At 65.1% G+C, this 229,580-nt stretch carries 202 protein-coding genes, 1 tRNA gene, 1 pseudogene and 1 riboswitch (2 of these 205 cut by a window edge); of the genes and pseudogenes, 110 read left to right on the top strand and 94 right to left on the bottom strand.

Translation table 11 applies throughout. The annotated features are described in order from the left end of the window. The 7 genes from AC1RUR_RS11380 to AC1RUR_RS11350 form a co-directional block, all read right to left on the bottom strand. Positions 1-355 carry the 5' portion of a tripartite tricarboxylate transporter permease gene (locus tag AC1RUR_RS11380; protein ID WP_492843829.1) on the bottom strand. The gene continues 1,154 nt to the left of window position 1, outside the view, so the window shows 355 of its 1,509 coding nt (coding positions 1-355); its start codon is at positions 353-355; the stop codon falls past the left edge of the window. A 4-nt stretch (positions 356-359) separates the two neighbouring features. Continuing rightward, the gene (locus tag AC1RUR_RS11375; RefSeq protein WP_492843827.1) at positions 360-845 is read right to left on the bottom strand and encodes a tripartite tricarboxylate transporter TctB family protein; all 486 of its coding nucleotides are present in this window, start codon (positions 843-845) and stop codon (positions 360-362) included. A gap of 156 nt (positions 846-1,001) precedes the next feature. Further along, positions 1,002-1,979 carry a tripartite tricarboxylate transporter substrate binding protein gene (locus tag AC1RUR_RS11370; RefSeq protein WP_492843825.1) on the bottom strand — a complete coding sequence of 326 codons (978 nt, stop codon included), beginning with the start codon at positions 1,977-1,979 and terminating at the stop codon, positions 1,002-1,004. Positions 1,980-2,196: 217 nt separating this feature from the next. Then, complete coding sequence (locus AC1RUR_RS11365) at positions 2,197-5,064, bottom strand: PAS-domain containing protein (protein ID WP_492843823.1); 2,868 nt, start codon at positions 5,062-5,064, stop codon at positions 2,197-2,199. A 330-nt stretch (positions 5,065-5,394) separates the two neighbouring features. Beyond that, entirely contained in the window at positions 5,395-6,270 is an 876-nt protein-coding gene (locus tag AC1RUR_RS11360) for a GNAT family N-acetyltransferase (protein WP_492843821.1), read from the bottom strand. A 37-nt stretch (positions 6,271-6,307) separates the two neighbouring features. Beyond that, a complete protein-coding gene (locus AC1RUR_RS11355) occupies positions 6,308-7,288 on the bottom strand; it encodes an amino acid--[acyl-carrier-protein] ligase (RefSeq protein ID WP_492843820.1) in 981 nt (326 codons plus the stop codon). Positions 7,289-7,352: 64 nt separating this feature from the next. Then, positions 7,353-8,570, bottom strand: a complete 1,218-nt coding sequence (locus AC1RUR_RS11350; protein WP_492843818.1) for an acyl-CoA dehydrogenase family protein — start codon at positions 8,568-8,570, stop codon at positions 7,353-7,355. Between the two features lie 353 nt (positions 8,571-8,923). Here AC1RUR_RS11350 and AC1RUR_RS11345 point away from each other — a divergent pair, with 353 nt between their 5' ends. From AC1RUR_RS11345 to mtnA, 3 genes are all read left to right on the top strand, one after another. Next, positions 8,924-9,196: a phosphopantetheine-binding protein gene (locus tag AC1RUR_RS11345; RefSeq protein WP_492843816.1), complete on the top strand. Its 273-nt coding sequence runs from the start codon at positions 8,924-8,926 to the stop codon at positions 9,194-9,196. A gap of 270 nt (positions 9,197-9,466) precedes the next feature. Continuing rightward, positions 9,467-10,342, top strand: a complete 876-nt coding sequence (locus tag AC1RUR_RS11340) for an S-methyl-5'-thioadenosine phosphorylase (RefSeq protein WP_492843814.1) — start codon at positions 9,467-9,469, stop codon at positions 10,340-10,342. Positions 10,343-10,358: 16 nt separating this feature from the next. Further along, positions 10,359-11,465 (top strand): S-methyl-5-thioribose-1-phosphate isomerase, encoded by a 1,107-nt coding sequence (mtnA, locus tag AC1RUR_RS11335; protein WP_492843812.1) that lies wholly within the window; start codon positions 10,359-10,361, stop codon positions 11,463-11,465. Positions 11,466-11,590: 125 nt separating this feature from the next. Here the strand turns inward: mtnA and AC1RUR_RS11330 are convergent, their stop codons facing one another. After that, on the bottom strand, positions 11,591-12,226 hold the full coding sequence (locus tag AC1RUR_RS11330) for an HAD-IA family hydrolase (RefSeq protein ID WP_492843810.1): 636 nt from the start codon (positions 12,224-12,226) through the stop codon (positions 11,591-11,593). Between the two features lie 109 nt (positions 12,227-12,335). On the opposite strand from AC1RUR_RS11330, the gene AC1RUR_RS11325 reads away from it, so the two are divergent. Together AC1RUR_RS11325 and AC1RUR_RS11320 are read left to right on the top strand one after the other, a co-directional pair. Then, entirely contained in the window at positions 12,336-13,094 is a 759-nt protein-coding gene (locus AC1RUR_RS11325) for a S1 family peptidase (RefSeq protein WP_492843808.1), read from the top strand. 125 nt (positions 13,095-13,219) lie between these two features. Next, a complete protein-coding gene (locus AC1RUR_RS11320) occupies positions 13,220-14,722 on the top strand; it encodes a flavin-containing monooxygenase (RefSeq protein WP_492843806.1) in 1,503 nt (500 codons plus the stop codon). Between the two features lie 119 nt (positions 14,723-14,841). On the opposite strand, the gene AC1RUR_RS11315 is transcribed toward AC1RUR_RS11320, so the two are convergent. Both AC1RUR_RS11315 and AC1RUR_RS11310 read right to left on the bottom strand, forming a co-directional pair. Beyond that, positions 14,842-15,768: a response regulator gene (locus tag AC1RUR_RS11315; protein ID WP_492843804.1), complete on the bottom strand. Its 927-nt coding sequence runs from the start codon at positions 15,766-15,768 to the stop codon at positions 14,842-14,844. After that, positions 15,752-19,123, bottom strand: coding sequence for a hybrid sensor histidine kinase/response regulator (locus AC1RUR_RS11310; RefSeq protein WP_492843802.1), 3,372 nt, complete (start codon positions 19,121-19,123; stop codon positions 15,752-15,754). Before AC1RUR_RS11310 ends, AC1RUR_RS11315 begins: the two co-directional genes overlap by 17 nt. Positions 19,124-19,289: 166 nt before the next feature. Here AC1RUR_RS11310 and urtA point away from each other — a divergent pair, with 166 nt between their 5' ends. From urtA to AC1RUR_RS11265, 9 genes are all read left to right on the top strand, one after another. After that, the gene (urtA, locus tag AC1RUR_RS11305; RefSeq protein ID WP_028149118.1) at positions 19,290-20,549 is read left to right on the top strand and encodes an urea ABC transporter substrate-binding protein; all 1,260 of its coding nucleotides are present in this window, start codon (positions 19,290-19,292) and stop codon (positions 20,547-20,549) included. Positions 20,550-20,695: 146 nt separating this feature from the next. Beyond that, the gene (gene urtB / locus AC1RUR_RS11300) at positions 20,696-21,622 is read left to right on the top strand and encodes an urea ABC transporter permease subunit UrtB (RefSeq protein WP_492843800.1); all 927 of its coding nucleotides are present in this window, start codon (positions 20,696-20,698) and stop codon (positions 21,620-21,622) included. Between the two features lie 17 nt (positions 21,623-21,639). Further along, complete coding sequence (gene urtC, locus AC1RUR_RS11295) at positions 21,640-22,785, top strand: urea ABC transporter permease subunit UrtC (protein WP_492843798.1); 1,146 nt, start codon at positions 21,640-21,642, stop codon at positions 22,783-22,785. A 10-nt stretch (positions 22,786-22,795) separates the two neighbouring features. Further along, positions 22,796-23,551 carry an urea ABC transporter ATP-binding protein UrtD gene (urtD, locus tag AC1RUR_RS11290; protein ID WP_092186247.1) on the top strand — a complete coding sequence of 252 codons (756 nt, stop codon included), beginning with the start codon at positions 22,796-22,798 and terminating at the stop codon, positions 23,549-23,551. 191 nt (positions 23,552-23,742) lie between these two features. Next, positions 23,743-24,432 carry an urea ABC transporter ATP-binding subunit UrtE gene (urtE, locus tag AC1RUR_RS11285; RefSeq protein WP_492843796.1) on the top strand — a complete coding sequence of 230 codons (690 nt, stop codon included), beginning with the start codon at positions 23,743-23,745 and terminating at the stop codon, positions 24,430-24,432. A 27-nt stretch (positions 24,433-24,459) separates the two neighbouring features. After that, a complete protein-coding gene (gene fmdA / locus AC1RUR_RS11280; RefSeq protein WP_246920139.1) occupies positions 24,460-25,689 on the top strand; it encodes a formamidase in 1,230 nt (409 codons plus the stop codon). A 94-nt stretch (positions 25,690-25,783) separates the two neighbouring features. Continuing rightward, the gene (locus tag AC1RUR_RS11275) at positions 25,784-26,161 is read left to right on the top strand and encodes an FmdB family zinc ribbon protein (RefSeq protein ID WP_492843794.1); all 378 of its coding nucleotides are present in this window, start codon (positions 25,784-25,786) and stop codon (positions 26,159-26,161) included. Positions 26,162-26,206: 45 nt separating this feature from the next. Beyond that, positions 26,207-27,247: an aliphatic amidase gene (locus AC1RUR_RS11270; protein WP_492843792.1), complete on the top strand. Its 1,041-nt coding sequence runs from the start codon at positions 26,207-26,209 to the stop codon at positions 27,245-27,247. A gap of 412 nt (positions 27,248-27,659) precedes the next feature. Then, positions 27,660-30,572: an autotransporter outer membrane beta-barrel domain-containing protein gene (locus AC1RUR_RS11265; RefSeq protein WP_492843908.1), complete on the top strand. Its 2,913-nt coding sequence runs from the start codon at positions 27,660-27,662 to the stop codon at positions 30,570-30,572. A gap of 57 nt (positions 30,573-30,629) precedes the next feature. Here AC1RUR_RS11265 and AC1RUR_RS11260 read toward each other — a convergent pair whose 3' ends face one another. The 5 genes from AC1RUR_RS11260 to AC1RUR_RS11240 form a co-directional block, all read right to left on the bottom strand. Then, positions 30,630-31,460 carry an MlaD family protein gene (locus tag AC1RUR_RS11260; RefSeq protein ID WP_492843790.1) on the bottom strand — a complete coding sequence of 277 codons (831 nt, stop codon included), beginning with the start codon at positions 31,458-31,460 and terminating at the stop codon, positions 30,630-30,632. Between the two features lie 163 nt (positions 31,461-31,623). After that, entirely contained in the window at positions 31,624-33,843 is a 2,220-nt protein-coding gene (locus AC1RUR_RS11255) for an acetate--CoA ligase family protein (protein ID WP_492843788.1), read from the bottom strand. A 170-nt stretch (positions 33,844-34,013) separates the two neighbouring features. Next, positions 34,014-35,006, bottom strand: coding sequence for a glycosyltransferase family 2 protein (locus AC1RUR_RS11250; protein ID WP_492843786.1), 993 nt, complete (start codon positions 35,004-35,006; stop codon positions 34,014-34,016). Between the two features lie 155 nt (positions 35,007-35,161). After that, positions 35,162-35,731, bottom strand: coding sequence for a class GN sortase (locus tag AC1RUR_RS11245; RefSeq protein ID WP_492843784.1), 570 nt, complete (start codon positions 35,729-35,731; stop codon positions 35,162-35,164). Between the two features lie 95 nt (positions 35,732-35,826). Further along, positions 35,827-38,091 (bottom strand): marine proteobacterial sortase target protein, encoded by a 2,265-nt coding sequence (locus AC1RUR_RS11240; protein ID WP_492843782.1) that lies wholly within the window; start codon positions 38,089-38,091, stop codon positions 35,827-35,829. Positions 38,092-38,278: 187 nt separating this feature from the next. Between AC1RUR_RS11240 and AC1RUR_RS11235 the strand changes: the two genes are divergently transcribed. Together AC1RUR_RS11235 and AC1RUR_RS11230 are read left to right on the top strand one after the other, a co-directional pair. Then, the gene (locus tag AC1RUR_RS11235; protein WP_492843780.1) at positions 38,279-39,040 is read left to right on the top strand and encodes a helix-turn-helix transcriptional regulator; all 762 of its coding nucleotides are present in this window, start codon (positions 38,279-38,281) and stop codon (positions 39,038-39,040) included. A gap of 56 nt (positions 39,041-39,096) precedes the next feature. Further along, the gene (locus AC1RUR_RS11230) at positions 39,097-40,623 is read left to right on the top strand and encodes a glycosyltransferase family 2 protein (protein WP_492843778.1); all 1,527 of its coding nucleotides are present in this window, start codon (positions 39,097-39,099) and stop codon (positions 40,621-40,623) included. Between the two features lie 3 nt (positions 40,624-40,626). Here AC1RUR_RS11230 and AC1RUR_RS11225 read toward each other — a convergent pair whose 3' ends face one another. The 3 genes from AC1RUR_RS11225 to AC1RUR_RS11215 form a co-directional block, all read right to left on the bottom strand. After that, entirely contained in the window at positions 40,627-41,607 is a 981-nt protein-coding gene (locus AC1RUR_RS11225) for a hypothetical protein (protein ID WP_492843776.1), read from the bottom strand. Between the two features lie 286 nt (positions 41,608-41,893). Next, positions 41,894-43,117, bottom strand: coding sequence for an ABC transporter substrate-binding protein (locus AC1RUR_RS11220; protein ID WP_492843774.1), 1,224 nt, complete (start codon positions 43,115-43,117; stop codon positions 41,894-41,896). 71 nt (positions 43,118-43,188) lie between these two features. Further along, positions 43,189-44,739, bottom strand: a complete 1,551-nt coding sequence (locus AC1RUR_RS11215) for an acyl-CoA synthetase (RefSeq protein ID WP_492843772.1) — start codon at positions 44,737-44,739, stop codon at positions 43,189-43,191. 269 nt (positions 44,740-45,008) lie between these two features. Here AC1RUR_RS11215 and AC1RUR_RS11210 point away from each other — a divergent pair, with 269 nt between their 5' ends. Beyond that, positions 45,009-46,145 (top strand): acyl-CoA dehydrogenase family protein, encoded by a 1,137-nt coding sequence (locus AC1RUR_RS11210; RefSeq protein WP_492843770.1) that lies wholly within the window; start codon positions 45,009-45,011, stop codon positions 46,143-46,145. Between the two features lie 9 nt (positions 46,146-46,154). Here the strand turns inward: AC1RUR_RS11210 and AC1RUR_RS11205 are convergent, their stop codons facing one another. Beyond that, on the bottom strand, positions 46,155-46,892 hold the full coding sequence (locus tag AC1RUR_RS11205) for a sterol desaturase family protein (protein WP_492843768.1): 738 nt from the start codon (positions 46,890-46,892) through the stop codon (positions 46,155-46,157). A gap of 123 nt (positions 46,893-47,015) precedes the next feature. Next, positions 47,016-47,786, bottom strand: a complete 771-nt coding sequence (locus AC1RUR_RS11200; protein WP_492843766.1) for a helix-turn-helix transcriptional regulator — start codon at positions 47,784-47,786, stop codon at positions 47,016-47,018. A 164-nt stretch (positions 47,787-47,950) separates the two neighbouring features. Here AC1RUR_RS11200 and AC1RUR_RS11195 point away from each other — a divergent pair, with 164 nt between their 5' ends. The 6 genes from AC1RUR_RS11195 (at position 47,951) to AC1RUR_RS11170 (ending at position 55,682) form a co-directional block, all read left to right on the top strand. Next, positions 47,951-49,114, top strand: a complete 1,164-nt coding sequence (locus tag AC1RUR_RS11195; RefSeq protein ID WP_492843764.1) for an acyl-CoA dehydrogenase family protein — start codon at positions 47,951-47,953, stop codon at positions 49,112-49,114. Further along, positions 49,114-49,770 carry a glutathione S-transferase family protein gene (locus AC1RUR_RS11190; protein ID WP_492843762.1) on the top strand — a complete coding sequence of 219 codons (657 nt, stop codon included), beginning with the start codon at positions 49,114-49,116 and terminating at the stop codon, positions 49,768-49,770. Before AC1RUR_RS11195 ends, AC1RUR_RS11190 begins: the two co-directional genes overlap by 1 nt. A gap of 299 nt (positions 49,771-50,069) precedes the next feature. Beyond that, complete coding sequence (locus tag AC1RUR_RS11185) at positions 50,070-50,870, top strand: helix-turn-helix domain-containing protein (RefSeq protein ID WP_492843760.1); 801 nt, start codon at positions 50,070-50,072, stop codon at positions 50,868-50,870. A 244-nt stretch (positions 50,871-51,114) separates the two neighbouring features. After that, positions 51,115-51,981 (top strand): beta-keto acid cleavage family enzyme, encoded by an 867-nt coding sequence (locus tag AC1RUR_RS11180; RefSeq protein ID WP_492843758.1) that lies wholly within the window; start codon positions 51,115-51,117, stop codon positions 51,979-51,981. A gap of 111 nt (positions 51,982-52,092) precedes the next feature. Continuing rightward, the gene (locus AC1RUR_RS11175; RefSeq protein ID WP_492843756.1) at positions 52,093-53,709 is read left to right on the top strand and encodes an acyl-CoA carboxylase subunit beta; all 1,617 of its coding nucleotides are present in this window, start codon (positions 52,093-52,095) and stop codon (positions 53,707-53,709) included. Beyond that, positions 53,706-55,682, top strand: coding sequence for an acetyl/propionyl/methylcrotonyl-CoA carboxylase subunit alpha (locus tag AC1RUR_RS11170; protein ID WP_492843754.1), 1,977 nt, complete (start codon positions 53,706-53,708; stop codon positions 55,680-55,682). The genes AC1RUR_RS11175 and AC1RUR_RS11170 overlap by 4 nt, the downstream gene beginning before the upstream one ends. Positions 55,683-55,827: 145 nt before the next feature. Here AC1RUR_RS11170 and AC1RUR_RS11165 read toward each other — a convergent pair whose 3' ends face one another. From AC1RUR_RS11165 to AC1RUR_RS11135, 7 genes are all read right to left on the bottom strand, one after another. Beyond that, positions 55,828-56,814 carry an ABC transporter ATP-binding protein gene (locus tag AC1RUR_RS11165; RefSeq protein WP_492843752.1) on the bottom strand — a complete coding sequence of 329 codons (987 nt, stop codon included), beginning with the start codon at positions 56,812-56,814 and terminating at the stop codon, positions 55,828-55,830. Beyond that, positions 56,811-57,818, bottom strand: a complete 1,008-nt coding sequence (locus AC1RUR_RS11160) for an ABC transporter ATP-binding protein (RefSeq protein WP_492843750.1) — start codon at positions 57,816-57,818, stop codon at positions 56,811-56,813. The genes AC1RUR_RS11165 and AC1RUR_RS11160 overlap by 4 nt, the downstream gene beginning before the upstream one ends. Then, a complete protein-coding gene (locus AC1RUR_RS11155; protein WP_492843748.1) occupies positions 57,818-58,711 on the bottom strand; it encodes an ABC transporter permease in 894 nt (297 codons plus the stop codon). Before AC1RUR_RS11155 ends, AC1RUR_RS11160 begins: the two co-directional genes overlap by 1 nt. A gap of 9 nt (positions 58,712-58,720) precedes the next feature. Next, entirely contained in the window at positions 58,721-59,668 is a 948-nt protein-coding gene (locus tag AC1RUR_RS11150; protein ID WP_492843746.1) for an ABC transporter permease, read from the bottom strand. A 40-nt stretch (positions 59,669-59,708) separates the two neighbouring features. Continuing rightward, positions 59,709-61,307, bottom strand: coding sequence for an ABC transporter substrate-binding protein (locus tag AC1RUR_RS11145; protein ID WP_492843744.1), 1,599 nt, complete (start codon positions 61,305-61,307; stop codon positions 59,709-59,711). Positions 61,308-61,505: 198 nt separating this feature from the next. Further along, positions 61,506-63,056, bottom strand: a complete 1,551-nt coding sequence (locus tag AC1RUR_RS11140) for an AMP-binding protein (protein WP_492843742.1) — start codon at positions 63,054-63,056, stop codon at positions 61,506-61,508. Positions 63,057-63,074: 18 nt separating this feature from the next. Further along, complete coding sequence (locus AC1RUR_RS11135) at positions 63,075-64,229, bottom strand: iron-containing alcohol dehydrogenase (protein ID WP_492843740.1); 1,155 nt, start codon at positions 64,227-64,229, stop codon at positions 63,075-63,077. A gap of 438 nt (positions 64,230-64,667) precedes the next feature. Between AC1RUR_RS11135 and AC1RUR_RS11130 the strand changes: the two genes are divergently transcribed. The 3 genes from AC1RUR_RS11130 to AC1RUR_RS11120 all read left to right on the top strand — a co-directional run bounded on the left by AC1RUR_RS11130 (position 64,668) and on the right by AC1RUR_RS11120 (position 70,509). Continuing rightward, the gene (locus AC1RUR_RS11130; protein WP_492843738.1) at positions 64,668-65,879 is read left to right on the top strand and encodes an efflux RND transporter periplasmic adaptor subunit; all 1,212 of its coding nucleotides are present in this window, start codon (positions 64,668-64,670) and stop codon (positions 65,877-65,879) included. Next, positions 65,876-69,043 carry an efflux RND transporter permease subunit gene (locus AC1RUR_RS11125; RefSeq protein WP_492843736.1) on the top strand — a complete coding sequence of 1,056 codons (3,168 nt, stop codon included), beginning with the start codon at positions 65,876-65,878 and terminating at the stop codon, positions 69,041-69,043. Before AC1RUR_RS11130 ends, AC1RUR_RS11125 begins: the two co-directional genes overlap by 4 nt. Positions 69,044-69,315: 272 nt before the next feature. Further along, positions 69,316-70,509, top strand: coding sequence for an ABC transporter substrate-binding protein (locus AC1RUR_RS11120; protein ID WP_492843734.1), 1,194 nt, complete (start codon positions 69,316-69,318; stop codon positions 70,507-70,509). Between the two features lie 177 nt (positions 70,510-70,686). Here AC1RUR_RS11120 and AC1RUR_RS11115 read toward each other — a convergent pair whose 3' ends face one another. The 4 genes from AC1RUR_RS11115 to AC1RUR_RS11100 are packed head-to-tail and all read right to left on the bottom strand — an operon-like array spanning position 70,687 to position 75,285. Beyond that, positions 70,687-71,073: an MAPEG family protein gene (locus AC1RUR_RS11115; RefSeq protein ID WP_492843732.1), complete on the bottom strand. Its 387-nt coding sequence runs from the start codon at positions 71,071-71,073 to the stop codon at positions 70,687-70,689. 27 nt (positions 71,074-71,100) lie between these two features. Next, complete coding sequence (locus tag AC1RUR_RS11110; protein ID WP_492843730.1) at positions 71,101-72,183, bottom strand: lipocalin-like domain-containing protein; 1,083 nt, start codon at positions 72,181-72,183, stop codon at positions 71,101-71,103. After that, the gene (locus tag AC1RUR_RS11105) at positions 72,173-74,635 is read right to left on the bottom strand and encodes an FtsX-like permease family protein (RefSeq protein WP_492843728.1); all 2,463 of its coding nucleotides are present in this window, start codon (positions 74,633-74,635) and stop codon (positions 72,173-72,175) included. The genes AC1RUR_RS11110 and AC1RUR_RS11105 overlap by 11 nt, the downstream gene beginning before the upstream one ends. Next, on the bottom strand, positions 74,632-75,285 hold the full coding sequence (locus tag AC1RUR_RS11100) for an ABC transporter ATP-binding protein (protein WP_492843726.1): 654 nt from the start codon (positions 75,283-75,285) through the stop codon (positions 74,632-74,634). The genes AC1RUR_RS11105 and AC1RUR_RS11100 overlap by 4 nt, the downstream gene beginning before the upstream one ends. A gap of 261 nt (positions 75,286-75,546) precedes the next feature. Here AC1RUR_RS11100 and AC1RUR_RS11095 point away from each other — a divergent pair, with 261 nt between their 5' ends. After that, positions 75,547-76,896, top strand: a complete 1,350-nt coding sequence (locus AC1RUR_RS11095; protein ID WP_492843724.1) for an MFS transporter — start codon at positions 75,547-75,549, stop codon at positions 76,894-76,896. Between the two features lie 50 nt (positions 76,897-76,946). Here AC1RUR_RS11095 and AC1RUR_RS11090 read toward each other — a convergent pair whose 3' ends face one another. From AC1RUR_RS11090 to soxX, 10 genes are all read right to left on the bottom strand, one after another. After that, the gene (locus tag AC1RUR_RS11090; RefSeq protein WP_492843722.1) at positions 76,947-78,662 is read right to left on the bottom strand and encodes an N-acyl-D-amino-acid deacylase family protein; all 1,716 of its coding nucleotides are present in this window, start codon (positions 78,660-78,662) and stop codon (positions 76,947-76,949) included. 71 nt (positions 78,663-78,733) lie between these two features. Then, positions 78,734-79,942: an MFS transporter gene (locus AC1RUR_RS11085; protein WP_492843720.1), complete on the bottom strand. Its 1,209-nt coding sequence runs from the start codon at positions 79,940-79,942 to the stop codon at positions 78,734-78,736. 166 nt (positions 79,943-80,108) lie between these two features. Next, complete coding sequence (locus AC1RUR_RS11080; RefSeq protein ID WP_492843718.1) at positions 80,109-80,306, bottom strand: hypothetical protein; 198 nt, start codon at positions 80,304-80,306, stop codon at positions 80,109-80,111. An 88-nt stretch (positions 80,307-80,394) separates the two neighbouring features. Beyond that, complete coding sequence (locus AC1RUR_RS11075; RefSeq protein ID WP_492843716.1) at positions 80,395-81,432, bottom strand: MBL fold metallo-hydrolase; 1,038 nt, start codon at positions 81,430-81,432, stop codon at positions 80,395-80,397. 299 nt (positions 81,433-81,731) lie between these two features. Then, a complete protein-coding gene (gene soxB, locus AC1RUR_RS11070) occupies positions 81,732-83,477 on the bottom strand; it encodes a thiosulfohydrolase SoxB (protein ID WP_492843714.1) in 1,746 nt (581 codons plus the stop codon). A gap of 44 nt (positions 83,478-83,521) precedes the next feature. Continuing rightward, on the bottom strand, positions 83,522-83,827 hold the full coding sequence (locus AC1RUR_RS11065) for a hypothetical protein (RefSeq protein ID WP_492843712.1): 306 nt from the start codon (positions 83,825-83,827) through the stop codon (positions 83,522-83,524). Next, the gene (gene soxA, locus AC1RUR_RS11060) at positions 83,824-84,687 is read right to left on the bottom strand and encodes a sulfur oxidation c-type cytochrome SoxA (RefSeq protein ID WP_492843710.1); all 864 of its coding nucleotides are present in this window, start codon (positions 84,685-84,687) and stop codon (positions 83,824-83,826) included. The genes AC1RUR_RS11065 and soxA overlap by 4 nt, the downstream gene beginning before the upstream one ends. After that, positions 84,687-84,998 (bottom strand): thiosulfate oxidation carrier complex protein SoxZ, encoded by a 312-nt coding sequence (gene soxZ, locus AC1RUR_RS11055; protein ID WP_492843708.1) that lies wholly within the window; start codon positions 84,996-84,998, stop codon positions 84,687-84,689. Before soxZ ends, soxA begins: the two co-directional genes overlap by 1 nt. 10 nt (positions 84,999-85,008) lie before the next feature. Then, the gene (gene soxY / locus AC1RUR_RS11050) at positions 85,009-85,500 is read right to left on the bottom strand and encodes a thiosulfate oxidation carrier protein SoxY (RefSeq protein WP_492843706.1); all 492 of its coding nucleotides are present in this window, start codon (positions 85,498-85,500) and stop codon (positions 85,009-85,011) included. A 37-nt stretch (positions 85,501-85,537) separates the two neighbouring features. Further along, positions 85,538-85,894: a sulfur oxidation c-type cytochrome SoxX gene (gene soxX / locus AC1RUR_RS11045; RefSeq protein WP_492843704.1), complete on the bottom strand. Its 357-nt coding sequence runs from the start codon at positions 85,892-85,894 to the stop codon at positions 85,538-85,540. A 245-nt stretch (positions 85,895-86,139) separates the two neighbouring features. Between soxX and AC1RUR_RS11040 the strand changes: the two genes are divergently transcribed. After that, on the top strand, positions 86,140-86,814 hold the full coding sequence (locus AC1RUR_RS11040) for a DUF938 domain-containing protein (protein ID WP_492843702.1): 675 nt from the start codon (positions 86,140-86,142) through the stop codon (positions 86,812-86,814). A 188-nt stretch (positions 86,815-87,002) separates the two neighbouring features. Here the strand turns inward: AC1RUR_RS11040 and AC1RUR_RS11035 are convergent, their stop codons facing one another. After that, positions 87,003-89,072: a prolyl oligopeptidase family serine peptidase gene (locus AC1RUR_RS11035; RefSeq protein WP_492843700.1), complete on the bottom strand. Its 2,070-nt coding sequence runs from the start codon at positions 89,070-89,072 to the stop codon at positions 87,003-87,005. Between the two features lie 212 nt (positions 89,073-89,284). On the opposite strand from AC1RUR_RS11035, the gene AC1RUR_RS11030 reads away from it, so the two are divergent. Next, entirely contained in the window at positions 89,285-90,532 is a 1,248-nt protein-coding gene (locus AC1RUR_RS11030; protein WP_492843698.1) for an MFS transporter, read from the top strand. Between the two features lie 210 nt (positions 90,533-90,742). Then, positions 90,743-91,981, top strand: coding sequence for an MFS transporter (locus AC1RUR_RS11025; RefSeq protein ID WP_492843696.1), 1,239 nt, complete (start codon positions 90,743-90,745; stop codon positions 91,979-91,981). A gap of 39 nt (positions 91,982-92,020) precedes the next feature. Here AC1RUR_RS11025 and AC1RUR_RS11020 read toward each other — a convergent pair whose 3' ends face one another. Together AC1RUR_RS11020 and AC1RUR_RS11015 are read right to left on the bottom strand one after the other, a co-directional pair. Next, positions 92,021-92,515 (bottom strand): VOC family protein, encoded by a 495-nt coding sequence (locus tag AC1RUR_RS11020; RefSeq protein WP_492843694.1) that lies wholly within the window; start codon positions 92,513-92,515, stop codon positions 92,021-92,023. A 90-nt stretch (positions 92,516-92,605) separates the two neighbouring features. Beyond that, positions 92,606-93,151 carry a carboxymuconolactone decarboxylase family protein gene (locus tag AC1RUR_RS11015; protein WP_492843692.1) on the bottom strand — a complete coding sequence of 182 codons (546 nt, stop codon included), beginning with the start codon at positions 93,149-93,151 and terminating at the stop codon, positions 92,606-92,608. 139 nt (positions 93,152-93,290) lie between these two features. Here AC1RUR_RS11015 and AC1RUR_RS11010 point away from each other — a divergent pair, with 139 nt between their 5' ends. Continuing rightward, positions 93,291-94,505 carry an acyl-CoA dehydrogenase family protein gene (locus AC1RUR_RS11010; protein ID WP_492843690.1) on the top strand — a complete coding sequence of 405 codons (1,215 nt, stop codon included), beginning with the start codon at positions 93,291-93,293 and terminating at the stop codon, positions 94,503-94,505. A 138-nt stretch (positions 94,506-94,643) separates the two neighbouring features. Further along, a complete protein-coding gene (locus tag AC1RUR_RS11005; RefSeq protein WP_492843688.1) occupies positions 94,644-95,783 on the top strand; it encodes an acyl-CoA dehydrogenase family protein in 1,140 nt (379 codons plus the stop codon). A gap of 165 nt (positions 95,784-95,948) precedes the next feature. On the opposite strand, the gene AC1RUR_RS11000 is transcribed toward AC1RUR_RS11005, so the two are convergent. The 10 genes from AC1RUR_RS11000 to AC1RUR_RS10955 all read right to left on the bottom strand — a co-directional run bounded on the left by AC1RUR_RS11000 (position 95,949) and on the right by AC1RUR_RS10955 (position 107,507). Continuing rightward, positions 95,949-96,986: an amino acid ABC transporter substrate-binding protein gene (locus tag AC1RUR_RS11000; RefSeq protein ID WP_492843906.1), complete on the bottom strand. Its 1,038-nt coding sequence runs from the start codon at positions 96,984-96,986 to the stop codon at positions 95,949-95,951. 110 nt (positions 96,987-97,096) lie between these two features. After that, on the bottom strand, positions 97,097-97,690 hold the full coding sequence (locus AC1RUR_RS10995; RefSeq protein WP_492843686.1) for a L,D-transpeptidase: 594 nt from the start codon (positions 97,688-97,690) through the stop codon (positions 97,097-97,099). Between the two features lie 351 nt (positions 97,691-98,041). After that, positions 98,042-99,016 (bottom strand): hypothetical protein, encoded by a 975-nt coding sequence (locus AC1RUR_RS10990; protein ID WP_492843684.1) that lies wholly within the window; start codon positions 99,014-99,016, stop codon positions 98,042-98,044. Between the two features lie 103 nt (positions 99,017-99,119). After that, positions 99,120-99,683: a thioredoxin family protein gene (locus AC1RUR_RS10985; RefSeq protein ID WP_492843682.1), complete on the bottom strand. Its 564-nt coding sequence runs from the start codon at positions 99,681-99,683 to the stop codon at positions 99,120-99,122. Positions 99,684-99,712: 29 nt separating this feature from the next. Further along, a complete protein-coding gene (locus tag AC1RUR_RS10980) occupies positions 99,713-100,411 on the bottom strand; it encodes a cytochrome c biogenesis CcdA family protein (protein ID WP_492843680.1) in 699 nt (232 codons plus the stop codon). Positions 100,412-100,911: 500 nt separating this feature from the next. Continuing rightward, positions 100,912-101,523: a sigma-70 family RNA polymerase sigma factor gene (locus AC1RUR_RS10975; RefSeq protein ID WP_492843678.1), complete on the bottom strand. Its 612-nt coding sequence runs from the start codon at positions 101,521-101,523 to the stop codon at positions 100,912-100,914. 440 nt (positions 101,524-101,963) lie between these two features. Beyond that, the gene (locus AC1RUR_RS10970) at positions 101,964-102,701 is read right to left on the bottom strand and encodes a response regulator (protein WP_492843676.1); all 738 of its coding nucleotides are present in this window, start codon (positions 102,699-102,701) and stop codon (positions 101,964-101,966) included. A 10-nt stretch (positions 102,702-102,711) separates the two neighbouring features. Further along, entirely contained in the window at positions 102,712-104,457 is a 1,746-nt protein-coding gene (locus tag AC1RUR_RS10965) for an ATP-binding response regulator (RefSeq protein WP_492843674.1), read from the bottom strand. Beyond that, positions 104,427-106,457, bottom strand: a complete 2,031-nt coding sequence (locus AC1RUR_RS10960; RefSeq protein WP_492843904.1) for a sensor histidine kinase — start codon at positions 106,455-106,457, stop codon at positions 104,427-104,429. The genes AC1RUR_RS10965 and AC1RUR_RS10960 overlap by 31 nt, the downstream gene beginning before the upstream one ends. Before the next feature lie 54 nt (positions 106,458-106,511). Further along, positions 106,512-107,507: a TRAP transporter substrate-binding protein gene (locus tag AC1RUR_RS10955; protein WP_492843672.1), complete on the bottom strand. Its 996-nt coding sequence runs from the start codon at positions 107,505-107,507 to the stop codon at positions 106,512-106,514. A 238-nt stretch (positions 107,508-107,745) separates the two neighbouring features. Between AC1RUR_RS10955 and ugpB the strand changes: the two genes are divergently transcribed. The 12 genes from ugpB (at position 107,746) to AC1RUR_RS10895 (ending at position 120,711) form a co-directional block, all read left to right on the top strand. Beyond that, complete coding sequence (ugpB, locus tag AC1RUR_RS10950; RefSeq protein WP_492843670.1) at positions 107,746-109,068, top strand: sn-glycerol-3-phosphate ABC transporter substrate-binding protein UgpB; 1,323 nt, start codon at positions 107,746-107,748, stop codon at positions 109,066-109,068. 435 nt (positions 109,069-109,503) lie between these two features. Beyond that, complete coding sequence (locus AC1RUR_RS10945; RefSeq protein ID WP_492843668.1) at positions 109,504-110,535, top strand: M4 family metallopeptidase; 1,032 nt, start codon at positions 109,504-109,506, stop codon at positions 110,533-110,535. A 61-nt stretch (positions 110,536-110,596) separates the two neighbouring features. After that, the gene (locus AC1RUR_RS10940; RefSeq protein ID WP_492843666.1) at positions 110,597-110,872 is read left to right on the top strand and encodes a protealysin inhibitor emfourin; all 276 of its coding nucleotides are present in this window, start codon (positions 110,597-110,599) and stop codon (positions 110,870-110,872) included. Between the two features lie 75 nt (positions 110,873-110,947). Continuing rightward, on the top strand, positions 110,948-111,883 hold the full coding sequence (locus AC1RUR_RS10935) for an aminoglycoside phosphotransferase family protein (RefSeq protein WP_492843664.1): 936 nt from the start codon (positions 110,948-110,950) through the stop codon (positions 111,881-111,883). Positions 111,884-112,348: 465 nt separating this feature from the next. Next, on the top strand, positions 112,349-113,971 hold the full coding sequence (locus AC1RUR_RS10930) for an ABC transporter substrate-binding protein (RefSeq protein ID WP_492843662.1): 1,623 nt from the start codon (positions 112,349-112,351) through the stop codon (positions 113,969-113,971). A gap of 257 nt (positions 113,972-114,228) precedes the next feature. Next, entirely contained in the window at positions 114,229-115,242 is a 1,014-nt protein-coding gene (locus tag AC1RUR_RS10925; protein ID WP_456619533.1) for an ABC transporter permease, read from the top strand. A 10-nt stretch (positions 115,243-115,252) separates the two neighbouring features. Then, positions 115,253-116,152 carry an ABC transporter permease gene (locus AC1RUR_RS10920; RefSeq protein ID WP_492843660.1) on the top strand — a complete coding sequence of 300 codons (900 nt, stop codon included), beginning with the start codon at positions 115,253-115,255 and terminating at the stop codon, positions 116,150-116,152. Positions 116,153-116,246: 94 nt separating this feature from the next. Continuing rightward, on the top strand, positions 116,247-117,971 hold the full coding sequence (locus AC1RUR_RS10915; protein WP_492843658.1) for a dipeptide ABC transporter ATP-binding protein: 1,725 nt from the start codon (positions 116,247-116,249) through the stop codon (positions 117,969-117,971). Between the two features lie 26 nt (positions 117,972-117,997). Further along, the gene (locus tag AC1RUR_RS10910; protein ID WP_492843656.1) at positions 117,998-118,177 is read left to right on the top strand and encodes a DUF4089 domain-containing protein; all 180 of its coding nucleotides are present in this window, start codon (positions 117,998-118,000) and stop codon (positions 118,175-118,177) included. A gap of 7 nt (positions 118,178-118,184) precedes the next feature. Then, the gene (locus AC1RUR_RS10905) at positions 118,185-119,579 is read left to right on the top strand and encodes an AtzE family amidohydrolase (RefSeq protein WP_492843654.1); all 1,395 of its coding nucleotides are present in this window, start codon (positions 118,185-118,187) and stop codon (positions 119,577-119,579) included. Positions 119,580-119,591: 12 nt separating this feature from the next. Further along, positions 119,592-119,984 (top strand): oxalurate catabolism protein HpxZ, encoded by a 393-nt coding sequence (gene hpxZ, locus AC1RUR_RS10900; protein WP_492843652.1) that lies wholly within the window; start codon positions 119,592-119,594, stop codon positions 119,982-119,984. A 4-nt stretch (positions 119,985-119,988) separates the two neighbouring features. Then, the gene (locus AC1RUR_RS10895) at positions 119,989-120,711 is read left to right on the top strand and encodes a GntR family transcriptional regulator (protein ID WP_492843650.1); all 723 of its coding nucleotides are present in this window, start codon (positions 119,989-119,991) and stop codon (positions 120,709-120,711) included. A gap of 170 nt (positions 120,712-120,881) precedes the next feature. On the opposite strand, the gene atzF is transcribed toward AC1RUR_RS10895, so the two are convergent. Both atzF and AC1RUR_RS10885 read right to left on the bottom strand, forming a co-directional pair. Beyond that, positions 120,882-122,690, bottom strand: a complete 1,809-nt coding sequence (atzF, locus tag AC1RUR_RS10890; protein ID WP_492843648.1) for an allophanate hydrolase — start codon at positions 122,688-122,690, stop codon at positions 120,882-120,884. A gap of 206 nt (positions 122,691-122,896) precedes the next feature. Beyond that, positions 122,897-123,391 carry a MarR family winged helix-turn-helix transcriptional regulator gene (locus tag AC1RUR_RS10885; protein WP_492843646.1) on the bottom strand — a complete coding sequence of 165 codons (495 nt, stop codon included), beginning with the start codon at positions 123,389-123,391 and terminating at the stop codon, positions 122,897-122,899. 153 nt (positions 123,392-123,544) lie between these two features. Here AC1RUR_RS10885 and AC1RUR_RS10880 point away from each other — a divergent pair, with 153 nt between their 5' ends. Then, positions 123,545-125,395 (top strand): feruloyl-CoA synthase, encoded by a 1,851-nt coding sequence (locus AC1RUR_RS10880; protein WP_492843644.1) that lies wholly within the window; start codon positions 123,545-123,547, stop codon positions 125,393-125,395. A gap of 354 nt (positions 125,396-125,749) precedes the next feature. On the opposite strand, the gene AC1RUR_RS10875 is transcribed toward AC1RUR_RS10880, so the two are convergent. Further along, entirely contained in the window at positions 125,750-126,256 is a 507-nt protein-coding gene (locus AC1RUR_RS10875; RefSeq protein WP_492843642.1) for a MarR family winged helix-turn-helix transcriptional regulator, read from the bottom strand. Positions 126,257-126,339: 83 nt separating this feature from the next. On the opposite strand from AC1RUR_RS10875, the gene AC1RUR_RS10870 reads away from it, so the two are divergent. Continuing rightward, complete coding sequence (locus tag AC1RUR_RS10870; RefSeq protein ID WP_492843640.1) at positions 126,340-127,548, top strand: cytochrome P450; 1,209 nt, start codon at positions 126,340-126,342, stop codon at positions 127,546-127,548. 34 nt (positions 127,549-127,582) lie between these two features. Next, positions 127,583-128,794 (top strand): ABC transporter substrate-binding protein, encoded by a 1,212-nt coding sequence (locus AC1RUR_RS10865; RefSeq protein WP_492843638.1) that lies wholly within the window; start codon positions 127,583-127,585, stop codon positions 128,792-128,794. A 227-nt stretch (positions 128,795-129,021) separates the two neighbouring features. On the opposite strand, the gene AC1RUR_RS10860 is transcribed toward AC1RUR_RS10865, so the two are convergent. Further along, positions 129,022-130,284 (bottom strand): NAD(P)/FAD-dependent oxidoreductase, encoded by a 1,263-nt coding sequence (locus AC1RUR_RS10860; RefSeq protein WP_492843636.1) that lies wholly within the window; start codon positions 130,282-130,284, stop codon positions 129,022-129,024. A gap of 300 nt (positions 130,285-130,584) precedes the next feature. Between AC1RUR_RS10860 and AC1RUR_RS10855 the strand changes: the two genes are divergently transcribed. Further along, positions 130,585-131,757, top strand: coding sequence for an ABC transporter substrate-binding protein (locus AC1RUR_RS10855; protein ID WP_492843634.1), 1,173 nt, complete (start codon positions 130,585-130,587; stop codon positions 131,755-131,757). A gap of 192 nt (positions 131,758-131,949) precedes the next feature. Here AC1RUR_RS10855 and AC1RUR_RS10850 read toward each other — a convergent pair whose 3' ends face one another. The 9 genes from AC1RUR_RS10850 to AC1RUR_RS10810 form a co-directional block, all read right to left on the bottom strand. Next, positions 131,950-133,821 (bottom strand): bifunctional sugar phosphate isomerase/epimerase/4-hydroxyphenylpyruvate dioxygenase family protein, encoded by a 1,872-nt coding sequence (locus tag AC1RUR_RS10850; protein WP_492843632.1) that lies wholly within the window; start codon positions 133,819-133,821, stop codon positions 131,950-131,952. Then, complete coding sequence (locus tag AC1RUR_RS10845; RefSeq protein ID WP_492843630.1) at positions 133,818-134,555, bottom strand: ABC transporter ATP-binding protein; 738 nt, start codon at positions 134,553-134,555, stop codon at positions 133,818-133,820. Before AC1RUR_RS10845 ends, AC1RUR_RS10850 begins: the two co-directional genes overlap by 4 nt. A gap of 113 nt (positions 134,556-134,668) precedes the next feature. Next, positions 134,669-135,412: an ABC transporter ATP-binding protein gene (locus tag AC1RUR_RS10840; protein ID WP_492843628.1), complete on the bottom strand. Its 744-nt coding sequence runs from the start codon at positions 135,410-135,412 to the stop codon at positions 134,669-134,671. After that, on the bottom strand, positions 135,409-136,407 hold the full coding sequence (locus AC1RUR_RS10835) for a branched-chain amino acid ABC transporter permease (protein ID WP_492843626.1): 999 nt from the start codon (positions 136,405-136,407) through the stop codon (positions 135,409-135,411). Before AC1RUR_RS10835 ends, AC1RUR_RS10840 begins: the two co-directional genes overlap by 4 nt. Continuing rightward, positions 136,404-137,279 (bottom strand): branched-chain amino acid ABC transporter permease, encoded by an 876-nt coding sequence (locus AC1RUR_RS10830; RefSeq protein WP_492843624.1) that lies wholly within the window; start codon positions 137,277-137,279, stop codon positions 136,404-136,406. Before AC1RUR_RS10830 ends, AC1RUR_RS10835 begins: the two co-directional genes overlap by 4 nt. 110 nt (positions 137,280-137,389) lie before the next feature. Beyond that, entirely contained in the window at positions 137,390-138,520 is a 1,131-nt protein-coding gene (locus tag AC1RUR_RS10825) for an ABC transporter substrate-binding protein (RefSeq protein ID WP_492843622.1), read from the bottom strand. Positions 138,521-138,577: 57 nt separating this feature from the next. Next, positions 138,578-139,456: a shikimate dehydrogenase gene (locus tag AC1RUR_RS10820; protein WP_492843620.1), complete on the bottom strand. Its 879-nt coding sequence runs from the start codon at positions 139,454-139,456 to the stop codon at positions 138,578-138,580. Positions 139,457-139,588: 132 nt separating this feature from the next. After that, complete coding sequence (locus AC1RUR_RS10815) at positions 139,589-140,527, bottom strand: LysR family transcriptional regulator (protein WP_492843618.1); 939 nt, start codon at positions 140,525-140,527, stop codon at positions 139,589-139,591. A 277-nt stretch (positions 140,528-140,804) separates the two neighbouring features. Next, a complete protein-coding gene (locus AC1RUR_RS10810; RefSeq protein ID WP_492843616.1) occupies positions 140,805-140,981 on the bottom strand; it encodes a hypothetical protein in 177 nt (58 codons plus the stop codon). 166 nt (positions 140,982-141,147) lie between these two features. On the opposite strand from AC1RUR_RS10810, the gene AC1RUR_RS10805 reads away from it, so the two are divergent. From AC1RUR_RS10805 to AC1RUR_RS10775, 7 genes are all read left to right on the top strand, one after another. Continuing rightward, a complete protein-coding gene (locus tag AC1RUR_RS10805; protein WP_492843614.1) occupies positions 141,148-141,876 on the top strand; it encodes a helix-turn-helix transcriptional regulator in 729 nt (242 codons plus the stop codon). Positions 141,877-141,965: 89 nt separating this feature from the next. Further along, a complete protein-coding gene (locus AC1RUR_RS10800; protein WP_492843612.1) occupies positions 141,966-142,625 on the top strand; it encodes an acyl-homoserine-lactone synthase in 660 nt (219 codons plus the stop codon). 1 nt (position 142,626) lies between these two features. Next, positions 142,627-142,845, top strand: coding sequence for a hypothetical protein (locus AC1RUR_RS10795; RefSeq protein ID WP_492843610.1), 219 nt, complete (start codon positions 142,627-142,629; stop codon positions 142,843-142,845). A 305-nt stretch (positions 142,846-143,150) separates the two neighbouring features. Further along, positions 143,151-144,068, top strand: a complete 918-nt coding sequence (locus AC1RUR_RS10790) for a branched-chain amino acid ABC transporter permease (RefSeq protein ID WP_007615745.1) — start codon at positions 143,151-143,153, stop codon at positions 144,066-144,068. Beyond that, entirely contained in the window at positions 144,065-145,009 is a 945-nt protein-coding gene (locus AC1RUR_RS10785) for a branched-chain amino acid ABC transporter permease (protein WP_492843607.1), read from the top strand. Before AC1RUR_RS10790 ends, AC1RUR_RS10785 begins: the two co-directional genes overlap by 4 nt. After that, positions 145,002-145,769, top strand: coding sequence for an ABC transporter ATP-binding protein (locus AC1RUR_RS10780; RefSeq protein WP_492843605.1), 768 nt, complete (start codon positions 145,002-145,004; stop codon positions 145,767-145,769). The genes AC1RUR_RS10785 and AC1RUR_RS10780 overlap by 8 nt, the downstream gene beginning before the upstream one ends. Then, positions 145,762-146,475, top strand: a complete 714-nt coding sequence (locus tag AC1RUR_RS10775) for an ABC transporter ATP-binding protein (protein ID WP_492843603.1) — start codon at positions 145,762-145,764, stop codon at positions 146,473-146,475. The genes AC1RUR_RS10780 and AC1RUR_RS10775 overlap by 8 nt, the downstream gene beginning before the upstream one ends. 204 nt (positions 146,476-146,679) lie before the next feature. Here AC1RUR_RS10775 and AC1RUR_RS10770 read toward each other — a convergent pair whose 3' ends face one another. The 3 genes from AC1RUR_RS10770 to AC1RUR_RS10760 all read right to left on the bottom strand — a co-directional run bounded on the left by AC1RUR_RS10770 (position 146,680) and on the right by AC1RUR_RS10760 (position 150,364). Next, on the bottom strand, positions 146,680-147,039 hold the full coding sequence (locus tag AC1RUR_RS10770) for a hypothetical protein (protein WP_492843601.1): 360 nt from the start codon (positions 147,037-147,039) through the stop codon (positions 146,680-146,682). 330 nt (positions 147,040-147,369) lie between these two features. Further along, on the bottom strand, positions 147,370-148,830 hold the full coding sequence (locus tag AC1RUR_RS10765) for a glutamine synthetase family protein (protein WP_492843599.1): 1,461 nt from the start codon (positions 148,828-148,830) through the stop codon (positions 147,370-147,372). Positions 148,831-149,005: 175 nt separating this feature from the next. Further along, the gene (locus AC1RUR_RS10760; RefSeq protein ID WP_492843597.1) at positions 149,006-150,364 is read right to left on the bottom strand and encodes an aromatic ring-hydroxylating dioxygenase subunit alpha; all 1,359 of its coding nucleotides are present in this window, start codon (positions 150,362-150,364) and stop codon (positions 149,006-149,008) included. 115 nt (positions 150,365-150,479) lie between these two features. Between AC1RUR_RS10760 and AC1RUR_RS10755 the strand changes: the two genes are divergently transcribed. Then, positions 150,480-151,265 carry an IclR family transcriptional regulator domain-containing protein gene (locus AC1RUR_RS10755; protein ID WP_492843595.1) on the top strand — a complete coding sequence of 262 codons (786 nt, stop codon included), beginning with the start codon at positions 150,480-150,482 and terminating at the stop codon, positions 151,263-151,265. Between the two features lie 196 nt (positions 151,266-151,461). Continuing rightward, on the top strand, positions 151,462-152,928 hold the full coding sequence (locus AC1RUR_RS10750) for a vanadium-dependent haloperoxidase (RefSeq protein ID WP_492843593.1): 1,467 nt from the start codon (positions 151,462-151,464) through the stop codon (positions 152,926-152,928). Between the two features lie 151 nt (positions 152,929-153,079). Here the strand turns inward: AC1RUR_RS10750 and AC1RUR_RS10745 are convergent, their stop codons facing one another. Together AC1RUR_RS10745 and AC1RUR_RS10740 are read right to left on the bottom strand one after the other, a co-directional pair. Then, complete coding sequence (locus tag AC1RUR_RS10745; RefSeq protein WP_492843591.1) at positions 153,080-153,475, bottom strand: group II truncated hemoglobin; 396 nt, start codon at positions 153,473-153,475, stop codon at positions 153,080-153,082. A gap of 246 nt (positions 153,476-153,721) precedes the next feature. Then, entirely contained in the window at positions 153,722-154,630 is a 909-nt protein-coding gene (locus AC1RUR_RS10740; protein WP_492843589.1) for a helix-turn-helix transcriptional regulator, read from the bottom strand. 122 nt (positions 154,631-154,752) lie between these two features. Between AC1RUR_RS10740 and AC1RUR_RS10735 the strand changes: the two genes are divergently transcribed. From AC1RUR_RS10735 to AC1RUR_RS10710, 6 genes are all read left to right on the top strand, one after another. Next, positions 154,753-156,294, top strand: a complete 1,542-nt coding sequence (locus AC1RUR_RS10735) for a benzoate-CoA ligase family protein (RefSeq protein ID WP_492843587.1) — start codon at positions 154,753-154,755, stop codon at positions 156,292-156,294. Positions 156,295-156,523: 229 nt separating this feature from the next. Further along, complete coding sequence (locus AC1RUR_RS10730) at positions 156,524-157,342, top strand: alpha/beta fold hydrolase (protein WP_492843585.1); 819 nt, start codon at positions 156,524-156,526, stop codon at positions 157,340-157,342. Positions 157,343-157,360: 18 nt separating this feature from the next. Continuing rightward, positions 157,361-157,888, top strand: coding sequence for a DUF309 domain-containing protein (locus tag AC1RUR_RS10725; protein ID WP_492843583.1), 528 nt, complete (start codon positions 157,361-157,363; stop codon positions 157,886-157,888). A gap of 108 nt (positions 157,889-157,996) precedes the next feature. Continuing rightward, a complete protein-coding gene (gene boxC, locus AC1RUR_RS10720) occupies positions 157,997-159,685 on the top strand; it encodes a 2,3-epoxybenzoyl-CoA dihydrolase (RefSeq protein ID WP_492843581.1) in 1,689 nt (562 codons plus the stop codon). 117 nt (positions 159,686-159,802) lie between these two features. Continuing rightward, positions 159,803-161,254: a benzoyl-CoA 2,3-epoxidase subunit BoxB gene (gene boxB / locus AC1RUR_RS10715; RefSeq protein ID WP_492843579.1), complete on the top strand. Its 1,452-nt coding sequence runs from the start codon at positions 159,803-159,805 to the stop codon at positions 161,252-161,254. A gap of 130 nt (positions 161,255-161,384) precedes the next feature. After that, on the top strand, positions 161,385-162,374 hold the full coding sequence (locus AC1RUR_RS10710; RefSeq protein ID WP_492843577.1) for an alpha/beta hydrolase: 990 nt from the start codon (positions 161,385-161,387) through the stop codon (positions 162,372-162,374). 234 nt (positions 162,375-162,608) lie between these two features. Here the strand turns inward: AC1RUR_RS10710 and AC1RUR_RS10705 are convergent, their stop codons facing one another. Beyond that, entirely contained in the window at positions 162,609-163,409 is an 801-nt protein-coding gene (locus tag AC1RUR_RS10705; protein ID WP_492843575.1) for an SDR family NAD(P)-dependent oxidoreductase, read from the bottom strand. A gap of 266 nt (positions 163,410-163,675) precedes the next feature. After that, complete coding sequence (locus AC1RUR_RS10700) at positions 163,676-164,734, bottom strand: polysaccharide deacetylase family protein (RefSeq protein WP_492843573.1); 1,059 nt, start codon at positions 164,732-164,734, stop codon at positions 163,676-163,678. 165 nt (positions 164,735-164,899) lie between these two features. Between AC1RUR_RS10700 and AC1RUR_RS10695 the strand changes: the two genes are divergently transcribed. The 10 genes from AC1RUR_RS10695 to phoB all read left to right on the top strand — a co-directional run bounded on the left by AC1RUR_RS10695 (position 164,900) and on the right by phoB (position 174,877). Continuing rightward, positions 164,900-166,294: an OmpA family protein gene (locus AC1RUR_RS10695; RefSeq protein WP_492843571.1), complete on the top strand. Its 1,395-nt coding sequence runs from the start codon at positions 164,900-164,902 to the stop codon at positions 166,292-166,294. A 2-nt stretch (positions 166,295-166,296) separates the two neighbouring features. Next, on the top strand, positions 166,297-166,599 hold the full coding sequence (locus AC1RUR_RS10690) for a hypothetical protein (protein WP_492843902.1): 303 nt from the start codon (positions 166,297-166,299) through the stop codon (positions 166,597-166,599). A gap of 450 nt (positions 166,600-167,049) precedes the next feature. After that, complete coding sequence (locus AC1RUR_RS10685; RefSeq protein WP_492843569.1) at positions 167,050-168,105, top strand: lysylphosphatidylglycerol synthase domain-containing protein; 1,056 nt, start codon at positions 167,050-167,052, stop codon at positions 168,103-168,105. Positions 168,106-168,161: 56 nt separating this feature from the next. Then, positions 168,162-169,460 (top strand): ATP-binding protein, encoded by a 1,299-nt coding sequence (locus tag AC1RUR_RS10680; RefSeq protein WP_492843567.1) that lies wholly within the window; start codon positions 168,162-168,164, stop codon positions 169,458-169,460. 144 nt (positions 169,461-169,604) lie between these two features. Then, a complete protein-coding gene (gene pstS / locus AC1RUR_RS10675; protein ID WP_492843565.1) occupies positions 169,605-170,618 on the top strand; it encodes a phosphate ABC transporter substrate-binding protein PstS in 1,014 nt (337 codons plus the stop codon). Positions 170,619-170,761: 143 nt separating this feature from the next. Further along, entirely contained in the window at positions 170,762-171,751 is a 990-nt protein-coding gene (gene pstC, locus AC1RUR_RS10670) for a phosphate ABC transporter permease subunit PstC (RefSeq protein WP_492843900.1), read from the top strand. A gap of 4 nt (positions 171,752-171,755) precedes the next feature. Next, positions 171,756-172,601, top strand: coding sequence for a phosphate ABC transporter permease PstA (gene pstA, locus AC1RUR_RS10665; RefSeq protein ID WP_492843563.1), 846 nt, complete (start codon positions 171,756-171,758; stop codon positions 172,599-172,601). Beyond that, on the top strand, positions 172,598-173,419 hold the full coding sequence (gene pstB, locus AC1RUR_RS10660) for a phosphate ABC transporter ATP-binding protein PstB (protein ID WP_492843561.1): 822 nt from the start codon (positions 172,598-172,600) through the stop codon (positions 173,417-173,419). The genes pstA and pstB overlap by 4 nt, the downstream gene beginning before the upstream one ends. An 11-nt stretch (positions 173,420-173,430) precedes the next feature. Next, positions 173,431-174,147, top strand: a complete 717-nt coding sequence (gene phoU / locus AC1RUR_RS10655) for a phosphate signaling complex protein PhoU (RefSeq protein WP_492843559.1) — start codon at positions 173,431-173,433, stop codon at positions 174,145-174,147. A gap of 22 nt (positions 174,148-174,169) precedes the next feature. After that, positions 174,170-174,877 carry a phosphate regulon transcriptional regulator PhoB gene (phoB, locus tag AC1RUR_RS10650; protein ID WP_008143479.1) on the top strand — a complete coding sequence of 236 codons (708 nt, stop codon included), beginning with the start codon at positions 174,170-174,172 and terminating at the stop codon, positions 174,875-174,877. A 219-nt stretch (positions 174,878-175,096) separates the two neighbouring features. On the opposite strand, the gene AC1RUR_RS10645 is transcribed toward phoB, so the two are convergent. After that, a complete protein-coding gene (locus AC1RUR_RS10645; RefSeq protein WP_008143480.1) occupies positions 175,097-175,606 on the bottom strand; it encodes a GcrA family cell cycle regulator in 510 nt (169 codons plus the stop codon). Positions 175,607-176,060: 454 nt separating this feature from the next. Here AC1RUR_RS10645 and AC1RUR_RS10640 point away from each other — a divergent pair, with 454 nt between their 5' ends. From AC1RUR_RS10640 to AC1RUR_RS10630, 3 genes are all read left to right on the top strand, one after another. Further along, entirely contained in the window at positions 176,061-177,269 is a 1,209-nt protein-coding gene (locus tag AC1RUR_RS10640) for an aspartate aminotransferase family protein (RefSeq protein WP_492843557.1), read from the top strand. Beyond that, positions 177,269-178,204, top strand: a complete 936-nt coding sequence (argF, locus tag AC1RUR_RS10635; protein WP_492843555.1) for an ornithine carbamoyltransferase — start codon at positions 177,269-177,271, stop codon at positions 178,202-178,204. The genes AC1RUR_RS10640 and argF overlap by 1 nt, the downstream gene beginning before the upstream one ends. Positions 178,205-178,435: 231 nt before the next feature. Beyond that, entirely contained in the window at positions 178,436-179,455 is a 1,020-nt protein-coding gene (locus tag AC1RUR_RS10630; protein WP_492843553.1) for an Hsp33 family molecular chaperone, read from the top strand. A 1,221-nt stretch (positions 179,456-180,676) separates the two neighbouring features. Here the strand turns inward: AC1RUR_RS10630 and apaG are convergent. After that, on the bottom strand, positions 180,677-181,069 hold the full coding sequence (gene apaG / locus AC1RUR_RS10625) for a Co2+/Mg2+ efflux protein ApaG (RefSeq protein ID WP_492843551.1): 393 nt from the start codon (positions 181,067-181,069) through the stop codon (positions 180,677-180,679). A gap of 180 nt (positions 181,070-181,249) precedes the next feature. Between apaG and AC1RUR_RS10620 the strand changes: the two genes are divergently transcribed. From AC1RUR_RS10620 to AC1RUR_RS10610, 3 genes are read left to right on the top strand one after another with little or no spacing between them, the layout of a single operon-like run. After that, a complete protein-coding gene (locus tag AC1RUR_RS10620; RefSeq protein ID WP_492843549.1) occupies positions 181,250-182,506 on the top strand; it encodes an OpgC domain-containing protein in 1,257 nt (418 codons plus the stop codon). After that, a complete protein-coding gene (locus AC1RUR_RS10615) occupies positions 182,506-183,285 on the top strand; it encodes an SGNH/GDSL hydrolase family protein (protein WP_492843547.1) in 780 nt (259 codons plus the stop codon). Before AC1RUR_RS10620 ends, AC1RUR_RS10615 begins: the two co-directional genes overlap by 1 nt. A gap of 12 nt (positions 183,286-183,297) precedes the next feature. Further along, positions 183,298-184,290, top strand: a complete 993-nt coding sequence (locus tag AC1RUR_RS10610) for an SGNH/GDSL hydrolase family protein (RefSeq protein ID WP_492843545.1) — start codon at positions 183,298-183,300, stop codon at positions 184,288-184,290. Between the two features lie 60 nt (positions 184,291-184,350). Here AC1RUR_RS10610 and AC1RUR_RS10605 read toward each other — a convergent pair whose 3' ends face one another. Further along, a complete protein-coding gene (locus AC1RUR_RS10605; protein WP_492843543.1) occupies positions 184,351-185,538 on the bottom strand; it encodes an O-succinylhomoserine sulfhydrylase in 1,188 nt (395 codons plus the stop codon). Between the two features lie 73 nt (positions 185,539-185,611). Then, a riboswitch (SAM riboswitch) is annotated at positions 185,612-185,691 on the bottom strand. 79 nt (positions 185,692-185,770) lie between these two features. Here AC1RUR_RS10605 and AC1RUR_RS10600 point away from each other — a divergent pair. The 4 genes from AC1RUR_RS10600 to AC1RUR_RS10585 all read left to right on the top strand — a co-directional run bounded on the left by AC1RUR_RS10600 (position 185,771) and on the right by AC1RUR_RS10585 (position 190,591). Next, positions 185,771-186,907 (top strand): 2'-deoxycytidine 5'-triphosphate deaminase, encoded by a 1,137-nt coding sequence (locus AC1RUR_RS10600; protein ID WP_492843541.1) that lies wholly within the window; start codon positions 185,771-185,773, stop codon positions 186,905-186,907. A 164-nt stretch (positions 186,908-187,071) separates the two neighbouring features. Further along, complete coding sequence (locus tag AC1RUR_RS10595) at positions 187,072-188,124, top strand: hypothetical protein (protein ID WP_492843539.1); 1,053 nt, start codon at positions 187,072-187,074, stop codon at positions 188,122-188,124. A 167-nt stretch (positions 188,125-188,291) separates the two neighbouring features. Beyond that, a complete protein-coding gene (locus tag AC1RUR_RS10590; RefSeq protein WP_492843537.1) occupies positions 188,292-189,737 on the top strand; it encodes an MATE family efflux transporter in 1,446 nt (481 codons plus the stop codon). 146 nt (positions 189,738-189,883) lie between these two features. Beyond that, positions 189,884-190,591 carry a hypothetical protein gene (locus AC1RUR_RS10585; RefSeq protein ID WP_492843535.1) on the top strand — a complete coding sequence of 236 codons (708 nt, stop codon included), beginning with the start codon at positions 189,884-189,886 and terminating at the stop codon, positions 190,589-190,591. A gap of 48 nt (positions 190,592-190,639) precedes the next feature. Here AC1RUR_RS10585 and AC1RUR_RS10580 read toward each other — a convergent pair whose 3' ends face one another. The 5 genes from AC1RUR_RS10580 to AC1RUR_RS10560 form a co-directional block, all read right to left on the bottom strand. After that, on the bottom strand, positions 190,640-191,062 hold the full coding sequence (locus AC1RUR_RS10580) for a hypothetical protein (protein ID WP_492843533.1): 423 nt from the start codon (positions 191,060-191,062) through the stop codon (positions 190,640-190,642). Between the two features lie 113 nt (positions 191,063-191,175). After that, positions 191,176-191,577, bottom strand: coding sequence for an SRPBCC family protein (locus AC1RUR_RS10575; protein WP_492843531.1), 402 nt, complete (start codon positions 191,575-191,577; stop codon positions 191,176-191,178). A gap of 146 nt (positions 191,578-191,723) precedes the next feature. Then, complete coding sequence (locus tag AC1RUR_RS10570) at positions 191,724-192,083, bottom strand: VOC family protein (protein ID WP_492843529.1); 360 nt, start codon at positions 192,081-192,083, stop codon at positions 191,724-191,726. A 55-nt stretch (positions 192,084-192,138) separates the two neighbouring features. After that, on the bottom strand, positions 192,139-192,978 hold the full coding sequence (locus AC1RUR_RS10565; RefSeq protein WP_492843527.1) for a helix-turn-helix transcriptional regulator: 840 nt from the start codon (positions 192,976-192,978) through the stop codon (positions 192,139-192,141). 9 nt (positions 192,979-192,987) lie between these two features. Beyond that, a complete protein-coding gene (locus tag AC1RUR_RS10560) occupies positions 192,988-193,566 on the bottom strand; it encodes a methylated-DNA--[protein]-cysteine S-methyltransferase (RefSeq protein WP_492843525.1) in 579 nt (192 codons plus the stop codon). 173 nt (positions 193,567-193,739) lie between these two features. Between AC1RUR_RS10560 and AC1RUR_RS10555 the strand changes: the two genes are divergently transcribed. The 15 genes and pseudogenes from AC1RUR_RS10555 (at position 193,740) to AC1RUR_RS10485 (ending at position 204,992) form a co-directional block, all read left to right on the top strand. Then, positions 193,740-193,813: transfer RNA gene (locus AC1RUR_RS10555), tRNA-Gly, on the top strand. Positions 193,814-193,850: 37 nt separating this feature from the next. Beyond that, complete coding sequence (locus AC1RUR_RS10550) at positions 193,851-194,069, top strand: hypothetical protein (protein WP_492843523.1); 219 nt, start codon at positions 193,851-193,853, stop codon at positions 194,067-194,069. After that, positions 194,056-194,184: pseudogene (locus AC1RUR_RS10545) on the top strand (hypothetical protein); the annotation flags it as partial. The gene AC1RUR_RS10550 and the pseudogene AC1RUR_RS10545, both read left to right, overlap by 14 nt. Before the next feature lie 4 nt (positions 194,185-194,188). After that, complete coding sequence (locus AC1RUR_RS10540) at positions 194,189-194,377, top strand: type II toxin-antitoxin system RelE/ParE family toxin (RefSeq protein ID WP_492843914.1); 189 nt, start codon at positions 194,189-194,191, stop codon at positions 194,375-194,377. A 195-nt stretch (positions 194,378-194,572) separates the two neighbouring features. Next, entirely contained in the window at positions 194,573-195,154 is a 582-nt protein-coding gene (locus AC1RUR_RS10535; protein ID WP_492843898.1) for a helix-turn-helix domain-containing protein, read from the top strand. Then, the gene (locus AC1RUR_RS10530; RefSeq protein ID WP_492843521.1) at positions 195,154-195,666 is read left to right on the top strand and encodes a GNAT family N-acetyltransferase; all 513 of its coding nucleotides are present in this window, start codon (positions 195,154-195,156) and stop codon (positions 195,664-195,666) included. The genes AC1RUR_RS10535 and AC1RUR_RS10530 overlap by 1 nt, the downstream gene beginning before the upstream one ends. Positions 195,667-195,668: 2 nt before the next feature. Continuing rightward, positions 195,669-196,133, top strand: coding sequence for a GNAT family N-acetyltransferase (locus AC1RUR_RS10525; protein WP_492843896.1), 465 nt, complete (start codon positions 195,669-195,671; stop codon positions 196,131-196,133). Positions 196,134-196,244: 111 nt separating this feature from the next. After that, on the top strand, positions 196,245-197,324 hold the full coding sequence (locus AC1RUR_RS10520; protein ID WP_492843519.1) for a LacI family DNA-binding transcriptional regulator: 1,080 nt from the start codon (positions 196,245-196,247) through the stop codon (positions 197,322-197,324). 81 nt (positions 197,325-197,405) lie between these two features. Further along, positions 197,406-198,860 (top strand): xylulokinase, encoded by a 1,455-nt coding sequence (xylB, locus tag AC1RUR_RS10515; protein WP_492843517.1) that lies wholly within the window; start codon positions 197,406-197,408, stop codon positions 198,858-198,860. Beyond that, on the top strand, positions 198,861-200,183 hold the full coding sequence (gene xylA, locus AC1RUR_RS10510; protein ID WP_492843515.1) for a xylose isomerase: 1,323 nt from the start codon (positions 198,861-198,863) through the stop codon (positions 200,181-200,183). Positions 200,184-200,195: 12 nt separating this feature from the next. Next, positions 200,196-200,954, top strand: coding sequence for an ATP-binding cassette domain-containing protein (locus AC1RUR_RS10505; RefSeq protein ID WP_492843513.1), 759 nt, complete (start codon positions 200,196-200,198; stop codon positions 200,952-200,954). After that, positions 200,954-202,036: an ABC transporter permease gene (locus tag AC1RUR_RS10500; protein WP_492843511.1), complete on the top strand. Its 1,083-nt coding sequence runs from the start codon at positions 200,954-200,956 to the stop codon at positions 202,034-202,036. Before AC1RUR_RS10505 ends, AC1RUR_RS10500 begins: the two co-directional genes overlap by 1 nt. Positions 202,037-202,130: 94 nt before the next feature. Beyond that, positions 202,131-203,063 carry a sugar-binding protein gene (locus AC1RUR_RS10495; protein ID WP_492843509.1) on the top strand — a complete coding sequence of 311 codons (933 nt, stop codon included), beginning with the start codon at positions 202,131-202,133 and terminating at the stop codon, positions 203,061-203,063. 100 nt (positions 203,064-203,163) lie between these two features. Next, on the top strand, positions 203,164-204,141 hold the full coding sequence (locus AC1RUR_RS10490) for an aldo/keto reductase (protein WP_492843507.1): 978 nt from the start codon (positions 203,164-203,166) through the stop codon (positions 204,139-204,141). A gap of 2 nt (positions 204,142-204,143) precedes the next feature. After that, a complete protein-coding gene (locus tag AC1RUR_RS10485) occupies positions 204,144-204,992 on the top strand; it encodes an amidohydrolase family protein (protein WP_492843505.1) in 849 nt (282 codons plus the stop codon). Positions 204,993-205,173: 181 nt separating this feature from the next. Here the strand turns inward: AC1RUR_RS10485 and AC1RUR_RS10480 are convergent, their stop codons facing one another. From AC1RUR_RS10480 to AC1RUR_RS10465, 4 genes are all read right to left on the bottom strand, one after another. Further along, entirely contained in the window at positions 205,174-205,539 is a 366-nt protein-coding gene (locus AC1RUR_RS10480) for a nuclear transport factor 2 family protein (protein ID WP_492843503.1), read from the bottom strand. A gap of 157 nt (positions 205,540-205,696) precedes the next feature. Beyond that, positions 205,697-206,047, bottom strand: a complete 351-nt coding sequence (locus AC1RUR_RS10475) for a RidA family protein (protein WP_063686455.1) — start codon at positions 206,045-206,047, stop codon at positions 205,697-205,699. 114 nt (positions 206,048-206,161) lie between these two features. Beyond that, entirely contained in the window at positions 206,162-207,079 is a 918-nt protein-coding gene (locus AC1RUR_RS10470) for a CE1 family esterase (RefSeq protein WP_492843501.1), read from the bottom strand. Between the two features lie 3 nt (positions 207,080-207,082). Next, positions 207,083-208,741: an FAD-binding dehydrogenase gene (locus AC1RUR_RS10465; RefSeq protein WP_492843498.1), complete on the bottom strand. Its 1,659-nt coding sequence runs from the start codon at positions 208,739-208,741 to the stop codon at positions 207,083-207,085. A gap of 264 nt (positions 208,742-209,005) precedes the next feature. On the opposite strand from AC1RUR_RS10465, the gene AC1RUR_RS10460 reads away from it, so the two are divergent. The 5 genes from AC1RUR_RS10460 (at position 209,006) to AC1RUR_RS10440 (ending at position 213,468) form a co-directional block, all read left to right on the top strand. After that, on the top strand, positions 209,006-209,527 hold the full coding sequence (locus AC1RUR_RS10460; protein ID WP_492843496.1) for a hypothetical protein: 522 nt from the start codon (positions 209,006-209,008) through the stop codon (positions 209,525-209,527). 132 nt (positions 209,528-209,659) lie between these two features. Then, positions 209,660-209,854 (top strand): hypothetical protein, encoded by a 195-nt coding sequence (locus AC1RUR_RS10455; RefSeq protein WP_492843494.1) that lies wholly within the window; start codon positions 209,660-209,662, stop codon positions 209,852-209,854. Between the two features lie 24 nt (positions 209,855-209,878). After that, positions 209,879-210,469, top strand: a complete 591-nt coding sequence (locus AC1RUR_RS10450; protein WP_492843492.1) for an SCO family protein — start codon at positions 209,879-209,881, stop codon at positions 210,467-210,469. A gap of 199 nt (positions 210,470-210,668) precedes the next feature. Next, the gene (locus tag AC1RUR_RS10445) at positions 210,669-211,607 is read left to right on the top strand and encodes an ABC transporter substrate-binding protein (RefSeq protein WP_492843490.1); all 939 of its coding nucleotides are present in this window, start codon (positions 210,669-210,671) and stop codon (positions 211,605-211,607) included. Between the two features lie 217 nt (positions 211,608-211,824). Further along, positions 211,825-213,468 carry a lysine--tRNA ligase gene (locus AC1RUR_RS10440; RefSeq protein ID WP_492843489.1) on the top strand — a complete coding sequence of 548 codons (1,644 nt, stop codon included), beginning with the start codon at positions 211,825-211,827 and terminating at the stop codon, positions 213,466-213,468. Positions 213,469-213,641: 173 nt separating this feature from the next. Here AC1RUR_RS10440 and AC1RUR_RS10435 read toward each other — a convergent pair whose 3' ends face one another. Further along, the gene (locus AC1RUR_RS10435; protein WP_492843487.1) at positions 213,642-214,394 is read right to left on the bottom strand and encodes a carbonic anhydrase; all 753 of its coding nucleotides are present in this window, start codon (positions 214,392-214,394) and stop codon (positions 213,642-213,644) included. A gap of 92 nt (positions 214,395-214,486) precedes the next feature. Then, positions 214,487-215,140, bottom strand: coding sequence for a S24 family peptidase (locus AC1RUR_RS10430; RefSeq protein WP_492843485.1), 654 nt, complete (start codon positions 215,138-215,140; stop codon positions 214,487-214,489). Between the two features lie 290 nt (positions 215,141-215,430). Between AC1RUR_RS10430 and AC1RUR_RS10425 the strand changes: the two genes are divergently transcribed. Further along, positions 215,431-215,775: a DUF952 domain-containing protein gene (locus AC1RUR_RS10425; protein WP_492843483.1), complete on the top strand. Its 345-nt coding sequence runs from the start codon at positions 215,431-215,433 to the stop codon at positions 215,773-215,775. Next, on the top strand, positions 215,772-216,869 hold the full coding sequence (locus tag AC1RUR_RS10420; RefSeq protein ID WP_492843481.1) for a quinone-dependent dihydroorotate dehydrogenase: 1,098 nt from the start codon (positions 215,772-215,774) through the stop codon (positions 216,867-216,869). The genes AC1RUR_RS10425 and AC1RUR_RS10420 overlap by 4 nt, the downstream gene beginning before the upstream one ends. Before the next feature lie 137 nt (positions 216,870-217,006). Here AC1RUR_RS10420 and AC1RUR_RS10415 read toward each other — a convergent pair whose 3' ends face one another. The 5 genes from AC1RUR_RS10415 to AC1RUR_RS10395 form a co-directional block, all read right to left on the bottom strand. Further along, the gene (locus AC1RUR_RS10415) at positions 217,007-218,332 is read right to left on the bottom strand and encodes an MATE family efflux transporter (protein ID WP_492843479.1); all 1,326 of its coding nucleotides are present in this window, start codon (positions 218,330-218,332) and stop codon (positions 217,007-217,009) included. 1 nt (position 218,333) lies between these two features. Next, positions 218,334-219,068 carry an MBL fold metallo-hydrolase gene (locus AC1RUR_RS10410; protein WP_492843477.1) on the bottom strand — a complete coding sequence of 245 codons (735 nt, stop codon included), beginning with the start codon at positions 219,066-219,068 and terminating at the stop codon, positions 218,334-218,336. Positions 219,069-219,099: 31 nt separating this feature from the next. Further along, entirely contained in the window at positions 219,100-219,402 is a 303-nt protein-coding gene (locus tag AC1RUR_RS10405; RefSeq protein WP_492843475.1) for a DUF6460 domain-containing protein, read from the bottom strand. Between the two features lie 271 nt (positions 219,403-219,673). Next, positions 219,674-221,332: a cisplatin damage response ATP-dependent DNA ligase gene (locus tag AC1RUR_RS10400; protein WP_492843473.1), complete on the bottom strand. Its 1,659-nt coding sequence runs from the start codon at positions 221,330-221,332 to the stop codon at positions 219,674-219,676. Then, on the bottom strand, positions 221,329-222,366 hold the full coding sequence (locus AC1RUR_RS10395; RefSeq protein WP_492843471.1) for a ligase-associated DNA damage response exonuclease: 1,038 nt from the start codon (positions 222,364-222,366) through the stop codon (positions 221,329-221,331). The genes AC1RUR_RS10400 and AC1RUR_RS10395 overlap by 4 nt, the downstream gene beginning before the upstream one ends. A 56-nt stretch (positions 222,367-222,422) precedes the next feature. On the opposite strand from AC1RUR_RS10395, the gene AC1RUR_RS10390 reads away from it, so the two are divergent. The 4 genes from AC1RUR_RS10390 to pdeM all read left to right on the top strand — a co-directional run bounded on the left by AC1RUR_RS10390 (position 222,423) and on the right by pdeM (position 228,339). Next, positions 222,423-223,349 (top strand): class I SAM-dependent DNA methyltransferase, encoded by a 927-nt coding sequence (locus AC1RUR_RS10390; RefSeq protein WP_492843469.1) that lies wholly within the window; start codon positions 222,423-222,425, stop codon positions 223,347-223,349. A 115-nt stretch (positions 223,350-223,464) separates the two neighbouring features. After that, on the top strand, positions 223,465-224,694 hold the full coding sequence (locus tag AC1RUR_RS10385) for an ABC transporter substrate-binding protein (protein ID WP_492843467.1): 1,230 nt from the start codon (positions 223,465-223,467) through the stop codon (positions 224,692-224,694). Positions 224,695-224,924: 230 nt separating this feature from the next. After that, entirely contained in the window at positions 224,925-227,489 is a 2,565-nt protein-coding gene (locus AC1RUR_RS10380; protein WP_492843465.1) for a ligase-associated DNA damage response DEXH box helicase, read from the top strand. A gap of 151 nt (positions 227,490-227,640) precedes the next feature. After that, on the top strand, positions 227,641-228,339 hold the full coding sequence (pdeM, locus tag AC1RUR_RS10375; protein WP_492843894.1) for a ligase-associated DNA damage response endonuclease PdeM: 699 nt from the start codon (positions 227,641-227,643) through the stop codon (positions 228,337-228,339). 139 nt (positions 228,340-228,478) lie between these two features. Here pdeM and AC1RUR_RS10370 read toward each other — a convergent pair whose 3' ends face one another. Further along, entirely contained in the window at positions 228,479-229,342 is an 864-nt protein-coding gene (locus tag AC1RUR_RS10370; RefSeq protein WP_492843463.1) for a LysR family transcriptional regulator, read from the bottom strand. Between the two features lie 96 nt (positions 229,343-229,438). Between AC1RUR_RS10370 and AC1RUR_RS10365 the strand changes: the two genes are divergently transcribed. Further along, positions 229,439-229,580: the beginning of a DMT family transporter gene (locus tag AC1RUR_RS10365; RefSeq protein ID WP_492843461.1), read on the top strand. The gene runs 770 nt beyond the window's last position; 142 of the gene's 912 nt are visible here — the first part of the coding sequence; the start codon lies at positions 229,439-229,441; its stop codon lies beyond the right edge, outside the window.

The raw sequence follows: 229,580 nt of genomic DNA, 5'->3' as shown, positions 1-229,580 counted from the left end.
TGAAGGAGCCGAAGGCGGAGATGCCGAGTGCAGGGCCGGCGCGGCCCTGCTTGGCCATCTGATGGCCGTCGATGCAGGTGACGACGGAAGCCGCTTCGCCGGGGATGTTGACCAGGATCGAGGTGGTCGAGCCGCCATACATCGAGCCGTAATAGATGCCGGCCATCATGATGATGCCGGATTCCGGCGTGCCCGACAGCGTCACGGGCAGCAGCAGCGACATCGCCGAGATCGGCCCGATGCCCGGCAGGACACCGACCAGCGTGCCGATGAAGACGCCGATGAAGCAATAGAGCAGGTTGATCGGCAGCAGCGCGACGCCGAATCCATGCGCGACGTTGACCAGCGTGTCCATGCGATCAGCCGATCCCGAACAGGCCCGAGGGCAACTGGATCAAGAGCAGGCGCTTGAGCACCCACCACATGCCTGATGGCACCAGCACGGCGATCGGGATCGCCAGCATCCAGCGCACCGGATCGATCAGCCGCAACATCAGCAGCATCAGGGGGATCGACGACAGCAGGAATCCCAGCGGCTCCAGGGCGAAGGAGAACGCGGTGAGGCAGGCGATCACGAGCAGAGGCCTGCTCCAGCGCACATTCTCCCAGCGCGAGGCCAGCGTCGGCCCGCCCTCGGTAACGGCCGAGATGGTGATGGAGGCCGCGAACACGCACATCAGTATGCCCGTGTAGAACAGCACGTAGCCGGAACCGGGATCGTTGATGGTGCCGAGCTTGAGCTTCAGGCCCTGCCAGATCACGAAGCCGCCGAGCCCGAGCCCGATCAGCCCGCCCCAGAGTTCGGAGTTGGAGAGGCGGAGTTTGACGTTGGTCTGGTTGCTCATCTGGCGTGCTCTCGGCCGTTCCCCGGACGCTGCGCAGCACGAAGTGATGCACTGCAGATCCGGGGTCCATAGGGCTCGTGGAAGGTGGATCCCGGCTCTGCGGCGCAGCGCTGGAGAGGCGCTGCACCGCGTCCGGAACACGAAAGCGGCCCGGTCCTACTTCTTCGCAAGCCCGAGCGTGTCGATGACCTTGCGTTCGGACTCCGTGACCTCGACGACGAATTTCCTGTAGTCCTCGGTGGTCTTGTAGTTCGGCACCATGTCGTATTTGGCGAGCGTCGCGATCACCGCGGGGTCCTCGACCGCCTTCTTGAAGGCGTCGTGCAGCTTGGCGACGATCTTGGGATCCATGCCCTTTGGGCCGGCGATGCCGAACGGGGAGTCGTAAACCATGGGGTAGCCGAGTTCCTTCAGCGTGGGCACGTCGGGATAGTTCGGCGATCGCGCGCCGGTCCACACCATCAGAAGCTTCAGCTTGCCGGCGTCGACCAGGGGGCGCCATCCTGTGGAATCGGCTTGAAGCATCGTGTGCTGCCCCAGCACTGCGGCGTTGGTCTCGGCGCCGCCCTTGAACGGCACCTGCGTGAGCTTGATGCCGGACATGGCGGCGATCTGCTCCATGCCGATATGCAGCGAGGTGCCGGTGCCCGGCGAGGCATAGGTCACCTTGCCCGGGTTCGCTTTCGCGAATTCCACCACGTCCTTCCAGCTCTTGAACTGCGATTCCGCGCTGGTGGTGACGCCGAAAGTGTAGCCGGTGAGATGGATGATGTAGGTGAAGTCCTTTGCCGGATCCCATGACACGTCCTGCATCAAGGGCAGGCGGAAGACGGTGATCGGGATCTGCGAGATGGTGTAGCCGTCCGGCTTGGCGGCCGCCGCCATGGTCGCAGGGCCCACCGTGCCGCCCCCGCCGGCCTTGTTGTCGATCACGATCGGCTGTCCGAGCGCCTTCGAGGCGCTGTCGGCGATCGCGCGCATCGAGATGTCGGTGGAGCCGCCGGCCGGCCATGGCACGATCAGCGTCACCGGTTTGCTCGGATAGTCCTGCGCGCCGGCCGCGGTCGCGAGCAATGCCCCCACGGCAACATGTATGACGGCAAATACAGCCGTTCTCAGCCCGTACCGCGACATCGAAGACCTCCCTCGCCGCGGCCTCGTTCGGGCCGCCGTTTCTCGTTGTTATGACGGGATTGTCTTCGAAATCACGAGAGAAGAAAAGCGCATTGCGCGGACCGCGCGCAGCGGTCGGGACGCCAATTCCGCCCGAAACGGGACGTGCGACAATTGGTCATTTGGGGCGTGCCGAGGCACGGAATTTGAGGCACGGAATTTGACGCGGGCGGCGCCCTTACGCGACGCGCCGAACTGCGTTCAACGTCTCGATGGTGCGCGCGACCTCGGCCGCCGGGCACGGTCTGCCGAAGTAATAGCCCTGCACCGCGGTGCAGCCGCATTCGCGCACGAAGTCGAGTTGCTCGACCGTCTCGACGCCTTCCGCCGTGGTCTCGACACCGAGTACGGAGCCGAGGCTTGCGATGGTGCGGACGATCGCGATGCTCTCCGGGCTCTCGCCGAGCGTGCCGACGAAGGAACGGTCGATCTTGATGCGGTCGAACGGAAACTTGCGCAGATAGCTCAGCGAGGAATAGCCGACGCCGAAATCGTCGAGACTGACGCGTACGCCGAGTGCGCGAAGCTGGTGCAGGATCTCGATCGTCGCCTCGCTGTCGTCGAGCAGCGCCGTCTCGGTGACCTCGAGCTCGAGCCGTTGCGGCGGCAGCCCGGCTTCCGCGAGCGCGCTCGTGACCATCGCCACCAGCCCGCGCGAGCGGAACTGCACCGGCGACAGGTTCACCGCAACGGTGACATCGGGCCAGGACACCGCGGTAGCGCAGGCCATCCGCAGCACCCATTCGCCGATCGGAACGATCAGCCCGTTCTCCTCCGCGATCGGAATGAACTCGGCAGGCGAGACGAAGCCGCGCGAAGGATGCTTCCAGCGCAGCAGCGCCTCGAAGCCGGTGAGTTCGGACGAGTCGAGCCGCACCTGCGGCTGGAATACCAGGTGGAATTCGCGCGCCTCCAGCGCGCTGCGCAGATCATGCTCCAGCGCGTGCCGGCTACGCGCCTCTTCCTCCATCTGGGGCTCGAACAGCTGATAGGCACCGCGCCCCTTGGCCTTGGCCTGGTACAGCGCGAGGTCGGCACATTTCATCAGTTCGTCGGCATCCAGGCCGTGGTCGGGCGCGATCGCGATGCCGACCGAGGCGCCGACATGGATCGACTGGCTTTCCAGCGGTGGCGGGTGACCGATGATCTCGACCAGGCGCCGGGCCAGCCTTTCGGCCGATTGTGGCTGCGGTCCGCGCTGGAGAACGGCGAACTCGTCGCCGCCGAGACGCGCGACGGTGTCATGCTCGCCGACGTTCTCCTTGAGGCGCGCGGCGACCCAGCGCAGCAAGCGGTCGCCGGCGGCGTGGCCGAGGCGGTCGTTGACGGTCTTGAAATTGTCGAGGTCGAAACACAGCACGGCCATGGCGCCACCGGCGATCGCGACCTGGTTCAGTCCCTCGCCCATCTTCTCGCGGAACAGCGTGCGGTTGGGCAGGTCGGTGAGCGAATCGTGCCGGGCCATGTGCGCGACGCGGGCCTGGGCCTTGTGGCGCTCGGTGACATCCTCATAGGTGACGACCCAGCCGCCATGCTCCATCCGCTTGTGATTGAGCTTGATGATGCGGCCGTCGCTCAAATGGCGGTGCAGCGTGTGCTCGCCCTCGCGCAGCCTCTCGACATAGTCGGCGTAGAGCTTGGCACCCGTCATGTTCGGGTGGATGCCGAGCGAGCAGCTATGCTCCATGATCTCGCGCATCGAGACGCCCGGCTTCACGATTTCGGGCGACAGCCCGTACATCTCGATATAGCGGCGATTGCACACGATCACGCGCAGGCTCGAATCGAGCATGCACAGGCCCTGACTCATGTTGTTCAGCGCCGCGTCGAAACGGCGGTACTGCTCGCTCAGTTCCTCGATCGCGCGCTCGCGCTCGGTGATGTCCTCATAGGTGGCGACGAAGCCGCCCTCGGCCAGTGCGCAATAGCGCACCGAGATCACGGTGTTGTTCGACATGCGCCGGCGCATCGGCGAGGAGTCACGGCTCGCGATCCTCGCGCTGGCGGCTTCCAGGAGCTGTTGCGGGCTGTATTCGGAAGCGAACGCGCCGTTCGCCATCGATCGTTCGATCAGCTCGCCGAGATGCGTGCCGGGCCGGGTCTCCTCCGGCGACAGCAGGTAGATCTTGCGATAGGTGGTGTTGCAGACGCGCAGGCGCATGTCGCTGTCGTAGAAGGCGAGCCCGTGCGCCATGTTCTCCATCGCCGCGTCGAGGATGAAGTTCTGCTGCCTCAGCGTCTCCTCGTATTGCAGCCGCTCGGTGACGTCCTCGTGCACCGTCACCCAGCCGCCGTCGGGCAGGAAGCGGGAGACCGCCTGGACCATCCGTCCGTCGTAGCGCATTACCAGCAGGCTCTTGGTCTTCCTGGCGCGCACGTCCTTCAGGCGCGTGTCGTGGAATTCGTCGGCCGACATGCCCGCCATGTTGCCGCGCGCGAGCCAATGGTCGATGGCCGTGCCGTGCGAGACGCCCGGTTTCACGATGTCGGGGTCGAGGTTATAGAGTTTCAGGAAGCGCTCGTTGCAGACGACGATGCGGCTGTCGGCGTCATACATGATGAGGCCGTGCGACATGTTGGCGAGCGCATGCTGGCTGCGTTCGGTCTGTACGCGCAATTCCGCCTCGAGCCGGGCGAGGCGGCTGACGTCGTCGCAGATCGTCATCCAGCCGCCGCCGGGGAGCGGCTTCAGCTCGAGCGTTATCACGACGCCACTTGCGAGTGTTTGCCGGGTGCGGAAGGGCTTGCCGGCAGCGATCAATGCGATCCGCGAGGCATAGAGTGCATCGACATCTGCTGCGGGGATATTGCCCAGCGCGACGCTGTGACCGAGCACGTCACGATAGCGCGTACCGACCTTCACGATCTCGTCCGACATCTCGAACAGGCTGAGGTAACGCTGGTTGACCAGCACGATCCGGTTGTCGGCGTCGTAGACGCAGACGCCTTGCTCCATGTGGTCGAGCGCAAGCTGGCTCAGCGCGAGCAGGGCCTCCGGGCCTTGCTCGCGGTGTGCACCAAGCTCGTTGTCGCAGGTCGACGTCATGGGGTCGGCATGATCTCGGGCAATAGACTTAACGCAACGTAATCCGGGTGCCGAGGGTAACGAAGAGGCGGGAAAATTCCCTTAAGCGCAGTAGTTTACGGAGAGTGACTGACGGTGGAGAGAGTGCGATCCAGAGTTGGCCGGGAGCGCGCAACAAATTCCGGTGTCGTCCCGGCGAAGGCCGGGACCCATAACCACAGGGGGAAATTTGGCGAAGATTGGCAGTGAAGAGGTGTTCCCGCGGGATAAGCACCTGCGCTCATTGATAGATCACGCGGTATGGGTCCCGGCCTTCGCCGGGACGACAGTGAATGTTCAAGCCAGGTGCCCCTACGGCCCGTACAGCACGAGTTCCGTGTCGGTGAGGTCGGCGAGCTGTGGCCGGTGCGGGCCCTTGAAATATTTGCGGCCACGCCGCTCGGTATAAATACCGACGAGGCCGGGAATCGGGCCATTGGCGTCGACCGCCACCGAGATCTTGCCGAGCCGCAGCAGCAGCCGACCGATGCGGCCGGCGCAGGCGGCGTATTCGGCGGTGTTGCGGCAATAGATCAGCTTCATCGCGGGCGGCGCGATGAAGCCGCGGCGGATGCGCACCGGTTGCAGAACGAAGGGGAACGTTCCCTTCGACGTGCGGCAGACGAGGCTAAGGCAGTTGTAGCGCGCATGCCGCGTCAGCAGCTCGGTCTCGGCTTCGGAAAGCCCCTCGATCGTCTTGGCATGCTGCGAGATGACCTCGATCTTGCTCCAACGCGGGGCACGCGCCAGCGCCGGCACCGAAAAGAATATGCCGCGGCAATAGGCGCGAAAACCCTGCGTCTCGATGATCGGCCAGGTCCACGGCGCCGGGCTGATGTTGAGGTAGGTGACGTCCTTGTGTCGCTGCGCGATCTTGGTCAGCAGCGGGGCGTAGTTGCGATAGGCCGGATCGACATACCAGCTCGACAGATTGCACTGGATCGCGGTCTCCTGGCCGTCCTTCCGCGCCGTGTAGATCAGCAGCAGCACGCCGACCGGCGTGCCGTCATTGTCGAGCATGTAGCCGAAGCGCGGATAGCCTTCCGGCACGGGCCGGAAGGCCTGCCGGCGCAGGCCCTGGATCCAGTAATTGCGCGAGCGACCGACGAAGCCGCGCGTCAGCAGGTCCGCGACCGCATCGACGTCGGCCTCGGTGATCTCGCGGCATCTGACTTTGGTGTGGATCACGCTGGTCTTACCCGTGGAAATGGCAGGCCTCGTTCTCTTAGCGCCAGCCTTCGCCATGGGCCTCGGCCGCGACGTGCGGCTGCAGGCCCAGGATGTCCCGCACCTTGGCGGGCCAGGCGGAAAGGTCAGTGCCGTGCGTGTGGAACATCGCGACGGCCAGGCGGTCCATGCCGAAGGCGACGCAGCCGGTGTGGGCCGGTTCGCCATCGGCGTCCTGGATGCCCCAGGTCGTGCCGAAATGCTCGCGATGATAGTTGAAGCTCATGCAGGCGGTCGGCTGCTCTTCCGAGCGCAGCGGGATCAGGAGCTCGAACTTGAGCTGCTGCTGCTTCTGGCTCACCGCCTTCATCTGGCCGACGCGGCCGAAGAAGGGATCGCTGGCATAGTCGACGCGGAAGGTCAGGCCGAGGTCGCGGGCGATTGCCTGCGCGCGCACCATCCAGCGCTCGCGGAAATCGGAAACGTCATCGGGCGTGCCGATGCAGACATATTCGCGCATCCGGAACGATTGCAGCCGGTCGAGATGCTTCGACGGCTCGCGGCGGAAGCAATCCGCGGCGACGTCGAAGCGCAGGCCGCCCTTCGGCAGGGGTCCGCGGCTGGCCGCGATCGGATAGACGGGGTAGCAGGCGGCCGGCGACAGCACGAGATCGGCCGGCGACAGTGACGTGGTCCAGTCGCCGCCGGCATCGAAGCGGCTGACCGCCGCGTTGATCTCGCGCTCGGTGCCGTGCAGGCCGCAGACGCAGCCGAGCAGGTTCGGGAAGCTCTTGAGGTAGCCGGATTTCTCGAGCTGGGCGCGGCTCATCACCGGCGGAAAGCGCAGCGCTTCGGTGCCGGCTTCGCGATGGCTGGTGATCAGCGCGGCGAGCCGCTCGACGACGCCCTCATAGAGCGCGGTGCGGGCATAGACGCCGTCCGAGCCCATGCTGTGAAACAGCTTGTCGGCGAGATGATCGAGCGGATCGGCGATTTGCGGCGCGGTGTCGGGCGAGTTGGGGAGAACAGCAATGTTCATGTTCGAGGTCCTGCTATCTGAAATTATTCTTATTGGACGAAGGCACGTCAGTCTCGAAAGCTTGTCAGTCCCGAAGGCTTGCCGGAATGCCGCTCATCAGCGTCGATGTCGCGGCGTTGGCCAGAATGCGGTCGTTGTTGATCATGATCGGCGACGACAGCACGTCGCGCAGATGACGGCCCATGGTGAACTCGCCGTCGTTGCGGTAGCCGGAAAGACCCGCGGTGCGCATCGCATGCATCACGGTCTCGACCGCGAGCTCGGAAGCCTGCACCTTCAGAAGCGTGATCGAGGACTGGAAGTCGAGCGAGCCGAGCGCGCGCTCGTCATGCTCGGCGCGGGCGAAGGCGTCGGTATTGGCGGCGATCAGCGCGCGGAGCTTTGCCAGCGACATTTTTGCGGCGGTGAAGTGGGCGGCGGCCGGGGGCATCTGGCCGCCGGAGCTGCGGGCAGCCTTGCGGATGAAGGCCTGCGCGCGCGTCACGGCCGCAGCGGCAATGCCGGCCCAGGCCGAGGACCAGCACAGATGCGCGAACGGCGTCATCGTCTGGGCGTGGATCTTGTCATAGGATTCGGGGAAGACGCGGTCGGCCGGGCAATCGACTTTCAGCTCGAAGCCGGTGGAGCAGGTGCCGCGCATGCCGAGCGTTTCCCAGCCCAGCGTCCGCTTCAGCGAGTAGTCGTCCTTGGCGAGCGCCAGCAGCACCTGGTCCGAGGCGGCGGCGTCGGTGGCGCGGCGGGCGATGGTGACGAGGCCGTCGGCCTCGGCGCCGTAGGAGATCACGGTGGCGTCGCGCAGCAGCGAGACGGTGTCGCCGGCGACGTCCACGGCGGCCGCGCTGGCGCGGATGTTGCCGCCGTTCTGGCCTTCGGTGGTGGAGGAGGCGAGCAGCCACTGGTCGCGGGCGACCCGGCGCATCATGGTTTCCATCCAGGGAATGCCGTGGCCGTGCCTGACGACGCAGGCGACCTTGGTCTGGTGCATCGCGTAGATCATCGCGGTCGAGGCGCAGGCGCGCCCGAGCGTGTAGCAGATGTCGGTGACGTCGTAGATCGAGGCGCCGAAGCCTCCGAATTCGACCGGGATCATGACGCCGAGCAGTTTCTGCTCGCGCGCAACGTCGAAAGCCTTGTGCGGGAAGCGGGCGTCGCGATCGACCCCGTCTGCGTCAGCGGCCGCGGCTGTGGCCGTTCGGGCGGCGCGCTCGATCAGGGAAGGACCCTGCTCGAGGAGGCTCGTCTGCGTTTCGTCGACAGTGAGGACTACTTCACGCACGTTCATGCTCGTCCGCCTCCGGTTTGCCGTTCGAGATCGCCGGCATCATTCGCGATGTCGCGTAAGCGATCCTCCGACCATCTTTGCTTGTGAGATGAGGCTACGGATTTAATTCAAATTCGTCGATGAAATAGAGGGTAAACGAAGCCCAATTCCCAACGAACAGTTAAGGTCCGGTTGTCGGCATGGTCGGAATTTCCGGGATGGCGTTAGGGATCTGGAAGAAGCCCGGAATCCAGACAATCTGAGTCATCGTTTACTAAGAAACGCGAAGTAATGGTGCCGACCATTGCGGGATCGGCTGTCCCTGCCCATCGTAGCCGGCAGTCCGGTCCGACTAGACAAACGGGAATTTGCCGATGCAGGCCTTCGATACCGACGTGCGCGTTCGCATCATCAAGCTGGTGAAGGGCATCCTCGAACAGAACTCGCTCGCCGCGGACGTCACGCCGTCGGCAAAGCTCGTCGATGCGGGCCTGACCTCGATGGACATGGTCAATCTGATGCTCGGCGTCGAGGCCGAGTTCGATTTCACCATTCCGCAGTCCGAGATCACGCCGGAGAATTTCCAGTCCGTCGAGACGCTGGAGCGGATGGTGATGACGCAATTGCAGCCGGCGACCGCGGCATAATTCCCGCACAAATGCTTCCCCGGGTCGTCCTGGCGAAAGCCAGGACCCATTACCCCAGGAAGTGGTTTGGCGAAGGCTGGTCGTTCGGGACCAGCACCATGCTCTATCGATAGACCTCGCGGTATGGGTCCTGGCTTTCGCCAGGACGACACCGAGAGTGTGGCGAGGGCCTTGTGGCTCTCACGGCATCGATACACCCCCCGTTCCAAAACCGCCTCAAAACTGGCATAGCTTAACCATGTCGCAGGTGGCGGACAGGATGGAGCAGGCATGGCGCAGGCGGTATTGGGTATCATCGGCGGCTCCGGCATCTATGACCTGCCGGGGCTCGAGGGCGCGCGCGAAGAGGTGATCAAGAGCCCCTGGGGCGAGCCGTCGGCCTCCTTGCGGCGCGGCACCATCGCAGGCCTGCCGATCGTGTTCCTGCCGCGCCATGACAAGGGCCACCGGCTGTCGCCCTCCGACATCAACTACCGCGCCAATATCGACGTCCTGAAGCGGGCCGGCGTCACCGACCTGATCTCGCTGTCGGCCTGCGGCTCGTTCAGGGAAGAGATGCCGCCCGGCACCTTCGTGCTCGTCGATCAATTCGTCGACCGCACCCACAAGCGCGAGAGCTCGTTCTTCGGCCGCGGCTGCGTCGCGCATGTGTCGATGGCCCATCCGGTCTCGCCACGGCTGCGCATCCATCTTGCGGCGGCCGCCGAAGCCGAGGGCATCGCAATCGCGCGCGGCGGCACTTATGTCTGCATGGAGGGACCGCAGTTCTCGACTTACGCGGAGAGCATGACCTACAAGACGCTGGGTTATTCCGTGATCGGCATGACCAACATGCCCGAGGCGAAGCTCGCGCGCGAAGCCGAGCTCTGCTATGCCACGGTCGCGATGGTGACCGATTTCGACTGCTGGCATCCCGATCACGATGCCGTCACCGTGCAGGACATCATCCGCGTGCTGACCTCGAACGCCGACAAGGCCAAGGCGCTGGTGGCGCGGCTGGCGCAGGACTTTCCGCGTGAGCATGAGCCGTGCCCGATCGGCTCGGACCGCGCGCTCGATACCGCGCTGATCACCGCGCCCGAGGCGCGTGATCCCGAACTTCTGAAGAAGCTCGACGCGGTGGCAGGGCGCGTGTTGCGCGGCTGACGAAAGGCAGAAAGCCATGAAGGTCGACGGCAAGCATTTCCGCAGCATCTGGCGCGAGCGTGACGGCTGGTCGGTCGGCGCGATCGACCAGCGCCGGCTGCCGCATGAATTCGTCGTTGCGCGCCTGACCTCGTGCGAAGATGCCGCGGTTGCGATCCGCGACATGCTGGTGCGCGGCGCGCCGCTGATCGGCGCCACCGCGGCCTTTGGCATGGCGCTCGCGATGCGTGAGGACGCTTCCGATGCAGGCCTGAAGCACGCCTACGAGACGCTCGTCGTGGCGCGCCCGACCGCAATCAATCTGAAATGGGCGCTCGACGAGATGCGCGTTACGCTCGCGCCGATCGATCCGGTTGAACGGGCGGAGGCCGCCTATGCGCGCGCCGACGAGATCGTCGAGCAGGACGTCGAGATCAATCGCGGCATCGCCGCCAACGGCCTGACGCTGATCGAGGCGATCGCATCGAAGAAGCCGGGCGAGGTCGTCAACGTGCTGACCCATTGCAACGCCGGCTGGCTCGCAACCGTCGACTGGGGCACCGCGACCGCGCCGATCTATCTCGCGCATGAGCGCGGCATCAAGGTCCATGTCTGGGTCGACGAGACGCGCCCGCGCAACCAGGGCGCCTCGCTGACCGCCTGGGAGCTCGGTCATCACGGCGTGCCCCACACGGTGATCCCGGACAACACCGGCGGGCATCTGATGCAGCACGGCATGGTCGATCTCGCCATCGTCGGCACCGACCGCGTCGCGGCCAATGGCGACGTCTGCAACAAGATCGGCACGTACCTGAAGGCGCTCGCCGCGCACGACAATAACGTACCGTTCTACGTCGCGCTGCCGTCGCCGACGATCGATTTCGCCGTCCATGACGGCATCCGCGACATCCCGATCGAGCAGCGCAGCGGCGTGGAGGTCACCGACATGACCGGCCGGACCGCCGACGGGAGGCTGGAGACGGTGCGTATCGTGCCGGAGGGCTCGCCGGTCGCGAACTACGCGTTCGACGTGACTCCGGCGCGCCTCGTCACCGGGCTCATCACCGAGCGCGGCGTGCTGAAGCCGGATCGCGCGGCGCTGGCGGCGGCGTTCCCGGAGCGTATTACCGACGCAGCAGAATAGGCAGTTCGCCAGGCGATATTTTTCCACGTCGTCATTGCGAGCGCAGCGAAGCAATCCAGAATCTCACCGCGGAGGGGGTCTGGATTGCTTCGCTGCGCTCGCAATGACGGAGAATGACGCGCCAGTTAGCCCAGCTTCAGCCCCGTCGCCGCCTCGAGCGCGGCGATCGCTTGCGCGCCGCTGGCAACCTTGATCGTGGCCATACCCATCTCACGCGCGGGTTTCAGATTGACGCCGAGATCATCGAGATAGACGCACCTCTTGGGATCGACCTTCAGGGTCTCAACCATCATCCTGTAGATGCGCGGGTCGGGCTTGCGCAGGCCGATCTTGGCGGACTCGATGACGTGATCGAACAGCACCATCACCTCGGCGATGTAGAGTGAGCGCCCGGTCATGCTGCCGATCGCGTTGGCCGGCAGATTGTTGGTGATGCAGCCGGTCTTGAATTGCGCCTTGATGCGCTTCAAGGCTTCGACCATCGCGGGGCGCAGATCGCCCTGAAGCAACGGCAGCACGTCGCGGCCGCGGACCTCGGCGCCGAGTGCGCGCGATTCCGCGGCGAACAAATGATCGAACGTGTCGATATCGACCTCGGCCCGCTCGAACTTGGCCCAGGCGTTCTCCAGATGGTTGGCAGCGTTGGTGCGCCGGATGATGTCGATGGGCAGCCCGCGCTCGGTCTCGAACCGCGCGAACGCCTCGAACGGCGAACTCGTCAGCACCCCGCCAAAATCAAAGATCACAGCCTCGATCGTCACTATCCTGCCCTCGTCATTTCCTTTCCAAGAGGGCTAGCATGCGCTATCGGCAAGGGCCAGTCTGACACAATCTCCCCCGCCATCGATGCCGACGCCAAAGCGTGTTCCCATGAAGAAGCTTGCAACCGTCATCGCAGCCGTGCTGCTGCTCGCGACGCCCGCCCATGCGATTGTTGGTGGCGGGACGCCGCAGACCGATGGCGTTGCGCGTGCGATCGTCACCATCGTCGGCTCGCGCGGCAATTTTTGCACCGGCAGCCTGATCTCCCCGAGGGTCGTGCTGACGGTCGCCCACTGCGTACAGCCGGGCGCGGACTACAAGATCGTCGATCGCGGGACCGACGGCCAGCCACAATTGCTGAATGTCCGCGCCGTCGCGATCCATCCGACCTTCAACATGCAGGCAATGCAGGCGCATCGCGCCACCGCCGATGTGGCGTTGCTGCAACTGGAAATTCCACTGAAGGGAAAATCGACGGTGCCGGTTGGGACGCCGAATATTCCAATCCAGGTCGGCGGCCGCTTCGTCATCGCCGGTATCGGCGTGACCGTGCGCGGTGACGGCAAGAGCGGCGGCGCGATTCGCGTCGCAGGCCTCGTCGCCACCGGCCAGCCCGGCACGCTCCAGATCCGACTGGTCGATCCCGTAACCAACGGAGTTCGCGACGGAATTGGTGCCTGCACCGGTGATTCCGGCGGTCCCGTGTTCGAGGACAAGCCGAACGGCGCGATGCTCGTCGGCCTCATCAGCTGGTCTACGGGACCGAACGGTGCTGCCGGCTGTGGCGGGTTGACCGGCGTCACGCCGCTCACGCTCTATCGCGACTGGATTTTGCAGACCGCGCGGAGCTGGGGTGCGGCGCTGTAGTTTGACCGCGGCTTGATCTATGTCATTTTGAAGCGGAAGCGCGATGGGCGACCATGCCCGTTGCGGAGGAAACGCGCCGTCCGGTCAAGGACGGCCACAAAAACAAGCAAGGCATAGAAGCAACAATGAATGTCGCTGTTCGCAGTCACGCCACCACCAAGCAGGCTTCTGAGCATTTCGACGTGCTGATCGTCGGCGCCGGCATCTCCGGCATCGGCAGTGCCTATCATATCGAAAAGCAGCTGCCGGGTACGAGCTACGTCATCCTCGAAACCCAGGCGACGTTCGGCGGCACCTGGAGCACGCATCGCTATCCCGGGATCCGCTCGGACAGCGATCTCCACACCTTCGGCTACAGCTTCAAGCCCTGGGTCGGCCCGCCGATCGCGACCGCCGAGGAAATCCTCGCCTATATGAACGAGGTGATCGACGATAACGATATCGCGCGGCACATCCGCTACAAGCACAGGATCAATTCCGCGAGCTGGTCGAGCGAGCAAAATCTCTGGACCATCGAGGCGACCACGACCGATACGGACGAGGCAAAGACCTTCACCGCAAACTTCCTCTGGATGTGCCAGGGCTATTACCGACATTCGGAAGGCTACACGCCGGAATGGAAGGGCATGGACCGCTTCAAGGGGCATATCGTCCACCCGCAGACATGGCCGGATGATATCGATCTCGCGGGCAAGAAGGTCGTTGTGATCGGCTCGGGTGCGACCGCAGCGACGCTGGTGCCGAACATCGCGGACGCATGCGCGCATGTCACCATGCTCCAGCGCTCGCCGACCTATTTTCGCCTCGGCCGCAACGCCATCGAGATCGCGGAGGAGCTGCGCCGGCTTCAGGTCGACGAGGCCTGGATTCACGAGATCGTCCGCCGCAAGATTCTGTTCGAGCAGGACGCGTTCACGAAGCTCTGTCTGGCCAAGCCCGAGCAGGTGAAGAAGGAGTTGATCGGCCAGATCAGTGCGGTGCTCGGCCCTGACTACGACGTCGAGACGCATTTCACGCCATCCTATCGGCCGTGGCGGCAGCGCATCGCCTTCGTGCCGGATGCCGATCTGTTCAAGGGTATCGCCAGCGGCAAGGCCTCCGTCGTCACCGACGAGATCGAATGCTTCGCCGAGAACGGCATTCAGCTCAAATCGGGCAAGCTGCTTGAAGCGGACGTGATCGTCACCGCGACCGGCTTCAATCTCTCGGCGCTCGGCGATATCGCCTTCGAGATCGACGGCAAGCCGCTCGCCTTCGGCGACACCGTCACCTATCGCGGCATGATGTTCACGGGCGTGCCGAACCTGGTCTGGGTGTTCGGTTACTTCCGTGCCAGCTGGACGTTGCGCGTCGACCTCGTCGCCGATTTCGTCTGCCGTCTGCTCGGACACATGAAGGCGAAGGGCACCAAGAAGGTCGAGGTGCGCTTGCGTCCCGAAGATCACAACATGCCGATCCTGCCCTGGATCGATCCGGAAAACTTCAACCCCGGCTACATGATGCGCAACATGAACCTGCTGCCCAAGCGCGGCGACAAGCCGGAATGGCAGCACAGCCAGGACTACTGGACCGAGAAGGACGAGATCCCGAAGACGGATCTGGACGACAAGGCGTTCGTTTATAAGTGAGGCGCGTTGGCGCTGACCACACACTCCGCTGTCGTCCCGGCCCCCGTGCGCAATTGCGCACTAGGCCGGGACGACGCCGTTTGTTGGGCGTGCGGCGCGTCAACTCAATCGCGCTGCGGCTACGAATTCCTTCGCGTCGCATTCGCCGCAATCGCCGCCGCCGCGGTCCTGTTCTCCACGCCGAGCTTGGCGTAGATCTGCTCCAGATGCTTGTCGACCGTGCGCGGGCTCAATCCCAGGATCTGCGCGATGTCGCGGTTGGTCTTGCCTTTGCTGAGCCATGCGAGCACCTCGCCCTCGCGGGTGGTGAGGCCGAGCTCGCTGGTGAATTCCGGCGGCAGCGTGGTGCCGGACTCCCTGGACAGCCGCAGCAGGAATTCGTTCGGCGCGGTTTCGCCCATGTAATAGAACCGGAGCTGCGGATTGTCCGGCAGGGAGGCCGCCTGAGACTTCGAGCTGCCCTTGCCCTTGGCCTGCTCCAGCCAGTGCAGCAGTGATGCCGGCAGAACGAAGTCGTCGGCCTGCGCACCGTGGTGATCGGCCAGCAGCTTCTGCGCCTGCGGGGTCGCCCAGAGCAAATTGCCCTGGCGGTTGACCGCGAACAGGAAACGGCCGGAGACGTCGAGCGCGGCGCGCGCGCTCTGCGTCAGGCGGGCATTGCCGAGATGGACGCGGATGCGCGCCAGCATTTCCTCGATCACGATCGGCTTGGTCACGTAGTCGACGCCGCCGGCGTCCAGCCCGCGCACGATATGCTCGGTCTCGGCGAGGCCCGTCATGAAGATCACGGGGACGTTGGCAAGGCCCGCATCGCGCTTGAGGCGGCGGCAGGTCTCGAAGCCGTCCATGCCGGGCATCACCGCATCCAGCAGCACGATGTCGGGCGTGATCTGGTCGACGATGCGCATCGCCGCTGCGCCATCCAGCGCCACCATCACCGTCATTCCGGCGCCGTCGAGCGCGTCGGTGAGCAACCGCAGCGTCTCCGGGGAGTCATCGACAACGAGCGCGACGTCGCGCTTCTTCGACTCAATGCTCATGCGCATGCAACGTCTTCAGTGTGGCCATGTACTGGTCGAGATCGAAGCGGTCGACCAGCGATCGCATCTGGGCGACGAAATCGGCATGCTCCGGATGCTCATTGCCGATCTCGTCGAGCTTCAGCTGGATGCCCCTGACGTAGCCGATCTGGCCGAGCCCGATCAGCTCCTCGATGTGTCGCACCGGCGGCCGCGAGCCGCTCTCGGGCTGCCAGAACGGCACCGCGATCTCGTCCGTGCCGTATTGCCACTCGATCTTGAGGAGCTGGCGGATCGTCTCCAGCAGCCTCGGAATGTCGATCGGCTTCATCAGATAGCCGTCGTGGAAGGGTTGCGCCAGCGGCGTGCCGTGAGCCTCCAGCGCGCTGGCCGAGACCATCAGGATCCTTGCTTGGTGATGGCCGCTGGCGCGCAACGCCTCCGCGACCGTCCAGCCGTCCATGCCGGGCATGGAAATGTCGAGCAGGAACAGGTCGGGCCGGCAATGTTGCGCCAGCGCGAGGCAGCCCGGGCCGTCGGTGGCGCTGAGCAGGATGAAGCCGAGTGGCGTCAGCACCTCGCGCAGCAGGTCGCGATGAACAGGGTCGTCGTCGGTGATCAGGATCGTCTTGCGCGCGCCGTGATAGCCGGAGACCGGCGCCTCCACCGGTGCGATGCGCTGGGGATTGATGACCTCCGACAGCAGGATCTTGACCTTGAACGTGCTGCCGGTGCCGACCGTGCTCACGACCTTGATGTCACCGCCCATGACGCCGGCGAGCAGCCGGCTGATGGTCAGCCCGAGGCCCGTTCCGGTCTGCGGCTGCGAGACGCCGAGGGCGCCGCGCTCGAACGGCGCGAAGATGCGCTCGAGATCGCCGCCCTGGATGCCGGGGCCGGTGTCGATCACCTCGAATTCGGCAACGGGGCTGCGATAGTGCACGACAAACTGCACGCTGCCGGTCTGGGTGAATTTGATCGCGTTGGAAAGCAGATTGATCAGCACCTGTCGCAGCCGCTTCTCGTCGGCATAGACCACGACCGGCAAATGGGCGGGACGCCTGAACACGAAGTCGATGCCCTTGGCGGCGGCCTGAAGGCGGAACATGCCGACGAGCTGGTCGAGGAATTCGCTGAGGCGGACTTCGTCGCGCGACAGATACAGCCGCCCCGCCTCGATCTTGGAGATGTCCAGAATGCCGTCGATCAGGCCGGAGAGGTGATCGGCGCTGCGGCGGACCACGCGGACCTGGTCGCGCGGCTTGGTGCTCAGCGTCGCATCCTGCTCGAGCAGCTGCGCATAACCGCTGATCGCATTCAGCGGCGAGCGCAGCTCGTGGCTGAGGCCCACCACGTAGCGGCTCTTGGCGAGGTTGGCGGATTCGGCGACCTCCTTGGCGCGCTGGAGCTCGGCGTCGGTGCGCTTATGCGCGTCGATCTCCTGGATCAGCAGTGTGGTCTGCCGCCGCGTCTCGGCCTCCGCGGCACGGCGGCTCTGCTGCGCCAGCACGAACAGCCAGGCCACCACGCCGATGATGATGCTGAGCGAGAAGAACACCTTCCACAGCACGTCGGAGACCAGCATGTTCTCGCCATGCACGCTCGCGGAGGTCTGAAGATAGATCAGCCCCAGCACGAGCGCGACGAGGCCGGCCGAGATCACGAACACCCCGATGTAATGGCCGAGCTGCGAATTGATCCGCTGGTAGATCGGCTGCGGCAGGATCTTGCCGAGCGTCTCGGAGAATTGCGTCTGTGCGCGCGCATGCGGCTTGCAGAGGTCGTGGCAGCGGGCGTCCAGCGAACAACACAAGGAGCAGATCGGCCCGGCGTAAGCGGGGCAGGAGGCCATGTCCTCCGGTTCGAACGAGTGCTCGCAGATGCAGCACTGGATCGCCTCGAGATTTTGCCAGCTCCGCTTCGGCTTGCGAGCGATGTAGTATTTGCCGCCGGTCGCCCATGCGATCAGGGGGGCGGCGAGGAAGGCAACCGCCAGCGCGATGAAGGCCGACAGCGCCTTCGCGGTTGGCCCGAACAGGCCGTAGAAGGCGCTGATGGAGATGATGGTCGCGATCGTCATCGCGCCGACGCCGACAGGATTGATGTCGTAGAGATGCGCGCGCTTGAACTCGATCTGCGGTGGCCGCAATCCCAGCGGCTTGTTGATGACGAGATCGGCGACCAGCGCGCCGACCCAGGCGATCGCGACGTTGGAATAGAGCGCGAGCGTCTGCTCCAGCGCCTTGTAGACGCCGATCTCCATCAACAGCAGCGCGACGATGACGTTGAAGACCAGCCAGACCACGCGGCCGGGATGGCTGTGGGTCAGGCGCGAGAAGAAGTTCGACCACGCGATCGAGCCGGCATAGGCGTTGGTGACGTTGATCTTGACCTGCGACAGGATCACGAAGGTGCCGGTCAGCGCCACCGCGAGGTCGGGCTGCGACAGCACGTATCGAAAGGCCTCGAGATACATATGCGCCGGCTCGGCGGCCTCTTCGGGCGGCACGCCGTGGCTGAGCGCGAAGAAGGCGAGGAACGAGCCGGCCAGGAGTTTCAGCGCACCGAGCACGATCCAGCCCGGCCCCGCGCTCATCAGCGCGATCCACCAGGAGGTCTTGGAGGCGCGCCGGTCGCGCGGCAGGAATCGCAGAAAGTCGACCTGCTCGCCGATCTGCGCCACCAGCGAGAACACCACCGAGGCCGCGACACCGAACAGCAGCAGGTCGAAGTGCCCGTTGAGGTCGCCATGCTCGCCGGAGAACTTCCGCCACTCCGTGAACGAGTACGGGTTGGCCCAGGCGATCGCGGCAAAGGGCAGGATGTGGAGGACGATCCAGAGCGGCTGCGTCCAGAGCTGAAAGCGGCTGATCAGTGTGATGCCGTAGGCCACCAGCGGGATGATGACGACGGCGCTGATGAGATAGCCGACGGGGCGCGGAATTCCGAAGCACATCTCGAGCGCGGACGCCAGGATCACCGCTTCGATCGCGAAGAAGATGAAGGTGAAGGACGCGTAGATCAGTGAGGTGATCGTCGAGCCGATGTAGCCGAAGCCGGCGCCGCGCGTCAGCAGGTCAATGTCGATGCCGCATTTGGCGGCATAATAAGCGATCGGTACGCCGCAGCAGAAAATGATGGTCGAGACCACGAGGATCGCGGCGGTGGCGTTGGTGACGCCGTAGTTGAGGGTGATGGTACCGCCGATCGCTTCCATCGCCAGGAATGAAATCGCGCCCAGCGCGGTGTTGGCGACACGCGCGGTGGACCAGCGGCGCGCGCTCTTGGCCGTGAAGCGCAGCGCGTAGTCTTCCAGTGTCTGGTTGGCGACCCATTGGTTGTACTGGCGCCTGACGCGGTCTATTCGCTGCCGCCCTGCCACTTAACTCCACTCCCGAACTCGCCGGATCCCTCGCAAATCCCGTACCAAAAGCCTACGTCGGCATTTTGCGGTGCAGTATACGCGATCTTGCGTATGCTTGCGCTGCACAAATTCGAGCCATCCTCACCGGACCAATCGCGTGTCCTCGAACAAAAGTGGGGTGCTCATGTCAGACGAAGCAAACAAGGGCCTGTTGTCGCCGCTTCGGCGCAAATTATTGATGGGAATGGCGGCCGTGCCGGCCATCACGATGCTGCCGCGGGCGTCGTTTGCGCAGGCCCCGGCGACCTCGGCGGTCAATACCACGGGCTTAGCTGTCACCGACACCGAAGTGACGGTCGGCATCCTGCATTCGGCGACCGGCACCATGGCGATCTCCGAGACCGGTTCGATCGAGGCCGAGAAGCTCGCCATCGAGCAGATCAACGCCATGGGCGGCGTACTCGGCCGCAAGATCAAGTTCATCCAGGAAGACGGCGCCAGCGATTGGCCGACCTTCGCCGAAAAGGCCAAGAAGCTGCTCGTCAACGACAAGGTCGCAGCGATCATGGGCTGCTGGACCTCGGCCTCGCGCAAGGCCGTGCTGCCGGTCATGGAGCAGTACAACGGCATGCTCTACTACCCGACCTTCTACGAAGGCCTCGAGCAGTCCAAGAACGTGATCTACACCGGCCAGGAGGCGACCCAGCAGATTCTCGCCGGCCTGAACTGGATCGCCAAGGAGAAGGGCGCCAAGTCGTTCTTCTTCATCGGCTCCGACTACATCTGGCCGCGCACCTCGAACAAGATCGCGCGCAAGCATGTCGAGAACGTGCTGAAGGGCAAGGTCGTCGGCGAGGAATATTATCCGCTCGGCAATACCCAGTTCAACTCGGTCATCAACAAGATCAAGCTGACCAAGCCCGACGTGATCTTCACCGACGTCGTCGGCGGCTCCAACGTCGCGTTCTACAAGCAGCTCAAGGCCGCCGGCATCGATCTCTCGAAGCAGGCGTTGCTGACGATCTCGGTAACCGAAGACGAAATCGACGGCATCGGCGGCGAGAACATCGCGGGCGCCTATGCCTGCATGAAGTACTTCCAGTCGCTCGACAACCCGAACAACAAGACCTTCGTGCCCGCGTTCAAGAAGATGTGGGGCGAAAAGACCGTGATCGGAGACGTCACCCAGGCTGCCTATCTCGGCCCGTGGCTGTGGAAGTTGACGGTCGAGAAGGCCGGCTCCTTCGACGTCGACAAGATCGCGGCAGCTTCGCCGGGCGTCGAGTTCAAGGGCGCGCCGGAAGGCTACGTGCGCATCCACGAAAACCATCACCTCTGGTCGAAGACCCGGGTGGGGCGCGCCAAGCTCGATGGCCAGTTCGAGCTGATCTACGAGACCGCCGATCTCGTCGAGCCGGATCCGTTCCCCAAGGGCTACCAGTAAGAAGCGTTACCAGTAAGTCGCGGCATTCGTCGCGCTTTCTTTCAAGATCACGCAGCTCCCTGGCGTGGACAGCAAATCCACGCCCAAGACCCCCGCGTCGCGAACCTGCTCGCGACGCGGGACCCTATCTCCGACGGAGGACATCGATGTTCGGCGACTACTCGCTTGGTGATCTTGGCTCCATCTTCGTCATGCAGGGTTTTGCAGGACTGATCCTGTTCTCGGTCTACGTGCTGATGGCGCTCGGTCTTGCGATCATCTTCGGCCAGATGGGCGTCATCAACATGGCTCATGGCGAGTTCATGATCCTCGGCGCCTACGTCACCTGGATGACGTCGAACTTCTTCCAGTCCTATTTGCCGAGCCTGTTCAGCGGCTACTTCTTCCTCGCGATGATCCTGGCCTTTGTCGCATCCGGTGCGCTGGGAATGCTGGTGGAATGGGTGCTGATACGACATCTCTACAAGCGCCCGCTCGATACGCTGCTCGCCACCTGGGGCCTCAGCCTGATGCTCCAGCAGGCCTATCGTTCCGTGTTCGGCGCGCGCGAGGTCGGCGTCGAGCTGCCGCAATGGATGCTCGGCTCGCTGCACGTCTCTGACAGCATCGAGGTGCCGATCAACGGCGTCTTCGTGATGTGCCTCACCGTGCTGATCACGCTGGGCGTCGCCTACGTCCTCTACATGTCGCGCTGGGGCCGCCAGGTGCGCGCGGTGGTGCAGAACCGCATCATGGCCGGCGCGGTCGGCATCAACACCGAGAAGGTCGACCGCTACACGTTCGGGCTCGGCTGCGGCATCGCCGGCGTGGCCGGAAGCGCCTTCACCATGATCGGCTCGACCGGGCCGACGTCGGGCCAGCTCTACATCGTCGACACCTTCCTCGTCGTCGTGTTCGGCGGCGCCGCCAGCCTGCTCGGCACCATCGCCTCCGCATTCTCGATCTCGCAGACGCAATCGACGCTCGAATTCTTCATGTCGGGTTCGATGGCCAAGGTGCTCACGCTGCTCGCCGTCGTCGGCATTCTGATGCTGCGGCCGCAGGGTCTCTTCGCCCTCAAAGTCCGCAAATAGCAGGAAGCAGGCAAGTCATGGTCATCAACTCACGCTTCTTCAATCGATCCGAGCTCATCGGCTTCATCGTGCTGGCCGCCGTGCTGTTCGTGATCCTGCCGCTGTCGCTGGATGTGTTCCGCCTCAATCTGGTCGCGAAATACCTGACCTACGCCTTCGTGGCGATCGGCCTCGTGCTGTGCTGGGGCTATGGCGGCATTCTGAGCCTCGGGCAGGGCGTGTTCTTCGGCCTCGGCGGTTACTGCATGGCGATGTTCCTCAAGCTGGAGGCCTCCAGCGTCGAGAACACGAAGATCCAGTCGACGCCCGGCATTCCGGATTTCATGGACTGGAACCAGATCACGTCGCTGCCGCTGTTCTGGCAGCCGTTTCACAGTCTCAGCTTCACCATCCTCGCCATCATCCTGGTCCCCGGCATCTTCGCCCTGATCATCGGCACCGCGATGTTCAAGCGGCGGGTCGGCGGCACCTATTTCGCGATCATCACCCAGGCCGTCGCCGCCATCCTGACCATCCTGATCGTCGGGCAGCAGGGCTATACCGGCGGCATCAACGGCATGACCGACCTGCGCACTCTCAAGGGATGGGACATCCGGCCCGACCACGCCAAGGTCGTCATGTACTTCGTCGAGGTGGTGTTGCTGTTCGCTTGCATCGGCATCGCGCAGTTCATCCGCCTGACCAAGCTCGGCCGCATCCTGGTGGCGATGCGCGAGCAGGAGGATCGCGTCCGCTTCTCCGGCTACAGCGTCGCCAACTTCAAGATCTTCGCGTTCTGCATGGCCGCGGTCTTCGCCGCGATCGGCGGCGCGATGTTCGCGCTCAATGTCGGTTTCATGTCGCCGTCCTTTGTCGGCATCGTGCCGTCGATCGAGATGGTGATCTACACCGCGGTCGGCGGACGGATGTCGATCTTCGGCGCGGTGTGGGGATCCATCCTGGTGAATTTCGCCAAAACCAGCCTGTCGGAGTCCTTCCCGCAACTCTGGCTGTTCGGTCTCGGTGCGCTGTTCATCGCGGTCGTGCTCGCCTTCCCGAACGGCCTGTCCGGTATCTGGGCCGACTACGTCCAGCCGCGCATCGATCGGCTCATGGGGGCACGCAAGCCGAAGTCGGGCGCGTGGACCGACGATTCCGTCGCCGACGGCGCCCCGGCCGAGTGAGGAGATCATCATGCTTGTCGGTCATCAACCCAAGGAATTTCTGCTCGCGGTCGAGGCGCTCACCGTGTCCTTCGACGGCTTCAAGGCGGTCAACGATCTGTCCTTCTACGTCGAGGAGAACGAGATCCGCGTCATCATCGGTCCGAACGGTGCCGGCAAGACCACGGTGCTCGATCTGATCTGCGGCAAGACCAAGGCGACTTCGGGTTCGATCCAGTTCCGCGGCAAGGAGCTGACGAAGTTGAAGGAGAACGAGATCGTCAAGACCGGTGTCGGCCGCAAGTTCCAGACGCCGTCGGTGTTCGTCGACCTTACCGTGTTCGAGAATCTCGAGATCTCCTATCCACGCGGCCGCACCGTGTTCGGCTCGCTGACGTTCCAGCGCGACGCGGCGGTGAGGCAGCGGGTGGAGGAGGTCGCCGAGATGATCTTCCTGAAGGATCGTCTCGACACTTATGCCGACCAGCTGAGTCACGGCCAAAAACAGTGGCTCGAGATCGGCATGCTGCTGATCCAGGACCCGGACCTGCTGATGCTCGACGAGCCCGTCGCCGGCATGAGCGTGTCCGAGCGCGCCAAGACCGCCGAGCTGCTCAACCGCATCATCAAGAACCGCTCGGTGCTGGTGATCGAGCACGACATGAAGTTCGTCGAGGACATCGCGCACAAGGTCACCGTGCTTCACCAGGGCCAGATCCTCTCCGAGGGCACCATGGAGAAGGTGAAGAACGATCCCAAGGTCGTCGAAGTCTATCTGGGCCACTGAGATGGCGAGCAAGGGGCAAGCACGCGCGGCGATCTCAGCCCACCTCTCCCATAGGGAGAGGTCGAATGGCGTAGCCATTCGGGTGAGCGGCTTTGCTCTCTCGCGAGACCTGCGTCCCCTCACCCGGCGCTACGCGCCGACCTCTCCCCGGTGGGGAGAGGTGAAGAGACACCGAGCCTAGGAGCACGACCATGCTGGCAATTTCAGACCTTCACGTCGCCTACGGCCAGAGCGAGGTGCTGCACGGGCTCAACGTCAAGGTCGCCGCGAACGAGATCGTGGCGATCATGGGCCGCAACGGCATGGGCAAGACCACGCTGATGAAGTCGCTGATGGGTATCCTGCCGGCCAAAAGCGGCTCGGTCACCATGGACGGCGCCGAGCTCGGCAGTCTGCCGAGCTACGCGCGGGTGGCCAAGGGCCTCGCCTATGTGCCGCAGGGTCGCATGATCTTCTCCACCATGACGGTGAAGGAGAACATCGAGACCGGTCTCGTCGTCTCCGGCGGGACCGAGGTGCCGGCCGATATCTACGAGCTGTTTCCGGTGCTGCTGGAGATGAAGGGCCGCCGCGGCGGCAATCTCTCGGGCGGCCAGCAGCAGCAGCTCGCCATCGCGCGCGCGCTCGCGACCAAGCCGAAGGTGTTGCTGCTGGACGAGCCGACCGAAGGCATCCAGCCCTCGATCATCAAGGACATGGCGCGCACCCTGAAACGCATCCGTGACGAAAAGGGTCTTTCGATCGTCGTGTCCGAGCAGGTCCTGAGCTTTGCACTCGATATCGCCGACCGCGTGCTGGTGATCGAGAACGGCGAGATCGTGCGTGACGATCCGCGCGACAGCGTCGATGCCGCGCAAGTCTCGAAATATCTGTCCGTCTAACCAACCGTGTAAAAGGGGAGCTTCTCGATGCCAGAGACACTGATCAAGGTCGATCTCACCAAGTCGGCTTACGATAATGACATGGTGCACAACCGCTGGCACCCCGACATTCCGATCGTGGCCTGGGTCAATCCCGGCGATGATTTCATCATCGAGACCTATGACTGGACCGGCGGCTTCATCAAGAACAACGATTCCGCCGACGACGTGCGCGACATCGATCTGTCGATCGTGCACTTCCTGTCCGGACCGATCGGCGTCAAGGGCGCCGAGCCCGGCGATCTCCTCGTCGTCGACCTGCTCGATGTCGGTCCGATGAAGGAGAGCCTGTGGGGCTTCAACGGCTTCTTCTCCAAGCAGAACGGCGGCGGCTTCCTCACCGACCATTTCCCGCTGGCGCAGAAGTCGATCTGGGACATCAAAGGCCTCTACACCTCGTCCCGTCACGTTCCGGGCGTCAATTTCGCCGGCCTGATTCATCCCGGCCTGATCGGCTGTCTGCCCGATCCGAAGATGCTGGACACCTGGAACAAGCGCGAGGCCGAGCTCATCTCGACCAATCCGACCCGCGTGCCCGGCCTTGCCAATCCGCCATTCGCGCCGACCGCCCATGGCGGCCGCGCCAAGGGCGACGTCAAGGCCAAGATCGGCGCGGAAGGTGCGCGCACCGTGCCGCCGCGCGAGCATGGCGGTAATTGCGACATCAAGGATCTGTCGCGTGGCTCGAAGATCTACTTCCCGGTCTACGTGCCTGGCGCCGGTCTCTCGATGGGCGATCTGCACTTCAGCCAGGGCGACGGCGAGATCACCTTCTGCGGTGCGATCGAGATGGCCGGTTGGCTGCATCTGAAGGTCGAGGTGATCAAGGACGGCATGGCGAAGTATGGCATCAAGAACCCGATCTTCAAGCCGTCGCCGATCACGCCGAACTACAAGGACTACCTGATCTTCGAAGGCATCTCGGTCGACGAAGCCGGCAAGCAGCATTATCTCGACGTCCACATCGCCTATCGCCAGGCCTGCCTCAACGCCATCGAATATCTGAAGAAGTTCGGCTACTCCGGCGCCCAGGCCTATTCGATCCTCGGTACCGCGCCGTGCCAAGGCCACATCTCCGGCGTGGTCGACGTGCCCAACGCCTGCGCCACGCTGTGGCTGCCGACCGAGATCTTCGACTTCGACGTGATGCCGTCGGCGGCCGGACCCATCAAGCACATCACGGGCGATATCCAGATGCCGATCTCGCCGGACAAATGATCCCTGCGCGACGGGATGCGGGACGGCCGGCGTCTCTGGCCGCCCCGCATCCGCCGCGAGGTGTGTCGAACAGGCAAGACGTGGGGATGATGCGATGCCGGTCTATGAATATCTCTGCGACGACTGCGGTCCGTTCAAGGACCTTCGCCCGATGGCGGAATGCGACGATCCGCAAAACTGTCCGCATTGCGAGACCATGGCGCCGCGGGTGATCCTGACCGCGCCGAATTTCTTCTGCATGCCGGCGGAGAAACGCAAGGCGCACGCCGTCAACGAGCGCAGCACGCACGCGCCGCAGACATCAGCGCAATACAAGGCCTCGCACGGTCCCGGCTGCGGATGCTGCTCGTCGGGCAAGACGGTGAAGGACAAGAGCTCGACAGACAAGAAGAAGCCGGCCCGGCTGGTGACCAAGAGCAAGAGCGGCGCCAAGGGTTTTCCAACAGCGCGCCCCTGGATGATCAGCCACTAACGCCACGCGCCAACCTCAAACGAATAGAAGACAGGAGCGCTCAACATGCTTCACGGCGACATTTCCAGCAGCAACGACACCGTCGGCGTCGCAGTGGTGAACTACAAGATGCCTCGCCTGCACACCAAGGTCGAGGTGCTCGACAACGCCCGCAAGATCGCCGACATGGTCGTGGGCATGAAGGTCGGCCTGCCCGGCATGGACCTCGTGATCTTCCCCGAATATTCCACTCAAGGGATCATGTACGATTCCAAGGAGATGTACGAGACCGCGTCGGCGGTGCCCGGCGAGGAGACTGCGATCTTTGCCGAGGCCTGCCGCAAGGCGAAGGTGTGGGGCGTGTTCTCGCTGACCGGCGAGCGCCACGAGGAGCACCCGCACAAGGCGCCCTACAACACCTTGATCCTGATGAACGACAAGGGCGAGATCGTGCAGAAATATCGCAAGATCATGCCGTGGGTGCCGATCGAAGGCTGGTATCCCGGCAATTGCACCTATGTGTCCGAAGGTCCGAAAGGCCTCAAGGTCAGCCTGATCATCTGCGACGACGGCAACTATCCGGAGATCTGGCGTGACTGCGCCATGAAAGGTGCCGAGCTGATCGTGCGTTGCCAGGGCTACATGTATCCGGCCAAGGAGCAGCAGGTTCTCATTTCCAAGGCCATGGCGTGGGCCAACAATGTCTATGTCGCGGTCGCCAATGCCGCCGGCTTCGATGGCGTCTATTCCTATTTCGGTCACTCCGCGATCATCGGCTTCGACGGCCGCACCCTCGGCGAGTGCGGCGAAGAGGATTACGGCATCCAGTACGCGCAGCTCTCAAAACATCTGATCCGCGATGCGCGCCGCAACGGCCAGTCGCAGAACCATCTCTACAAGCTGGTCCACCGCGGCTACACCGGCATGATCAATTCCGGCGAAAGCCCGCGCGGCGTTGCCGCGTGCCCGTATGATTTCTACAAGAACTGGATCGCCGATCCCGAAGGCACGCGCGACATGGTCGAGGCGATGACCCGCTCGACGCCGGGCACCGACGAATGCCCGATCGACGGCATCCCGAACGAGGCGGCGGCCAGCAATTATTGAGTTGTCGCGACCGGCTCGTGCGCGAAGTGGGAATTTGGCCTCGTAAACCGTGGCCCGGTTGCAACATGACCGCGGGATTCTGCCTCGGTTGTGCGCCAAACGGACGCATTCCGGCGGCGCCGTAGTTCTACGGAACCTCCTCATGGCCTAAGTTCCCGCGGAACTGGCGGGGAAGCGGGGGCGTGACGTGAGGGGCGAGGGGCTATCGAGGCGGCAGGATCGACTGCGCCGGCGCGGCGCCGCGTTGCTCGTCGGCGCATCAGCGTTCGTTTTGGGATTCAGCCTGTGCGCATCGCCGGCGAACGCGGCTTGCACGCCCGATCCTGCCTCGAGCGGCCAGACCGTCACCTGTAGCGGCACCGACGCGGACGGCTTTCAGGCCGGGGCCGGCATCGACAGCCTCAACGTCAACGTGCTGTCCGGCGCGACCGTGAACGACAATGGCGCGCTCTCGATCGGCGTCAACGATTCCAGCACCGTCACCAACAACGGGACCGTGTCGGCAGGCTCGGGCCTCACCGGCATTGCCGTTGGAAATTCCAATACCGTGATCAACAACAGCACCATCACGGTGCTCGACAACGGCCTCGGCATCCAGGCGATCGATCACAACGTCATCATCAATGCCGGAACGATCACGACGGGCGACAGCGGCGCCGCGATCTCGGTCGGTGACAACAACACCGTCACCAACAGCGGAGCGCTGTTGGTCGGCGCGTCGGGTGTGGGCGTCTTCGCCGGGGTGAGCAACACGATCACAAACGCCGCAACCGGCACGATCACCGGCGGTGACGGTGCAAGCGGCATTTTTACGTTTGGCAGTGCAGTCATCACCAATGCCGGCGCGATCGCCGTTGGTGATTCCGCCGGATTCTCCGGCGGCATTCTGGCGATCAGTGACAACAACACGATCACCAACACGGCCACCGGCACGATCACGGTCGGGCAGAACGCCGCCGGCATCTTCCTGCAAGGCGACTTTCAGACTGTCAGCAATTTTGGTTCGATCACGGCCGGAGATTTCGGCGTCGGCATTGCCGTGCTGGGCGACGACTCGAAAGTCACCAACGGCGGCACGATCACGGTCGGGGGCAGCGGGACGGCCGGCATTTCGTTGCAGGGTGACCGGGCCACGATCAGCCAAAGCGGCACGATCAATGTCGGCCTGGGCGGGGTGGCGATCGCCTATACCGGCTCGTCCTCGACGATTACCAACAGCGGGCAGATCACGGGCGCCGACTTTGTCGAGGGCATCTTCGTCGTCGGCGATTCCAACATCGTCACCAACACGGGCAAGATCACCGTCGGCGACACCGGCGTCGGCATCGACGTCAGCTCCTTCAGCACGACCAACCAGATCGTCAACACCGGCACCATCACTGTCGGCGCCAACGGCACGGGCATCATGCTGAGTGGCGGCGGCAGCCTCTTCAACTCCGGCACCATCGATGCCAGCGCGGCCGGTGCCATTGCGATCGACTTCTGCGGTTGCGGCAACAACACGCTCACCCTCGGCCCCGGCAGCGTCATCAACGGCCAGGTGCTGGCATCCGGCACCGATACGTTCCAGCTTGGCGGCACCGGCAAGGATACGTTCAATCTCGACCTGATCGGCGTTGGCCTCCAGTACGACGGGTTCTCGACCTTCAACAAGGTTGATAGCTCGACCTGGACGATAACCGGCACCGGCAATCAGGACTGGAATGTGCTTGGCGGTACGCTGCTGCTCGCCGGCACCATCAACGGCACCGTGTCTATCGCCACTGGGGGCACTTTCGGCGGCCTTGGCACGGTCAGCACGATCGCCGTCAATGGCGGTACGTTTGCGCCGGGCAATCCGACCGGAACGCTGAGCGTGTCAGGCGATCTCACGTTCACGTCGGCGTCGAGCTACATGGTGCAGGTTTCGGGCGCCAGCAACGGTCTCGCGGTCGTGACGGGCACGGCGACGCTCGGCGGTGCGACGGTCGTGGTCGTTCCGATCGGCTCGATCGCGAAACACTACACGATCCTCAGCGCGGGGACGCTGCCCGATACGTTCAATCCCGTCGTCGCGGGCCTGTCGCCGAACCTGCACGCGACGCTGAGCTATGGCCTCAACAATGTCGACCTCGACCTCGCGCTCGGCTATGGCGGCGGCCTCAACATCAATCAGCAGAACGTCGCCAATGTGCTGACGGGCTATTTCAACCGCACCGGCAGCCTTCCCGTGGCGCTCGCCAATCTCTCGCCGGCAGGGTTGACGCAGGCCTCGGGCGAATCGGGCACGGGCTCGCAGCAGACGACCTTCAACGCCATGAACCTGTTCCTCAGCCTGCTGACCGACGTGTTTGGCTCGGGGCGCAGCGGCACGCCTGGTGCAACGCCATTCGCCGACGACACCGGCGCGAACGCCTATGCCGCGGCCGGCAGGAATGCGCGTGACAAGGGCGCGCGCGAGGCCTTTGCCTCGATCTACCGCAAGGCGCCGCCCGCGACGTTCGAGCAGCGCTGGGATGTGTGGGCGGCCGGCTACGGCGGCTCGCAGACTACCGACGGCAACGCGGCCCTCGGCTCGAACACCACCACCAGCAGCGTCTATGGTACCGCCGTCGGCATCGATTATCGCTTCTCGCCGTCGACGATCGCCGGCTTTGCGCTTGCCGGCGGCGGCACCGGCTTCAACGTCAACGGGCTCGGCTGGGGGCGCTCCGATTTGTTCCAGGCCGGCGCCTTCGTTCGTCACACGGCGGGACCGGCCTATATCACGGCCGCGCTGGCCTATGGCTGGCAGGACGTCACGACCAACCGCATCGTCACTGCTGCCGGCGTCGATCAGCTGCGTGCGCAGTTCAATGCCAACGCCCTCTCGGGCCGCATCGAGGGCGGCTATCGCCAGGCGACGCAATGGATCGGCCTCACGCCGTATGCGGCGCTCCAGGCCACCATGTTCAGCCTTCCGAACTATTCGGAGTTCGCGGTGGTCGGCAACAACACCTTTGCGCTCAACTATGCCGCCAAGGATGTGACCAGCGCCCGCACCGAGCTCGGCCTGCGCGCAGACAAGTCATTTGTCGCCGCCGGCGGCCTGATGACCCTGCGCGGGCGCGTCGCCTGGGCGCATGACTACAATCCGGACCGCACCGCCGGTGCGGTGTTCCAGACGCTGCCAGGCACCGCCTTTGTCGTCAACGGTGCAGCACAGGCGCGCGATTCAGCGTTGACCACGGCATCGGTGCAGATGAACTGGATGAACGGCTGGTCTGCGTCGGCAACCTTCGAGGGCGAGTTCTCGAACGTCACGCGCTCCTACGCCGGCAAGGGCGTCGTCCGCCACGCGTGGTAGGACTCGTCGCTGGATCTGGCCGGACTGCGACCCTCCCCTGGAGGGGGAGGGTAAGCGTCACTGCTTCTTCTGCGGAGGCTTGCGCGGCGGGCGTGGGGCGGCGGCGGGCGAGGGCGTCCCGCTCATCTTGTTGGCGGTCTCGCTGACGTCGAGCAGCGAACGACGAATGTCCTCGATGTAGCCCGCCGACTTCTTCCTCATGGTGTCGGCCAGCTCGCGCAACCCCTGCACCTTCTCGAACAGCTCGTCGGCCTTGCCGTCGACGAAGCCGGGCACCACGCCCTCGATCTTGGTGACGGCCTTGTCGAAGCCCGCGAAGGCGCTGTCGACCTTGGCCATGACGGAATCGATTTCGCCGCCCTTGCTCCTGAGGTCGGCGGTATAGGTCTCGAAGGTGTGCAGGCCCTCCTTGATCGCAGGGGCGTTGCTCACGATCGTACGGTCGACGCTGTGCAGAGTATCGACGATGGTTTCGGCGTCGCTGAGATCGGCGGTCAGCACGGGAACGCCATCCGCATCCAGCGGTACCGGCGGTGCGGAGGGCGCGCCGCCGATCAGCGAGATCGCGGCGACGCCGGTCAGGCCCTGGAATTCGATGCCCGCGACGGTGTCCTTGCGGATCGGTGCGGTGTTGTCGAGCATCACGAGCGCCACGACCTTGCGCGGATTGTCCAGCTTGATCGACAGGATCTGGCCGGCCGGCACGCCGTCGAAATTGACTGGCCCGCCACGGCGCAGGCCGCTGGCGGAACCGCCTTCGAACACCACGCGCAACTGGCTGCGGCTCTGGATGCTGCGCCATTTCTGCACGCCGAGCAGGCCGCCGAACGCCACGGCGATCACCGCCAGCGTTGCCGTTCCGATCACCAGATTGCTCGCGCGCGCCATGAGGCTGAGTCTAGAGCCAAAGCGGGGAAGTTGGAAGGAGCCCGGATGCTGCTCCGGCCGCAATCGTAGGCAGGGCGGGTTAGCGAAACGTAACCCGCCACTGCTCTCCGCATTCACCGTGCAAAAAGGCGGATTGCGCTGCGCCAATCCGCCCTACGCGACATCAATGCCCGGCCGCGCGTTTCGCCTCAGCATTGTTCAGGACGATCAGGGCATCGACGGCGACACCCGTCCTGGTGTTGATCAGGAATGGATTGATGTCGATCGAGGCGATCCGGTCGCCGGCGTCCGCAATCAGGTTGGACAGGCCGACCAGCGCCTTCACCGCGGAAGCTTCGTGCAGGGCCGGCTTGCCGCGATAGCCGCGCATCTTGATGCCGGCCTTGGTGCGGCCGATCAGGAGCCGCGCTTCGGCCTCGTCCAGCGGCGCGCCGGCCAGCGCGACGTCCTTCATCAGCTCGATGTCGATGCCGCCGGTGCCGAACAGCACGACCGGACCCATCTCGGCATCGAGCGAGGCGCCGACCACGAGCTCGAGATCGGCCCTGACCTGCTGCGCGATCAGGATGCCGTCGAGCCTCGGCTTGCCTTTCAGCTTCGCCACCCGCGCGCTGATGTCGGCGAACGCTTTCTTCACCTCGGCCGCATTGCCGAGGTTCAGCACCACGCCGCCGATGTCGGACTTGTGCAGGATCTCGGCGCTGACGACTTTTGCGACGACCGGGAAGCCGATCTGCTTGGCGATCTTGACCGCCTCTGCCGCCGTCCGTGCGATCGCCTCCTTCGAGATCGGGATGCCATAGGCCTTGAGAAGCTTCTTCGAGGCGACCTCGTCGAGCGCGGCGCCGCTTGCCGATTTCAGCGCTTTCTCCAGCACGGCACGCGCGGCCGGCTTCGAGCTCGAGACGATGTCGGGTACTTCCTTGCGCAACTTCGCATAGGCGAGCAGGGACCTGATCGCGGTCACCGCGCGGTCCATGCCCTGCATGACCGCGAGATGCGGCAGCGATTTGCGCAATGCCTTGGTGAACTCGGTGAAGCCGATCGACATCGCACTGATGTAGATCACCGGCTTTGAGGCCCGGCTCGCCATCTCTTCGACGATGCGCAGGTTGCGTTCGCGCAGCTCGTGCGGCGCCTTCGGTAGCTCGGCATCGACGATGACGATGTCGATATCGGGGTCGTCGATCATGAGCTTGATCGATTTCATGTAGACGGAGGGATCGACGACCGCGGCAAAGCCCGCGTCGAGCGGATTGCCGACGATCGATCCGGGCCCGAGCATTTTCGCCAGCTCCGCGCTGACATGCGGGCTCAGCGGCGCGAAGTTCAGGCCCTCGGCGTAAAAGGCGTCGATCAGCATGCCGCGTTTGCCGCCTGACAGCGTGACGGCGGCGAGGCGGCCGCCCTTGGGCACCGCGGCGTGAACGAAGCATTCGGTGGTCTCGATCAGCTCGTCGAGCCCGCCGACCCGGATGACGCCTTCGCGCGTTGCAATGGCGTCGAACGTCTCGATCGAACCCGCGAGCGCACCGGTGTGCGCCATCGCTGCGGCGCGGCCGCCTTCCGACGCGCCGAGCTTGAGTGCGATCACCGGCTTGCTCGCGGCGCGCGCCGCCTTGCAGGCATCGCGAAAGGCCTTGGTGTTGCGTACGCCTTCGAGGTAGACGACGATCACCTTGATGCTCGGATCCTCCGCAAAATAGCGCATCAGATCGGGCGTCTCGAGCCCGGCCTCGTTGCCGGTCGTCACCATGTAGCCGACACCGACACCGCGATCCTCCAGCGCCTGGCGGATCGCCATGACGATGGCGCCGGACTGCCCGGCGATCGCCACTGCGCCCTGCTCCATGGTGACGATCCGGTCGTCGATGTTGGTAAAGAGCTTTTCGCCGGCGCTTAGGTTGCCGAGACAGTTCGGGCCGGTGACGGCGAGACCCGTCTCGCGGATGGCCACTTGCAATTCGGCGGCGAGCTTCTGGCTCTCGTCATCCTGCAATTCGCTGAAGCCGGAGGTGACGATGGTGGCCGAACGCGCGCCGGCCGCGGCGGCATCGCGGATCACCTGTACGGCGAAGCGCGCCGGCACCAGCACCAGGACGTGATCGGGCTTCTCCGGCAGGCTCGCAAAGTCCTTGTAGCAGGGCACGCCCCAGATCGTCTCGCGCTTGGCGTTGACCGGATAGAGCCCGCCCTCGAAGCCGTATCTGACCAGATTGTTCCAGATGCGCTCGGCATAATTGCCGGGCTTGTCGGTCGCGCCCACCAGCACGATGTTGTGCGGGTGCAGCATGGCGTGAATGCCTTTGACGACGTCACTGGCGTCGGGCGCTGGAGACCACGGGCGCGCAGCAGCGGACGGGGTTGTCACCGGGGCTTCCATGGCGTGACCTCACCTGTTGTTCTTCTTGATGGCGCGTCACTCTCTTCTATGGCGAGTTCTTTGGGGTGGCAACTGCGTGAGTGGTATGCCGCGCGATGGAATGTTCGCTCGTCAAGCGTTGGTGATCGCTGCCATGATTGACGAATTCGAATCAGGGCCCGTGTTGTCGCTCAATATCGCAAGAGCCCCAGCCTGTAGCCATAATGATAGGCCAGTTGCCGCATGAGATAAGGCGCGATGGCGCGGCGGATTTGCAGCTGTGTCGGATCGAACCCGAGAACGCGGCGTCGCAGGATGCCCATCTCCTTGACACCGATGGCGTAGGTTGCGGCCGTCTTCTGGGCATCATGGATTCGGAAGCAGGCGAGAAATCGCGGCAGGCGCACGAATTTGAATCCCGCGGCCTGGGTCCGCAAGATGAAGTCCCAGTCCATTGCATAATGGAAGTTCTCGTCGATCGGCCCGATCGTGTCCCACACGCGCCTGCGCCAGAACATCGTCTCCTGCGGAATATAATCGGCATATTGCAACGCCTTGCCGTCATGGGGCGGCAGCACGGCACGTCCGACCTCGAGACCCTCGCGATCGACGAAGACGCGATGGCCGTAGACGATGTCGACATGCGGATGCAACGTGAAGTAGTTGGCGACGTAGGCAAGCGTCCCGGGCAGCAGCATGTCGTCGCTGTTCAGGTATGCCATGATCTCGCTGTCGGTGCCGGCGAAGCCCAGATTGATGGCGTCGGACTGCCCCCTGTCGGGTTCGCTCTTCCAGCTGATGCAGTCGCCGCGACTCTTCAGGAGATCGAGCGTTCCGTCGATCGAGGCGCCGTCCTGCACGTGATAGTACAGATTAGGATAACCCTGGCTTACGATGCTCTCGATCGTGGCGCCGAGATATTGGGCGTGATTGTAGCTGGGAGTGACCATGGCGATTCGCGGCGCGTTCGAAAGGATCGGCGGCGCAGGCGGGAAGGCCGTCAAGTTGAGCAGACGCGGCGGATATTGCTCGAAGGTCCAGATCGGAGGACGCCGCCAGAGGCTTCGAAGCGACGAGCGTCTCTGCCCGGCGGCAAGGAGATCCAGATTCCTTTCCTGCAGTGCAACGCGGTTTTCGAGCTGTTCCAAGCGCTGTTCGAGCCGCTGCTTGAACTGGTCGTCCATTACCATTCTTCCTGAAAATCGCAGGCGGGAGCATCAATCGAGCATTCTTATAGGTCTCCGCTCGGCGACGCCAGTTCAGCGGCTCCCCGCGACATGCCGCCGGCGCGATGCGCAAATTGAGAAACTCGATAGGCGTCGCCGGCCGCGCCGGAGCCCTATCCGGTGATTCGAATCAAGGTGGCGTGCAGAATGTAACGCTCGGGGCCGGACGTGACGGCGTCGAACGGCCAGCAGGTCGCGAGCACGAGCTCGAAGCCCTGTGCCGCGGGATCGATGCCCGATGCATCGAAGCGGACCACCGCCGCGGAATCCGCACGATAGCGAAAGTGTTTGCCGTCTCGGCGTGTGATCTCGATCACGTCACCAATGGCAACATTCCGCAAGAAACGGAAATGGGTGTCCCGATGTGCGGCGTATACAGCAACACCGCGCTCGCCTGCATCAACCGTTTGGTTGAGATGGCCGGGCCCGAAGGCGAGCGCCTGGCCGCTCGTGCCTTCCAGCACGACCGCGCTGGCGCCGATCCGTTTCACCTCGATCCGCGCGATCGGCCAGGTGTCGGCCCAGGACCATGGCTTGATCGCCTGGCCCGTCGCAACGCTTCTGTCGAATGCGCGCTCCAGCAGCACCTGCGCGAGCCAGGCTTTTGCGTGAGTGTAGGCGCCGTCGCCGAACAGGACGAGGCCGATCACCGCGAGAACCAGGGGAGCGACGATGCGGGACATTTATTTCCAGGCTCGCAAGAAAAAGGCGCGCGCGGCCGTTGAGTAGGGGACGGGCGACCGCGCGCGCTAACAGAGGAGTTCGGGGGGCTCCTCTCTCAAGCAGCGTCAGTGAGCAAGGGCTGACGCCGGTTGAACACGAACAGGATCAGGGCGAGCACGATCAGGACCAGACCTGCGATCATCTTCAGCTCGGCCGAGGTGGCAGTCTTGGGCAGGCGGATCGCATCAGGCGCCGCGGGTGTCGGCCGCCTCACGGCCGGCTGGTTGCGCGCATCGGCATGACGTTCACGCAACTGTGTCGGCACCTGCTGCGGCCGTTCGCCGAAGATCTTCTCGAAATCCCAGCCGGCCGGCAGGTTGATCGGCAATTCGCTGAGCTTGAGCGGCGCGCCGTCGGGACGGCTCGGCGTCTTGTCGACCGCGACGAGGCTGGTGAGTCGTGTGACGATCTGATGGTCGAGCGCCAGCGCCAGGATCGTCTTGTCGGCTTCTTCCGGCGTCAACTCGCGCATCGTGCGCGCCACTTCGGCATCGCCGATCTTGCGCCTGGCCCAGAGCTTTGACAGGCCCTTGCCTTCGGCGGCGTTTTGCAACGGCAGCGTCACCGACCACGGACGGTCGCCGACGCGTCCCTTGATCTCGAGCGAGCCTGCGAGCTTGTCGAGCTTGGCCGCCAGCACGAGGGGCTCGTCGCGATAGACGTCGGGAATGATGGCTGGAGTGACGTCGGCCGTGGCGTCGGAGAACCTTGCGCTGAGGCCGGTCACCGCCGGATTTTCCAGCTTGGCGAACAGGCCGCGCATGCGCTCCTCGACCTGCTCGACCGAGCCGATATGGGTGAAGGCGCCGCGGCCAAGCTCCGAAGCACGCGTCATCAGATAGGTGTTGGGCGCGGAGCCGATGCCGACCATGAACACGCGCGAGCGGCCGCGCATCGCCGTGATGGTCTCGAACAATTGCTGCTCGTTGCCGATCGCACCGTCGGTCAGGAACACGACCTGGCGAACCATGTTGGTGTCACTGATCTTGTCGGTCAGCGCAGCCCGCATTGCCGGCACCATCTCGGTGCCGCCGCGCGCCTGCAACGCGCTGACGAACGAGGTTGCCTCGCCGACATGCGCGGCATCCGCCGGCACGGCGGCCGGAAACAGCACGTCCATGGTGTCGTCGAAACGGATGACGTTGAAGCGGTCGGCCGGCTGCAAACGTCCGAGCGCATACAGCAGGCTCGCCTTGGCCTGAACGATCGACGTGCCGCCCATCGAGCCGGAATTGTCGATCACGAACACGACCTCGCGCGGCAGCGGCTTCTGCGCCGCCTGCTCGGCACTCGGCGGCGTGACGAAGGCGAGCAGGTAATCGGCATCGCCGACATGCTCGCGAAACAGGCCGACTGACGGTGCCTTCTGGGCGGCCGGCTTCCAGGTCAGTTCGAAATCGCGGTCGGCCGGTACCGCGCCGTCGGCGAGTGTGACGATCCGCGTCGCGTTGTCCGGGCTTTCCGTTTTGACGTTATGATGATGGCTCCTGACCTCGCCGAGCGCAAAGCCGGCCTTCAGGCGCACGGTGATGCTGATCGGGTTAACGGGCGCAGTCTTGGCGGGATCCAGCACCGTCGGGGAAATACGGTCGCGGTCGGGCACGGGATCGGACGTGATGGCACCCCAGCCGGAGCCGTCGTTACGGAAGTCGACGCTGTGGACGATCGGCGCCGGATTGTAGCGAGGGGCGACCACCAGCGGCACACGCAGCGAATATTCATTGCCGGATTGATGCACCGGCTCCTGATATTCGATCTGCACCATCACGGTTTCGCCGGGGCCGATATTGGCGACCGAGTTGGTGAAGATGTTGGGCCGCTCCTGCTCGGTGAGCGCGGCCTTCTGGCCGGCACTGCGCGCCTGTTCGTAGATCGCACGCGCCTGCTGCCGCTCCTTGATGTCGCCCACGATGACGCGGTCGCCGACCACCATCTTCAGCGTATCGACGGCGCCATTGGCCGCGAGCGGATAGACATAGGTGGCCTCGACCCAGTCCTTGGTCGGATTGCGGAACACCTGGGTGACACGGGCGCGCAGCGTCGGGCCCGACACGGTGATGTCGACGTCGGTGCCGAGGCGGATCGCTTCGGTGGTGGCGCCGTCTCCCTTCAGCAGCAGGCTGCCGGACCTGGCCTCGCCGGACTGCAGCAGGCTGGCCTGCTCGGTCGTTGCCGACCAACCCGTCCCGAAGCTCACCAGCAGCGCTACGAAGGCGACCAGCATCACCGCGATACCCTGCGCGAGGAGAAACAATCCGACCTTGATCAGCCGGCTCAACAGGGGGTGCTCGTCGCCCTCGGCTGTGTCGTAGGTGCTCATTTGGCCTGCTCCCGAAGCATGTTTGCTGGCCTTCAGCATCCGTCGGGAGGGCCCGGTTTCGCGAGCAGAATGATCGGCAATGTTCCGCCGCGGCCGGCCCGGGGCGGGCCGCGGCGGGGTGGCCATGTGCGGTTTTGTGCTGGTTTGTCCGCCCTGCTAGAATGGTGCTCCCAAGGCAGGGTTGACGATGCAGACGCAGGCCGACAAGCAGCTTTCGGACGAGCAGAGCCGCGAGATCGCGGAGACCATTCGCGAGGAGCTCGCCAGACGCCGGATCTCCCGGCAGGCGCTGGCCGAACAGGCCAAGCTCAGCCTGTCGACGCTGGAGAAGGTGCTCGGCGGTCGCCGCCCGTTCACGCTGGCGACGACGGTCCGGCTGGAGCAGGCGCTGGGCGTGTCGTTGCGCAAGAGCGTCGTCGTGGCGGCGCCTCCGGCCGCAAACGATGTCGCGCCCGACAGTCTCGGCTCCTATTCGCATCGCGCGGTGACCTGGCTCGAGGACGTCTACATCACGCTGCGGCCGTCCTTCGGCGACAAGGACGCAATCTTCGCCTATCGCACCGAGATCGTGTGGGAGCCGAAAATCTCTTCGCTGGTCTTCCGCGAGGGCGATCGCACCGATGCGGCCTATGAGCACACCGGCGAGGTTGCGGTGCCGCATCAGTCCGGCTTCATCTATCTCGTCATCATCAAGCACGGCCAGCATCGCGTGATCACGGTGTCGCGGCCGACGGTCGCCGGCGAGATGTACGGCATCATCTCGACGCTCCGCGCCGGTCCCGGCTCGCAGCTCACGCCGATCGCAGCGCCCATTGCCTACGTGCCGCTCAGGAATATTCCGAAGCCGTCTTTGGGACGGGTTGCGCCTGATGATGCCAACCATGCGTTGTATCGCAGCCATCTGCGTCGCACGGTGGAAGAGCCGTTCGCCCTGTTCCTGCCGGGATAGGCGAGCGCTTCGCAAAATAATCAGGCAGGGGCCGCATATCCGTCTATAAGGCCGTCATGCTGGACATGCCCGCAAATCTCGGCGGCGGATCTCCGCTGTTCTCGGTCATCATCCCGCTCGAATATCACCGCGGGCAGTGGGAGCAATCCTGGCTCGGCTGGGCGACGCAGACGGCGGATCCGTCTCTCTACGAGATCATCCTGGTCGTGCCGCCTGATTTCACGGCGCACGAAGAGCTGAACGAGCTCGCCGGCGACAGGGCGCGCCTCGAATTCACCGATTCCGAGCACGACATCGGGCTCTGTGCGTTCGGCGCGACCAGGGCTCGCGGCAGCCATCTGTTCTTCACGGAATCGCATTGCCGGCCCGAGCCGGACGTGATCGAGCTCTGCATCCGCGCGATCGATGATCATCCCGACTGGGCGGGCTTTTCCTGCCGATCGGTGCCGATCTGCCACAATCGCCTGTCGGAGGCGGAGGCCGCGATGTACCAGGCCGATATCGAGTTCGGCATGAATCAGCATCCCTGGCGCAAGGTGCTGGATCAGTGCTTCGTCACGCGGCGTGAGGTCTACGAGGAGTGCGGGGGCTTGCGCGAAGAACTCGGCCATTTCGCTGAATGGGTGCTCGCCGCCGGATATTATGCGCGCGGCTACACCATCGGTTATCTGGACGAGGCGCGCTTCCATCACTACTACATCGGCCAGCTCGACGAATTGAAGAAATTCACGCTTGATTTCGTGCAAGGCGAGATCCGCTATCTCAGCGAGGAGCGCCGCGATCCCGGCAGCGAGCTGCTCGAAATACCGATCGAATGGAACGATTGGGCCGGCTTCGACACCTCGCTCGCGCGCGAGGCCTTGAATGCGCTCGTGAGCTACAGTCTCGCGGGACGGGGCTGGAAGCAACCTGGCGAGAAGCTGCGTGCATTCCGGCGCTGGGCCGAGCCGGCGCTGTTCGGCGCTCTTCCCGCATCTGCGGCGGCGCGGCTGGCGGCCGTGTATGCGCGCGCTGTCCTGACCGTGCTGGCGGCGGTGGGGTCGAGCGAAGCCGTCGCACGATGGATGAGGGGTTACATTGCAGCACTGATCCGGTTTCAGAGACTCGACTGCATCCGTCGCGGTCGTCGCAGCCGAGGGCTCGTTGCCAAGCCCCTTGGGGATCAGGTTCTCGCGCAGATCGGATTTCATGCTGTGGAATCCTCCGCCGGTCACACCTTCCGCTGGAGCGAGCCGCAGGCCGCCGTCCGCCTCAAGGGTGCTGCGGGCCGCAACATCGTGCACATCCGAAGCCCCGCTCTCCGCGCGCCCCTCGAGAAGATCGGTACGTGTTTCTATCTCGATGGAGCGCGCATCGATGCCTCGGCGATCGTGATTGGTCGCGATGGCTATACGCTGAGCCTCGATCTGCCGCCGTCCGGCATCGCCACCCTCGCATGGGTGTGTCCCGTGTTCAGGGGGATCGGCGATTCGCGCCGTCTTGGCCTTTCGGTGGTGGCCATCGACGTCGGTCAGGGCGCCGAAGGTCCGCTGGAGCGGGGCGTCGGCGCAGGCGATGGACCCGCAATCACCATCGCAGGTTGATCTTCAATTCAGCTCGATCCAGGCGACGGCAAAACCGAGTTGACGCACGTCCTGTGACGCCGGATCGAGATCGCGCGGGCTGCCCATGACGGGACATCGGAAGGTCAGCATGGCGCGCTGCGGATCCGCGCTCCATGTGCTCGCAGGGATCTCGCTCTCGATGAGGATGCCGTCGCTGGTGGCGCGCTTGTGCAGACCGAGGGCCTGGCCGTTGATCTCGATTCCGAGCCGGTCAAGTGCAGGGGCACTGAAGACATGAGACAGCAGGCATCTGAATCGTGAAGGCCGCGCCGTCGTCGCTCGCAGGCTCAGCGTCGCGATGGACGCCGAATTCCAGCAAAGCCAGCGACCCTCGAAATATTCCCGTTCGTGCCAGCCATGCCCATGCAGCGGCCGATCGGGCGCGAAGCGGCCAGCCGCGAGCGATGTCGCAAGCGTCGCACCACCGGCTTCGTTGGGCAATGTCCGCAGCTTCTGTTCGAACAGATGGCTTGCCTCGGCATAGAGCCGCAGGTCCAGCGCATTCCAGGACTGCAGGATATGACGGGAGCGAGCGTCCAGCGCCGAACGGTTCGATTGCGGTGTACGATTGAGGTGGGGCAAGGGGCCAAGCGCCCCCCAGCGCATCATCCGCCCCAGCAGTTGCAGTGTCTCCTGCTCACGTTCGAGGATGCCGGCGAGGTCAGTCCGTGCGAGGTTTTCCAGGGCGGCGTCCAGCATCCGCGGATCGTCGTCGGGATGATCGATGAAGTCTGTGCCGGCCAGTTGCCGCGTCTGCACGTTTGCGAGCCAGAAGCGCGCCAGCCTCTCCTCCTCGGCCAGAAAGCGCGCCGGACCGAGTTCGCGGGCGCGATCCTGGAACCGCCTGCGGCCCTGATAGTCTTCCGCGCTCAGCTCGGTCGAGAGGTTTCGAAAGAATTCCTCGCTGTGGCTCTGAAAGAAATCGTAGGCGGATACGCACCGCGCGATCGGCTCGCGCAGCACCGCGAAGATCGTCGGCGCTATGCTGAAGCGTGCGGCATAGTCGAACGCGACATGACCGGTCGCAAACAGCGCGTCACCCGGCAGCTCGGGACCGCTGACCGAATGGGCCTGAAACAGGATCCTGTCGGCGGGGAAACGGTTGGCCAGAAGGCCCCGCAGCGAGACGCCGGCGGTCTTGCGGATGTGGAGAAAGAAAAAAGGCCTTTCGGCCTCCGTCTCACCCTGGCGCGGAGCCGTCCCTGCAGGGGACGGCTCCGGATGCTTGGACTGGGACATGCGCGAGGAGCTAGCCTCCGGTTTCGGCGCTGATGATATCGCCGAACAGCTCCCATTGGCCAGCCTTGAACCGGATCATCTTGAGCTGCTCGATCGGGGCGAAGTCGTTGGCGCCGGTGTTGATCTTGATGCCGGGGATCAGCGTGTCGGGCGTAAAGTCCTTCAGGCTCGCCGCCTGCTTCATCACGTTCTCCCGCGTCAGCTCGTCGCCGCACTGCTTCAGCGTCTGGACCAGGGTCTGCGCGGCGGCATAGCCGTAGACGAGATTGGTGTCGGAGACGTTGGCGCCCGGCATGTACTTGTCGATGAAGGCGATGAACTTCTTCATGCCTTCATCATTCTTCCACTGCGGATCCGAGGCATCTTTCAGGTAGGTCGCCGACAGGACCCCTTCGGACGCTTCCAGGCCCGCCGGCTGCATGACCGCGCCGATGGAGATCGACACGTCGGTCATCACGTGCATCGGCTTCCATTCCAGCTCGGCGATCTTCTTGATCGCCTGGGCCGCGAATTTCGGCGTCGAGATGTTGACCAGGACGTTGGCGCCGGTGCCCTTCAGTTTCACAATATGGGAATCGATCGAGGGCTCGGTGGTCTCGTAGCTCTCTTCGGCGACGATCAGCGAGGACGCCTTGTCGCCGAAGATCTCCTTGATGCCGGCGACGTAGTCCTTGCCGAAATCGTCATTGGCATAAAAGATCGCGACCTTGGCGTCGGGCTTGGTCTGAAGGATGTACTTGGCGAAGATCCGCGCCTCGACCCGGTAGCTCGGTTGGAAGCCCATCGTCCAGGGGAAGCCCTTGGGGTCGTTCCACTTGCTGGCGCCGGTGGCGAGGAACAGCTGCGGCACCTTCTTGGCGTTGTGATATTTCTGCACGGCGGTCTGGGTGGGCGTGCCCAGCGCGTTGAACACCAGGAACACCTCGTCGCTCTCGATCAGCTTGCGGACCTGCTCCACGGTCTTGGGCGGCGAATAGCCGTCGTCATAGGAGATCCAGTTGATCTTGCGGCCGTTGATGCCGCCCTGGTCGTTGATCATCTTGAGGTAGGCCTCTTCGGTCTTGCCGATGATGCCGTAGGCTGAGGCGGGGCCGGAATAGGCCTCGACATTGCCGATCTTGATCTCGGTGTCGCTGGCGCCGGTGTCGTATTTCTTCTGCGCATAGGCACCTTGAACCGAAAGCAATGTCAGGGCTGTCGCTGCGGCAATCAGGGAGAGTTTCTTGTTTTTCATGGAAATTCCTTGGGTTTCTCGTGGGTGGAGCAGGCACTTCAAAACAAAAGCGCCCGCAAGGGGCGCTTCGATCAGGAATTGGCGACCTTCTTGTCGACTTCCGAGGCTATCGAAAACTCCTTGCGCAAGGTCGGCTTGTGGATCTTGCCGGTCGCGTTGCGCGGCAGCGCCGTGACGAAGCGGATCTGCCGTGGGCATTTGAAGCGCGCGAGATTGGCCGCGCAGTGCGCGAAGACATCGGCTTCGGTCAGCAACTGGCCCTGCTTGACCGCGACGATGGCGAGGCCCACTTCGCCCCATTGCGCGTCGGGGACGCCGATCACGGCGGCCTCGGCAACCGCCGTGAGTTGATGCAGGACGTTCTCGACCTCGGCCGGATAGACGTTCTCGCCGCCGGAGATGTACATGTCCTTCCAGCGGTCGACGATGTAGTAGAAGCCTTCCTCGTCGACGCGCGTCGCATCGCCGGTGTGCAGCCAGCCGTCGGTGAAGGAGGTCTTGTTCGCCTCCGGCCGGTTCCAGTAGCCCGGCGTGATGTTCGGGCCCTTCACCCAGAGCTCACCGAGTTCGCCGACATCGGCATCGCTGCCGTCGGGCCGCACGATTCGCACCTCGGTGTGCAGCACCGGCTTGCCGGCGGAGCCGGCCTTTCGCGCGGCGTCCTCGCGATCGAGCACCAGCACCGCCGGTGAGGTCTCGGTCATGCCATAGCCCTGCTGGAGCGCGACGCCACGCGCCTCCCAGACTTTCAGCAGCGGCACCGGCATCGGTGCGCCACCGACACCGCCGACGATCAGCCGCGTCAGGTCGGTCGTTGCGAAGGCGGGATGCTGCGCCATGAACTGGTAGATCGCAGGCACGCCGAAGAACACGTTGATGCCCTGGGCGGGATCGTCGATCAGGCCGAGTGCCGTGCCGGGATCGAAGGCGCGCATGATCATCACGGTGCCGCCGGCATGCAGCACCGGATTGGTGTAGCAGTTGAGCCCGCCGGTGTGAAACAGCGGCAGCACGGTGAGTAGCACCGAGGCAGGCCCGATGCAGGCGGGGCCGCCGAGATTGACGCAATTCCAGAAAGTCATGCCGTGGGTGATGGTCGCGCCCTTCGGATGACCCGTGGTGCCGGATGTGTACATGATGGTCGAGACGTCATCGAGGGTGACTTCCTCGATCCGGTCGAGCGGCTTTGCGGCGGCGATGCCGGCCTCATAGGTTCCGCCGGGACCGAGCAGCAGGCTGGTCGCGATGCCGCAGAGTCTGGCGACGCTCAGCGCCGTCTCGGCGAGATCGGTGTCGTGGATCATCACAACAGGCGCGCAGTCAGCGGTGATGAACTGGAGCTCGGGAACGGTGAGGCGGGTGTTCAGCGGCACGAAGATCGCACCCAGCCGCCCGCAGGCGAACTGCACCTCCAGCGTATCGGTCGTGTTCAGCGCCAGCACCGCGACGCGGTCGCCGCGCGCGACCTTCAGCGTGTGCCGCAGGAATGAAGCAAGGCGCGAGACGCGGGCGTCGAGATGCGAATAGGAAAAGCGGCGGTCGCCGGCGAGGTCGATGACCGCAACCTTGTTCGGCGTGCGGCGGCCATGATGCGCGATCCAGTCGTAGTAACGAACGGCCAAAAAACCTCCCTCGGCGGTCTTGTGCCGCCTGCGTTCTTATTGCCGCGCACCATGCCCGGCGTGGCCCTGGGGGGCCAGCCGGAGTTTTGTGCAGCACGTCTTTTTTGATCCGGAGTTGGCCTGCGAGGTGCGAAAATCGTCTTGCGTTGAGTTGCTAGGTCGTGACCTGATCGGGGCGGCTCCATCGGCCAGCCACTCCGCGCAAGTGAGCGGCCGATGTTCCGGCCATGGTGAATGAGAAGAATCGCCATCAGCGAGGCGAAAGCGCAATGAAGAGCCCGTTCTATACCGCCGAGCACGATGCCTTCCGCGACGTGATGCGCCGCTTCGTCGAGAAGGAGATCGCGCCTTTTGCCCATGAATGGGACGAGGCCGGCGAATTCCCCCGCGCGCTCTATCGCAAGGCGGCGGAGATCGGCCTGTTGGGGCTCGGATTTCCCGAGGAATATGGCGGCATCGCCGCCGACCAGTTCATGAAGATCGTGGCGAGCCAGGAGCTGGCGCGGGCCGGTGCCGGCGGGGTCAGCGCGAGCCTGATGAGCCACACCATCGGTTCGCCGCCGATCGCGCGTGCGGCGCGCCCCGAGGTCAAGGCGCGCGTGCTGCCGCAGGTGCTCGCTGGTGAGAAGATCTCCGCGCTCGCCATCACCGAACCGGGTGGCGGTTCGGATGTTGCGGGCCTTCGCACCAGGGCGCGGCGTGACGGCGATCACTACGTCGTGAGCGGCGAGAAGACCTTCATCACCTCGGGCGTGCGCGCGGACTATCTGACCGTTGCAGTGCGCACCGGCGGCGAGGGCGCCGGCGGCGTCAGCCTGCTGCTGATCGAGGGCGACACGCCCGGCCTGTCGCGCACGAGGCTGAAGAAGATGGGCTGGTGGGCGTCCGACACCGCGACGCTGCATTTCGACGACTGCCGCGTGCCGGCCGAAAACCTGATCGGCGAGGAGGGGCAGGGCTTCAAGATCATCATGCAGAACTTCAACAGCGAGCGCATGGGCATGGCGGCGAGCTGCACCGCCTTCGCGCGCGTCTGCCTCGACGAGGCGACTGCCTACGCCAAGGAGCGCAAGACCTTTGGCAAGCCGCTGGCGCAGCACCAGGTCATCCGTCACAAGATCGTCGACATGGCGCAGAAGATCGCGGCGTCGCAGGCGATGCTGGAGATGCTGGCCTGGCGGCTCGGGCAGGGCGAGAGCCCGGTCGCCGAAATCTGCATGATGAAGAACCAGGCGACGCAGACCATGGCCTTCTGCGCATCGGAAGCCGTGCAGATCTTCGGCGGCGCCGGCTTCATGCGCGGCATCAAGGCCGAGCGCATCTACCGCGAGGTCAAGGTCAACGCCATCGGCGGCGGCACCGAGGAGATCATGAAGGATCTGGCCTCGCGGCAGATGGGGCTGTGACGGAATCGTTCACCTCCGGTCATACACGTCCTGAAACAGCAGCATCCGCGCCAGATAGCGCTCGTTGTCGCGCGGAAAGCCGCATTGCGGAGCGAATTCGTCGGCGTCGCGATAGGTGCCGAACAGCCGGTCCCAGATCGGCAGGTCGCCGTAATTGCCGGCGTGAACGTCGAGCTCGTGATGCAGCGAATGCAGCTCTGGGGTCTGGATGAAGTATTTCAGCCAGTGTGGCGATTTGTAGTTGGAGTGGTAGAAGAACTCGCCGATCGCCGCGAAGCTCGCGCACCACATCACGCCGTCCAGCGAGCAGCCCAGCAACGGACAGAGCACGGCGACGGCAAGCGCACTGTCGGCGATGATCTCGACCGGGTGCTTGTAGAACGAGGTGATGGCCTCGACCCGGACCGGCGAGTGATGAACCTGGTGAAACAGCACCCACCATCCATTCAAATGGCGAACCCGGTGCCACCAGTAGAAGAAGAACGTCGCGATCAGCCAGGCGACAAAGCCTTCCAGCACCGGGGGCTGCAATCGATCGAGATTGAACAGCGAGGCACCGTCCGACAGATGACGCCACAGCCTTCCGGTTTCCACCGTGATCCCGATCTGGCACAGCGTGATCAGCAGGGCGCGGCCGTACCAGCCCGGCGCGTTTGGAAGCTCCCGGCCCGGTGCGACCCGCTCCAGGATCATGAAGGCTCCGGCTGACAGCGAGATGAAGAGCGTGGTGAGGGCGATGGTCGTCATGGCGTCACCTTGTGCGGTGAGCCTGCGCTGCGGACGTGACTTGGCCGCGCAGGTTCGCTGCAATGACAGCATCGATGCCGCCATGAGGTCGATGACACGTACGTGCTAGAGAGGGCGTTGAACCTATTTCAGCGCGGCGATGAGCTGGCTGCGCCTGGTGATGCCGAGCCGTTCGTAGATGCCGCGGAAATGATTCCCGACGGTGTTCTCGGAGATTCCGAGCCGCGTCGCGATGGTCTTGTCCGGCAATCCCATCACCGCCAGATCGACCAGTTGCCGCTGCCGCTCCGTGAGCTTCGACAGGTCGAGCGCCGGCTTCGCCACCGCCTCGGTCGCGAGAAACAGCGCATGGAGCACCGGGGCGATCAGATTGAGCGAGGCCCTTGTGCGGGCGGGATGATCGGCGCCGATGCCTGAGAAGCTGATATAGGTTCCGGTATTGGCGAAGGGGTCGATGACGCCGTGAGCGGCGATCGTGCCGAGCGAGAACCGCCGGGTCTCGTCGAGCTCTTGCTTCGTTGCGAAGGGCGGTGGATCGGCCGGGTCGAGGATGAAGGCTGCGCGATTCTGCACCCACCAGGCAAAGCAGCCACGCGCGGTCAGGTCGAAGGCATCATCCAGGCTCGCGATGAAGTCGGGCTCATGGCCCGACGTCACGAGGCTGCGCATCCGGATGCGGCCGCCGGAGAGACGGCCGTAGCTTCCGAGGAAGCGCTCGAACGGGAGGAAGCGGCGCAGCGGTCCCTCCACCCAAGCGAGGATCCGCTCATCCGTCATCGGTCCCGTCGGGACCGCGCTCAGCGCTTCGATCCAGGCTTTCAGGTCCAGGTTCGACGCGTCCGCCGGGGCGTTCGCCTTGCGCTGCTTGGGATTGGCCGTCTTCGCGCCCCGCAACTTGCCGCTCTCGCATGATGCCGGTCCCGCGACGGGCGGCTTTGCTCTATCCTAGGCTGAAACCTGCTTCGCGACCAGCTTGCCCCGCCGCCGGACAGCCACTCCGCGCAAGTGGAGCGTGCCCGTTTTCGGCATCGTCATTCCCACGAGGAGAATTGCGATTCATGCTGTTTACCGCCGACCACGACGAGATCCGCCGGAGCCTGCAAAAGTTCATCGCCAACGAAATCAATCCTCATGTCGATGAATGGGAGAAGGCCGACATCTTCCCGGCGCATGAGCTGTTCAAGAAGATGGGCCGTCTCGGTTTCCTCGGATTGAACAAGCCGGTCGAATTCGGCGGCTCCGGGCTCGACTATTCCTATGCGCTGATGATGGCGGAGGAACTGGGCGCGATCACTTGCGGCGGCGTGCCGATGGCCATCGGCGTGCAGACCGACATGGCGACCCCGGCGCTGGCGCGGTTCGGTTCGGATGAGGTGCGGCGCGAGTTTCTCGGCCCCTCGATCTCTGGCGACTATGTCGCCTGCATCGGCGTCTCCGAGCCCGGCGCGGGTTCGGACGTCGCCTCGATCAAGACCAATGCGCGGTCCGACGGCGACGATTACGTCATCAATGGCGGCAAGATGTGGATCACCAACGGCACTCAGGCCGACTGGATCTGCCTGCTCGCCAACACCGGCGACGGGCCGGTTCACCGCAACAAGTCGCTGATCTGCGTGCCCATGAAGAGCGAGGGTGTCACGGTCGCGCGAAAGCTCGACAAGATGGGCATGCGCTCGTCCGATACCGCGCAGATCTTCTTCGACAATGTCCGTGTGCCCAAGCGCAACCGGATCGGCGAGGAGGGCAAGGGCTTCACCTACCAGATGATCCAGTTCCAGGAAGAGCGGCTGTGGGGCGCGGCGGCCTGCCTGAAGGCGCACGAATACATCATCAACGAGACCATCGAGTATACCCGCAACCGGAAAGCCTTCGGCCAAAGCATCCTCGACAACCAGGTCGTGCACTTCAAGCTCGCGGAGATGCAGACCGAGGTCGAGCTGCTGCGCGCGCTGATCTATCGCGCCGCCGAGCAGCTGGTGGCCGGCGAAGACGTGACGAAGCTCGCGACCATGGCCAAGCTGAAGGCCGGCCGGCTCGGCCGCGAGCTGACCGATGCCTGCTTGCAATATTGGGGCGGAATGGGCTTTACCAACGAGACGCCGGTCAGCCGCGCCTATCGCGACAGCCGCCTGACCTCGATCGGCGGCGGCGCCGACGAGGTCATGCTGATGGTCCTGTGCAAGATGATGGGAACGCTGCCCGGGAGTAGGGGAAACGCCTGATGATCACGCTCTATCACTGCGACGCCGCGCGCTCGTTCCGTCCGCTCTGGATGCTGGAGGAAATGGGGCTGCCGTATGAGTTGAAGATGCTGCCGTTCCCGCCGCGGGTCTTCGCCAAGGAGTATCTTGCGCTCAATCCGCTCGGCACCATTCCCTTCATGGTCGACGGCGAGACAAAGATGACGGAATCCTCTGGCATCTGCCACTATCTCGGCATCAAGCACGGCCCGACGCCGCTGATGGTTGGTCCCGAGGATCCCGCCTATGGCGCGTTCCTGAACTGGATGTATTTCAGCGACGCCACGTTAACCTTCCCGCAAACGCTGGTGCTCCGCTACACCCAGCTCGAGCCCGAGGAGCGCCGCAATCCGCAGGTCGCCACCGACTACGCAAAATGGTTCCTGGGGAGACTGCGCGCCGTCGAGGCAGCGACCGCGAATGCCGAAACCTTGTGCGCCGGCCGCTTTACCGCCGCCGACATCGTGATCGGCTATGCGCTCCGCCTTGCCGACAATATCGGCCTCGCCAAGGACTTCGGGCCAAATGTCGCAGCCTATTGGGCGCGCTTGCAGCAACGCGAGGGGTTCAAGCGGGCGGTCGCGGCAGAGCAACAGGCCGGCGCCGAGCAGAATGTTGCGCCGCGGGTGAGGGCGTAGTGGTCGTCCTGGCGAAAGCCAGGACCTATTACCCCAGGGAGTGGTTTGGCGAGGACTCATGATTGCCAGCTTCGTGCGGCGACTTCTCCCTGGGGTAATGGGTCCTGGATCGGCGCTCCGCTTCGCTGCGCTTGTCCAGGACGACAATTGCTGAAAAGTTCCGGGCTCGTCCTGCGGCCCTCCCGGACTGCCCTTTATTGCGTCCCGTGACAGCGCTATCCCGTCGTGACAGCGCCCAAATTTCCGCTAAGGTGACCCCCGTCCGCAGCGGCCACAGAGCCGCGCGAGGAGGACCCCCAATGGAAGATAACGGTCGCGAATCCGACCATCTGATGCTGATCACGCCGGAGCGGGTGTTTTATGCCGGCCTGCTTGGCCGCCCCCGCAAGCGGACGCCCGGCTGCTGCCATGTCTATGTGGCCGTGAAGGGCAGCCTGCACCTGACCATCGACGACGTCCTCGCCACCGGCGAGCTGTTCGTCACCCTGCCGAACCAGCGGCATTCCATTGCCGGCGACTACCGCACTGCAATCAGCGTGACGCTCGAGCCGGAGAGCATGCCGGATGGCGTGATCGAGGCCCTGGCCGAACGGCTGACCGGACCCGACCGGGCCGTCTATGCCCGAAAGATCCTTGCGGCTTACGCACTGCTGCGCCAGCGCCGCTACGGCGACATCACCACCGCCGAATTCGACGAGATGTGTTTTGGCGAAGCACTGCCGCGCCGTGTGCTCGACCCGCGGGTGATGCGTGCCGTCGCGCGCATCGGTCGCTTCTCCGGCGAGCCGGTGACGGCGGATACATGTGCAGCCGAAGCAGGTCTGTCGGCCTCGCGCTTCCTGCATCTGTTCAAGGAGGAGACCGGCATCTCGTTCCGCTCCTTCCGCGCCTGGAAGCGCGCGCGGCACCTGTTGCACTTCGCCAACCAGGACCTCAACCTCGCCCATCTCGCGCAGGATATCGGCTATCCCGACTCGACGCATTTCAGCCACTCGATCCGCCGCTTCTACGGATTGAAACCGCGCGCGATCTTCGTCGGCTCGCGGGATCTTGCGATTTATCGCAGCACCGAGACGGTGCGGCTGGCGGAAGCGAGCTAGGCTCGCTCTCGTAGGGTGGGCAAAGGCGCTCTTGCGCCGTGCCCACCACCTTTCGGCAATTGGCAAGGATGGTGGGCACGCTTCCGCCTTCGCTCTTCGAGCTACGGCGGACAAGTCGCTTTGCCCACCCTACGATAGCCGTGCCTTCCAGCTTCTCCGCGCAAGAAGCCGCATGTCGCGCGTCACATGATCGCAAGCGTTGAATGATCAACGTGCGAGATATCCAAGTCATGAGCGTCAAGGCATGAGCGACAAGGCCGTCATCACTTGCGCGCTGAACGGCGTGCTCACCGACCCCAAGCAGCACAACGTGCCCGTCACGCCCGAGCAGATGGCGCGCGAGGCCAAGGCTGCGTTCGATGCCGGCGCATCCATCATGCACATCCATCTGCGCCAGCAGGCGCCGGACAAGGGGCACCTGCCGTCCTGGGAGGTCGCGGTCAGCAAGGAGATCCAGCAGGCGATCCGCGAGGCCTGCCCCGGCGTGATCATCAACCACACCTCGGGCGTGTCGGGTCCGAACTACTCTGGCGCACTCGACTGCATCCGTGAGACGAAGCCGGAGATCGCCGCCTGCAACGCCGGCTCGCTGAATTATCTGAAGGTCAAGGCCGACAACACCTGGGCCTGGCCGCCGATGATGTTCGACAACGCGGTCGAGAAGGTGAAGGACTATCTCGACGTCATGAACGCGGTCGGCACCATCCCCGAATTCGAATGCTTCGACGTCGGCATCGTGCGTTGCGTCGGCATGTACCACCAGGTCGGCCTGTACAGGGGCCCGCTCGAATATAACTTCGTGATGGGTGTGGCGTCCGGCATGCCTGCTGATCCCGATCTGCTGCCGATCCTGATCAAGCTGAAGCGCCCCGAGGCGCAATTCCAGGTCACCGCGATCGGCCGCGAAGAGATCTGGCCGTTGCACCAGCGCTGCGCCGAGCTCGGCGGTCATCTCCGTACCGGTCTCGAGGACGCCTTCTATCTCGCCGACGGCAAGAAGGTGACGTCGAACGGCCAGCTGATCGAGGCCATTGCCGCCTGCGCCCGCCGCGCCGGCCGCGAGATCGCGAGCCCCGCCGAGGCACGGAAGATCTTTGGGACGAACAGGTAAGGTATCGCCTCACCCGTCATTGCGAGCGAAGCGAAGCAATCCAGAATCTTTCCGCAGATGCAATCTGGATTGCTTCGTCGCTTCGCTCGCAATGACGAGCAGGATCAAGTCATGTCCATTCTCGAAAACACCATTTCCCCCGGCAGCGCCGCCTATCATGCCAACCGCGACGGCATGCTCGCACTGATCGACCGCATGCGCGCGCTCGAAGAGCGTACGCGTGCGGCATCCGCCGCGGCAAAGGATCGCTTCCACAAGCGCGGCCAGCTTCTGCCGCGCGAGCGCGTCGCGCTGGTGCTCGATCCCGGTGCGCCCTTCATCGAGCTGTCGACGCTGGCCGGCTACATGTTCGACGTATCAGATGCGAACAAGAGCGTGCCCGGCGGCGGCGTCATTGCCGGCATCGGCTTCGTCTCGGGCATCCGCTGCATGGTCAGCGCCAGCGATTCCGGCATCGATGCCGGCGCATTGCAGCCTTACGGCCTCGACAAGACGCTGCGGGTGCAGGAGCTCGCGCTGGAGAACAAGCTGCCTTATGTCCAGCTCGTCGAAAGCGCCGGCGCCAATCTGCTGCGCTACCGCGTCGAGGATTTCGTTCGCGGCGGCAACATCTTTCGCAACCTCGCGCGGCTCTCGGCGGCGGGCTTGCCCGTCGTCACCGTGACGCACGGCTCCTCGACCGCCGGCGGCGCCTATCAGACCGGCCTCTCCGATTACATCGTCATGGTGCGCGGCCGCACCCGCGCCTTCCTCGCGGGGCCACCGCTGCTGAAGGCTGCGACCGGCGAGATCGCCACCGAGGAAGAGCTCGGCGGCGCCGAGATGCATACGCAGGTCTCCGGCCTCGGCGACTATCTCGCCGAGGACGATCGCGACGCGCTGCGCATCGCGCGCGAAATCATGGCGGCGATGGAATGGGAGCGGCCGGGCCGAGCGGCTCCGGGGTTCAAGCCGCCGCGCTACGACCAGGACGAATTGCTCGGCATCATGCCGATGGATCACAAGCGCCCCGTCGACATGAAGCAGGTGATCGCCCGCATCGTCGATGATTCCGATTTCACCGAGATGGCACCGAATTACGGCCCGGCCACCGTTTGCGGCCACGCCCGTATCGAGGGGCAGGCGATCGGCATCATCACCAACAACGGCCCGCTCGATCCGGCCGGCGCCAACAAGGCGACGCATTTCATCCAGGCCTGTTGCCAGACCCGCATGCCGATCCTCTATCTCAACAACACCACCGGCTACATGGTCGGCAAGGCCTATGAAGAAGCCGGCATGATCAAGCACGGCTCGAAGATGATCCAGGCTGTGACATCGGCAACCGTGCCGCAGATCACGATCTATTGCGGCGCCTCCTTCGGCGCCGGCAATTACGGCATGTGCGGGCGCGGCTTCCATCCGCGATTCTGCTTCTCCTGGCCCAACGCCAAGACCGCGGTGATGGGCGGCGAGCAGGCCGCCGAGACCATGGCGATCGTGACGGAAGCCGCCGCCGCGCGGCGCGGCAAGCCGGTCGAGAAGGACAAGCTCGATGCGATGAAGGCGCAGATCGTCGGCGTGTTCGACGGCCAGATGGACGTGTTCTCGACCAGCGCCCGCGTGCTCGACGACGGCGTGATCGATCCGCGCGACACCCGCGCGGTGTTGTCCGAGGTGCTCGCGATCTGCCGCGAGGGCGACGCACGCACACCCCAGCGCATGCAGTTTTCGGTGGCCCGCCCATGAGGAACGGATCAGTGCAGCACCGGCCGTTCTTCAAGGTCCTGGTCGCCAATCGCGGCGAGATTGCGCTGCGGGTGATGCGCAGCGCGCGGCAGCTGGGTTTAAGCGTCGTCGCGGTCTATTCCGACGCAGATCGTGATGCACTCCATGTGAAGCAGGCCGATCAGGCGGTGCGCATCGGCGAAGCCTTGCCGGCGCAATCCTATCTCAATATTCCCGCGATCATTGCTGCGGCCAAGGCGAGCGGCGCGGATGCTGTTCACCCGGGCTACGGCTTCCTCGCCGAGAACGAGGATTTCGCGCAGGCCTGCAAGGATGCCGGCCTCGTCTTCATCGGTCCGTCGCCGCAGGCGATTGAAGCCATGGGCAACAAGGCCGGCGCCAAGGAGATCATGAAGAAGGCCGGCGTTCCTATCGTGCCCGGCTATCAGGGCGCTGAGCAGGGCGACGAAGTCATGCTGGTGGAGGCCAGAAAGATCGGCTTTCCTGTGATGATCAAGGCCGTTGCCGGTGGCGGTGGCCGCGGCATGCGGCTCGTCACCGATGCGGCATCGTTCCCCGACGCGCTGCGCAGTGCGCGGTCGGAGGCAAAGGCGGCGTTCGGCGATCCCACTGTCATCCTCGAACGCGCCATCCAGAATCCGCGCCACATCGAGATCCAGGTGTTCGGGGACAGCCATGGCAACGCCATCCACCTCGGCGAGCGCGACTGCTCGGTGCAGCGGCGGCACCAGAAGCTGATCGAGGAAGCGCCTTCGCCCGCGGTCACGCCCGAGCTGCGTGCGAAAATGGGCGAGGTCGCAGTCGCCGCCGTCAAAGCGCTGCGTTATGAAGGCGCCGGCACGCTGGAATTCCTGCTCGATGCGCGCGGGGAGTTCTACTTCATGGAGATGAACACGCGTCTCCAGGTCGAGCATCCCGTCACCGAGGCCATCACCGGGCTCGATCTGGTCGAGCTGCAACTGCGCGTCGCGCGCGGTGAGCCATTGCCGGTGAAGCAGCAGGATATCCGCTTCGCGGGTCACGCCATCGAGGTGCGGCTCTGCTCGGAGGATGCCGCGCAGGATTTCATCCCGCAGTCCGGCCGCATGGCGCGCTGGCAGGTGCCTGATGGCATCCGCGTCGAGCACGCGCTGCAATCGGGCGCGGAGATTCCACCGTTCTACGATTCCATGATTGCCAAGGTCATCAGCCACGGTGTCACGCGCGAGGAGGCGCGGGCGCGGCTGATCGTCGGCCTGGAGCAGCTCACCGCTTTCGGCGTCACCACCAACCAGGCGTTCCTGATGGCGTGCCTGCGTCATCCCGGCTTTGCCAGGGGCGAGGCGACGACGGCCTTCATCGGTGCGCATCGCGATGAGTTGCTGGCGCCGCGGGCAGACGTAGCATTCGATACGGCGCTGGTGGGCCTGCTGCTCTACGTCACCAATCCGCGCGCGCCGTCATGGCGCAGCGGACGAAGTCTCGCCGCAACATTTCCGTTGCCTGCCAAAATCGAGACCGCCGGCCATGCGCATGAGCTCGAAGTCACCCGCGAACGTGACGGCAGCTACAGCGTCGCTATCGACGGCCGCGAGGACAAGTTCGAGATCGACCATCTCGATGCCGACGCCATCCGCTTCCGCCACGACGGCGTGATGGACAGCGCAAAATTCCTGCGCGACGGCGACCGGCTGTACGTCCAGCATCGTGGCATTCCGCTTGGGATCACCGATCTCACCCTCGCCGCGCCGAAAACGGCTGCGAGCAACGGCGGCGACGGCAAAGTCCGCGCCGCCCTGAACGGCCGCGTCGTCGCTGTTCTGGTCAAGCCCGGCGACCGCGTTGCCGCCGGCCAGCCGGTGCTGACGCTGGAAGCGATGAAGATGGAGCATATCCACAAGGCCGGCATCGACGGTGTGGTCGCCGCGATCGACGTCGCCGAGGGCGAGCAGGTCACGACGGGGCGGATCGTGGCGGAGATCGGGGCGGGGTAGCGCGGCAAACCCGGCTCGTCGTCCCGGCGAAGGCCGGGACCCATACTCCCAGGTGGCGGTTATCGGTCGCACAGGTAACTCCGAGTCTTCGCCAAACGCGATTGCGTGGCTATGGGTCCCGGCCTTCGCCGGGACGACATGGGAGCTATTGGCCCCGTCCCGTCCCCTCATTGAGCAAGCACGCCACCTGGTGCGCAGCGCCGGCGTCGATCAGCGCCGGCCGCTCCGTCCTGCATCGCTCCATCGCAAACCGGCAGCGCGTGTGAAAGGCGCAGCCGGAGGGCGGGTTGACCGGGCTCGGCACGTCGCCGTCGACCAGCGGCGCGAGCTTCTTTGCGAGCGGGTTGGCGACCGGCACGGAGGCGAGCAGGGCCTGCGTGTAGGGATGACGCGGGTTGCGGAACAGCTCGTCCTTGTCGGCGATCTCGACGATGCGGCCGAGATACATCACGGCGACGCGGTGGCTGATATGGGCGACCACGGCGAGGTCGTGCGCGATGAAGAGATAGGAGAATCCGTGCTGCTTTTGCAGGTCGATCAATAAATTGATTACCTGCGCCTGGATCGAGACGTCGAGCGCGGAGACCGGCTCGTCGCAGACGATCAGGCGCGGCCCCAGCGCCAGCGCCCGCGCAATGCAGATGCGCTGGCGCTGGCCGCCGGAGAATTGATGCGGAAAGTTGCGCATCTGGTCGGGGCGCAAGCCGACCTGCTCGAACAGTCTTGCCGTCCGCGCTTCCAGTTCCTTGCCGGTCGCGAGCCCATGCACGGCCAGCGGTTCGCCGACGATGTCGCCGGCGGTCATGCGCGGATTGAGTGAAGCAAACGGATCCTGGAAGACGATCTGCATCGAGCGGCGGTGCGGGCGCAACGCTGCCTTGGACAGATGCGTGATGTCTTCGCCGTCGAGACGGATCTGTCCGGAGGTCGGTTCGACCAGCCGCAGCACGCTGCGTGCCACCGTCGACTTGCCGCAGCCGGATTCGCCGACCAGCCCCAGCGTTTCGCCGACGCCAACCGTGAACGAGACGCCGTCCACCGCATGCACCGTGCCGACCTGCCGGCGCAACACGCCGGCGCGCACCGGATAGTGCTTGGTGAGGTCGGTGATTTCGAGCAGCGCTTCGGTCATGCGACCTCCGCGATGTCAGCCGCGCGCCAGCAGGCGGCGAGATGCCCACCGCCCCAATCCGTGAGCGGCGGATATTCGTCCTGGCAGCGTTTCACCGCGAGCTTGCAGCGCGGCGCGAACGCGCAGCCGGCCGGCAGCCGCACCAGCGACGGCACGGTGCCGGGAATTTCGTTGAGCCGCGGCTGCGTCGCGACGCCGGACGCGGGCACCGACGGAATCGAGGCCATCAGCCCGCGCGTATAGGGATGCTTGGGATCGGCGAACAGCGCCTCGACGCTGGCTTCCTCGACCTTCCGGCCCGCATACATCACGATCACGCGCTGTGCAGTCTGTGCGACGACGCCGAGATCATGCGTGATGAGCACGAGCCCGGTGCCGAGCTCCTTCTGGAGGTCGAGGATCAGCGCCAGAATCTGCGCCTGGATGGTGACATCCAGCGCCGTGGTGGGCTCGTCCGCGATCAGGAGCGCGGGCCGGCAGGCCAGCGCCATCGCGATCATCGCGCGCTGGCGCATGCCGCCGGACAATTGGTGCGGATATTCCCGCGCGCGCCGTGCAGGTTCAGGAATCCGCACCAGCCGCAGCATCTCGACGGCGATGTCGCGCGCCTCCCTGCTGGGCATTGCCCGGTGCAGCCGTACCGCCTCGACGATCTGGTCGCCGATCCGCATCACCGGATTGAGCGACGTCATCGGCTCCTGGAAGATCATGGAGATCCGGTTGCCCCTGACGGCGCGCATCTCTGCTTCATCCAGCGCCAGCAGGTCGGTGCCTTCGAGCGACACGGAGCCGCCGACGATACGGCCGGGTGGCTCGGGCACCAGCCGCATCAGCGACAGCGCGGTGACGCTCTTGCCGCAACCGGACTCGCCGACGATCGCCAGCGTCTCGCCGCGTCTGACGGTGAAGGAGACGTCGTCGACGGCCTTGAAGAGACCGGAGTTCGTGAAGAACACCGTCTTCAGGTTCTTCACCTCGAGCACGAGATCGGATCTATCAGCCATCAGCCGCGCTGCCTGGGATCGAGGATGTCGCGCAGGGCGTCGCCGAACAAATTGGCGCCGAACACGGCGAGGCTGATGGCGATGCCGGGGAAGATCACCAGCCACGGCGCGGTGCGGGCATATTCCGCCGCGGATTCCGACAGCATGCGGCCCCACGACGGATAAGGCTCGGGGATACCGAGGCCGAGGAAGGAGAGCGAGGCCTCGGTCAGGATGGTCGAGCCGAGCTGGGCGGTCGCCAGCACGATCAGCGGCGCCAGCGTGTTGGGCAGCACGTGACGAAGCGCGATGCGGACCTCGCTCATGCCGATCGACTTGGCGGCTTCGACGAAGGGCAGTTCGCGCAGCGCCAGCGTGTTGGCGCGAACGACGCGCGCAACCGTCGGGATCAGCGGAATGGCGATGGCGAGGATGACGTTCGGCAAGGACGGGCCCAGCGCGGCGGTCATGACCAGCGCGAGCACCAGCAGCGGCAGCGCCTGGAGAACGTCGGAGACGCGCTGGAACACCAGATCGACCCAGCCGGCGAGATAGCCGGAGGTGAGGCCGACGATCACGCCGATCGTGCCGCCGAGCGCCGTCGAACCGATCCCGACCGCGAGCGAGATCCGCGCGCCATGAATGATGCGGCTGAACACGTCGCGGCCGAAGGAATCCGTGCCCATCCAGTGTGCCAGGCTCGGGCGCGCCAGCGCACGGGCGGAATCGATCGTCAGGGGATCATAGCGTGCGATGACATCGGCGAAGATCGCCGTGAGAACGAACGCCGCCATGATGACGAGGCCGGCTGCGCCCAGCACGTGGCGCTGCGCCAGGAACAGCACGCGCCGCCAGCCGCCGGTGGCGTGCGCCCCGGCGCGTCTCAGTTCAACGTCATAGTCGATCGCGGCCAAGCGTCTCTCCTAGTCCGTGTACCGGATACGCGGATCGAACACCGCGTACAGCATGTCGACGATGAAATTCGCGCTCACCACCACGACGGCGATCAGCATCACGAGGTTCTGCACGATCGGATAGTCGCGCCAGCGGATCGCCTCGACCAGGAAGCGCGCGACGCCGGGGATGTTGAACACGGTCTCGGTGACGATCAGGCCGCCGATCAGGAACGCCGCCTCGATGCCGATCACGGTGATGACGGGCAGGATCGCGTTCTTCAGCGCATGCTGATAGTTCACCGCGGCGTCGGAGGCGCCCTTGGCGCGCGCGGTTCGGATATAGTCCTGCCGCAGCACCTCCAGCATGGAGGAGCGGGTGATGCGCATGGTCAGCGCCGAACTGCGGAATCCGACCACCATCGCCGGGATGCAATAGGTTGCGAGCGCCTCTGCGAAACTCTGGGGGTTCGGATTGAACAGCGGCATCTGGCCGAACATCGCCACCGACGCCGTGAGGACCAGCAGCCCCAGCCAGAATGACGGCAGCGACAGGCCGGAAAGACTGACGACACGGAGCGCGTAGTCGAGCCGTGTGCCCTGCTTCACCGCGCTGATGACGCCGAGCGGGATGCCGATCGACGCCGAGAACAGCAGCGCCAGGCCCGCGAGCCGCGCCGTGATCGGGATCCGCGGCAGGATCTCCTGAAGCGCCGGTTTCTCCGAGACATAGGAGTAGCCGAAATCGCCGCGCAGGAAGCCGCTGATCCAGTGCCAATATTGCACGATCAGGGGCTGGTCGAGACCGAGCTCCTTTTCCAGGTTGGCCTTGTCGGCGGGGTCGACATAGCCGGCCGCGGCAAACAGGATATCGACGATGTTGCCGGGCACGATGCGCAGCAGGAAGAAGATGACGACCGAGATCCCGAACAGGGTCACGAGCATCAGGAACAGGCGCCGCACCAGATAGGCAAACATCCTTCGCCCTCCGCGAGCCGCTAATCTTCAGCCTGGCGCGCTACTTGTCGAACCACACATCCTCGTAGCGGAAGCCGTTGTAGGAGCTGTTCGACATGATCGTGACGCCCTTGACATAGGGCTGCCAGCAGGTGCCGGCCCGGGCATGGAAGATGATCGGACGGGCGACGTCCTCCTGCAGCTTCTTGTCGATATCCCAGACCAGCGGCTTGCGCTTGCTGACGTCGGTCTCCTGCGACTGTACGTCGAACAGCTTCTCGATCTCCTTGTTGCAGTAGTTGGTGTAGTTCCGCTCCGAGCCGCAGGAATAGTTTTCGTAGAAAGACTGGTCGGGGTCGTCGACGGAATTGCCGGTCAGATTGAGGCCGAGCATGTAATCCTTGCGCGCGACTTTCGGGAACCAGTTCGCGGTCTCGACCACGTCGAGCTCGCCGTCGATATAGATGCTCTTGAGCTGGTCGATCAGGATCACGGCGGGGTCGCGATATTCGGCGATGTTGCGCGTCGAGACCTTGACCGCGAGGTGCTTGTCCGGGCCGTAGCCCGCCTTCTGCATCAGTTTCTTCGCTTCCTCCCGGTTCGCGTTCACGTCGGGGCCATAGCCCGGAATGGTCGCCAGCTTGTCCTTGGGCATGCCCCAGATGCCCTGAGGCGGCGGCAGCATGGTGCCGCCGATATCGGCCTGTCCTTCGAACAGGATGTCGACGAAGGCCTTGCGGTCGAGCGCCATTGCCATCGCCCGGCGGATATCGATGTTGTCGAACGGCGGCGAGGTCGAATTGACAATGATATTGGTCGAAACGTTGGTCGGCTCGACGGCGCAGACCGCGTTTGGCGCCTGCGCCTTGATGTCCTTCAGGAGCGGGATCGTGATGTGCGTCGGAAAGGTCATGTCGAACTTGCCGGCAACGAAGGCGAGAATCGCGGTCGAGCGGTTCGTGATGATCGTGTACTCGATGCCGTCGAGGTAGGGCAGGCCCTTCTTCCAATAGTCCGGATTTCGCGTCAGCTTGATCGATTCATTGGCCTTGAACTCGACGAACTTGAACGGTCCGGTCCCGATCGGGTGGGTGCGCATGTCCGCCGGCGAGACATGACAGGGATAGATCGGCGTGTAACCGGACGCGAGCATCGCGAGCAGCGAGGGCTGCGGCCGCTTCAGGTCGAAGGAAACCTCGAGCTCGCCGCTTGTCGTGATATCGTTGACTTCGCTGTACCAGGCCTTGCGCGGATTCTGCCGCAGCTTCTGCTGCGATTTGCCCATCAGGAGATCAAAGGTGCATTTGACGTCGGCCGATGTGAACGGCTTGCCGTCGTGCCATTTCACGCCCTGGCGCAGCTTGAACGTCAGCTTCTTGTTGTCGCTGCTCCAGGACCAGCTTTCCGCCAGCTCAGGCCTCAGGGTATCGGGGCTGTTCTGCGCGACGTGCTGATCGTAGATGACGAGATTGTTGAACACGCCCATGAACGGCACGTTGATCGAGTAGGTCGCGCCCTCGAGGATGGACGCGTTGGCCGGACTGTCGCGGTGGTACATCCGCAGAATTCCGCCCTGCTTGGGCTCGCCCGCAAATGTGATGGTCGAAAACGCCAGCAAAGATAGCGCCGCCGTCGCGGCGAGCGCCCGCACGCTCCGCATCCTCATCCTCCCCGGACATGTGCCATTTATGGCCTGTTTGTCAGGACGATAGCGACGCATGCGCGGCGAGGCAACTGGCAAGGCCAGTGGTGCTCTCGACAATTCGGATGACGGAAGGCCGCAGGAGGGCCTCTCTCACAATGTGAGAGAGGGGGTGCGCTCCCTCGCCCCGCTTGCGGGGAGAGGCGAAGAGCTCCCTCACACGATCCGCGACGACTTGTTCCCCCAGTACCGATCTCGCAGCAGCCGCTTGTACAATTTGCCCGTCGGCAGCCGCGGCAGTTCCTTCTCGAAATCGACCGAGCGCGGCACCTTCTGCCGCGACAGCGATTGGCCGCAGAAGGCGATCAGCTCCTCGGCGAGCGCCTCTCCCGGAATCACGCCCGGCATCGGCTGCACCACGGCCTTTACTTCCTCGCCGAGATCCGGGTTGGGCACGCCGAACACCGCGGCATCGGCAACCTTCGGATGAGTGATCAGCAGGTTCTCGCATTCCTGCGGATAGATGTTCACGCCGCCGGAGATGATCATGAAGGTGGCACGGTCGGTGAGGTACAGGAAGCGGTCGCCATCGACATAACCGACGTCGCCGACCGTGCTCATGCTGCCGTCGGCCGAGCGCGCCTCCCTGGTTTTCTCCGGATCGTTGAAATATTCGAAGGGCGAGGCCGTCTTGAACCACACCTGACCGGGCGTGCCGGTAGGGCACGGCTTCATGTTCTCATCGAGAATGTGGAGGTCGCCGAGCAGCACCTTGCCGACGGTGCCGCGATGGGCGAGCCACTCCTCGCTGTTGCAGGCGGTGAAGCCGAGACCTTCGGTCGCGCCGTAATATTCATGGATGATCGGCCCCCACCATTTGATGATGTCGTCCTTGACCAGCGCCGGGCAGGGCGCCGCGGCATGGATCGCGATCTCGAGCGAAGACAGGTCGTAGCGGCTCCGCACCCCTTCCGGCAGCTTCAGCATGCGCGAGAACATCGTCGGCACCAGCTGGGTGTGGGTGATGCCCCATTGCTGGACCAGCTGGAGGTAACGTTCGGGATCGAACGTCTCCATGATGATGACGGTGCCGCCCATGCGGATCGTGAGGTTCACGGCGGCTTGCGGCGCGGAGTGATAGAGCGGGGCCGGCGACAGATAGACCATGCCCTCGCGGTAGTGCCAGAGCTTCGTCAGGAAATCGAACAGCGGCAGATTGTGCTTCGGCGGCTCCTCCGGCAGCGGCCGCAGGATGCCTTTGGGTCGTCCGGTCGTGCCGGACGAGTAGAGCATCGCGGTGCCCAGCCACTCATCCGCGATCGCCGTCTTCGGCAGATCGGCGGTCACCTCCTTGAGCCCAACGATGCGGTCGCTCTCGCCGGGGCCGTCGGCGACGATGCAGAGCTTGATATCGGGGCAGGCCTGGATCGCCTCCCGCGCGATGTCGAGCTTCGCAACGGAGGTGATCAGGATCTTGGACTGGCTGTTGACGAGGAGATAGGCGAGTTCGCCCGGCGTCAGGAAGGAGTTGATGCAGGTGTAGTACAGCCCGGACCGCTCGCCGGCGCCACAGGCCTCGAGATAGCGGGAATTGTTCTCCATGAAGATCGCATAATGGTCGAGCCGCTTCAGGCCGTGCTTGCGGAACAGCTGCGCCAGGCGGTTGCTGCGCGCCTCCAGCTCGCGATAGGTGACGGTCTCGCCGGTCGCGGCCATGATGAAGGCGGGCTGGAGCGGGCGCAGGCGGGCGTGGTGACCAGTGTACATCGATCCTCCGGCGTGAGGTTATGCGGCGAGAAGCAGGATTTCGCGCACCTCGGCGGGGCCGTCGATCTTGCGCGGGTTGCGCGGAATCCAGTTGGTGCGCATCGCGGCTTCCGCGATGGCGTCGAAATGCTCCGGCGACACCCGCACGTCGGCGAGGCTGCGCGGCATGCCCAGCGAACGAATGAAGGCGTCGAGCACGTCGGCGGCGTCATGGCCGGGAAAGCCCATCGCGGCTGCAACGACCATCTGCTGCTCGGCATTGTCGCGTGCATTCCAGCGCATCACCGCCGGCAGCATGACGCAGGAGGTGTAGCCGTGCGGCACGTCGAAGGCCGCGCCCAGCACGTAGCCGATGCCGTGGCTCGCGCCCATCGGTACGCCGGCGGCGAGCGCACCCATCGACAGCCACGTGCCGATCTGCGCGTCCATTCGCGCATCGAGGTCGGCAGGGTCGGCCTTCACCCGCGGCAGCGCATCGGCCAGCATGGCAAGGCCCTTGACCGATTGCGCGTCGGCATAAGGGTGCGTCTCGCGCGAGCAGATCGCCTCGACGCAATGGTCGACGGCGCGGATACCGGTGGACAGGAACAGCCATTCCGGTGTGTGCACGGTGATGGCGGGATCGAGGATGGTCGCGCGCGGCACCGTCAGCGGATGCCGCAGCATCTGCTTCACATGCGTGCTGCGGTCGGTCACGCCCGCGATCGAACTGAACTCGCCGCCCGCAATGGTCGTCGGCACGCTGATCTGCCGCACGTGAGGGGCGGTCATCTCCGGCGCGACGCCCTTGTGCACGCGGATGCGCTCGATGCCCTCGATATCGTCGATGCCATTGGCAAGGCAGAGCTGCACCGCCTTGGCGCCATCGGTGATCGAGCCGCCACCCACGGTGACGATCAAATCGGCACCCGCTTCGCGCGCCGCGTTGGCGGCCGCGATCACCGCCTCGCGCGGCGTGTGCGCCGGCATGGCGTCGAACAGGCCCGCGCAGCGCGCGCCCAGGGCTTGCTTGATCTTCTCGATTTCGTCGGTCTGCCGGTTCAGCGTGCCCGACACCATCAGGAAGGCGCGTTGCGTCCCCAGCCGGTCCATCTGCGCGACAATGGCGCCCGCCGCAGGATGGCCGAACACAACCTCCTCGATCGCGCCGTAAACGACACGTCCCTGGTGCACGCCTGTCCTCCCAGGACAATCCGTCTTGTTTTTGTAAGGAGAAGTCTAGCCGAGCCGCCGCCCGTCGTCATGTGCGAAGACGCTGGGTCTCTTCTTACCCTCCCCTGGAGGGAGAGGGTCGATCGCGCGAAGCGCGAGCGGGGCGGGGTGATCTCTCAACTCGGGCACCGCTTCGGTGGGGAGACCGTCACCCCACCCCGTCTCACATTTCGCTACGCTCCATGTGAGCCGACCCTCCCCCTCCAGGGGAGGGTGGCACCTCACTGCGGCTCGAGCGCAGTCGACGACGTCCCTGTCAACCCATCATCCGGCCAGGGCCTCTTGCCGAGCATTGCGCGCGTCCTCGTCTTGAAGAGTTCATCATCGCAACCCATCTTGTGTCCCCCGCGGGTAGGCGAGTACCCTGCGTTTTCTGCGGCTTTTATGCGAGGACCTGGGATGAGCGGACCGGATGGAAGCGAGCCATTTGCCAAAACGCACGATTTCGTTCGGCCGCGGCCTTATGCCATCGCCGGCCTTCTCGCCGCGGCGTTTGCGCTCAGCGGTTGCGGACAGCCGACCTCGCAAGCCTCTGCCCCGCCGCCTCCGCCGGTGACGGTCGCCCAGCCGGTCAAGCGCACCGTTACCGATTGGGACGAATTCACCGGCCGCTTCGAGGCCGTGGAGGAGGTGCAGGTACGCCCCCGCGTCGGCGGCTTCGTCAACTCCGTCGAATTCCAGGACGGCGCGATCGTGCACCAGGGCGATCTGCTCTACGTCATCGACCCGCGTCCGTTCGAGGCGGTGGCTGAGCAGGCGGACGGTCAGCTTTCAGACGCGCGTGCGCGGGTGGAGCTTGCCAAGCGCGAGCTCGACCGCGGCCTCAGCCTGGTCCAGACCAGTGCGGTCTCCGAGCAGGTCGTCGACCAGCGCCGTCAGGCCTTGCAAGCCGCCCACGCCGCGGAGGTGCAGGCCGAAGGCGCGCTGAAGGCCGCAAGACTCAATATCGAATTCACCCACGTGACCGCGCCGCTCACCGGCCGCGTCAGCCGCCATCTCGTCAGTCCCGGCAATCTCGTGCAGGGCAGCGATACCGGCACTTCGACGCTGCTGACGTCGATCGTCGCGCTCGATCCGATCTACGTCTATTTCGACATGGATGAGGCGACCTTCATCAAATACAGCAAGCTGTGGTTCGAAGGCCGGCGCCCGAGCTCGCGGGACACCGCGAACCCGGTGCAGGTGACGCTGGCCGGCGAAACCAAGCCGTCGCGCGAGGGCACCATCAACTTCCTCGACAACCGCCTCGATGTCTCCACCGGAACCCTGCGCAGCCGCGCGGTGATCAAGAACACCGACCTGTCGATCCTGCCCGGCCAGTTCGGTCGTATCAGGCTGATCGGCAGCGCGCCCTACGAGGCGCTGCTGATCCCGGACGCCGCCGTTGCGACCGACCAGTCCCGCAAGATCGTGTTCGTGGTCAAGCCTGACGACACCGTGGAAGCGCGTCCCGTGATGCTTGGGCCGATCGACGACGGACTGCGGGTGATCCGCGAAGGCTTGAAGGCGGACGACCGCGTCATCGTCAACGGCATTCAGCGGGCCCGCGTCGGCGCCAAGGTGGCGCCGTCGCCCGCACCGGCCGGTGGCAAGCCCGGTGACAAGTCATGAATCTTGGCCGTCTCTCCATCAACCAGCCCATCCTGGCGATGGTGCTGTCGATCGTGCTGCTGATCGTCGGCGCGCTGGCCTATACCACGCTGCCGGTCTCCGAATATCCGCAAGTGGTGCCGCCGACCGTCGTCGTCACCACGCAATATCCCGGCGCCTCCGCGCAGACCGTATCCGACACGGTCGCAGCTCCGATCGAGCAGCAGATCAACGGCGTCGAGGACATGCTGTATCTCTACAGCCAGGCGACTTCGAACGGGCAGTTGACGATCACGGTCACCTTCAAGCTCGGCACCGACCTCGACAAGGCCCAGGTGCTGGTGCAGAACCGCGTCGCGATCGCGCAACCGCAACTGCCGGACGAGGTGCAGCGCAACGGCGTCGTCACCCGCAAGAATTCGCCCGACATCCTGATGGTCGTGTTCATGCTGTCGCCGGACGACAGCTTCGACCAGCTCTACATCTCCAACTACGCGCTGCTCCAGGTTCGTGACCAGCTGCTGCGCATCGACGGCGTCGGCGACATCCAGATCTTCGGCGCACGCGACTATTCGATGAGGCTCTGGCTCGATCCCGACAGGATCGCCAATCTCGGCCTGACCTCGACCGAGGTGCTCGCGGCGATCAGGGCCCAGAACGTCCAGATCGCGGGCGGCCAGATCGCCGAGCCGCCGATCACCGATCGTGCGTTCCAGCCGAACCTCGTGTTCACCGGGCGCCTGAAGGACCAGAAGCAGTTCGAGGACATCCTGATCAAGGCCGGCTCCGACGGCCGCACGGTGCGCCTGCGCGATGTCGCGCGCATCGAGCTCGGCGCGCTGGCCTATTCCACCAACAGCTTCCTGCTGCGCAAATCGGCGGTCGCCATGCTGGTGACGCAGCGGCCGGGATCGAACGCGCTCGCGACGGCGAAAAACATCTCCGACACCATGACGAAGCTGAAGGAGAGCTTTCCCAGGGGTCTCGACTACAATATCGGTTACAACCCGACCGAGTTCATCGCGCAGTCCGTCCACGAGCTGATCAAGACCATCTACGAGGCCATGCTGCTCGTGGTCATCGTCGTGCTGGTGTTCCTGCAGGGCTGGCGGCCGGCGATCATCCCGATCATCGCGATCCCGGTCTCGCTGGTCGGCACCTTTGCGGTGATGGCGGCGCTCGGCTTCTCCATCAACAATCTCACGCTGTTCGGTCTCGTGCTCGCCGTCGGCATCGTGGTCGACGACGCCATCGTGGTGGTGGAGAACGTGGAGCGGCATCTCGAGCACGGTCTGAGCCGGCGCGATGCCGCGCTCAAGACCATGGAAGAGGTCGGCGGCGCGCTGGTCTCGATCGCGCTGGTGCTGTGCGCGGTGTTCGTTCCGACCGCGTTCATCGGTGGCATTTCCGGGCAGTTCTTCCAGCAATTCGCCGTCACCATCGCGGTTGCGACCGCGATCTCCTGCTTCTGCTCCCTGACGCTGTCGCCGGCACTGGCCTCGCAGATCCTGACGCCGCATGAGGAGAAACGACCGCCGGCGAACTGGAACATCGTCGCGCGCGGTTGGAACGCCTTCACCGGCGTCTTCAATCGCGTGTTCGATCGTCTCGCGCATGGCTATGCCGGGCTCGCCAATTTCGTCATCCGGCATTCGGTGGTGATGATCCTGATCTACGTGGTGCTGATCGGCAGCGCGGGCTGGCTGATCGTGACCACGCCGCAGGGCTTCATCCCGGCGCAGGACCGCGGCTACGTCATCATCTCCGTGCAATTGCCCGGCGCGGCCTCGCTGGCGCGCACCACGGAAATCGTGCGTGAGATCGAGCGGATCTCGCTGGATACGCCGGGCATCGTCCGCGTCGCCGCTTTCGCCGGCTTCTCCGGCGCCACGCGCACGCAGGCCGGCAACGCGGCGGCGCTCTTCCCGGTGTTCGACGAGCCCGAGGCGCGGATGAAGAAGGGATTGTCCGCGAACGCCATCACGGTCGAGCTGCGCAAGCGCCTGGCCGCGATCCAGGGCGCCTTCATCATCGTGATTCCGCCGCCGGCCGTGCCCGGCATCGGCACCGGCGGCGGCTTCACCATCCGCATCCAGGACCGCCAGGGTCGCGGGCCTGAGCTGCTCGCCGCGGCCACCGACGAGCTCGTCGCCGCGGCGCGCAAATCGCCCTTGCTGCTTGCTCCGACGGTGTTCTCGCCGTTCTCGGCCAACACGCCGCAGCTGTTCGTCGACATCGACCGCACCAAGGCGCAGAAGCTCGGCGTGCCGATCGCCAACATCAACGACACGATCCAGACCTATTTCGGATCGACCTATGTCAACGACTTCAACCTGTTCGGCCGCACCTATCACGTCACCGCGCAGGCCGATTTCCCGTTCCGCAAGGAACCCAGCGATCTCGCGCGGCTGCGCACGCGCAACGCTTCCGGCGACATGGTGATGCTCGGCAGCGTGGTCGACTTCAAGGATGTTTCCGGTCCTGACCGCGTCGCGCGCTACAATCTCTATGCAGCATCCGAGCTCCAGGGCGAGCCAGCGCCGGGCGTGAGCTCGACGACGGCGCTCAACACCGTCAAGAAGCTCGCGGACGATACCTTGCCGAGCGGCTTCAGCTTCGAATGGACCGACCTCTCGTATCAGCAAATCACCGGCGGCAATGCCGGCCTGCTGGTATTCCCGATCTGCGTGCTGTTCGTCTATCTCGTGCTTGCCGCGCAATATGGCAGCTGGACGCTGCCGTTCGCGGTGATCCTGATCGTGCCGATGTGCCTCTTGGCCGCCACCATCGGCGTGCGCATCATGGGGCAGGACGTCAACATCCTCACCCAGATCGGTTTCGTCGTGCTGGTGGGGCTTGCGGCAAAAAACGCGATCCTGATCGTCGAATTCGCGCGCGACATCGAGAACGAAGGCAAGCCGCGGCTCGAAGCCGTCATCGATGCCTGCCGCCTGCGCCTGCGGCCGATCCTGATGACGTCCTTCGCCTTCATCCTCGGCGTCTTGCCGCTGGTGATCTCGTCCGGCTCCGGCTCGGAGATGCGCCAGGCCGTCGGTGTCGCCGTGTTCTTCGGCATGATCGGCGTCACGCTGTTTGGCCTGCTCTTCACGCCGATCTTCTACGTGGTGGTGCGGAACCTGGCCGAGGGGCGGAACGAGGGGAAGAAGCCGGAGGTCGCGGGCTGATCGTCGTCAGTGCAGCCACCAGCGCATCAACACCCACAGTGTCGTCCCGGCGAAGGCCGGGACCCATAACCACAGGGAGTGGTTTGGAGCTAGCTGGCAATTACCAATCTTCGCCAAATTCAATTCTGTGAGTATGGGTCCCGGCCTTCGCCGGGACGACGATGTGGTGCTGTCCTTCATACTAACGACCAACACGCAATGGATGGGCAGGGTCGGGGTTCTTCACTACTATCCGCGCGATTTCAAAACAGAAAACTGCTGGGAGCTAACACATGAAATCAGCCCTTTTGGCCGCCGTCGCAACCTCGGCCCTGCTGCTGGCGGCGCCAGCCTTCGCGCAAGGCGTCAAGATCGGCATCCTCAACGACCAGTCCGGCGTCTATGCCGACTACGGCGGCAAATGGTCGGTCGAAGCCGCCAGGATGGCGATCGAGGATTTTGGCGGCGAGGTGCTGGGTCAGAAGGTCGAGCTCGTCACCGCCGACCACCAGAACAAGCCGGATCTCGCCACCTCGATCGCGCGGCGCTGGTACGACGTCGAGAACGTCGACATGATCACGGAGCTGACGACCTCCTCGGTCGCGCTCGCGATCCACGAGCTGTCCAAGGAAAAGAAGAAGATCGATATCGTCGTGGGCGCTGCGACCTCGCGTCTCACCGGCGATGCCTGCCAACCCTATGGCTTCCACTGGGCCTACGACACCCGCGCGCTCGGCGTCGGCACCGGCGGCGCTTTGACGAAAGCAGGCGGCGACACCTGGTTCTTCCTCACGGCAGACTATGCCTTCGGCTATGCGCTGGAAAAGGACACCAGCGAGATCGTCACCGCCAATGGCGGCAAGGTGGTCGGCTCGGTGCGCGTACCGCTCAACTCGTCGGACTTCTCCTCCTTCCTGCTCCAGGCGCAGAGCTCGAAGGCGAAGATCGTTGGGCTAGCCAATGCCGGCCTCGACACCACCAACTCGATCAAGCAGGCCTCGGAGTTCGGCATCGTCTCCGGCGGCCAGAAGCTCGCAGGGCTTCTGATGACGCTCGCCGAAGTGCACGGCCTCGGCTTGCAGGCGGCGCAAGGTCTGGTTCTGACGGAAGGCTACTACTGGGACGTCAACGACAAGTCGCGCAATCTCGGCGAACGTTTCCTCAAGCGCACCGGGCGGATGCCGAACATGATCCAGGCCGGCACTTATTCGGCGACGATCAGCTATCTCAAGGCGGTCAAGGCCGCCGGCACCAAGGATCCGGATGCCGTCGCCAAGAAGCTGAAGGAGTTGCCGGTCGACGACGATTTCGCCCAAGGCGGCAAGGTGCTCGAGAACGGCCGCATGGTCCACGACATGTATCTGTTCGAGGTCAAGAAGCCCGCGGAGTCGAAGAAGCCCTGGGACTATTACAAGCTGCTCGCCACCGTCCCTGGCGACAAGGCGTTCTTCACCGCCAAGGACAGCGGTTGCCCGCTGACGAAGTGAGGGAAGGATCGCGCCGATAACTCCCGTGTCGTCCCGGCGAAGGCCGGGACCCATAACCCCAGGGAGAAGTGTGGTGCGAGCTGGTAGCGACGAGTCTTCGTCAAATCGAATTCGGTGGTTATGGGTCCTGGCCTGCGCCAGGACGACACCGAGTGTGTAGGAGCAGCTAGGCTGCCTTCACACCAGCCGCAACACCACCGCTCCCAGCGCGCCGGCCCACAGCGCGATGGCGGCGATGCCCTGGATTGCAAAACCCGGGCCGCGCTTTGCCGCGGCCTTCGAATAGCCGATGAAATAGACGATGCGGCCGATGATCCAGACCGCACCGATCGCGGCTGCGATGGGATCGCTGATATAGATCGCGAACAGCCACAGCGCTGGCAAGAGGATCGGCATCCATTCCAGCGTGTTCGCCTGGATACGGAAGGCGCGCTCGAAATCAGGATGGCCCGAGGTCGCCGGCACCTTGATCCCCGTGCTGGCCCGCGACCGCGAGACGTTCATGATGGTGAAGAAATAAAATGCGATCGCCAGCAGCGTGATGAGGGCGGTGAGGTGATACATCGCTGGGTTCCTTGAAGAGGCTGCGCCTCAATACCCGGTCAGCTCGAGATAGCCAACGCCGTCATGCGTGCCGGCAAAGCTGACCGGCCCCTCCCAATAGGAGAAACCCGTCCCCATCCAGGCCTTTGGATTGAGCGGCTTGCAGGAAATCGAGAACGATCGCGACGGGATCGCGATCTGCCATTCCACCGGCAGCTTGCGTCCGGCAACCTCCGCTGTTGCCTTCGGAGTCATCCGGATATCGTTGCCCGCAATCATCTGGGTATCGCCCGCGGCGTTGATCCAGTTGCCGAAGGGATAATTTTGGCCGTCCTTCTGGCGCAGCCGATACAGCATCAGCTTGTCGCCGGATGCGAGATGCAGCGACAGCCAGTCCCAGCCGGTCTGGTCGGCATCGAGCGGCTGGCTGCTCCATTCCCGGTCCATCCAGGCCTGCCCCGAGACATCGATCGGCTTGTCGTCGATGATGAGCGTGCCGCGTGCGCGATAGAATGGCTGGCTGTAATAATACGAGGCCTGGCCGCGCTCGGATTTGCGGCTGAAGCCGCCATCGCCCTGCAACACGACCGGACGATCGGCCTCCAGCGTGAGCGCATAGCTGAAATCGGTGCCGGATGCCCTTAGCGCCAGCGGCGCCAGGGTGCGATCGTCGGTGCGCTCAAGCCCCTTCATCTCCCAATCGTCGATCCAGGCCGCAAACGGCTTTGCCGTGACGCCGGCCTGTCCGATCCCGCCGCGCGAAAACAGCTCGTTGAAGCGATGGGTGTCGGCGCGCGTCACCGCCGCATGTGCCATCCACACCTGTTGATTCGCCCAGCCTTCGCCCTTCGGCCCCGGCTGCGCCGCCTGGCGGAACAGCGTCCATTGCAGCCCGCACGCTGCGCCGCTGCTGTCGATGAGGTTTGCCGTGAGGTACCACCATTCGATGCGAAATTCCGGGTGCGGTCCGTGATCGGTGGGGAAGGCAAAGATTTTCCCCGGTGTCACCTTCGCAAAACCGTCCGCCGTCTCGCCGAGCCCGGCATAGCCTTGCGCACCCGCGCGGCGGGCAGCGACGAGCGCGGCGAAGCCGCCGGCGAAGGCGCGCCGCGAGATCCTCTCAGCGCTCATTGGCAAACACCTTCACGAGGTTCGCCGGCTGCATCCGCGCCAGCCGCACCATCGGCAGCAGCGCAGCAAGCAGCGAGGCAAACAGCGCGACCGCCACCAGCTCGACCAGCTGCAGCGGAAACACATGGAACGGCAGCCGCCAACCGAACGCCTTCACATTCACGATCGCGATCAGGCACCACGCCACCAGCAGCCCGAGCGGCACGGCCAAGAGCGAGGTGAACAGCGCCACCGACAGCGTCTTGGTCAGCTCGATCGCGGCAAGGCGCGGCCGCGTGATGCCGACCGCCCACAATGGTGCGAGTTGTGGCAGGCGGGAATTTGCCAGCGTCAACAGGCTGGTCAGCAGCGCAATGCCGGCGACGCCGAGCGTGAAGGCGTTCAGCGCTGACGTCACTGCAAAGGTGCGGTTGAAGATGCGGATCGATTCCGTCTTGACCGTCGCCTGGTCGGCGACGCTGCGGTCGTCGAGCGCAAATTGTTTCTGCAAAGCCGAGATCAGACCCGGAATCTTGTCGCGTGGGACGATGAGCCCGATCCGCGTCTGTGGCGTCTGCGGAAACTGCCGGATCAGCGCCGCGACATTGACCGCGAGCTGTCCCCTGGGGTTGCCGTAGTCGGCATAGATGCCGACGATGTCGAGCTCCCAGGTCCCGCCCGGCGCCGGCACCTCGACGACATCACCGACGCGAACGTTCAGGCGGCGGCTCAATTGCTCGCTGATGAAGGCGGCATTGCCGGGCACAAGCTGGGTCCAGGCGCGCGGCGCGGTTTCCAGCAGCGGCCAGCGTTCGCGATAGAGTGCGTGATCGGGCAGGCCGAGCAACTCCACCGGCTGCCCCTGAACCTGCGTCTCGGCGCGCCCGCCCGAGAGAACGGCCTGAACCTCATTGCGCTCCTTCAGCCAGTTCCGGATCGCAACGCCCTGCGCGTTGTCGGGCGCGCTGATGTAGACGTCGGCCGCGAGCCGCCCGTTGAGCCAGCCGATGAAGGTGCGGCTGAACGTTTCCACCATGGTGGACACCCCGACATTGACGGCGAGCGCCAGCAGCAGCGCCATCAGCGCCAGCGACAGCCCTGAGAGCTGCTGCCGGCTGTCCGCCCAGAACCACAGCGCGAGCGGCCGGCGCGCGGTGCGCTGGCCGATAAGCAGAATGATCTCGAGGAACGCGGGAAGTATCAGCGCCGCGCCCAGCATCAGCGCCGCCAGCACGCCGAAGCCTGCGACCAGCGATTGTCCGTAATGAAGCAGCAGCAGCGCGATCGCGAACACGGCACAGGCCGCGAGGCTTTGCAGGATCAGCCAGCGGCGCTGCCGCTGCTGCCAGGCATATGGCTGGGCGGTTGCCAGTACCGGCATTCTGACAGCCTTGACCAGGCTGGTCGCCGCCGCCACCAGCGCGCCGGCGATGCTGATGCCGATGCCGGCGAGCCACCACTCAGGCTGCAAGCTGAGCTGCCCCGGGATCTGCGCGCCATAGAGCCCGCGCAGCGACGCCGCGACATCGGGCAAGAGGGCTGCCGCGATGAAATAGCCGCAGACGAGCCCGATTAATCCTGCGACCAGCGCCAGCACCACCAGCTCGATCACGAGCACCGTGTTGACCAGTCGCGCCGAGGCGCCGCAGGCGCGCAAGGTTCGCAGCATCGGCAGCCGCTGCTCGAAGGCAAGACCCACGGCCGAATTGACGATGAAGAGGCCGACGAAGAACGACAACAGGCCGAACGCCGTGAGGTTGAGATGGAAACTGTCGGTGAGACGCTCCAGCTCGGTCTCCGCGTTCGGCTCGACCCGTTGCAGCCGGTCGCCGACGACGCTCGCCAGCGGCGCGGGCGTGCCCTTCGGCTTGCCGATCAGGAGCCGAGACACCTGATCCGGCTTGTTCAGCAGAAGCTGTGCCACGCCGATATCGACCACCAGCACGTCGGGTACGAGCTGTGGCTGCACATGCAGCGGCGGCAGCTTTGCGCCGTTGCTGATCGCCGGCGCTGCGCCCTCCTGCTCCTGCAAATCGGCCAGCGTCTCCCGCGCCACCAGCGTCCGGCCCGGCGGCGCGACGAAGCTGCTCAGATCCGAGGCGCCGAGCCGCGGCGCATTGCCGACATCGACCGGCAGCGTCACCGGCTCGATGCCGAGCAGGCGGACCGAGCGTCCGTTGATCTGGACGCGTCCCTCCAGCACCGGCGACACCGGCCAGCCGGCGCGGCGAAGCTTGACGAACAGCTCCTGCGGAAAGGTTGCCGCGTCAGGTGCGACCAGCATCGCGGTCCGCACGCCGCCGAACGTCGCCGCCGCGCGGTCATAGGCGTTGCGGGCCTGCTGGTTGATCGCCTGCACGCCGCTCCAGAGCGCGGTCGCGGCGATCAGCCCGATCAGGAGCGTTGCGAACTGCATCTTGTGCCGCCGCCAGTGGCTGAGGAGCACGGCGAGGACCCACAGCGCGCGCCTCATGCGATCCGTCCCGCATGCAAGGTGAGGTGGCGGTCGAGCGTCGCGGCCAGATGCAGGCTGTGCGTCACCATCAGGAAGCCGCAGCCGGTGCGCGCGACGAGATCGCGCGTCAGCGCCAGCACGTCCTCGGCGGTGGCCTCGTCGAGATTGCCGGTCGGCTCGTCCGCGAGCAGCAGCAGCGGTTTCGTCGCCAAGGCCCGGCCGATTGCGACCCGCTGCTGCTGGCCGCCCGATAATTGCTCTGGATAACGCTTGAGCAGGCCGTCGAGCCCGAGCCGCTCGATCAGCTCTTTCGACCAGGCCGCATCGTGCCGGCCGGCGATTCGTGCCTGAAAGGCGAGATTGTCGGCGACCGACAGGCTCGGGATCAGGTTGTACTGCTGGAACACCAGGCCGATCCGGTCGCGCCGAAGCTCCGCGCGCCCCGCGTCCGACAGCTTGGTGACCTCGGTGTCCTCCAGCCGGATCGTGCCGTCATCGGCGGCGTCGAGCCCGGCGATCAGGTGCAGCAGCGTGCTCTTGCCGCTGCCGGACTCGCCGGTCAGCGCGACGCGCTCGCCGGCCCTGAGGTCGAGGTCGACGCCGCGCAGCACGTGGACCGGTTCGCCGGCGGAGGAGAAGGTCTTGGAGAGGTTTCGGATGCTCAGCACGGGCCTGCCACTTTTTCGTCCACCTCTCCCATCGGGAGAGGTCGCGCCGGAGGCGCGGGTGAGGGGTTACGGTCTTTCAACAGGCCCGAGGTCCCTCACCCGATTTGCTGCGCAAATCGACCTCTCCCCGACGGGGAGAGGTGAGAATGCTGCGTAGCACACTTGCTGCGGAAATGCCGGGGTTGCGTTGCCGTCCGAGCCGTTGTTAGCTCGCAAGACGGCCAAATCAAAAGTGCCGAAAAAGAACATACGGGGAGAATGATGAGCGCTCAGGGAACGCCCGAATCGGCGGGCAGGACGGTGGGGGAATCCAGGGAAGTAACAAAGGCAGCGCCGAAGGGCGCCTGGACCGTCACGTTTCTCCTCTTTCTCTTCATGGTCGTGAACTTCGCCGACAAGATCGTCGTCGGTCTCGCCGGCGTGCCGATCATGACCGACATGAAGCTCGACGCCGAGCAATTTGGCCTGCTCGGCTCCTCGTTCTTCTTCCTGTTCTCGATCTCGGCCATCGTGGTCGGATTCATCGTCAACAAGGTGCCGACGCGCTGGGTGCTGCTGACCTTGGCGGTGATCTGGGCGCTGGCGCAGTTCCCGATGGTCGGCACCGTCTCCTTCACCACGCTGCTGATCTGCCGCATCGTGCTGGGTGCGGGCGAAGGCCCGGCCTTCTCGGTCGCCGCGCACGCGATCTACAAATGGTTCCCCGACGAGAAGCGCACGTTGCCGACCGCGATCCTGTCGCAGGGCTCGGCCTTCGGCGTCATCCTCGCCGTGCCGGCGCTGAACTGGGTCATCGTCAATCACTCCTGGCACTATGCTTTCGGCGCGCTCGGAATCGTCGGCCTGATGTGGGTTTGCGCCTGGCTGACGTTCGGCAAGGAAGGCCCGCTCGAGGACACGCAGGCTCTCGCCGCGACCGAGCCGAAGATCCCGTATTTTCAGCTCCTGACCTCGCGCACCTTCATCGGCTGCGTGGTCGCGACCTTCGGCGCCTATTGGGCGCTGTCGCTGGGCCTCACCTGGTTCACACCCTTCATCGTCAAGGGGCTCGGCTTCTCGCAGAGCCAGGCCGGCTTCGTCTCGATCCTGCCCTGGGTGTTCGGCGCCACGATCGTCATCCTCACCGGATGGATATCGCAGGTGATGATGGCGCGCGGCTACACCACGCGCATCTCGCGCGGCGTGCTCGGCTCGGTGCCGCTGATCCTCGGCGGCCTGATCCTGGCCACGATGCCGCATGTCACGGGCGCGGGCCTCCAGATCGCGGCGCTCGTCGTCGGCTCCGGTCTCTGCGGCGCGATCTACGTGGTCTGCCCGCCGATGCTCGGCGAGTTCACCCCGGCCTCGCAGCGCGGCGCCGTCATCGCCATCTACGGCGCGCTCTACACGCTCTCGGGCATCATCGCGCCCAGCGTCATGGGCACCGTGATCCAGCGCGCCGGCAACATGGTCGACGGTTACATGACCGGCTTCACCATCAACGCGGTGGTGATGGTCGGCTCCGGCGTCATCGGCCTGCTGTTGCTGTGGCCGAATACCGAAAAGGCCAGGCTGAGCCGTGGTGCAACTCCGCAGGGAGCGCCGCTGAAAGGCGCGGTGTCGCCGACGTAAGGCGGTCTCTCTTATCCTCCCCCTCCAGGGGAGGGTAAGCAACTCCCCGCCTAATTCATCCCCTGCGCGCCCCGGATCAGCTTCCCTGGCCGGCGTCCCGTGGCCTCGCCGTGCCGCCGCGTCACCACGCCCGACACGACCGTCGCTTCATAGCCATCGACGTCCTGCAGCAGCCGTCGCCCGCCGACCGGCAGATCGTAATGCACCTTCGGCGGATGCAGATGCAGCCGGTCATAGTCGATCACGTTGACGTCAGCTTTGTAGCCCGGAGCAATAAGCCCGCGGTCGGCGAGGCCGACCGAGAGCGCGGTCTTGCGTGACTGCGCCGCGACCACGAACGGGATTGTGAGCTTTTCGCCGCGCGTGCGGTCGCGCGTCCAGTGCGTCAGCAGATAGGTCGGGAAGCTGGCGTCGCAGATGATGCCGCAATGCGCGCCGCCGTCGGACAGGCCAGGCACCGATTGCGGATCGATCAGCATCTCGCGCGTCGCATCGAGATTGCCGTCGGCATAGTTGAGGAACGGCACGTAGAGCATGCCGCGGCCTTCGTCCGACAGCATCGCGTCGTAGGCGAGCTCCTCGGGCCGCCGGCCCTGCTTGCGCGCCTGCGGACCCAGCGCGTTCTCCGGCGGCTGCTCGTAATCGGGGGGATCGCCGAGCAGGAACATCTTGTCGTAGTTGGGCCGGAAGAACAGCGGATCGTCGGTCGCGGTCGGCGTCTCGCTCAGGATCGCCCGGCGGACCTCCGGCTGATGCAGCCGCGCCAGCCGCTCCCGAAGCGGCAGATGCGCGATCGCCTTGTAGCTCGGATGAGTCTGGAACGGATTGCGCGACAGCTCCAGCCCGAGCAAGAGCCCAACGGGCCGCGCCGCGATCTGCGCGGTGATGGAGAGGCCGCGCCTCGCCGCCGCATTGATCTCGTCCAGCGTCTGGCGCCAGCGATTTGGCGCCTTGTCGTTCTGCGTGATCGAGAACGAGATCGGACATTTTGTGCTGTCTGCCACCTGCAGCATCATCGGCAGATCTTCGTGGAGCGTCGAGAGATCGAGCACGAATTGCAGCACGCTGCGGCCCTGCCGGTGCATCGCACCTGCTATCGCGGCGAGCTCGTCCTCGCCGGCCTTCAGCGTCGGCGTGAAATCGCCGGTCGAGGTGCGATGGTTGAGTGTGCGCGAGGTCGAGAAGCCGAGCGCGCCTGACCGCACCGCCTCGCCCGCGAGCTTGGCCATCGCCGCATTGTCCTCCGCGGTCGAGGGATCGCGGCGCGCGCCGCGCTCGCCCATCACATAGACGCGCAGCGCCGCATGCGGCAACTGCGCGCCGACATCGATGTCGAAATCGCGCTTCGACAGCCAGTCCATGTAATCCGGAAAGCTCTCCCAGGCCCAGGGAATGCCGGCGCTCAGGACAGGCTCGGGAATGTCCTCGACGCCTTCCATCAGCTGGATCAGGCGGGTGTGGTCGGCGGGCTTGCACGGCGCGAAGCCGACGCCGCAATTGCCCATGATCGCGGTGGTGACGCCGTTCTGCGAGGACGGCGTGATGTCCTGGCTCCAGGTGACCTGGCCGTCATAATGCGTGTGAACGTCGACGAAGCCCGGCGTCACCAGTTTTCCGCGCGCGTCGATTTCTTCGTTGCCGTTCGCTGAGACCTTCCCGACCTCGCTGATCCTGCCGCCGGTGATCGCGACATCAGCCTCGAACAGCTCGCCGCCGCTTCCGTCCGCGACCGTGCCGCCGCGGATCACGAGATCAGGGGTGCTCATGGCGTTTCTTCCCGTTTTGTTGTTTTGTTTCGTCGTCCCGGCCTTCGCCGGGACGACGATCGAATTTGTAGCTACGCCTTGCCCTGCGGCTTCCGTTCCGTGAACGGCGACAGCACCACGGTGGCCAGCATGAAGATCACGGAGGCGCCGAACACCCAGTGCGGCGCGCTCTGGTCCATGATCCAGCCGAACAGCAGCGGTGAGACGATGCCGCCGAGATTGAAGCCGGTGGAGACGATGCCGAAGGCGCGGCCGGCCGCGCCGGCGGGCGCGGCATTGCGTACCAGCATGTCCCGCGACGGCGCGATCACGCCGGAGAGGAAGCCTGCGGTCGCCATCGTGGCGGTCAAGGCCCAGCCCGGCAGCGTCACCAGCGCGATCAGCAGCACGATCATCGCGTTCGCGGCGAAGCAGGCCGCGGCGACATAGCCGTGGCGCTCGGTATGGTCGGCGAGGAAGCCGCCCGCGAGCACGCCCGCGGCGCTACAGCCGAGGAAGGCGGTCAGCGCGACGTTGGCGGTCGAATAGGACGTGCCGTAGCCGCTCATCAGCGCCACCACGCCGAAATTGTTGATGCCGGCGACCGACAGGCTGAGCAGCATGAACAGCGCGGTCAGCGTGATCAGCGCCGGGGTGATGACGGCCTGCTTCGGCGCGCTCTTCTGACCGGGCTTCTTCTTGTGCGCGCCGGCCTCCGGGATGCTCATGGCGAGCAACAGCAGTGCCACCAGAATCGCGATCGCGCCCGAGGCGATCAGCGCGCCGACGCCGCCGGACACCGTGACGAGTGCCGCAACAATCGCCGGCGTCACCGCGCCGCCGAGATAGCCGGCAAAGGTGTGAACGGAGAAGGCGCGGCCCATCCGTGCCTCGTCCATGTGCTCGGCGAGGATCGCATAGTCGGCGGGGTGATAGACGCTGTTGGCCAGCCCGAGCAGCACGGCGCAGGCGATCAGCGAGGCGTAGCTCAGATGCAGCCCGAGCAGGATCAGCGCGAGGCCGCCCAGCGTGAGCCCGACCAGCAGGATCTTCCGTGCGCCAAAATGGTCGACGAGATAGCCGGTCGGCGCCTGCGTCAGGCCGGAGACGACGGCAAGGGTGGTCAGCGCGAAGCCGAGCTCGACATAGCCGACGCCGAGACGGTCCTTCAGGAACGGGAACAGCATCGGCAGGACCAGCAGATGGAAATGGCTGACCCAATGCGCGATCGAGATTCCCGTCAGCGTGCGCAGCGCGCTGTCCGCCTTGCCTTGTTGCGGTGCGGCGAGAACGTCGACCATTGCAGTATCGTTTCACTCCCGAGGGACGCGCAAACTATCGGGCAGAGCGGTTATTTGTCCATGAACGCAGGCGCATGGCAGGTAGCGCGGGGTGAGCTCTTTCGCCGGGACGTCGGCGGAATTTGAAGCGCGAGCGAGTGCTTGAATCGCCCGTCGCCAACCGCCCTCACAACGGCTCGTCATCGGGATCGTAGCGGTCGCGCTTCGGTGTTGCGATGTCGCCGTCTTCGTAATCGTCGTCGTCGACATCGTGCGTTGGCTGCGGCTTCTTTGCCTTCTCGTCCGCTTGCTTCTCGCTGTCGGGTTTGGGCGGCGCGCCCGGCTTGGCGGTCTTGTTGGCTGTCTTGTTGGCTGTCTTGGCCATGACTGTTCCAGGATGGTGATGCTGCATCCGATCCTAGTCGCAATAGATGTGCGGCGCCTGACTTATCTCAAGGGCTGCGACGAGGCTGTCAGTGCACGACCGGTCCGCCCGCCTTCTTCCAGGCATCGATGCCGCCGGCAATATGGGCGGTATTGGCAAGGCCTGCTTCCTTCGCCGCCGCGACCGCCATCGCCGAGCGCTCGCCGAAGGCGCAGAAGAACACGATGCGGCGGCCGGTGGCGGCCGCGACCTCGCGCAGCATGCCGCCGGGCTTCAGGCTCTCCTCGACGGACGGATAGGGCGTGTGCAGCGCGCCTTCGAGGGTGCCGTGCTTCATCCGCTCATTGCTCTCGCGCAGATCGACCAGGAGAATGTCGGGCCGACCAAGCGAGCGGATCGCCTCGCTAACGCTCAGCGCGCGGCCCTCCTTCTCCAGCTCTTCCTGATGCAGGCCGACCCGCATGTTGGCGGGCACCGCCACGTCCATCATCTTCGGATTGGGCAGCTTCAAATTGGCCATCAGCTCGATATATTCGTCGACCGAGCGCACCTGGAGCCGCGGATTGTAGCGCCTCTCCTCGCCGATGGTGGAGACGGTGTCGCCCTTGTAGTCATGCGCGGGGAAGACCATCGTCTCGTCCGGCAGCTTGAGCAGGCGGTTGAAGATCGAATCGTACTGCGCGCGTGAAGAACCGTTCTGGAAATCGGTACGGCCGGTGCCCCGGATCAGCAGCGTGTCGCCGGTGAAGACGCGATCGCCCATCAGGTAGGAATAGGAATCGTCGGTGTGGCCGGGCGTGTACATCACGTCGAGCGACAGCCCCTCGATCGTTACCTTGTCGCCGTCCGCGACCCGCATGGCCACGACGTCGGCCTTGGTCTGGTCGCCCATCACGGTCATGCAATGGGTGCGGTCGCGCAGCTCGCCGAGGCCGGTGACGTGGTCGGCATGAAGGTGCGTGTCGACAGCCTTGACCAGCTTGAGGTCGAGCTCGCGCAGCAATTGGCAGTAGCGATCGACCTTCTCCAGCACGGGATCGAGGATCAACGCCTCGCCGCCGGGGCGGCTGGCAAGGACGTAGCTATAGGTGCCCGAAACACTGTCGAAGAGCTGGCGGAAGATCATGGCAAGACCCGGCGCGGAACTTGGTTTCGAGGATTATACTACAAATCGGACCATAAAGAGAAGCAAGCTACTGCCAAGACAGGAGGACTTAGAAGATTTTTATTGCGCGGGATGGGGCTGTGGGCTCGCCCACACCGCTGTCATCGCCCGCGAAGGCGGGCGATCCGGTATCCCAGAGGCGTTGATGAGTACGGGAGGGGCTGCGGCGTACTGGATTCCCCGCTTCCGCGGGGAATGACACCGGCTGCGGCGCGGCGACGTGCCGCGAGCTGATAGCTGCTGCCTCTGCAGCCGGACCCCTATCCCGCAATCCCCGGATTGCCGTCGACGCCATTCAGCGTGACGCCGGAGCCGAGCCGCTCCTGAAACATTCGGCCCGAGCGCAGATATTTGCCGACGACCTCCCACACGGGGGCACCTTGCTGGCCGTTGACCGAGGCCCAGCCCGCGACCTTGTAGCGGTGGTTGGCGCTGACCGCCTTGCCGCCATTGAGCCTCAGCTCCGAGATGCGGCTGCCGATCGCTCCTGCCGGCGTGCAGGTGTAGCCGAGGCCGCCGGCGCGCACCATGTCGCCGCCCTGCTGGTAATAGGGATCGGCGTTGAAGAGATTGTCGCAGATGTCCTCCAGCACGTCCTTGATCTGGGCGCCGGTCATCTCCTGCACATAGGTCTCGGGATAGCTGATCGCGGTTTCCGCGAGCACATCCTCCATGGTCAGCGCCTGGCCCGATAGCGCGGTGACACCCCAGCGGAAGCCCGGCGACAGCGCGATCTCGGCATCGAGCTCGCTCCGTAGCGCGGTGCAGATCAATTCGTCGACGGGGCCGGAGAAATTGCCGCGGCGATAGAGCAGCCGGTCCGGCGTTGCGATCTTCTCCGACCAATCGGCCACGTGCGGCGCGCGAACCCGACCGATCAGCTCGGCCATACCAGGATCGGCCTTCAGCAACTCCGAATAGACCGGCAGCAGATGATATCTGACGTCGCTGACCTTGCCCTTGTCGAGCGCGAGATCGAGCACCCCCAGGAATTTTCCGTTGGAGCCGGCATTGGTGACGAGCGTCGTGCCGCCGGCGTTCTTCACTGGCATAGGCTGCGGCACGGCGTCATGGGTGTGGCCGCCGAGGATGACGTCGATGCCGGTGACGCGGCTTGCGAGCTTGAGGTCGACGTCGATGCCGTTATGCGACAGCAGGACGACGGCATCGACCTTGTCGGTGCCGCGCAGGGAATCGACATGCTTCTGAAGTTCTTCCTCGCGGATGCCGAAGGTCCAGTCCGGCGTGAATCGCTTGGGATGCGCGATCGGCACGTAGGGAAAGGCCTGGCCGACGATCGCGACGCGATGGCCGCCGAGCTCCTTGATCAAAGAGGGCTTGAAGACGCGCCCCGTCGCCTTGTCGAAGGCGGGGGCGTCATTGAACGCGGCCTCCTCGGTCAGGAAGACGTTCTGCGCCAGAAACTCGCCCTTGAAGCGCTCGAGATTGTCGCGCAGCGCCTGCTCGCCATAGGTGAATTCCCAATGCCCGGTCATCGCCTCGATGCCGAGCAAATTGGCGACTTCGACCATGTCGCGGCCCTGCATGACGTTGGCAAGCCCCGTGCCCTGCCAGAGGTCGCCGCCGTCGACGAGCAGCGAATCTCTTTCGCCGACATCGCCGCGCAAGCGATCGACCAGCGTCTTCAGGTGGGCGAAGCCGCCGAGCTTGCCGAAGCGGCCTGCGGACTTCTCGAACTCGAAGCAGGTAAAGGCATAGGCGTCGGCGCTGTCGGGCCGGATGCCGAACCGCTCCAGGAAGGCGCGCCCCACCAGGTGCGGCGGCCGTCCCGCCATCTCGCCGATGCCGATATTGACGCTGGGCTCGCGGAAATAGACCGGGTTGAGCTGCGCATGCGTGTCGGTGAGGTGCAGGATGCGCGCATTGCCGAAACGTTCGAGGTCATAGACGCTCGCCGCTTCAGCGCCGCGCGCCAGCCGCGGCAGGCTGAGCGATGCTGCGACAACGCCTGCACTCTTCAGGAAATCACGGCGGCGGATCGCCATCCAGAATCCTCCGCGCCTCATCGGCAGTTCAACTGAGGTCCAGTCTAGCGGATTTCCATCGCCTTCCAGGCCTCTTTTTCGGACGTGGCCTGGAAGATCGACGCCTTCGCCAGCGCCTCGGCCTCTTTCGCTGCGGCCACGGCGCGATCGAAATCGCCGCCATCGGCCGCCTTCTTCGCCGCCGCCAGCGCAGATACGGTCACGGTCCACTGATTGCGCATGCCGGATGCCTCCCTGGAGGCGGTCTCGGCCGCGGCATAGGCCGCCTTGTAATCCGCCTCATTTGCCGCGCGCGCCGCTGGCGCGAGGCTCAGGGCAAGCAGAATGGCGAGAGGAAGTGACCGCTTCATGGCCGCGCTCCCGGTCCGGAAATCGGCAGCCCGTTGGCGACATAGGACAGGAAGTATTCGACGTCGCGGTATTCGTCCGCCTGCGGCTCCAGCGGGACCGCACGGGTCTGGCTGTTGCAGGTGACGAAGCGGCGGCTGGTCGTGCCCATGCCGCTCCATTCGGAGCGGTAGATCGGCATCGCGTTCACAATGCCGAGCGCCGGCGCCAGGATTTCGGCGCGGATGCGCTCGCCCGGGCTCTGCACATGGCAGCTCGCGCAGGAGAAATTCATCTGGCCGCGGCGGGTGTAGAAATAGCGCTTGCCGTTCTCGAACGCGGCGAGTGCCCGCGGATCGTCGGGAATCCTGATGTCCATCGGCTTGCCGCGCGAGGTGAACGCCATGTAGGCGGTCAGCGAAGCCATCTCGTCCTTGACGTAGGAATAGGGCGCCTCGCCATTGGCCTCGCGGCAGCGATTGAGCGCGAGCTCCAGCGTGACGACCTTGCCTTCCTTCTCGTCGAAGTAGGGATAGTTCTGGCGAATGCCGATGCCGCCGTTCGGGAAGCAGTCGGCGTAGGTCTTGCCGTTCTTGAACGGGGTGGCGAACATCTCCTTGCCGGCATCGAGCGCGAACTCGTAAGGCGGGAATTCCTCCTTCTCCTGCCACTGCCGCTTCATGTCCTCGTTCATGGAATAAGGACCGTTGACGAAGTCCTCCCGCTTCACGTTCGGAAACTTCTGGAAGAAGAAGTTCTGGAACGCCTTTGCATCGGCGACGGGATCGATCTTGTCGGCCGCGACCACGCGTGGAGAGCCGAGGGCGAACGCGACGAGCGCGGCGCTGAGCGAGCCAAGCAAGAGAGCGGAGCGGGCCTTCATCACGAAATCTTCGCGGTGGTCGCGTCCGATCCGCCCTTGTTGTCGGTCCAGGAGATCTTGATGTCGTCGCCCTTCTTGGCGCCCTTGAAGCTGAACTTGACGTAGGGGTCCTTGGAGACCGCGGTGCCCCAATCGGCGACGAAGACGTCCTTTCCGTTACATTCGAACTTCAGCTGCTGGATGAAATGCGCCGGGATCACCTCGCCCTTGGAATCCTTGACCAGGCCGGTGTCCATGGGGTGCTGGATCAGCGCCTGCACCTCGGTGATGTCGCCGTTGGATGTTGCGCGCACGCGAATGCTGGATGCCATGTCGATCTCCTTAGCCGCCGCAGCCGCCGACGGTGACCTTGACTTCCTTGGTCGCGCTGTAGAGCTTGCCGTCGGCTTCCACGATCGCGGTCAATTTGGTGGTCTTGGCCATCTTCAGCCGGTTGGCGACGCTGGGCAGCGTGCCGTCGGGAATCCTGTAGGAGGCGGCGAGCGCGTTCGGGTTCTCGGCCACGAAGAACGAGATCGAAGTCACCTTCTCCAGCGTCGTCGTCACCGAGATCGGCACCACGCCGCCATTCTCGGCGATCTCCGGCGCATCCAGCTTGACCTTGTCGGAGGGCTCGGCGGTCTTGCCGTAGAGCGCCTTGATCGCGTCCGCCTCGTTCTTCAGCTTGAACGCCTCTTCCGGATATTTGTCGTTGGCCGCGGCGACCGCGGGAGCCGCGCCGAACGGCAGATTGCCGAGGCCGAGCAGCGCGACGGAGGCCGCGCCCTGAAGGATCAGGCGCCGCGTCGGACGAGGGCCGGTGCGTGTGGTCATCAGAGGTCTCCTGGACGGTCTCTTGGCGTGCCTGAAGTCACAGGGTTTGCAGGAAATCAACGATCGCGCTGATCTCCTGGTCGGTCAAAATCCGGTTACGGCCGAACGGCGGCATCATGGTCTGCGGATTGCGCTTGGTCTCGTCGAAGATGATCGCGACCAGCTCGTTGCGATCGGGGTATTTCGTCTTGAGGTCCTTCAACTCCGGGCCGATCGTTCCCGGCAGGTCACCGCCCTTGATGACGTGGCAGGTCAGGCAATTGCCCTTGCCACGGTCGAAGGCGAGCTTCTGGCCCTCAGTCACGGCGAATTGTGCCCGCGCCGGGCTCACGACGAAGCCGGCCAGGAAGGCCAGCGCGAGGAGCAGGGCGGGCTTGCAAGGCAGAGCGGTCAAGGCGACATTCCGAGGCGTTGTATCGGGTCTTGTTCGCGGAAATGGACGTGTTCCAAAGCACAAAGGGCACGTCCTGACAATCAAGACTATGCACGCGGCAAAATGGAGCTAATATCTTCCGCATTGCAACTAAAGAGATTATCTGTTCGGCCGATTTGGCTCGTGGGTGCGGGCCGGCTGTTTCGAGGGCGTTTGGGCGCTCATCCCGTTTTCATCGTGTTCTCGTTTTTTCAAGGGGACGTCACTTGGCTGACTATGTCGTCGAATTCGGCAGGGACGGTGGACGAGTCGAGCCCGACGGGCGGCTCGACGCACCGGCCTTCCATCGCAATCACGAGCCGCTCTGGGCGGCTCTGGAGAAGCATCTCGCAGGCCGCACCGGCAACGTGGTCGAGGTCGGCAGCGGAACCGGCCAGCACGTGGTCTATTTCGCGAAGCACACGCCCGGCCTGATCTGGTGGCCGAGCGACCTCAACCAGCGGCATGTGAAAAGCATCGAGGCCTGGCGCGTTCATTCGGGCCTGCAAAACGTCCGCTCTCCCCTGCGGATCGATCTGACCGATCCCGACTGGTGTCCGGAGATGAAGAGCGGCCAGGCGCCGACCAGTCTCGCCGCTGTGTTCTGCGCCAACGTCATCCACATCGCGCCGTGGACCGTGGCCGAAGGCCTGTTCGCCGGCACCGGCCGCTATCTGCGGGCCGACGGCAAACTGTTTCTGTACGGCCCGTTCAAGCGCGACGGCAGGCACACCGCGCTCAGCAACGCCGTATTCGACACCTCCTTGCGCGAAGGCAATCCCGACTGGGGCGTGCGCGACATCGGCGATGTCGAGACGCTCGCGCGCGGCGCAGGCCTCGGCCTGGTCGATACGATCGAGATGCCCGCGAACAATCTCACGCTGGTGTTTGCGCGAGGTTGATGCGCCGCTGACGTAGGTCTGGGTGCGCGCCAAGAAGGCGGTGCGCTCCCTCCCCCGCTTGCGGGGGAGGGGTGGGGAGAGGGTGCTTCCGCAATCGAGAACTCCCAAGAGGAGAAAGCCCTTACCCGGCGCTACGCGCCGACCTCTCCCGCAAGCGGGAGAGGTGAGCTGCACCGATCAAATCAACGTCAGACCTCGCCGTCCCGCCAGCCGATCTTCTCCTGCAAGAACCGGAAGCCCAGCACCTCGAAGCCGGCGCGCTCCTTGTTGTCCTTGCCGTAGCCGTGGCCGCCGGCTTCCGGCTCGTAGAACCAGGCCTCATAGCCCATGGCCTGGAGCTTTGCCGCCATCTTGCGGGCGTGGCCGGGATGGACGCGGTCGTCGCGCCGTGTGGTGGCGATCAGGATCGGCGGATAGGGCTGGCCGGGTTTGGCGTTGTGATAGGCGGAGTAGGTCTTCAGCCATTCCCACTCCTCGGGCTTGTCGGGGTCGCCATATTCCGCGATCCAGCTCGCGCCCGCGAGCAGTTTTGTGTAGCGGCGCATGTCGATCAGCGGGATGGTGCAGAACAGCGCGCCGAAACGCTCGGGGTAGCGCACCAGCATGTTGGTGATGAGGATGCCGCCGTTCGAGCCGCCTTGTGCGGCGATGCGCTTTGCGCTCGTCACGCCGCGGCGGACGAGATCGGCGGCGACGGCGGCGAAATCGTCATGGGACAGCTTCTTGCCGGCGAGCCGGCCGGCATCGTGCCAGCGCGTGCCGAACTCGCCGCCGCCGCGCAAATTCGCTTGCACAATGGTGCCGCCGCGCTCCAGCCACAGCTTGCCGAGCGAGGCGTTGTAATACGGCTTCACCGCGAGGGCGAAGCCGCCATAGGCGCTCATATAGACCGGTGCATCGCCGGTCTCGCCGGCGGGGCCGGTCTGCACATAGGGAATGCGCTCGCCGTCAATCGAGATCGCCTCGTGCTGCGTCACCACGAGACCATCCGCGATGAACGTCTTCGGCGCCTGCTTCAGCACGGTCGGGCTTGCGACGCCGCGTTCGATCAACAGCAGCGAGGGCGGCGTCAGCGGATCCTGCACATTGGCGAGCAAATCGCCATTGCTCTCGGAGGCATGACGATCGAGCGGCCAGATGTCGACGACGCCGATCTGCGGGAGACCGGGAAGTGTCTCGCGGCTCCAACCCGTGGCGGATGGCGTGCAGATCTCGAAGTGCGGCTTGAGCTCGTCGAGGATCGACAGCACCAGTCTGCCGGCGACCCAGAACAGGCCTTGCAGCGCGCGCCGCGGCGCCGGCTCGAACAGGACAGCAAAATCGCGGCTGCCTGCGAGGAACGCCGAGAGCGAGATGCCGAGCACCGTGTCGGTCGCAAAGGTTCGCCCGTCGACCGACCAGTCCTTGCGCAGCTTGATCGCGAACCAGTCGCCATGCGCCTGCATCCAGACGCCGGTCGGCAGATCGAGCTTCGTCATCGCACCGGCCGCATCGCGCAGCCGGATCGCGTGATTGAAGAAGTCGATCTGGTCGACGATCCAGACCCGCGGCGCAGGTCCGGTGTCGTCGCTCATTCCATAGATCACCATGTGATCGGCCGTGGTCTCGATGATCACCTCTGCTTGATCGACAGGCTGGCCGCGCCGCCACAACCGCACGGTTCGTGCATAGCCGGAGCTCGTCGCCATGCCCTCGCCATGGGCGCTCGACAGCAGCAGCGTGTCGGCATCGAGCCAGTCGGCGCCGCCCTTGGCTTCCGGCAGCGTGAATCCGTCTGCGACAAAATTCTTCGTGGCGAGGTCGAACTCGCGCAAGGTCACGGCGTCGCTGCCGCCGCGCGACAGGCTCAGGATCGCCCGTGAGCTGCCGGGCATCGTGGCGATCCCGCTCAGCAACCAGTCCTCGCCTTCGCTTCTGGCAAGCTGGTCGATGTCCAGCATGATCTCCCACGCCGGATCGGGTTTGCGAAACTCCGCCAGCGTGGTTCGCCGCCACAGGCCGCGCGGGTTGGTGGCGTCCTTCCAGAGATTGTGCAGGTCGTTGCCGCGCCGGCTGACATAGGGGATGTTGTCGGGACGATCGTAGATCGCCGCGAGGATGTCGCGGTCGCGCTCGTAGCTCGTCCCGCCGAATGCGCTGAGCGTCAGGCTGTTCTGCCGCTCCACGAAATCGAGCGCCTGCCTGCCTTCGATTTCTTCCAGCCACAGCCAGGGATCGTCGTCGGGAGCTTGAAGCGTGGGCCTGTCGTCAACGGACATGAGCGAAACTCCTGATTAACGAAGCCGTGGCGATCGCGGCGGATAGGATTTGATCGAGCGCAAGCCGTCAAGGGCGCGTCCCATTATAGTCCGCGCGATTGCGTCCGCGGCATGGCCCGCGCCCGTTTGCGCCGGTTGCCCGCCCTCCCGCACCCCTCCATAGTGCCGGGAATCATCAAGGCCCTTGTGAGCCCCTTGGGGCGGAAATGCCGATGCTAGACGTGACTTCGACCCATGAGATCGCCGCCGACGCCCGCGTGCGTGCCAATGTGGTGCGCCTTGCTGCCGCGCAGGCGCTGACCGGCGCCAATTCGGCTGTCATCTTCGCCACCGGTGCGATCGTCGGCGCCACGCTCGCACCCGACATGTCGTTCGCGACCGTGCCGATCTCGATGTATGTGGTGGGCCTTGCCGCCGGGACGCTGCCAACCGGCGCGATCTCGCGCCGCTTCGGCCGTCGCGTCGCCTTCGTCATCGGCACCGGATTGGGCGCGCTCACCGGCCTGCTCGGCTCGTTCGCGATCCTGCGCGGCTCGTTCGCGCTGTTCTGCGTCGCGACCTTCCTCGGCGGTCTCTACGGCGCCGTGGCGCAATCCTATCGCTTCGCCGCGGCCGATGGCGCCAGCGCGGCGTATCGGCCGAAAGCCGTGTCCTGGGTGATGGCGGGCGGCGTGTTCGCCGGCGTGCTCGGTCCGCAGCTCGTGCAATGGACCATGGATGTCTGGCAGCCCTATCTGTTCGCCTTCAGCTTCCTGGTGCAGGCCGCGGTGGCGCTGGTCGCCATGGGCATCGTCGCCGGCGTCGACATGCCCAAGCCCGCGCCGGCCGATCTGCATGGTGGCCGGCCGCTCGTCACGATCGTGACCCAGCCGCGCTTCATCGCAGCGGCGCTGTGCGGCGTCATCTCCTATCCCATGATGAATCTGGTGATGACCTCGGCGCCGCTCGCCATGAAGCTGTGCGGCCTCAGCGTCAGCGATTCCAATTTCGGCATTCAATGGCACATCGTCGCGATGTACGGCCCGAGCTTCTTCACTGGCGCGCTGATCGCCCGCTTCGGTGCACCGAGAATCGTCGCCGCCGGCCTGCTGCTCGAGGCCGTCGCCGCCACCATCGGTCTCTCCGGCATCACCGCGATGCATTTCTGGGCCACGCTGGTCGTGCTCGGTGTCGGCTGGAATTTCTCCTTCATCGGCGCCTCGGCCCTGGTGCTGGAGACGCACCGGCCGCAGGAGCGCAACAAGGTGCAGGCCTTCAACGATTTCCTGGTGTTCGGCATGATGGCGATCGGCTCGTTCTCCTCGGGGCAGTTGCTCGCCAATTACGGCTGGTCCGCGGTGAACATGGTGGTGTTCCCGCCGGTCGTGCTCGGTCTTGCCGTGCTCTCGCTGGTCTCCTGGGCGCGCCGCCGCAAGGCGCGGCTGGAGGCGGCCATGGGCGAGTTCCCGGACGCGGTCTAGGTTGGCAGGAGGCTGTCAGCAACGTTGATACTTCGATCCAGGTCGAAGTGATTTTCGGATGCGAGTTATTAGTTGATGCGTCATGGCCGGGCTCGTCCCGGCCATCCACGTCTTGGGCACGGATCGAAGAACGTGGATGGCCGGGCATAGGCGAGCGGAAGCGACGCCGTCCTTCGGACGGCTATGCCCGGGCATGACGGAGTAAGCAGTATGCTCGACAATCCTCGGCCCAGCGCTCCCATAGACGAATCCTCGCTCCGTTACGAAGGCTGGCGCATCGTCGCGGTGTGCTTCCTGCTCGCGACCTTCGGCTGGGGGTTAGGCTTCTACGGCCAGAGCGTCTATGTCGCCGAGCTTCAGCGCGCGCGGGGCTGGCCGGCCTCGCTGATCTCTTCGGGCACGACGTTCTTCTACCTGTTCGGCGCGCTGCTGGTCGTCTTCGTCGGCGAAGCCGTCAGGAAATACGGCCCGCGGCTCTGCCTGATTGCGGGCACGCTGGCGATGGCGGCCGCCGCTGTCGCGATCGGCGCGGTGCGCGAGCCCTGGCAGCTTTATCTTGCCGATGCCGTGCTCGCCTTCGGCTGGGCCGGCACCAGCCTCGCGATGATCACCAACACGATCAGCCTGTGGTTCGACCAGAAGCGCGGCATGGCGATCAGCCTCGCGCTGAACGGTGCCAGCTTCGGCGGCATCGTCGGCGTGCCGCTGCTGGTCATGATGATCAGCCATATCGGCTTCGGAAACGCGATGTTCGCGACATCAGGCGCCATGCTGGTGCTGCTGGTGCCGGTGATCCTCCTTGTCGTCGGCCGGCCGCCCGATCTTCACGGCTGGCACGCGGCGACGAAGGCAAGGCCGCAATCATCGGCGCAGATCCGGGCATGGGCGCTGCGCGACGTCGGCTTCCTCACCGTGACGATTGCTTTTGCTTTGGTGCTGTTCGCGCAAGTCGGCTTCATCGTCCACCTGATCTCGTTCCTCGATCCCGTGATCGGCCGCGAGCGCGCCGCGGTGGCGGTCGCGGTGCTGACGGCGATGGCGGTGGTCGGCCGGGTGCTGTTCTCGATGGTGATCGATCGCCTCAACCAGCGCCTCGCCTCGGCGCTGTCGTTCCTGAGCCAGGCCGGCGCGCTTCTTGTCGTGATCAATCTGCACAACGACTCCGTGCTGATCGCAGCCTGCGCCGTGTTCGGCTTCTCGGTCGGCAACCTCATCACGCTGCCCTCGCTGATCGTGCAGCGGGAGTTCGATTCAGCCTCGTTCGGCGTGCTGATCAGCCTGAACACCGCGATCAACCAGGTGACCTACGCGTTCGGGCCCGGCGTCGTCGGGGCCTTGCGCGATTTTTCCGGCGGGTACGCGCTGCCGTTCTATCTCTGCATCGCGCTGGAGGTGGCGGCCGCGGCGCTGATCATGGTGCGGGGGAAGCCACGGGCGAAGCTCTCGTAGGGTGGGCAAAGCGAAGCGTGCCCACGACCTGTATCCGGCTCACACCTCGCGCTGCTTCAACAACCCCTCGACATCCAGCCGCTTCGTGACCATCGCCAGCTTGCCATCCGGCCCGAACGGCCATTGCTCCCTGGGCCGGTCCCAATACAGCTCCACGCCATTCTGGTCGGGATCGCGCAAATACAGCGCCTCGCTAACGCCGTGGTCACTCGCGCCATCCAGCGCAATGCCGGCCGAGAGCACGCGATGCAACGCATCCCCGAGCGCGGGGCGCGTCGGATAGAGGATCGCCGTGTGGAACAGCCCCGTCGTGCCGGGCGGCGGCGGCGAGCCGCCCTTGCTTTCCCAGGTGTTGAGCCCGATGTGGTGATGGTAGCCGCCGGCCGAGATGAAGGCCGCGCCCGAGCCCATCCGCTGCATCAGCTCGAAGCCGAGCACGCCGCAATAGAAGCCGAGCGCGCGGTCGAGATCGGCGACCTTGAGATGGACGTGGCCGATCCTTGTGCCGGCATGGACGGCTTGGTTTTGCGACATGGGAATGCTCCGTTGATCAACCCCACATAGGCCCGGCTCCGGGACAGTGCTACTGGCCTATCCCGAAACCCATCGTTTCCGAACAGGAAACTAAGTAAGCTCCGGCACCTCGCCCTCGGGCAGCTCGAACTCAAAGGTGTTCAGCGTCATCGACACCAGCGTGTAGTAGCCGCACAGCCCGATCACCTCGACCACGCCGCGCTCGCCGAGCAGCTTCACTGCCTCGTCATAGAGGCCCTTCTCGACGCCGTGGCCCTCGTGCAGCGACTTCGCGACGTCGTAGATCATTTTGCCCTTGGGATCGTCGAACTCGGGCGTGCGGCGGTCGCGGATCGCCTCGATGATTTTCGGGTCCATGCCGCCGGCAAGCGCCAGGCGCTTGTGCGCGTACCATTCGTAATGCGCGGTCCAGTGCCGCGCCGTCACCAGGATCGCGATCTCCGAGAGCTTTGCCGGGAAGATCGTGTCGTAGCGCAGCACTTCGCCGAGCCGCGTGGCGTGTCGCGCCATGTCGGGACTGTTGAGCCAGGCCATCATCGGCGCCGGCGGCTTGCCGCGCTTGCCGGCAATCGACTCGTCATAGGTCTGCCGCTGGCTCTCGTTCATTTCGCCAGGCGAAAGAAGCTTCAGGCGCATTCTCGTTTCCTCTTTGTTTTCAAGCACCGTCGTCGCTCCGACTATAGCCGAATGCAGCGCCACGGAAGTGGTTGAATTCCACGAGGCGATGGCCCAGAGTCCGCGGCAACAAGTCGATTTTGAGTGATGGAAACGACCAATGACTGACTCTAAAACCAGCGAGACTGAGACCGCCGATCTCGAACAATTCCGCGCTGAGACGCGCGCCTGGCTGGAAGCCAATTGCCCGCCGGAAATGCGCAAGCCCGCGACGTCGGATGCCGACGTGTTCTGGGGCGGGCGCAACGCAAAATTCGCCTCCGAGCCGCAGCGCGTCTGGTTCGAGCGCATGCGCGACAAGGGCTGGACCGTGCCGGATTGGCCGAAGGAGTATGGCGGCGGTGGATTGAGCGCGGCCGAGCACAAGGTGCTGCGCGCTGAGATGGCCAGGATGGGCGCGCGTCCGCCGCTGTCGAGTTTTGGCATCTGGATGCTCGGGCCGGCGCTTTTGAAATACGGCAACGAGGCGCAGAAGAAGGAGCATCTGCCAAAGATCGCGGCGGGCCTGATCCGCTGGTGCCAGGGCTATTCCGAGCCGAACGCCGGCTCGGATCTCGCTTCGCTCCAGACCCGTGCCGAGAGCGACGGCGACGATTTCGTCATCACCGGCCAGAAGATCTGGACCTCCTACGCCAACTACGCCGACTGGATCTTCTGCCTCGTGCGCACCGATCCCGCGGCGAAGAAGCACGACGGCATCAGCTTCATCCTGTTCGACATGACCTCGAAGGGCGTGACGACCAAGCCGATCCTGCTGATCTCAGGCTACTCGCCGTTCTGCGAAACCTTCTTCGACAATGTCCGCGTGCCGAAATCGCATGTCGTCGGCACCGTCAACCGCGGCTGGGACGTCGCGAAATATCTCCTCCAGCACGAGCGCGCGATGATCTCCGGCATGGGCGAGCGCGGCGTCGGCCGCCCGCTCGGCCAGATCGCGGCCGACTCGGTCGGGTCAGATACGCAAGGCAAGCTCGACGATGCGATGCTGCGTGGCAAGATCGCCAGCTTCGACGTCGATGAAGCCGCCCTCGCGGCTTGCGCCGAGCGCGCCGTCGATCTCGCCAAGGCGGGGCAGGCGCATCCGGCGTTCTCGTCGGCGATGAAATATTACGGCACGGAACTCAACAAGCGCCGCTACGAGATCCTGATGTCGGCCGGCGGCGTCGATTCGCTGGAATGGGAGAGCGAGCGCTCGAGGCAGGGTGCGCGCCCGCGCGCCTGGCTGCGCACCAAGGCCAACTCGATCGAAGGCGGCACCAGCGAAGTGATGCTCGGCATCGTCGCCAAGCGCATTCTCGATCTGCCGGGGGCCTAGCAAGAGTCCTCATCCTGAGGAGCGGCCGTCAGGCCGCGTCTTGCAGGAAGGCCTCGTGGTTCGGGACGGCGCTCCGCGCCTCCTCACCATGAAGGTCAGCACCGAATCCAGTCGAACAGAACTTTGTTGGAACCCACCATGGCCCTCGTCCTCACCGAAGAACAATCGATGCTCCGCGACAGCGCACGCGGGCTGATCAGCGACAAGGCGCCGGTGTCGCACCTGCGTCACTTGCGCGACTCCAAGGACCCCACCGGCTTCTCCAAGGAGTTCTGGCATTCCTTCGCCGAGATGGGCTTTGCCGGCCTGCTGGTGCCGGAAGAGTTCGGCGGCAGCGGCCTCGGCTTCATGGAAGCCGGCGTGGTCATGGAGGAGATCGGCCGCACCCTGATGCCCTCGCCCTTCCTCGCCACCAGCGTGGTCGCGGCCTCCGCGCTGAACCGCGGCGGCAACGCCGCGCAGAAGTCGGAGTTCTTGCCGAAGATTTCGAACGGCTCGCTGCTGGCGACGCTCGCGGTCGATGAGGGCGCAAAACATCGTCCGCTTCAGACCAACTTGCAGGCCGTGCGGTCGGGCAACGGCTTCAAGCTCTCGGGTGCCAAGGCGCTGGTGGTGGACGGCCACGTCGCCGATCTCTTCATCGTTGCCGCGCGCACCGCGGGCGCGGCCGGCGAGCGTGACGGCCTGACGCTGTTCCTGGTCAACCCCAAGGCCAAGGGCGTCGCGATCGAGCGCACCATCATGGTCGACGCGCACAACGCGGCGCGCATCGAGCTTGCCAATGTCGAGGTCAATGCCGACAGCGTGCTCGGCGAGGTCGATCAGGGCGCAGCCCTGCTCGACGGCGTGCTCGACATCGGCCGCGGCGCGGTCGCCTCCGAGATGGTGGGCCTCAGCGAAGAGGTGTTTGGCCGCACCATCGAGTATCTGAAGAGCCGCAAGCAGTTCGGCAAGCTGATCGGCGAGTTCCAGGCGCTCCAGCACCGCGCCGCCGAGCTCTATGTCGACATCGAGATCACCCGCGCCGCCACCATGAAGGCGCTCCAGGCGCTGGATACGGACGTCGCCAAGGCCGCCTCAGCCGTTGCGGTGGCCAAGGCGCGCGCCGGCACCACCGCCACGCGCGCGGTGCAGGAAGGCGTGCAGATGCACGGCGGCATGGGCATGACCGACCAATTCGACATCGGCTTCTTCATGAAGCGCGCGCGGGTGTGCGAGGAATTGTTCGGCGATGCGAACTACCACACCGAGCAGCTGGCGCGGGCGCGGGGGTATTGAGGCGGGGCGCAGTGCCCCACTAGCAGGTGTCGTCCCGGCGAAGGCCGGGACCCATACCCCCAGGGAGCAGTTTGGCGAAGACTCGGAGTTGCCAGCTTCCGCTACAACTTCTGCCGGTGGTTATGGGTCCCGGCCTTCGCCGGGACGACACCGGAGAAACCGCCGTTACCGCATCGGCGGTGCGTACTGCACGCCACCCGCGTTCCACAGCTGGTTCATCCCGCGCGGGATCTTCAGCTTCGACTTCTCGCCGATGTTGCGCTCGTACATCTCGCCGTAATTGCCGACGTGGCGGATGATGCGGACGACCCAGTCCTTGGTGAGGCCGAGCTGCTCGCCGTAATTGCCTTCGGTGCCGACCAGCCGCATCACTTCCGGCTTCTTCGACTTCAGGGCCTCGTCGATGTTCTCCGAGGTGACCCCGAGCTCTTCGGCGTTGATCATCGCGTAGAGCGTCCACTTCACGATCATCATCCAGTCGTCGTCGCGCTGGCGCACCACGGGGGCGAGCGGCTCCTTGGAGATCATGTCGGGCAGGATCATGTGGTCGCCGGGCTTCGTCAGGTTCAGCCTGAGCGCATAGAGCTGCGAGACGTCGGCGGCGAACGTGTCGCACTTGCCGGTGTCGTAGGCCTTCACGACCTCATCGAGCTTGTCGAACTTCATCTCGTCATACTTCATGTTGTTGGCACGGAAGTAATCGGCGACGTTGAGCGCGGTCGTGGTGCCGGCCTGGACGCAGACCTTGCTGCCGTTCAGATCCAGCGACGTCTCCTTGTTGCGCGCGCGCGGCAGCATGAAGCCGGCGCCGTCGTAATAGGCGACCGCAGGGAAATAGAGGTCGTAGTCGAGTTCGCGCGCCATGCTCCAGGTCGAGTTGCGCGAGAGGATGTCCACCTTGCGGCTCTGCAATTCCCTGAAGCGCTCGCTGGCATCGAGCGGGATGAATTTCGCCTTGCCCGGGTCGTTGAAGATCGCCGCGGCCACGGCGCGGCAGAAATCGACGTCGAAGCCGGACCAGTTCTTGTTGTCTTCGGAGTACGAGAAGCCCGGCAGGCCCTTGTTGACGCCGCACAGCACCTCGCCGCGGCGAACCGTGCGCTTGAGGGTACGGGTGTCGTAGAATTCATAGATGATGGCCAGAACGGCGACCAGCACGGCGACCGCGAGCCCGATCAGCAGGCCGCCTCGAAAAGTGCGCATCATGTTGTTCTCTCGAAATATTCGGGAAGAGGAATTCAGGCGGGGACGGAGAGCATGATCCGGAAGAGCGCGCAGCGGCTGTCCGAAAGGATCATGCTCCAATCATGCTCTTAGAGTTCGGGCTTCTGCCGGATGACCACCTTGGTGCCGACAGGGACGCGATCGTAGAGATCGGCGACGTCATTGTTGACGAGACGGAAGCAGCCCGAGGACACCTTGGTGCCGATCGTATCGGGACGGTTGGTGCCATGGATGCGGTAGACGGTGGTGCCGAGATACATGGCGCGGGCGCCGAGCGGATTGCCGGGGCCGCCGGCCATGAAACGCGGCAGATACGGCTGGCGCTGGATCATCTCCGGCGGCGGCGTCCAGTCCGGCCACTCCTTCTTGTTGGTGATGTTCACCAGGCCCTGCCACTGGAAGCCGTCGCGGCCGACGCCGATGCCGTAGCGGATCGCACGCCCGCCCGGCTGCACCAGGTAGAGATGACGCTCGGCGGTCGAGATGATGATGGTGCCCGGCGATTCGGTGGTGCGGAAATAGACCACCTGCTTCTGCCATTCCGGCTCGAGCTGGTAGGCGTCGTCGGCGACCAGGCCCGGCTCGTCTCCGCGATCGGGCTGTTGGGCGAAGGCCTGGGGCATCGACAGGGCGAGGCCGATCGCAGCCGCAAATATCCCGGTCAGGCGACGAAAATCCGTCATCTCAAGCTCTCCCCGCTGCCACAGCGCAAATCATTCAGAAGCATCAAACCTGAGGGGCAGGTTCATGGCAAGTTGATGGCGCGCCGCCCTGATATGTCACGAGAATGCTTTGCTTTTTTGACGGGTCCTTCGCAATGCCACAAACAGGGGATGGCGTGAAAAGCCGTGATTGTGGCCAAGAGGCCGGTGCGCTCCCTCCCCCGCTTGCGGGGGAGGGCCGGGGAGAGGGTGTTTCCGCAAAGGGACACTCCCCAAGAGGACAGAACCCTCACCCGGCGCTGCGCGCCGACCTCTCCCGCATGCGGGAGAGGCGCAGACCGCGCCCGCGGTGAGATGCGCCGTCAATTCGCACTAGATCCTGTTGCTCCCCGCCGCGATCCCGAGCCGCCGGACGATTTCGGCGCCCACGGCGCGGGCCTCGAGCCGCGAGCCGATGCGGGGGCTGCGAAACCTTCGTCCCGAATGCAATCGGATCACGACGATGCAGTGCTCGTCCTCGGACCGGCCGCGGCGCTCGACCGCGATGGTCTTCACGTCGTGTCCCTCGATATGGTCGGCGCGCGGGCTGCCGTCGCCCCACAGGCGTTCGACACGGATATCGCTCTCACGGATGATCCAGAACGCGCCGGTCACGAGGTTGGCGTAGCGGTGCACGGCGAACGCGGCGAGCACGCCGAGCGGCAGCAGCAGGATATCGACATGGCTCGGCGGCCATCCGCGCCAGAGCTTGTAGGCGTAGGGCAGGGCGGACAACGCGACGGCGATCAGCGACACGATCCTGATGTCCCGCGCGGAAAACGCCTCCAGCGGCTCGCCGAGCTGCATCTCGGGATTGCTGGCGTCGAGCGGATTGGCGGGATTCTCGACATTGGGGACTTCGAACTGCGCCGCGATCCGGGCCACGGTGTCACGAACATGGGTGACGTCGGAGATCGGCGGGGAGGTCAGGCGTTCCCCGGAAGCCAGCGTGAACACCAGCTGAAAACGGGCCTTCCCCCGCTTGCTGCCGGGAACCTGTAGCGCCGTGATGTCATCTTTCGCGATGATCCGCGTGCGCAGCTTGCCGAACGGACTTTGCCGCCCGATCAGGATCTCGTTCGGCGTGATGATCCACACCACCGCCGGCGCCACCATGATGCCGACGACGAATCCTGCCCCCACGAGCAGCGCCACCACCGAGATGATGATTTCCAGGGTGTCATGCGTGAACAGGCCGGGCGTAAAACACAGCGCAACCGCGGCCGCGCAGCCGGCCACGATCAGCCGCTGCGCGATCGAGGACCCTTCACGAAGGCGAATGTCGGAGCTGGTGGTCGCGTCGTCCATCGCGGGCGGCTGATTCCGTTGCTCGCGAAACTCCACGGACGGGTTCGTGGAGTCAAGCAACAAGGGCGTCAGGTGACACCAGCCGCGCGATGTCCGTGCCGCATCAGCTGCTGACGTTCAGCAGCTTGGCCACGGTGCGGTCGATATCGTCGTAAGCCCCTTCGCCGGCGTGCTGGAACACGATCTTGCCGCTCTGGTCGATGATGTACTGCGCCGGCCAATATTGATTGCGGTAGGCGTTCCAGGTCTTGGAATCATTGTCCTGCGCCACCGGATAGGTGATGCCGTGGCGCTTCAGTGCGGCCTGTACATTGGAGGCCGAGCGCTCGAACGGGAATTCCGGCGTGTGCACGCCGACCACGACCAGGCCCTTATCCCGGTATTTGGCATAGAGGTCGGTGACGTGCGGCAGCGTGTTGACGCAGTTGACGCAGCCATAGGTCCAGAAGTCGACGAGCACGACCTTGCCGCGGAGGTCGGAAAGGCTCAGCGGCTTGGAGTTGAACCAATTGTTGATGCCGGCGAAGTCCGGCGCGGACTGCTGGCTCGCGGCGGCGACCTGGATCGGCGTTGCGCGCACAACCTCGTCACAGAGGCCGGGGATGACGGCACCGGTCACGGCGAAGCCGATCAGGGCGGCGGAAACGGCGAGCAGTTTGGTTGTCATGGAAGCGTCCTCCGGGGTGTGTTTGGTGATTACAGGCCGATCTGGCCGGTGGGATAGAAGCCGGTGAGCCACGCCACGATCAGCGTGTCGTATTGGAAATAGGCAGCGAGGGCGAAGCCGATCACGACGACGCCAAATCCCTGCTGCAGGCGCGGCGAGATCCGCGAAAGGCTGCGCACGCGCGTGGTCGCGGCCTGTCCGCCATAGGCTATTCCCAGCATCGGGATCGCAGCACCAATGGCGTAGGCGACCAGCAGCGTGCCGGCCCAGGTGGCGTTCTTCTGGGTTGCCACCAGGGTCAGGATCGAGCCGAGCACGGGGCCGGCGCAGGGCGTCCAGACCAGGCCAAGCGTGGTGCCGAGGATGAGGCCGCCGAGCGCACCCTCCCGCTGCGTGGTGCCGGAATTGCCGAGATCGAGCCAGCCATTGAGACGGATCGACAGCCACTCGAACGGCGCCGGCCACAGCATCAGCAGGCCGAAGCCGAGCAGCAGGACGGACGCCGCCTCGCGCAGCACGTTCGGATCGAAATCGAACAGCCGCGTGATCGCCCCGAGCAGCAGTGCGGTCGCGGAGAACGACATGACGAAGCCGAGCGCGATCATCGCGGGACGCAGATGTCCCGCGCGCCCGATCGAGGCGCCGAGCAGGATCGGCAGCATCGGCAGCGTGCACGGCGCGGCGATGGTGAGGATGCCGGCGAGGACGGCAAAGATCAGGTCGAGCATGGAGCACTCGTGAAGGAGGTCACGAGGGCAGTTCGGGATGGGTACGCGGGTCGTTACGTGGCGTCACGGCTTCGTGACGGAGAACGCTGCTGCCACGACGGTGGTGCGCCCCCTCTCCCGCTTGCGGGGGAGGGCCGGGGTGGGGGCTCTCTCCGCGAGCGAGACTCCCCAAGAGGAGAGAGCCCCCACCCGCCGCGCGCGGGACGATGCTTCGCATCACCCGGGGCGCGTCGACCTCCCCCCGCGAGCGAGCGGGAGAGGTGCACCGAGCCTGTGGCGGGCATCGCCCGCCCCCAAATACAAAACGACCCGGAGGGGGGCATCCCGTCCGGGTCGTTGGAGGTCTTGGGAGGTTTAACGAAACCGTATGTGAGCTTTATAGGAGGGAAGTTTTTCCGCCTGATGTTGTGCTTTGTTTCAATTGTTTCGTCCGCGGTAACACTTCCGTGTCCGGGGATAGGGCTGGTAAACCGGTCCTATCCCTTTGAAATCATGAACTTTCAGGCGGCGAAGCGATCGACGCCAGCGCCCTTAAGCAAATCAGCCAATTGCTTGCGGGCGTAGAACATCCGCGTCTTCACCGTGCTCTGGGGGATGCCGATGATCTGACCGACCTCCTCCACCGACTTCTCATGGTAATAGACGAGGGTGATGATCTCGCGATGCGCGGGTGACAGTTTCTGCACGCAGGCGCGCAGGATGGCGCTGGTGTCGCTGCGGTCGAGCGAAGTCTCCGGCGTATCGCAATCGTCGGGGATCTGGCGCACGTCTTCCTGGTCGATGTCCTCGAAGCGGCGCTGGCGCATCGCGGTCAGCGCCTTGAAGCGGGCGATCGACAGCAGCCAGGTCGAGACCTGCGAGCGGCCCTGGAACTGGCCGGCGGTGCGCCACACGTCGAGGAACACCTGGCTCACAAGGTCTTCCGCCGTGGTGGCGTCGCGCACGATACGCAGGATGAAACGATAAACCCGCACATTGTGCCGGCAATAGAGGATGTGCATCGACGTCCGGTTGCCGTCGGCAATGCTTTCCAGAAGCATATCGTCCGAAGTCGCCTGAGCGGCGATGATGCTCTGGCTGGCCTGGGCGTTGATGGCGATGACGTTCCGCATAGACTTGGCTCCCCGTAGCGCCGCAACCGAGCGGCGTTTCCTTGGACCAAAGTGTTAATGAGCGAACGTTTCGGGACGTCTGCACGAAAAGCGGAAAATGGTTTCGTGCGCCGCCAAATTGTTTCGTCGGACAGGCCACGACGAAACATTCGGGGCAAAAAAGCGTGGAATTTCAATGTACGGAAAATACGGGGATGGGGGATTTGGCGGCGCGGTGAGCGGCGGGAACGTATTTCCGGGTCTTGCGTTCGGCGTCGCCTCAAATTCGATGTCGTCCCGGCGAAGGCCGAGACCGATAACCACAGATCTCGTAGGGTGGGCAAAGGCGCGAAGCGCCGTGCCCACGATCTTTTCGCGAGTATGGAGAGAATGGTGGGCACGCTCCGCTTTGCCCACCCTACCGGCACCTCGCTGGCTTTCGCTAGGACGACATCGGAGAGCTACGCCTTCTCGCCGGCCGGCGAGAACAGATAGCCGCCGCCGCGGATGGTGCGGATCACGGCGGGCTTTGCCGGGTCCGGCTCGATCTTGCGGCGGATGCGCATGATGCGCAGATCAACCGCGCGGTCGAAGGCTTCGGCGTCGCGCGCATTGGCGAGCTCGAGCAGGCGCTCGCGCGACAGCACGCGCTTCGGATTGGCCGCGAACACCTTGAGCAGCCCGAATTCGGATGCGGTGAGCGGATGCTCGTTGCCCTCGTCGTCGCGCAGCGCCTGGGCTTCGAGGTCGAGCCATTTGGTGCCGAAGCGCACCAGCTGGTCCTTGTCCGATTTCGCAGCCGCAGCCTCCGGCGCCGCGGCCTTGGCCGGCACGCTTCGGCGCAGCACCGAGCGGATGCGCGCCATCAGCTCGCGCAGCTCGCAGGGCTTTGCCACGTAATCGTCGGCGCCGAGCTCGAGGCCGACGACGCGGTCGATCGGGCTCGCGGTCGCCGTCAGCATGATCACGGGCACGTTGATGCGGCTCTTGAGGTCGCGGATGATCGACAGCCCGTCTTCCTCGGGCATGTTGAGGTCGAGCACGACGAGATCGGGCATGCTGCCGTCGATCGCGGCGCGGAGCGACTTGCCGCCGTCGCACAGCGTCACGGTGAAGCCGTGCATCTTGAGGTAATCGCCGACCATCTCCCGGGCCGGGGCCTCGTCGTCGACGATCATGATGTGCTGGCTTTGGGTCATGGTCTTCAGATCACGGCAGTTCGGTCGCGGGGAGGGTGATGGTGAAGGTCGAGCCCTTGCCGGGGCCGTCGCTGTCGGCGGTCACCTCGCCGCCATGCATGTCGATAATACGCTTGACGATGGAAAGCCCAAGCCCCGTCGAGCTCTCGCCCGCGGTCGGTTTTGCCGATAGCCGCTGGAACCGGCCGAACAGGCGGCCGAGATCCTCCGGCGACAGGCCGGCGCCCTCGTCGCTGACGCGGACGATGGTGTCGCTGGCCTCGTGGGTGACGGCCACGCTGATCTTGCCGCCGATCGGCGAGTATTTGATGGCGTTGCTGATGAGGTTGTCGATCGCCTCGCGGATGCGGTCGGTGTCGCACATGGTGACGACGTTGGACGGCGCGGTGACGCTGATCGCCTGCTGCTTGTTGACGGCGAGCGGCTGGTTGGCCTCGGCGACCTCCTTGACCAGGGCCGCGACGTCGACCGGCTCGCGGCGGATGGTGATGTCGAAGGCATCGGCCATCGCGTCCGAGATCAGGTGATCGACCATCGTGGTCAGGCGCTTGGTGGCGTCGCGGATGTGATCGACCTGGGCGACGACGCCGCCCGACGAGGCACCGGTCGAGATCAGCTCCTTCAGCATCTCGGTGCGGCCGAGGATGACGCCGAGCGGATTCTTCAGATCGTGCGCGACGGTGCCCAGAATCTCGTTCTTGAAGCCGTTGGCGCGCTGCAGCCGCAGCCATTGCGCCGAGAGGCGGCGGTTGGCCTGCATCAGCGCGCGGGTGCGCTGGGCGACGCGGTCTTCCAGCTGGGTGTTGGCGTCCTGGAGCTGCTGATAGAGGATGACGTTGTCGAAGGCGATCGAGAGCCTGGAGGAGAAGATCTCGACCAGCGAGCGGTCGGTCTCCGACAGCTCGCGCTCGGCCTGGAGCAGCACCACCACCTCGCGGCCAGATCCGGTGCGCAAATAGATCACGCTGCGGTGGTCGGCGAATTCGTTCTTGCGACCCTGGAAGGCGGCTTCCACCATCACGCGCAGATCAGGGTCGAGTGCCTTGGATGATGTCGTGCCGATGAAGCGGCTGTAGCAGCCGCTGCCGGCGAGCACCGAGAGCTCGGGGTCGACGCCGCCATTGTCGCGCAGGACCAGTATACCGGCGCAATCGACGTTGAGCAGCGAGGCGAGCTGGGTCAGCACGCCCTCGGCGAGCCGCTGCATCGACTTGAAGTCGTACAGCGTGGATGCCGCGTCGATGATGATCTCGAGCCCGCGCCTCGTCTGCACCATGCGCTCGAGCTGCTGGTAGGAGCGCAGCGCCGCGGTCAGCGAGGTGAACAGCTTGTCGGCGGTGAGCTCGGTCTTGGCCTTGTAGTCGTTGATGTCGTACTGCACGATCACGCGCCGCTCCGGCGCCTGGCCGGGCTGGCCGGTGCGCAGGATGATGCGCACGGTCTCGTTCTTGAGCTCGTTGCGGATGAACTCGACCAGCTCGAGGCCGGCGACATCCGTCTCCATGATGACGTCGAGCAGCACCGCGGCGATGTCGTTGTGCGCGGCCATCAGCTTGCGGCCTTCGGCCGCGGAATGGGCGGAGAGGATCTCCAGGCCCTGGCCGTTGAGAGAATAGTCCGAGAGCGCAAAACGCGTGCCGTCATGCACGGCCGGATCGTCGTCGATGACGGCGATCTTCCATTTCCGGGCGTCCGTATCCTCCGACGCGGTACCGGTGTCGTCGATCAGGTGGAGGACATCGTCCTGTTCGGCCATTGAGAAGTCCCGTCAGTCTCTGTGCTTTGCGCGCCGCCCTTGGCGAGGCGGGGCATGATAATGCGAAAAGTGGTGCCTTGTCCCAGCTTGGATTCCAGCATCATGCGACCGCCGAGCTGCTGGGTCACGAGGTTATAGACGATATGGAGCCCGAGTCCCGTGCCACCTTCATTGCGCCGGGTGGTAAAGAATGGGTCAAAGGCCTGGCGCTGCACGTCGGGGCTCATGCCGGCCCCGTCATCGGTGAAGATGATCTCGATGTCGTCGGCCCCGCGCGGCCGCGCCGAGATCGTGATGGTGCCGGCGCGCCCGTCGGCGAAGGCGTGGTTGGCGGCGTTGAGGAACAAATTGGTCAGGATCTGGCCGTAGGAGCCGGGGTAGCCGTCGAGCAGCAGCCCCTCGGGCACGTCGACCTGGAGCGTGATCGGCGAGCGCTTCAGCACCGGGCGCAGGCTGGCGATGATCTGATCGGTGGCTTCGCTCAAGCTGAACTGTCGCCGCTCGGCGTGGGAGCGGTCGACCGCGACCTGCTTGAACGACTGGATCAGCTCGCCGGCGCGCGTCAGGTTGCCGACCAGCTGCTGCGAGGCGTCGCGCGAGGCCTGCACGAACTCCTCCAGCTGCGAGCGGCGCAGGCCGCCTTCGCCCTTGAGCTGCGCCTCGAAGATCTCGCTGCGCCGGGCAAAGCTGGACGCGACGGTGAGGCTGATGCCGATCGGGTTGTTGACCTCGTGGGCGACGCCGGCGACGAGGCCGCCGAGCGCGGCGAGCCGCTCGGCGTCGATCAGATTCTGCTGCGCGGTGTTGAGCTCGAGCAGCGCGCTCTCGGCCTTCTCCTTGGAGGCGCGCAGCTCGTCCTCGGTCTGGCGCTTCGCGATCGCGTTCTCGCGGAACACCTCCACCGCGCGCGCCATGGCGCCGACCTCGTCGCGGGCCTTGGTGCCCTGCACCTCGCGGTCGAGGTCGCCGAGCGTGATCGCGCGCATCGCGGCCATGATCTGCTGCAGCGGCAGGCGGATCGACAGCGCGATCAGCACGCCGGCGGTGAGGATGATGCCGAGGAAGATCACCGCAATGGAAAGAACACGACGAGAAATGTCCGCCAGCGTACGGTCGAAGGTCTCCTGCGCCTTCTGCTCGCGCTGGCGCATCATGGTGGAGAGGTCGTCGATGGCGCCGATCGCCTCGGCCTGGCTGGCGTCGATGGTGTTGCGCAGCAGCTCGGTGCGGCTCGCGAGCTGCTCGGAGAGCTTTGCAAAACCCTCGCGCAGCGCCGTGGTGCGGGCAGCCAGCCGTTGCAGCGCCATGCGCTGGAGGTCGTTGTCGGCGAGATCGATCATCACGGGGATGGTCTTCTCGATCGTCTCGGTGTTGCGCCGCACGTCGTCGGCGGCGCCCGATGACAGCGACAGATAATAGGAATTGGCCGCGACCAGCATCGCGGTGAAGGCCTCGCGCGACTTGCCGAGCGATGGCCAGATCAGCGCGTCGCGATGGCCGGTGGCGCCTTCGATGATGGAATACAGGCCCGCCATGTCCCTGGCCGGGCCCTGCACCTGGTCCTCATAGGTCCTGGCGATGGTGGCCTGGACGCTGCGCAGCTCGCCAAAGCCGTTGAGGAAGCGGTCGGTGGTGCGCTCCAGCTCCTCGACCGAGCCTGACAGCATCGGGTCCTTGGCGGCGCGGTTGGTCAGGGTGCCCAGCACCGCCTCGCGCAGCAGCAGGATCTCGGCGAACAGGTCCGGGCTCGGCTGGTTGATGTAGCGGTGGATCAGATTGTGCAGGCGCCCGGTCTCGCTTTCGAGCAGCGCCAGGATCCGGTCGGATTCCCGCACCCGGCGCACGTCGTCCCAGGCCGAGCCCAGCACTTGCGATCCGTTCCAGATCAGCGCCACCAGCACCACGACCACGGCGGAGTTCAGCGCCGCGATCGACAGGATGCGCCAGCGGATCGGTACCGCGCGGAGCACGCCGACGAGGCGCGCGCGCAGCCGCCCGATCGGGCCGGGCGGCCTGTCTGCGTGCTCGCTGTGTCCTGGCGCGGCCAACGGGGCTCACTCCACCTTGCGAATGCGTTCGATCAGTGCGGCCGCGGCGGGATCGCGGCCGGCCTTGGCGTAGATCGCCGCCATCGCGTCCTCGAACGGCTTGCGGTCGATATCCCTGGCGATGACGACGCCCGCCTCGATCGCCTTGCGCTGCGACTGCTCCTCGAGGTCGCGCCACTTCTCGCGCATGAACCGGCTGGAGCGCTGCGCGGCCTCCCTGAAGATGGTCTGGTCGTCGGCCGAGAGGCTGCGCCAGGCCTTGAGCGAGATCACCAGCACTTCGGGGCTCATCGTGTGCTCGGTGAGCGCGAGGTAGCCGGCATGTTTGTAATGGTCCGTCGTCACGAAAGATGGCCAGTTGTTTTCGGCACCGTCGACCAGGTGATTGGCAAGCCCTGTCAGCACCTGCCCGTAGGGCATCTCGACCGGCTCGGCGCCGAGCGAGCGCATCATCTCGCTCATCAACTCCGATTGCTGCACCCGGATCCGCAGGCCCCGGAGGTCGGCGATGCTTCCGACCGGGCGGACGCCGTTGTAGATCGAGCGCGCGCCGGAATCGTAGAAGGCGAGCCCGACGAAGCCATAGGGCTCGAAGCTGCCGAGGATCTCGCTACCGACAGGTCCGTCCAGCACCTTCTGCATGTGCTCGATGGACCGGAACAGGAACGGCATCGCCAGCACGTTCATCGCCGGGACGAAGTTGCCGATCAGCGCCACGTTGGTCCGGTTGAGGTCGATCGCGCCGGCCCGGGTCTGTTCGATGGTCTCCTTTTCCTCACCGAGCTGGCGGGAGTGAAACACCTTGATTTCATGCCGGCCGCCGGTGCGCTCGGCGATCAGCGCGCCCATGTAGCGCAGCGCCTGGACGGTCGGGTAGTTCTCGGTCTGGGTGTCGGCGGCGCGAAACTCGCGCGCATCGGCGCTCGTCGCGCAGATGGCGAGCAGAAGCGCGACAAAAACCACCCCGGTCCGCGAGAGTTCGGCACGGTTCAACACTGGCACACTCAACCCCTCAGTGGTGGAGTCTAGGGCGGGATCAAAAGGTTCAATGCAATCTAGCAGAAGGTTAAGGGAAGGCCATCCCGCGGGGCGTCGTCCGATTGTGCGACGCGGCCGATCGTCATTCCTGATTGAATCCGCAAAGGCGGCACTTTAAGCAGGTGGGCGGGCCAAGGCCGGGTCAAAGAGGCCTGCCTGGCAAGGGCCGCCTTTTGTTCGCGAGACAGGATCATCGATCGTGATGTCAGCTTGGCGCCTTTTGCAAATTGCCGCCACCGCCGCGGCCATCACGTTCATCGCGCCGGCAAACGCCGCCACCGACATCGCGTGGTGGCACGCCATGTCGGGCGAACTCGGCCGGCAGTTGGAAAAGCTCGCCTCCGACTTCAACGCCTCGCAGCCGGATTACCGCATCCTACCGACCTACAAGGGCAACTACACCGAGACGGTGACGGCGGCGATCTTCGCCTTCCGCTCGCGCAGCCAGCCCGCGATCGTCCAGGTCAACGAGGTCGCCACCGCCACCATGACCGCGGCCAAGGGCGCGATCTATCCGGTGTTCAGCCTGATGCGGGACATGGGCGAGCCGTTCTCGCTCAACGACTACCTGCCCGCCGTCTCCGGCTACTACACCGATGCGGCCGGCAACCTGCTGTCGTTTCCGTTCAACTCGTCGACGCCGATCCTCTACTACAACAAGACCATGTTCCGCGATGCGGGCCTCGATGCGGAGACGCCGCCGAAGACCTGGCCGGAGCTTGGCGCGATCGCAAAGCGCCTGCGCGATCGTGGCGCGGCGTGCGGCTTCACCACGTCCTGGCCGTCCTGGATCCATGTCGAGAATTTTTCCGCGTTTCACAATCTGCCGCTGGCCACGCGCGCGAACGGCTTTGCCGGGTTGAACGCCGAACTGACCATCAACAATCCGGTCGTCGTCAAGCACGTTGCCCAGCTCGCCGAATGGCAAAAGACGAAACTGTTCGACTATGGCGGCCGCGGCCAGTCGGCCGAGCCGCGCTTCCAGACCGGCGAGTGCGGCATCTTCATCGGCTCCTCGGCGACGCGCGCCGACATCAAGGCGAATTCCAAGTTCGAGATCGGCTACGGCATGATGCCGTACTGGCCCGAGGTGAAGGACGCGCCGCAGAACTCGATCATCGGCGGCGCCACGCTGTGGGTGCTGCGCGACCGGCCGCGCGAGGAATACAAGGGCGTGGCGCGGTTCTTCGCCTATCTGTCGCAGCCCGGCGTGCAGGCCGCCTGGCACCAGAACACTGGATATCTGCCCGTGACCCGCGCCGCCTTCGAGCTGACGCGCGCGCAAGGCTTCTACGAGCGCAATCCGGGCTCGGCGATCTCGTTCGAGGAGATCACGCTGCATCCGCCGACGGAGAATTCGAAGGGCATCCGGCTCGGCTCCTTCGTGCTGATCCGCGGCGCGATCGAGGACGAGCTGGAGCAGGCCTTTGCCGGCCAGAAGAGCGCGCAAGGCGCACTGGATTCCGCGGTCGAGCGCGGCAACAAGCTGCTCCGCCAGTTCGAGCGCGCCAGCCCGGAACGATAAAGCGGAAGGGCTTGGGTTGAATCAGGTCGCCGCGGGCTCGGTGCACCTCTCCCGCCTGCGGGAGAGGTCGGCGCAACGCGCCGGGTGAGGGTTCTCTCCTCTTTGGGGTTCTCGATTGCGGAGATACCCTCTCCCCAACCCTCCCCCGCAAGCGGGGGAGGGGGCACACCTCCCTCGTTGCCGCATTCAAACCTAATCTCATCGTGCTCTGGAGCTGGCGGCCGCTCGCGCACCACGCGCGAGCCTTAGTCGACGGCCAATCCGATCGAATATCCCTCAACCCGGAAGTGTGTGCGAGCTCACACGCAACGGGTCTAGTCCCTGCGATAATCCCGAAGGCGTGACGCCCGAGTCGGTGCCGGCGCTTGCCGCTCGCCGGCAGGAATCATCTCGAAATTGTTTGATCCATCCATTTTCAGCTCACGGAGATCATCAATGCCTTGCTCATGTTGCATCATCCCGAACGACGTTCTGACGAAACTTTCCCAGGACAAGAAGCTGTCCGCTGTGCTTCGCAAGCAGCTGGTCGACACGGTCCAGGTCAGTCATGAGCTGCGTGAATTGCGGACGCAGACGGCGAAATTGACCAACGTGGTGGCGGCGCGCTCCGCCGGCCTGGTCACGCTGGCCGCGGCGCCGTCCGTCACGGTCTACGACTGCAAGCACACGCAGACGCTGCCGGGGACTCCGATCCCGAAGCCGAAGGCGTCCTCGGACGGCTCCGTCAAGCGCACCTTCAACCAGACCACCAAGGTGTCCAAGTTCTACCAGCAGGTCTTCAACCGCAATTCGATCGACGATCACGGCATGACCATGATGTCGTCGGTCCATTTCGGCGAGAAGTACAACAATGCGATGTGGAACGGATCGCAGATGATCTATGGCGACGGCGACGGCAGCATCTTCGTCGACTTCACCAGGGGTAACGACGTCATCGGCCACGAACTGACCCATGGCGTGACCCAGCACAGCCTCCAGCTCGCCTATAGCGGCGATGCCGGCGGCCTCAACGAGAGCATCTCCGACTGCTTCGGCTCGATGTTCCGGCAATGGGAGGCCAAGCAGGACGTCAAGAAGGCGGACTGGCTGATCGGCAAGGACATCATGGGTCCGGCGGCCAAGAAGAAGGGGCTCACCTGCCTGCGCGACATGGCCGATCCCGCCGCCAAGCACTGTCTGGCGCCGCAACCGACCAAATATTCGCAAGTGACGCCCGGCATGGACCCGCATTACGCGAGCGGGCCGCCGAACCTCGCCTTCACCACGGCCTGCACGACGCTTGGCGGATACAGTTGGTCCAAGATCGGGCAGGTGTGGTACCATTCGCTGACGGGTTTCGGGCCGATGCCGCACATGACGATGAAGGCATTCGCGGCCCGGACCCGGCAGGGTGCCCAGACGTTGTATCCCGGCGACCCCGCCGTCTTCGCCGCCGTCGATGCGGGATGGAAGAAGGTCGGGCTGTAGGCCGGGTACAGCGCGTCACGAAAAGCGCGTTACGAAAAGCGCGTTACGAAAGGAAGAGAGCGTGGATCGCTTGAAGATCGAGCGCGTCGGAGGGTTCGCCGGCTTCGGCGGCCCTCACCTCAAGAGCCGCGGTGAAGTGGCGTTGTCGGATCTGTCGCCCGCCGATCAGAAGACGGTGGAGCAGCTGTTTGCCGATCCGGCCAAGGTCCCTGCCGCGCAGCGGGGCCAGGCCGACGCGTTCAGTTACCGGATCACGCGCGGAGCCAGGACCATCGAAGTCCCCGAGCATGCGGTCCCCTCGACCATCAAGAACAGCGTCAAGGATGTCCTGGAGTAGGACGAGGGCCGGATTGGCGCTGTGATGGAGGAGACGCTGCCGCCGGATGCTTCGGGCTCTTGGGGCGCCTGGGGCATGTCCGCGTCGACGAGCCTTGAGGCCTATCGCGCCTTGCGCGCCGACCAATCCCGATGGCTGCCGATCGCGCTCGACATCGCGCGCGGGCATGGCCTCGATATCAGCTCGCCGCATGTGTTTGGAACAGGCACCAATCTCGTGGTCGGCCTGGGTGAGCGCCTGATCCTGAAGATTTTCCCGCCGCTGCTCCACGCGCAATTCGTCTCCGAGCGCGGCTCGCTGACCCAGCTCGCGGGTCGCCTTCACTTGCCGATCCCCGAGATCGTCGCCGAAGGGATGCGTGACGGCTGGCCCTATCTCGTCATCACGCGGCTATCAGGCACGCTCGGCTCGGAGGTCTGGCCGTCCCTGCCGGAAGACCAGAAGGAGCGTGTGCTGCGCCAGATCGGCGGGACCATCGCGGCCGTGCAGCGGGCGCCGCTCGGTCCTCTCGCCGGGATCGAGCCGCGCTGGGACGACTTCATGCGCGCCCAGATGCAGGGCTGCAGGGCGCGGCATACACGGCTCGGCCTTGCGCCGAAATTCCTCGATGGCCTCGACGATCTCCTGCGCGACGCGGCCCGTCTCATCCCGATGGACGCGCCGCCGGTGATCCTGACCGGCGAATACATTCCGGAGAACTTCCTGCTCGCCTGCGATGACGGGGCATGGTCGCTCACAGGCCTGTTCGACTTCGGCGACGTGCGTGCGGGCTGGCGTGACTACGATCTGCTCGGCCCCAGCGCCTTCATGGCGGCAGGCCGGCCGGGGAGGGTGCGCAGCCTGCTCGAAGGCTTTGGCTATGCGAAGCTGGATGCCGCGCTCAAGCGGCGCCTGATGGCCCTGATGCTGCTGCACCAGGCCAGCGATCTCAACAGCCACGTCTGCATCGCGGGCTGGCAGGACAAGGCGAACGATCTCGGCGAGCTGCAGGAGCTGATCTGGGCGGAATAACCCACCGCCGCCGACCTCATCAAAGCCGTCGTCCTGGCTTTTGCCAGGACGACAGTGAGGGGCGGGGCGTGGCTCACCCAACAAAAGTGTCGTCCCGGCGAAGGCCGGGACCCATACTCCCTGGGCGGAGTTTGGCGGAGACGAGCAATTGCTCGTCCTTGCCCTGGTACGGCGACCTCCCTTGACCGACCGATCACGCGGTTTGTTGGGGTGGACGGCCCTTCGCCGGGACGACGCCAAAGATTTGCTATCAAATTGAGCGAGCTTCGTTTCTGGTCCAGAAATTAGGCAAATGCGCTTCTTTGTATGCAACGGTCAAGGTCGCGGCCTCAGCGCCACCCCCCTCTCTCGTTAATTTTCCTATATGATATCAACTAATTAGTAGCGACGTAAGCCTCCGTTAAGCTTTGGCACGAACCTTGCGAATCCGGTTCCAACCAGAAACTTTTGTGTTGGAGCGATTTCATGAAGCGCCGCGATTTCCTCAAGTCCGTTTCCGGATTGGCCGCAGGCGCGGCGCTTCCGGCCATGCCCTCCGTGATCTCCTCGGCCAAGGCCGACGCCCGTTCGGAGACGCTGCTGATCGTCTCGGAGGGCGGCCCCAACAATCTCGACATCCACGGCGTCGGCACCAACGTGCCCGGCTATGAGGTGTCCTGGAATTGCTACGACCGGCTGATCAGCCACGAGATGAAGAGCGGCCCCGGCGGCGTGCCCTATTACGACCGCGACAAGTTCAAGGGCGAGCTCGCCGAGGACTTCAAGATCGACGACATGTCGGTCACCTTCAAGCTGAAGAAGAACGCCAAATTCCACGACGGCGCGCCTGTGACCGCCAAGGACGTGAAATGGTCGCTCGACCGCGCCGTCAGCGTCGGCGGCTTCCCGACCTTCCAGATGAGCGCGGGCTCGCTGACCAAGCCCGAGCAGTTCGTGGTGGTCGACGACGCCACGGTGCGGGTCGATTTCGCCAAGAAGGATCGGCTGACAATTCCCGACCTCGCCGTCATCGTGCCCTGCATCGTCAATTCGGAGCTGGTGAAGAAGAACGCCAGCGAGAAGGACCCCTGGGGTCTCGAATACACCAAGCAGCAGACCGCGGGCTCCGGCGCCTACAAGGTGACGAAGTGGACCGCCGGCACCGAAGTGATCATGGAGCGCAACGAGGATTGGGTCGGCGGCCCCCTGCCGAAGATCAAGCGCGTGATCTGGCGCATGGTGCCACAGGCCGGCAACCGCCGCGCGCTCTTGGAGCGCGGCGACGCCGACATCTCCTACGAATTGCCGTTCAAGGATTTCCAGGAGATGAAGGCGAGCGGCAAGCTCAACGTGGTGTCGTTGCCGTTCTCCAACGGCATCCAGTATATCGGCATGAACGTGACCAAGCCGCCGTTCGACAATGTGAAGGTGCGGCAGGCCATCGCCTATGCGTTGCCCTACCAGAAGATCATGGACGCGGTGCTGTTCGGCCTCGGCAATCCCATGTTCGGCGCCGCCAGGGACAAGGCGACCGAAGTCGCATGGCCGCAGCAGCACAAATACAACACCGACATGGAGAAGGCGAAGGCGCTGCTCGCTGAAGCCGGTTATGCCAACGGCTTCGAGACCACGATCTCCTTCGACCTCAACTTCGCCGGCGTCAACGAGCCGCTCTGCGTGCTGGTGCAGGAATCGCTCGCCCAGCTCGGCATCAAGACCACCATCAACAAGGTGCCCGGCGCCAACTGGCGCACCGAGCTGAACAAGAAGGAGATGCCGCTCTTCACCAACGTGTTCTCGGGCTGGCTCGATTACCCCGAATACTTCTTCTACTGGTGCTATCACGGCAACAATTCCGTCTTCAACACCATGAGCTACAAGTCGGCGGCGATGGACAAGCTGATCGACGGCGCGCGCAATGCGGCTGCGACCGGCGACATGTCGACCTACGACACCGACGTGAAGGGCTTTGTCGATCTCGCCTACGCCGACGTCCCGCGCATCCCGCTGTACCAGCCCTTCGTCAACGTCGCGATGCAGAAGAACATCAGCGGCTATCAATACTGGTTCCACCGCCGCCTGGATTATCGCGCGATGGCGAAGGGGTGAGGCGTGATGGCGCGCGACGCGGCCGCGACTCCAGGTTTTTGCCGATCGAGTGAGGCGAGCGCAGCTCTCTCATTCCCTCTCCCCTTGTGGGAGAGGGTGGCTCGCCGCGCAGCGGCGAGACGGGTGAGGGGTAGCCACGAACTCCGACCTCGCTTGGGGCTACCCCTCACCCCAACCCTCTCCCACAAGGGGAGAGGGGGCGCAGTAGAGTGCGCGGCACCACCTCGGATACATTCAACGCGCACGAGGAGCGCCCCATGCTGACCATGATCGGCAAGCGCCTGATGTTCGCGATTCCCTCGCTGATCGGCGTCGTCATCGTTACCTTCCTGCTGACGCGCGCGCTGCCGGGTGACCCGGCCGCGTACTTCGCCGGCCCCGCGGCGACCAAGGAAGCCGTCGAGCAGATCCGGAAAAAACTGGGCCTCGACAGGCCGCTGATCGAGCAGTTCTTCCGCTACACCAACGACCTCGCCCATGGCGATTTCGGCAACTCGCTCACCACGGGCCAGCCGGTCGCCGCCGAAATCCGCAACCGCCTGCCGGCATCGGCCGAGCTGACACTACTCGGCCTCATCGTCTCGATCGTGATCGCCATTCCGCTCGGCGTGCTGGCGGCAACACGGCCGGGGTCATGGGTTGACCACTTATGCCGGGTCACGACGACAGCCGGCGTCTCGCTGCCGGTGTTCTTCACCGGCCTCGTGCTGGTCTACGTCTTCTATTTCCGACTCGGCTGGTCGCCGGCGCCGCTCGGCCGGCTCGACGTGTTCTACAGCGCGCCGCCGACGGTGACCGGCTTCTATCTGATCGACACCTTGATCGCGCGCGACTTCGAGGCGTTCCGCTCGGCGCTGAGCCAGCTCATTTTGCCGGCGACGACGCTAGCGATCTTCTCGCTGGCGCCGATCGCGCGCATGACGCGCGCCTCGATGCTGGCGGTGCTGTCGTCGGAGTTCGTGCGCACCGCGCGCGCCAGCGGCCTGTCGCCGGCAACCGTCATCGTCACCTACGCCTTTCGCAACGCGATGCTGCCCGTGATCACCACGCTCAGCATGGTGTTCTCGTTCCTGCTGGGCGCCAATGTGCTGGTGGAAAAAGTGTTCGCCTGGCCCGGCATCGGCTCCTACGCGGTGGAAGCGCTGATCTCGTCGGACTTCGCGCCGGTACAGGGTTTCGTGCTGACCATGGCGGTCATGTACGTGCTGCTCAATCTCGTGATCGACATTCTCTATGGCGTGATCGATCCACGCGTACGGTTGGAAGGGTAGGGGTGAGGCTATGAGCTCTGTTGCGCCTGCTGTTGAACCCGCCGGTCCCGCGCGAACCTCGGGACTCGTCGCGATCCTCGAACAGACCCGCTACGTCCTGGGCGAGAACAAGGTCACGGGCTTTTCCTTCGCCCTGCTGATCGTCATTCTCCTTGCCGCGATCTTCGGGCCCTATGTCGTCCCGTACGATCCGCTGGCCTCCGACACCGCCGCGTCATTGAAGCCGCCTTCGGCCGCGCACTGGTTCGGCACGGACCAATTGGGCCGCGACATCTTCAGCCGCGTCGTCGTGGCCACGCGTCTGGATACCTTCATCGCGGTCGCCTCCGTCGTGCTGGTGTTCCTGATGGGTGGGCTCGCCGGCATCGCCGCCGGTTATTTCGGCGGCTGGACCGACCGCATCGTCGGCCGCATCGCCGACACCATCATGGCCTTCCCGCTGTTCGTGCTGGCCATGGGCATCGTGGCTGCGCTCGGCAACACCGTGCAGAACATCATTCTGGCGACCGCCATCGTCAACTTCCCGCTCTACGCCCGCGTCGCGCGCGCCGAGGCCAATGTCCGTCGCAATGCCGGCTTCGTGCAGGCCGCGCGCCTGTCCGGCAACGGCGAATTCCGCATTCTTCTGGTGCACATTCTCCCGAACATCATGCCGATCATGATCGTGCAGATGTCGCTGACGATGGGCTATGCCATCCTCAACGCCGCCGGCCTGTCCTTCATCGGCCTCGGCGTCCGCCCGCCGACCGCCGAATGGGGCATCATGGTCGCCGAAGGCGCGGGCTTCATGGTCTCAGGGGAATGGTGGATCGCGCTATTCCCGGGCCTCGCGCTGATGATCGCCGTGTTCTGCTTCAACCTTCTCGGCGACGGCCTGCGCGACATCGTCGACCCCCAGCGGAGGACGTGATGGCAAAGGTCAAACAAGAATTCTCCAATGATTTCAATGCTGCTTCTACTGTGCATGGGGTTGTTTTCGATCTTCTGAGTGACGCGAGGCCCGCATGACCGCCCAGCCCCTGCTCGACGTCCAGGATCTCACCGTCGAATTCACCACCCGCCGCGGCATCGTCAAAGCCGTCCAGCACGTCAACATCTCCGTCGCCAAGGGCGAGACGCTCGCCATCGTCGGCGAGTCCGGCTCGGGCAAGTCGGTGACGTCCTACGCGGTGATGCGCATTCTCGACCGCGCCGGGCGGATCGCCGAGGGCTCGGTGATGTTCTCCGGCATCGACGTCAAGGCCGCGACCGAAGACCAGATGCGCGATCTGCGCGGCCGCGAAGTCTCGATGATCTTCCAGAACCCGCGCGCCGCGCTCAATCCGATCCGCAAGGTGGGCGACCAGATCGAGGACGTGCTGCGCACCCATGTGCAGCAGGCGACGGTTTCGGACCACGGAGAGAAGGCAATCGAGGCGCTGGAGCAGGTCAAGATCGCCCGCCCGCGCGAGCGCTATCATGCCTATCCGTTCGAGCTGTCAGGCGGCATGTGCCAGCGCGTCGTCATCGCACTCGCGCTCGCCTGCAATCCGCAATTGCTGATCGCGGACGAGCCGACCACCGGCCTCGACGTCACCACCCAGAAGGCGGTGATGGATCTGATCGTCGAGCTGACCAAGCGCAAGGCGATGTCGACCATCCTGATCACGCATGATCTCGGTTTGGCCGCCGCCTATTGCGACCGCGTCGTGGTGATGGAGAAGGGCCGGGTGGTCGAGACCGCCAAGGCCGCCGACATCTTCGCGAGCCCGCAGCACCCCTACACCAAGAAGCTGATGCGCGCGACGCCGCGGCTTGGCGTGTCGTTGCGGGACCTGCTGCCGGAGGAGGAGGGCGCTGCCGCCGCGAGCGTAGCGTCCGTGGAATCCGCTCCGACCGCCGCAGCCGACCAAAAGCCCCTTCTCCTCATCGAAAAGCTCGTCAAGGAATATCCCCGCCAGGGCGCCACCGCCGTGCTCGGAAAACTGTTCGGCCGCAAGCCTGCGCCGGAGCCCGATGTGTTCCGCGCCGTCGACGGCATCAGCTTCTCGATCGGCCATGGCGAGAGCGTCGGTCTGGTCGGTGAATCCGGCTGCGGCAAATCGACCACCTCGATGATGGTGATGCGGCTATTGGACCAGACCTCCGGCCTGATCCAGTTCGACGGCGAGGACATCGGCGCCATGGCGCCTGCCTCGTTTGCCCGGCTGCCGCAGCGCAGCCGCATCCAGATGGTGTTCCAGGACCCGACCGACAGCCTCAACCCGCGCTTCACCGCTGTGCGCGCCATCGCCGACCCGATCATGCAGCTCGGCGACGTCAAGGGCCGTGACGCGCTCCGCGCCCGCTGCGAGGAGCTGGCGACCATGGTCGGCCTGCCGCACAATCTGCTGGATCGGTTTCCGCACCAATTGTCCGGCGGCCAGAAAGCCCGCGTCGGCATCGCCCGTGCGATTGCCCTGCACCCAAAGCTCGTCATCCTGGACGAGCCGACGGCCGCGCTGGACGTCTCGGTCCAGGCCGTGGTCCTGAACCTGCTCCAGGACCTCAAGGCGCGGCTAGGTATGAGCTATCTGTTCGTCTCGCATGATTTGAACGTAGTGCGCTTGTTGTGCGATCGTGTCATTGTCATGCGGACGGGTCGAATCGTCGAGGAAGGCTCTTCCGAGAAGGTTTTGAGCGATCCGCAGGACGACTACACCAAGGAGCTGCTGACGGCGATCCCGCATCCGCCGTTGCAGGTACACTGAGAGTGCACTGATTGTTCGGGAGCGTGATGGCCGAGCCGCTGGACGACTATATCGACGCCGTATCGAAAGCGCTGGCGCTGCCGGTCGAGGAGGCCTGGAGGCCGGCGGTTCGCGCCAACCTCGAAGTGTCGTTGCGGCTCGCCCGCCTGGTCGACGAATTCGCGCTGCCGGACGAGACCGAGCCGGCGCCTGTTTTCACCGTCTGACGCCGCCATGACCACCAGGCCAGAGATGAGTGCTGCCGACATCGCGAAAGCGGTGGCCGGCGGAAAATTGTCCGCGCTCGATGCCACCGAGGCCGCACTCGCGCGCATCAAGCAGCACGACGGCGTCCTCAACGCCTTCACCGACGTCACCGCCGAGCGCGCCCGCGCCAAGGCGCGCGCGATCGATGCCGACATCGCGGCCGGCAAGACGGTCGGCCCGCTTGCCGGCGTGCCTTTCGCCGTGAAGAACCTGTTCGACGTCGCGGGGCTTTCGACGCGCGCCGGCTCGAAGATCAACCGCGACCTCGCGCCCGCCGGGCGCGACGCGACGCTGATCGAGCGGATGGAAGCCGCCGGCGCGGTTCTCGTCGGCGCGCTCAACATGGGCGAATACGCCTACGACTTCACCGGCGAGAACGTTCATGACGGCCCCTCGCGCAATCCGCATGACACCACGCGGATGAGCGGCGGCTCCTCCGGCGGTTCGGGAAGCGCCGTCGGCGGCGCGCTGGTGCCGATTGCGCTGGGCTCGGACACCAATGGTTCGATCCGCGTGCCGTCGTCGTTCTGCGGCATCTTTGGCTTGAAGCCGACCTATGGCCGGCTGTCGCGGGCGCGCTCGTTTCCGTTCGTGGCGAGCTTCGATCATCTCGGCCCGTTCGCGTGCTCCGTCACCGATCTCGCGCTCGCCTACGATGCGATGCAGGGCCCCGATGCCGACGATGCTGCCTGCACCACGCGTGGCTTGGAGCCGACGGTGCCGCTGCTCGCCAATCCGGTTTCGGACCTGCGCATCGCGATCGCCGGCGGCTACTTCCAGAAGAACGTGTTTCCGGAAGCCGTCGAAGCCGTCAGCCGCGTCGCCAAGGCACTGGGCGCGACGCAAACCGTCGATGTGCCCGAAGCCGCGCGCGCCCGCGCCGCGGCGTATGTCATCTCCACCACTGAAGGCGCCTCGCTGCATCTCGATCGCCTGCGCAAGCGCCCGAACGACTTTGACCCTGCCGTGCGTGATCGTCTGATCGCAGGCGCCATGGTGCCCGCGCCCTTGGTCGACCGCGCGCAAAAATTCCGCCGCTGGTATCGCGCGCAGCTTGCCGGGATCTTCAAGTCGGTCGATGTGCTGATTGCGCCCGCCACGCCCTGTACCGCGCCAAAACTCGGCCAGGTCAATTTCAATCTCGACGGCGTCGAATTGCCGGTGCGCGCCAATATCGGCATCCACACCCAGCCGATTTCGTTCATCGGCCTGCCGGTGGTCGCGGTTCCGGTTCCGCTCGAACCGCTGCCGATCGGCGTGCAGATCATCGCCGCGCCCTGGCGTGAGGACATCGCGCTGCGCGTCGCATACGCATTGGAGAAGATGGGCGTGGTATCCGCGCCGTCGCCAAGGGGGCTTTGAGAGGAATTTGAAATGGAGATCGATCTCCCCGAGGTGATCGCGGACGTCAAAGCCGCGTTCGATCGTTACGAGCAAGCACTGATCAGCAACGACGTCGCCGTGCTGGGCGAGCTGTTCCGCAACGATCCGCGCACGCTGCGCTACGGCATCGGCGAAAACCTCTACGGCTATGAGGCGATTTCCGGCTTCCGCGCCGGCCGCTCGCCGGTCGGCCTGAACCGCCGCACCGCGAAAACCGTCATCAGCAGCTATGGCCGCGACACGGCCGTGGCGTCCACCTTGTTCTATCGCGACACGGCTCCCGGCAAGGTCGGCCGGCAGATGCAGACCTGGATTCGTTTCCCGGAGGGCTGGCGCGTCGTCGCGGCCCATGTCAGCATCATCGACGAGTCGAAAGAGACCTGACCGTATGACGCTTGACGATCTTCCGCCCGGAACATTGCCGGCCGAGCCGGTGGTGCCGCGCGTCGACCGGGCGCAACCCAGCGTGCACAAGGTCACGCGCGCCGAGGAATTGCGCCTCCAGCTTGCCGACGAGATCGTGCGCGGCGCCCTGGCCCCCGGCGCGGCGCTGGACGAGACCGACATCGCGCGCCGCTTCAGCGTGTCGCGCACGCCGGTGCGCGAGGCGCTGCGCCAGCTGGTGGCGAGCGGCCTCGTCGAGGCGCGGCCGCATCGCGGCGCGGTGGTGGCGCAGCCGTCGATCGAGCGGCTGACAAGCATGTTCGAGGCGATGGCCGAGCTCGAGGCGCTGTGCGCCGGCCTTGCCGCGGAGCGCATGTCCGCCGCCGAGCGCCATGGTTTGGAGGCCGTCCACGAAGAGCTGCGTGTGCTGAGCTACGCCGGCAATCCCGATCGCTTCCACGAGGTCAACGAGCGCTTCCACAACACGATCTATGCGGGCTCGCAGAACGGCTACATCGCCGAGATCACGCTGGCGACGCGCGTGCGCGTGCAGCCGTTCCGCCGCGCCCAGTTCCGCAACCTCGGCCGTCTCGCCAAATCGCAAGCCGAACACGACCGCGTCGTCGTCGCCATCATGCGCGGCGACAAGCAGGGCGCCGCCGCCGCCATGCGTGCGCATATCGAGCTGGTGCGCGGGGAGTACGAGATCTACGCGGTGTCGGTGTAGTGACGGCGGTTCGACAAACTCCGTGTCGTCCCGGCGAAGGCCGGGACCCATAACCCCAGGGCGTGGTTGCAGCGCGAAGCTGGTAACTCCGAGTCTTCGTCAAACCCAATCCCGTGGCTATGGGTCCCGGCCTTCGCCGGGACGACTGCGTTTGTTGGGCTCGCAGTGCCCTACGCCGTCGCAGCTTCCGCCATAAACTTCCGCCAACCGCCATACGCCGTGATGTCACGCGCCTCGCCCAGCACCTCGGGTTCGACGAGAAAGCCCTTCACGCTGCGGCCATCGGCGAGCCTGACCGTACCGATCGCCATCGGTGCCGGAATCGCATTGACGAACTTGCCGAACGCGGACGACGATAGCGACCAGATCTCGAGTTCAATCGCAGAACCCTTGCCGGCCTCGACGCGCAGCATGCCGGGCTTTGCCGGCGTGGTCGGAAGCGCATAGAGCTTGTAGTCCGCCGCCGTCCTGGTCGTCTCGATCAGCTTTCCGCTCAGCGCCTTCAACTCGCCGTTCAGCGCCATGCCGGACAGATGCGCGCCGACCACCGCGATCGGAATCTCGTCGATGCTGTTTGCGGCAAGCGGCGTGAGCGCGGGGTGCGCCACACCCTTTGCACCAACGGTCAGTTTCGTATCCGCATGGAAGGCCCGCCCGATGCTGGCAAGCAGCGCATCACGTCCGGCCGGTGCGAGCAGCGTGATGCCGAACGGAATGCCGTCGGTGCGCATCGATGCCGGCACCGCAAGGCCGCAGAGGTCGAGCAGGTTCACAAAATTGGTGTAGGTGCCGAGCCGGCTGTTGAGCTCGATCGGATTGGCCAGCACCTGCGCGGTCGTATAGGCCGTCGGTGCCGTCGGCAGCACCAGCGCGTCGATATTGGCAAAGGTGCGCTCGGCGATCTTGCGCAGGCCCTGCAGGCGATAGAGCGCGGAGAAGGTGTCGGCCGCCGTGAGCCGCGCGCCGGCTGCGGTGATCTCGCGCGTCACCGGATGGATCGAGTCGGGTGCGGATGCCAGCAGATTCTTGATCACGAGGTAGCGCTCGGCGACCCAGGGACCTTCATAGAGCAGCCGCGCCGTCTCGTAGAACGGCTCGAGGTCGAACTCGACCAGATCAGCGCCGAGTGCGGTCCAGCGCTTCAGCGCCTCGCCATAGGCGGCTTCCGATTTCTTGTCGCCGAAGAAGATCAGCTGTCCGTTGCGCGGCACGCCGAGGCGCAGCTTTGCGGGGAACGACGTGATCGCGCCGAGCGGCCGGTCGCGCGAGAACGGATCGGCCTGGTCCGGGCCCGCCATCACCGACAGCGCAAGCGCGGCATCGTCGACCGTCAAGGCGAATACCGAGATGCAGTCGAGCGTGCGGCAGGCCGGCACGAGGCCAGCCGTCGAGATCATGCCGAGGCTCGGCTTCAGTCCGACGATGTTGTTGAGCATCGCCGGCACGCGGCCGCTGCCGGCCGTGTCGGTGCCGAGCGACAGCGGCACCAGCCCGGCGCCGACGGCGGTCGCCGATCCCGAGCTCGACCCGCCGGGAATCAGGTCCTCGCGGATCGAATTCCTGGGAATGCCGTAGGGCGAGCGCACGCCGACGAGGCCGGTGGCGAACTGGTCGAGATTGGTCTTGCCGATGATGATGGCGCCGGCCGCGCGCAGCCGCTCCACCGCGGTCGAATCATGCGTCGGCGTATAGGAGAAAGCCGGGCAGGCCGCTGTGGTCGGAAAACCGAGCGCGTCGATATTGTCCTTCACCGCGACCGGCACGCCGTAGAGCGGCAAGCTGGCGGCATCGGCGCGCGCGGCGAGCTTTTCGGCTTCGGCGATCGCGTCCTTCTCGTCGCGCAGGCTGATGAAGACGGCGGAATCGTTGTGGTCGCGGATGCGCTGATAGGTGCGCGCGATCGTCTGTGCCGGCGTGAGCGTGCCCGCGCGATGCGCGGCCACAATCGCGGCGATCGTCTCAGGCTGCTCAGCCCCCATTTCAGCCCTCATGGCGACAAAACTCCGGCAACATGTCCTCACCCGGATTGAAGCAAGCGATGTGCCATTGTGTACAGAATCCGGGCAGGGCGGATGCTCCGGATATTATCGAGCTATCAGTGGGTTGGGGGATATTTCAGCGAGCGAGAGGGGCGTCCGGCCAGCGCCCTGTTATGAGCATCTGCCTAATTCGTGAGCAAGAGGGATCAGGTGAAGTCGGCGAGGATCCGGAGCAGCCGCTCCCGGTTCTCCTTGCCGATCTTCGCTTCGACATGCCGCTCGTGCTCGGCGGCCAGCCGCTTGAACTTCGCCAGCGCCGTCTCGCCCTGCGCGGAGAGGTGCAGGGCGTGGGAGCGCCGGTCCGTCTTCGACTTGATCCGCTTCACCAGCTTGCGCTGCTCCAGGCTGTCAAGCAGGTGCACCAGCCGGGCGCGCTCGATGCCGAGGCGCTTGGCCACCGCCATCTGCGACAGCCCGGGATTGGCGCCGATCACCGTCAGCACCGAATATTGCGTCGGCCGGATGTCGACGTCGCCGAGCGTCTTGATGAAGTCCTGAAAGATCCAGATCTGGAAGCGCCGCACGGCATAGCCCGCGTGCCCCACCAGGGCGTCGAGGCCGATCTCGTCGGCGTCGTTCCGCCGCGCGATGCCGTCGCCGGCGCGTTTGCGTGGGGAAGCCTGGGCTGTGCTGGCTGTCACATCGTGTCTCCTGCCATGCATTCCTTGTAGCGCCTCGGGCGGCCGTGCGAAAGATTGTTGTTGACGACAACAATTGTCATGCCCAACATTATGGCCAAAGCAGCCCGGAACGAGGCTGCGGCCGATCCCGGCTTCCGGGCGAGGAGGAAACACATGACAGCCGCTCCACGCGGTGACGCGTCAAGTCTGTTCGCAGTGCCGAAGACGATCGCCGAGCATCGCGCCGACGGCAGCATCGTGTTGCGCTCGCCCGAGCCGTTGCGCGAGGGTGCGCGCTGCATCGGCGACTGGCTGGAGCAATGGGCGCGGCAGACGCCCGATGCGACCTTCCTTGCCGAGCGCGCCGATGTCGAAGGTCCATGGACCACCGTCACCTATGCGCAGGCGCTGCGGCAGGTGCGTGGGGCGGCCTCGTGGATCCTGGCGCAAGGCCTCAGCGCCGAGCGGCCGCTGGTGATCCTCTCCGACAACAGCATCGATCATGCGCTGCTCGCGCTTGCCGCGCAGTATGTCGGCGTGCCCTCCGCCGCGATCTCGCCGGCCTATTCGCTGATGTCCGGGGATTTCGACAAGCTCAAAAGCATGATCGCGCTGCTGGAGCCGGGCGCGATCTACGTGTCCGCGACCAAGCCATTCGCGGCGGCGTTGGCCGCGATCAAGCCGCTGCACGAGGCGCAGATCATCAGCGGCAACGGCGATGAGGCCGACGCGCTCGCCTTTCGCGCCGTCGCGGCAACGCCCGAAACTGCCGACGTCGCAAAGGCCTTCGCCGCGGTGACGCCGGAGACAATCGCAAAATTCCTGTTCACATCAGGCTCGACCGGCACGCCCAAGGCCGTCATCAACACCCAGCGCATGCTGACATCGAGCCAGCAGGCCAAAGCGCAGACCTGGACCTTCCTCGAGCATGGGCGTGGCGATCTCGTCATCCTCGATTGGCTGCCGTGGAGCCACACCTTCGGCGCCAACCACAATTTCAACCTGGTGCTGCGCAACGGCGGCTCGCTCTATATCGATGGCGGCAAACCTGCGCCCGGCCTGTTCGCGACCTCGCTTGCCAACCTCAGAAGCGTGATGCCGACGGTCTATTTCAACGTGCCGCGCGGCTTCGACATGCTGATCGCGGCGCTGCGCGGCGACGAGGAGTTGCGCCGCCGCTTCTTCAGCGAGGTGAAGTTCGCCTTCTATGCCGGCGCCGCGCTGCCGCAGAACCTGTGGGACGCGCTTGAGCAACTGTCGATCCAGACCGTCGGCCGTGCATTACCCATGGTCTCGGCCTGGGGCTCGACCGAAACCTCGCCGCTCGCGACCGACTGTCATTTCCTCGCCGAACGCTCCGGCAATATCGGCGTGCCCATTCCCGGTACCGAGCTGAAGCTCGTCACCTCGGGCGACAAGCTGGAGGTGCGCGTGCGCGGCCCCAACGTCACGCCGGGTTATTGGAAGGCGCCCGAGCTGACCAGGCAGGCGTTTGACGAGGAGGGTTTTTATCTCATCGGCGATGCCGTGAAGCTTGCTGATCGCGCGCGGCCAGAGCTTGGCCTGTTCTTCGACGGCCGTGTCGCGGAAGACTTCAAGCTCAATTCCGGCACCTGGGTCAGCGTCGGCACGCTGCGCCTCGCCGGCATTGCCGCGCTGGCGCCGCTCGCGCAGGATATCGTCGTCGCCGGCCATGGTGGCGACGAGGTGCGCTTTCTGGTGTTTCCAAACATCGCGACCTGCCGCGCCCATGCCGGTCTGCCGGAGACGACCGATGTGAGGGATGTGTTGGCACACGACAAGGTCAGGGCTGCGATCGCACAGGGTCTCGCTAAGCTGAAGCAACACGGTCCCAACTCCTCCGGCCATGCCACGCGCGCGCTGCTGCTCGCCGAACCGCCATCGGTCGATGGCGGCGAGATCACCGACAAGGGCTACATCAACCAGCGTGCCGTGCTGATGCGCCGTGCCGATGCGGTGGCGCGGTTGCATGATGATGCGTCGGGTGCGTGGATCGGCCTGTAGCGCTTCGTTGATCAAGGCGGAGTGAGTTCACGCTCTCTCCACGTCGTCATTGCGAGCGCAGCGAAGCAATCCAGAACCCCTCCGCGGAAAGACTCTGGATTGCTTCGCTGCGCTCGCAATGACGGGGATGGGCCGGGCAGCTCGCAAAATAAGCCAGCCATTCTGCCGCATTATCCTGCCGATTATTTTGTTGCTTAAGCAACTAATTCGTGCGAATCGTTCCAGACAAGGATGACGGTGGGGAAACCGCTGCGCCTAATCTCGGAGGAAACGATGCTCGGCAGGAACGGTGTCGCGGGCGAATGCCAGCGCATGGCTGAATGTGATGATATGGCGCGCCGCGCGCTCGCCACGTCAGCCGGTGCTGCTGTCCGTCACCGCGCCGAGATTGTCGTGCAGTCGTCGGAGCAGATCGATCAGCACCTCGCGCTCGTCCTTGCTGAGGCAGGACAGCAGGCGCCGTTCGCGCTCGAATGCCGCGACGATCACCTTGTCATGGGTGGCGCGGCCTCTCGCCGTCAGCGCGATCGAATGGGTGCGGCCGTCATTCGGGTCGGTGCGGATCGACACCAGCCCGCGATTCTCGAGGCCAGCCAGCGTCCGGCTCACCGGCCCCTTGTCGAAGCCGATGACGTGGCAGATCCGCGAGGCGGGAATGCCGGGCTCGATCGCCAGCAGCGACATGATCCGCCATTCCGTGACGTTGACGCCAAACTCGCGCTGATAGAACGCGGTCGCGCTGTTCGAGAGCTTGTTGGCGATGAAGGTGATGAAGGCCGGGACGTAGCGATCGAGATCGAGCGTCGGCCCGGTCTCGGCGGGCGCGGGCTTTTGGCGGGCTCTGGTCGAAGACGGCGGCATATCGGGCTTTTGACTCGCGTGGTGCCTGAAGACCTAAGGGCAAGCGCGGCCCTTTCACAAGATCAAAATGAGGGAGGACTTCCATGAGCGCACCCGGCTCCGCCGCATCAGGCGTCCCGCGTCTCGACGTCGATCCCTTCGACATGAATTTTTTTGCCGACCCCTATCCCACGCACGAATTGCTGCGAGAGGCGGGCCCGGTGGTCTATCTCGACAAGTGGAACGTCTATGGCGTGGCGCGCTATGCCGAGGTCCACGCCGTGCTGAACGATCCCGCGACGTTCTGCTCGAGCCGCGGCGTCGGCCTCTCCGATTTCAAGAAGGAGACGCCGTGGCGGCCACCGAGCCTGATCCTCGAGGCCGATCCGCCCGCGCACACCCGTACCCGCGCCGTGCTCTCGAAAGTGCTGTCGCCGACGGTGATGAAAGGGCTCCGCGACCGCTTTGCCGCGGCGGCTGAGGAGCGGGTCGACGCGCTGCTCGACAAGCGCAGCTTTGACGCGATCACGGATCTTGCGGAGGCCTATCCGCTCTCGATCTTCCCCGATGCGCTTGGCCTGAAGCCGGAGGGCCGCGAACATCTCATCCCCTACGCGAGCGTCGTGTTCAACGCGTTCGGCCCGCCGAACGAGCTGCGCCAGGAGGCGATCGCGCGCTCGTCGCCGCACCAGGCCTATGTGACCGGGCAGTGCCAGCGCGACAACCTGACGCCCGGCGGTATCGGTGCCTGCATCCATGCGCATGTCGACGAGGGTGCGATCACCGCGACTGAAGCGCCGCTGCTGGTGCGGTCGCTGCTCTCTGCGGGCCTCGACACCACGGTCAATGGCATCGGCGCCGCGGTCTATTGCCTCGCTCGCTTCCCGGAGCAATGGCAGCGCCTGCGCGGCGATCTCACCCTGGCGCGCAACGCCTTCGAGGAGGCGGTGCGGTTCGAGAGTCCAGTGCAGACATTCTTCCGCACCACGACGCGTGACGTCGAGCTGTCAGGCGCGACCATCGGCGAGGGCGAGAAAGTCCTGATGTTCCTCGCCGCTGCCAATCGCGATCCGCGCAGGTGGGACAGGCCCGACAGTTACGACATCACGCGCCGCACCTCCGGCCATGTCGGCTATGGCTCCGGCATTCACATGTGTGTCGGGCAGCTCGTGGCGCGGCTCGAAGGCGAGACGATGCTGTTGGCGCTGGCACGCCGCATTGCGAAGATCGAGATCACAGGTGAGCCGAGGCGCCGCTTCAACAACACGCTGCGCGGGCTCGACAGCCTGCCGGTGACGATCACGCCGGCCTGACGCGACCGGCCGCCAAATAATAGGGGAGGGACCAATGAAGAACTTGAAGTGGACGCTTGCGCTGGCTGCAAGCTTGATGAGCAGCGCGGCAAGTGCCGAGATTTCGGACAACGTCGTGCGCGTCGGCGTGCTTAACGACATCTCGGGCATCTTCCAGGACACCAACGGCATGGGCTCGGTCGAGGCCGCACGCATGGCGGCGGAGGATTTCAACGGCGGGGCTAAGGGCATCAAGGTCGAGATCGTCTATGCCGACCACCAGAACAAGGCCGATGTCGGCAATGCCATTGCGCGCAAATGGCTCGATGTCGAAGGCGTCGATGCCATCGTCGACGTGCCGAATTCGGCGGTCGGCCTCTCCATCAACACGCTGCTGCGCGACAGCCGCATGACCTTCCTGGCCTCGTCCACGGCGAGCTCCGATCTCACCGGCAAGGCCTGCTCGCCCAACACCATCCAGTGGGTCAACGACACCTGGGCGACCGGCAACACCACGGCGGCGGCGATGGTCTCGCGCGGCGGCAAGGACTGGTACTTCCTCACCGTGGACTTTGCGCTGGGCAAGGGAATCGAGGCCGAAGCGCAGAAATACATCGAGTTGCATGGCGGCAAGGTGATCGGCTCGTCAAAACATCCGCTCGGCACTTCCGATTTCGCGTCCTTCCTGTTGCAGGCGCAAAGCTCGAAGGCGCAGGTGATCGGATTGGCCAATGCCGGCGGCGACACCATCAACGCAGTGAAGCAGGCCGCCGAGTTCGGCATCCAGCAGAGCGGGCAGAAGCTCGTGGCGTTCCTGCTCTTCATCAACGACGTCCACGGCATGGGTATCAAGGTCGCGCAGGGCCTCCAGCTCATGGAAGCCTTCTATTGGGACATGAACGACGACACCCGCGCCTTCGCAAAACGCTTCGCCGCGCGGCCCGGCATGAACGGCAAGATGCCGAGCGGCAACCAGGCCGGCGTCTATGCGTCCACGCTCGCCTACCTCAACGCCGTCGCGGCGACCGGCAGCGACAACGCGAAGGACGCCGTGCCCGAGATGAAGAAGTTTAGGGGCAAGGACAAGCTGTTCGGCGACACCGTCATCCGCCAGGACGGCCGCGTCGTGCATCCCATGTATCTGTTCGAGGTGAAGAAGCCGGAGGAGTCGAAATACCCGTACGATTATTACAAGCTGGTCTCGACGATCCCGGCGGATCAGGCGTTTCGCCCGCTGGCGGAGGGTGGGTGCGAACTGGTGAAGTAGGGGGAGCGGCGAGCGCCGCTGCACCCTCTCCCCTTGTGGGAGAGGGTGGCTTCGCTTTAGCGAAGCCGGGTGAGGGGTTCTCTCCGCGAGTGAATCTCTCGCAGTGAGTTCGTGGAGAGAACCCCTCATCCGGCGCCGTAGCCGAAGCTACGCTTCGGCGTTCTTAAGAACGGCGGCCCGAAGGCCGCCTACGCCACCTTCTCCCACAAGGGGAGAAGGAAGAAAGGCTACACCACCTTGCTGCTCCCCTGCGTGATCAACCGCGCCGCCCGTTGGTCGCGCGCGTAGATCCAGAGCCAGCTCAGCGCGACGCTGAGGCGGTGGCGCAGGCCGATCAGGAAGTAGATGTGGGCGATGCCCCAGATCCACCATGCGATGGTGCCGCGCAGCTTGATGCGGCCGAAGTCGATTACGGCGAGGCGCTTACCGATCTGCGCGAGGCTGCCGGCGTGCTTGTAGCGGAACGCACCCTTGCTCTCGCCGCGCAGCCGCGCCTTGATGGTTTCGGCGACATGCTTCCCCTGCTGCTTGGCCGCCGGTGCGATGCCGGGTACCGGCTTGCCGTCCCAGGCGTTGATGCTGACGGTGTCGCCGATCGCGAAGATCTCGGGATGGCCCGGGATGGTGAGGTCCGCCTCGACCTGCAGGCGCCCGGCGCGATCGGCCGGCGCGCCCAGCCACTCGGCTGCGGGCGAGGCGCGCACACCGGCGGCCCAGATTCGTGTCTTTGCCTCCAGCAGCTTGCCGCCGAACACCACGCCCTCACGATTGATCTCGGTGACGGCCTGTCCGAGCACGACCTCGACGCCGATCCTTTCCAGCGAGGCCTGGGCGTAGGCCGAGAGGTCGTCGGGAAATCCCGCCAGCACGCGCGGCCCCGCCTCGATCAGCACCACGCGCGCCTTGTGGGTGTCGATGTTGCGGAAATCGCCGGGTAGAGTGTGATGCGCCATCTCGGCGATGGTGCCGGCAAGCTCGACGCCGGTGGGGCCGGCGCCGACGATGACGAAGGTCATCCGCGCCGCGCGTTTTGCCGGATCGGTCTCGCGCTCGGCGCGCTCGAACGCCACCAGGATGTGACGGCGCAGCGTGGTCGCATCCTCCAGCGTCTTCAGGCCGGGCGCGAACTGCTCCCATTCGTCATGGCCGAAATAGGCGTGACGCGCGCCGGTCGCGAGCACCAGCGTGTCGTAAGGCACCTCGCTGCCGTCGTCGATCAGCACGCAGCGCCTTGCTGCATCGACGCCGCTCACGGTCGCGAACAAGGTCGTCACCTCGCGCCGGTCGCGCATGAGATGGCGGACCGGCCAGGCGATCTCGCTGGTCGCAAGCGAGGCGGTCGCGACCTGGTAGAGCAGCGGCTGAAACAGATGATGGTTGCGGCGGTCGATCAGCGTGATGTCGACCGCGGCGCCTGTGAGCCGGTAGGTCGCCTCCAGCCCGCCGAAGCCGGCTCCGACGATGACGACGCGATGGGGATTTGCGACCATGATCTGCCCTCGACTCTCGCTGCTTCTCTGCTTCATTTAAGTGCGGAAAGGGGCGCGCGGTCCAATAGCCGTCATCAATCGGGGAATAGGCTGGGTGTATCGAGGTCCGCGAGAAAGCGCCGCAGCCCTCGCCGAAGTGAGTAGAACTATATTTCTTGCCATTCACGATCGGGGCGAATTATGGTGCAGGGCAGGCGCCGAGGCCATTGGCGGCTCGACGGATTTTGCGCTCTAAAGAGACGACCCGGGGCGGCGATCACCCCGTTTCCGGGATAAAGAGAATTGAGGAGGGGAGTGGTTATGAGGACAGCATTCTGGCTGGCGGGCGCGGCTGCGCTCGCACTGGCAAGCCCGGCAGTGGCCGGCGACACCATCAAGATCGGTTTCGTCTCGACCTTCAGCGGCCCGACCGCCGTGATTGGCAACGACATGCGCAACTCGTTCGAGCTGGCGCTGGATCATCTCGGCCGCAAGATGGACGGCAAGCCGGTCGAGGTGATCTACGAGGACGACGGGCAGAAGCCCGATGTCGGCAAGCAGAAGACCGAAAAACTGGTGCAGTCCGACAAGGTCGATTTCATCGTCGGCTACATCTGGTCGAACGTGCTGCTGGCTTCCTTGAAGACCGCGGTGGACTCGCAGACCTTCCTGATCTCGGCCAATGCCGGCCCGTCACAGCTCGCCGGCGAGCTCTGCAGCCCCTACGTGTTCTCGACCTCCTGGCAGAACGACCAGACGCCGCAGGCCATGGGCGTCTACATGAACCAGAAGGGCGTCAAGAGCGTCTTCCTGATCGGGCCGAACTACGCGGCCGGCAAGGACATGCTCGCCGGTCTCAAGAACACCTTCAAGGGTGAGATCAAGGGCGAGGAATACACGGTCTGGCCGAGCCAGCTCGACTTCTCCGCCGAGCTCTCCAAGGCCCGCGCCTCCGGCGCCGAGTCGATCTTCGTGTTCTACCCCGGTGCCGCCGGCGTGCAGTTCCTCAATCAATATGCCCAGGCCGGCCTGAAGAGCACGATGCCGCTCTACACCGCCTTCACCGTCGACGAGCTGTCGCTGCCGCTCCAGAAGGAGAACGCGCTCGGCGTGCCCGGTGCGCAGGAATGGGTCAACGACCTGCCCAATGAACAGAACAAGCGCTTCGTCGCCGACTACCGCAAGAAGTACACCAATCTGCGCCCGACCTATTACGGCGCGCAGGCCTATGACGCCGCCCAGCTCATCAACAGCGCCGTGGTCGCGGTGAAGGGCGACACCAGCAAGAAGGACGCGATGAAGGCCGAGATGGAGAAGGCCAACTTCAAGTCGCTGCGCGGTGCGTTCAAATACGGCAACAACCACATCCCGGTGCAGAGCTTCTATCTCCAGGACGTGGTCAAGGACGCTGACGGCCAGCTCGCGCTGAAGACGGTCGCCACCATCGTGGAGAATGACCAGGATCGTTTCCACGACAAGTGCGCGATGAAGTGAGGTCATAGCCACAGACAAATCATAGCCACAGACAAAGCTGCACCTTCTCCCCTTGTGGGAGAAGGTGGCGCGAAGCGCCGGATGAGGGGTATCTCTCCGCGAAGTAATTTCCATCGGGTTCGTGGAGAGATACCCCTCACCCGTCTCGCCGCTTCGCGGCGAGCCACCCTCTCCCACAAGGGGAGAGGGTAATCACACCCGCGGCATGCTCACCGGCCGCACTTCGCGTGACTGCGCCGCGAGCCTGATGCCGGCATTGGCCGCGCCGAATCCCTGATAATTCCGTCGCTCGACGATCTCGAAGAAGAAGCGCTCGTCGAAGATGTGGGTGTAGACCTGGAAGAACTCGCCGTCGCCCTCCCGGTCGTAGAGGATGTGGTTGGCGCGCAGCTGTGCCATCAGGTCGGGCGCGAGGTCGTATTTGGCCTCGATGTCGTCGTAATAATTGTCGGGAATATCCAGAAAGTCTGCGCCGCGGGCGCGCATCGCGGCGACCGCTGCAAAGATGTCCTGGCACGCGAACGCGACGTGCTGCACGCCCGAGCCGAAGAACTCCGAGATGAAACGCGCCGGCAGGGTGCGGTTGGCGGAGGAGCCGTTGAGCACGAAACGCAGGCTCTGGTCGCCGTTGATGATGGCCGTGCTCTGCACGAGGCCTCTGGGATCGGCGATCTCCATCTGCGGCAGGCGTTTGAGGTCGAGGATGCCGGTGTAGAACAAGAGCCAGGACAGCATCTCGTCATACGGCATCGACTGCGCGATGTGGTCGACAGCGAGCAGCGCGTCTGCGCCGGCATCGCTCGCAACGGGTTCGAAATCGGTGTCCCAGTTCTTGCCGGCCTGATCGAGGAAATAGAGCAGGCTGCCGCCGACGCCGTGGATCGCGGGGATCTCCAGCTCGCCCGGCCCGACCGGCTGGTAGAAGGTGCGCGCCTTCAGCGTTTCGGCGCGCTGCATGGCGAGGCCGGCATTGTCGACGTCGAGCGCGATCGCGCAAACGCCGGGACCGTGCGTCACGTAATGCGAATGCGCAAAGCCGTCGGTCTCGCAGTTGATCACCAGCTCGACCTTGCCCTGCGACCAGCGCTCCACCGCCTTGCTGCGATGCTTGCCGGTCTTGCGAAAACCGAGTTGCGAAAACAGGCGGGCGAGTTCGCCGGCCTTGGTCTCGTTGACGGCGAACTCGATGAACCCTGTGCCGCGGCTTTTGGCCTTGGGCGCCAGCGGTTCGCCGGAAAACTTCGGCCAATCCGGCGCGAGCTGATCCTCCAGCAGGATCAGCGAACGCAGGCCGTCGACCGCGGTCTGCGCGGCCGAGCCGGCGCGGAACTGGTCGTTGAAGATCTCCAGCGACAGCGGTCCGGCATAGCTGGTCGCCGCGACCGCCGCCATGAACTCGACGACCGGCAGGTCGCCCTGGCCGGGGAAGGAGCGGAAGTGCCGGCTCCACGACAGGATGTCGAGCTCCAGCTTCGGCGCGTCGGCAAGCTGCACCAGAAAGATCTTGTCGCCGGGGATCGAGGCCATGGCGCGGACCGGGAAGCCCGGCGCCAGCGCGTGAAAACTGTCGAGGATGACGCCGATCGCGGGATGATCGGCGCGCCGCACGATCTCCCAGGCGTCGCGGTAGTCGTTGACGTGGCGGCCCCACGCCAGCGCCTCGTAGCCGACCCGCACGCCCCGCTTGGCCGCGCGATCGCCGAGTTCGCGAAAATCGTCCGCGGCGCGGTCGATGCCGCCGAGCGAGCTGGGCGAGACGTTGGAGCAGATCAGCAGCAGGTCGGTGCCGAGCTCCTGCATCAGATCGAATTTCCGTTCGGCGCGGGCAAAATTGCGCGCACGCTGCGGCTCCGGCATGCCCTCGAAATCGCGGAACGGCTGGAACGCGCAGATCTCGAGATTGAGGTCCTTGCAGAGCTTTCCGATGTCGCGCGGACCTGCGCCGAACGACAGCAAATCGTTCTCGAAGATCTCGACCGCGTCGAAGCCGGCGGCTGCGATGGCGCGGAGTTTTTCGTCGAGCGCCCCTGAGAGGGAAACGGTTGCGATCGAGCGCTTGTTCATGCGGCTGTCTCCTCCATGACGCCCCCGAGGAAGAGCTGGCCGATGCGGGGATCGTTCAAAATGCGCTTGGCGTCGTCGACCATGCGGGTCTGGCCGAGCTCGAGCACGATGCCGATATCGGAGATCTCCAGTGCCGAGCGGGCGTTCTGCTCGATCATCAGGATGGTGACGCCGCGATCGCGCAGGGATTTGAGGATGTCGAAGGTCTGCTGCACCATCAGCGGCGACAGCCCGATCGAGGGCTCGTCGATCAGCACGAGCTTCGGCTCGAGCAGCAGCGAGCGCGCGATCTCGAGCTGCTTCTGCTCGCCGCCCGAGAGCGTCGAGGCCTGCTGTGTCGATTTGCGGCGCAGCGCCGGGAACAGGTCGAGGGCCGCCTCGATCCGCTTGGGCAGGTCGAGGCCCTTCCCGGCGGCGACGCCGCCGAGCTCGACGTTGTGGCGCACGGACAGCTCGGGGAAGATGTTGCGGCCCTGCGGCACGTAGCAGATGCCGGCATTGAGCAGCGCGCGCTGGCTCAAATTCGTGACGTCGCGGCCTGCAAAACTGATCTTGCCCTCGCGCAGCCTGAGCAGGCCGAAGATCGCCTTGAACACGGTCGATTTGCCGGCGCCGTTGGGGCCGATGATGGTGGTGATGGTGGCCTGCGGAACGGAAAACGTCGTGCCGTTCAGGATCGTCATCTTGCCGTAGCCGCCGACGAGATTGTGAACCGAGAGGATCGGGTCGCTCATGGCTCGCTCTCCACAGCATGATCCGGAAAAGTGTGCAGCGGTTTTCCGATAAGATCATGCTCAAACAATAAAACCAAAGCGCGATGACTGTTCATTCCAATCTCCATCGCGCTTTAGTGTCCGAGATAGGCTTCGATCACGGCCGGGTTCTTGCGGACCTCGTCCGGACGTCCCATCGCCAGCACCTTGCCTTCCGCCATCACCATCACGCGCGAGCACAGCGACATCACGAACTCCATGTTGTGCTCGATCACGACGAAGGTGGCGTTCTTCTCGCGGTTGATCGCGACAAGCCGCTCTTTGAGATCCGCCAGCATCGACGGATTGACGCCGCCGGCGGGCTCGTCGAGCAGCACCAGGCGCGGGCCGCCCATGAAGGCCATGGCGGCATCGAGCAGCTTCTGCTGGCCGTAGGAGAGGCCGCCGGCAGGTTCGGCCGCGAGATGATCGAGCTTGAAGAAGCCGATCATCTGGTTGGCGGCCTCCGTCAGCCCGGCATCGGAGCGGCCGACCAGGCGCGAGGCCATGTTGCCCTGGTGCTCCTGTCCGGCGAGGATCAGGTTCTCGCGTACCGAGAGTTTTGGAAACACCTGCAACAGCTGGAAGGTGCGGCTGACCCCGAGCTTGTTGAGCTCGGAGGGGCGCAGGCCCGTGACCACCTTGCCGTCGAGCTTCACTTCGCCGCCTGACGGCGTGAGCTGGCCGAGGATGCAGTTGAACAGCGTGGACTTGCCGCAGCCGTTCGGCCCGATCAGGCCGAGGATCTCGCCCTCGCGGACGTCGAAGCTGACGTCGGCGACGGCGCTGATGCCGCCAAAATTCTTCCTGATGTTGGTGACCTCGAGGACCGCGCTCATTGCACCGTCTCCAGCCGCGATTTCGCGACCGCGCGCAGCGCGGAGGCCGCCTTGGTGCGGCGTTCGGCGAGATAGCGGTCGAGGATTCCCAAAATGCCGGTCGGCGACCAGACCAGCAGCAGCATCACTGCGACCGCATAGATCATCAGATAATACCCTTCCGTGAAGCGCAGCCATTCCGGCAACAGCACCGCGATCATCGCCCCCAGGAAGGGACCGAAATAGAAGCCGGCGCCGCCGACGATCACCATCATCAGCAGATCGAGCGAGAGCGACAGGTTGAAGGGAACAGGATCGATATATTGCGTCAGCGGCGCATAGAGCGCGCCGGCGATGCCGCCGAGCGCCGAGCCGATCGCAAACGCCATCAGCGTGTAGCGCCGCGTGTCGATGCCGAGCGATTGCGCGCGCAAGGGATTTTCGCGCAGCGCCATGAAGGCGCGTCCCCAGGGCGAGCGGATCAGCCACCACACCGCCAGCGAGACGATCGCAAGCGAGCCGAGGCAGACATAGTAGAAGGGCAGCGGCTTGTTGGTTGCGATTCCGAAGACGTGCGGGCGCGGAATGTTGGAGATGCCGTAGATGCCGCCGGTGAGCCAGCTCTCGTTGCGGAACACCAGGAAGGCGAGGGTGGAGAAGGCCAGCGTGACGAAGGCGAGATAGTGGTGCTGCACGCGCAGCGCGGGATAGCCGAGCACCCAGCCGACCGCAAAGCTCAAGGCGATCGCGACCACGATCGCCGCCGGCAGCGGCCAGCCGTGAGTGGTCATGATCGCAGCGGCATAGGCGCCGATGCCGACGAAGGCGCCCTGCGCCAGCGAGACCTGGCCGGCATAGCCGAGCGTGAGGTTGAGCCCCATCGCGGCGATGCTCATCACCGCCCACTGGCTCAGGATGAACAGGCCGTAGCGGTTGAAGTTCATGGGGACGATGATCAGTCCCGCGATGACGGCAAGGCCGAGCGCGATCTTCAGGGGTTTGGCGAAGCCGCTCATACGGTGCGCTCCTCGGCCCGGCCGAGCAGGCCCTGCGGCCGGAACAGGATCACGGCAATCAGGAAGATCATCGGCACGGCGGCGCGGTACTGCGTCGAGACATAGGCGGCCGCGAGGTTGTCGAGCACGCCGATCAGCAGGCCGCCGGCGATCGCGCCGCGCACCTGGTTGAAGCCGCCGACGATCGCGGCGATGAAGGCGGCCTGGCCCAGCACCTCGCCAGAAGAGAATTTTGCAAGGTAAATCGGCGTGATCAGCAACGAGGCCAGCGCCACCAGGAAGGCGTTGATCAGGAAGGTCAGCAGGATCATGCGCTCGACCGGCACGCCGATGATGCGGGCCACGGTCGGGTTCTGCGCCGCCGCCTGCATCTGGTGGCCGAGCGAGGTGCGGTTCAGGAGCGAGGTCAGGCCGAAGACCGCAAGAATGGCGACGACGAGGACGCCGATGCTTTGCAGCGAGACCGCGTGGCCGAGGATGGAGATATCGCCGGTCGGCACGATCGAGGGGAAGGGCGAGGCCTCCGCGCTGAAGAACTGCTTTACCGATTCCTTGATGCCGATCGCCAGCGCCATGGTCGCGATCGCCAGCGGCAGCACGCCATGGCGCATCATCGGATCGACCAGCAACATCTTGAAGGCGAGGCCGAGCAGGATCATCGAGAGCAAAATGCCGAGGATGATCGCCAGCCAGAACGGCGCGCCCGCATGCATCGCCGCCAGCATCAGGAACGCCGGCAGCATCACGAACTCGCCTTGCGCGAAGTTGATGGTCTGCGAGGTCTGCCACAACAGCGTGAAGCCGACCGCGACCAGCGCATAGATGGCGCCGGTGGCTAACCCTGCGACCAGTAGATCGAACAGATTGGACATGTTTCCCTCTAGTCTGTCCCTCGCCCAGCTCCGCCGTCTCCCTCTCCCCGCGAAGAGCGGGGCGAGGGAGAAGAGAGATCTCTCCCCGCGTGCGGGGAGAGACGAACGCCTCACTTCACTTTCGGCAGCACCTGCTTCACGACCTGCTTGCCTTCGACCACCTCGACCAGAAAGCTCTGGCGGTCGATGTCGCCGGTCTCGCTGAAGGTGACGTCCATCAGGAGGCCGGGTTCGTCGGCGGCCTTGATGGTCAGGCCGTGCAGCGTGTCGGCGAAGGCCTTGGAATCGACCTTGCCCATCTTTTCGGTGGTGGCCTTCACCATGTAGACGGCGAGGTAGCCCTTCAGGCCGTTATGATCGGGCACGTAATTGTACTTCTTGGAAAACTTCTCGCGGAACGCCTTGATCAGGTCGACCGGCGCGTCGGTGGTGAGGCCGACATGGCCGCGCGCACCGTTGGCGGCATCGCCGGCAAGCTCGATCACCTTCTGGCCGATCAGCGTGGTCTCGCCCATCAGCGGCGCGGTGACGCCCTGGCGCTTCAGCTCTTTCAGGATGCGCGCGCTTTCTTCCTCGTTGAGATAGACGAACACGGCATCGGGATTGGCGGACTTGATCTTGCCAACGTCGGCGGCGAAGTCGGCCTGGCCCGCTTCGGTCGAGAGGTCGGCGACCACCTTGGAGCCGAGCCGGTCGAGCTCCTTCACGACGACGTCGCGCCCGCCGCGGCCAAAGTCGTTGTTGACCCAGACCACCGCGACGGTCTTCGCCTTCATCTCGTCATGGATGTATTTTGCGACCTTCGGCATCGAGGATTGCTGGCCGAACGAGGTGCGGAACAGAAACTTGTTGCCGGCCTGCGTCAGCTCGGCAGCTTCGCCGCCCATGATCTGCGCGATGCCGGCTTCGGCCGCGAGCGGCGCGGTGACCTTCACCGAACCGGAATAGCCGGGCCCGAGCAGCACATAGGGCTCGGCGTCGAGCGCCTTTTGCACCTGCGCGCGGGCAACGCCGGGGTTGGATTGCGAGTCGGCATGGGTCACCTCGAGCTTGCGACCGAGCACGCCGCCCTTGGCGTTGATCTCCTCGATCGCGAGATCGATGCCGTTCTTCCAGTTGGTGCCGACGGTGGCGCCGCCGCCGGATAATTCGGCGACGTCGGCAAGCTTGATTGTCTGGGCGTGGACGCTGGTTGCCGTCGCGAAGGCAAGCAGGGCGCCTGCCAGAACAGTCGATTTCATGATCTCTCCTCCCGTTTCCTCTGATGTTGTCCGCGGCCTTGTGTCCGGCCGCTTTGGTTACGCTGCGTGATAGGCAGAGCTTCGCGCCGCCATCACCTCGTCAAATGCCTCTCCCATGACCTCGGTCGATGGGGCAAGGCCCGTGAACAGTTCGAAAGCGTCGGCGGCCTGGTAGATCGCAAGCTCCCGCCCGGTCATGATCTTCGCGCCGCGCTCCTGCGCTGCGGTCAGCAGCGGCGTGATCAGCGGCGAATAGACGGCGTCGGCCACCCAGAGCTTGTCGTGCAGCAGCGTGGCCGGAACGGGCATGCCGCGGTTCGGCAGCATGCCGACCGGCGTGCCGTTGACGAGGCCGGTCGCGCCGCGGAGCGCATCCTCGACGCTTGCAGCGACGCGGGCGCCGCCCTGCATCGCAAGCAGGGAGACCAGCGTCCCGGCGCGTCCCGGCTCGCTGTCGAAAATGCGGATGTCGCCCACTTTCAGGCTCGCCAATGCAAAGGCAATGGCCTTGCCGACGCCGCCCGCGCCGATCACGGCGACGGCGTTGCCAGCCGGCGCCAGCAGCGGCGCCACCGCGCGCGCAAAGCCGGTCGTGTCGGTGTTGTGGCCGGTCAGCCGGCCGTCCCTGACGACGACGGTGTTGACCGCGCCCATCGCGGCGGCGCCCGGCGCCAGCGCGTCGAGCAGCGGGACCACCGCTTCCTTGTAGGGGTAGGTGACATTGACGCCGGCAAAGCCGAGCCGCCGTACGCCTTCGAGCATCTGGCTCAATCCGGCCGCGTCGGCGCCGGCGACCTCGATGAGCTGGTAATGACCGCGCAGGCCGAGCGCTTCGGCGGCGCGCTCATGCATGGCAGGGGAAGCGGAATGCGCGATCGGCGCGCCGATCAGGCCGGTGAGGAGCTTTTTGCTGGCGGCGTATCCGCGCTTGGACATGGTTCGCTATCGTCTCGTTGGGAGCGTTCGGTCCCGGCCATTAGCGGGGAAACCGGCGCAATTCCAAGTACGACGTTAGCCTTTCCCCCGCCTAACACAATTACCCATTTATCGGGCAAACCTAACATAAGGTTATTTCCTTCGTCCGCGACCCGTGGCGGCCTTGCCGTTGCCGCGGGACGGCTCGACCGCGCGCATCTCGGCGCGCAGGGATTCGATGAAGTATTCGACGTGGAGCGACAGCGGCGCGCCGCGCTTCACGGCGATGTAGGTGTCGAACCGCGTCGGTTCGGTGATCTTCAACAGCTCGATCCCGGGATAGCCGCCATGGGCCACCGTGAACTGGTCGATGATGGCGATGCCGAGGCCCGCCTTCACCAGCGCGCAGACCGTGGTGCCGAAGCGGGCGCGGATGGTGATGTTGTAGTCGAGCCGGTTGCGCGCGAAGATCTCGGCCATGATCCGGCCATAGGGATCGTTCGGATCGATGCCGATCAGCGGATAGCGGGTGATCTCGGCGGCCGAGACCTGCTTGCGGCCCGCAAGCTCGTGGCCGGGCGGCACGATGCAATACAGCTCGCCCGAGGCGAGCGGCATGAAGTCGAGCCCGGAATGCTCCAGCCGGTAGCTCATCGCCACGCACTCGCCGCGGCCGAGCAGGAGATAGTCGATGGCTTCCTCGAGCTTGAGGATGTTGATGTCGATGCCGAGATCGGGATAGCGGCGGCGTACGCGCTCGATCGCGCGCGGCACCATCACCTGCGAGATGCTCGGCACCGAGCCGATGCGCAATTCCGACAGGCCGCCGCGGCCGATCTTGGAGATGATCTCGGAGAGGTCGTCGACCTTCTTGTAGACGCCGTTGATCTGCTCGAAGATGTTCTCGGCTTCGGGCGTCGGAAAATAGCGTCCGTTCTGGCGTTGGAAGAAACGGATGCCGAGTGAGCGCTCGGTGTATTTGACGAGGCGGCTGATGCCCGGCGCCGAGACGTTGAGCAGCTTCGCCGCGCCGCCGATGGTGCCCGTCACCATCACGGCACGGATCACTTCAACCTGGCGCAGCGTCATCATGTCCCGGGCATCCGAAAGAGGATCATGCGGCGATCATCTCACGAGAGATGCGATGTCATCCAGCGGCAAGTGTGGCGGTGTGGCAGGGCGGACGGCGCTTCACCCTCCCCCTCCAGGGGTGTTCAGACCGGGGAGGGTCGAGAGCGCAACTCGCTCACAGATGGCGGATTGCGGGATGATTTCGCTGTCAGCGTGTTTCGACTAAAATCTGCGCGTTCAAATCGAGGGGCGGCGTCGCACGATCTGTTGGATCGGCGTCGTCTGCTGCAGGCGCGTTCTAGCTCGCCGGTCCTTCGGGCGACACGCTGTCCGCGAGCTCGGTGCGTTCGCTTTGCAGCACCTCGCGCGCGAACTCGATGATCTTCTGCTTGTTTGCCGTTTCACGGACGGCGAAAAACACACGGTTCAATTCCAGGCCGAGCACGCTGTTGAGGGCGATGTTCTCGTCGTCCATCGTGGTTTTCCCGCTTTGTACGCCACAGGTGTAACTTGACGTCACTTCTTCCACAAGTAGATTAAAGCTTCGGAGCAGGCACACACCGGAAAACTACGGCGGCACCGAATTGAGGCAGCCCCCAAATACGTGCTATACCGAACGGCGAGGGTCAGGAAACGCACCGATGTCCGCCGTCGACTATGGCCGGGAAGCGCTCGACTTCATCGAGGGGTTGGGAGCCTATACCAAGGTTCCGGACGCCATGGATGCACTCGCCACCGCGTTCAACCGGTACGGCTTCGAGCATATCATCGTGACGGGTTTGCCGAACCCCGATCAGCGTTTCGCCCAGATGGTGCTCGCCAAGCGCTGGCCGGCAGAGTGGTTCAGCCTCTACACCGAAAAGAGCTACGATCGCGTCGATCCCGTGATCCGCAAATGCCGGCAGACGGTAAATCCCTTCGAATGGTCGGAAGCTCCTTACGATGCGGAGTTCGAGCCGGGCGCTGCCGAAGTGATGCGGCGTGCTGCCGATTTCCGCATGTCGCGCGGTTTCGTCGTGCCGATCCACGGCCTGACTGGCTATGAAGCGGGCGTCTCGCTCGGCGGCGTCAACCTCGATCTCAACGTTCGCAGTAAGCCGGCGCTGCACCTGATCGCGATGTACGGCTTCGATCACATTCGCCGTCTGCTTGCTCCCGCGCCGCATGCGTCGACGCGTCTCACTCCGCGCGAGCGCGAAGTGATCGCCTGGGCCTCGCAGGGCAAGTCGGCTTGGGAGATCGGCGAGATCCTGCACATCACGCAGCGTACCGCCGAAGAGCATCTTGCAACCGCTGCGCGCAAGCTGGGGGCCGTCAACCGCACGCATGCGGTTGCGCTCGCGATCCGCCAAAGAATCATCAATCCCTGAAATCACCGCCTACTGGGAAATTTCCCAATAGTAGCTCTGGCCGTTTTCCAAGAGGCTTCCCCTGTTTATTTCGAGCAATGGGGGAATAGATGATTCATGTGATTTCAGCGGTTAACCGGCACCTCTACGAGGACGTCCTCGAACAACATTTCAGGGTGCGCCACGAGATTTTCGTCGAGGAGCGGAAATGGGAAGCGCTGCGCAAGCCCGACGGCCGCGAGATCGACGCGTATGACAATGAGGATGCGATCTATCTGCTGGCTCTCGAAAACCGGCGGGTGCTCGGCGGGTACCGCCTGTATCCGACCACCAAGCCGACGATGATGAGCGACGTATTCCCCCATCTCGCCGCGGTGCGGGGCTGTCCCGTCGATCCGCTGATCTGGGAATGGTCGCGCTTCTTCGTGTCGCGCGAGCGCCGCGACGGCGCGTTCAATCTGCAACTGATGGCGGCAGCGCAGGAGTTTTGTCTCGATCAGGGCATCGAGCGCCTCTGCCTCGTCATGGAGACCTGGTGGCTGCCGCGCTTCCACGACATCGGCTTCGTCGTCACCCCGCTGGGATTGCCGGCGCTGATCGAGAATTCCTGGACCATGGCGGCGACCATCGAGGTCCGTCAGGAATCGCTCGATATCGTTCGTGACCGTATCGGGATGAAGAATGTCGTGCACCAGGACGGCCCGCGTCTGGACGCCGTCGCCCGTGCCAACCTCTGCGGCCTCGCTGCCGCGCAACGAAAGAGCGCCTGAAATGTCGAACATGATGCGGGATAGCCAGATCATGGCGCAAACCAAGGACGAGAATCTCAGCTACATGTCCGACATGGCGCTCGAACTGGCGCAGATGGCGGACGACTCCGGACTGACGACGCTCGCCTATCTGTTCCGGATGGCCGCACTGGAGGCTTCAACGGCAAACAGCGTGCTCGCTGAACCGGACGACCTCCCCCAGCAGATGACGTCGCACTAGACGCATCCTCACTTCCTTCACTCCGACGACGTCCTCGCCCTCCCCCCGCAGCCGGGGGGAGGGCGATCGTTTGGGTGCGGCAGGTTGCCCCATGCTGCACGGCAACCTTCTTGCATCGCGGGACGGACCTCGGCCGCATGTGCCGGGATGCAACAAAGTGCATGTTTGGTGTCAAATCGCTCTTGCCTCGGAACGATACTGCCATTACCCATTTTTCGGCCTTGAAGAGGCAGGGGGAGCTCTTTCACTGATGGCGACCGTGTTCGAACATCGGCGCGACGCTGCGTGCGCCTGAAAGAGTTTTGATGCTGCTCGTCGTCGAACAATTTCTGAACGGATTGCAGTTCGGCCTGCTGCTGTTCCTGCTCGCTGCCGGCCTGACGCTGGTGTTCGGGATCATGGATCTCGTCAACCTCGCGCACGGCTCGCTCTACATGATGGGCGCCTATTTCGCCGCGACCTTCGCGGCCTGGACTGGCAGCTTCCTGCTCGGTGCGCTGCTGGCGCTCGGCGCAACGCTCGTGCTCGGCATCGTGCTCGAAATGACGGCGCTGCGGCATCTCTACGGCCGCGACCATCTCGACCACGTGCTCGCGACCTTCGGCCTGATCCTGTTCTTCAATGAAGCCGTGCGGCTGATCTGGGGCCCGGCGGGCCTGGCGCTGCCGCTGCCGGCCTGGCTCACCGTGCCGGTGCCGATCCTGCCCGGCATTCACTATCCCGCCTATCGCCTCGCCATCATCGTGGTGGCGCTGCTGGTCGCGTTGCTGCTCTATCTCGGCGTGATGCGCACCCGCATCGGCATGCTGATCCGGGCCGGCGCCTCCAACCGCGAGATGATCGGCGCGCTCGGCATCAACATCAAGCTGCTCTACACGCTGGTGTTCGGGCTCGGCGCCGCGCTCGCCGGCCTGGCCGGGTTGATGCAGGCGCCGATCCTCACCGTGCAGATCGGCATGGGTGAGAACATCCTGATCCTCGCCTTCGTCATCATCGTGATCGGCGGCATCGGCTCGATCCGCGGCGCGTTCCTGGCCGCGATCTTCGTCGGCATGATCGACACGCTCGGCCGCGCCTTCCTGCCCAATTTGCTGCGGCAGGTGCTGAGCGGCGCCGCTGCCTCCACCGCCGCGCCCGCGCTGTCCTCCATGCTGATCTACCTGCTGATGGCGATCGTGCTGGTGGTGCGGCCGGAGGGGCTGTTTCCGGCCAATCGCCGATGAAGGCTTTCACGGTGAGCAAGGCCGTCACGGCCCTGATGCTGGCGGGCCTCGTGCTGCTGCCGCTCTATTCACAGTTGTCCGGCAACATCTTCATCCTGACGCTGTTCACCCGCATCGTCATCCTGGCGCTGGCTGCTGCGAGCCTCAACCTCATCATGGGGTTCGGCGGCATGATGAGCTTTGGCCACGCCGCCTATCTCGGCATCGGCGGCTACGCCGTCGGCATGCTCGCGCAGGAAGGCGTTGGCTCCGGCTTCATCCAGTTTCCGGTCGCGCTGGCGGCGTCCGCGCTCTATGCGCTGGTGATCGGCGCGCTCAGCCTGCGCACCCGCGGCGTCTATTTCATCATGATCACGCTGGCCTTCGCGCAGATGGCCTATTACGTCGCCTCGGGCCTCGCGCGCTACGGCGGCGATGACGGCCTCACCGTCTACAAGCGCAGCGATTTCTCCGGCCTGATCAATCTCGGCAACCGCACGCAGTTCTACTATCTCTGCCTGGCCTGCCTGTTCGCCGTGCTCATCCTGATCTGGCGCATCGTCAATTCGCGCTTCGGTCTCGTGGTGCAGGGCCTGCGCTCCAACGAGCAGCGCATGCAGGCGATCGGCTTTCCTGCCAAGCGCTACCAGCTCGTCTGCTTCGTCATCTCAGGCATGATGTGCGGTCTTGCCGGCGCGCTGCTCGCCAACAACACGGACTTCATCAGCCCGGCCGTGATGTACTGGACGCGGTCCGGCGACCTCATGGTGATGGTGATCCTCGGCGGCATGGGCACGCTGTTCGGCCCGGTCATGGGCGCGGTGGTGTTCCTGCTGCTGGAGGAGTTTCTGTCGCAGATCACCGAATATTGGGCGCTGATCATGGGGCCGCTGCTGCTGCTGATCGTGCTGTTCGGGCGCGGCGGCATCATGGGCGTGCTCGGGAGGGCTGGCCGTGGCTGAACCCCTGCTCCGCGTCGAAAAGCTGGTGCGCCGCTTCGGCGGCATCATCGCGACGGACAACGTCTCGCTCGACGTAGCCAGCGGCGAGCTGCACGCCATCATCGGCCCGAACGGCGCCGGCAAGACCACCCTGATCAGCCAGCTCACCGGGCATCTCGAGCCGCATTCCGGCAGCGTCTCGCTCGGCGGGCGCGACATCACCTATCTGCCGGCCTATCGCCGCTGCGCGCTGGGCCTGGCCCGCTCGTTCCAGATCACCTCGCTGCTGCTCGACTTCACCGCCGCCGACAATGTCGCGCTGGCGGCGCAGGCGCATGCCGGCACCTCTTTCCGCTTCTTCGCCGATGCGCGGAAGGAAAAGGGCCTGCGCGATGCCGCCCGCGCCGCGCTCGATCGCGTCGGCCTGTTGCATCGTGCCGATGTCCTGGTGTCCAGGCTCAGCCATGGCGAGCGTCGCCAGATCGAGCTTGCGGTCGCACTCGCCAGCCAACCGAAGCTGCTGCTGCTCGATGAGCCGATGGCCGGCCTCGGCGTCACCGAATCCCAGCGCATGGTGCAATTGCTCCAGGAGCTGCGGAAGGAAGTCTCGATCGTCCTGGTCGAGCACGACATGCCGGCGGTGTTCGCGCTGGCCGACCGCATCTCGGTGCTGGTCTACGGCCGCGTCATCGCCTCGGGCGATCCGGCCGCGATCCGCCAGAACGAGGACGTCAAGCGCGCCTATCTCGGCGACCAGCATGTGGTGACGCACCATGGCTGACACGCTGCTCGAGGTTGACGGCATCGAGACCTGCTACGGCCTTTCGCAGGTGCTGTTCGGCCTGTCGCTCTCGATCAAATCAGGCGAGATGGTCTCGCTGATGGGCCGCAACGGCATGGGCAAGACCACCACCATCCGCTCCATCATGGGCCTGACGCCGGCGCGTGCGGGCGCGATTCGCTTCGCCGGCGCCGAAGTGCGGACGCAGCCGTCTTACAGGATCGCAAAACTCGGCGTCGGCCTCGTCCCCGAGGGGCGCCAGATCTTCCCGAACCTGACCGTGCGCGAGAACCTGGTCGCGGCGGCCGCCGACCGCTTCGGCAGCAGCAATCCCTGGACGCTCGCGGCCATCTACGTGATGTTTCCGCGGCTTGCCGAACGCGCGTCCAACATGGGCAACCAGCTCTCCGGCGGCGAGCAACAGATGCTGGCGATTGGCCGCGCGCTGATGACGAATCCAAAACTCCTGATCCTGGACGAGGCGACCGAGGGCCTCGCGCCGCTGATCCGCGAAGAAATCTGGAGCTGCCTGTCGCTGCTCAAGAGCCGGGGACAGTCGATCCTCGTCGTCGACAAGAACGTCGATCATCTCGCCCGCATCTGCGACCGCCACTTCATCATCGAGCGCGGCAAGACGGTGTGGAGCGGCACCTCGGACCAGCTGATGGCCGAGCCGGATCTGCAGCACAAGTATCTGGGGATTTGAGGCTCGGGGAACGAGACGTGAGGGGCGGTACGTTGGCGCCACGAATTCGATGTCGTCCCGGCGAAGGCCGGGACCGATACCGCGGTATCTATCTATCGCGGCCGGTATCAGTCCCGAACGACCAGTCTTCGCCAAACGTCTCCCAGTGGCTATGGGTCCCGGCCTTCGCCGGGACGACAGTGGGGAAAGAGTTTAGCGGACCAATCACCAGTAAATCCCGTGCCGGTGCAGTTCGCGGATCACGCGGGCTTCGACTGACGGCTGGCGACGCTTCGGCCTGGCCGTCTCGGTCGAGCTGGCCCTCGGCGCGGCGGTAGGCCGGGTCGGCGTTGCAGTGGCCGGAGCTGTCGCGGCCGGCAGCGTTGCAGTGGGTGCGGCGGTCGCTGTCTGGACGTTTGCCGCCGGAGTCGGCCTCGTCTGAGGCGGCACGTTGACCGCTGCGGCCGGCTGCTCGGTCGCCTGCTGGCTCGGATTGGTCGCCGCCAGGCTCAGGCTCCGCGGACCACCGGCATAGGCCTGGGTCGCCAGCAGCGATATTGCCGCGATCAGGATCAGCTTGCGCATGGAAACCCCCATTATCTGGTCAGTCCGTCTTACCCAATTCATACCCGCCGGCGACTAACGCGCGAGGCGGTGCGCCCCGATTTCGATCAGGGTGGCCCGGCAGGACAAGCGATAGATCAGGCTGAACAATTGACCCCACATGACCGAACTCCGTTGTTGATCATGGAGGCGACTGTAGACCCCGTGTCTTTCCGGCGGTTTTCGCGGGGGAGGAAAATGGCTTCGTCGGACGGGGGTGAGATGTCGTCGGAACGGGCGGGACGAAGTCGCCTCACGGGGGCGTGAGGGGCGCGCAATGGTGTCCCCCAAGTCGCCCCTCGAGAGGAGGTGTCAGAACATCTCGAAATATTCGCGGTGCTCCCAGTCGGTCACCTCGGACAGGAAGCGGTCGATCTCGGCATTCTTGATGTGGCTGTAATAATCCACGAACTCCCCGCCGAATTTTTCGCGGAAGAACGGATCGTCCTTCAGCGCGGCGACGGCGTCGCGCAGGGACTTCGGCAGCAGCGGCGCAGTGGTCTCGTAGGGCGTGTCGGCGGACGGGCCGGGATCGAGCTTGCGGTCGACGCCGTCGAGACCGGAGAGGATTTGCGAGGCCATATAGAGATAGGGATTGGCGGCGGGCTCGCCGACGCGGTTTTCGAGGCGCGTGGCGGCATCGCCCGCCGCCCCGAGCACGCGGATCATCACGCCGCGATTGTCGCGGCCCCAGATCGCGCGGTCGGGCGCCAGCGAATAGGAGCGGTAGCGCTTGTAGCCGTTGATGGTAGGCGTGGTGAACGCGGTCGACGCGCGGGCGTGGTCGAGCAGGCCGGCAAGGTAGGCCCGGCCGAACGCGCTGAGCGGCTCGCCGCCTGCCTTGACCGTTTCCTTGTCCGTTTCCTTGGCCATGAACTGGTTTTCGCCAGTCGCGCGCGAGACGATCGACTGGTGCAAGTGCCAGCCGCTCGCGAACAGGTTCGGCAGTTTGGGCCGGCACATGAAGGTGGCGTGATAGCCGTGGCGGCGGGCGATCTGCTTCACGGCGCTTCGGAACAGCACCATGTTGTCGGCCGGCTCCAGACCCTTCCTTGGCGCGAAGGTGAACTCGCACTGGCTCGGCCCGAACTCGACCTCGACCGAGCGCAAGGGCAGTCCGAGTGCGACGACGTCGCGGCGCAGGATTTCCAGCACCGGCTCCATCTGGTCGAAGCGCTGCTCGGTGAGGTACTGATAGCCGTGGCTGAGCAGGCTGACCGAAGGCGGCGTGCCGGGCTGGCCCGCGTCTTCCGCGCGCATATGCGGATCGTCGAGCTTAAAGATGTGGAATTCGACCTCGAGCCCGGCGACGAAATCGTGGCCGCGGCCAGCGAGCTCGTCCAGCGCCTTGCGATAGAGCCCGCGGGTCGCGAACGGTACCGGGCGGCCGTCGTTGAAATAGAGATCGCACAGCACCCAGCCCGTCGTCGGTGCCCACGGCAGCACCCGGAATGTGGTGGGATCGGCGACCATCAGCACGTCGGCTGCGCCCTCCATCTCCTTCATGCCGAAGCCGCCGCCCGAGGTGAACACCGGAAACACCGTGCGGTGCGAGGTGTCCTTGGCGAGCATGGTCGTGGTGATGGAGCAGCCGCTTTCCAGCGAGGCGATCGCTTCCGACGCAATGATGGTCTTGCCGCGCAGGATGCCGTGCTGGTCGGGGAAGGCGAGGCGGATGACTTCGAGGTTTTTCTCCTCGGCGATGCGGCGCATGCGCGTTGCCGCGTCCCTTTGCTCATCCGACCACAGCGCATGACGCGCGACGAAAGTCACGATGGTTGCTCCTTAGCCCATGCTGTCATCGCCCGCGAAGGCGGGCGATCCAGTATTCCAGAGACGGTCATGTGTCTACGAGAGGCCGCGGCGTACTGGATGCCCCGCCTTCGCGGGGCATGACAGCGGAGAATGAGGAGCCGCCGTCGCGACTCGCCGGCGACGATCGGCGCCATCACTCCGCCGCCGTCAGCCGGTGCACGTTGTCCGCGATCTCCTTCGGCACCGGCGCGGTCCACGGCGCGCCGCGGCGGCGCCTGACGTCGACCTCCATCCAGTAGGTCTCCCAGCCCCGCGTCGGGCCGATGCCGTCCATGGTGGCCGGTCCCTGGATTGAACGCGCGTTGGCCTCGTCGAGAAACAGCATCGGCCTCTCGCCGGCGCCGACCTTCTCGATTTCCTGCCGCAGCAGGCGGCGGTATTGCACGATCGCCTTGTCGGACTGGCCGAGATGCTCTTTGGTGCGGTCCTGAATCGCGCCCATGGATTCCACCGCCCACTGGTCGTGGACGTTGATGTCGTTGCCCATGCCGGTATAGGTCGCGGTCTGCTGCTCGTGCGGATCGAAACCGTAATCGTTGCTGCTGTTCTTGCGCGACTTGTAGTCCGGCAGCTCATAGAGCTCGAGCCGCTGCTCGCGCATCTTCTGCTTGTCGACCGGGTTCGAATAGCTGGTGAAGATCGCGTACCAGTAGCAGTTCTCGTCATCGACCGGCACGTGCCACTGCGTGATCGTCATCTCCGTGCTCATGGGGATGACGAAGCCGTGCGGGAACAGCTGGTTGGTGACGCGCACATGGGTGCGCTCCTCGTCGATCTCGCGCAGCGCGATCAGGCGCAGGCCGTATTCGGTGTGCTCGACATTGATGATCGGGCGGTCGTATTCGCGCAGGATCTTCGTCATCGGCAGGTCGGAGCCGGCCGAAGCGCCGCGGAACTGCTTGCCGTAGGCCGTGGACGTGTCCTCGTCCTCGAAGAAGCGATGCAGGTAGGAGGCGTGCGCGGGATCGATGCCGACCTCGAGGGCCTGCAGCCAGTTGCAGGCCATGTGGCCCTTGAATGCGAAAGTGTGCGTGCCGGGCGCAACGAAGCAATCGAGCTCCGGGAATGCGGGCGGGGCGCCCTCGCCGAGCCAGGCCCAGAGGATGCCGCTCTTCTCCACGACGGGATAGGAGCGCTGGCGGATGTTCTGGCAGAGCTTTGAGTCCTTCGGCTCGGCCGGGGTCTCGATGCACTGGCCGGTGGCGTCGAACAGCCAGCCGTGGAAGGCGCAGCGCAGGCCGCCATGCTCGAGCCGCCCGAAGGCGAGGTCGGCGCCGCGATGCGCGCAGTGGCGATCGATCAGGCCGTAGCGTCCCGTCTCGTCGCGAAACAGCACCAGGTTCTCGCCGAGCAGTTTCACGGGGCGGATCGGCCGCGCACCTTCCAGTTCATCCACCAGTGCCGCCGGCTGCCAGTAGCTCCGCATCAGCTTCCCGCAGGGGTCCTTCGGCCCGGTGCGGGTGATCAGGTCGTTCTGCTCCTGGCTCATCATGGCGAGAGTGCATCCTTTGTGGAGTGGCGATTGTTCGCCTATTGAACGAATGGGCGAATTATGCCATGCCTTGGACCGGCAGCAAGCACTATTTTGCAGGAATGTCCCTGACACCATGCCCAAGCTGAAGCGCAGCGAGAGCGACGAACGCGCGACGGATTTCGTCGAAAGCCTCGATCGCGGCCTGCGCCTGCTGCAGTGCTTCGGCATGACAGCCGGCCCGACGACGCTGAGCGATCTCGCCCGTGCCGCGGACCTGCCGCGCGCGACCGCGCGGCGCATGCTGTTCACGCTCCAGCGCGGCGGCTTCGTTTCCGGCGATGGAAAGCTGTTCTCGCTGACGCCGCATGTGCTGACGCTCGCGGCGTCTTATCTGCGCTCCAACCAGCTCGTCACGGTCCTGCAACCGGTGCTCGATCGCGTCGCGACCGCGGCAAACGAGATTTCCTCGCTCGCGGTGCTCGACGGTGACGACGTCGTGTTCGTCGCGCGCAGCAGTCCGGCGCGGATGTTTTCAGGCGGGCTCGAGATCGGCTATCGGCTGCCGGCGTTCTGCACCTCGGTCGGCCGTGCCATGCTCGGCCAGTTCGACGATACCGAGCTCGCCGCGCGCCTGAAGGCGATGAAGCGCGAGGCGCTGACGCCGCAGACGGTGACCGATCCCAGGGCGCTGCTTGCACACATCACAGCCGACCGCGCCCAGGGCTACTCGCTGGTCGACCGCGAAGCCGAGCCGCATTTCCGCTCGATCTCCGTCCCCGTCCGCCGCTATGACGGCGTGATCGTCGCCGCCATCAACATGGGCGCGCATGTCGATCGCGTGCCGGCACAGGAATTGATCGATCGCTTCCTGCCGCTGCTCATCGAGGCCACCACGGCCATAAAGGATCGCCTTCTTTAAACGCGGTCTCGTCACCGTTCAGCGGATGCAGGTTAGCTGGTCCCGGTGCAGCGCCGCGGCCAATCGCCACGCCTGTAAGTTGGATCACATTTGCACCTCGCGTCCAGGAATAGGATGCAGGCGCCACACGTCTAGATTGCACGTGGCGCCATTATCATTTGAATCTGACCGGTAATATTGCAGAAGGAGATTACGAATGACCGCGACTTCCAAACAGCTTCGCTATTGGGTCGATATGGCAATCGAATGCGTTCGCCGGGATCATACGCAAGCGCTCAGCCCGGGCGATCAAAGGGGCCCCTTTTTGACGGCGCGAGCGTTGGGCATGGCACTCGCCGCACTCAATGACGCTCATGCACATGCAAGCAGCCGCTCCCGTCTTTTGAACGTCGCCGCTACCCCGGGTCTTGACAGTGCGAACGCACCGATTGCGGCGGCCGCCGCTTGCGCCCAGGTGCTGCTCAGGCGATATCCAAATCAGACTCGCTTCCTGGACCCGGCTTGGAGCAACTGGCTCGAGTATTTCGGTCTCGGGCAGGCCGGAAGCGTGGCGGAGCACGCCGGGCGTGCGTTCGGCGATGCGGTGCATGCCCTCGGCGCAAGCGACGCGACCAATGCCGCTGCGGATCAATATACCGCAACCGGCGCGCCCTATACGCACATCTTCCCTCCAAACCAGCCAACCCAACGTTACGCCGGAGGAAAATGGGGCGAGTGCGCGCCGTTGCTCGCGACGCGAATCGCGAACTTTCCGTCGCCTCCAGGCCGCATATCGCCAACGCAGGTCGAGCCGACGCCGCACTATCAAGCCGATTTCGCCAAGGTCGTGCAGAAGGGAGGACTTCAGCGCACGGCAGGCTCCCGGACCCTGGCCGAAGAAGTGGTGGGCATCGCGTGGGGATATGATGGCCCACCAGAGCTGGGCACCCCGCCGCGACTTTATCTCCAGGTCTTGCTGACGGCTCTGGATGCTATTGAGGCACGAACACCTGGCAAACTGAACCTCGCCGACGAGCTGACGATCGTCGGCGGCGCGGCGGTCGCAATGGCAGATGCCGGGATCGACGCGTGGCATTACAAATATGCCGATACGCACATGATGTGGCGTCCAGTGGTGGGCATTCAAAGAGCCGTTGCGGGCAACGGGCAGGCCGTCCCGGGCTGGCTGCCGCTCGGCCGCCCCGATACCAACGGAAGCGGCATCGGCTTGACGCCGGACTTTCCGGCCTACCCTTCCGGACACGCGACGTTCGGTGCGGCAGCATTCCAGCTGTTGAGACTCTTCCTCGTCGAAAAGGGCGTGACGTCGTTCAATCAGCATGGCGTCGACAAATTCGCCTTTGATTTCGTCTCGGACGAATACAATGGCCGCAACATCGATCCGCGAACGATGCTTCCTCGCGACCATCTGACGCTCCGTCACGGCAGCCTCTGGAGCGCAATCACTGACAACTCCGTCAGTCGCGTTTATCTCGGCGTGCACTGGCAGTTTGACGGCATCACCAAGCGCAATGCCGCAAACACCGGCGACGAGTTGGGGATTCCCACGCCGGATCGTCTCGGACACACCGGAGGTGTATGGCTCGGAGCGCAAATCGCCAACCAGATCGCTCCAAGACTTGGCATCAGTCCGGCCACGATTGCCGCATCGAAGATTAGCTGACGGATGGTCTTTGGCTCGTCGTTAACCTAAAGCGCGATGACGATTCAAATGATCTCATCGCGCTTTAGCGCGGGCGAAACGAACCAAACGAAACCAGGGAGCGTCATTGAGGCGAGACCCAGATTCTCGCTCCGCACGTCCGAGTGGCCGCTTACGGCCGGTTGCGCATCCAGTCCGCAAGACCGGACAGCGCCTTGTCGAGGTCCTGCCGCGCAGCGGCGTCAGTGACGGTCTCATCCATCGCGCCGCGCATGCACAGCAACCACGCATCGCGCTCGGCGTCCCCGATGGCGAAGCCGATGTGCCGCTGCCGCAGCCGCGGATGGCCCTTCTCGGGGGTATAGAGCTTTGGGCCGCCGGTCCATTCGGTGAGATAGCGCTTCAGCACGTCCCTGATCAGGCCAAGGTCGGCCGCGTGCATGGCGCGGATGATTTGTGCTTCCGGCAGCGTATCCATGCGGTCGTAGAAGCGGTCGACCAGTCGATCAATCGTGGCGCTGCCGCCGATCCGTTCGAACATGGAGATGGTGACGTCGCTATCGGTCATCGTTTGTCCCAAGGCTTGCTGCTGCGCCTGGATATAGTGACATTGTGGCGCGCCCACAAATTCCGCTGTCGTCCCGGACAAGCGCAGCGAAGCGGAGCGCCGATCCGGGATCCATAACCACAGGGAGTTGTTTTGCGAAGACTCGTGGTTGCCAGCTCGGGCAACGATTCCTGCCTGTGGTTATGGATCCCGGATCTGCGCTTCGCTTGTCCGGGACGACAGCGGAGGGTCGAGATGCAGCGAGGATTACAGCGCCACGCCCCGCAGCCCAAAGCTCCGCGCTTCGTTCTGGAGCACCGGGCGCACCGCGTCGATCAGGCGCGCGGCGGCGGCGTCCACGCTCAGCCCTGCCGTATCCACCACGGCCGTTGCGCGCGCATACAGCGGCTCGCGGCTCAGCAGGATGTTGCGCAGCTCGGCCATCGCGGAACGATCATCCGCCATCGGACGCAGATCGCCCTGGCGACGGACGCGCGCCATGTGCTCCTCGGGCTCGGCCTTCAGCCAGATCGTGTAGAACGACGACAGGATCTGGTCGAAGGTCAGCGGCTCCGAGACGATACCGCCGCCGGTCGCCAGCACCATCAGCTCGTTGCGCGCGAGCAGCTGTTGCAGCGCCGCCTGCTCCATGCGGCGAAAGCCCTCCTGGCCGTACAGCGCGATGATCTCGGCGACCGAGAGCCCGTTCTGCTGCTCGACCTCCTTGTTGAGCTCGACGAAGCTCCAGCCGACTTTCTTCGCCAAAATCTTGCCAAGCGTGGATTTGCCGGCGCCGCGCAGGCCGATCAGCGCGATGCCGCAGAACGGCGCGCGGCGCGGCGCGGATGCGCTGCCGCCGGCGAGCAGGTCCTTGGCCTGCGCGATCTGCGCCGGCGTCGCCTTGCGCAGCAGATCGCGAAACATCTGCCAGTCCGGCGTCGGATCGGCCGAGGGCAGCAAATCTTCGAGATGCGCGCCCATTGCGTCGGAGACGCGGCGCAACAACACGATCGAGACATTGCCCTTGCCGCTTTCGAGCTGCGCGATGTAGCGCTCCGAAATTCCTGATACCTTGGCGAGCACTTTGCGCGACATGCCGCGTAATGCGCGCATGGTCCGCACGCGCTGGCCGAGTTGTTCGAGGAAGCGGGATTCGGCGTCGGGACTGTCGGTCATGAGCCTTCTTTACAGGAGGTCCTGCGGCGCGTTTTAATGAAACATAATGCCTGCTGGCATTGACAGCAAGCCGCCGCAGTGTCTTTCTATGAATTATAATTCTAAAATCGGGGGAGACGACCGTGAGCGAGGGATCCTACAACGCGGTGACCTGGCTGCTCGACCGTAACGTCGAGGCGGGCCGCGGCGGGAAGCTGGCTTTCGACGACACCGTCTCGCGGCTCACCTATGGCGAGCTCCAGCGCGAGAGCCGGCGCGCCGCCAACATGCTGCGCCGTCTCGGCGTCCGCCGCGAGGAACGCGTGGCGATGATCATGCTGGACACGGTCGATTTCCCGCTTCTGTTCCTGGGTGCGATCCGCGCCGGCATCGTGCCGGTGCCGCTCAACACGCTGCTGACCGCGGATCAATATGCCTACATCCTCGCCGACTGCCGCGCTCGCGTGCTGTTCGTCTCCGAAGCGCTCTACCCCGTCATCAAGGACGTCGTCGGCCGCATGCCTGACCTCGAGCATGTCGTGGTCTCCGGCGCCAAGCAGAATGGTCACAAGCAGCTTGCGGAAGAGATCGCCGATGAGAGCGACCAATTCACGACAGCCGCGACACATCCGGACGAGCCGGCATTCTGGCTCTATTCGTCAGGCTCGACCGGCATGCCCAAGGGCGTGCGTCATCTGCATTCGAATTTGCAGGCCACCGCCGACACCTACGCAAAGCAGGTGCTCGGCATTCGCGAGAGCGACGTCTGTCTCTCCGCTGCAAAGCTGTTCTTCGCCTATGGCCTCGGCAATGCGCTGACCTTCCCGATGTCGGTGGGCGCAACGGTCGTGCTGAACAGCGAGCGGCCGACGCCGGCGCGCATGTTCGACCTGATGAACCGCTACAATCCCTCGATCTTCTACGGCGTGCCGACGCTGTTCGCGGCGATGCTCAACGACGAGACGATGAAGAGCGAGCGCGGCGGCAAGTCCCTGCGCATCTGCACCTCCGCGGGCGAGGCGCTGCCGGAATCCGTCGGCAACAGCTGGAAGGCGCGCTTCGGCGTCGACATCCTCGACGGCGTCGGATCGACCGAGCTCTTGCACATCTTCCTGTCGAACGCGCCCGGCGACATCAAATACGGCTCGTCCGGCAAGCCGGTGCCGGGCTATGCGGTGCGGCTCGTCAACGAAGCAGGCCAGGACGTCGCCGATGGCGAGGTCGGCGAGCTCCTGGTCGACGCGCCTTCGGCCGGCGAAGGCTACTGGAACCAGCGCCACAAGAGCCGCCGCACCTTCGAGGGCCCATGGACCCGCACCGGCGACAAATATGTCCGCGATACCGATGGTCGCTATACTTTCTGCGGCCGCGCCGATGACATGTTCAAGGTCTCCGGCATCTGGGTCTCGCCCTTCGAGGTCGAGAGTGCGCTGATCACGCATCCGGCGGTGCTGGAAGCCGCCGTCGTGCCCGAAGCCGATCCGGAGGGCCTGTTGAAGCCGAAGGCCTTCGTCGTGCTGCGTCCGGGCGTGAAGACGACGGACTTGCAGGAGATGCTGAAGGAGCACGTCAAGCAGAAGATCGGCCCATGGAAATATCCGCGCTGGATCGACGTGGTGGACTCCCTGCCGAAGACCGCGACGGGAAAGATCCAGCGATTCAAGCTGCGGGACGGGACGAATTGAGTGAGCGGACTGCGCTTGCTTACCCTCCCCTGGAGGGGGAGGGTCGGCACGCGATCGAGCGTAGCGAGATGCGTGACGGGGTGGGGTGATCTCTCCACACGGGCACCGCATCCGCTGAGGGGCTGTCACCCCACCCCGTCACGCATCTCGCTACGCTCGCTGTGAATCGACCCTCCCCCTCCAGGGGAGGGTGGGCATCTCGGCATTGGCTAGGAATGGGAATTCGAACATGATCAACCTCACCCCCACCGGCTTCCTCAGCATCGATGGCGCCAGCCTCGAATACAAATGGCTTGCGCCGCAATCTGCGGACGCACCGACCATCGTCATGCTGCACGAAGGCCTCGGCTCGGTCGGTCTTTGGGGCGACCTTCCGGAAAAGCTTCGAGAGGCGACCGGCGCCGGCATCTTCGTCTATTCGCGTGCGGGTTACGGGCAGTCGAGCCCGGTCGCGCTGCCGCGGCCGCTCGATTACATGCAGCGCGAGGCGCTGGACGTGCTGCCGAAGATTCTCGATGCGATACCCTTCAAGCGGGGCCTGCTGCTCGGCCATTCCGACGGCGCCTCGATCGCGACGATCTATGCCGGGGCGCATCAGGATCACCGGCTGCAAGGCCTCGTGCTGATCGCGCCGCATTTCATCGTCGAGGACATCTCGGTGACATCCATTGCCGCGATCAAGACCGCCTTCGAGACCACCGATCTCAAGGGCAAGCTGGCGCGCTGGCACAAGGACGTCGACAACGCCTTCTACGGCTGGAACGGCGCCTGGCTCGATCCGAAGTTCCGTGACTGGGACATCTCCGAATACCTCGCCTATATCCGCGTACCCGTCATGGTCCTGCAGGGTGTGGACGACCAATATGGGACACTGCGTCAGGTCGAGATCGCGCAGGAAGAGTGTTATTGTCCGGTAGATTTGAAAGTCATTTCAGGCGCGGGACATTCCCCGCATCGTGAAGCGCCGGGGGCGACGCTTGACGCGATTGAGCAATTTGCAAAGGCGGCCCTGCGCGACGATCAGGGACTCCAGGGGCGCGCCGCATGATCCTGCGGAGGCACATCTGTGAGTGTGCCGCCAAACGTGAGCGGCCCGCTGCCTTGGCCGCAATGGGCCTATGTGCCGGGCGATGCCGCCGAAGCCGACGCCGACTACGTCACGCTCGACATGGCCAAGGCGCTGGTGCCCTCGGCCTTTCGCGGCCATGTGCCGGCGCGCCATCCGGCGCTGCGCTACGGGCTCGCGCTCAACGACCGTGGCTATTTCTGGGAAGCGCAGGAGGTGCTGGAGGCGGTGTGGGCCGCAGCTCCCCAAAACGGTCGCGAGCGCATTCTGCTGCGCGCCTGCATCCTCATCGCCAATGCGAATTTGCGGCTGCGCATGCAGAAGTCGCATTCGGCTGCGCGATTGTTCGGCGATGCGCTGGTGGAGCTGCGCTCGCTGAGCTCCCGCAAGGCAGCCGCCGCCGGCGACGGCTTTGTCGAGAGCTTCCCCATTCCAGCGCTGACAGCCTTGCTCGAGGCCAAGCTCGGCCGTCCCCAGCTCTCCAAGGCCGATTGGATCGCGCTCGGCTCTATCGTGCGCTCCCCATAGCTGTCATGAAACAAAGTGCATGTATTGACCTTTAAGGACTAGACGTGCTCTAAAATATGCACTATTGTGCATCTAACGGTAAAACCAAAACGAACCCAAGGGTGGCCCATGGCCGGGGAAGATCGGCGCCTCGCAGGCGGCGCGACATTCATCGATTTTCAGACTGAACCGTCCCGCTACAAGCATTGGAAGCTCGCGGTCGATGGCGACGTCGCGACGCTGACCATGGACGTCGACGAGAATGGCGGCCTGTTCGAGGGCTACCTGCTCAAGCTGAATTCCTACGACCTCGGCGTCGACATCGAGCTTGCGGACGTGGTCCAGCGCCTCCGCTTCGAGCATCCCGAGGTGAAGGTCGTGGTGATGCGCTCGGCCAAGAACCGCGTGTTCTGCGCCGGCGCCAACATCCGCATGCTCGCGGGCTCCACCCATGCCCACAAGGTGAACTTCTGCAAGTTCACCAACGAGACCCGCAACGGCATGGAGGATTCGTCCGAGAATTCCGGCCAGCGTTTTATCACCGTCGTGAACGGCTCGGCTGCCGGCGGTGGCTATGAGCTGGCGCTCGCGACCGACCACATCATTCTCGCCGACGACGGCGCCTCGGCCGTCGCCTTGCCCGAAGTGCCGCTGCTCGCGGTGCTGCCGGGCACCGGTGGCCTCACCCGCGTCGTCGACAAGCGCAAGGTGCGCCGCGATCACGCCGATTTCTTCTGCACCATCGAGGAAGGCGTGAAGGGCAAGCGCGCCGTGCAGTGGCGCCTCGTCGACGAGATCGCGCCGAATTCGAAGCTGGAAACCAAGGTCACCGAGCGCGCCAGGGAATTCGCGGGCGCCTCCAAGCGCGCCGGCAGCGGCAAGGGCATTGCGCTGACGCCGCTCAAGCGCGTGATCGACGAGACCAGCATCCGCTACGGCTTCGTCACCGTCGATATCGACCGTGCCGCGCGTATCGCCACCATCTCGATCAAGGCCCCTGAAGCCGCGCCGCCCGCTGACATCGACGGCATGATGGCGCAGGGTGCCGCGTTCTGGCCGCTGCAAGTGGCGCGCGAGCTCGACGATGCCATCCTTCACCTGCGCATCAACGAGCTCGAGATCGCCATGCTGGTGTTCAAGAGCCACGGCGACCGCGCCCATGTGCTCGCATCCGACACCTTCCTCGAGGCCAACAAGGCGCACTGGCTGGTCAACGAGATCAGGCATTACTGGAAGCGCGTGCTCAAGCGCATCGACGTCACCTCGCGCACGCTGGTGACGCTGGTCGAGCCCGGTTCCTGCTTTGCCGGCACGCTCGCCGAGCTCGTGTTCGCCGCCGACCGGTCCTACATGCTGATCGGCACCCGCCAGGGCGATAACCGCCCGCCGCCGTCGATCGAACTGTCGGCGATGAACTTTGGCCCGTATCCGATGAGCCATGGCCTGACGCGACTCGAGTCGCGTTTCCAGGCCGATCCGTCCGATGTGGAGCGCGCCGAAGCCACGCTCGGCACCAGCCTCGACGCCGAGCAGGCCGAGGAGCTCGGCCTCGTCACCTTCGCGCTCGACGACATCGACTGGGATGACGAGGTCCGCGTGTTCCTGGAGGAGCGCGCCAGCTTCTCGCCCGACAGCCTCACCGGCATGGAAGCGAGCCTGCGCTTCGTCGGCCCGGAGACGATGGAATCAAAGATCTTCTCGCGCCTCACCGCGTGGCAGAACTGGATCTTCCAGCGCCCGAATGCGGTCGGCGAGGAAGGCGCACTGCGCCGCTACGGCAGCGGCCAGAAACCGAAATTCGATATGACGCGGGTTTAGAGGGCGAATGGTGAGTGGCGAATAGCGAATAGGGATGTCCATTCGCTACTCGCCATTCGCCAGCCCGGACTTCGACGACAACGATCACCTCATCCAGTCTCACACGGGAGGTCCACCATGAACATGAACATCATGAACGTCGACTATTCGACCAAGATTCCGAACAACGTCAATCTCGCCGAAGACCGCCAGGTGCTCAAAGCGCTGGAAGGCTGGCATCCCGGCTACATGGACTGGTGGAGCGACATGGGGCCGGAAGGCTTCCAGGAATCGCTGGTCTATTTGCGCACCGCCTATTCGGTCGATCCGCGCGGCTGGGCCAAGTTCGACTATGTCCGCATGCCCGACTATCGCTGGGGCATTCTCCTTGCTCCCCAGGAAGAAAACCGCGTCGTTCCCTTCGGCGAGCATTTCGGCGAGCCTGCCTGGCAGGAAGTCCCCGGCGAATATCGCGCCATGCTGCGCCGCCTGATCGTGATCCAGGGCGACACCGAGCCCGCCTCCGTCGAGCAGCAGCGCCATCTCGGCAAGACCGCGCCCTCGCTCTACGACATGCGCAACCTGTTCCAGGTCAATGTCGAGGAAGGCCGCCATCTCTGGGCGATGGTCTACCTGTTGCAGAAGTACTTTGGTCGCGATGGTCGTGAAGAGGCCGACGATTTGTTGCGCCGCCGCTCCGGTGACGCAGATTCGCCGCGCATGCTCGGCGCCTTCAACGAGGCGACGCCGGACTGGCTGTCCTTCTTCATGTTCACCTACTTCACCGACCGCGACGGCAAGATGCAGCTGCACAGCCTCGCGCAGTCGGGCTTCGATCCCTTGTCGCGCACCTGCCGCTTCATGCTGACGGAAGAAGCGCACCACATGTTCGTCGGCGAGACCGGGATTACCCGCGTCGTGCAGCGCACCTGTGACGCGATGCGCGAAGCCGGCATCACCGATCCTACCGATATCGCAAAAGTCCGCGCGCTCGGCGTGATCGACTTGCCGACCATCCAGAAGAAGCTGAACCTGCACTACACGCTGTCGCTCGATCTGTTCGGCTCGGAAGTCTCGACCAACGCGGCCAACGCCTTCAACACCGGCATCAAGGGCCGCTATCACGAGACCCAGATCGACGACGACCACCAGCTCAAGAACGCCACCTATCCGGTGCTCAAGTTCATCAACGGCGAGATCAAGCTGGTCGACGAGCCGGCGCTCACCGCGCTCAACATGCGCCTGCGCGACGATTACAGCCAGGATTGCGTCAAGGGCATGCTGCGCTGGAACAAGGTGATCTCGACCGCGGGCTACGACTTCAAGCTGACCCTGCCCAACGTCGCCTTCCACCGCCACATCGGCGAGTTCAAGGACGTGCACGCCACGCCCGACGGCCTCCTGATCGACGATGCCACCTGGGCAAAGCGCAAGGACGAATGGCTGCCCTCGACGGCCGACGGCGACTTCATCACGTCCTTGATGCAGCCCGTCACCGAGACCGGCAAATTCGCCTCCTGGATCGCGCCGCCGAAAGTCGGCATCGACAACAAGCCCGGTGATTTCGAATACGTGAAGATCGAGTCGTAATCGGCTTCGTTGACGCGGCAATGAACGAGTGCGTGGCGCCCGATGGGTCGCCGCGCGCTTGATCGGCCTCAATGACCTGACGGCCTCGTCCGTATAGCAATGCTCCAGCGGTCCCGCTGGAGCATTGCGTATGTGGCCTCTTGTCGTCGAAATCGCGCTGATCTCGATCGCCGTCTATCTTGCGATTGCAATGGTCTTGATCGCGTGGCCTACGCCGGCGCCGTCGGCTGCGCCGGGCACGGCGACGCGCGAGCTGGATAGCCTTGTCGCCGGCGGCGAGCTCGCGGAGCCGGCTGCGCCTCGCCACTTCGCCGCGCGAGACGGCGCAGTTCGCTTGTATCGGGTCTATCCCGGTGCGGGTAGCGACGTTCTGGTTTTCCTGCACGGATCGAGCAGCGACGGCCGCTATCTGGCGCGCCTTGCCAATGCCCTGGTCGCTTTGACCGGACTGACGGTCGTCACACCGGACATGCGCGGTCATGGCTCCGAGCCGGGACGTCGCGGCGACGTCGAGGCGGTCGATCGCCAGGAGCAGGACATTGCCGATCTGATCGCAGTGCTGCGGGCACAAAATTCGTCCGGCCGCTTTCTGCTCGGGGGCCATTCGATTGGGGCCGGCCTCGCCATCCGCTATGCAGCGGGTCAGGAGAAGCCCAAGCCCGATGGGATGGTGCTGATCGCGCCCTATATCCATCGCAGGTCACCCGCAGCCCGCCCGAATTCAGGTGGTTGGGCGACGCCATTCGTTCCCAGGTTTGCCGGGATCGAAATGTTGCAGCGGTTCGGCATCCATATCTTTGATGGACTGCCCGTGCTGCGTTTCGCAGTGCCGCCCGCCGCGCGAGACGGTACCGAGACCCCGCTCTACAGCTGGCGGCTGTTCGCATCGGTCACGCCGCGGCCGGACTGGCGCGGCGATATCCGTCGCATCGGTTGTCCGGTGCTGGTGCTGGCGGCGGAGCGGGACTCGATCTTCCGCTCGGAGGGCTATCGCACGGTTTTCGAGCCCCTGCCGCGTGCGAGCGTCGAGGTCATCCCGGCGATAGATCACTTCCAGCTCGTCACCAGCGAAGAGGGGCCACGGCGCGTCGCGCGATGGCTGAAAGAAGCTGTGTCGTGACCGGTCTTCAGCGGCAACAGGCCCGGCGATTTTCTATAGACGTGAAGACCGGGTCGTAAGCGTCAGAGGCACGCTCGCACAACACGAATGGTGTCATCACCCGCGAAAGCGGGTGATCCAGTATTCCAGAGACAGTTGAGATAAATCGAGACGCCGCGGCGTACTGGGTGCCCCGGTCGGGCCGGGGCATGACTGCTGAGTGCGAGGCGAGAGCGCCGCCTTAAACCGCGTAGCCTAACCTGCAATCTCCAGCCCGGCGTTGGCGTAGACCACGCCGCCATCCACCGCGATGGTGTTGCCGACCACGTAATCGCCGGCACGAGAGGCGAGATAGATCGCCACGCCCGCCATGTCCTCGTCGGTTCCGATCCGCCGCGCCGGAATGCGCTTTGCGACGTCGTCCGCGTGGTCGCGCGCGGCGCGGTTCATGTCGGACTTGAAGGCGCCCGGCGCAATCGCGGTGACGTTGATGTTGTCCTTGACCAGCTTGGTCGCCATGCGCCGCGTCAGGTGGATCACGGCGGCCTTGCTGGCGGCGTAGGAATAGGTCTCGCTCGGATTGACGAAGATGCCGTCGACCGAGGCGATGTTGATCACTTTCGCCGGACGGTCTGCGCTTGCAGCCGCGCGCAGCGGTTTCGCCAGCGCCTTGGTCAGGAAGAACAGCGACTTGACGTTGAGGTCCATCACCTTGTCCCAGCCGCTTTCGGGGAATTCGTCGAACTCGGCGCCCCAGGCCGCACCCGCGTTGTTGACGAGGATGTCGAGCTTCGGCTCCAGCTTGACGATTTCGCCGGCGAGCCTGTCGCAGCCTTCGACGGTCGAGATGTCGATCGGCAGCGCGATGCACTCGCCGTCATATTGCGCGGTGAGTTCTTTCGCCGTCGCCTCGCACGGCCCGGCCTTGCGCGCGGTGATGTAGACCTTCGCCGCGCCAGCGCTGAGGAAGCCCGCCGCGATCATCTTGCCGATGCCGCGCGAGCCGCCAGTCACGAGCGCGACGCGGCCTTTGAGCGAGAACAGATCGTTGAACATGGTGCCTCCCCTTGGTTTGTGACGTTTTGGGCGGGGAGGGGAGGGGAGTCAATCGCGTCGTCATCCGGGCGAAGTGAGTCGCAGACGATGAGATTGTGGCGCGATAGCGGGGCAATCCCCTCGGTGTCGTCTCGGCGCAGGCCGGGACCCATAATCACAGGGAGCAGTTTGGCGAAGATTAGTCGTTCGGTACCGCGACCAACTGCAACAGGAAGACCTCGCGGTATGGGTCCCGGCCTGCGCCGGGACGACGGCGGGGGCGAGGCTCAGGCCGCCGCAATCCGGCGAAAGCCGTTCCACATCGCAGTCGCGGCGCCCGAGGTCAGCACCGGCAGGATCCGCGCGTCCTGGTAATTGCCGTTGAGCGAGACGCGCGGCAGCGCGGTCATGTGGCCGGCGTTCTCGGCGAACAGCATGCCGGGCCGCGTCGTCACCGCGGTCTTGAAGCCGGCGGACGCGGCGAGTGCGAATTCGCGCATGCCGGCGGCCTCGCGGTCGCCATAGGGATAGGCAAAGTGCAGCACGGGGCGCTGCAGCGCCTGTTCGATCCGCGTGCGGCTCACCGCCATCTCCTGCGCGGCGATCTCCTCGCTTTGCCTGGCGAGATTGCAATGGCTGATGGAGTGCGCGCCGATCGTGACCAGCGGGTCTGCGGCCAGCTGCTTCACCCCGTCCCAGGACAGGCAGAGGCTGCGGCACAGCGCTTCCATGTCGACACCATGCCTGGTGCAGAGCGCCGCGATCTCGCGCGCCAGATCATGCTCGCCCGGCAGCGCGCGCAGCCAGTCGTGCAGGCGGTCGAACGCCGCCTGTTTTGCGGCAGGCGTGGTCGCATCGAGCCGCAGCGCGGAATTGCCGATTGTGACGTCGATCTGCTCGGCCCCGGCGATCACCGCTTCCAGCGCCGTCCACCACAGCCGTCCGGTGCCCTCGGCGAAATCACTGGCGACATAGACCGCCGAGGGCGCGTCAAATTCGCGCAGCACCGGCAGTGCGTAGTCCAGATTATCGCGGTAGCCGTCGTCGAGCGTGAAGGCGGCGAAGCGGCGGGTGAACCGGCCCTGCACCAGCCGCTCATGCAGCTCGTCCATGCTGACGATGTCGATGTCGCGCGAGCGCAGGTGGGACAGTGTCGCGCGCAGGAAGTCCGGGGTCACTTCGAGATGCCGGTTCGGCTGGAACGCGACCTCGCGGGCCGGCCGCACGTGATGCAGCATGAAAATGGCGCCGACGCCCGACAAAAGCGGGCGCAACAGGTGGTGCGCCCCGCTGAAATAGAGTGCTCCCAGCCCGGCGCGGATGACGTTGTTACGGAGTTGTTTCATGACCGGCTGGCCGACCCCTGGCATTCCGCCCTCAACTTAGGGTGACACCCTTGAAGAAAAAGTTATTCCAATTGTTCACGCGTGGTCCTTGGAAGGGCCCCATTTCCGGTTTGACAGCCTGCCAAGGGTTTGTTTTGTCTCCGGTTCCAGAGTTCGGGTCGTCGAATGCAGAAGCTTTTCAGGTGGGCCAGCAAATGGTGGCCAGGGCTCATCCCCCTGGCCGTCATGTGGGGATTTGCGGCCTGGAATAACACCTTGCCGGTCGAGGCGGACCTGTCCGCCCGCAGCTCGGCGGCGCTTAAGGATACCGTTCTGGACAAGACCCGGATCGCGGTGGACGGCCGCGACGTCAGCCTGGCCGCGGACGCCTTTTCCGAGGAAGGGCGCCGCGACGCCGTAATGGCGGTCGAGATCGTCCCCGGCGTGCGCCTGGTCGACGACCGGACCCGCCTCGTGGCCGAGGCAAAACCCTTCGTCTGGAACGCCGAGCGTGACGTGGTGAGGGTGACGCTGTCGGGCTCCGCGCCCCTGCCGTCGATGAAGGCCCGTCTGACCGAGGCGGCGCGCAAGGAGGTCGGCGGCGTCGAGGTGGCCGATCAGATGGGTCTGGCGCGCGGCGCGCCGCCGCGCTTCGAGGCTGCCGCGATGCTGCTGCTCGACCAGATCGGCAAGCTCAAGGACGGCAAGATCACGATCTCCGACACCAAGGTCAATCTGTCGGGCATGGCGCGCGACCTCGGCGGTCGCGAGGCGATTGCGGCTGCGCTGAAGAATTTGCCGGAAGGGTTCTCGATCGCCGCCAACGACATCAAGGCGCCGCCCTACATCTTCCAGGCCTACAAGGACCCGGTGGCCGCGACCGTGACGCTGACCGGCTATGTTCCCGACAACAATGTCCATGCGGCGATCGCAACCAGCGCCTCGCGAAAATTCTTCAACGAGAAGGTCGTCGACAATCTCAAGGCCAGCGTTGGCGCCCCCGGCGCCTTCAATCCCGCTGTGGTCGCGGCGCTCGGGGCGTTGTCGCGGCTGTCGACCGGCACGCTCGTCGTGTCCGATCGCGAGGTGAAGCTGTCGGGCGATGCGCTTTATGAGGGCGCCGCCAACGACATCCGCGCAGGCCTTGGCAAGGACTTTCCGAAAAACTGGCAGTACAAGCCGGAAATCACGGTGAAGCCTGCGGCAGGCCCGGTCGACGGCACCGTCTGCCAGCAATTGTTTTCCGAGCTTCTGACCAAGGGCAAGATCCGCTTCGCAACCAAGCGCGCCGACATCGATCCGGATTCCGCCGGCATTCTCGATCATCTCATCGAGACCGGGCTGCGCTGCCCCACCACCAATATCGAGGTCGCCGGGCACACCGATTCCGACGGCGAGGATTCCTTCAACCAGGCCCTCTCGGAGAAGCGCGCGCAGGCGGTGATCGATTATCTGGTCAAGGCCGGCCTGCCCGCCAGCCGCTTCACCGCGGTCGGCTACGGCAGCACGCAGCCTGTCGCCGGCAACGACAGCGACGACGGCAAGGCGCAGAACCGCCGCATCGAATTTCTGGTGAGGTGATGATGCCCTATCTGGTCTCGTTTCACATGGGTTGGTTGATCGGCTCGCTGCTGCTGGGCTTTTGCATGGGGTGGATCTCGGTGGTCCAGCGCGGCAACGGCACTTCGAAAGTGACCGCGCGCTGGCTTGCCGTGCTCGCCGTGGCGCTGGTCGCGGCCTCCGTGGCGCATGTGGTCCCCGGTCGCTTCGGCTACTGGCTCGACCTCGGCCTCATCATGTTCGCCTGCTACCTGGTCGGCTGCACCATCGGTGCCTGGCTGCGCGACCGGGTGGTCTCGCGCACCGCGCCGCCGGCCGCCCGGTGATGTTGCCATGCACCCTGACCATTGGGGCGCGGGGCCTGCTGCAGGGGCCTTTCGGGACATCGGAAAATCCGTGCACAACGGCCGGTTCGCCCCTCTTTCAACGGGCGGGCGCGGACCATAGATTGATTTCGGCTTAAGGCGTGACGGAACATTGTGCGGCCGAAATCATCAAAACTTCACGGCGCCTGCGCAGGATTGCCATGGAGATTCGCGTCAGCCTTGCCGCCGAAAGCGCCAAACCGTGCATCAGGAGCCTGCAACCTGCCTAAAACATTGAAGGCACGAGTTTTTGTTCGAATTGGCGAATTCCACTCCGCCCCAAAACGCGCTAGTGGAGGGGCAGGGGGCATGCGCGATGCCGGAGCCGGCGGCGAGGATTCGTTGAGTGCCTGTGCGTCGTCCGCCTGTTCGCCGGCCGTCCTGGCCGCTGAAGCGTTATTCGAGGTCTAGATGCTGGAAGCCATACGCAGGGCGATGACGTTGCTGCGCCAGAAGCAAATCCTGCATAAGCTTGGAGTTGTGATCAGCGTCGCGGTCATCGGCATCGCTTGCTATGTGCTCTACCACATGCTGCGCGGCATCGACATGAACGAGGTGATCGAGGCGATCAAGAGCACCGAGCCGAGCCAGATTGCGATGGCGGCGCTGTTCGTGGCCGCGGGCTATTTCACGCTGACCTTCTACGACCTGTTCGCCGTGCGCGCGATCGGCCACGCCCACGTGCCCTACCGCATCAACGCGCTCGCCGCCTTCACCTCCTATTCGATCGGCCACAATGTCGGCGCCAGCGTCTTCACCGGCGGCGCGGTGCGCTACCGCATCTATTCGGCCTATGGGCTGAACGCGATCGACGTCGCGAAGATCTGCTTCCTCGCCGGCCTGACCTTCTGGCTCGGCAATGCCGCGGTGCTCGGCCTCGGTATCTCCTACCATCCGGAAGCCGCGGCCTCGATCGACATGCTTCCGCCCTGGCTGAACCGGACGTTGGCGCTGATGATCATCGTGGCGCTGGTCGGCTATGTGGTCTGGGTCTGGACCCAGCCGCGTGTGGTCGGCCGCGGGCCCTGGACCGTGGTGCTGCCGGGCGGCCCGCTGACGCTGCTCCAGATCGCGATCGGCATCATCGACCTCGGCTTCTGCGCGCTCGCGATGTACGTGCTGGTTCCGGACGAGCCCAATCTGGGCTTTGTCGTGGTCGCGGTGATCTTCGTTTCGGCCACCCTGCTCGGCTTTGCCAGCCACTCGCCCGGAGGTCTCGGGGTGTTCGACGCCGCCATGCTGGTCGGCCTCTGGCAGATGGACCGCGAGGAACTCCTCGGCGGCATGCTCCTGTTCCGCGTGCTCTATTATCTGTCCCCGTTCGTCATATCTGTAATCTTGCTGACGTTTCGCGAAGTTATCATCGGTGCCCGATCGAAGCGTTTGCAGCAGGCGGCGCGCAAGCTCGACCCCGGCCCGGCGCCTGAAGCCGTCTATGTGAGAGAGCGCAGCGACAGCGGCGCCTGACGGCGCCAAGTCTCAGGACAAGGCGTCAGGCCAAGCCCTTAGGAGAAGCCCGCCCGATGGCGATCGACGCCCCTTCTTCTCCCGCCGTGCAGCCCTGGTCCGACCGGCTGCGGCACTCGACGATCATCCTGATCGCCGCGGCGCTGGCGCTGTCGGTCGTGGTCTCGCTCGGCGAATTGTCGGCGCTGCACGCCATTGCCGTGTTCGTCTGCATCGCCGCCGCGGCGCTGATCCCCTGGCGGCTGCACGATCCTGCCGCCTCGCGCGATGATGTCGGGCGCATCAACCCGGTCGAGAGCGCCGCGGTGGCCGCGGTCGTCGCCGGCATGCCGGATCCGGCGGTGCTGCTCGACCGCGCCGGCCGCGTCATCCATCTCAACGCGGCCGCCGCCCAGCTCGCGCCTGCGCTGCGCAGGAACGAGCTCGCCCAGTTCGCGCTGCGCTCGCCGGAGATCATCACCGCGCTGCGCGAGTCGATCGCGACCACCGAGCCGCGGCGCGCGACCTATCTCGACCACGTCCCGGTCGACCGCTGGATGGAACTGATCATCACGCCGGTGCCGGTGCCGACCAGCTTCGGCGGCGCCGACAAATGCATGCTGATGACCTTCCATGACCAGACGCCGCTGCGCCGGGTCGAGGAGATGCGCGCCGACTTCGTCGCCAATGCCAGCCACGAGCTGCGCACGCCGCTCGCCGCGCTGTCGGGTTTCATCGACACGCTCCAGGGCCAGGCCAAGGACGACCCCAAGGCGCGCGAGCGCTTCCTCGGCATCATGCACAACCAGGCCACCCGCATGGCGCGCCTGATCGACGATCTGCTCTCGCTGTCGCGGGTCGAGCTGTCGGCCCATGTGCGGCCCGACACCCTGGTCGATTTGCTGCCGATCATCCGTCAGGTCGCCGACGGGCTCGAGCCGCTGGCGCGCGAGCGCCAGGTCGAGGTTGAGATCCATCTGCCGGAACCGCCGGTACTGATCGCGGGCGACCGCGAGGAGCTGCTCCGCCTGTTCGAGAATCTGATCGAGAACGCGCTCAAATACGGCGCCTCGGGCGGACGCGTCATCGTGTCACTGGCCCCCAGCGCGGCCCCTGACGGAACTCAGGAAATCCGGGTCATGGTCCGGGATTTCGGTCCCGGCATCGCGCCCGAGCACCTGCCGCGGCTGACCGAGCGGTTCTACCGGGTCGACGTCGGCGACAGCCGCCTGCAGGGCGGGACCGGGCTCGGATTATCGCTGGTGAAACATATTCTTAACCGGCATCGCGGCCGGCTTTTGATCGAAAGCGTGCCCAAGCAGGGCGCCACTTTCACCGCCTGTTTTCCCCAGATCAGGCCTGCGGTGGCAGCGTAAAACTCAAGCGTTTTCAATGGCTTGAGTATGTCATCCGACTGTCACGAAACCTTCGTAAAAGCACAGCCGACCGCTCCTAAAGGGGCGGCACGGGGAGCGCGATCGGGCGCTGATGGCGCTTCGCTCCCCTGTATGGAGACCAGCATGAATTTCATCAAAACGATCGTCGCTGCCGGCTTGGTCGCCGCATCGACGACGGCGGCCTTTGCTGCCGATATCACCGGCGCCGGCGCGACGTTCCCGTTCCCGATCTATTCCAAGTGGGCTGACGCCTACAAGAAGGAGACCGGCAACGGCCTGAACTACCAGTCGATCGGTTCCGGCGGCGGCATCAAGCAGATCCAGGCCAAAACCGTGACCTTCGGCGCCAGCGATGCCCCGCTCAAGGCCGAGCAGCTCGAGAAGGACGGCCTCGTCCAGTGGCCGATGGTGATGGGCGCCATCGTTCCGGTCGTCAACATCGAGGGCGTGAAGCCGGGCGAGATGGTGTTCGACGGCGAGACGCTGGCCAGCATCTATCTCGGCAAGATCACCAAGTGGGACGATGCCGCGATCAAGAAGCTCAATCCGAACCTGAAGCTGCCCTCGGACGCGATCACCGTGGTCCGCCGCTCCGACGGTTCGGGCACCACCTTCAACTTCACCAACTATCTCTCCAAGGCCAGCGCGGACTGGAAGAGCAAGGTCGGCGAGGGCACCGCCGTCGAGTGGCCGGTCGGTGTCGGCGCCAAGGGCAACGAGGGCGTCTCCGGCAACATCGGCCAGACCAAGAACTCGATCGGCTATGTCGAGTACGCCTACGCCAAGCAGAACAAGCTGACCTACGCTGGTCTCGTCAACAAGGCCGGCAAGCCGGTGCAGCCGACCGTCGAAGCCTTCCAGGCGGCCGCCTCCAACGCCGACTGGGCCAAGGCGCCCGGCTACTACGTCATCCTGACCGACCAGCCCGGCGAGAAGTCCTGGCCGATCACGGCGGCGACCTTCATCCTCATGCACAAGGATGCCACCGACAAGGCGGCCTCGCAGGAAGCCATCAAGTTCTTCCGCTGGGCCTTCAAGAACGGCGGCAAGGCGGCCGAAGAGCTCGACTACATCCCGATGCCCGAAGGCGTCGTGACCCTGATCGAGAAGACCTGGGCTGCCGAGATCAAGAGCTAAGCGCTTCTGTCCCGGACTGGCGCCGGGATGTCACAAGACCTCCGCTCCGGATCGGCCATCGCGCCGCATCCGGGGCGCAAGACCAACAACAAGACCGACAGCAAGCGTATATAAAACGGGTACAGGGGATCGGCGTGGCAGAGATGGCCGTTCAGAGCGATGTAATCGACGACGCCGGACCGTATGATCGCGCCAAGGCCTTGAGCGCGTTCAAGCTCGGCGACGTCACCTTCTACTGGATCACGCGGCTCTCCGCGATCTCGGTGCTGCTGATCCTCGGCGGCATCATCATTTCGCTGATCGTCGGCGCCTTCCCGGCGATCAAGGAATACGGCCTCACCTTCCTGTGGACGCAGCGCTGGGCGCCGTCGGCGGATCCGCCCGTGCTCGGCGCGCTCGGACCGATGTACGGCACGCTCGTCACCTCCTTCATCGCGATGCTGATCGCCATTCCCGTGGGTCTCGGCATTGCGATCTTTCTCACCGAGCTCTGTCCGCAATGGCTGCGCCGTCCGATCGGCATGGCGATCGAGCTGCTCGCCGGCATTCCCTCGATCATCTACGGCATGTGGGGCTTCTTCGTGCTGGGGCCGTTCCTGGCCAACACGTTCCAGCCCCTCATGATCAAGATTTTCGACGGCGTTCCTGTGCTGGGCGCGATCTTCGCGGGTCCCCCGTCCTATCTGAGCCTCTTCAACGCCGCGCTGATCCTCGCCATCATGGTGCTGCCCTTCATCACCTCGATCTCGGTCGACGTGTTCAAGACGGTGCCGCCGGTGCTGAAGGAAGCCGCCTACGGCGTCGGCTGCACCACCTGGGAAGTCGTCCGCAGCGTGGTCATCCCCTACACCCGCGTCGGCGTCATCGGCGGCGTCATGCTGGCGCTGGGTCGCGCGCTCGGCGAGACCATGGCGGTGACCTTCATTATCGGCAACTCGTTCCGGATCTCCTCCTCGATCTTCGCGCCGGGCACCACGATCTCGGCGGCGATCGCATCCGAATTCGCCGAGAGCGACGGCCTGCACCAGTCCGGCCTGATTCTGCTCGGCCTCTTGCTGTTCGTGCTGACGTTCTTCGTGCTCGCGGCAGCGCGGCTGATGCTGATGCGGCTGGAAAAGAAGGCGGGGAACTAGCGCCATGAACCCGATCTATGCACGCCGTCGCCGCAAGGACTTCGTCATCCGTGGACTCTGCATGGCCGCCGCCGCCTTCGGCGTCACCTGGCTTGCGCTGATCCTGATCACGCTGCTCTACAACGGCATCGCCGGCCTGAACCTGGAGCTCTTCGTCGCGGACACGCCGCCGCCGGGCTCGACCGAAGGCGGCCTGCGCAACGCCATCGTCGGTTCGATGATCATGACCGTGCTCGGCGTCGGCATCGGCGCGCCGCTCGGCCTGTTCGCCGGCACCTATCTCGCCGAGTACGGCCGCAACGACAAGCTGACCTCGGTGATCCGCTTCATCAACGACATCCTGCTCTCGGCGCCCTCGATCATCATCGGCCTGTTCATCTACGGCGCAGTGGTGGTGCCGATGCGCGGCTTTTCGGCGATCGCAGGCTCGCTCGCACTCGCCGTCATCGTCATTCCGGTGGTGCTGCGCACCACCGAGGACATGCTGCTGCTGGTGCCGAACGCGCTGCGCGAGGCGGCCTCCGCGCTCGGCCTGCCGCGCTCGCTGGTGATCAAGCGCATCGCCTATCGTGCTGCCCGATCGGGTCTCATCACCGGCGTGCTGCTCGCGACCGCCCGCGTCGCCGGCGAGACCGCGCCGCTGCTCTTCACCGCGCTGTCGAACCAGTTCTTCAGCCTCGGCCTGAACAAGACGATGGCGAACCTGCCGGTCACCATCAACAACTTCGTCCAGAGCCCCTATGCCTATTGGAAGCAGCTCGCCTGGAGCGGCGCGCTGCTGATCACGATTACCGTGCTTGCCCTGAACATTGGCGCGCGCATCCTTGGCGCCGAGAGGACCGCAAAATGAGTGAGCTTTCCGTATCGATGAGCGCGGCTGGTGGTTTGCCGCAGGCAGCGGTATTGCCCGAGGCCCCCGCCAAGGTGACGGTGCGCAACCTCAACTTCTATTACGGCGAGCACCACGCGCTGAAGAACATCAACCTGACGCTCGGCACCAACCGCGTCACCGCGTTCATCGGCCCGTCCGGCTGCGGCAAGTCGACCCTGCTGCGCATCTTCAACCGGATGTACGACCTCTATCCGGGCCAGCGCGCCACCGGCCAGCTGATGCTCGACCAGACCAACATCCTCGACGGCAAGCTCGACCTCAACCTGCTGCGCGCCCGCGTCGGCATGGTGTTCCAGAAGCCGACGCCGTTCCCGATGACGATCTACGAGAACATCGCCTTCGGCATCCGCCTCTATGAGAAGATCTCGAAGTCCGAGATGGACGGTCGCGTCGAGAAGGCGCTGCGCGGCGGCGCGCTGTGGAACGAGGTCAAGGACAAGCTCAACGCCTCCGGCCTGTCGCTCTCCGGCGGCCAGCAGCAGCGTCTCTGCATCGCCCGTACCGTGGCGGTGCGGCCTGAAGTGATCCTGTTCGACGAGCCCTGCTCGGCGCTCGACCCGATCTCGACCGCCAAGGTCGAGGAGCTGATCCAGGAACTGTCCGAGAACTACACGATCGCGATCGTCACCCACAACATGCAGCAGGCGGCCCGCGTCTCCGACAAGACTGCCTTCATGTATCTCGGCGAGCTGATCGAGTTCGACGACACCAGCAAGATCTTCACGTCGCCGAGCGATCGGCGCACGCAGGATTACATCACCGGCCGGTTCGGCTGAGGAGACGGGACATGGGTTCTGAACATACCGCAAAGGCCTTCGACACCGACCTCCAGGAACTCACCCGGCTGGTCGCCGAGATGGGCGGGATTGCCGAGCGCATGATCGTCGATTCCGTCGACGCGCTGATCCGCCGCGACGTCCCGCTCGGCCAGCGCGTCGTCGCCACCGACACCGAGCTCGACGCGCTGCAGAAGCGCATCGAGGAGCGCGCCGTGCTCACCATCGCCCGCCGCCAGCCGATGGCGGTCGATCTGCGCGAGATCGTCGGCGCCATGCGCGTTGCGACCGATCTCGAGCGCATCGGCGACCTCGCCAAGAACATGGGCAAGCGCGTCGCGGCGCTGGAGACGGACTTCCATCCGCTCAAGCTGTTCCGCGGCCTGGAGCACATGACCGACCTCGTGCAGCAGCAGGTCAAGTCGGTGCTGGACGCCTATGCCGCGCACGATCTGCCGGCGGCGATGGCGGTGTGGAAGGGCGACGAGGAAGTCGACGCCATCTGCACCTCGCTGTTCCGCGAGCTCCTCACCTACATGATGGAGGATCCGCGCAACATCTCGTTCTGCATCCATCTGATGTTCTGCGCCAAGAACATCGAGCGGATCGGCGACCACGCCACCAACATCGCCGAGACCGTGTTCTACATGATCGAGGGCCAGGCGATCACCGACAAGCGGCCGAAGGGCGACATGACGACCTTCGCCACGACGGTCCCGAATACCTGAAGACGCAAGGAGCGACGACACCATGGGCGCACGCATTATGGTGGTTGAGGACGAGGAAGCTCTCACCGAGCTTCTCCGCTACAACCTCGAAGGCGACGGCTATGACGTCGAGACGGTGATGCGCGGCGACGACGCCGACACCCGCCTCAAGGAGCACATCCCCGATCTGATCGTGCTGGACTGGATGCTGCCGGGCCTGTCGGGCATCGAGCTGTGCCGGCGGCTGCGCACCCGGCCCGAGACCAAGCAGCTCCCGATCATCATGCTCACCGCGCGCGGCGAGGAGAGCGAGCGGGTGCGGGGTCTTGCGACCGGTGCCGACGATTACATCGTCAAGCCGTTCTCGGTGCCCGAGCTGCTGGCGCGCGTGAAGGGCCTCTTGCGGCGCGCAAGCCCGGAGCGGCTCGCCACGGTGCTCGCCTATGGCGACATCGAGCTCGACCGCGACAAGCGTCGCGTCGCGCGCTCCGGCCGGCCGATCGATCTCGGCCCGACCGAATATCGCCTGCTGGAGTTCTTCCTGGAGCATCCCGGCCGCGTGTTCTCGCGCGAGCAGCTGCTCGACAGCGTCTGGGGCCGCGACATCTATATCGACGAGCGCACCGTCGACGTTCACATCGGCCGTCTGCGCAAGCTGCTCAATCTCGGCCGCGAGCAGGACCCGATCCGCACGGTGCGCGGCGCGGGTTACGCGCTGGACGACCGTTTCGCGAAGGCGGAGCAGACGTAAGGTTTGCGAGTTGATTTAGCGGGCCGCAACCGCACTCTCCATGTCGTCCCGGCGAAGGCCGGGACCCATACCCACCGAACGTGGTTTGGCGAAGACGCGGAGTTGGCCTTTTGCTCAGCCATTGAACTCGGTGTTTATGGGTCCCGGCCTTCGCCGGGACGACATCGAGTTTGCAGGGCCGCCATTGCGGGACGGCCGTCACTTGATCTCAGCTCAAACTCACCGCGAGGGCTTCGCCGGCGCCCGCCGGCGGTCCGCCGCCGGTTGATACGCCACGCGCGAGTGCTGGGCGCAGTAGGGCAGGCCTGAGAGCGCCTTGCCGCCGCAGAAGAAGAAGTCCGGGCTCGAGGGATCGCCGACCGGCCAGTGGCAGGTCGCCTCGTTCAATTCCAGCAGCGACAGCCGCTGGCTCATCGGCACCACGTTGTCGTAGGTGACCGGTTCGGCCTCCACCTCGACCTCGAAGGCCTGCGCCAGCGCGGTGTTGCCGCGTGCGATCGGGCGGCTCACCCGCATCATGTGCTGTGCGGGACGCGCCTTGCGCGGCCGGGGAGCCGCCGATGAGGGGCTCTTGGCGCGGCCGGACAGGCCGAGCCTGTGCACCTTTCCGATCACGGCGTTGCGGGTCACATTGCCGAGCTCTGCTGCGATCTGGCTGGCCGATAATCCGGCCTCCCAGAGCTTTTTCAACTGCTCGACGCGATCGTCGGACCAGGTCAAAACCGTCATTGCACCCTTTCCCTCGCCGTGCGGCTGCCATCCTGGCGCCTCGCGGCGAATGCCTAAGCCTCGAAAAACCCGTGCCGTCAGAATCCCTTAAGGCTCGCCGGGCGCGCCGATAACGCCCGAACGTCTACGCCGGTACATGAGGACTTAGAGGATCAGAACCGCTGCACGAGATGTCGTATCTGACAAGCCAAACGCTACAATATGGCGTGACTCACGCGCAAGAGTCCGCCGACTCGCTTCCACATGTTCCGTGGCCAAAACCCCGCAAATTCGGCACCGCAAGACTACGGATTCAGCGTTTCGCGAGGCTTTCGGGCGGCATTGACACCCGTTCTACCCGGCATAAGATAGTGACGCGTGCCGCCCTTAAAAGGCGGCACGTTTCGTTTTCCGGGCCGGTCAGGGTGCGTTGCGCAATGCACGCTCATGCCGTCCGCAACATCAAGTGACCGTCATGACGAACAGCGCAGCGCCGCATTTGCTCCCCGTTTTCGCCAGGGCCGACCTCGGTTTCGAGCGCGGCGAGGGGTGCTGGCTGATTGCAACCAATGGCGATCGTTATCTCGATTTCACCTCGGGCGTGGCGGTGAACGCGCTCGGCCATGCCCATCCCGTGCTGGTCAAGGCCCTGCAGGAGCAGGCGACCAAGCTCTGGCACATGTCGAACCTGTTCCAGAGTCCGGACGGCGAAAAGCTCGCCGTGCGCCTGTGCAACGAGAGCTTTGCGGACTTCGTGTTCTTCTGCAATTCCGGCGCCGAAGCGCTGGAGGGTGTGATCAAGCTGGTCCGCCATCATCACTTCTCGAAGGGGCATCCGGAACGCTACCGCATCATCACCTTCGAAGGCGCCTTCCACGGTCGTACGCTGGCGACGCTGGCCGCGACGGGATCTGCAAAATATCTCGAAGGTTTCGGCCCGCCGATGGACGGTTTCGACCAGGTCCCGCATGGCGACCTCGAGGCCGTGAAGAAGGCGATCGGCCCGCAGACCGCGGGCATCCTGATCGAGCCGATCCAGGGTGAGGGCGGCGTGCGTTCGGCAACGCCCGCCTTCCTCAGGGCGTTGCGCCAGCTCTGCGACGAGAAGGGCCTGCTGCTCGCGTTCGACGAGGTGCAGACCGGCATGGGCCGCACTGGCGATCTGTTCGCGCATCGCCGCACCGGCGTCACACCTGACGTGATGTCGCTGGCCAAGGCGCTCGGCGGCGGCTTCCCGATCGGCGCGATACTGGCGACCGCGGATGCGGCTTCCGGCATGGGCCCCGGCTCGCACGGCTCGACCTTCGGCGGCAATCCGCTCGCGATCTCCGCGGCCAATGCTGTGCTCGACGTCATGCTCAAGCCCGGCTTCTTCGATCACGTCCAGAAGATGTCGCTGCTCCTCAAGCAGAAGCTCGCCTCCGTGATCGACCGTCACCCCGACGTTGTCAGCGAGGTGCGCGGCGAGGGCCTCCTGATCGGCATCAAGGCCGTCGTACCATCAGGCGATCTCGTCGCGGCACTGCGCGACCAGAAACTGCTCACGGTCGGCGCCGGCGACAACGTCGTGCGTTTCCTGCCACCTTTGATCGTCACCGAAGCCGAGATCGAGGACAGCGTCGGGCGGTTAGAGCGTGCCTGCGCCGCGATTTCGTCCAGTCAGACCAAGCGGGCGGCAAGCTGATGAGCAAGTCGCCCAATAAAGCACCGAAGCACTTCCTCGACATCAACGAGCTCCCGCTGTCGGAGCTCAAGAGCATGCTCGACGCCTCCACCGCCATGAAGGCGAAGCAGAAGGCGCATCAGCCGGTCAGGCCGCTCGAAGGCAAGACGCTGGCGATGATCTTCGAGCGCCCCTCGACGCGCACCCGCGTCTCGTTCGACGTCGCCATGCGCCAGCTCGGCGGCGAGCCGATCATGCTCACCGGCGCCGAGATGCAGCTCGGTCGCGGCGAGACCATCGCCGACACCGCGCGCGTGCTGTCGCGCTATGTCGATGCCATCATGATCCGCATTCTCAATCACGATGCGCTGCTCGAGCTTGCCGCCAACGCGACCGTGCCGGTCATCAACGGCCTGACGCGGCGCTCGCATCCCTGCCAGGTGATGGCCGACCTCATGACCTATCAGGAGCATCGCGGCCCGATCGAGGGCCGGACGGTGGCCTGGACCGGCGACGACAACAACGTTCTCGCCTCCTGGGCGCACGCCGCCGAGCGCTTCAAGTTCCAGCTCAATGTCGCGACTCCTCCGGAGCTCGCGCCGAAAAAGGCGATGCGCGATTTCATCAAGACGACCGGCGCGCCGATCGTGCTCGGCACCGATCCCGAGGCCGCCGTGAAGGGCGCCGACTGCGTCGTCACCGACACCTGGGTGTCGATGGGCGATAAGGAGGGTGAGCACCGCCACAACGTGCTCAAGCCCTACCAGGTCAATGCCAAGCTGATGTCGCTGGCCAAGCCCGACGCGTTGTTCATGCACTGCCTGCCGGCGCATCGCGGCGAGGAAGTCACCGACGAGGTGATCGACGGCCCGCAATCGGTGGTGTTCGACGAGGCCGAAAACCGCCTGCACGCGCAGAAGGGCATTCTGGCCTGGTGTTTCGACGCGGTGAAGTGACGTCAGTGTCGTCCCGGCGAAGGCCGGGACCCATACTGCGTGATCTATCGATGGTACGCGATATCAGTACCAGCGAAAGACTGACGACCAGTCTTCGTCAAATGTTGTTTTGTGGCTATGGGTCCCGGCCTTCGCCGGGACGACACCGAATTTGCGGCATCGTTCTGCGATCATAGATGCTCACAGAATGCCCCCTTCCATTTTCCACCCACCGACCCCAGATAGACGGCCATGGTTTCCCAATCCCCTGACATGAAAACCGGGCCCGAAGGCCCGGTTCGCGCACCATCCGCGGTTCCGATCGATGACGCCGTGCTGCCCTACGAGGTCGACGCGCTCGACGTGCGCGGCCGCCTGGTGCGGCTCGGGCCCGCGCTCGACGAGATCCTGACCAAGCACGATTATCCTGCGCCTGTGGGCAAGCTGCTCGGCGAGGCCATCGTGCTGACGACGCTGCTCGGATCGGCGCTGAAATTCGAGGGCCGCTTCATCCTCCAGGCCCAGACCGACGGTCCGGTGTCGTTCCTGGTGGTGGACTATCAGGCGCCCGATCGCCTGCGCGCCTATGCGCGCTTCGATGCCGAGCGCCTCGGTGATGCCCAAAAATCTGGCATGGACTCCGGCACGCTGCTCGGCCACGGCCATCTCGCCATGACCATCGACCAGGGCCCCGACATGAGCCGCTACCAGGGCCTGGTCGCGCTCGACGGTGGCAGCCTGGAAGATGCCGCCCACGAATATTTCCTGCGCTCCGAGCAGATCCCGACCAAGGTGCGCCTCGCGGTCGGCGAGGAGTGGCGCTCGAACGACGGCGGGAAGCATCGCTGGCGCGCCGGCGGCATGCTGATGCAATTCCTGCCGAAGGCGCCGGAGCGCGCGCGGCAGGCCGATCTGCATCCCGGCGATGCGCCCGAAGGCATCGAGGTGCACGCTGTCGCCGAAGACGACGCCTGGGTCGAGGCGCGCTCGCTGATCGAGACCGTCGAGGACGTCGAACTGATCGACCCCGAGCTGTCCGGCGAGCGGCTGCTCTACCGTCTCTTCCACGAACGCGGCGTGCGCGTGTTCAATCCGCTGTCGTTGAAAGCGCAATGCTCCTGCTCGCGCGACGCTGTCGCGTCCATGCTCAAGAGCTTCTCGCCTGATGACCGTGCCGCGATGGTCAAGGACGACAAGGTCGTCGTCACCTGCGAGTTCTGCTCGTCGGTGTACCATTTCACGCCGCACGAGGCGGGCGTCGAGGACGCGTAATTCGCAGAGGCTTGGCGAGCTCTCGTAGGGTGGGCAAAGCGACTTGTCCGCCATAGCTCGAAGAGCGACGGCGGAAGCGTGCCCACGATCTCTCTCGGTTCACATAGTCAGATCGTGGGCACGGCGCTTTGCGCCTTTGCCCACCCTACGGGACCGTGCCTGTGTCGCCCTCTGTCAATCCCATCGCACAAAAAGATTCCACTTTACCGAAATTCGGAAATGTCGTATGTGTCGCTCATCCCGGCTCATCCTTGAGGGGCGATCGTACGTCGTCACGATATGCGAGCCGGGTTGCGGTGGACGCGGCAGCGTCGTGCGCGAGAGGTCAAGGGCAGGGCGGGTAGTCCCTGTGAGCCCGTGGCCACGTGCGGACGAGCGACGCTGAACGCGTACGGCAAAACCGTGTGGTCCTGGCCGTCGTTGCTACGGTCATGCCTGTCGCGGAGATGTGCGCGAGCCCAACCGGGCGGACGGCATCGTCAATCCGCGGGGCGAGGGAGGCCAGAAGGAAAGTTCGGCTCCCGGGAGAGCACGGCATAAGCCGTCCGACCATCGCGCAGGGAAGGCCGAGTGATTGGCACCACCTGTATGCTGCTGTGCGGTTCTTTTGCGCTACATTTTCGCGCAGCGGACCGCGGGTGCGAGGTCAGCACCCGGCCTTCCCTGCGCCCTCTTGGCTTAAAGAGGGTGGAGTGACCAGGCAAAGCTCGGGCGAAATCAGCCGCGAGGATGCGAAGGCGTGTCTGCAACCATACACTCGCTGTCATCGCCCGGCTTGACCGGGCGATCCAGTATTCCGAAGCGCCTATGATTCATCGAGAAGCCGCAGCGTACTGGATTCCCCGCCTTCGCGGGGAATGACAATGGTGTTTGGAGAACGATGCCGTCGCCTCATATTCCGTCATTGCGAGCGCAGCGAAGCAATCCAGAGTCTTTCCGCGGAGGGATTCTGGATTGCTTCGCTGCGCTCGCAATGACGGTGTTGAAGCAGCGAACTCCCATCTCCCACCGTCACCCCCGCGCAACGGCGAAGCCGTTGTCGCTGGAGGTGCTCGCCTCTTCGGCGAGCCTCGAAGGGCGACGGCCCCGCTGCACCTCGGCGTTCATCCTTCGAGGCTCGCCATGGGACGCATTGCGTCCCATACCTCGCACCTCAGGATGACGGGATCAGCGGAGCGCGTTGCACGCAATCGGATAGATCGAGGCGCGGAGCCTCCCGCCCTAATTCAACACCCGCTTGTTATCCGGGCTGTCCAGCGAGAACGTCGGCACGTCGATCTCGAAGCGTTCGCCGCTTTCGCTGACCATCTGGTAGCGGCCGGTCATGAAGCCGGAGGCGGTCGAGAGCGGCACGCCGGAGGTGTATTCGAAGCGCTCGCCGGGGGCCAGCGTCGGCTGCTCGCCGACCACGCCCTCGCCCCTGACCTCCTGCTGGCGGCCGGTGGCGTCGGTGATGATCCAGTGCCGCGTCTTGAGCTGCACGGTCTCCTCGCCGGAATTGGTGATGACGATGGTGTAGGACCAGAAATAGCGGGAGCGGTCGGCCGACGACTGTTCCGGAACAAAGTTCGGCTCGACGGTCACTTCGATCTGGCGGGTCACGGCGCGGTACATGGTTGCCATCATAACGAAAACCCGGCCGGGAACCAAACGCCGCAGGCGGCTTTCGCGACATCGTCCCGCCAGAATTCGCGAAGAAGTACACCTCGATGTGATCCGGTCGCTTTGCGAGACGACGGCCGGACCGGTACACTCCTTCAACGTCGCGATTTGTGTGAGGGTTTTCAGCCCCCGATGACCATTGCCGACCAAGTGACGGGATCGACGATCGCGGGGGGCGCCGGGGCCAAGCCCGTGGAGGCAAGGCCGCGTGCGGCCACGTCGGCCATCTCGCTGCCGGCGATCGGCGAGCGCGAGCTCCGGCTCGACCTGTTCCGCGGCCTCGCGCTGTGGCTGATCTTCATCGACCATCTGCCGACGAGCCTGCTGACCTGGTTCACGATCCGCAATTACGGCTTCAGCGACGCCACCGAGATCTTCATCTTCATCTCCGGTTATACCGCCGCCTTCGTCTACGGCCGCGCGATGCTGGAGTCCGGCGTCGTCATCGCCACCGCGCGCATCCTGCGGCGCGTCTGGCAGATCTATGTCGCCCACGTCTTCCTGTTCACGATCTTCCTCGCCGAGATCTCCTACGTCGCGACCAGCTTCGAGAACCCGCTCTACACCGAAGAGATGGGCATTATGGATTTCCTCAAGCAGCCCGACGTCACCATCGTGCAGGCGCTGCTGCTCCGCTTCCGTCCCGTCAACATGGACGTGCTGCCGCTCTACATCGTGCTGATGCTGGCGCTGCCTTTGATCCTGTGGTCGATGAAGTGGAAGCCCGATGTCACCCTCGGCCTTTCGGTCGTGCTCTACGCGGTGACCTGGGAATACGACCTCTACTTCTCCGCCTATCCGAACGGCTTCTGGGCATTCAATCCTCTGGCCTGGCAATTGCTTTTCGTCTTCGGTGCATGGTGTGCGCTCGGAGGTGCGCGGCGCATGTCGCGTATTCTGGCTTCACCGGTGACGATGTGGATTTCGATCGCCTATATCGCGGCGGCGTTCTACGTGACGCTGACCTGGTACGTGCCGCAGCTGTCGCACCTGATGCCGAAGCGGCTCGAGCAATGGATGTATCCGATCGACAAGACCGACCTCGACGTGCTGCGCTTCACGCATTTCCTGGCGCTGGCCGCGCTCACCGTGCGCTTTCTGCCGCGCGACTGGCCGGGCCTGAAATCGCCCTGGCTGCGGCCATTGATCCTGTGCGGCTCCCATTCCCTGGAGATCTTCTGCCTCGGCGTCTTCCTCGCCTTCGCCGGCCATTTCATCCTGGCCGAAGTCTCCGGCGGCGCCGTCATGCATGCGGTGATTAGTCTCTCCGGAATCCTGATCATGTGGGGCGTTGCCTGGGTGATTTCGTGGTACAAGCGCGTGGCTGACAAGAGCGGTGCGAAAACCAAGAACGCCGTCGGCAACGCCGATCTGGCGGGAGGGGGCTGATGAAGGCGAAGGTTCTCCTGAGCCTGATCCTGCTATGCGGTAACCTCGCCGCGCCGTCGGCGCGCGCGGGCGATGCTGCGCCTGCCGCCCCGGCCGCGCCTCCGGCCTGCGAATTGCCGCCCTATCTGCTCAGCAGCGAAAGCCAGCTTCCCAAGGTCGCCGATGCCATCAAGGCAGGCAAGCCGCTCGAAATCCTGGTCATCGGCAGCCGCTCGACCACGATTCCGGCCTCCGAGGACGCTTCCTATCCGGCACGCATGCAGGCCATCCTGAAGGACAAGCTGCCGCCGTCGGAGGCCGTGCACGTCTCCGTAGAAATACAGAGCAAGAAGACGGCCGAGGAGGCGGCCACCACCTTCGTTAAGCTGATGGAAGCAAAAAGGCCTACTTTGGTCATCTGGCAGACCGGGACCGTGGATGCTATCCGAGCCATCGATCCCGACGATTTTCGCGGCGCGGTGACCGAAGGGGTTTCCGCATTGCAAAATGCAGGGGCTGACGTCGTGTTGATGAACTTGCAGTACAGCCCGCGTACCGAAACAATGATCTCGGTGCCGCCCTATCTCGACAATATGCGGGTGGTGGCACAGGAGCATGACATCCCGCTGTTCGATCGTTTCGCGATCATGCGGCAGTGGAATGATCAGGGTCAGTTCGACCTGTTCAGCCCGTCCCGCGGGCCCGAGCTGGCGAAGCAAGTCCACGATTGCCTTGGCCGGGCGTTGGCACAGTTTGTGATTGACGCAGCCCATCTGGGGCCGGCCCAGCAGCAAAATTGAGGTCTAGCGTTAATGAGTTCTCTCCGCCCTTTTTGCCTGATGGCATGGCTGGCCGCGCCCGCAACGGCGGCGCTGTTGTTGTTGACGTCGGTGTCGCAGGCACCCGCTCAGGCGCAAGCCGCGCAGGCGACGCCCGCACCGGCGCAGGCCGCTAATCCCGCTCCCGCATCGCCCTCCCAGACCACCGTTGCCGCGACGTCCCCCGAGCAGCGCGGCATCACCGCGCGCGCCATCGACAAGGTGAAGCAGGTCGCGAAATCCGCCGGCGACATCTTCAGCCGCGTGCCCTGCCTGGCGCCCAAGGGCGGCTCGAAGACGATGGGGTCGCTGCCGCATGTCGCGGGCAAGCTCGTCGCCGGCAAGCCCGTCGTGATCGTTGCATTCGGCTCGTCGTCGACGGCGGGCTATGGCGCAAGCTCGCCCGATTTCAACTATCCGAACCGTCTTACCGCGCAGCTGCGCCGGCAATATCCGACCGCCGACATCACCGTCATCAATGCCGGTGTCGGCGGCGAGGACGCGCCCGAGATGATGAAGCGCCTCCAGACGCAGGTGATCGACGTGCATCCGGATATGGTGATCTGGCAGGTCGGCACCAACGCCGTGCTGCGCAACCTCGATCCCGGCGACACCGCCAAGCTGGTCGAGGACGGCATCAGCCGCATCCAGGCCGCCGGCGGCGCCGACATCGTGCTTGTCGATCCGCAATATTCGCCGGCCGTCAACCAGCGCAAGGAGAGCGCCGGCAAGATGGTGAAGCTGCTCGGCAAGGTCGCCGAGCTCCGTCACGTCGGCATCTTCCCGCGCTTCGAGGTGATGCGCGACTGGCACGAGAACCAATCGATTCCGGTCGAGAGTTTCGTCATCGCCGACGGCCTGCACATGAACGATTGGGGCTACGCCTGCTTCGCCCAGCTGCTCGGCGACGACATCATCCGTTCCGTCGGCCAGATCAAGCTCGGCGTGAACGTGCCCGCGGATGTGCGCGCGTATCGGCCGATGTGAGAGGCGAATAGGCAAGGGCGAGTAGCGAATAGGGATCCATTCGCCACTCGCTATTCGCCATCACGCCTTCTCCAGCGCCGCCGTGAGATCCTCGATCAGATCGTCCGCATGCTCGAGCCCGGCCGAGAAGCGGATGAAGCCCTCGCTGATGCCGAGCGCGGCACGGTCTTCCGGCTTCAGGCGCTGATGCGTCGTGGTGGCCGGATGCGTGACGAGGCTCTTGGCGTCGCCGAGATTGTTCGAGATCTTCGCCAGCTGGAGCTCGTTGAGCACGCGGAACGCGGCGGCCTTGCCGCCTTTCACCTCGAAGCCGACCAGCGTCGAGCCGCCGCGCATCTGCTTCTTCACCAGCGCCGCCTGCGGATGATCGGCGCGGCCGGGATAGACCAGCCGCGAGATCTTGGGATGGCTCGCCAGCACGTCGGCCACGCGCGCCGCGGTGTCGGTCTGTGCGCGCACGCGCACGGCCAGCGTCTCCAGGCCCTTGAGCAGAACCCAGGCGTTGAACGGCGAGATCGAGGGGCCGGTCTGGCGCATGAAATTGTGCAGGTGCTCGGCGACGAACGCTTCCGACGACAGGATGATGCCGCCGAGACAGCGGCCCTGGCCGTCGATGTGCTTGGTCGCGGAATAGACCACGACGTCGGCTCCGAGCGCGAGCGGGCTCTGCCAGATCGGCGTCGCGAACACGTTGTCGACGACGAGCCGCGCGCCGCCGCTGTGTGCGATCTCGGCGATCCCGGGGATGTCGAGCACGTCGAGCGTCGGGTTGGTCGGGCTCTCCAGGAAGAACGTCTTGGTGTTCGGCTTGAGCGCGCGCTGCCACTGGTCGAGATCCGAGCCGTCGACCAGCGTGGTCTCGATGCCGTAGCGCGGCAGCAGGTCCTGAATGACGTAGAGACACGAGCCGAACAGGGCGCGAGATGCCACGACGTGGTCGCCGGCCTTGAGCGGCGCGAGGATTGCGGTCGTCACCGCGGCCATGCCGGTTGCGGCCGAGCGCGCCGCTTCGGCGCCTTCGAGCTCGATCATGCGGCGCTCGAACATCGAGATGGTCGGATTGGAGTAGCGCGAATAGATGAAGCCGGGGTCCTCGCCCTTGAACCGCGCCTCGCACTCCTCGGCGCTGTTGTAGACGTAGCCCTGGGTCAGGAACAGCGCCTCCGACGTCTCGCCATATTGCGAGCGCAGGGTGCCGGAATGAACCAGGCGGGTTTCGGGACGGTAAGCAGCAGACGGCTTCGACATAGGACCTCCGACATGACCATCTCTTCAAAAACGGTCACAAAAAAACCGGCCTGGATATCTCCACGGGCCGGGATCACAGAGGTCCCCGGCCTGTTTAGCGACTTATTTAACGTGGCTGCAAGCCGGCCGGCTCAAATCACCACGGGATAAGTCATGCTCATATTCCGCAATGCCCTTTTCGTCAAGGCGTCCATCGGATAGCCGTAAAAAGCTGTATTTTCCGCATGTCCGGATGTACTTGCCCCCTGATGAGGACCCTCGGTTGACGTTCACGGTCGCCGCCAACGCCAATGGTATCCTGCCCGACCGCATGATCGCGGCGATGGCGAAGGCTGGCCTGATCCTGCCCGCCTATGACTTCGTCGAAAGCCAGATCCAGCCGGCGAGCCTCGACCTGCGCCTCGGTGACATCGCCTATCGCGTCCGCGCCAGCTTCCTGCCCGGGCCCGGCGCCACGGTCGCCGAGCGCATCGACGAACTGAAGCTGCATGAGTTCAGCCTCGCCGACGGTGCGGTGCTGGAGACCAACTGCGTCTACATCGTGCCGCTCTTGGAAAGCCTGGCGCTGCCGCCGGAGATCGTCGCGGCCGCAAACCCCAAAAGCTCCACCGGCCGGCTGGACGTCTTCACCCGCGTCATCGCCGACGGCACCCGCCGCTTCGACATGATCGGCGCCGGCTATCACGGCCCGCTCTATGCCGAGATCAGCCCGAAGACGTTTCCGGTGCTGGTGCGCGAGGGCTCGCGCCTCTCGCAGGTGCGCTTCCGCACCGGTGACGCCATCCTCAATGCCGACGAGCTCGACGCGCTGCATGCGTCCGAGCGCCTCGTCGACATCGACGATGCCGATCTCTCCGGCGGCGTCGCCGTCTCCGTCGATCTCTCAGGCGAAAAGGCCAGCGGCTTCGTCGGTTACCGTGCCAAGCGCCACACCGGCGTGGTCGATGTCGATCGCCGCTCCGGCTACGCCGTCGAAGACTTCTGGGAACCGATCTCGGCGCGCCCCGACGGCAGCCTGATCCTCGACCCCGGCGAGTTCTACATCCTCGCCTCCAAGGAAGCCGTGCAGGTGCCGCCCGACTTTGCGGCGGAGATGGTGCCGTTCGATCCGCTGGTCGGTGAATTCCGCGTGCACTATGCCGGCTTCTTCGATCCCGGCTTCGGCTATGCCGGTGCCGGCGGGCAGGGCTCCCGTGCCGTGCTCGAAGTGCGCTCGCGCGAAGTGCCCTTCATCCTCGAGCACGGCCAGATCGTCGGCCGCCTCGTCTACGAGAAGATGCTCGCCCGCCCCGACGCGATGTACGGCCAGCGCATCGGCTCGAACTATCAGGCGCAGGGCCTGAAGCTGAGCAAGCATTTTCGGGTGTAATTCCGTAGCCCGGATGGAGCGCAGCGAAATCCGGGGCCCTTTCGCATCTCGCACGAATCCCGGATTACGCTTCGCTCCATCCGGGCTACTGCTGAAATCGCCTCCGGTTGCGCCTCCGCACGGCCGATGACACACTCCCGCAAAACAACAAGCCGGGAGCGAACATGACCGCCGCAGCCGACACCGCGCAGCAAGCCCAATGGAAACGCTGGCGCGCGGTCGCCGATCTCTATCACGCCTATTTCACCGGCCTGATCCTCACCGTCGTCACGCGGCGCGGCACGGCGGATGCCGCAGAGTTCGTCTTCCGCGTGTTCCGCCGCCAGCAGCAGGAGCGCTTCCTGCCGGGACTTGAGAAGCTCGGCCTCAGGCACCTGCCGCCGGCGGTAGCGGCCGCGCAATATCACTACCTCTCCAACTGGATCGGCGGCGTGCATGTCGAGTACATGCATGAGAGCGACACCAAGGCTTGGATCCGCTATCCGCCGCCGCGCTGGATCTGGAAGGGCACCGCGATCTGCGGCGTGCCGGGCGAGGTCAGCCGCGCAATGCTGCGCGGCTGGCACGCCAACAACGGTGTCGCGCTCGGCGATCTCAGGCTGGGCTTCGTCTGCACCAAGCAGAGCGTCGACGGCCAGGACGGGCTCGAAGGCTATTATCACCAGTACGATCACCCGCTCGAGCTCGATCAGCGTCTGGTGTTCGCGCGGCATCTGGAAGCGCCGCTGTTCGATGCGAAGACTGCGCCCGCGCTTCCCGTTGCGAGTTGGCCAAAACCGCGACTCGAAAAAGCCTATCGCAACTACGCGATGGAATATGTGCGCACCGCCGCACCCGTGATGGTGCAGCTGTTCGGCCCGGAAGACGCCGGCTATCTCCTGCACCTCACCGGCAAGCTGATCGGGATGCAATATTTCGACGAGGTCGCTGCAGCGCTGGACAAGAGCCGTGGCGGTGTGCGCGAGTTCGCTGCGTTCCTGAACGCGCTGTTCGCCGCGCAGGATGATGCTGCCGAGGCGACGCCGTCCGAAGGCAGCTTCGAAATCCGCCAGCGGAGCTGGAAGCTGATGGACGATGTCGCCGACTATCATCCCGCATGTGCAAAGGTGCTGGAGGGATTGTTCGGAGGCCTTGCGGCGGGATGCGGCCGGCATATCGGCGTGCATCTGCGGCCTATGGCAGACGGCCGCACGCCGCTGGTGTGGACCGTGGGATAATTCCACCCATTGAAATGCGCTGCCGCAGGGCACGCCTGCGCGCGGCGCAGGAGGAATCGGCAATTGCCGTGCTAACAAGCCTCTTGCCGCGCGCCCCGCGCGCACAAATGCTTTGCCACACCAAGTGATTGCTGCGCCGCACATGGCGCTCGTGCCCGGGAGAGGACATGTCCGACATCGCCGAAATCCCGGTCGATGAACAAGAGCGTCCGCTGCCGCCGCCCCCGCCGCCGGTGAGAAGTGCGCTGACCGACGGCCCGATCCTGCGCACGTTGCTCGGGCTTGCCTGGCCCAACGTGATCGCGCTGTCGGCCGGCACTTGCACGGTGATCGCGGAGACCTCCTATATCGGCCGGCTCGGCGTCGAGGCATTGGCCGCGATGGCGCTGGTGTTTCCGACCGTGATCCTGACCATGACGATGTCCGGCGGCGCCATGGGCGGCGCGGTGGCTTCCGCCATCGCGCGTGCGCTCGGCGCCGGAGACCGCGAGCGCGCCGGCACGCTCGCCGCGCATGCGCTCTTGATCGGCATCACCTTCGGTCTCGTCTTCATGCTGGGCATGCTGATCTTCGGGCCCAAGGTGCTCGAGATGCTCGGGGGCCGCGGCGACGTGCTGACGCATGCGATCGCCTACACGCAGGTGTTTTTCGGCGGCGCCGTGCTGCCCTGGCTGCTCAACACCATGGCGGGCGTGCTGCGCGGCACCGGCAATATGAGGCTGCCCTCGTTCCTGATCCTCAACTCCGCGGCCTGGCAGATCGTGCTCGGCGGCACGCTGGGGCTCGGACTGGGACCAGTGCCGCAGTTCGGCATGCGCGGCGTCGCGGCCGGCGCGCTGATTGCCTATTGCATGAACATCGGCGTGATGGGCTGGTACCTGTTCTCCGGCCGCGCGCGCGTCGTCCCGAAGCTGCGTGGCCTGCGCATCCAGTGGGCGATGTTCTTCGATATCCTGAAGGTCGGCGCCATCGCCTGCTTCTCGCCGTTGCAATCGGTGCTGACGATCTCGATCTTCACCCACATGCTGGCGAAGTTCGGCACCGCGATCCTCGCCGGCTACGGCATCGGCGCGCGGCTCGAATTCCTGCTGACCTCGATCGCGTTCTCGTTCGGCATCGCCTCGGTGCCGATGGTCGGCATGGCGATCGGCGCCGGCCGCATTGCGCGCGCCCGGCGCATTGCCTGGATCGCGGGTGCGAGCGCGTTCGTCGCCGTCGGCGTGCCGGCGTGCCTGGTCGCGCTCTTCCCCGACCTCTGGGTCAACATCTTCACCGACAGCGCCACCGTGCGCGCGACCAGCCACCAATATCTGTCGACGGTCGCGCCATTCTACGCCTTCATTGGTCTCGCCTCGACGATGTATTTCTGCTCGCAGGGCGCGGCCAAGGTGGTCGGCCCGGTGCTGGCGCAGACCGCGCGACTGATCTACATCTCCGCCGCCGGCTGGTGGCTGTCGACGCATGACGCCACGGCGCAGAGCTTCTTCTGGCTGGCCGCGAGCTCGATGGTCCTGCTCGGCCTGCTGTCGTGCTCCAGCGTGGTGCTGACGCGCTGGGGGCCGCGCGCGAACAGGCCCGCGATCAGACCGGCTCTTTCGGCTGCGGCCGACTAGGTCGCACTTGCCGGATTTTTGTTTCCGGACATTTCCAATCCTTGCCTGGCAATACCGGGTAACCGCGGCTGCTGTTCGCCGAAGGCTCTGCACCAGCTCCTGGAGACACCGTCGCCGCGAGTCCACCAGAAGCTCGGAAAGCCACCATGACCTCGATTTCGGCGCTCTCTTCTCACCACCACCACTCATCGCCGTTGCAGCGGCTGCAAGATGAGCTGCAAGCGGAAGTCAGTTCCGGCGCGATCAGCTCGTCCGATCAATCGGCACTGTCGGCCGCGCTCAGCGACATCGATTCCGCCTTGCAATCGGGCAGCGCGAGCGATCAGTCCAGCGGTACTGGATCGTCGCCTGACGCTTTCAAGTCGAAGATCGACGATCTCATCCGGCAGGAAGTTTCGGACGGCAAGTTGACCGACCAGCAGGCCACCGAGCTGCAAGGTATCTTCAAGGCGGCGTTCTCCCAGGGACCGGGCGGGGCAGGTGGTCCGGGTGGAGCAGGTGGGCCGCCGCCCGGCGGGCCTCCCCCCGCCGACGCCACCGACAGTTCGTCGAGCGGCAATTCGATGGTGGATATGCTTCAGCAATTCCTGGATTCGCTGAAGAGCCTGCTCACGGATTCGACCTCGTCCGGCACGACGGAATCGAGCGACACGACGAGCGTAAGCGATTCTTCTTCGACCACCACCACGGACAGTTCGTCGAGCGGCAAGTCCGCGACGGACCTGCTCGAGCAATTCCTTCAGTCGCTGAAGAACTCGCTGGCGGATCCGACCTACAGCGCGAAGTCGTCGAGCGACGAAACAAAGGCAAGCGATCCGTCGATATCCGGCGTCCTGATCAACGACCGGATCTGAGCGGAGCGATGCATCGCAGGCCGGGAGCGGCGGCTGTCCGCCGCCGCTCTAGCGGTGCTTGTGACGCCGACGGCCGCCGCCGCCGAAATTGGCGAGCTGCATCATCTGGGGGATCATGGCCATCATGCTGGCGCCGCCGGCGCCACCCATCATGCTCATCATGTCGCCGCCGCCCATGCCCATCGGCATGAAGCCGCCGCCCATCATGCCACCAAGACCTCCACCAAGTCCTCCACCGCCACTGCCGTCCATCATCGGGCCCATGGTCTGCATCAGCGCGGCGAAGCGGCGCTTGCCCATCTTCGCCTTCATCATGTCCAGCATCGGCGCCATCTGGGTCATCATGTCCTCGCCGCCGGCACCACCGCCGCCGCCGAAGCCGGCGAACTGCGCGTGCGCCGGCGTGCTCGCGACCGAAAACAACAGCAGCACGGCGGCCGCCTGGCAGATCAACTTGTCCGCACCTCTCATGACATGCTCCTCGCGTGCGTGGCTTCGCCGGGAGAGCAGAGCCGACCGGACGCACGCGGCCATGGTTACGGCCGAGGAGGAGAAAGCTCTGTGAGGGAGATCACAGAGGCCAATCAGGCTGCCGCGGACGGAAAGGCCCTGTGGATGGCGGCCACGGCTTCCCTGGTCTGCCCCTGGACGTAGGCGGCAAGCTCGTTTGGCAGCATGTCGATGATCCAGACCAGGCGGCACCTCGCCTCGCCCTCGGCGATCACCTGCACCGAAGCGCTGTAATGCTTCAGCCGCTCGTTGTTGATCGCATAGACGAGGCGCTGCCGCGCGTCGTCGCAATCGACCAGCACCTCGCGCGCCACCGAGCCGTTGGCGAAGGTGACGATGCGCGCATCGCCGTCGAGCGTGCAGGCCGTGACGAAGCCCGGCGCCAGCCGCTGCGGCAGCGCGCCGAAATCGCGCACCGCGTCCCAGACCTTGTTTGCAGGCGCATTAAGGAGAACGTCGTTGTGGATGGAAGCCATTGGGGAGGTATCCTTGATTTCGACAGATCTTGCCACGAACGCCGTCATTGCGAGCGCAGCGAAGCAATCCAGAAATGTCTCCGCGGAGACAGTCTGGATTGCTTCGTCGCAAGGGCTCCTCGCAATGACGGAGGAGACAGAAGCGCTCACACGCAAACCGCCTCGACATTGTTGCCGTCGGGATCAATCAAGAATGCCGCATAGTAAGTCGGGCTGTAATCCTTGCGCGGGCCGGCGCCGCCATTGTCGCGGCCGCCGCTCTTCAGGCCCTCGCTGTGGAACGCCTTGACCGCGTCATGATTGCCGGCGCGAAACGCGATGTGCGCGCCGTCGGCCTTGCGCCCCTTGTTCAGGTGTAGCCACAGCGCCGGCTCGTCCTTCGGCCCGAAGCCGGCATAGCCGTCGCCGCTCGAGCACAGGACGTAGCCGAGCGGCGCCAGCACGGCGGTGTAGAAGCGTGTGGCGGCGTCGAGGTCGGCAACACGCAATCCGATGTGGTCGTACATGGTCGTCTCCATTGCAAAGCGCGCCGCGCATGGCGCGCGCCGGAGACGAACCTAGTCAGTTGAGGGCACGGCGCTCTTGGAGAATCTTGCGCATCCCGCGCGAGGCCTGCCGGAACTTGGTCGGCGACACGCCGGCGGCGCGGTGGAAGGTGCGGACGAAGTTGGAGAGATCGCCGAAGCCGACGTCGTAGGCGATGTCGGTGACGGCGATGCCGTCCTCGGTGAGCAGGCGTGCCGCATGCCGCAGCCGCGAGCGCACCAGATATTGATGCGGCGTGACGCCAAGCACGGCCGAGAACAGCCGCAGGAAGTGGAACGGGCTGAGCCCCGCCTGTCGTGCAGCCTGTTCGAGGTCGACCTCGGCATGCGAGTTCTCGTCGATCCACAGCGCGGCTTCGACCGCACGGCGGCGGTCGCGCGCAGTCGGCGTGGCCTGCTTGCGCGGCTTGCCGGTGACGATGTCGACGAAACGGCCGGCCAGGATCTGGCCGACCTCGTCGAGGCCCAGATCGCTGTTGCCATCTGCTGCCGTCTGGGCGAGCTCGCCCAGCACCATCAGCTCGGGCAGTGGCGGCGTCGCGCCGACCTGCCATGCCTCACGCCGTCCGCCGAGCGTGTCGACGAGGTCCTCGCTGAGGAAGAAGGACAGGCAGACGTCGCCACTGACATGCTCATGCGTGCAGGTGTATTCCTCGCCGGGCGCGCCGACCAGCATTGAGCCCGCCACCAGCTCGAAGAAGCCGGCGCGGCAATGGCAGCCGAAGCTGCCGGAGCGGACATAGGCGATGGAATGGCCGGTGCGGCATTCGGCAAACGGCGTATCGTCCGGTCCCGCATCGCAGCGAAACTCGGAAACCGTCATCGAACGTGTCGTCAGCAGCGTGGTTGCGTCCATGCCACCTATCTAGGTGGAGGGCCTCGGCGGGGCAACGGGCAGCAGCACCTCGAACAGCGTCTTGCTGGCGATGGGATGGGCACCCTCGAGCGCCAGCAATCGCCGCTTCGAGATCACTCCGCCATAGGGCGAGAGCCGGTCGGCGTAGTTGCCGGCCTCCAGCACCCGGTGGCAAGGCACGATCAGCATGTAGGGATTTTTCGCGACCGCCTGCGCCACCGAATGCGCCGCGCCGGAGGCCCCCAGCGCCTTGGCGATCTCGTGATAGGTGCGCGTTTCGCCGCGCGGGATCGTGCAGGTGTATTCGTAGACCCGTCGGTTGAAGCCGGGCACGCCGCTGGCATCCAGGCTGACGTCGGAAAAGTCGGGATCGCTGCCCTGCAGCAGCGCCGCGATACCCTCGATCGCAAGCTCGGCATTGAGCGGAGGCTGCTGCTCGCGCGCCTCGGGATGGACCGCAAAGATCCGGCGGCGTGTGTCGATCTCCCGCGCCTCCGGCAATTGCACCGCCACCACGCCGGAATTGCTCCAGACGATGCCGCAGCGCCCTATCGTCGTGTCGAATATCGCGTAGCCACGCCCCACCATGCACACGCCCCACTCAGTGCACGTTACTCCCCGACACGAGATCATAACACCGCCACAATCCGGCGCACCTGGAATCTTATTGAAACGTTAAGAAGCGTCCGGCCGGGTGCGCCAAACCGCTTGGCGGGACGCGCCGTCTCGGCTAATCAGAACGGGACGCGAGCAGCGCATCCGCGGGCGTAGTTCAATGGTAGAACGGCAGCTTCCCAAGCTGCATACGAGGGTTCGATTCCCTTCGCCCGCTCCATGTTTTCGGTCCGGCCGGAGCGTGGTAGGCTGAAGCCATGGTCAGGACGCTCGAACAAGCCATTGCGCAAATTTCCCAGCTGCCGGCCGCCGATCAGGAAGAGATCGGCCAGAAATTGCTTTCGCATCTCGAAAAGCTCAGGGCTCTTCGGTCTGAAATTGACCGCGGTGTCCATTCGCTCGATGCAGGCAAGGGCGAAGCCCTGAATATGGAAGAGTTTCTGCGCGAAAAGAATTTACGGCATGGTGGAGCATAAGCATCCGGTCATTTGGTCGCCGGAAGCGCTCGACGATATTGGTCAGCTTTGGGACTACTGCGCCGAGGCGGCAGGAGCCGGGACGGCCGACAGGATCTTGCGCCAGATCGGGAAAGCCGTTGCACTCCTCGAGGATCTTCCCCCTCGCGGGGCGGGCGCGCGACGAAATTCGCGCCGGCCTGCGTTCGTTGGCTGCCGCTCCGCAAATTGTCTTCTATCGCTTGAAGGATAACCGGGCCGAGATCGTGCGTGTGCTCGACGGCAGGCAGGACATTGAGGCCATTTTTTCCAAAGACGAGAATGGGTAGCGGAGAGGGGCTCCGAAAGCGTCGCGCGTCCCCTTAAGCCCGAGCATTCTTGGCGAGCAGCCGCCGGCAAAGATTCTAATATGTTAGCCTCTTGCTTCCGGCATGCGCGCCTCGCCCGGCTTAAGCTTCGCTCGCCCTGATGGTGCGGTCCTCGTGTCGGGCAATGTTCGGATGAAGAGCAGGACCCGCAAAGAGATGGACCAGCAGAAACTCGATCGCGCGATCGGTCGTCGCTTGAAGACTGTGAGGACGCAGGCCGGCATGACGTTGAACGAACTCGCTGCACGCTCGGGCGTGAGCCGGGCGATGATCGGACGGGTGGAGCGGGCGCAGAGCAGTGCGACGGCGTCGCTGCTCAACAAGCTTTGCGCCGCGCTCGACGTGTCGCTGAGCGACGTGGTCGCGCTGGCCGAGAAGCCGCCGGAGCGCCTGGTGCGGCTCGGCGACCAGCCGCACTGGCGCGATCCCGAGAGCGGTTATCGCCGGCGGCATGCTTCGCCGACGGACGCGGCGAGCGGCATCGAGATCATCGTCGTCGACCTGCCGGCCGGCGCGCGGGTGCCGTACAGCCCGTGGGGCCGCAATGCCTTCACCCAGCAGCTCCTGATGCTGGAGGGCGCGATCGCCGTGCACATCGACGCCAAGACGGTGCGCCTGCGCGAGGGCGACTGTCTCGACTTCGACGTGATGCGTGCGGTGATCTTCGAGAACGAAACCAGACAGGACGCGCGCTACGTCATCATCACGCGGCGCGGCACCTCTTACGGGAAAATGTGATGTCGCTGATCGTGCGGGACGCCACGCTGGAGGATGCCGAGGATATTTTGGCCATCTACAATTATGCCGCGGTCAACACCACCGCGGTGTGGACCGATGGCCCGGTTGATCTCGATTCGCGGCGCGCGTGGATCCGCGCGCGACGGGACGCCGGCTATCCCGTTCTGGTCGCCATGAAGGGCAGGGACGTGGTCGGCTTCGCCTCCTTCGGCGATTTCCGTCCCTGGCCCGGCTATCGGCACACGGTCGAGAATTCGGTCTATGTCGACGAGCGACATCATCGCGCGGGAATCGGCCGCGGCCTGATGATTGCGTTGATCGAGCGGGCCACGGCGCTGCGCAAGCACACGATGGTCGCCGCGATCGAGGCCTCGAACTCCGGCTCGATCGCGCTGCACGCGTCGTTCGGCTTCACCGAGGTCGGCCGCATGCCTGAGGTCGGCTGCAAGTTCGGCCGCTGGCTTGATATGGTCCTCATGCAGAAGCGGCTTGCAAGCGGAGTGAGGCCGTGACGATGCAGATCCGGACCGGCGACACCTTTGATCCGCGCGTCATCGCGCTGCTCGACCATCACGTCACGGCGGCGCGGGCGCAGACCGCGCCGGGCAGCGCGCATGCGCTCGATCTGGCGGGTCTTCGCGCGAGCGATATCGCATTCTGGACCGGCTGGGACGGCGACACGCTGGTCGCCACCGGCGCACTGAAGATGCTCTCGGCCACCCATGGCGAGGTGAAGTCGATGCACACGCTCCAGACCACGCGGCGGCGCGGCTTTGGCGGCCAGATGCTCCGCCACATCATCACGGAAGCCCGCGCCCGCGGCTTGACGCGGCTCAGCCTCGAGACCGGCTCGTGGGACTATTTCAAGCCGGCGCATGCGCTGTACCAGGCGCATGGCTTCGTGCTGTGCGGCCCGTTCGAAGGTTATGTCGAGGACCCCAACAGCCTGTTCCTGACGCTGGATCTGAGCCGCGGCTAGCGGCGGCCCGCCAGCAGGGCGCGAAAGTGCCGTCTTGCCCCTACGCTTGCCCCTCCACCTGCCCCTCAAAATGAGTTGCGTACCTCAAAACACCTCTGCTAGCCTTCAGGGATGGCCCAAGAAACCGTCCAAGAAACCGTTCAAGAGACCCTTTCCGACGCTCCGACTGCCACCGCGCTGACCCTGAAGGACATCGCGCGCGAGGCCGGCGTGAGCCTGGCGACCGTGGACCGGGTCCTGCACAACCGGCCGGGCGTGCGGCCGGACACGGTCCGGCGCGTCAGGGAGGCGATCGAGCGCAATTCCTTCCAGCCGCATGTGGCGGCCGCCGAGCTCGCCCGCGGCCGCGCCCGTCGCTTTGCCTTCGTGATGCCGTCGGGGCCGAACCCGTTCATGCAGCAGATCGAGGCCTATCTCGGCGAGATGTCGGCCTGGCTCTCGGCGCGCCGCCTGAATATCGAGATGGTCGCAACCGACGTGTTCGATCCCTCCGTGCTCGCCGCCTCGCTGGAGGCGCTGTCGGGCGATTACGACGGCATCGCAGTGGTGGCGCTGGATCATCCCGGCGTCCGCGCCGCCATCAACGATCTCGTCGAGGCCGGCACCAAGGTCGTCACGCTGGTCTCGGACGTGCCGTCCTCGCGGCGCCATCATTATGTCGGCATCGACAACATCGCGGCGGGTCGCACCGCCGGTGCGCTGGTCGGGCGGCTGGTCGGCGGGCGATCCGGCAAGGTCGCCATCGTCGCGGGCTCGCAGGGCCTGCGCGACCACGCCGAGCGCATCTTCGGCTTCAACCAGGTGATGGCGTCGGAATTCCGCGGTCTCAGCGTGCTGCCGGTGCTGGAAGGGCGCGACGAGGACGAGCGTTCGGAGCAGCTGCTGGCGCGGCTGTTGGGCAGTCATGCTGACATTGTCGGTCTTTATAACGTCGGCGCCGGCACACAGGGCGTCGCCAAAGCGTTGAGCGAGGCCGGCCGCGACAAGGTCGTGTTCGTCGGGCACGACGTCACGGCGCTGACGCGCCGGCTGCTGCTCCAGGGCGTGATGGATGCCGCGATCTCGCAAAACCCCGGACATGAGGCGCGCGCCGCCGTGCGCGTGCTGCTCGCGCTCGCCCGCGGCGAGCCGATCTTGCGCGAACAGGAGAGGATCAGGATCGACATCGTGATGCGGGACAATCTGCCGTAGCGGCAGGCGATTTTCGAAACGGCCCATGGCGGAGCAAGCGACGCAAGATCGCACACCGCGACGGTTGAACGGGAGGATGGCGTGTATCTCGGAATGGACATCGGCACCTCAGGTGTGAAGGCGGTGCTCGTGAACGAAGCCGGCGCGATTGTCGCAACGGCCGCGCGCGAGCTTGCGCTGTCGCATCCCGCGCCGCTGTGGTCCGAGCAGGATCCCGACGCCTGGGTCGATGCGGCGACCGGCGCGGTCGATGATCTCGCGCGCCATCATCCGCGCGAGGTTGCGCGGGTCGCCGGCATCGGGCTGTCAGGACAGATGCACGGCGCGACGCTGCTCGGTGAGGATGGACGGCCGCTGCGTCCCGCGATCCTCTGGAACGACGGTCGCTCGCAGGCCGAATGCGGCGAGCTGGAGCGGCGCTGTCCGTCATTGCACGGCATCGCCGGCAATCTGGCGATGCCCGGCTTCACCGCGCCAAAGCTGCTCTGGGTCGCGCGGCATGAGCCAAAAATCTTCGCGCGCGTCGCAAAGGTGCTGCTGCCGAAGGCCTATGTCCGCTATCGCCTCACCGGCGAGATGATCGAGGACATGTCCGACGCGGCCGGCACGCTGTGGCTCGACGTCGGTCTGCGCCGTTGGTCGGCCCTCCTGCTGCATGCCACAGGGCTCGATCTCCATCACATGCCGCGTCTCGTCGAAGGCAGCGAGGTCAGTGCCGTGCTCGCGCCGGAATGGGCGCAGCGCTGGGGCATGACGAAGAATGTCGTGGTCGCCGGTGGCGCCGGCGATTGCGCGGCGAGCGCGATCGGGCTCGGCGCCATCGCGTCCGGCGATGCCTTCCTGTCGCTGGGCACCTCAGGCGTGATGTTTCGCGTCACCGATCGGTTCGCGCCGGCGCCGGCCTCGGCGGTGCATGCGTTCTGTCACGCGCTGCCCGGGCTCTGGCACCAGATGGGCGTGATGCTGTCGGCAGCGGCCTCGCTCGCCTGGCTCTCAAGCGTGATGGAGACGCCCGCGGCCGCACTGCTGGCGCCGCTCGGTGAACGCGTCGATGGGCCGAGCCCGATCAAATTCCTGCCCTATCTCGACGGCGAGCGCACGCCGCACAACGATGCCGCCGCCAGCGGCGCCTTCGTCGGCCTGCGCGGCGCGACCGGGCGCGGCCAGATCGTGCAGGCCGTGCTCGAGGGCGTTGCCTTCGCCGCGCGTGATAATCTTGCGGCACTGAGCGCGGCGAGCGGGCCGATCGGGGAAGTGGATCTGGTCGGCGGCGGCTCGCGCTCGCCGCTCTGGGCGCAGATCTGCGCCGACGTGCTCGGCATTTCCGTCCATCGCGTCGAGGAAGGCGAGGTCGGCGCCGCGCTCGGCGCCGCGCGGCTCGGGCGCCTTGCCGCCACCGGTGAAGCTCCCGCCGAAGTCTGCAAGCGTCCACGAAGGCTTGCGAGTTTCGCGCCCCGCGCATCCGTGACCGCCGCCTATGACGAGGCCTATCGCCGCTGGCGCGCGCTTTATCCCGCGTTGAAGGAGTCCGCTTAAGTGAACGCGTCAGCCAAATTCTTCGAGGCAAGCACGCCTGTTGCCTTTGCCGGCAAGGATGCCGGACCGTCGCCCGCCTTCCGCTGGTACGACAAGGACCGCATCGTCCATGGCCGCCGGCTCGAGGATCATTTGCGCTTTGCCGTCTGCTACTGGCATTCCCTGTGCTGGCCGGGCGGCGATCCCTTCGGCGGCGAGACGTTCCTGCGGCCCTGGCACCACGGCACCGACGCGATGGCGATGGCACGGGCCAAGGCCGATGTCGCCTTCGAGCTGTTCCGCCTGCTCGACGTGCCCTTCTTCACCTTCCACGACGTCGATGCGGCGCCGGAAGGTGCCTCGCTCGCGGAGTCCGTCGCCAACCTCAACGCCATCGCCGATCTGTTCGAAGCGAAAATGGCCTCGGCCAAAGTCCGCCTGCTCTGGGGCACGGCCAATCTGTTCACGCATCGCCGCTACATGGCGGGCGCTGCGACCAATCCGGACCCTGACATCTTCACCTATGCCGCCGGACAGGTCCGCGCCGCGCTGGAGGTGACGCACCGGCTCGGCGGCCAGAACTATGTGCTGTGGGGTGGCCGCGAGGGCTACGAGACGCTGCTCAACACCGATCTCAGGCGCGAGCTCGACCAGCTCGGCCGCTTCGTCTCGCTGGTCGTCGAGCACAAGCACAGAATAGGCTTCAAGGGCCCGATCCTGATCGAGCCGAAGCCGAAGGAGCCGACCAAGCATCAGTATGATTTCGACGTCGCCACCTGCTACGGCTTCCTCGCGCGCTACGATCTCCTCAAGGACGTCAGGCTCAACATCGAGCAGAACCACGCCATCCTGGCCGGCCATTCCTTCCATCACGAGGTCGCGCTGGCCGAGGCGCTCGGTGTGTTCGGCTCGCTCGACGTCAACCGCGGCGACGATCTGCTCGGCTGGGACACCGACCAGTTCGCGATGAACGTGGGCGAGCTGGCGCTGGTGTTCCACGAGATCCTGAACCGCGGCGGCTTCACCTCGGGCGGGCTCAATTTCGACGCCAAGATCCGTCGCCAGTCGATCGACCCCGACGATCTCATCCACGCCCATGTCGGCTCGATGGACGCCTGCGCGCGGGCCTTCCTGGCCGCCGCCGACATGCTCGATGCCGGCGTCCTCACCGCGCCGCTCGGCAAGCGCTACGAAGCATGGGCGGGCTCCGAGGGCCGCGCCATCCTCGGCGGCCAGCGTTCGCTCGCCGATCTCGCCGATCGGGCGCTCGGCTCCGGCTTCGATCCGCAGCCGCGCTCGGGACGGCAGGAATATCTGGAATCCCTGGTCAACCGCTATGTCTGAGGAACGCCGCTGATGACAAGTGCTGAAGCAACACCGGTGCTGCAACTCTCCGGCATCGGCAAGGAGTTCGGCGCGATCCGCGCGCTGCATGACGTCGACATGCAGGTCTTCCCGGGCGAGGTGGTCGGCCTGATGGGCGACAACGGCGCGGGCAAGTCGACGCTGGTCAAGATCATCGCCGGCAATTTCCGCCCGAGCCATGGCGAGATCCGCTTTGCCGGCAGCGCGGTCCATTTCAACCGGCCGGTCGATGCCCGCGCCGTCGGCATCGAGGTCGTCTATCAGGATCTCGCGCTCGCGGACAATCTGACGGCCGCGGCCAACGTCTTCCTCGGCCGCGAGTTGAAGCGCAAATTCGGACCCGTCGCGCTGCTCGACCACAAGGCGATGGCGGCGCGCGCGCTGGAGCTGTTCGGCGAGTTGCGCTCGGAGACGCGGCCACACGATCTCGTCAAGCAGATGTCGGGCGGCCAGCGCCAGGCGGTCGCGATCGCGCGGACCAGGCTCTCCAATGCGCGGTTGGTGATGATGGACGAACCGACCGCCGCGATCTCGGTGCGCCAGGTCGAGCAGGTGCTGAGCCTGATCCACCGGCTGAAGGAGCAGGGCGTCGCGGTCATGCTGATCTCGCACCGCATGCCCGACGTGTTCGCCGTCTGCGACCGCGTCATCGTCATGCGCCGCGGCGAGAAGCGGGCCGACAAGGCGATTCAGGCGACGTCCCCCGAGGAAGTCACGGCCCTCATCACCGGCGCGAAGGAGGCAGCGTGATGGCCATACCGCTGGAATCCCCGATCACCTTCACCAATGTCGGCAAGATCAAATGGTGGCAGCGCGGCATCTTCGCCTCCCAGACCGGCTACGTCCTGCTCGCGCTGGCGGTGCTGCTGGTGATCATGCATTTCGCCAGCCCCTATTTCTTCACCCAGGGCAACATGCAGAACGTGGCGAAGAATTTCTCATTCATCGCCATCGCCACCCTCGGCGTCACCTTCGTGATCATCACCGGCGGCATCGACCTCTCGGTCGGCTCGATGATGTGCTTCTCGGCCATGATCACCTCGATGGTGATGACCGAGCTGTCGACGCCCGGCGGGCTCGGCGCCTCGCTCTTCGTGCATATGGCGGCCGACGGCAAGACGGTGCTGGCCAATGTCCCCGGCCTGATCCTGCTGGTTTCCGTCGTCGCCGGCCTTGGCGTCGCGCTGATCGCCGGCCTCGTCAACGGCTTCTGCATCGCCGTGCTCGGCCTGTCGCCGTTCGTCACCACGCTCGGCATGCTCTCGATCGTGCGCGGGCTCGGCTATGTCGTCTCCAACGGGCGCGGCAGCTTTCCTGGCGGGCCGGATGCTGATTATTTCTACGCAGCGACCTCCGGCGATGTGCTCGGCGTGCCCGTGCCGTTCATTTATCTGGTGATCCTCGCCCTGACGATGGCCGTGGTGCTGCACCACACCTCGTTCGGCCGCCACGTCTTCGCGCTCGGCGGCAACGAGAAGGCGGCCGAGCTCACCGGCATCCCGGTGCTGCGGGTGAAGATCGCGGTCTACGTGATCTGCGCGCTCGCCGCGGGCCTCCAGGGCATCATCATCTCCGGCTGGCTCGGATCGGCGCCCGCCAACATGGCGACCTCCTACGAGCTCAACGTGATCGCGGCGGCCGTGATCGGCGGTGCCAATCTCGCCGGCGGCATCGGCGGTCCGCTCGGGGCCATCGTCGGCTGCGTGCTGCTGGAGGTGATCCGCAACGGTCTCGTGCTGGCACAGGTCAGCTCCTACTGGCAGCAGACGCTGGTGGGCGTGATCATCATCCTGGCCGTGCTGGTCGATCGTGTGCGCTCGCGGATGATCTGAAAGTGACGTCGTTCGGGAGGACAATGAAAATGCCGCCTGTCCGCTTCCCGGACGATCTTGAGAGGATGGGCGCCAGACAAGGGTGGAGGAGACCATGAGGAAATTTCTTCTTGCGGGCATCGCCGTCGCGATGATGGCGACGCCGGCGTTCGCCGCGAACTATCGCTTCGTCATCGTACCCAAGGCGATGAACAATCCGTTCTTCGATTTCGCGCGCGATGGCTGCCTGAAGCGCGCCAAGGAGCTCGGCAATATCGAGTGCATCTACAAGGGTCCGGTCGAGCACGAGCCGGCGACGCAGGCGCAGATCATTCAGGACTTCGTCACCCAGAAGGTCGACGGCCTCGCCATCTCGGTCGCCGACGTTGCGGCCATGACCAAGTCGATCGAGGCGGCGACCGCGGCCGGCATTCCCGTCATCACCTTCGATGCCGATGCACCCGGATCCAAGCGCATCGCCTATATCGGCACCAACAACAAGGAATTCGGCGTCGCGCTCGGCAAGCAATTGCTGAAAATGCGTCCCGACGGCGGAAAGTACGCGATGGTCTCGGGCGGTCCCGGTGCCAAGAACCTCGCCGAGCGCGTCGACGGCGTCCGCGAGGCGCTGAAGGGTTCGAAATGGACCGAGGTCGCGGGCTCCCCGACCTTCTGCAACGACGATCCCGCGCTCGCGGTCCAGCAGATGACCGACGTCCGCACTTCGACGCCCGATCTTGCCGCCATCGTTCCCATCGGCGGCTGGCCGATGTTCGCTCCCGAAGGCTTCAAGGCCTTCGCGTCGAGGTCCAAGAAGGACATCGATTCCGGCAAGTTCACGCTGGTCGTTGCCGACACGTTGAAGATGCAGCTCGAGCTGCTGCGCGACGGTTACGCCAATGCGCTGGTCGGCCAGCGTCCGTTCGAGATGGGCGAGAAGGCGATGGACACGCTGCTTGCCATCAAGAAGGGCGAGAAGGTGCCGGAGATCGTCTACACTGGCCTCGATCTCGTCACCAAGGACAACGTTGCGCAGATGCTGAAGTAGGAGCGCCACCAGCCCCGCGCTCCTGCTCCTGCGTGCCTCTCCCGCTTGCGGTTTCCGCAAGCGGGAGAGATGATTTTGGACTGTTGGAAGGAAATTTGGAATGAAACGGTCGCGGCTCGGTTCCCTCGACGTCACCTCAATCGGTCTCGGCTCCGCCCCGCTCGGCGGATTGTTCACGCCCGTCAGCGACGCCGATGCGCAAGCGACGCTGGAGCGCGCCTGGTCTGCCGGCATCCGCTTCTACGACACCGCGCCGCTCTACGGCTTTGGCCTCGCGGAGCGGCGGCTCGGCGCGTTCCTGCGGCAACAGAAGCGCGACTCCTACGTCATCTCGACCAAGGTGGGTCGCCTGCTGCGCGCTCCTGACGACGGCGCCGCCGAGGACGAACACTACAAGGGCACGCCGCGCGAGCGGCCGGTGTTCGATTTCAGCTACGACGGCGTGATGCGCTCGGTGGAGGAAAGTCTTGCTCGCCTCGGGCTCGACCGCGTCGACGTCCTGCTCGTGCACGATCCCGACGACCATTATGACGACGCCGTCGCCGGCGCCTTCCGCGCGCTGCAGCGCCTGCGCGCCGAGGGCACGGTCAAGGCGATCGGCGCCGGCATGAACCAGTCGGAAATGCCGGCGCGCTTCGCCGAGGCCGTGCCGGTCGACTGCTTCCTGCTCGCCGGCCGCTACACGCTGCTCGACCAGGGCGCGCTGGATGCGCTGTTTCCGGTCTGCGCCGCCAGGAACATCGGCATCCTGCTCGGTGGCATCTACAACAGCGGCATCCTGGCCAATCCGCATCCCGGCGCGAAGTTCAATTATCAGGATGCCGACGCGGCGCTGGTCGCGCGGGCGCTCGCGCTCGATGCGCTGTGCCGCAAGCACGGTACCGAGCTGAAGGCCGCCGCGCTCCAGTTCTGCATGACCCATCCGGCCGTGACGGTCGCCGTGCTGGGCGCGCGCAATGCCGGCGAGGTCGCCGACAACATCGCGATGTCGCAGGCGCCGGTGCCGCCGGCCTTCTGGCAGGAGCTGCGGGCGCGGAAACTCGTCGACGCGCGAGCGCCGCTGCCGGGTGGAGCGTAGGCATGGTGATCGACGCCCACCAGCATTTCTGGGACCCCGCGCGTGCTGATTATCCCTGGATGGACGCGCCCGAGCTGGCGCCGATCCGCCGCGCCTTCGGCCCTACCGATCTCGCGCCGCTGTTGAAAGCGAATGGCATCGATGCGAGCATCGTGGTGCAGTGCCGCTCCGCGCTGGAGGAGACCGAGGAATTTCTGCGCATCGCGCATGCAACACCCTCTGTCATCGGCGTCGTCGGCTGGGTCGATCTGACCGACCCCACGCTCGGTGATACGCTCGACCGGCTGCGCGCCGCGCCGGGTGGCGACAAGCTGGTCGGCATCCGCCACCAGGTCCACGACGAATCCGATCCCGACTGGCTGCTCCGCAAGGACGTGCAGCGCGGCCTTGCCGCCTTGTTCGCCCGCGATCTCGCCTACGATTTCCTCGTCCGCACCCGCGAATTGCCGGCGGCGATCGCAACCGCGCAGGCCTTTCCCAACGCGCGCTTCGTGCTCGACCATGCCGCCAAGCCGCCGGTCGCTTCCGGCGGAAGCGCTGAATGGGCCGATCGCATCAAGTCGCTCGCCGCTTGCGGCAATGTCTGGTGCAAGATCTCCGGGCTCGCGACGGAGGCGAAGTGGAGTGACTGGGACGCGCAGCGACTGTTTCCGTTCGTCCAGCACGCCGCGATATGTTTCGGTGAGGATCGTTTGATCTTCGGCTCGGACTGGCCGGTGTGCTTGCTCGCGGGAAACTATGGGGAGATCAAGGGCGCGCTGGAAGCGTGCCTGGCGAAGCTTGGGCCGGGCGTGCGGGACAAGGCGTTCGGAGTAAATGCGAGAGTGGCGTATCGGTCGATGGTTGGTTGAGCAAAGCTCGCGACCAACTACAGGTGTCGTCCCGGCGAAGGCCGGGACCCATAACCCCGGGCGGTAGTTTGGCGAAGATTGGTCGTTCGGTACTTCTACCTTCCGCAACCTGAGAGATCACGCTGTATGGGTCCCGGCCTTCGCCGGGACGACAATGGAATTTGAAGTCGCGTGCGTGGGCTCACGCCCCCGCGGGCACCTGGTCCAGGAATCCCGTCACGCTCCGGATCCGGCCGTCCTTCAGCACGGCGAAATCCGTCCCCTTGATCGGGCTGTCCACGCCGTCAGGGCCAAGCCCCCAGGAAAAACGCAACTGGTCGCCGTAGCCGTTGGGCTCGCCGATCAGCTTGAACCTGAAGTCGGGAAAGCGCTGCTGTACGCCTGATATCAGCGCGTCGATGTCGTCCTGGCCGTCGCCCTTCATCAAGGGATCGACATAGCTTGCATCCGCCGTCCAGGTCTGGCTCAGCAATTCGCGCCGGCGGCTCGTCGTGCGCTCGTTCCAGAGCTCGATGTAGCGGCGGGCGATGGTGACGGGGTCGGTCATGGGGTGCTCCTTCGATGATGCCGTGTTCGGCTGATCGTCACTATCGAAGGTTCGCGCAGGCTGATCGATTACCTCGGAGGTCATCGGCACGCGCAAAAAAATGAAGCGCGATGATGGGCTCATCGCGCTTCATTCGTATCTGAATTGTCAGCGAAGATTACTTCGCGGCCGTCACCATGATCTCGACGGTGTACTGCGCAGCCGCCAGCTTGGCTTCGACGGTGGCGCGGGCCGGGGTGTTGCCGGGCGAAACCCAGGCATCCCACACCGCGTTCATCTCGCCAAAGGTCTTCATGTCGGTGATGTAGATCGTGGCCGAGAGCAGCTTCGACTTGTCGGTGCCGGCCTTGGCGAGATGGCCGTCGATCGTCTTCAGGATGTCCTGGGTCTGCTTCGTCACGCTTTCGCCGGCCGCGTTGTTGGCGACAACGCCGGCGAGATAGACGGTGTTGCCGTGCACGACGGCCTGGCTCATGCGCGGGCCGGTTTCAAAACGCTGAATGCTCATAGGGATCTCCTGCTGGAATGGCGGCCCTGTCTAGCGCAGCGCTTTACGCTGTGCCACCCCGGGTACGCATGCGTTACCCGGTACGCATGCGTTGCCGGCAGCGCATGCGCCGATTCACGGAAACTGACTGAAGAACGACCAGATCGTCTCGGCGCCGTCGATGTCGTTGTTCTGCGGTCCCAGCAGGCTGGTGGCGACCCTCGGGAAGCGGGCATCCGGAGCAAATCCCGGCATGCGATGGCCGCCATGGTTGATGCGATAGAGCACGACGTCGTGCCCTTTGGGGCAGCGCGAGGAGATCCGTGTGGCCGTGGACTGGTCTGCGGGCGTCCTGTCGGGCATTTCAGTTACGCTGGCGTCGTCGATCTCGCACTCATTGAGCTTGCGCCAGAAGGCCAGTGTCTCCTCGGTCGACCAGAAACCATCTGCGGCAAAATAGCTCGATCCGCGTCCGCCCTCGTAGGGCACCAGCGGGTCGGCCGTACCGTTCATGATCAGCATCGGCAGCGGCCGCGACGGATGGCACGTGACCGCGGCTTCGTCGGTCAGATTCATGATCACGCTCGCACCTGCCGCAAACAGATCGGCGCGGGCGCAGACCAGCGTCATCGCCATGGCGCCGCCGTTGGAGATGCCGGCGACATAGACGCGGCCAGGGTCGGCCGTGCCGTTCGTCACCAGTTTCTCGACGAGCTTCGTGATGAAGGCGACGTCGTCGGTGCCCTCGGGCGGGCCGCGGAGCGCGGGGCCCGCCTTGGTCCTCGCATCGGCCCAGGCATGGTTGAGGCCATCCGGAAAGACCACGGCAAAACCTTCGCGCTTTGCGACCTGGGGCCATGCCGTCCGCGCGACCATGTCGGCGCCGCGCTGGGTCTTGCCGTGCAGCACGACCACCAGCGGTACGAGTCGCTTGGCCGGCAGCTGCACGGTGTAGGACCGCATCACGCCGTTGACGTCGATGGTGTCGGCGGACGCAGCCGGGGCGGCTGCGAGGCCCGTGAGAATCGCCCCGATGTGCATCCACTGCCGCACGATCTAGCCCACCGCCTTCGCTGCTGCGCGGCCCGCATTGCGGCCCGAGAACAGGCAGCCGCCGAGGAAGGTGCCCTCGAGCGAGCGATAGCCGTGCACGCCGCCGCCACCGAAGCCCGCGGCTTCGCCGACCGCGTAGAGGCCGGGAATGACGCGGCCCTCGCTGCCGAACACGCGCGAGTCGAGATCGGTCTCGAAGCCGCCGAGCGTCTTGCGGGTGAGGATGTTGAGTTTCACCGCGATCAGCGGCCCCTGCGCGGGATCGAGGATGCGGTGCGGCGAGGCGGTGCGGATCAGTCTGTCGCCGATGTAGCGGCGCGCGTTGTGGATGTTCATCACCTGCGCATCCTTGACGTAAGGGTTGGCGATCTCGCGGTCGCGCGCCTCGATCTGCATCTTGATGTGCTCGAGCTTGAGGAGGTCGCTGCCGGCCAGCTTGTTCATGGCGGCTACGAGATCCTCGATCTTGTCGCGCACGATGAAGTCGACACCATGGCTTTTGAACGCTTCCACCGGCGCCGGCGCGCCCTTGTTGGTGGCGCGGCGCAAGGTCATGCGCCAGCTCTTGCCGGTGAGGTCGGGGTTCTGCTCCGATCCCGACAGCGCAAATTCCTTCTTGATGATGCTCTGGGTCAGGATGAACCAGGAATAATCATAGCCTGATGACATGATGTATTGGAGCTGGCCGAGCGTGTCGGAGCCTGGGAACAGCGGCGCCGGCAGCCGTGTGCCCATGGCGTCGAACCACATCGAGGACGGGCCAGGCAGGATGCGGATGCCGTGGCGCGGCCAGATTGGATTCCAGTTCTGGATGCCCTCGACATAGTGCCACATGCGGTCGCGGTTGATCAGCCGCGCGCCGGTCTTTTCGGTGATGCCGATCATGCGGCCGTCGACATGCTCGGGCACGCCGGAGATCATGAACTTTGGCGGTTCGCCGAGCCGCTTCGGCCAGTTCTGCCGCACCAGCTCGTGATTGCCGCCAATGCCGCCGGACGCCACGATCACGGCCTGCGCCTTCAGCGCGAACTCGCCGACGACATTGCGCGACGAGCTCTTGCCGCGCTCGACATCGTCTGGCGCGAGAACGGCGCCGCTGACGCCGTCCACCGCGCCATTGGTGATGGACAGCGCGTCGACGCGATGACGGAACCTGAAGGTCAACCGGCCGCTCTTGACGGCCTCGCGCGCGCGGCGCTCGAACGGCTCGACGATGCCGGGGCCGGTGCCCCAGGTGACGTGGAAGCGCGGCACCGAATTGCCGTGCCCCATCGCGTCATAGCCGCCGCGCTCGGCCCAGCCGACCACCGGGAAGATGCGATGCCCCATCGCGCGCAGCCAGTCGCGCTTCTCGCCGGCGGCGAAGGCGACATAGGCCTCGGCCCATTGGCGCGGCCAGTGATCTTCGTCGCGGTCGAAGCCGGCGGTGCCGAGCCAGTCCTGCATCGCGAGCTCGTAGGAATCCTTGATGCCGAGCCGGCGCTGCTCCGGCGAATCGACCAGAAACAATCCGCCGAACGACCAGAACGCCTGGCCGCCGAGCGACTGCTCGCCCTCCTGGTCGACCACGATCACGCGCTTGCCCGCATCCGCGATCTCGGTTGCGGCCACGAGGCCCGATAGTCCAGCGCCGACAACGACGACGTCCGTCTGTTCAGCCATGTGTTCCCCCTCCATCGGTTCCCCCCTGTAGTTGCCCGGATTGAAGCCAGCGGTTGTAACTGAGATCAAGGGTGTGGCGCGTAAGACATCATTAACTTGTTCCACTTTGGGATAGAGACCGGCGGAGTGCAGCGCGGACGCAACACTGGATTTGAATTTGTTTTGAGCGAGCCGGCCTGCCTAGACAAAACCTCGGTTACGACGGACGCTAGCCGTGCATCACCACCTGACACGCAGATTCGAATTCGACTGGGGCGGGGGACAATGAAGTTTCTGACGGGGTTGCTGGCGGCGGTTGTGCTGATCGCCTGCATGGGGGCTTCTCACGCCGTGGTTCGGATCGCGGATGACCGCGGCGGCCGGATCGGAACCTACGTCGACAAATATCAGGACCTCAGGCAATCCGGCGAAACCGTCATCATCGACGGTCTTTGCGCCTCCGCCTGCACCATCGTCCTCGGCGCCATCCCGCACGACCGCATCTGCGTGACCTCGAGCGCGACGCTCGGCTTCCACGCCGCCTGGGATTTCGGCGCCAATGGCCGCGCCGTCACCAATTCCGAAGCAACCCAGATGCTCTATGCGATGTACCCCTCGCAGGTGAAGCGCTGGATCAGCCAGCGCGGCGGCCTGACCCCGCACATGCTTTTCCTGAAGGGCAAGCAGCTGCAGGCCATGTACAAGCCCTGCTACCTGGACGCGCAGGCCTCGGCGATCAAGCCGTCACGCCGGCCGCTCCCGCAATCGGAGCAGATCGAGTCCGCCCGGGGCCAGCTTCTGCACTGACATCCCCGGCACGACGGGTTTGTTTTAGCCCGCCAGCGGCGCCTTGCCCGCTGGCGGGCTAAAGCCTATCTGAAACCCGGGAACCGGGGCCTTCGCCCCGATCATGATCCCGATCATTGTCCCATCATTGTCATGGCTCAACCCGTGCGCCCGGCCCATCCGTTACAGGACAATTCGCCCACTGCCGTCCGGACGCCGTACGTGCTGCTGTTCGCGGGTGCAGGGATCGGCGGGCTCGTCGTGATCGGCACGCTCGCGCTGTGGTTCCACTACGGCTCCCAGGTGTTCTTCGAAATGATCAGGACCGGCTTCGCCGCCTGCTTCTGATCCGCGACAGGAAGTTGTCCGCCCATGAGTTCCGCCGCCCGTCCGCTGGTGATCGCGACCGCCTTCGCCGCAAGCCTCGTTGTCGGGCTGCTGATCATGTTCTGGGCCATGGGCGGGGTCAGCAAGGTGGCGCAGCCGGCCGCGATCGGCGGCCCGTTCCAGCTGACCGACCAGAACGGCAAGACCGTCACCGACAAGAGCCTCAAGGGCAAGCCGACCCTGATCTTCTTCGGCTACACCCATTGCCCCGACGTCTGCCCGACCTCGCTGTTCGAGATCTCGGAAGTGCTGCGGGCGATGGGCAAGGACGCCGACAAGGTCAACGCCATCTTCATCTCGGTCGACCCCGAACGCGACACCCAGGCCGCGATGAAGGACTATCTGTCGAGCTTCGATCCGCATCTCGAGGGCCTCAGCGGCGATCCCGCCGAGACCGCCAGGGTCATCACCTCCTACCGGGTCTATGCCAAGAAGGTGCCGACCAAGGACGGCGACTACACCATGGACCACACCGCGCTGATCTATCTGATGGACCGCGACGGCCGCTTCGTCTCGCCGTTCAATCTGAAGCGGACCCCGGAAGAGGCCGCGGCGGATTTGAAGCGGTATCTTTGATCTACCCTCCGCCGTCATGGCCGGGCTTGTCCCGGCCATCCACGTTCTGGGGCCATGCTAGAAAGTTTGTGGATGCCCGGGACAAGCCCGGCCATGACGACTGCCGGCCCTTCACCCTGGCCACAATCGGCGCTCGCGTTCCCGGTCGGATGGTCTATAACGCCCTCCGATCCCAACGAAATTCGTTCATTTCCGGCCGATGGCTCCATCGCAACAGGCGAAATCGTCCAAATCTGCCCGTGGCTTGCTGACAGCGCTGGCCCTCGGCGCCTGCCTGTTCGCAGGCCTGCCCGGCGCCAGCAGGGCGCAGGTCCCCGCCAAGCAGCCGCCGGCGGCGCCCCAGGCCACCCCGCAGGTCGCGCCCCAGGCCGCCCCGCAGGCCGTGCCGGGCTTCTGGGACCCGCGGCGGCGGCCGGAGCGGCCGGACTTGTCGCGCCTGACCGTGATCCGCTTCCTGACCGAGACCGACTATCCGCCGTTCAACTACACCGGGGCCGACGGCAATCCGGCCGGCTTCAACGTCGATCTCGCCCGCGCCCTCTGCGAGGAGATCAAGGTCACCTGCACGGTGCAGATGCGCCGTTTCGAGACGCTGGTCGATGCGCTCACCTCGAACCGGGGCGACGCCATCATCGCCTCGATGGCGGTGAGCCCGCAGCTGCGCGCCCGCGTCGACTTCTCCGATCCCTATTACCGCGTGCCGGCGCGCTTTGCCTCGCGCAAGGATGCGGTGATGCCGGAGATCCGCCCCGAATATCTCGAGGGCAAGAAGGTCGGCGTGATCGCGGGCTCCGCGCATGAAGCCTATCTCAAGGCAATGTTCACCGACGCCGAGCTGCACCCTTATCCCAACGACGACGCGATGCGCGCCGCGCTTCGCAAGGGCGAGGTCGACTTCATCTTCGGCGACGCCATCTCGCTCGCGTTCTGGATCAACGGCACGGATTCCGGCGATTGCTGCGCCTTCTCCGGCGGCCCCTTCGTCGAGAGCCGCTTCTTCGGCGAAGGCATCGGGATCGCCGTCCGCAAGGGCAACGACGTGCTGCGCCAGGCCCTGAACTGGGCCCTGTTCCGCGTCTGGGAAAAAGGCCGCTACACCGATCTGTGGCTGCGGTATTTTTCGGTGAGCCCGTTCTAGTTTTCTTTGCCGCTCTCTCCGCCGTCATTGCGAGGAGCCCTTGCGACGAAGCAATCCAGACTGTTTCCGCGGAAAGATTCTGGATTGTTTCGCTTCCGCCTTCGCTCTTCGAGCTACGGCGGACAAGTCGCTCGCAATGACGGTGCGAGAGGCAACACCGCGCACAAAATTGCATTCTGCCGGGAAATCGCTATTTTCCGCGGCCCGGAGGCCCCTGATGTCCGTTATCGATCTTGCCGCAAATCCGAGCGACCTGCGTGCGCTCGCCGAACAATCCAACGCCTGGCCGTTCGAGCAGGCGAAGGCCATTGTCGCGCGGCTGAAGAAAAGCCCGAAGGACGAGGTGCTGTTCGAGACCGGCTACGGTCCGTCCGGCCTGCCGCATATCGGCACGTTCGGCGAGGTCGCGCGCACCTCGATGGTCCGCCATGCGTTCCGCGTGCTCACCGAGGACAAGATCAAGACGCGCCTGCTCGCCTTCTCCGACGACATGGACGGCTTCCGCAAGGTGCCGGACAACGTGCCGAACAAGGAGATGCTGGCCGCGCATCTCGGCAAGCCGTTGACGCGAGTGCCGGATCCGTTCTCCAACGAGTACCCCTCGTTCGGCGCTGCCAACAATGCGCGCCTGCGCGAGTTCCTCGATCATTTCGGCTTCGACTACGAGTTCGCCAGCTCGACCGACTATTATACGTCGGGCCGCTTCGACGCGACGCTGCTCAAGATGCTGGCCGCCTACGACCAGGTCATGGCGATCATCCTGCCGACGCTGGGGCCCGATCGGCGCGCGACCTATTCGCCGTTCCTGCCGATCAGCAAGACCACCGGTGTCGTGCTCCAGGTGCCGATGATCCGCCGCGACGTCGCGGCGGGCACCGTGACTTATGTCGATCCCGACAGCGGCGAAGAGATCGAGACGCCCGTCACCGGCGGCCACGTCAAGTGCCAGTGGAAGGCCGACTGGGCGATGCGCTGGGTTGCGCTCGGCGTCGACTACGAGATGGCCGGCAAGGACCTGATCGACTCGGTGAAGCTCTCCGGCGCGATCGCCAAGGCGCTCGGCGGCACGCCGCCCGAAGGTTTCAACTACGAGCTCTTCCTCGACGAGAATGGCCAGAAGATCTCGAAGTCGAAGGGCAACGGCCTGACCATCGACGAATGGCTGCGCTACGCCTCGCCGGAATCGCTGTCGCTGTTCATGTATCGCGAGCCGAAGGCGGCCAAGCGGCTGTATTTCGACGTCATCCCGCGCAATGTCGACGACTACCAGCAATTCATCGACGGTTTCGCCAAGCAGGACGGCAAGCAGCAGCTCGGCAATCCGGTCTGGCACATCCACAGCGGCCATCCGCCGAAGGGCGACATGCCCGTCACCTTCCAGCTCCTGCTGACGCTGGTGTCGTCGTCGAACGCGGAGAATGCCGCGACGCTGTGGGGCTTCATCGGCCGCTACCGTCCCGGCGTGAGCCCCAAGACGCATCCCAAGCTCGATGCGATGGTCGGCTACGCCATCAACTATTACCGCGACTTCGTGGCGCCGACCAAGCAGTTCCGGGTGCCGACCGAGACCGAGCGCGCGGCGCTCCAGGATCTGCGCGATGCGCTCTCGCAGCTGCCGCAGGAATCCTCGGCCGAGGACATCCAGAACGTCGTCTACGAGATCGGCCGCCGCGAGCCGTTCCTCGACCAGGTCAAGAAGGGCAAGGACGGCCGTCCGGGCGTGACGCTCGACTGGTTCAACATGCTCTACCAGGTCCTGCTCGGCCAGGAGAAGGGCCCGCGCTTCGGCTCCTTCGTCGCGGTGTACGGCGTGCAGAACGCGATCAACATGATCGACGGCGCGCTGGCGCGGAGCGCGTGAGAGGCGTCGCAAGAGCGCGGTGTTTCCTCATCGTCGTCCCGGCGAAGGCCGGGACCCATAGCCACCGTCGGATGTGGTTACGGGGACTCGGAGCGACTGCTTGGCGCCAAACTTCTCCCTGTGATTATGGGTCCCGGCCTTCGCCGGGACGACGATGTTGAGAGACTATCGCCTCAAATCGACTTCAGCACGTAACGGCGGTTGTCCTTCTGCACCGGGCGCGCGTTCATCGGATAGAGTCTTGCGAAGGCCGCGACGTCGGCGGCCGAGACCTGGATCGGGGTGGTCAGCAACAGCCATTCGACCACTTCCGAGCAGGGCGGCGTCGTCAGCGAGCCGGGGTAGCGGAAGTAGCTGAGCCGCGTGGGCAGCATGGCGTGGGGATCGATGCCCGCATCCGCCTTCACCGCCGGGCCTTCCGCCGCCGGCATGGTCTTGACGATCTTGCCGAAGGCTGTGTTCGGCCTGCCCTCGGCCATCAGCACGCCGACCACGGCGAGACCGCCGGCATCGTTGCGATGGACGAAATGCGCCTCCATCGGAAAATTCTTGCCGCCGATCATGTGCTCGCTCGGCCGGTGGAAGTGGACCTGGAGCAGCTTGTACTTGACGTCGCCGAGCATGAGCGTGCTGCCTTCGGCGAAGTTGAGCTGGATCGTGTGCCCGTTGTTGACGATTGTGTCAGGGCTCTTGCCCCAGCTCAGCTTCAGCATCGGCAATTGCGACTTGATCGTCGCCTCGATGTCGATCGGCGATTGTTGCAGCCCGACCGCGCAGGCCTTGTTGGCCGTGTCGAGATCGCCCCATTTGGCAGGAGCGCCGGCGCCTTCATAGCTCCAATGCACGCCTTCGGCGGCGAAGGCCGGCTTGCAGACCGGACACAGCGCGAGACCCGCCAGGGCCTTCAATGCGTGACGGCGATTCATCATATTCCCCCTGACGTGAATTGGGCTGGCAATATCGGCGCAACCTAGGCGAGGGGCGCAGTGAGTCGCAACTGCGATCGCGCTGCGAGAATCTATTGGCGCGTCCACACGATCCGGGCGATCCAGCCGATTTCGCTCACCGCCATCGTCCACTCGGCTTGCGACGCATCGAGCGGCTGCAAGTCCAGTGCCTTTGTCGTGCGGCGCTTCAAGGTTGCGACCGTCATCTCGCCCGCCTTGGTCTTCACCACGACGCGGTCCCCCTTGCGGATCGGTGTGCTCGGTGAGACCAGGATGATGTCGCCGTGGCGATAGGTGGGTGCAAACGCATCGCCGGCTATCTCCAGCGCGAAGGTCTGGCTGTCCTCGGCAGTGGGAAGCGCGACCTCGGTCCAGCCCTTGCCGGACGGCAAGCCGGACTCGTCGAAAGCGCCGCTCGCGCCAGCCAGCGCGAAGCCGAGCAGCGGGACCGAATGGCCGTCGCCCGCGTCGTCATCGATCAGTCTTGCAAAGGTGTCGATCGAGGCGCCGGTCGCGGCCAGCGCTTTCGCGATCGATTCGGTCGAGGGCCAGCGCTCGCGGCCGTCCGAGGTGACGCGCTTGGACCTGTTGAAAGTGGTGGGGTCGAGCCCGGCCCGTTTGGCAAGGCCGGACGGAGACAGCCCGGCACGCGCCGCCAGCCGATCCAGCGCGACCCAGATCTGGTCGTGAGTCAGTATCCTCTGCGCTTTGGCCTGTCTGACCATGGAAGGTCCAGCCCGTCGCAACTCAGGAAAACTGTCCTCAAATCAACCGGTTTTCCGATTTTCGCGCAAGAGGCGACTGGGGAAGCGTTTTCAAGTCAGGCGGATACCGGCTCGCGCCAGGAAAACGCGTCAAAACAACAATTTAGAGCTCCTTCCGGTTTCATCGGAACGGAATAGGCTCTAACTCTTGAGTTCGGAGGGAGCGGCCTTTACGGTCGCGCCGGGTTTTGAGACCCGCAAGAGACGAAAAACCCCAAAAGACTCAAAGAGCAAACAGGGCTCCACATCCGGTGGTCAAGATCTACAAAATCTGTCCGGCCTCGGCCTGGCGCGAGGCGGAACGGCAGGGCGTGTACCGGGGCAGCGCGGACGACGCGCGCGACGGTTTCGTCCATTTCTCGACGGCCGCCCAGGTTCCCGAGACCTTGCGCAAGCATTATTTCGGGCAGCGCGCGCTGTTCCTGGTCGAGGTCGACGGCGACGCGCTGGGCAGCGCGCTGCGCTGGGAGCGCTCGCGCAATGACGAGCTGTTTCCGCATCTTTATGGGGAGCTCGACCTCGGCGCGGTGATCTCGGTGACGAACCTCAACATGCGCTCCGACGGCGGCCACGACATGCCGGAGCTTGCCTCGTGATCCGCGCCTTCGATGCATTTTCGCTGCCGGTGCTGCGCTGGCTCGATCCGGAGGACGCGCATCGTCTGGCGATCCAGGGCCTGCGCTTCCTGCCGCCGGTGAAGCCGCGCGTCGACGATCCCAAGCTCGCGGTGCGCGCCTTCGGGCTCAACTTTCCCAATCCGATCGGCATGGCCGCGGGCTTCGACAAGAGCGCCGAGGTGCCGGACGCGCTGCTGCGACTCGGTTTCGGCTTCGTCGAGATCGGCTCGGTGACGCCGAAGCCGCAAGCCGGCAATCCGCGGCCGCGGCTGTTCCGGCTCGAGCGCGACGAGGCCGTCATCAACCGCATGGGTTTCAACAATGACGGCGCGGACGTCGCGCTGCGCCGGCTCGCCGCGCGCGCGCAGCACGGCGGCATCGTCGGCGTCAATGTCGGCGCCAACAAGGATTCGCCGGATCGCGTCGGCGATTACGTCAAGCTGATCGAGACCTTCGCGCCGGTTGCGAGCTATTTCACCGTCAACGTCTCCTCGCCGAACACGCCGGGCCTGCGCAACTTACAGGAAGGCGCTCTGCTCGACGATCTCCTCGCGCGGGTGATCGACGCGCGCGAGCGTGTCAGGCAGAAGGCCGGCGACACGCCGGTGCTGCTGAAGATCGCGCCGGATCTGAGCCTTGCCCAGCTCGACGACGTCGTGCAGGTGGCGCGCTCGCGCCGGGTCGACGGCATGATCGTATCGAACACGACGATCGCGCGGCCGAGCACGCTGCGGGAAGAGATGCGCGCGAAGGAGCAGGGCGGCCTGTCGGGCCGGCCGTTGTTCCGCCTGTCGACGCGGATGGTCGCGGAGACCTATGTGCGCGTCGAGGGCGCGTTCCCGCTGATCGGCGTCGGCGGCGTCGATTCCGGCGGTGCCGCGCTGACGAAGATCCGCGCCGGCGCCAGCCTGATCCAGCTCTATTCGTCGCTGGTCTACAAGGGTCTTGGCCTCGTCGAGGAGATCAAGCGCGATCTGACGTCGACGTTGCTGCGGACGGGCAGGGATTCGCTCGCCGACATCGTCGGTGCGGATGCCGCGACGCTGACGGCGGAAGACTGGCCGGGGATGTAAGGCGGTCTCGTGCCCCGGATGCAGCGCAGCGCGCCGTCCTTTGCGGCGTGGTGCGCTGCTGATCCGGGGCCCACTGCCGCTGGGTCCCGGCTCTGCATCGCGTCATTTCATGCAGCGCCACGTCCGGGACACGATCGTCAGGATTTCGGAAACGTCGCCCTGTACAACGCCGGATAACGCGCGCCCTGCAGGCCGCCGCGCGCGGCATAGAATGCGATCAGCGCGCACCACAGTCCGGCATTGCCGAGGGATTGCAGCGCCCACCAGCTGATGAGGAAGATCGCCAGCGAGGCCAGCATCAGATTGCGCATCTCGCGCGCCCAGGTCGCGCCGATATAGATCCCGTCGAAGCCGAAGGCGAACACGCCGGGCACCGGTGCCAGCACGATGAACGGCAGGAATTCGCGCGCGGCGCGGCGGACGTCTTCACTCGCGGTCATGACATTGATCAGCGACGTCCCGAACAGCGCGAACAGCACCGCGACCACCAGCGCGAAGCCGAGCCCCCACGCGAGCACCAGCCGGGTCGAATCTGAAAAACCTTTCGCGTCGCGCGCGCCAAAGGTGCGGCCGCAGAGCTGCTGGGCCGCATTGGCGAGGCCGTCGAGGAAGAAGGCGCTGACCAGCAGGAAATTGTTGAGCACGGAATTCGCGGCCAGCGTGACGTCGCCGGCGCGCGCCCCCTTCGCGGTGAAGAACAGGAACACGGCGATCAGCGCCGCGGTGCGGATCATGATGTCCGAATTCACCGCCAGCATCCGCATCAGCTTCGCCCGGTCGAACAGCGTGGCGCGCGGCACCGCAAAGCCGCCATCCGCATGGCGGCGGCAGACGATCACGCCGAGCACCAGGCCGACCGTCTCGGAGAGGAGGGCGGCCATCGCCGCGCCGGCGATGCCGGTCTGGTAGACCAGCACCAGCACGAGGGTCGCGGCCGTGTTGATGAGGTTGATCGCGATCTGGAGCGCGAGCGCCGGATTGGCGCGGGCCTGTCCCACCAGCCAGCCGAGGATGACATAATTGGCGAAGGCCAGCGGCGACGACCAGATACGGATCATGAAATAGGTCTTGGCGGCGCGCGTGACGCCCTCGCTGCCGCCCATCAGGTCGAACAGCACGGCCGCCAGCGGCAGTTGCAGCGCAATCAGCGCAGCCCCGATCAGGCCCGCGACGATGAAGCCGCGCATCAGGATCGCGGTCAGCTCGCGCGTTTCGCCGGCGCCGAGCGCCTGCGCGGTGAAGGCGAGCGTGCTCATGCGCAGGAAGCCGAACAGCCAGAACAGGCAGTCGAAGATCACCGAGGCCATCGCCACGCCGCCGAGCAGCGCGGCATCGTCGAGCCGCCCGATCGCGGTGGTCGAGACCACGCCGATCAGCGGCGTGGTGAGGTTCGCGACCATCGCCGGACCCGCGATGGCGAACACCTGGCGGGAGCCGACCCTGGGATGAACGGGCGCATGCATGTCAGAACACGAGCACCATGCCGTCTTCGGCGGCGAGATGCGCGATATCGTCGAGGCGCGACAGCACGTCGTCGCTCATATGGGTGAGGACGAGACGTTTTGCGCCGATCGCGGGAAGATGCTGTTCCAAGGTCTTCAGGCTGAGATGGTTCTTGACCACCTTCTCGTACATATAGGCTTCCGCAATGAAAAGGTCCGCGCCATGCGCCAGCGGAATGAGCGTCTCCGTCCATTCGGTATCGGCGCTGTAGGCGAGGGTGCGGCCCTCGGCCTCGATGCGGTAGGCCAGGAATGGTCCACCGGATTCACCGTGCACGACCGGATAGGGCGTCACCGTCACCGCGCCGAAGGCTTGGCTTTGTCCGGGTGTCAGCTCAACGACCGATAGCTCGAAGCGCTGCTTGGTCTTGGAGGAATGCTCGAACAGTGCCTCCATGACCTCACGCAGCCGCGTCTCGATGCCTCTCGGGCCGGCGATCGTCAGCGGCCGTGTCCGCCGCGAGAACTGCGCGTCGAGCAGGACAAACGGCAGCCCGGCAAAATGATCGCCGTGGAAATGCGTGATCAGGATCAGGTCGATGTCGTTGCGATCGATCTCGAGCCGCTTCAGCGCCGGCAGAGCCGACGCGCCGCAATCGATCAGAAAATTGGCTTGGCGCCCCGCAACGTGGAAGCAGGTGTTGAGCCTGCCGCCCGAGCCGAAGGCGTCGCCGCAGCCGACAAAGCGTAATTGCATCGGCTGCGGGCCCCCTGAGCTTGACCCGGACTTAGCGGCGCGGCGCGCCGAAGACGCGCGACAGCAGCCAGATCGGGATCACGATGACAGCGCCGAGCAGGAAGTAGCGCCACAGCCAGTTGACGGCGTCGAAGCCGAGATCCCACAGCCGCTGGAACAGGAGACGAATGCTGGTGATGATGTTCCAGGGATCGAAGCCGATCGCCGCCAGCACGACGCCCACCAGGATCGAGAGCAGGACGAGGCGAAACGCGACCGCCAGCGGCGAGCCGCCGAGAAAGCGGTTCAGGCCGTCACTGCGGCCGGCCGGCAAATCTCTGACGTCTTGGACCATCGCAAAGAACTCCTCGGGGATTCGGCGCCCATTATAGGGCACCGCGAGGCACATGGGGAACCCGCGGCGGGGCGTCAATCAGCTTACGGGACTTTAATTCGGGCAAGCATATGCCGCGGGCGGGCTGCAACCTCTCCCGCTTGCGGGAGAGGTCGCGCCGAAGGCGCGGGTGAGGGCTCTCTCCTCTTGGGGAGCCCCAACGCCGAGACACCCTCTCCCCGGCCCTCTCCCGCAAGCGGGCGAGGGAGCGCACTGCTGTCGTGGCGGCAATTCACGCCTCAACCTCCGTCGCCTCCGCCTTCAGCATCCCTTCCAGCGTCTCCAGCCTATCCGCCTCCCGCGGCGGCTTGTCCCAGCGCAAGCGGCTGATGCGGGGAAAGCGCATGGCAACGCCCGATTTGTGCCGCGGCGAGCGCTGCAAGCCTTCGAACGCGACCTCCAGCACCAGCCCCTTGTCGCTCTCGTGCACGACATGGCGCACCGGGCCGAACTTTTCAGTGGTGTTACGGCGGACGAAGCGGTCGATCTGCAAGAGCTCTTCGTCGGTGAAGCCGAAATAGGCCTTGCCGACCGGCACCAGCTCGTCGCCGGTTTCACCTTCGGTCCAGACGCCGAACGTGTAGTCGGAATAATAGGACGAGCGCTTGCCGTGGCCGCGCTGCGCATACATCAGCACGGCGTCGATGATGTGCGGATCGCGCTTCCACTTCCACCATTGGCCCTTCGGCCGGCCCGGCAGATAAGGCGCATCGCGCCGCTTCAGCATCACGCCCTCGACCGCATCCGCGTCTTCACCGGCGCCGGCACTTGCGGGGTCGGCGCGCGCGGCGGTGAGTGCCTCCCAGCTTGCGAAGGGCACGGTGGGCGACAGGTCGATGCGGGGATCGCCGAGCTTCCCGATGAAGGTCTCGAGCCGCTCGCGCCGCTCCGCGAACGGCAGCTCGCGCAGATCGTTCTCGTCGTCGCCGAGCAAATCATAGGCGCGCAGATGGATCGGAAACTCCTTGATCAGCTTCGGCGAGACCACCTTGCGATTGAGCCTCTGCTGGAGGACGTTGAAGCTCTGCACGCGGCCCTCGCGCAGGATCAGAAGCTCGCCGTCGATCGCGCCCGGCAGGCGCAGCGATGGCACGAGATCCGGAAAGCTCCCGGTGATGTCCTCGCCGGTGCGCGAATAGAGCCGCGCCGTGACGTGCCCGCGGTCGTCGCGGCCTGCCACCGCCTGCACGCGGATGCCGTCCCATTTCCATTCGGCGATGTAGTCGGCTGGGTCGAGCGCGGCGAAATCGCTGTCCTCGATGGCATGCGCGAGCATCACCGGGCGGAACGGCGCGGGATCGCGATTGACCGGCTTGTCGCTGCGGCCCTCCAGCCAGGCGAACAGGTCGAGATAGGGTGGCGCGAGCCCCGGCCAGATCAGCTCGACCTCATGCGGGTCCTTGTCGCCGAGCGCCGCCGCGGCGGTCTTGGCCAGTCGTGCGGAGATGCCGATACGCAACGCCCCGGTGACGAGCTTCAGCAGCGCCCAGCGGCCGGTCTCGTCAAGCTCATCGAGCCAGCGTTCGAGCTGTTTTGGCAGCTCGGTCTTGCCGAGCGTACGGAGGGTGGTGACGACTTCGGTGAGGGTTGGCGGTGGCGGGTTGTTGTGGACACCCACCGCCTTCGGCCACATCAACGCGACCGTCTCCGAGAGATCGCCGACGTAATCATAAGACAGTCCGAACAGCACCTCATCCGTACGCGCCGCGATCAGGTCGCGGATCAGCGCCGGCTTGGCATGCTTGAAGCTGAGCGCGCCGGTGAGCGCGGCCAGCGCGTAGCCGCGATCGGGATCGCCGACCTCGCGGAAATAGCCGGCGATCAGCCGCAGCTTGTTGTTGCGGCCGGGCTCGTAGGCGAGACGGTCGAGCAGTTCGGCGAAGCGGTTCATGCTTCAGCCCCGTCCTGAAGCGGCGTCTCGCTTTCCTCCTCGTCGCCATAGCCGACCAGATCGAGCGGTTGCGCCCGCAGGCCTTGGCTCTTGCACCAATGCACCAGCGCGTCCTCCTGGCCGTGGGTGACCCAGATCTCGCCGGCGCCGGTCGCCGCGATCGTGGCGGTGAGGCCGTCCCAGTCGGCGTGATCGGAAATCACCAGCGGCAATTCGACGCCCCGCTGCCGCGCCCGGGCGCGCACGCGCATCCACCCGGATGCGAAGGCGGTGACCGGATCGGGAAAGCGCCGCGTCCAGAGATCTGATGTCGCCGAGGGCGGGGCCAGCGTGATGGTGCCGGCGAGCGCCGCCTTCTTCACGCCCATCACCGGCCTGAGCTCGCCGAGTGCGATGCCGCGGCTCTGATAGTACTCGGTGATCTTCTCCATCGCGCCATGCAGATAGATCGGCGCGTCATAGCCGGCCTGGCGCAGCAGCGCGATCACGCGCTGCGCCTTGCCGAGCGAATAGGCGCCGACGAGATGCGCGCGCTCGGGAAACAGTTTGACCGAGGCCAGCAGCTTCTTCACCTCATCCGCGGCATCGCCATGCCGGAACACCGGAAGCCCGAACGTCGCCTCGGTGATGAAGACGTCGCAGGGCACCAGCTCGAACGGCGTGCAGGTCGGGTCGGGCGCGTCCTTGTAGTCGCCGGAGGCGACGATGCAGGTGTCTTTGCAAGTCACCGCGATCTGCGCCGAGCCGAGCACATGGCCGGCGGGATGGAATTTCACACGGACGTCGCCGAGCCGGATCTCCTCGCCATAGCGGATGGCCTGCGTCGATCCGGCGAAATTCTCGCCATAGCGCAGCCGCATCATGTCCAGCGTTTCCTGCGTCGCCAGCACCGCGCCATGGCCGGCGCGGGCATGGTCGGAATGGCCGTGGGTGATCACGGCCCGCTCGACCGGCCGCACGGGATCGATATGGAAGCCGCCGGGCTTGCAGCACAGGCCGGCAGCAGCTGGCAACAGGATGTCTTGCGGACGCATGCCTGATATATAGGTTGCGACCCCGCATCTTCGAGTCACCACACGACCTGGATCCTATGCCGCTCCGCCTGTTCCTGTCCTCCGGCGATCTCATGGCCGACCGCCGCTTCGAGTTCGCGCGCGATCTCCAGCTCAAGGGCGATCTGCCCGCGGCCGCCGACCTCATCGAGCAGGCGATCGAGCTGGCTCCGAATTTCACCTCGGCCTGGTTCACGCTCGGCGAAATCCGCAGCCAGCTCGGCGAGCGCGACAAGGCGATTGCCGCCTTCCGCGAAGCGCTTCGGTCCGATCCCGGCGACCAGCACGGCGCCGCCCTGCATCTGATGCGGCTCGGCGACGCGCAGCTCGCCGAAATGCCAAAGGCCTATGTGCAGGCCCTGTTCGATCAATATGCGCCGCGCTTCGAGCACACGCTGATCCACGACCTCGGCTACCGCGCGCCATCGCTGATCTTCAAGGCGGTGCTGGCCGCGCGCGTCGCCGCCAGGAAGCCGGCCCTGTTCAAGCGCGCCATCGATCTCGGCTGCGGCACCGGGCTGGCGGCGGCCGCCTTCGCCAGGCAGGTCGACCATTTCACCGGCATCGACCTGTCGCCCGGCATGATCAAGGAGGCGCGCGCCACGAACCTCTACGCCGAGCTCGAGGTCGCCGACATGATCGAGGGCCTGCGCAGCAAGGGCGATGCCAGCGCGAACCTCGTCGTCGCCGCGGACGCGTTCGTCTATCTCTCCGATCTCGCGCCGGTGCTGACTGAGGCCATGCGCGTGCTCGCATCCGGCGGCGTGCTCGCCTTCACGCTGGAGACGCATGACGGCAGCGGCATCGTTCTCGGCGAAGGCCTGCGTTATGCCCATGCAGCGGAATATGTGCGCAGCGCCCTCGCCAAGGCGGGCTTCAAGCTGCTGACGCTGGAGCCGGCCTCACCGCGCAACGAGAACAACGAGCCGGTGCGCGGCCTCGTCGTCGTCGCCGAGAAAACTTGAGTCTAGGCGCTGGCGCCCTGCGATTTGAGCGTCATTGCGTCGCAAAGCGGCGACTTCCCACTTGCGAGCCGTGCTGCGTTCCCAGCACAATGCGCGCATCAGGGAGAAACACATAATGACGAAGAATCCATCGCGGCGCGATTTCAATGCCGCCGCGCTCGCCACCATCGCCGCAGCCACCTTGCCCGCCCCCTATGTCTGGGCCGCGGAGAAGAAATACGATGCCGGCGCCAGCGACACCGAGATCAAGATCGGGCAGACCGTGCCGCATTCCGGCCCCGGCTCGCTCTACGGCGTGCTCGGACGCGTCGGCGAGGCCTATTTCCAGATGCTGAACGAGAAGGGCGGCATCAACGGGCGCAAGGTCAAATTCCTCACCATGGACGACGCCTACAGCGCGCCGAAATGCGTCGAGGCGACGCGGCGCCTGGTCGAGCAGGAGGAGGTGCTGGCGCTCTACGGCTCGCTCGGCACCGCGCCGCAGACCGCCGTGCACAAATACCTGAACTCCAAGGGCGTGCCGCAGCTGCTGCTCAACACCGGCGCATCGAAGTGGAACAACCCGAAAGAGTTCAAATGGACCATGGCGGGCCTGCCGCTCTATCCGACCGAGGCGCGCATCCTGGCGCGCCATGTCGTCAGCGTGAAGCCGAACGCCAAGATCGGCATCCTCTACCAGAACGACGATTTCGGCCGCGACTTCCTCGGTCCCTTCAAGAAGGTGCTGGCCGACGCCGGCGGCACCGCGCAGGTGATCATGGAGCAGACCTACGATCTCACCGAGCCGACCGTCGATTCCCAGCTCATCAATCTCTCCAAATCGGGCGCCGACGTCTTCTACAACATCTCGACCGGCAAGGCGTCGTCGCAGTCGATCCGGAAAGTGGCCGAACTCGGCTGGAAGCCGTTGCACCTCTTGTCCGCGGGCTCGACCGGCCGCTCGATCCTCAACGCCGCGGGCCTCGAGAACGCCGCGGGCATCGTCGCGATCCGCTACAACAAGGAGGTCGGCTTGCCGAAATGGGAGAAGGATCCCGATGTGATGGCGTTCGAGGAGCTGCGCAAGAAATACACGCCGGCCATCGATTCCGACAACACCATCGCCTTCGCCGGCTACGGCCAGGCCGCCACCATGGGCGAGATCCTGCGCCGCTGCGGTGACGAGCTCACCCGCGCCAACGTGCTGAAGCAGGCATCGAACCTCAACGGCTTCCACTCGCCCTATTTCCTCGACGGCGTCAGCTACAGCTACACGCCCGAGGACTACACGCCGATGAAGACGCTCTTCATCTCGACCTTCACCGGCAAGGATTGGGACATCTCCGACAAGCCGATGTCGGAGTAACGGCGACTTTCTTCCCTTCTCCCCTTGTGGGAGAAGGTGGCGCGAAGCGCCGGATGAGGGGTTCTATCCGCGTACTCGAAAGAGAATAACTCGCGGAGAAAACCCCTCACCCGTCTCGCCGCTATCGCGGCGAGCCACCCTCTCCCACAAGGGGAGAGGGAAAGCAGCGCCTCGCCATTCACATCTCCACCCCCTCGACGAACCCACCCTCACGGCTTACCTCTTATGCCGTGCCGCCCCGCATCCTCGAAATTCCGGCCGAGCCGGCCACGTTGCTGCCCGACCGCTTCGACGCGTGGTTCGCGGCACGCGGCTGGGCGCCGCGCGCGCATCAGCTTGCGCTGCTGGAGAAGGCGCGCCAGGACCGCTCGGCGTTGCTGATCGCGCCGACCGGCGCCGGCAAGACGCTGGCGGGATTTCTGCCGACGCTGGTGGAGCTGAGCTCTGCGTCCGCGCCATCGGCGAAATCCGTGATCTCCACCGGCCGCGGCGTGCAGCGCAGCGCCGGTCTCCACACCCTCTACATCTCGCCGCTCAAGGCGCTCGCCGTCGACATCGCGCGCAACCTCGAGCGTCCCATTGCCGAGATGGGCCTGCCGATCAAGGTCGAGACCCGCACCGGCGACACCCCGGTGTCGCGGCGGCAGCGCCAGCGGCGCTATCCGCCTGATATCCTGCTGACGACGCCCGAGCAGCTTGCGCTGCTGCTGTCCTCCGACGACGCGCCGTTCCTGTTCTCCTCGCTCAAGCGCGTCGTGCTCGACGAGCTGCACGCGCTGGTGACCTCCAAGCGCGGCGATCTCCTGTCGCTCGGGCTGGCGCGGCTGTGGCGCCTCGCGCCGCAGATGCGCGCGATCGGATTGTCGGCGACGGTGGCCGAGCCGGACCAGCTCGCGCGCTTTCTGGTGCCGCAGCCCGGCGGCAAGGAAGCGGCCGCCGACATCGTCGTCGCCGGCGGTGCGGCACCGCCGCTGGTCGAGATGCTCGACACGCGCGAACGCCTGCCCTGGGCCGGTCATGGCGCGCGCCACGCGCTCCCCGAGGTCTATGAGCTGATCAAGCAGAACAAGACCACGCTGGTCTTCGTCAACACCCGCAGCCAGGCCGAGATGCTGTTCCAGGATCTCTGGCGCATGAACGACGACAACCTTGCGATCGCGCTGCATCACGGCTCGCTCGACGTCGCGCAGCGCCGCAAGGTCGAGGATGCGATGTCGGCCGGCAAACTGCGCGGCGTGGTCTGCACCTCCTCGCTCGACCTCGGCGTCGACTGGGGCGACGTCGATCTCGTCGTCAATATCGGTGCGCCCAAGGGCTCCTCGCGCCTGATGCAGCGCATCGGCCGCGCCAACCACCGCCTCGAGGAGGCCTCGCGCGCGGTGCTGGTGCCCGCGAACCGTTTCGAGGTGCTGGAGTGCCGCGCCGCCATCGATGCCATCGCCGAGAACGCGCAGGACACTCCGCCGCTCCGCACCGGCGCGCTCGACGTGCTGGCCCAGCACGTGCTGGGCTGTGCCTGCGGCGAGCCATTCTACAGCGACGATCTCTATGACGAGGTTCGCACCGCTGCGCCTTACGCGGGCCTCGCGCGGCAGGATTTCGACGACGTCGTCGATTTCGTCGCCACCGGCGGCTATGCGCTGAAGACCTATGAGCGCTTCGCCCGCATCAGGCAGGACAAGCAGGGCCGCTGGCGTGTCGCCAATCCAAAGGTGCGGCAGAGCTATCGCCTCAATGTCGGCACCATCGTCGAGGAGCCGATGCTGAAGGTGCGGCTGGTGCGAGGGCGCTCTGGCGGCTCGGGCTCGACCGGTGCGATCGCGCGCGGTGGCCGCGTTCTCGGCGAGATCGAGGAATACTTCATCGAGGGCCTCATTGCCGGCGACACTTTTGTGTTCGGCGGCGAGGTCGTGCGCTACGAGGCGCTGGCCGAGGACCAGGTCTACGTTTCCCGCGCCAACGACAAGGACCCAAAGGTGCCGTCCTACATGGGCGGAAAGTTTCCGCTCTCGACCTATCTCGCCGAACGGGTGCGTCGCCTGCTCGACGACAGGCGCGCATGGAACGGTCTGCCCGAGCAGGTGCGTGACTGGCTGTCGCTACAGAAGGACGTCTCGCGCGTGCCCGGTGTCCGCGAGTTGCTGGTCGAGACCTTCCCACGTGGCAACAAGCATTATCTGATCTGCTATCCCTTCGAAGGTCGGCTCGCGCATCAGACGCTCGGCATGCTGCTCACGCGCCGTCTGGAGCGGATGCGTGCCCGGCCGCTCGGCTTCGTCGCCAATGAATATGCGGTGGCGATCTGGGGGCTCGGCGATGCCTCTTTCATGATCCGCAACGGGCAGCTCGATCTCGACGCGCTGTTCAACCCGGACATGCTGGGGGATGATCTCGAAGCCTGGCTCGCCGAATCCGCGCTGATGAAGCGCACCTTCCGCAATTGCGCGCTGATCTCCGGCCTGATCGAGCGCCGCTTCACCAGCGAGGACAAGAGCCGCCGCCAGGTGCTGTTCTCGACCGATCTGGTCTACGACGTGCTGCGCAAGCACCAGGCCGACCACGTCCTGCTGCGCGCCGCCCGCGCCGACGCCGCCACCGGCCTGCTCGACCTGCGCCGTCTCGGCGGCATGCTCGCGCGCATCCAGGGCCGCATCACCCACCGGGAACTCGATCACGTCTCCCCGCTCGCCGTCCCCGTGATGCTGGAAATCGGCCGCGAGTCAGTCTATGGCGAAGCTGCAGACGAATTGTTGGCGGAGGCCGCCGACGAGCTCGTCAAAGAGGCGATGTCGTAGAGAATTTGCCAGTGAGGCGCGCTGATTTATCCCCACCGTCATGCCCGGGCCCGACCCGGGCATCCACGTCTTTCTTGCGGTGCCAAGAACGTGGATGGCCGGGCATAGGCGAGCGGAAGCGACGCCGTTCTTCGAACGGCTGCGCCCGGCCATGACGGAGAATGTCGCGCTATCGATCACATCGACACGGGCTCTGGATGTTTCCGGTGCGACGTTCGCCGCCGATCTGTCCGGCGCCCTGTTCTGGGAACAGCAGCGCCTGCTCGTCGTCTCCGACCTGCATCTGGAAAAAGGCTCGAGCTTCGCCACGCGCGGCGTGTTGCTGCCGCCCTACGATACCATCGCGACACTGGGTCGGCTCGCTGCTGTCATCTCCCGCCATGATCCGCGCGTGGTCATTGCGCTCGGCGACAGTTTTCACGACCGCTCCGCGCATGAGCGCCTCTCCGCGGACGACCGCGACGCCGTCGCCGCACTCCAGACCGGTCGCGACTGGATCTGGATCTCGGGCAATCACGATCCCGTGCTGCCGCACGATCTCGGCGGCACAATTGCCGACGAAGTCGCGATCGGCCCGGTCACCTTCCGCCACGAGCCGACCGGCGCCTGCGGCGAGATCGCCGGCCATCTCCATCCCAAGGCCCGAATCTCCGCGCGCGGCCGTTCGATGGAGCGCCGCTGCTTCGCCAGCGACGGCATGCGCGCCGTGATGCCGGCCTTCGGCGCCTATGCCGGCGGCCTCAGCATCCGCGACGCCGCGTTCGCCAGGATCTTTCCGAAGAACGGTTTTGTCGCCCATCTCCTCGGCGACCGCCGCGTGCACGCCATCGCCGCGTCGCGGTGTTATTGAGGTGCACAGTTCGTAGGGTGAGTTAGCGCCGCGGATTGCGCGAAGCGCAAACCGCTCGGCGTAACCCACCACTTCTCTGTCCGCAGAAATTAAAGCGGTGGGTTACGCTTCGCTAACCCACCCAACGCATCCCGCGAGCTCACGCCGCCTTCGCCTGCACGGTCTCGCAGAACTCCGCCAGCCGATCCGCCAGCCGCAGCGTCGCGGGGCTGGCGCCGGGCGCGGCCATCAGCGCCACCTCGGTCTTGTTGATCGGCTCAAAACCGTCCTTCGCCGTCAGCACGCGGTGGTCGGACTGGATCGACATCTCGGACAGAATGCTGAGGCCCATGCCGGCGGCCACCGCGGCCTGGATGCCGGCAAGGCTCGACGACGAATACGACATGTGCCAGGTGCGGCCTGCGCTTTCCAGCGCGTGGATGGCGCCGGCGCGATAGAGGCAGCCGGTCGGAAAGCCGATCAGCGGCACCGACGAGGCGTTGACGTCCACCGGGTGGCTCTTGCTGGTGACCCAGTGCACCTCTTCCGGCCACACTGCGATGGCGCCCTTGGCGCCGGCCTCGCGCTTGTAGAGCGCCAGATCCAGCTCGCCGCGCTCGAGATCGCGGGCCAGATTCTTGCTCTGATCGGCGCGCACGTCGAGCCGCAGCCCCGGATGCGAGCGCGCGAACGTCCCCAGCAGTTTCGCGAGGCGATAGGCCGCGAAATCCTCGGGAATGCCGAGCCGGATCGCGCCTTCGCCGTCGGGCTCGCGCAGCACGTCGCGCGCCTCTTCCGCAAGCGACAGCAGCCGCCGCGCATAGGACAGCAGCCGCTCGCCGGCCTCGGTGGGGCGCACGTCCTTGCCGTCGCGGTGCAGCAGCAGCTGGCCGACATCCTCCTCCAGCCGCTTGATCTGCTGGCTGACGGTCGATTGCGTGCGGTGGACGCGCTCGCCGGCGCGGGTGAAGCCGCCGGCCTCGACCACCGAGACGAAGCTGCGCAGCAGCTCGAGATCGAGCATGTCCGCTCCATTCATAAATCCACTGATGCGCAGTTAATCATTTAATTTCCAAATGACAAGCCGGCTCCCTAGATCGAGGGTTCAGGAGAATGCCCCATGTCGCTCGCCCCCTCGATTCCCGTTCCCCGCAGCCGCTTCAACACGCTGCCGCTTGCGATCGGCCTGTTCTGCCTGCTCTGGAGCTATGCCTTCGTCGCCGGCAAGATCGGCGTCACCCATTGCCCGCCGCTGATCCTGC

Source organism: Bradyrhizobium sp. GW821-FHT12B03, assembly GCF_058807535.1.
Note: the sequence above shows the minus strand (reverse complement) of the source record. Positions and strands in the feature narration are given on the sequence as shown.

Excerpts from the sequence above, each read along its gene's own strand:
- AC1RUR_RS11095 (WP_492843724.1), top strand. The coding sequence starts at position 75,547 with ATGAGCGCTCAGGGAACGCCCGAATCGGCGGGCAGGACGGTGGGGGAA.
- AC1RUR_RS10400 (WP_492843473.1), bottom strand. The coding sequence starts at position 221,332 with ATGAACCGCTTCGCCGAACTGCTCGACCGTCTCGCCTACGAGCCCGGC.
- AC1RUR_RS10850 (WP_492843632.1), bottom strand. The coding sequence starts at position 133,821 with ATGAACAAGCGCTCGATCGCAACCGTTTCCCTCTCAGGGGCGCTCGAC.
- AC1RUR_RS10895 (WP_492843650.1), top strand. The coding sequence starts at position 119,989 with ATGACGCTTGACGATCTTCCGCCCGGAACATTGCCGGCCGAGCCGGTG.
- AC1RUR_RS11365 (WP_492843823.1), bottom strand. The coding sequence starts at position 5,064 with ATGACGTCGACCTGCGACAACGAGCTTGGTGCACACCGCGAGCAAGGC.
- AC1RUR_RS10550 (WP_492843523.1), top strand. The coding sequence starts at position 193,851 with ATGGTCAGGACGCTCGAACAAGCCATTGCGCAAATTTCCCAGCTGCCG.
- AC1RUR_RS11260 (WP_492843790.1), bottom strand. The coding sequence starts at position 31,460 with ATGGCGCGCGCGAGCAATCTGGTGATCGGAACGGCAACGCTGGCGGTG.
- AC1RUR_RS11275 (WP_492843794.1), top strand. The coding sequence starts at position 25,784 with ATGCCGGTCTATGAATATCTCTGCGACGACTGCGGTCCGTTCAAGGAC.
- AC1RUR_RS11130 (WP_492843738.1), top strand. The coding sequence starts at position 64,668 with ATGAGCGGACCGGATGGAAGCGAGCCATTTGCCAAAACGCACGATTTC.
- urtC (WP_492843798.1), top strand. The coding sequence starts at position 21,640 with ATGGTCATCAACTCACGCTTCTTCAATCGATCCGAGCTCATCGGCTTC.
- AC1RUR_RS10385 (WP_492843467.1), top strand. The coding sequence starts at position 223,465 with ATGACGAAGAATCCATCGCGGCGCGATTTCAATGCCGCCGCGCTCGCC.
- AC1RUR_RS11220 (WP_492843774.1), bottom strand. The coding sequence starts at position 43,117 with ATGAAAAACAAGAAACTCTCCCTGATTGCCGCAGCGACAGCCCTGACA.
- AC1RUR_RS11205 (WP_492843768.1), bottom strand. The coding sequence starts at position 46,892 with ATGACGACCATCGCCCTCACCACGCTCTTCATCTCGCTGTCAGCCGGA.
- fmdA (WP_246920139.1), top strand. The coding sequence starts at position 24,460 with ATGCCAGAGACACTGATCAAGGTCGATCTCACCAAGTCGGCTTACGAT.
- AC1RUR_RS11325 (WP_492843808.1), top strand. The coding sequence starts at position 12,336 with ATGAAGAAGCTTGCAACCGTCATCGCAGCCGTGCTGCTGCTCGCGACG.
- AC1RUR_RS10790 (WP_007615745.1), top strand. The coding sequence starts at position 143,151 with ATGCTGCTCGTCGTCGAACAATTTCTGAACGGATTGCAGTTCGGCCTG.
- AC1RUR_RS10730 (WP_492843585.1), top strand. The coding sequence starts at position 156,524 with ATGATCAACCTCACCCCCACCGGCTTCCTCAGCATCGATGGCGCCAGC.
- AC1RUR_RS10485 (WP_492843505.1), top strand. The coding sequence starts at position 204,144 with ATGGTGATCGACGCCCACCAGCATTTCTGGGACCCCGCGCGTGCTGAT.
- AC1RUR_RS11120 (WP_492843734.1), top strand. The coding sequence starts at position 69,316 with ATGAAATCAGCCCTTTTGGCCGCCGTCGCAACCTCGGCCCTGCTGCTG.
- AC1RUR_RS10840 (WP_492843628.1), bottom strand. The coding sequence starts at position 135,412 with ATGAGCGCGGTCCTCGAGGTCACCAACATCAGGAAGAATTTTGGCGGC.
- AC1RUR_RS11085 (WP_492843720.1), bottom strand. The coding sequence starts at position 79,942 with ATGGTCGACGTTCTCGCCGCACCGCAACAAGGCAAGGCGGACAGCGCG.
- AC1RUR_RS11075 (WP_492843716.1), bottom strand. The coding sequence starts at position 81,432 with ATGATCTTCCGCCAGCTCTTCGACAGTGTTTCGGGCACCTATAGCTAC.
- AC1RUR_RS10495 (WP_492843509.1), top strand. The coding sequence starts at position 202,131 with ATGAGGAAATTTCTTCTTGCGGGCATCGCCGTCGCGATGATGGCGACG.
- AC1RUR_RS11105 (WP_492843728.1), bottom strand. The coding sequence starts at position 74,635 with ATGAGGCGCGCGCTGTGGGTCCTCGCCGTGCTCCTCAGCCACTGGCGG.
- AC1RUR_RS10915 (WP_492843658.1), top strand. The coding sequence starts at position 116,247 with ATGACCGCCCAGCCCCTGCTCGACGTCCAGGATCTCACCGTCGAATTC.
- AC1RUR_RS10800 (WP_492843612.1), top strand. The coding sequence starts at position 141,966 with ATGATTCATGTGATTTCAGCGGTTAACCGGCACCTCTACGAGGACGTC.
- AC1RUR_RS10845 (WP_492843630.1), bottom strand. The coding sequence starts at position 134,555 with ATGAGCGACCCGATCCTCTCGGTTCACAATCTCGTCGGCGGCTACGGC.
- AC1RUR_RS11140 (WP_492843742.1), bottom strand. The coding sequence starts at position 63,056 with ATGTACACTGGTCACCACGCCCGCCTGCGCCCGCTCCAGCCCGCCTTC.
- AC1RUR_RS10835 (WP_492843626.1), bottom strand. The coding sequence starts at position 136,407 with ATGAGCGGCTTCGCCAAACCCCTGAAGATCGCGCTCGGCCTTGCCGTC.
- urtB (WP_492843800.1), top strand. The coding sequence starts at position 20,696 with ATGTTCGGCGACTACTCGCTTGGTGATCTTGGCTCCATCTTCGTCATG.
- soxA (WP_492843710.1), bottom strand. The coding sequence starts at position 84,687 with ATGAAGGCCCGCTCCGCTCTCTTGCTTGGCTCGCTCAGCGCCGCGCTC.
- AC1RUR_RS11090 (WP_492843722.1), bottom strand. The coding sequence starts at position 78,662 with ATGAGCACCCCTGATCTCGTGATCCGCGGCGGCACGGTCGCGGACGGA.
- AC1RUR_RS11150 (WP_492843746.1), bottom strand. The coding sequence starts at position 59,668 with ATGTTTGCCTATCTGGTGCGGCGCCTGTTCCTGATGCTCGTGACCCTG.
- AC1RUR_RS10880 (WP_492843644.1), top strand. The coding sequence starts at position 123,545 with ATGACAGCCGCTCCACGCGGTGACGCGTCAAGTCTGTTCGCAGTGCCG.
- phoB (WP_008143479.1), top strand. The coding sequence starts at position 174,170 with ATGGGCGCACGCATTATGGTGGTTGAGGACGAGGAAGCTCTCACCGAG.
- AC1RUR_RS10370 (WP_492843463.1), bottom strand. The coding sequence starts at position 229,342 with ATGCTCGATCTCGAGCTGCTGCGCAGCTTCGTCTCGGTGGTCGAGGCC.
- AC1RUR_RS10440 (WP_492843489.1), top strand. The coding sequence starts at position 211,825 with ATGTCCGTTATCGATCTTGCCGCAAATCCGAGCGACCTGCGTGCGCTC.
- AC1RUR_RS11340 (WP_492843814.1), top strand. The coding sequence starts at position 9,467 with ATGGCGCAGGCGGTATTGGGTATCATCGGCGGCTCCGGCATCTATGAC.
- AC1RUR_RS10600 (WP_492843541.1), top strand. The coding sequence starts at position 185,771 with ATGTACTTGCCCCCTGATGAGGACCCTCGGTTGACGTTCACGGTCGCC.
- AC1RUR_RS10705 (WP_492843575.1), bottom strand. The coding sequence starts at position 163,409 with ATGTTCAACGATCTGTTCTCGCTCAAAGGCCGCGTCGCGCTCGTGACT.
- urtE (WP_492843796.1), top strand. The coding sequence starts at position 23,743 with ATGCTGGCAATTTCAGACCTTCACGTCGCCTACGGCCAGAGCGAGGTG.
- AC1RUR_RS10645 (WP_008143480.1), bottom strand. The coding sequence starts at position 175,606 with ATGACGGTTTTGACCTGGTCCGACGATCGCGTCGAGCAGTTGAAAAAG.
- AC1RUR_RS10930 (WP_492843662.1), top strand. The coding sequence starts at position 112,349 with ATGAAGCGCCGCGATTTCCTCAAGTCCGTTTCCGGATTGGCCGCAGGC.
- AC1RUR_RS10500 (WP_492843511.1), top strand. The coding sequence starts at position 200,954 with ATGGCCATACCGCTGGAATCCCCGATCACCTTCACCAATGTCGGCAAG.
- AC1RUR_RS11210 (WP_492843770.1), top strand. The coding sequence starts at position 45,009 with ATGAAGAGCCCGTTCTATACCGCCGAGCACGATGCCTTCCGCGACGTG.
- AC1RUR_RS10990 (WP_492843684.1), bottom strand. The coding sequence starts at position 99,016 with ATGGACGACGCGACCACCAGCTCCGACATTCGCCTTCGTGAAGGGTCC.
- AC1RUR_RS10925 (WP_456619533.1), top strand. The coding sequence starts at position 114,229 with ATGCTGACCATGATCGGCAAGCGCCTGATGTTCGCGATTCCCTCGCTG.
- AC1RUR_RS10935 (WP_492843664.1), top strand. The coding sequence starts at position 110,948 with ATGTCCGCGTCGACGAGCCTTGAGGCCTATCGCGCCTTGCGCGCCGAC.
- AC1RUR_RS11190 (WP_492843762.1), top strand. The coding sequence starts at position 49,114 with ATGATCACGCTCTATCACTGCGACGCCGCGCGCTCGTTCCGTCCGCTC.
- AC1RUR_RS11355 (WP_492843820.1), bottom strand. The coding sequence starts at position 7,288 with ATGAACATTGCTGTTCTCCCCAACTCGCCCGACACCGCGCCGCAAATC.
- AC1RUR_RS11235 (WP_492843780.1), top strand. The coding sequence starts at position 38,279 with ATGCAGACGCAGGCCGACAAGCAGCTTTCGGACGAGCAGAGCCGCGAG.
- AC1RUR_RS10415 (WP_492843479.1), bottom strand. The coding sequence starts at position 218,332 with ATGCATGCGCCCGTTCATCCCAGGGTCGGCTCCCGCCAGGTGTTCGCC.
- AC1RUR_RS10690 (WP_492843902.1), top strand. The coding sequence starts at position 166,297 with ATGCCCTATCTGGTCTCGTTTCACATGGGTTGGTTGATCGGCTCGCTG.
- AC1RUR_RS11270 (WP_492843792.1), top strand. The coding sequence starts at position 26,207 with ATGCTTCACGGCGACATTTCCAGCAGCAACGACACCGTCGGCGTCGCA.
- AC1RUR_RS10785 (WP_492843607.1), top strand. The coding sequence starts at position 144,065 with ATGAAGGCTTTCACGGTGAGCAAGGCCGTCACGGCCCTGATGCTGGCG.
- AC1RUR_RS11110 (WP_492843730.1), bottom strand. The coding sequence starts at position 72,183 with ATGAGCGCTGAGAGGATCTCGCGGCGCGCCTTCGCCGGCGGCTTCGCC.
- AC1RUR_RS11020 (WP_492843694.1), bottom strand. The coding sequence starts at position 92,515 with ATGTCGCAAAACCAAGCCGTCCATGCCGGCACAAGGATCGGCCACGTC.
- AC1RUR_RS11005 (WP_492843688.1), top strand. The coding sequence starts at position 94,644 with ATGGCCCTCGTCCTCACCGAAGAACAATCGATGCTCCGCGACAGCGCA.
- AC1RUR_RS10875 (WP_492843642.1), bottom strand. The coding sequence starts at position 126,256 with ATGCCGCCGTCTTCGACCAGAGCCCGCCAAAAGCCCGCGCCCGCCGAG.
- AC1RUR_RS10570 (WP_492843529.1), bottom strand. The coding sequence starts at position 192,083 with ATGTACGACCACATCGGATTGCGTGTTGCCGACCTCGACGCCGCCACA.
- phoU (WP_492843559.1), top strand. The coding sequence starts at position 173,431 with ATGGGTTCTGAACATACCGCAAAGGCCTTCGACACCGACCTCCAGGAA.
- AC1RUR_RS10410 (WP_492843477.1), bottom strand. The coding sequence starts at position 219,068 with ATGCAATTACGCTTTGTCGGCTGCGGCGACGCCTTCGGCTCGGGCGGC.
- AC1RUR_RS11240 (WP_492843782.1), bottom strand. The coding sequence starts at position 38,091 with ATGAGCACCTACGACACAGCCGAGGGCGACGAGCACCCCCTGTTGAGC.
- AC1RUR_RS10745 (WP_492843591.1), bottom strand. The coding sequence starts at position 153,475 with ATGACCGATAGCGACGTCACCATCTCCATGTTCGAACGGATCGGCGGC.
- AC1RUR_RS10530 (WP_492843521.1), top strand. The coding sequence starts at position 195,154 with ATGTCGCTGATCGTGCGGGACGCCACGCTGGAGGATGCCGAGGATATT.
- AC1RUR_RS11175 (WP_492843756.1), top strand. The coding sequence starts at position 52,093 with ATGTCCATTCTCGAAAACACCATTTCCCCCGGCAGCGCCGCCTATCAT.
- pstS (WP_492843565.1), top strand. The coding sequence starts at position 169,605 with ATGAATTTCATCAAAACGATCGTCGCTGCCGGCTTGGTCGCCGCATCG.
- AC1RUR_RS11370 (WP_492843825.1), bottom strand. The coding sequence starts at position 1,979 with ATGTCGCGGTACGGGCTGAGAACGGCTGTATTTGCCGTCATACATGTT.
- AC1RUR_RS10770 (WP_492843601.1), bottom strand. The coding sequence starts at position 147,039 with ATGCGCAAGCTGATCCTGATCGCGGCAATATCGCTGCTGGCGACCCAG.
- AC1RUR_RS10820 (WP_492843620.1), bottom strand. The coding sequence starts at position 139,456 with ATGTCCAAGCGCGGATACGCCGCCAGCAAAAAGCTCCTCACCGGCCTG.
- AC1RUR_RS11375 (WP_492843827.1), bottom strand. The coding sequence starts at position 845 with ATGAGCAACCAGACCAACGTCAAACTCCGCCTCTCCAACTCCGAACTC.
- AC1RUR_RS11080 (WP_492843718.1), bottom strand. The coding sequence starts at position 80,306 with ATGGCCAAGACAGCCAACAAGACAGCCAACAAGACCGCCAAGCCGGGC.
- AC1RUR_RS10910 (WP_492843656.1), top strand. The coding sequence starts at position 117,998 with ATGGCCGAGCCGCTGGACGACTATATCGACGCCGTATCGAAAGCGCTG.
- AC1RUR_RS10775 (WP_492843603.1), top strand. The coding sequence starts at position 145,762 with ATGGCTGACACGCTGCTCGAGGTTGACGGCATCGAGACCTGCTACGGC.
- AC1RUR_RS10860 (WP_492843636.1), bottom strand. The coding sequence starts at position 130,284 with ATGGTCGCAAATCCCCATCGCGTCGTCATCGTCGGAGCCGGCTTCGGC.
- soxZ (WP_492843708.1), bottom strand. The coding sequence starts at position 84,998 with ATGGCATCCAGCATTCGCGTGCGCGCAACATCCAACGGCGACATCACC.
- AC1RUR_RS10405 (WP_492843475.1), bottom strand. The coding sequence starts at position 219,402 with ATGGTCCAAGACGTCAGAGATTTGCCGGCCGGCCGCAGTGACGGCCTG.
- AC1RUR_RS10430 (WP_492843485.1), bottom strand. The coding sequence starts at position 215,140 with ATGGTCAGACAGGCCAAAGCGCAGAGGATACTGACTCACGACCAGATC.
- AC1RUR_RS10490 (WP_492843507.1), top strand. The coding sequence starts at position 203,164 with ATGAAACGGTCGCGGCTCGGTTCCCTCGACGTCACCTCAATCGGTCTC.
- AC1RUR_RS10680 (WP_492843567.1), top strand. The coding sequence starts at position 168,162 with ATGGCGATCGACGCCCCTTCTTCTCCCGCCGTGCAGCCCTGGTCCGAC.
- AC1RUR_RS10710 (WP_492843577.1), top strand. The coding sequence starts at position 161,385 with ATGTGGCCTCTTGTCGTCGAAATCGCGCTGATCTCGATCGCCGTCTAT.
- ugpB (WP_492843670.1), top strand. The coding sequence starts at position 107,746 with ATGTCAGCTTGGCGCCTTTTGCAAATTGCCGCCACCGCCGCGGCCATC.
- AC1RUR_RS10595 (WP_492843539.1), top strand. The coding sequence starts at position 187,072 with ATGACCGCCGCAGCCGACACCGCGCAGCAAGCCCAATGGAAACGCTGG.
- AC1RUR_RS10700 (WP_492843573.1), bottom strand. The coding sequence starts at position 164,734 with ATGAAACAACTCCGTAACAACGTCATCCGCGCCGGGCTGGGAGCACTC.
- AC1RUR_RS10565 (WP_492843527.1), bottom strand. The coding sequence starts at position 192,978 with ATGGACGCAACCACGCTGCTGACGACACGTTCGATGACGGTTTCCGAG.
- boxB (WP_492843579.1), top strand. The coding sequence starts at position 159,803 with ATGAACATGAACATCATGAACGTCGACTATTCGACCAAGATTCCGAAC.
- soxY (WP_492843706.1), bottom strand. The coding sequence starts at position 85,500 with ATGACCACACGCACCGGCCCTCGTCCGACGCGGCGCCTGATCCTTCAG.
- AC1RUR_RS11345 (WP_492843816.1), top strand. The coding sequence starts at position 8,924 with ATGCAGGCCTTCGATACCGACGTGCGCGTTCGCATCATCAAGCTGGTG.
- AC1RUR_RS11320 (WP_492843806.1), top strand. The coding sequence starts at position 13,220 with ATGAATGTCGCTGTTCGCAGTCACGCCACCACCAAGCAGGCTTCTGAG.
- AC1RUR_RS10475 (WP_063686455.1), bottom strand. The coding sequence starts at position 206,047 with ATGAGCATTCAGCGTTTTGAAACCGGCCCGCGCATGAGCCAGGCCGTC.
- AC1RUR_RS11350 (WP_492843818.1), bottom strand. The coding sequence starts at position 8,570 with ATGAACGTGCGTGAAGTAGTCCTCACTGTCGACGAAACGCAGACGAGC.
- AC1RUR_RS10830 (WP_492843624.1), bottom strand. The coding sequence starts at position 137,279 with ATGTCCAATCTGTTCGATCTACTGGTCGCAGGGTTAGCCACCGGCGCC.
- AC1RUR_RS10435 (WP_492843487.1), bottom strand. The coding sequence starts at position 214,394 with ATGAATCGCCGTCACGCATTGAAGGCCCTGGCGGGTCTCGCGCTGTGT.
- AC1RUR_RS11015 (WP_492843692.1), bottom strand. The coding sequence starts at position 93,151 with ATGCGCCTGAAGCTTCTTTCGCCTGGCGAAATGAACGAGAGCCAGCGG.
- AC1RUR_RS11195 (WP_492843764.1), top strand. The coding sequence starts at position 47,951 with ATGCTGTTTACCGCCGACCACGACGAGATCCGCCGGAGCCTGCAAAAG.
- AC1RUR_RS10995 (WP_492843686.1), bottom strand. The coding sequence starts at position 97,690 with ATGACGGATTTTCGTCGCCTGACCGGGATATTTGCGGCTGCGATCGGC.
- AC1RUR_RS11065 (WP_492843712.1), bottom strand. The coding sequence starts at position 83,827 with ATGAAGCGGTCACTTCCTCTCGCCATTCTGCTTGCCCTGAGCCTCGCG.
- AC1RUR_RS10685 (WP_492843569.1), top strand. The coding sequence starts at position 167,050 with ATGCTGGAAGCCATACGCAGGGCGATGACGTTGCTGCGCCAGAAGCAA.
- boxC (WP_492843581.1), top strand. The coding sequence starts at position 157,997 with ATGGCCGGGGAAGATCGGCGCCTCGCAGGCGGCGCGACATTCATCGAT.
- AC1RUR_RS10920 (WP_492843660.1), top strand. The coding sequence starts at position 115,253 with ATGAGCTCTGTTGCGCCTGCTGTTGAACCCGCCGGTCCCGCGCGAACC.
- pstA (WP_492843563.1), top strand. The coding sequence starts at position 171,756 with ATGAACCCGATCTATGCACGCCGTCGCCGCAAGGACTTCGTCATCCGT.
- AC1RUR_RS10965 (WP_492843674.1), bottom strand. The coding sequence starts at position 104,457 with ATGGCCGAACAGGACGATGTCCTCCACCTGATCGACGACACCGGTACC.
- AC1RUR_RS10640 (WP_492843557.1), top strand. The coding sequence starts at position 176,061 with ATGACGAACAGCGCAGCGCCGCATTTGCTCCCCGTTTTCGCCAGGGCC.
- AC1RUR_RS11170 (WP_492843754.1), top strand. The coding sequence starts at position 53,706 with ATGAGGAACGGATCAGTGCAGCACCGGCCGTTCTTCAAGGTCCTGGTC.
- AC1RUR_RS11255 (WP_492843788.1), bottom strand. The coding sequence starts at position 33,843 with ATGGAAGCCCCGGTGACAACCCCGTCCGCTGCTGCGCGCCCGTGGTCT.
- AC1RUR_RS10560 (WP_492843525.1), bottom strand. The coding sequence starts at position 193,566 with ATGGTGGGGCGTGGCTACGCGATATTCGACACGACGATAGGGCGCTGC.
- AC1RUR_RS10580 (WP_492843533.1), bottom strand. The coding sequence starts at position 191,062 with ATGAGAGGTGCGGACAAGTTGATCTGCCAGGCGGCCGCCGTGCTGCTG.
- AC1RUR_RS10505 (WP_492843513.1), top strand. The coding sequence starts at position 200,196 with ATGACAAGTGCTGAAGCAACACCGGTGCTGCAACTCTCCGGCATCGGC.
- AC1RUR_RS11145 (WP_492843744.1), bottom strand. The coding sequence starts at position 61,307 with ATGCGGAGCGTGCGGGCGCTCGCCGCGACGGCGGCGCTATCTTTGCTG.
- AC1RUR_RS10985 (WP_492843682.1), bottom strand. The coding sequence starts at position 99,683 with ATGACAACCAAACTGCTCGCCGTTTCCGCCGCCCTGATCGGCTTCGCC.
- AC1RUR_RS11025 (WP_492843696.1), top strand. The coding sequence starts at position 90,743 with ATGCTCGACAATCCTCGGCCCAGCGCTCCCATAGACGAATCCTCGCTC.
- AC1RUR_RS10445 (WP_492843490.1), top strand. The coding sequence starts at position 210,669 with ATGGCTCCATCGCAACAGGCGAAATCGTCCAAATCTGCCCGTGGCTTG.
- pstB (WP_492843561.1), top strand. The coding sequence starts at position 172,598 with ATGAGTGAGCTTTCCGTATCGATGAGCGCGGCTGGTGGTTTGCCGCAG.
- AC1RUR_RS10480 (WP_492843503.1), bottom strand. The coding sequence starts at position 205,539 with ATGACCGACCCCGTCACCATCGCCCGCCGCTACATCGAGCTCTGGAAC.
- AC1RUR_RS11035 (WP_492843700.1), bottom strand. The coding sequence starts at position 89,072 with ATGTCCGTTGACGACAGGCCCACGCTTCAAGCTCCCGACGACGATCCC.
- AC1RUR_RS10585 (WP_492843535.1), top strand. The coding sequence starts at position 189,884 with ATGACCTCGATTTCGGCGCTCTCTTCTCACCACCACCACTCATCGCCG.
- AC1RUR_RS11165 (WP_492843752.1), bottom strand. The coding sequence starts at position 56,814 with ATGACCGAAGCGCTGCTCGAAATCACCGACCTCACCAAGCACTATCCG.
- urtA (WP_028149118.1), top strand. The coding sequence starts at position 19,290 with ATGTCAGACGAAGCAAACAAGGGCCTGTTGTCGCCGCTTCGGCGCAAA.
- urtD (WP_092186247.1), top strand. The coding sequence starts at position 22,796 with ATGCTTGTCGGTCATCAACCCAAGGAATTTCTGCTCGCGGTCGAGGCG.
- AC1RUR_RS11185 (WP_492843760.1), top strand. The coding sequence starts at position 50,070 with ATGGAAGATAACGGTCGCGAATCCGACCATCTGATGCTGATCACGCCG.
- pstC (WP_492843900.1), top strand. The coding sequence starts at position 170,762 with ATGGCCGTTCAGAGCGATGTAATCGACGACGCCGGACCGTATGATCGC.
- AC1RUR_RS10870 (WP_492843640.1), top strand. The coding sequence starts at position 126,340 with ATGAGCGCACCCGGCTCCGCCGCATCAGGCGTCCCGCGTCTCGACGTC.
- AC1RUR_RS10740 (WP_492843589.1), bottom strand. The coding sequence starts at position 154,630 with ATGACCGACAGTCCCGACGCCGAATCCCGCTTCCTCGAACAACTCGGC.
- AC1RUR_RS10805 (WP_492843614.1), top strand. The coding sequence starts at position 141,148 with ATGTCCGCCGTCGACTATGGCCGGGAAGCGCTCGACTTCATCGAGGGG.
- mtnA (WP_492843812.1), top strand. The coding sequence starts at position 10,359 with ATGAAGGTCGACGGCAAGCATTTCCGCAGCATCTGGCGCGAGCGTGAC.
- AC1RUR_RS10975 (WP_492843678.1), bottom strand. The coding sequence starts at position 101,523 with ATGCGGAACGTCATCGCCATCAACGCCCAGGCCAGCCAGAGCATCATC.
- AC1RUR_RS10755 (WP_492843595.1), top strand. The coding sequence starts at position 150,480 with ATGCCCAAGCTGAAGCGCAGCGAGAGCGACGAACGCGCGACGGATTTC.
- AC1RUR_RS11125 (WP_492843736.1), top strand. The coding sequence starts at position 65,876 with ATGAATCTTGGCCGTCTCTCCATCAACCAGCCCATCCTGGCGATGGTG.
- apaG (WP_492843551.1), bottom strand. The coding sequence starts at position 181,069 with ATGTACCGCGCCGTGACCCGCCAGATCGAAGTGACCGTCGAGCCGAAC.
- AC1RUR_RS10760 (WP_492843597.1), bottom strand. The coding sequence starts at position 150,364 with ATGATGAGCCAGGAGCAGAACGACCTGATCACCCGCACCGGGCCGAAG.
- AC1RUR_RS10395 (WP_492843471.1), bottom strand. The coding sequence starts at position 222,366 with ATGCGTCCGCAAGACATCCTGTTGCCAGCTGCTGCCGGCCTGTGCTGC.
- AC1RUR_RS11230 (WP_492843778.1), top strand. The coding sequence starts at position 39,097 with ATGCTGGACATGCCCGCAAATCTCGGCGGCGGATCTCCGCTGTTCTCG.
- AC1RUR_RS11115 (WP_492843732.1), bottom strand. The coding sequence starts at position 71,073 with ATGTATCACCTCACCGCCCTCATCACGCTGCTGGCGATCGCATTTTAT.
- AC1RUR_RS10865 (WP_492843638.1), top strand. The coding sequence starts at position 127,583 with ATGAAGAACTTGAAGTGGACGCTTGCGCTGGCTGCAAGCTTGATGAGC.
- AC1RUR_RS10590 (WP_492843537.1), top strand. The coding sequence starts at position 188,292 with ATGTCCGACATCGCCGAAATCCCGGTCGATGAACAAGAGCGTCCGCTG.
- AC1RUR_RS11030 (WP_492843698.1), top strand. The coding sequence starts at position 89,285 with ATGCTAGACGTGACTTCGACCCATGAGATCGCCGCCGACGCCCGCGTG.
- AC1RUR_RS10520 (WP_492843519.1), top strand. The coding sequence starts at position 196,245 with ATGGCCCAAGAAACCGTCCAAGAAACCGTTCAAGAGACCCTTTCCGAC.
- AC1RUR_RS10855 (WP_492843634.1), top strand. The coding sequence starts at position 130,585 with ATGAGGACAGCATTCTGGCTGGCGGGCGCGGCTGCGCTCGCACTGGCA.
- AC1RUR_RS11010 (WP_492843690.1), top strand. The coding sequence starts at position 93,291 with ATGACTGACTCTAAAACCAGCGAGACTGAGACCGCCGATCTCGAACAA.
- hpxZ (WP_492843652.1), top strand. The coding sequence starts at position 119,592 with ATGGAGATCGATCTCCCCGAGGTGATCGCGGACGTCAAAGCCGCGTTC.
- AC1RUR_RS11180 (WP_492843758.1), top strand. The coding sequence starts at position 51,115 with ATGAGCGACAAGGCCGTCATCACTTGCGCGCTGAACGGCGTGCTCACC.
- AC1RUR_RS11245 (WP_492843784.1), bottom strand. The coding sequence starts at position 35,731 with ATGTCCCGCATCGTCGCTCCCCTGGTTCTCGCGGTGATCGGCCTCGTC.
- AC1RUR_RS11160 (WP_492843750.1), bottom strand. The coding sequence starts at position 57,818 with ATGGCTGATAGATCCGATCTCGTGCTCGAGGTGAAGAACCTGAAGACG.
- AC1RUR_RS10695 (WP_492843571.1), top strand. The coding sequence starts at position 164,900 with ATGCAGAAGCTTTTCAGGTGGGCCAGCAAATGGTGGCCAGGGCTCATC.
- AC1RUR_RS11315 (WP_492843804.1), bottom strand. The coding sequence starts at position 15,768 with ATGCGCATGAGCATTGAGTCGAAGAAGCGCGACGTCGCGCTCGTTGTC.
- AC1RUR_RS10980 (WP_492843680.1), bottom strand. The coding sequence starts at position 100,411 with ATGCTCGACCTGATCTTTGCCGTCCTCGCCGGCATCCTCACCATCGCC.
- AC1RUR_RS10825 (WP_492843622.1), bottom strand. The coding sequence starts at position 138,520 with ATGAAATCGACTGTTCTGGCAGGCGCCCTGCTTGCCTTCGCGACGGCA.
- AC1RUR_RS10795 (WP_492843610.1), top strand. The coding sequence starts at position 142,627 with ATGTCGAACATGATGCGGGATAGCCAGATCATGGCGCAAACCAAGGAC.
- AC1RUR_RS10390 (WP_492843469.1), top strand. The coding sequence starts at position 222,423 with ATGCCGCTCCGCCTGTTCCTGTCCTCCGGCGATCTCATGGCCGACCGC.
- AC1RUR_RS10750 (WP_492843593.1), top strand. The coding sequence starts at position 151,462 with ATGACCGCGACTTCCAAACAGCTTCGCTATTGGGTCGATATGGCAATC.
- AC1RUR_RS10815 (WP_492843618.1), bottom strand. The coding sequence starts at position 140,527 with ATGATGACGCTGCGCCAGGTTGAAGTGATCCGTGCCGTGATGGTGACG.
- atzF (WP_492843648.1), bottom strand. The coding sequence starts at position 122,690 with ATGGGGGCTGAGCAGCCTGAGACGATCGCCGCGATTGTGGCCGCGCAT.
- AC1RUR_RS10605 (WP_492843543.1), bottom strand. The coding sequence starts at position 185,538 with ATGTCGAAGCCGTCTGCTGCTTACCGTCCCGAAACCCGCCTGGTTCAT.
- AC1RUR_RS10575 (WP_492843531.1), bottom strand. The coding sequence starts at position 191,577 with ATGGCTTCCATCCACAACGACGTTCTCCTTAATGCGCCTGCAAACAAG.
- AC1RUR_RS10945 (WP_492843668.1), top strand. The coding sequence starts at position 109,504 with ATGCCTTGCTCATGTTGCATCATCCCGAACGACGTTCTGACGAAACTT.
- AC1RUR_RS10610 (WP_492843545.1), top strand. The coding sequence starts at position 183,298 with ATGAGTTCTCTCCGCCCTTTTTGCCTGATGGCATGGCTGGCCGCGCCC.
- AC1RUR_RS10630 (WP_492843553.1), top strand. The coding sequence starts at position 178,436 with ATGGTTTCCCAATCCCCTGACATGAAAACCGGGCCCGAAGGCCCGGTT.
- AC1RUR_RS10450 (WP_492843492.1), top strand. The coding sequence starts at position 209,879 with ATGAGTTCCGCCGCCCGTCCGCTGGTGATCGCGACCGCCTTCGCCGCA.
- soxB (WP_492843714.1), bottom strand. The coding sequence starts at position 83,477 with ATGGCGATCCGCCGCCGTGATTTCCTGAAGAGTGCAGGCGTTGTCGCA.
- AC1RUR_RS10620 (WP_492843549.1), top strand. The coding sequence starts at position 181,250 with ATGACCATTGCCGACCAAGTGACGGGATCGACGATCGCGGGGGGCGCC.
- AC1RUR_RS11000 (WP_492843906.1), bottom strand. The coding sequence starts at position 96,986 with ATGCGCACTTTTCGAGGCGGCCTGCTGATCGGGCTCGCGGTCGCCGTG.
- AC1RUR_RS10615 (WP_492843547.1), top strand. The coding sequence starts at position 182,506 with ATGAAGGCGAAGGTTCTCCTGAGCCTGATCCTGCTATGCGGTAACCTC.
- pdeM (WP_492843894.1), top strand. The coding sequence starts at position 227,641 with ATGACGGAGAATGTCGCGCTATCGATCACATCGACACGGGCTCTGGAT.
- AC1RUR_RS10455 (WP_492843494.1), top strand. The coding sequence starts at position 209,660 with ATGGCTCAACCCGTGCGCCCGGCCCATCCGTTACAGGACAATTCGCCC.
- AC1RUR_RS10460 (WP_492843496.1), top strand. The coding sequence starts at position 209,006 with ATGAAGTTTCTGACGGGGTTGCTGGCGGCGGTTGTGCTGATCGCCTGC.
- AC1RUR_RS10465 (WP_492843498.1), bottom strand. The coding sequence starts at position 208,741 with ATGGCTGAACAGACGGACGTCGTCGTTGTCGGCGCTGGACTATCGGGC.
- AC1RUR_RS10525 (WP_492843896.1), top strand. The coding sequence starts at position 195,669 with ATGCAGATCCGGACCGGCGACACCTTTGATCCGCGCGTCATCGCGCTG.
- argF (WP_492843555.1), top strand. The coding sequence starts at position 177,269 with ATGAGCAAGTCGCCCAATAAAGCACCGAAGCACTTCCTCGACATCAAC.
- AC1RUR_RS10905 (WP_492843654.1), top strand. The coding sequence starts at position 118,185 with ATGACCACCAGGCCAGAGATGAGTGCTGCCGACATCGCGAAAGCGGTG.
- AC1RUR_RS10535 (WP_492843898.1), top strand. The coding sequence starts at position 194,573 with ATGGACCAGCAGAAACTCGATCGCGCGATCGGTCGTCGCTTGAAGACT.
- AC1RUR_RS11250 (WP_492843786.1), bottom strand. The coding sequence starts at position 35,006 with ATGGACGACCAGTTCAAGCAGCGGCTCGAACAGCGCTTGGAACAGCTC.
- AC1RUR_RS10970 (WP_492843676.1), bottom strand. The coding sequence starts at position 102,701 with ATGACCCAAAGCCAGCACATCATGATCGTCGACGACGAGGCCCCGGCC.
- AC1RUR_RS10810 (WP_492843616.1), bottom strand. The coding sequence starts at position 140,981 with ATGGACGACGAGAACATCGCCCTCAACAGCGTGCTCGGCCTGGAATTG.